Below are 174801 nucleotides of genomic sequence, written 5' to 3'. Positions count from 1 at the left end.
CTCAGTGGTTACGATGAGCCAGAAACACTCCCTTATCAAATCGCCCTATTTGGACCCATTAGCGCTGACGTCAGACAACCTACGGTCTGTTCAGCTTCTGCTTGGACACACCAAGATGGACAGCACAGTCCGATACCTCGGTGTAGAGCTGGAAGATGCGCTGTCGATCACCGAGGCGGTGGAAATCTAAATCACTGGGCCGTCTTCACAGACGGCCCAAAACAGTCATTGCAGGCCGCTTGCTCGAAAGACCGCTTGGGTCACCGCGATTTAAGGCGCGAGCCCTACCAGTTCACACCAAACTTCCGCGCAACGGCCTGCACGTCTTGATCTGAGAGTGTTTTAGGCTCCATGCTGTGAAGCAGAACCGCAAGTTTTGCCGTCTCTTCGAGTTCTTCCATCGCATAAACGGCCGTCCAAAGATCCTTTTCTGCGACAACTGGGCCATGGTTTGCCAATAGCACCGCCGAGCGTGTTCCTGCCAGAGCGCGGACAGCCTCGCCCATCGCCGCATCACCGGGTAGGAAAAACGGCAGCAACTTCACCTTCCCCAAACGCATAATCCCATAGGGCGTAAGCGTTGGAAGCGCGTTGTCAGGATCAATGTCAGGCAGCATCGAAAGGGCCACAGAGTAGGTGGAATGCAGATGGACCACCGCACCTGTTTGAGCCCGAGTGTCGTAGAAAGCACTGTGCAGTGGAATTTCCTTGGTTGGTTTGTCACCTGATAGGTGTCGCAAATTTTGGTCCAAATGCGAAATTTGTGCGGGATCCAAAAAACCCATGGACGATCCGGTTGGCGTTACCAAATAGTTTCCATCCGACAGCCTGACAGAAATGTTTCCTGACGCACCACAGGTAAGCCCCCGATCAAACATCGACTTGGCAATCCGGCAAATGTCTTCTCGTGCTTTGGTCGCTTCGGTCATCCGGCCTTCTCCATTTCAGTGTCCAACATGAGGCGCAACGCATCTTCGAAAAAGGTCTCCCCCCCAAAGTTCCCCGACTTTAATGCCAGAACCAAATCCGCATTGAGGGGGCGCACCATCGGAACACCGGCGGCCAACCTCGGACCAATCTCAAGAGCGTTTACACCCAACCCTTTGACCACCGCCCCAGAGGTCTCACCGCCCGCAACTACAATCCGACCAATTCCCCTTCGTGCCAAAACAGCGGCCAATTCTGCAAAGAAGCCTTCAATTGCCTCTGCCGCCAGAGACGCTCCAAACTGTCTTTGCGCATCCTTAACAACGTCCGGATCCGCAGATGAGAACACCATCGGTGCGGCCTCCTGTTCCATAACCCAAGCGGCAACATCCTCAGCGTTCACGCCGCCTTCAAGCAACTCGCCTGCACTGATCTCGCGACTTGGTGCGAGTTGCCGATAGCTCGCGACTTGCGCGCGTGTCGCCTTTGAGCAAGAACCGGAAAGCACAACACCTGCGCCTCTGTTTCCCAGCGACTTGGTGGGCGACGCTGTCACACCGAAGTTGCCTGGCAAGCCTAACGCGATCCCGGACCCACCACATAACAATGGCATCCCTCTCGCAGCATTCCCAATCTCCAACAGATCGCCGTCATGAATGGCGTCTGTAACCATCAGGGCGGTATCAGCAGGCATGGCTGCCACAATGGCATCGGTGCCTTTCGAGACTGCGTGAATAGATACGTGGCCAACTGTCAGATTGGTCTGTGCGGCGAGGACGCGCCTGATGTCAGGGTCTGTCATAGGGGTCAGCGGATGATCCTGCATGCCGCTTTCGTTCAACAGTTTATCCGTCACAAAAAGGTGCCCCTGATAGACAGAGCGACCGTTTTCGGGAAAAGCCGGGCAAACAATCACCGGTCCCGCTCCCAACCGCGCGGCCAGCGCTTCAAGAACAGGCCCAATGTTGCCCTCGGCCGTGCTGTCGAAAGTGGAACAAACCTTTAGGACAATCTGTTCTGCGCCTTGCGCCTTCAACCAATTACAAGCGGCGAGGCTATCAGCCACGGCTTCCGAAACAGCTGCGGTGCGCGACTTCAACGCCACGACACCTGCATCACTCCCCGAAGTAGCGTCACCAACCGGAATGCCAATGTATTGCGTGACGGACATACCCGCCTCGGCAATGGTCAGCGCGATATCAGACGCGCCGGTAAAATCATCTGCGATGACACCCAATTTCATTTGCCAAACTCCGAAGAAATCTTTGCGAGTGCGTCTGTCTCTGGGCCAACATCCAGCCGGTGAATGTGCGAAGCCAAATCCTGCGGGAACAACTTGCGCACCAAAGGGTCGTGACCGGGAATGATCAATTCCGGCCGCGAAGCGAGTTTGATAAGGTGCTCAAACCCCTGCATCATATCCTGAAGATCCACGACAATCGGAAAGGGCTTTTGCGAAAGTACGTTCTCGTAGTAGTGCGCCGCATCAGACGCCAATACCATCCAGCCCGACGCCGTCCTGACACGCACACATTGCAGTCCCCGTGAGTGGCCACCGATGCAATGCAGGCTCAGTCCGTCCGCCAATTGGCTGTCACCGCTATGAAAGGTCAGCTTTCCACCATACAGGCGCATGACCACTTCACAGATATGCCCTGCTGTAAATGGATCACGTAAAACGTCGTGACACATGCATGGCCCCGTGGCGAAGGCCATTTCAGCTTCTTGCATGTGCAAATGCGCTTTGGGAAACAGCGCCACCCCTCCGGCGTGATCGTAATGCAGATGAGTGACGATCACCTCGGTAATTTGTTCCGGCGTCAAGCCAAATGGCGCCAGCGCCTCACCGGGATCAAGCCGGATCGGACGTCCTCGCAGCTTAGCTTCTGTGTGGTCATACCCAGTGTCGACCAGAATAGTTCGATCGCCATCCCGTAGGAGCCACATGAAGTAATCCATCGCATGTGGCGCATCATGATTGTCATCAAACAGAAAGCTGTCTCCACGAGCCCGCGCGTTTCGATCGGCGTACTTCACAGCATGAACCTGCCAAGTTCCGGTTTGCCCGCCTGCCTTTGCCATCATCGGATCACCTCATCAAACAGCGCCACCCGTTTGGAGGCAACCATAGGCGCCACGCTGACGTCGAAGGTTTTGAAATGCGCAGAAGCAAGGTGCAGATCAAACGCAGCGCGATCATCGTAAATCTCATAGAGAAACACTTCATCGTCGCGCACACACACGTCAAACATCTGGCATCCAGCCTCTTCAGCCCGTGATGTCCTCGCGTTGGTGACCATCAAGGGCAAAAAATCCGCCATCTGCCCTGGATGGATTTTGAATGTCACACAAACCGCATACATCAGGCTTCCTTTCTGTCACGCCGCTGGAATGGGCGCCGGATCATAGGGATTTGCGCAGCAATCAGCGCCACGTTCAACGCCAACAGCACAGCTGCGCCGGGACGTGATACAAATACACCTAGGCTGCCATCGGACAGAAACAGCGCCCTGCGGAACGTCTCGTCAAACAGACCTCCAAGAATAACGCCAATCACCAATGGCGCGATGGGGTATTTCATCAGGTTCATGAAATAGGCCACAAATCCAACCCCCAGCATCAAATAGAGATCATTGATCCCACCTCCCACGGAAAAAGACCCGATCGCCGTCAGCACCATGACAATCGGCAAAAAGACCGTCTGTGGAATGCGCAGGATCTTGATGAACACCCGCGCAGTAAACAGACCCAAAATCCACATAGTGAAAGAAGCCAGCACCATAATGGCGACCACCCGCAGGATTATGGCCGGATCAATGGTGGGGCCGGGGATCACATTGTTGATTTTGAAAGCGCCCATGAGTGCCGCCGCCGGAGGCGATCCTGGAATGCCCAGCACCAACAACGGGATGAGCGCTCCACCAATGCAAGCATTGTTTGCGGTTTCAGAAGACAGCAAGCCTTCAAGAGAGCCTTTGCCAAAGTTCTTGCCGTCTTTGGAAACGGTTTTACCCACGCCATAGGACACCCAGCCGGCAACGTCCTCGCCGACACCGGGCAATGCGCCAACACCTGTGCCAATAACGCCCGACCGGGTGATCGTCGGCATATGTCGCCGAACGGCGGCGAGGTTGGGAAGAATACGCCCCTGCAAAGCAACCATCTTCCCGACTTGCACATGTCGCATGCCATCAATGATTTGCGGCACCGCAAAGGCCCCCATCAACACCGGCACAACCTGGAAGCCAGACAGCATGTAAGACCAGCCAAACGTGTATCGCGGCTCCGAGAGAAGCGGATCCATGCCCACCATCGCCATCGCCAACCCAATCAGACCGGCAATCCAGCCTTTGATCACCAAGTCCTCGCTCATCAGCGTGCCTGACAGCAGAATACCAAACAGCGCCAACAGTGCCTTTTCCGGGCTGGCGATGTTCTTGGAAATCAGCAAAAGCACCCAAACGAAGATCAGCAGTGCCACGGTGCCAATCAGCGTCCCGATAAAGGAGGCCGTGGTTGTGAGCCCCAAGGCCTCGCCTCCGCGCCCCGCCTTTGCGAGTGGGTGGCCATCCATTGCCGTTGCCGCAGATGCCGCTGTGCCGGGAATATTCAAAAGGATCGAGGGGTAGGATCCCCCATAGATCGCGCCGACATAGGCGCCAAGCAGCGCAATCATCGAATAATCCAGCGGAATTTTGTTGCCAAAAAAGCCGGTTAGAATGGTCACAGCCAATGTGGCGGTCAGGCCAGGCAGCGCGCCAAACGTGATGCCAAGGAAGACCGACGTGACCAAATAGACATAGGTCAGCGGGTCGACCACAAGCGCGGCAAAGGCACTGCCAAACCCTGCCAGTTGAGAGAATACAAAGTCCATTATTTACCGCTCCAGAACGGTTTGAGCGTGACGTAGTAGTGATATTCAATCTGCTTGAAGATCAGCCCGCCTCGGTTGGGCACGTTTTGGCGAAACCCGAAGGCCATGGCGCACACAAGAAGGGTTGGCGCGAAAATCGCGATCACCGGAATGACACGGGCCAGTCGGCTCCCTCGTGCGCGCCACAACACCCAAGCCGTCAACGCGATCCAGAGCGTAAGCACCAGCCAATCGTCATCGTGTTGCGCCCATTCCGACCTCGGCAGATTTAGCGCCATGGCGTAAAGCCCCGCCACGCCAACAACTGCCGCACCGAGAACCATCCGCGCGGCCTTCCCGCCGTGATAGCCGTAAATCAACGCCGTGATCAGCAACCCAGAGCACAAAATGAAGTCTACCCGAGGCACCAATCCGGCTATGTAGAAGAACAAGATCACGGCCAGTGTCGAGAAGCGAAGCGCCTCGGCCCGGTTCCAACCGATCCCAACCGCCGTCAATGCCTGCTCAGCACCCCCTTCGCGCACCGAAATGCGCAATAGTACCAGCGAAAGCACGAGCATCGCTGAGAAAATTCCCAAAGGCACCAAGGCCGCGGAGTTGTACCAATCTCCGCCTTTCACACCGGCCCGATTTTCACCCCACAACGGGATAAATGACGTGCGCCAAAGGAAAAACACCGACAGGCTCAATAAAACAAGAGCGCCCCAGAAGTCCCGCGCCCGCAAAATCAGCTGTGCCTCGCGGTCTTCTGCCTCGGATTGAAGTAATTGATCGTTGGTCGTCACGGATCTGTCCCCAGCCACTTGATCCCTTGGTGCGGCAGGCACAAATCCTGCGCCCGCCGCCTGCTCAATTAAGGCTTCACGATGCCTAGCTTCGCCGGATCAACCGTCGCTGCCCCAAGCTCTTGCAAGGTGTAGGCAAAGTTTGCCTCCAGCGTTTCAAAGATCTGTGCAGCTTCATCGCCATACTGACCACCAACGTCATAGTTGTTGGCCGTTGCCCATTCCGCCACTTTGTCACCTGCAATCGCCTTCTCAAAAGCAGAGCCCAACGCGGCCTTCACCTCATCCCCAGCGGAGTTGTGCACGGCGAACCCAATGGCCTGTTTCAGCGGAAGAAATTTGTCGAGCCCATCGTAAACGTCGAAGGCCGACGGCACCGTCATCCCGGCAATCTCCGCCGTTTCCGGTGTCAGCATCGCCAGTGGCTTGAGTTGCCCTCCCTCAATCAAGGCGGCCTGCTCAGCAAGCGAGGTCACAACCAGCGCAACTTCCCCAGAAATCGCCGCTTCCTGACCCGGCGCGGAGCCTTTGTAAGGCACAAACTTGAAGGTCGCTCCGGAACCGCTTTCAATCGCCAAAAGGTTCAAGTGGTGGATCGAGCCAGCACCAGAGGCCGCAGCCGGAATGGTTCCCGGTGCGGCCTTGGCGGCGTCAACCAGGTCCTCAATTGTCCCGTACGGAGAATTTGCTGGAACCGAAATCAGATCGGGCGAGCCACCAACGATAAAGGGATACCAGTAGTCAAACTTCTTATCCCAGCCGCCTTGAACGGCTGCGGTGACGTTGGATTCAGACAGCCCTACCAGCGTATAGCCATCATCCGGCTGGTTCATCACATAGACCATCCCGTTGGAGCCAGCGACGCCGCCGGTTTGGTTGATCACGTTGATTGAAACAGGCAGGTGCTTTTCCATTTCCGCCATGATCATGCGGTTGATCGTGTCGGTGCCGCCGCCAGCGCCCCAGACAACCGCCGTTGTGATGTCACGGTACGGGTAATCCTGCGCGGTCGCGGATGTGGCCAGGCCAGCAGCCAATGCTGCCGCCCCCAAAATACGTGCAAACTTGAGTTCCATTCTTGTCCTCCCAGACTCAATGCGTTTTATGTTGCATGAATTTACGTATGCGTTAATAAATGCGATGTCAAATTTTTAAATAGATCGCGCCGGCAAAACCTGCCACAAGGTCAAAGGAAGGAACGCATATCCATGCCCAACTCGTATGAAATCGCAGTGTTTGCAGGAGACGGGATTGGCCCGGAAATCACTGATCCAACAGTGAAAATCCTGAACACTCTCTCAGAGCAATCCACGGGCTATTCGCTGAACTTCACCGCAGCGCCCGCTGGCGCAGCACATTATGCAGAAACCGGCGAATCTCTTCCTGCAAGCTCCTTGGAGACCGCGCGAAATGCGGATGCGATTCTATTGTCAGCCATGGGACTTCCAGATGTGCGGTACGCTGACGGCACAGAAATTTCCCCGCAAATCGATCTGCGCAAAGCCCTAACTCTCTTTGCCGGTGTCCGCCCCGTGACGGTTCGCCCAGGCCAAGCAACGCCACTCAAAATTCCCGACGGCAAAGAAATCGACTTTGTCCTGGTCCGCGAAAGCACCGAAGGGCTCTTCTTTACTCAAGGCACCGGCGAGGTCAGCGCGGATGAAGCCCGCGAAACTCTCCGCATCACGCGTGACATCTCCGAAAAACTGTTCCGCTTTACCTTTGACCTCGCCCACCAACGCAAGGCGCAAAGTCGAGGCCCAGGACGCGTGACCTGCGTGGACAAAGCCAATGTATTCCGCGCCTTTGCCTTCTTCCGCGCCTTGTTTGACACCGAGGCCGCCAAGCACCCCACCCTCACCGCAGACCACGCCTATGTAGATGCCACCGCCTTGTGGATGGTACAAAAGCCTTGGGATTTTGATGTGCTGGTCACAGAAAACATGTTTGGCGACATCCTGTCCGACCTCGGCGCGGGCTTGATGGGCGGTCTGGGCTTGGCGCCCTCGGCCGACATTGGATTGGACCACGCGGTTTTCCAGCCGTGTCACGGTTCGGCCCCCGACATTGCCGGGCAAGGCGTGGCCAATCCCTTTGCGATGCTGCTGTCTGCCGCCATGATGCTGGACTGGCTTGGTGTGAAACACGACAACGCTGATCTGCGGCGCGATGGGAGTCGCCTGCGCGAAGCTGTTGAAACAGTGGTCGCCAAAGGCACGGTCCTAACGCGGGATCTGGGTGGAACCGCCAGCACAGACGAAGCGGCGGATGCGGTTTCTGCCCTCTTGGTTCTGGAGGCCGCATGACCGCGAAACTCAAAGTGGCCTGCGTGGGGGCTGGCTATTTCAGTCAATTCCACTATGCCAGTTGGGCCTCCATACCAGAAGTGCATCTGGCAGCCTCCTGCAACCGCGACATAACAAAGGCGCAGGTAACAGGCCTGCCCGCCTACGACAACCTGCCCCGGATGCTGGCGGAGGTGACCCCGGATGTGCTCGACATCATCCTGCCGCCAATTGCACATGCAGAAACAATTCGCGCGGCCTTGGATGCAGGCGTAAAAACACTGGTTTGCCAAAAGCCGTTTTGCCAATCCTTGGAAGAAGCCAAAGACATGATCGAGCTGGCCGACGCGACTCAAGCCACCATCATCGTACACGAAAACTTCCGCTTCCAACCATGGTACCGCGCGCTCAAGACGGCGCTTACGGAAAACAAGGTTGGCACGCCACAACAACTGACCTTCCGCCTCCGTCCGGGCGACGGTCAGGGGCCAGACGCTTATCTTGCCCGCCAACCGTATTTTCGCGGCATGCCTCGTTTTTTGGTGCACGAAACAGCGGTGCATTGGGTCGACACGTTCCGTTTCCTTTTGGGCGATCCGGAGGCCGTCTATGCCGACCTGCGCCGGGTCAACCCTGCGATAAAAGGCGAAGACGCTGGTTACATTCTGTTTGATCACCCCAACGGCGTCCGCGCTTTGTTTGATGGCAACAGAAACCTCGATCACAGCGCAGACAACCATCGCCGCACCATGGGCGAGGCGCTACTTGAAGGCACTGAAGGCACGATCTCTTTGCATGGCGATGGCTCACTTTGGCTCCGAAAATTCGGGACCGAGGAGACAACGTGCATTCAGCCCGCAGACACGTGGGACGGGTTTGGCGGCAACTGCGTGCACCACTTGCAGTCCCACGTCATTTCTGGCCTTCTCACACAAACGCCTTTCGAAAACGACGCCGCCGACTATCTGCGTGTGATTGCAATCGAAGAGGCCATCTACGCGTCGGCGAAAACCGGCCAAAAACTGAAGATAGGACCGCCGTGAGCTCTAAGGCCGACACTCCCTCCACGAAACCGCTTTCCAATTCCCAACGCGCATTTCTGGCCCTACGTGACATGATTTTTGCAGGCGATTTGGCGCCAGGGTCCGATCATTTGGAAAGTGAGCTCGCAGAACAATTGGGCGTGTCTCGCACGCCGGTCCGCGAAGCTGCTCTCATGTTGGAAAGTCAGGGCCTGCTTGAGTTACGCCCCCGCAAAGGCGTACGCATTCTACCCGTGTCTCCCGACGATATGGCTGAGATCTATGACGTTTTGACTGAGCTGGAATGCCTCGCGGCGCGCAATGCGGCAAACAAAGGGTATTCAGAGCCAGACCTTGATCCACTCGCCAAGGCCATTGAGGACATGGAAGTGGCTGTAGCCCAAAACGATCTGGAGAACTGGGCAGAGGCGGATGACCGCTTCCACCGCGCACTGGTTTTGCTTGGAGGCAACTCCAGAGCTGCGACAGTATTTGATATGATGAACGACCAGGTGCGACGCGCTCGCACCGTTACTCTCTTCATGCGCCCACTGCCGGTTCAGTCTAACGAAGATCACCGCCAAGTGTTCGAAGCTATTAAGGCAGGCGACGCAGGGACGGCAGACGCAGTGCATCGCGCACACCGGCAAAATGCGAAGAACATGATGCTTGAACTACTCAAAAAACATCGGCTGCGCGGAGTTTGACTCTGCGGCGCCGGCTTTTGGCGGATTTTTTTTGGGGGGGGGAGGAACGTCGAAAGCTATTTGGTAAGATAGTTTCCCAAAGGATCTTAGATCGCAATCAATGGGCTGGCTGCCTCCAAATCCACCCCCACAATTTCACTTCAAGCTCAAAATGAAATTCTCTCATGGTGAAGCAGGCGGCCGCTTCACCATGAGAGAGCGGACATTGGTACGTCACGCAGCAAACGTCTGCTTCCCGCCCTGCCTGCGTCAGACGTCCCCCATACTGCACTGCGCGGCAATGTCGCAGAAGGGCTGGAACCAGAATTTGCAGAGCTCACGATCCCGCGTAGATCCACTCCCGGAAGCAAGCACAGCGTCGTCCGCCGGCGCGACTGTAAGCTGACCATTGGCTATCTAGCCCATGTCCAAAACCACACATCTCATCCCAAGCCAACCTTCGCCAGCACCTCGTTCATCAACGCAAGCTTCTGCGCGTCGGTCAGATTGCGCGGTGCGGTCTCCACCTCCTCCTTGCCCTGCACAATGTCTTCAAACAGGGCAAAGCGCGCCGCCTCGGGAAGTTTTCCGTAGTGGGTTTCGGTGATTTTTTCGCTTTCGTGCCCCATGTTTTCGGACCAGGCCTTGCGCTGTTGCTGCGTTAACGGGCGGCGGTCGCGCTCTGCAGCGAGGGTATCTTTTACCGAATGCGGGTTATACTTAACCTCTGTGTCGCGACAGGCGAGGGCGAAGGCTTTTGCCACAGCGTCTTTGGAGGCCATCGGCTCTATCGGCTTGCGCTCTGGGATCTGCAAATACGACCGCCTCTTCAACTTGGGGAGGCTGGGAAAAAGTGCATCCTTCCCCTACAGCCCCAGGGACTGCATATGATCAACCCAATCGACTACGGCGGTGACAAACACTTCGGCGATCGGGAACCAGCTGATCCTGAGGCTTTTACCGTTTTTGGTGCGCGAGGTGTTGGCATCCTGAATAATCTGGCGTCGCTCTTGATCAAAGTGAGCGAGCCTCAATGAGGTGACGGTGTCCGCGCGCAGCGCTCCAAGGTAGGCAATAGCAACCATCGCCCGGGCCCTTCTGTCCGCCAGGCTCAGATTCGGCATTCTCTGCAATAGCTCCTCCGCCTCCTCCAGGGAGGCATAGGCTTTCTCCCCCTTTGGCATCGCCTTTGCATAGGCCGCCTTGGGTAGCTGGATATAGCTTGGTAGGTCGGCCGGCAGGCGTTTGTAGCCGTCCTGTTTGATCAACCATTCCAAAAACCCATGATCTGACTGGCCTGATGTGAGGCAGTTGATCTTGACTTTTGGCCTTCTCCCTTTGTCATCATCGCCTCTTTCAGGGCGCTGCGCACGAGATCTACATCCCGGATTGTGAGGCGATCGAAGGGTTTCCCTTGCAAAACATCCTCCATGTAACGGATTGCCGATAGATGCTGATCCACCGTCTGCTCCGTGAGTCGACCAGCATGAACCTGCCAGTCATAGACAACGCGGTCATTTACGCCCCACCAGCGTGGATCATCCGTTTCCGCGCCAATCCCAATACCACCGGGATGTCGCCTAATTCTTTCGTGTGACGAGTCCACGGTGGTATTGGGATTGCGCAACTGTTCAAACACCGCCAAATCGGCCTCAGAAAAGAACTTTCTGACTTGGCATTTACACTCCGAACACTGGCCAAATGCGATGTTGGCACCGTTAGTAGCGCGGTTTGTAGTGAGGCTGTTTGGGTCCGGAAACACCGCAGACTTGCAGCCAGTGCATTTGAACTCGCCTGGATTCAGCCGCGTTCTTAGTCGTTCTTGGCGGGCCTTGTGAAAGGCCATTACCAGCCCCCCCACGGAACACATATGGGCGCTTGCGATCAGAAGGTTGCAATCCGGCTTTTCGCCAGTTCGAGATCGTATTGGCACTTACTGCGTAGGCACGCTGCAGGTCTTCGGTCGAAAAGACGCGGTTCTTCTTTAACCGGATCCCCTTGAAAGATCGGCTCATCGGGCACCGCCAACCACACAAGGTACGGCGTGCGGGAGTTTGGGGGCTCCAGCAGGCAAGAGCGTCATTTTGCGCGCCCTTGAAGCGGATCAATACGGTTTGCGGTAAGCCAGGTGTTCAGGTCAGTGCCGCAATAAATCACCTTGCGGCCAATCTTGTAATAGGCGGGTCCCACTCCCTTATGGCGCCACTGGGCCAGCTTGTCGCGGTCCCCCAGAAGCTCGAGTTCAGGATCTCCCAAGACATAGCAACGGTCATCTTCAAATAGATTCGGCACGATTGGATTTCCTTCAGCTGATTTGAATGTCAGCGAATGAAATGAACCTTGCCTAAGGAGCGCGGCAGTCCCCGATTTGCAAATCGGGGACCCTAATGGTCTGATAAGTAAAGGAAAGAAGATTGCGCATCAGGGTCCACGTAGGGGGACGGGGCATTTTGGGGGTAGTTGGAGCTGAGGCCAGCGCGAAACGTCTCAGCGAGCTGGAGTACGTGCCAAGTTGTTCCAGGATGATCTTCGCAAAAGTCCATAGCCATACCCAGATGTACAACACCGCGGTGTTTGCCCCAGATCTCACGTAAAACACTTTGATCCTTCGCGCCTCGAATGCCCATCTTTCGCGCATAATCCGAGGTCTGCTCCAAAATACCACCTAGTGCCTGCACACCTTGGAACTTTTTGTCCTGGATGCTGTCCCAGACACGTTTGCCGATGTATTCGGCTATGTTGAGGTGGCGTTCATTTTTTCCCTCGTAACGCTGGGCAATCTCGCCGAACTCGTGCGCTGCATCATAACGCTCCCTTGCAGTTTCAGCGATCCATCGCGTAAATTCGTTACTCGAAGACTTGCCAATCGGAAAGTTTTCCAAGCCGAGGCTTACCACCTCATGACGTATCACCTGAATGGCTCTTAAACGTTCTTCGTCCGTCTCCTCACTGATCGCCATGCGAAACAGCCCCAGACATTCGCACTCCGGTCCATTCAGCGGTATTTGCATACTATTGCCCATCAATTTTTCCTGACACGACGAATTGCGACCATTCACACATCAACCGACGGCGCTTTTCCAGAAGATCGGATCGCGCATAGGCCCGCTCCACATCGGAGCCAACCGTATGCGCCAGGCTCTTCTCCGCCACTTCGCGCGGCGCATTGGCCACCTCTGCCGCCCAATCGCGGAAAGTGGAGCGGAAGCCATGCACCGTCACACCCTCCACCTTCATGCGGCGCAGAAGCATTAGCATCGACATGTTCGATAGGGGGTGGTGGCGTTTCTGCCCCTCAAAAACAATGTCCGACTGCAGCGCCTGGAGTGGCTCCAGGATCGCCAGCATTTCGTCACTCAGCGGAACACGGTGCTCTTCGCCGGTCTTCATTCTCTCAGCAGGACAAATCCAAAGCCGCTGCTCAAGGTCCAGTTCTGCCCAGCGCAGACCAAGCACTTCGCCCGTGCGCGATCCGGTGAGGCAAGTGAACATCAGTGCTTTGGCAGACATCGCATTGCGGGTCTTGAGATCTGCAAAGAAAGCCGGAACATCCTGCCAACGCATGGCCATATGGTGCTTGGGCTTGGCCTTCACCTTCGCCAGAACCTGCGCGTCTTTTATGGCCGTCACTGGGTTCTCACCAGACCGAAACCCTTTTGACTTTGCCACATCCAGCACAATCTTTATCCGCTGCGACAAACGCCGTGCCGTTTCGTGCTTTTCCGTCCATATCGGTGACAGGCACATCAGCACTTCAGGCTGATCAATACTGTCGACAGGCATGCGGCCAATTTTGGGAAAAGCGTAATCGCGCAGCGTATTGATCCACTGCGCGCCATGTTTGGCATTCTTCCACGTCGGCATGCGATCAATATGGACCTGTTGCGCCACCTCTTCAAAAGTCGGTACTTCCTGACGTGCATTGAAGCGCGGGTTCACCCCCTGCTTTGCCATGCGTCGATACTCTAGTGCGCGTTCTCTCGCCTGGTTCAGCGTGACGATATCCGCTCCGCCCAAACCAAAGTCCGTCCTAAGCGGTGCACCCTTCTTGTTCTTCTGCCCTTTGACCACCACCCGCACGATCCATCGCCGCGCACCTGAGGGGTCGACAACCAGATACAAGCCGTTGCCATCGCCATGACGCCCAGCGCCGAGATTCTCGACTAGCTTCTTTGTCAGCTTTCCAGAAAGTGCCATTTAGAATACCACATTTCATACCACTCAAGGAAACGATACGAGCATCATCGAAAGAAATCCAACAAAAAGCTCAAGTACATGTAAACTCATGAAAGAAAATGAAAAAGGCCGAAAAAATCGGCCCATTCAAATCGAACAAAAATGTAAACTGGCGGAGAAGGTGGGATTCGAACCCACGGAGGGCGTTAACCCTCGTCGGTTTTCAAGACCGGTGCATTCGACCACTCTGCCACTTCTCCGACGCGCCATCCCTAATACCACTCTCAGCGTGGTTCAAGCAGAAAGAGTGGCGGATTTCCGACACTTCTTGTCCGTCGCACTTTCCTTAAAACCCAACGCGGGTTACACTCCGCGCAATTGACCGCTGCTGCGCCTCTTATAGGACAGAAAACAGCGGCACTTGGTGCGACAGAATACGAGCAGGCAAAGGGCACAGTATGACCTTATTTTCAGGCGCAAACTTTCATTTTCCGCGCCGCACGGCGCCCATTGTTTTTGTGATGTGTGGCGTGGCCCTCACAGGCTGCACAGATGGCGAAGACTTCAACTTTCTGAACAAACCCGCCTCCACTGAAGCCACGGCACCGGTGGCCGGACAGACCACAAAACTTGTCGAACGTGACGTCGAAGCACCAGAAGTTTTCTCCACTTCCGAAGCGGGCCTCTGGGACGGGCGCCCGTCTTTGGGTGGTGTCTGGGCTGCCCACCCCGACGTAGGAGATCCCGAGCGCGTGATTATCCGCAATCAGGCCAACGGAAAATTTGTGATTGGGGCGCTATTCCGCCGCGAACGCGACATTCCTGGCCCCCGCATTCAGGTGTCCTCTGACGCCGCCGCGGCGCTCGGCATGTTGGCCGGGGCGCCAGTGGAGCTAAACATCACTGCCCTGCGTCGCGAAGAAGTCGCGGAAGAAGCTCCAGCAGATGCCGAGGCGACCACGGAAGTGGCCGAAACCGCGCAGGTCGAAGAGACCCCGCTGGAGCCAATCGCCGCTGCCACCGCTGCCATCGCCGCCGCCGAAGCCAAGCAACCCGCCCCAGCACCCGCACCTGCCGCGCAATCCGAAGTGGCACCTAAGCCGCAGTCCTCATCGCTGTCCAAGCCTTATGTGCAGATCGGGATTTTCTCGGTGAAATCCAACGCCGACGGCGCCGCCGCACAAATGAAGAGCGCGGGCCTGCCAGCCTTGACCAAAAAAACCACCTCGGGTGACAAAACCTTCTACCGCGTTCTGGTTGGCCCGGCCTCCAGCAAGTCGGCTCTTAAATCTATGACCAAGAAAGTGCATGGCATTGGCTTCACCGATGCCTATGCGGTGACCAACTGACGGAGGCCTCTGCCATGTTCAAGTCCATGTTCCGTGCCTGTGTGGCAGCGATTGGATTGACGGTCGCGGCCAGCTCTGCCAGCGCCTTTGAAACCAAGGCGCGCGCCGCCTTTGTGATGGACCAATCCACCGGCACGGTGCTTCTGGCCAAAAACGCCGACGAAGCCCTGCCTCCAGCCTCCATGTCCAAGCTGATGACGCTTTATATGGCGTTTGAGGCTGTGCGCGATGGCCGCTTGCAAATGACCGAAAAACTGCCGGTGTCGCAACATGCGATGAACTACGGCGGCTCCACCATGTTTTTGGACACAACAGACAGGGTGGCGGTGCAAGACCTGCTGCGTGGAATCATTGTGTTATCCGGCAATGACGCCTGCGCGGTGATTGCTGAAACCCTGAGCCCAGACGGCACCGAGGCTGGCTTTGCCCGCCTGATGACCCGCCGCGCACGGCAAATGGGCATGACCAATTCGACATTTGCCAATTCCAACGGCTGGCCCGCACCGGGCCACCGCATGAGCATGCGCGATCTGGCGCTTCTGGCAAACCATCTGATCACCGATTTCCCTGAATTCTACCCGATGTTTTCGGAGCGCGAATTCAAATTCGACGGGCGTGCACCGCAGAACACGCAAAACCGCAATCCACTTCTTAAGCTGAACATTGGCGCGGATGGTCTGAAAACCGGCCATACGTCGGAAGCGGGCTACGGTCTTGTGGGCTCCGCCAAACAAGGCAACCGCCGTGTGATCTTTGCGTTCTCCGGCCTGCAAACCGCCGCTGAGCGCGCAGAAGTGTCCGAGCAAATCGTAAACTGGTCGTTCCGCCAATTCTCCGAGGCCACCTTGGCCCGCGAAGGCGAGCGCGTGGCCGAGGCAGACGTTTGGATGGGCAAAACCGCCCGTGTTGGCTTGGTGCCGGAAAGCGACATCGACGTGCTACTGCCAGTTCTGGCCAAAAACAAAGTCAAAGCTGAAGTGATTTATAACGGCCCCATTGAGGCCCCGATCACCAAAGGCCAATCGCTGGCCGAGCTCGTGTTGATGCCTGAGGACTTGCCTGAAATGCGCATTCCATTGGTGGCAGAAGCGGACGTGCCTGAAGGCGGCTTTGGCATCCGCCTGCGCACCGCCACCGGCATCCTGATGCAGCAATTTGGCCTCAATCTCGCAGGTGCATCGTGAGCGGACACTTCATCACGTTTGAAGGCATCGACGGTTCCGGAAAATCCACCCAAGCAAAACGCCTCGCAGAGCGCCTGCGCGCCGATGGGCGGGACGTGGTGCTCACCCGCGAACCCGGCGGCTCCGTTGGCGCAGAGGAAATCCGCGCGCTCGTGCTCGAAGGCGACCCGGACCGCTGGTCTGCGGAAACCGAAATCCTTCTCTTCACCGCCGCCCGCCGCGACCATCTGGAGCGCACCATTCTACCCGCCGTTGCCGCTGGCAAAATTGTCATCTGTGACCGCTTTGCTGACAGCACCCGCATGTATCAAGGCCTCTCTCGTGGCGACCTGCGCGGGATTGTGGACCAATTGCACAGCCTGATGATCGGCCGCGAACCGGACCTGACCGTGCTGATCGACATGGATCCGGCCACCGGTCTGGCCCGCGCCAAATCCCGCCAAACCGCCGAAGAACGCTTTGAAGACTTCGGCCAAGCGCTTCAGGAACAAATGCGCAAAGGCTTCCTGGACCTGTCCAAGGAATACGCCGACCGCTTCCGAGTGATCGACGGGGCCAGTGATATGGACAGCGTGTCTGACGCCGTTTACGCCACTGTGAAACAACACATTGAGGCCAGCGCGTGAGCGACGACACCGCCCCAGAAGCGGACCGCGTCACCGGCGCGCCGCATCCGCGTGAAACCGAGGTGCTTTATGGTCAGGCTTCTGCCGAACAGGATTTCCTCACTGCGGTCAATTCCCACCGATTGCACCACGGTTGGTTGATCACCGGCCCGATAGGCGTTGGCAAAGCGACGCTGGCCTGGCGTATGGCACGATTTTTACTGGCCACACCACTGGACGAAGGCGCTGGCCTGTTTGGCGATCCTGTGCCCCATACCAGCCTTGATGTTGCGCCCGATCATCCAGTGGCCCACCGCCTCTTGGCGCGCTCTGAGCCCGGCATGTTCAGCATCACGCGTTCCGTGAACGAAAAAACCGGCAAGCTGCGCGACAAAATTGTGGTGGATGACGTGCGTGGCCTGACCCACTTCCTGACCATGTCCTCTGCCGACGGTGGCCGCCGTGTGGTGATTGTCGACAGCGCAGACGAGATGAACGTCAACGCCGCCAACGCGCTCCTAAAAATGCTTGAGGAGCCGCCAGAGCGCACCACCATGATGCTGATCTCACATCAGCCATCGCGTCTGTTGCCCACCATCCGATCGCGCTGCCGCGAGCTGCGTCTGCATCCACTAACACCGGACGATATGCACAACGCACTCACGCAGGCCGGGTTTGAAGCCGCCGAGTCCCCTGCCCTCGCTGAACTGGCCGCTGGATCTGTGGGGGAAGCCCTGCGCATTCTGCAAAGCGACGGTCTGGCGCTCTATGCCGAATTGATCTCGCTCTTTGCCACCGACCAAGGCTTTGACCGGCAACGCGCCATCAACCTCTCCAACGCCGCCGTCGGCCCCGCCAACGCCGATCGTTATGAGCTGTTGCTTAGTTTGATCGACCTTTTCCTCACACGCCTGGCGCGCACAGGTGCCTTGGGCCAACCGCCTGCCGTCGAGGTAGCCCCCAATGAAACACAGGTGCTGACACGGCTTGCGCCCCATGCTCAAAAGGCCCGCGCTTGGGCCGCCACGGCGCAGGAAATCTCCGACCGCACCCAACACGGTAAAGCGGTCAACCTTGACCCTGCCGCCCTTGTGCTGGATACGGTTTTCAAGATCCACCAAACCGCAATTGCCTGAGCGCCCTATGACTGACTTTCCACAGATCACTGACAGCCACTGTCACCTCGACTTCCCGGATTTCGACGGCAAGCTGGATGAGTTCATCTCCCGCGCCGCAGAGGTGGGTGTGACACGCATGGTCACCATCTGCACCCGCCTGCGCAATGAACCATCTGTGCGCGCGATTGCGGAGGCATACGCGCCGGTGTTCTACGCCGCAGGCACCCACCCAATGAGCGCGGCCGAAGAACCTTTGGCCACTGTGGACGAGCTGGTTGCGCTGGCACAGCACCCCAAATTTGTGGGCATTGGTGAGACCGGTCTGGATTACCACTACACCGCCGACAGCAAAGAGGTGCAGCAGACCTCGCTGCGCATCCATTGCGAAGCGGCGCGCGAAACCGGCCTGCCTTTGATTATCCACAGTCGCGACGCCGATGAAGACATGGCGCAGATCCTGACGGAAGAGTTCAACAAAGGCGCCTATGGCTGTGTCATGCACTGCTACAGCTCCGGGCCGGAACTGGCCAAGAAAATGCTGGATCTGGGGTTTTACCTGTCCATGTCCGGCATTGCCGCCTTCCCACGCTCACAAGAGGTGCGCGACATCTTTGCCGCCGCACCAGTGGACCGCGTTCTGGTGGAAACGGATGCGCCTTACCTTGCGCCGCCGCCCTATCGCGGCAAACGCAACGAGCCGTCTTATGTTGAAAAAACCGCCCGTGTCGGCGCCGAGGTGTTTGGCATGGACTACGCCGACTTCGCCGCTCAGACCCAACTAAATTTTGAGTGCCTGTTTTCCAAAGCAGCCAGCACGGTGGCGGCTGCATGAGCGCCACGCTGACCTTCACCATTCTGGGCTGCGGCAGCTCAGGCGGCGTGCCACGCATTGGCGGCCATTGGGGGGATTGTGATCCCACCAACCCAAAAAACCGCCGCCGCCGTTGCTCTTTGCTGATTGAACGCGAAACCACAGACGGCAAAACCACAGTGCTGATCGACACCTCACCGGACATGCGCGAACAGCTGTTGTCCTCTGGCACCGGTGCGCTGGATGCGGTTGTCTACACCCACAGCCACGCCGACCATGTGCATGGCATCGATGACCTGCGTATGGTGGTCTACAACATGCGCCAACGCATCCCGGTTTGGGCTGATGGCGCCACGCAAAACGATCTGCTCAGCCGTTTTGGCTATGCCTTTGTCCAACCCAAAGACAGCCCCTACCCACCGATCCTGGACCTGCACACCATTGATGACGAAGATTTCACCATCTCAGGCGCAGGTGGCGATATCATCTTCACGCCCATCAAAGTGAACCATGGCAGCATCGACGCCTTGGCGTTTCGCGTGAACGATGTAGTGTATATGCCGGATGTCGCCGAAATCTATGACGCCGCCTGGCCACAGCTTGCGGATATGAAATGCTTTATCATCGACGCGCTGCGCCGGTCTCCGCACCCCACCCACGCTCATCTCGATAAGGCGCTGGAATGGATTGCCAAGCTCACACCGGAGCGCGCGGTGCTGACCAACATGCACATCGACCTGGATCACACGGTGCTTGATGGCGAAACCCCGGACCACATCACCCCCGCTTTTGACGGAATGACACTCACCTACGACCTCTGACAAAAGGTCACGCAGCAGGACACCGCAGATGCAAACTCTGATCTCTGTGATCCTGCCAGTCTTTTTCATCATCGGCTTTGGCTATCTGGCCGCCTGGCGTGGCTTGTTCAGCCAGCAAAACGTCGACGGGTTGATGCGCTATGCCACCACCTTTGCGGTGCCGGTCCTGCTGTTTCGCGCGATTTCCAACCTTGATCTGGCCGCTGAATACAATGTCAGCCTGCTTGGCAGCTTTTACGGAGCGGCCTTCCTCTGCTTTCTCACCGGCATGTTTGGTGCCAAATACCTGTTTGGCCGCGATTGGGAAGACGCCACAGCCATTGGCTTTGTCTGCCTGTTTTCCAATTCCCTCCTGCTGGGCCTCGCCATTATGGAGCGCGCTTACGGGCCAGACAGCCTGACCGGCAACTATGCAATCATCTCTATACACGCCCCGTTTTGTTATGGATTGGGCATCGCCACCATGGAGATCATGCGCGCACGGCACAGCGCCAAATCCAGAATTGTACCCACCGTACTCAAGGCAATGTTCTCCAACGCTCTGATCATTGGCATTGGTCTGGGCTTTGTGGTGAACCTCGGCAACGTCCCCATTCCGGAGCCCGCCTTGCATGCGGTCAACCTTCTGGCCGGCTCCGCATTACCTGCCGCTCTGTTTGGCATGGGCGGCGTACTCTACCGCTACCGTCCCGAAGGCGACATGCGCGTTATCCTGTTTTGCTGCGCAGTCTCCCTAGGCCTGCACCCTACCCTCACCTTTGTCTTTGGCACCCTGAGCGCCATCTCGACCGACAACATGCGCTCCGCCATCGTCACCGCTTCCATGGCACCGGGCATCAACGCCTATCTGTTTGCCAACATGTACGGCCGTGCCATGCGCGTCGCCGCCTCTACTGTGCTGATTGGCACCGCGCTCTCCGTGCTCACGGTTTGGCTCTGGTTGGGCACATTACCGTGACCTTGCGGCACAGCCGCTTGCGCCTGTGTTCACGTCGCCCCATTTTGACAGCCTGACCTTCCACAGGAGCGCCCCAATGGCCCAAGATCCAATCCGCGTAGACATTGTCTCTGATGTCGTCTGCCCATGGTGCATCGTAGGCTACCGCCAATTGATGCAAGCCTCCGAGGCCACGGGCATCGCCATCGAAACCTATTGGCATCCTTTTGAACTCAATCCAGACATGGAAGCAAAAGGTGAAAACCTGCGCGATCATATCATGCGAAAATATGGCAGCACGGCTGAACAATCCAAAGACGCACGTGACCGGTTAACGCATGTGGGCGCTGATCTCGATATTGATTTCCAATGGTCTGACAACAGCCGGATCTACAACACCTTTGCCGCCCATCAGCTCCTGCATTGGGCCTCGGAAACAGGAATGGCACAGGCCTTAAAGCTTGCATTGTTTGACGCCTATTTCACCAAAGGTCAGGACGTGAGCGATCCAGAGGTGCTGGTTGATGTCGCCGCTTCCATTGGCTTGAATTCCGAAGAGGCTCAAGCGGTGCTGAAAGATCAACGCCATGCCGAGATGGTACGCCAGAAGGAACAGTTCTGGACCTCACGTGGCGTGACTGGCGTGCCAACAATGGTCTTTGAGGGCAAACAAGCCACCTCCGGTGCGCAGGGCGTCGACACCTTTGCCAAACTGCTCCGACACATGGCGGATCAATAACCACTTTGGCCAGTCTGGCCTTGCGACAATCTGATCCTAAACAGCCCTTGGAATCGCCGATTCCGAGGGCTTTTTGCTGCGCGACAATCCCTAGAGGGCAGGCCTTGAAAACACATCAAAACGGCAAGCTCAACCTATGGCGGTAGCGTCAAAAAACCTTCCCCTCCAAACTCCCGAAATCCCAAAAAGTGTTTCTTTTTCTACCACTTAACCATGCCACCCCCAATTCAAAACCGGGGCAAGACCGACGTCTGCGCCTACCTACCGCGCTCCAATTCCAGAAGAATTGTCAGAGTAACGCGGTGTTAAGAGCTGCCAGCTTACGTTGCCTTCAATCAGCCAGTCCGAAAACGGTATTGAACCAGACCCATGAACACACAAAACACATCATCACAGGCCGACTGCATCGCGCTGCCGCAGCAGTTGGATTACGCACATTGCACTGAGTTGCGCCTCGCTATCGAGGCCTCCCGCGGTCAACCGCTTGCGCTTGATGCGCACCATGTTGAGTTCCTTGGGGGGGCTGGCGCGGAACTTCTTCTTGCCACGCGCGCCGAATGGGCCGCACGCAACCTGGCATTTGAACTGAAACAACCATCTGACGATTTTCTTAAAGGTATGGAGCGGCTCGGCCTGCCCCATGACTGTCTTCTTGAAAGGGGCTCCGCATGACGACGAAGATTCTTGCAGTTGATGACTCCCGCACCATGCGCGCGATGATTCAAACCGCACTGACCGATGCAGGCTTTGATGTCGATCTGGCCGAGGACGGCATCGACGGTCTGGACAAACTTGGCGGCTCCGACCCCGATCTGGTCATCACCGACATCAACATGCCGCGCCTGGATGGCTTTGGCATGATCGAAGGTGTCCGCGAGCGTCCTGAATGCGCCTCTCTGCCAATTCTCGTGCTGACCACGGAAAGCGGTGAAGAACTGAAACAACGTGCCCGCACAGCTGGCGCGACCGGCTGGATCGTCAAACCATTTGACGCCGAAAAACTGGTCGCTGTCATCAATCGTCTGGTTGTCTGAAAGGAATTGAATTATGTCCGATCTTCGTGACATGTTCTTTGAGGAATGTGACGACCTTCTAGAAGTGTTGTCCACCGGTCTGGAAGATCTCCAGAACGAGACCTCGGATGCGGAAACCATCAATGCGATGTTCCGCTCCGTGCATTCCATCAAAGGCGGCGCCGGGGCTTTTGGCCTTGATCGCCTGATTAAATTTGCCCACGCATTCGAAAACGTGCTGGATGACCTGCGTTCCAACAAGCTGGAAGTAGACGGCACCATCACCGCTCTGATGTTCTCCGGCTTTGACCACCTGAGCGATCTTGTGGACGCGGCCCGTGACGACAACGACCTCCCCGATTCTGACGGCGCGGCTGTTTTGGCAGAGCTGAAGCAGACCACTCAAAACGCCAATGGCGGCGTTGGCGGCGACGATGACGACGATGCCAACGAAGTCAGCTCAGACGACTTTGAAGTTCAAGCCATGGATTTCAACCTCGATCTGGGGGGCGACGACGACGGGGGCATTGGCGATTTGCCAGGCCTGCCTTCTCTTGGTGGTGGCGATGACGCGCCCGCAGGTGCGACGCACTTTGTGGTGAAGTTCAAAGCCGATCCCGTGCTTTATACGCGCGGCCACGATCCGGCCCTGCTGTTCCGTGCCCTGGGTGAAATGGGTGAGTTGTCCATCGAAGCTGACCGCTCCGAAGTGGCCGCTCTGGAAAGCCTCAAGGACGCCCCTGCGGCAATCTCCTGGACGCTGACGCTGCGCCCGGACGACGGCATCGACGAAAGCGCCATCCGCGAAATCTTTGAGTTCGTTGAAGGACAATGCACGCTGCAAATCTCTGAGACTGTTGTGGAAACAGCAACTGAAGAGAACGCCGCCCCAATCGCTGAAGCGCCTGCGCCCGCTGAGGAAACAGCGCCAGTTGCAGCTGCTCCTGCGGCCAAAGCTCCAGCCAAGCCAACACCTGCCAAAGCTCCTAAAGCTGAAAAGCAGGAGGCCAAAGGCGGAGACGGTGGAAAAAAGTCCTCTGAACCGCGCAACAGCACAATTCGTGTTGACCTGAACCGCGTAGACCGCCTGATCAACCTGGTTGGCGAGCTTGTGATCAGCGAAGCCATGTTGCGCCAGTCGATGAATGAGCTCCCCGTGTCGGCCAACAGCGCCGTCAGTGAAGCCATTGGTCAGCTGAAAACACTGTCCGGCGTTCTGCAAGAGAGCGTGATGGCCATTCGTGCACAACCTGTGCGTGGCTTGTTCCAGCGGATGAGCCGGATTGTACGGGAATCTTCTCGTCAGGCTGGTAAATCTTCTCGTTTGGTGATGGTTGGGGAGGCCACCGAGGTCGACAAAACTGTAACCGAACGTCTGGTGGAACCTCTGACCCACATGATCCGGAACTCGGTCGACCACGGCCTTGAAAAACCTGAGGATCGCGTGGCCGCAGGCAAACCTGAGATGGGCACAATCAAGCTCGAAGCGGCACACCGCTCTGGCCGGGTTGTAATCTCTTTGTCGGACGATGGTGCTGGTGTAAACCGCCCCAAAGTGCGTCAAAAAGCTGAGGAAAAAGGTCTTATCCGTCCTGAGGATGATCTGACTGACAGCGACATCGACAACCTTTTGTTCCGTCCTGGTTTCTCAACCGCAGATGAGATCTCCCAGCTCTCCGGCCGCGGTGTTGGTATGGACGTTGTGCGCTCTGAAATTCAGGCGCTTGGCGGACGGATCAACCTGATGTCTGAGCCAGGCAAAGGCACAACGATTACAATCTCCCTGCCACTCACACTTGCGGTGATGGAAGGCATGTTGATCGAAGTTGCCGGCGAAAGCCTGGTGGTTCCAACCGTTGCGCTGCGCGAAACGCTTCAGCCTGGTCAGGCCAACATTCACGACTTCTGTGATGGTGACCGTGGGCTTTCGGTAAACGACTCGATGCTCCCGATTGTGGATCTGGGGGAGGCCCTTGGTTTCCGCTCGCCACTGCCGGACTTCAGCAACCAGTCTCTCCTTCTGATCGAAGGGGAATCCGGTCGGCGCTCCGCCCTTGCGGTGGACGGCATCGTCGAGCAACGCGAAGTGGTGATCAAAGGTCTGGAACAAAACTATCAATCCATTCCGGGCATCGCCGCCGCAACCATCCTTGGCAACGGCAAGATCGCCCTGATCGTCGACACGGATCAAATGATCCCATCGCCGGGTAACGGCAACCCAGGACTGCGTAAGGGGTCCGATTTGGCAGAGGTGAACTCTTATGTCTGAACAAGCAACTCAAGAACAGACCGACGAACGCATTGAAATCGTGTCCTTCGCCATTGGCGAGCAGGCCTTCTGCCTGGACATCGGCCACGTGCTCGAAATTCGCGGCTGGACCAACACCACCACCCTGCCGCACGCGCCGGATTATGTGGTTGGCATGATGAACCTGCGTGGTGCTGTGCTGCCGGTGATCGACCTGTCGATGCGCCTGGGCCTTGGCAAAACCATCCCGGAAAGCCGTCACGTCATCATCATCGCGCATATCGATGAGAAGAGCGTTGGTTTCCTGGTGGACGCAGTGTCCAACATCATCACCGTGAACACGGATGAGATCAAAGCCACACCGGAAGTGTCTTCCTCCAAGACAGCTGCGTTCATTCGCGGGGTCTACACTCTGGATGACACCATCGTGCGTGCGATCGATGTTCACCAGATCATGCCACAGGAAGCATTGTCAGCAGCATGACCCAGATGGCGCAAAAATCCCTTGAAGAAGGCACAATCAGTGATGCGGACTTTGCCGCCATTGCTGGTCTGGTGCGTGAGTGGATGGGAATCGATCTTCAGCCGCACAAGCGGACGATGGTCGCCTCCCGCCTCTCCAAGCGCCTGCGTGCCACAGGCTATGAGACAGTCAACGACTACATTGACTATATGCACTCGCCTCAAGGGCGGGATGAACAAACCCGCTTTATCAGCGCCTATACAACCAACATGACGCGCTTCAATCGCGAAGGGCATCACTTCGAACAGTTGGCCAATGATGTGCTGCCGGACCTTATGGCCCAGGCACGTCGCGGCAAGCGGGTTCGGATTTGGTCTGCTGGCTGTTCCAGCGGGGAAGAACCTTATGGCCTGGCGTTCCATGTATTGGATGCCTGCCCGGAGGCCCCGTCCCTGGATGTAAAAATCCTGGCATCAGACATCGACCCCGAAATCTTGGCATCCGCCAAGCGCGGCATCTACCCCGCATCCTCGGTCAACACCCTGCCCAACGGGCAAGCGACCAAGTATTTTGAGGATTTTGAAGGGTCTAACGATCGGAAGTCTGTTTGCGACAAAGCCCGCGAACTGATTAGCTTCCGGCGCCTCAATCTTCATGGCGATTGGCCGTTCAAGGGCCAGTTCGACATCATCATGTGTCGCAACGTCGCCATCTACTTTGATGCGCCAACACAAAGCCGCCTCTGGCGCAGATTTGGCGAGCAGCTCTGCCCGGACGGTCTTCTATTCTTGGGTCATTCCGAAGGAATTGGCCCGGAACACGCCGACCTGTTTCACACAGCCGGACGGGGCGTTTTCTCAATAGACACCTCCAGCATTGGCAGCAGAAGCGCTGATGCAACCTTGCACATGGGGAATTAAAAATGAGCTTGAAAGATAAGCTGCACATTCTGGTTGTGGACGACATGTCCACCAGCCGAGGACTCATCACACAGGCGCTCGATGAGATCGGGATCGTCAATTACCGCACCGAAAACGACGGCGCACAAGCCTGGCGTAGCCTGGCTGCGAAACCGGTGCACCTGATCCTGTCCGACTTCAACATGCCAGGCATGGACGGTCTCCAGCTTCTGGAAGGCATCCGCGGCAATAAAGCGACGGCACGCACCGGCTTTATCCTGATCACGGGACGTGCAGATCCGGACACAATCAACAAAGGCGTCAAGCTGGGCATGAACAACTTCATTAAGAAGCCGTTCGAAACCGCACAGCTGAAAGCCTGCATCGAGAAGGTGGTGGGGCCTCTTTAAAAGAGGCTCCCATGGGGGACTACAAATGACAACGCGCTCAACCGCAGACGTACTAACCACCATTTCCGAGGACGTGGCTGACCTTGCCTCCATCGCACATGCGCTGGACGGGTTGACCAGTGAGTTGGATCTGGAAGGCGTCGATCACAATAAAATAAGGGATCTACAGCGCGTAGACGCGCTGTTTCAGCACCTGGATGACATCGCGGCATTGCTTGGCAACATGTCTTCCATGATTGGCGCTGGTCCGGATCTCAATGTGCAGGATCTCTCAAACAGCGTCCGTCTGGATTACCTGAAATCTCGCCTCTCCGATGCGGAAAAAGCCCGCGCAATCTCGCCTGATGCAGGCAACGTAAACCTCTTCTGAGCCACACTCGCTCAGCCACAGTGACATTGGAATAGACCCATGAACGCCATGACAAAGATCAGCAGCGCCAGCGCAGACAGCTCCGCAACTGAGGTGCGGTTTGCCAACGAGAGTATCATCACGTCGGCGACCGATCCGCGTGGCGTGATCCAGTTCGCCAACGAAAAATTCATCGAAGTGGGTGGCTACCCGCTGGAAGAGCTCATCAACGCGCCGCATAAAATCATGCGCCATCCAGACATGCCCAAAGGTGTTTTCTACCTGTTGTGGGAGTGCCTGAAAGCGGGTCAGCCGGTCTGTACCTATGTGAAAAACAAAACCAAATCCGGTGGTTATTACTGGGTTTTGGCTGTGGTCACCCAAACCGAAAACGGATTTTTGTCCGCCCGTATTCGCCCCGGCACAGAGCTGTTTGAAACCACGAAAGAAATGTACGTCTCACTTCTCCAGGAAGAGAAAGACAAGAACCTGACGCCGGAACAAAGCGGAGCGCGGTTGCTTGAGATGATCAAAGAGGCCGGCTACCCAACACTGGAAGCTTACGGCATCGAGGCTCTGAATCTCGAGTTCAAAGGCCGCAATATTGTCGCGCCGAATTTGGTCAACTCTTTCCAACTGATGGACGAGCTGGCAGAAATCATTTCCGACATGCAGGGGCTGGTTAACAGCATCGAACAAGGTTTTGAGCGTGTCCGTGGCGAGCCCGTGAACCTGCGCATTTTGGCTGGCCGTCTGGAAGGTGCCGGGGCCGCTCTTGGTACCATCTCGCAAAACTATGATGCGATGGCCAAAGAAATGCACGGTCTTGTTGGCCGTTTGCACGATCCGGAAAACGGCTCGCTGGTGCAAATGTACAGCGCCGTGTCTCAGGGCCGCTGGTCCATGCAGATTGCGCAGCTTCTCAACGAAGCCTACGATCACGTGCAACCGGACGACAAGGAAACCGACGGCGCTCTGCTTTTGAAAGAGCACCACGAACGCCTACATCAGCGCAGCCGCTCCCGCCTGATCGAAATTTCCTCCATCGGCAAATCCATCCCGGACATCTGCCGCAGCCTGCGCCGTCGGATCAACGGTCTCGACGTTGTGAAACTGCTTTGCAAAGTCGAAAGCGGCCGTATGCGTGACGTGGACAGTGGTTTGGACGGCATCATCGCCCGTCTGGAAAACTTCCATGACAACACCGACCGCCACCTGGCCGATCTTTCCGCCAAGGCGTCGCAAGTCACTCAAAAAGGCAGCTCCCTTTAAGGGGCTGCTTCCCTCCCTAATTTTCTGCCGCGCCCATTAGCTCCATAAAAACAACAGGAAACACCATGCCAGTTTTCCAAAAAATGAAAGCCCGCTTCTCGCGGATGAGCATCAAAACCAAATTGGCAGTTGCCATTGCAGCCTGCGCCCTCCTGGCTGTCGGCCTGTCACAATTTTCCCAGTACAACGCCCGCACCGCCGAAGCCGAAGCGCAAGCGATGGAGCGCTACGATCTGCTCACAGAGCTGTTTAGCACGCAATTGGTCGCCGCCGCTCAGTTTCAGGATGTGGACCGCCTGAAAGCGACAACCGACCGTTTCTTGGAGCAAGATGCGCATATCACTGCCGTCAGCGTTCTGGCCTCAGACGGCACAGAGATCTACACCTATGATGCCGCTGAGACCCGCGCAGACAGTGTCAACCAAGCATTGAGTGGTGTCTCAGCGTCTGTCACCGACGCCAAACCAAGCGCACATGCCATCGAAGGGGCGGTCTATGCCGCGCATATGCCCATCGCGCAGGCTGGCCGTGCACCGGTTGGTTCGTTGCAGGTTGCCGCCGATGTGTCCTCCATTCGCCAAGAAGCCCTTCAGGAATTTGTCAAAGGCGCGATTGGCTCCTCCCTGGCAGCCGCCTTGGCACTCGGCCTGATTGTGATGCTGGTCGGCCGCGTGGTGACACGTCCGGTGCTGAGCCTTGGCAAAGCAATGGATGCTATTGCGGATCACGACTTTACTTATGACGTGCCGTGCCTGGATCGCGACGACGAAATTGGCGCCATGGCCAAGCGTCTGGAGAAATTCCGCACGCAACTCGCCCAGGAAGAACGTGACCGCGAAATGCGTGCCGCGCAGGATAAACAACGCCAGCGTCTGTTTGCCCGTCTTGCGGAAGGTCTGTCTGAAATTGCCGATGGCCGTGTGGATCGTCCTATCGATGTGACCGAGTTCTCCCATCTGGGCGAAAACTCCCAGCGGATCTGCAAAGACTTCAACGAGGTCCTCACCAATCTGAAATCAGTGCTCTCCACCGTGACCCGCACAGCCGAAACCGTGCGTTCCAGTGCCCAGGAAATTTCCGAAAGCGTTGTGGATCAATCCAAGCGTTCTGAGGCGCAGGCTGTGACGCTTGAGGAATCTGCGGCGGCCATCGAAACCCTGAGCACATCGGTCGAACAAACAGCAGATCATGCTGCGGAAGCCAACAAGCGTATCACCCAGAACCGTCAACAGGCGCAGTCCGGTGGCGAGGTGGTTGAACTCACCGTTGAGGCGATGCGCAACATCGAACAGAGCTCTGACAAGATCACTGCCATCATCGGTGTGATTGATGACATCGCCTTCCAAACCAACCTGCTGGCTCTTAACGCCGGTGTCGAAGCCGCCCGTGCCGGCGAAGCAGGTCGCGGGTTTGCGGTTGTCGCCTCCGAGGTCCGCGCTCTGGCGCAACGCGCCTCTGAATCCGCCAACGAAATCAAAGAGCTGATCCTGACATCCGGTGAACAGGTCACCAAGGGCAGCGAGTTGGTCAACAAGGCCGGCGACGCGCTTCAGGAAATCATAACCGGTGTGAACCACGCCTCCGATCTGGTCTCGCAAATTGCCACAGGGTCCCGCGACCAAGCGGACAACCTGCGCGAGATCAAAGAGAGTGTGACCGAACTGGACCGGGTGACTCAGCGCAACGCAGCCATGATCGAAGAATCCTCAGCCGCCAGCCGCAGCTTGTCGGATGAGGCTGCCAATATGTCTCAAGCCCTTAAAGTCTTTAAGCTAACCGAAGCAGACGTCGTCGCGGCCTCGGCCCCTGCGGCACCAAAACCGGCTCCGAAAAAAGCGGCAGCGGCGGCCAAACCGGCGCCAAAAGCTGCGAAGCCTGCCCCGGCCAAGCCAGTTGCAGACGTTGCCAAAACCAAAGAATGGGACGATGACGCGGCCAAAGATGCCAAGCTGAGCAAAGCCAAGGTCAAGAAGACTTCGACCGCCAAGCCCAGCCCCAAGGCCGTTCAAGCAGCAAAACCGATGCCCAAGCCAACCAAAGCCGCCGTAAACCAAACGGCACCGGTTCAAGACACCGCCAGCGAAGACTGGGAAGACTTCTAAGAACTGCGCAAAAACTGCGCCTTGCCAGCTGGTGCGCGAACCCGGCTGGCGTGTAACCCTCGGTGAATGGAATAGCCAATGAGTCTTAGTGAAGCAGAAGCCATCAAAGGATACCAGGTCCAGCCCCTGTTGCAGGGTGATGTGCAGGTTTCCAGTGACCAAGATATCGTGATGACCACGATCCTGGGGTCATGTGTGGCGGCTTGCATGTGGGATGAAACCGCCGGGATCGGGGGCATGAACCATTTCCTTTTGCCGGGCACAGAAGACGGCTCTGCTGGCTCCATGAGCCATGGTGTGCACGCAATGGAACTTCTGGTGAACGGTTTGATCCAGGCTGGCGCCCGCCGCGACAATCTCAAGGTGAAGCTGTTAGGCGGCGGCAAGATGTTCAACAGCCGCATCGACATCGGCTCCAAAAACGCTGAATTTGCCATGTGGTTTGTGCGCAACGAAGGTTTTGAGCTGATGGATTGCTGTTTGGGTGGCCAGCGGGGCCGCAACATCCGTTTCTGGCCCGTGGGTGGCCGCATTCAGCGCCGCTTTATGAAAGACACCCGTCTGCTCACCGAGGACGAAGCACCAAAGCGCGCACCGAAGCCAAAGGTCGACGACAACCTGGGCGACGTGCAACTGTTTTAACCCGCAGGTCCCTCCTCTCCCTGCAAACAAAAAGGCCCGCAATCTCCTGCGGGCCTTTTTAGATTAGATATGCAGCGCGTGCCCCAATGCCTTGAGACAGGCTTCCTGCAATCCTTCAGATTGCGTGGGATGGGCATGGATCGTGGCTGCAATGTCTTCAAGGCAAGCCCCCATCTCTATTGCCAATGAAAACGCCGCCGACAGTTCCGAAATCCCGGCGCCCACCGCCTGCAGGCCCACAACTGCGTGGTCCTCTTCGCGGTACACAACCCGCACAAAGCCGTCGTCGCGCTCCGTGGTCATGGCGCGACCATTGGCCATAAACGGAAACTCGCTGGCCTTGGTGCCGTCAATCTCACCGGGAAGCGCGCCGCACGTCACCACTTCCGGGTCGGTGAAACACACCGCCGGAATGGCACGTTTGTCCCACTCCACAGAGTGACCCGCGATGTGTTCGGCCACCATTTCGCCCTGCGCCATCGCCCGGTGCGCCAACATCGGCTCGCCGGTCACGTCGCCAATCGCGTAGATCCCCCGCATGGAGGTCTGGCAAAAGCTGTCTATCTTCACAAACGGCCCGTCTTGGGTCAGCGCCAACTCTTCAATGCCAATTCCCGCCGTGCGCGGACGCCGCCCGACAGTGACCAACACCTTCTCTGCGACCACATCGCATTGGTCTGTCTGCAAGGCGCCGTCACTGTAGCCCTGTGCCTTGGAGCCGGTCATCACTGTCACGCCGAGGTCTTCCAGCCGCTTCGCCACCGGTTTGGTCAGCGCTTTGTCATAGAGCGACAGAATGCGGTCTTCCGCCTCCACCACCGTGACCTTGCTGCCCAGTTTGGCAAACACCGTGCCCAGCTCCAGCCCGATATAGCCACCACCAACAACCGCCAATGTCTCCGGCACCTCGGTCAGGTCCAGCGCCTCGGTCGAGGACAAGATTGGCCCGCCAAACGGTAAAAACGGCAGTTCCACCGGCGCGGAACCCGTGGCAATCACCACATATTCCGCACGGATTTGCTGCACCTCGTCCCCATTGGTGACTTCCACGGTTTTGCCATCCAAAAACCGCGCTTGTCCGTTCACAAACCGCGCTTTGGCTTTCTTCATCAAGGCCGAAACACCCGTGTTCAGACGCTGCACAATGCCATCTTTCCACGCCACCGTTTGGGCCAAATCGATGCTTGGCGCGCTGGCGGAGATCCCCAGGGGGCCGTCGTTTACATGCGCAATCTTGTGGAATTCATCCGCCGCGTGGATCATCGCTTTGGACGGGATACAGCCCACATTCAGGCACGTCCCCCCCGGCTTCCCAGCATCCACAACAATGGTGTCAATGCCCAGCTGCCCGGCGCGAATGGCACAGACATAGCCGCCAGGACCAGCCCCAATGATCAGAAGTTTACAGGATAGATCAGTCATTTAGCCCTCAACAAACAGCATGGCTGGTGTTTCCAGCAGGGTTTTCAGTTTTTGCACAAACACAGCCGCATCCCAGCCGTCGATCACCCGGTGATCAAAGCTGCAGGAGATGTTCATCATCTTGCGCGGCTGAAACTGCTGCCCATCCCAAACCGGACGGATCTGCATCTTGTTCACACCGACGATGGCCACCTCCGGGTGGTTGATGATCGGCGTTGTGGCAATCGCGCCCAGCGGCCCCAACGAGGTGATGGTGATCGTGCCCCCGGACAGCTCATCGCGTTTGATGGTGCCGTCCCGTGCTTCTTGCGCCAATCGCGACACGGTTTCTGCATTGTCCCACAGACTGCCCGCCTCGGCATGTTTCACCACCGGCACGTTCAGGCCGTTTGGCGTCTGCGTCGCAATGCCCACATGCACGCCCCCATGACGGTGGATCACGCCCGCTTCGTCATCGTAACGCGCGTTCAACTCAGGCTGCTCCCGCACCGCTTCGACAATCGCCCGCATCAGGAACGGCAAAAGCGTCAGCTTCGCGCGTTCCCCTTTGTGTTTGGTGTTAAGCGCCGCGCGCAGGTCTTCCAGCGCCGACATCTCCACCTCTTCCACAATGGTGATATGCGGAATTTGCCGTTTGGAGATCGCCATCTTTTCCGCGATCTTGCGGCGCATGCCAATCACGCGCACCTCTTCCACACCGGTGTTCTGCCCCCGCACCACAGTACCTTGCTGAATGCCACCAGAGGCAATCCAGTTGTCCAAATCAGCATGGCTGATCCGCCCCGCTGCACCGGACCCTGGCACCTGCCGCAGGTCCACACCCTCTTCCCGCGCCCGCGCGCGGACAGATGGCGAGGCCAAAGGTTTGGTGCCCGCCGCCCGCTTTACTGGCGCTGCGGCAACAGGAGCAACCGCAGGCTTCGCCGCTGGTTTTGGCGCTGGCTCAGCCACCGCCTCCACAACCGCAGGCTTTTCCTCAGCCGGTGCCGCCGCAGGCGCTTCCACGTCACCGCTCTCGTTACCCTCGCCGTCCACTTCGATGCGGATCAACACGGCGCCGATGGCGATCATGTCGCCAATCTCACCGCCCAGCGCGAGCACCTTACCATCAACCGACGACGGCACTTCCACAGCAGCTTTGTCGGTCATCACGGCGGCCAGCACGTCATCTTCGCGCACCACGTCGCCTACCTTCACATGCCATTCGACCAGCTCGGCCTCGGCAATGCCCTCTCCAACGTCGGGCAAACGGATTGCAAATACTCCCATGGGATCAGTCCTCCATGACTTTGCGCAGCGCTTCGCCAACCCGTGCAGGTCCCGGGAAATACTCCCACTCCTGCGCATGCGGATACGGCGTGTCCCATCCGGTCACCCGGATCATTGGCGCTTCAAGATGATAAAAACAGGCTTCTTGTACGAGGCTCATCAGCTCCGCCCCAAAGCCTGAGGTGCGGGTCGCCTCATGCACAATCACACAGCGCCCGGTTTTCTTCACGCTTTCAACTATGGTCTCCAGATCCAGCGGCATCAGCGTTCGCAGGTCGATCACCTCCGCATCGACACCGGTCTCTTCTGCAGCCGCCTCGGCCACGTAAACCATTGTGCCATAGGCCAAAACCGTTACATCCGCGCCTTCACGCTGAATATGCGCCTTGCCCAGCGGAATGATCTCATTGCCTTCAGGCACGTCGCCCTGAGGGTGCTTCTTCCAGCTTTCAATGGGCTTGTCGTGATGCCCATCAAACGGCCCGTTGTACAACCGCTTCGGCTCCAGGAAGATCACCGGATCGGGGTCTTCAATCGCCGCCAGCAACAGCCCCTTCGCATCGCGCGGGTTGGACGGGATCACCACCTTCAACCCGGACACATGGGTGAAAATCGCCTCCGGGCTCTGGCTATGAGTCTGCCCGCCAAAGATACCGCCACCAGTGGGCATGCGGATCACCAAGGGACAGGTGAAATCGCCGTTGGAGCGGTGTCGCAGACGCGCCGCCTCCGACACGATCTGGTCATACGCCGGATACACATAGTCCGCGAACTGGATCTCAATCACCGGCTTCAGACCATAAGCCGCCATGCCAATCGCCGTGCCGACAATACCGCTCTCGTTTATCGGCGCGTCAAAACACCGGGACTTGCCGTATTTCTCCTGCAACCCCGCAGTACAGCGGAACACACCGCCAAAGAACCCAACGTCCTCGCCAAACACCACCACTTTGTCATCCGCCGCCATAGCCACATCATGGGCCTCGCGGATGGCTTCAATCATTGTCATCTGTGCCATGATCAGAACCCCGCTTCTTGACGTTGACGGATCAGGTGCGCAGGCATGGTCTCATACACCCCTTCAAACATATCGCGCGGGCTTGGCGCCTTACCGCCTGCCAATGTGCCCACCGCTTCGGCCTCTTTCTGCACCGAAATCACCGTGTCGAGGATTTCTGCCTCTGCCTGCGCGTGGCGGTCTTCGCTCCACTCACCAATCTTGATCAGATGTTGTTTCAACCGCTCAATTGGGTCACCCAACGGCCAGGCCGCCGCCTCGCTCTTGGAGCGATAGGCTGATGGATCATCTGAGGTCGAATGCCCGCCCGCGCGATAGGTCACATGTTCGATCAACGTAGGCCCATGCCCCAAACGCGCACGCTCGGCGGCCCATTTTGCCACCGCATGCACCGCCAGATAGTCGTTGCCATCCACTCGCAGGGAAGCAATGCCAAATCCGTGGCCCCGCGCCGCAAAGGTGCCCACGCCACCGCGCGCAATGCCTTGGAACGTGGAAATGGCCCACTGGTTGTTCACAATGTTCAGCACCACCGGCGCCTTATAGGTCGAGGCAAACACCATCGCCGCATGGAAATCATTCTCCGCGGTGGAGCCGTCGCCAATCCAGCCAGTCGAAATCTTGGTGTCACCGGAGATCGCAGAGCCCATGGCCCAGCCCACCGATTGCACAAACTGCGTGCCGAGGTTGCCGGAGATCGAGAAGAACCCATGCGCTTTGGACGAATACATGATCGGCAGCTGCCGCCCTGCCAATGGGTCTTCGGCGTTGGAGTAAATCTGGTTCATCATCGTCAGCATCGGATAGTCCGACGCGATCAGCAGCCCTGCCTGACGATAGGTTGGGAAATTCATGTCCCCGGGCTGAAGTGCACGGGCAAAGGCGCATGACACCGCCTCTTCACCCAAATGCTGCATGTAGAAACTGGTCTTGCCCTGCCGCTGCGCGATCTGCATGCGCGCATCAAAAGTCCGCAGGGTCATCATATGGCGCAAGCCGTCGCGCAGCTCATCGACGCTCAATGCACCAGCCCAATCGCCAACCGCCTCGCCCTCTTTGTTGAGCACACGCACAATCGAAAACGCCATATCGCGGATACTGTCCGGATCCACGTCCACCGCAGGGCGACCAACCTCACCAGCCCGTGGAATTTCAAAATCGGAGAAGTCCGGCGTGTCTCCGGGACGGCATCCCGGTTCCGGCACATTGAGGGAGAGCGGAGCGGTATCAGAGCCCATGCGTCACCTTTCTGAAGTGGGGCTGACGCCTGAAGGCACGGTTGCTCCGTCTTGTTGACCCACGCAAAGGGATCAGGGGCGGATGATGGAACCGATACCCCCGCCGGTCAGCGAGAATTATTCAACCTGTTAAGTTTAGCCCACATCCCGGGTTGAAAAACGGCGTTCTCCTGTCGTATTTGCGAAATGTTAGCCGATAAAGTCGGCCAAGGAGCGTACTGTGGCGAAAATCACTATAGACGAAATTGACCGCAAAATCATCCGCGCATTGTGTGAGGACGGCCGCATGTCTGTGGTGCAAATTGCCGACCGCGTCGGTCTCTCCGCCACCCCCTGCAAACGCCGCCTGAAACAGCTGCAAGACAGCGGATTGATTGCCGGTTACACTCTGCGCATTGACCGCATGACCGCCGGCTTCGGCATCACCGCCTATGTGAATGTCGAGCTGGAGCGTCAAGATGCGGACGCTATTTCAAATTTTCAGAAAGAAGTTGCCCGCTTTGATGAAGTTGTCACCGGCACCTTGATGACCGGCGCGATGGATTTCCAACTGGAGATTTGGGTGGAAAGCCTTGAAGAATTTGAGAGTTTTCTGCAAGCCAAACTGATGCGCTTGCCCGGAATCCGCGCGATCCGCTCACGCTTTGCGCTCAAAAAGTTTGTCGAACGTGTGCGCATTCCCTGAGTTAGAGCGCCAAAATCTGTTTCTGCTCAACAACTTAACAACGCAAGCATTCGACCTTCTTCTTCGGTGGCGCATGCCGTGAGGCGTTGTTTTCCGGCTCAAATTTACCCTTAAGCACTTCGAAGGACTTTTATGGCTAACGATTGAGGACCCCGAGGAAACCCGGGCGATGAGACATTTTGTGAGGAGCAAAAAATGTTCAGAGCCAAAAAGCTGTCGCTTTCGCTAAAGCTACCCCTTGTGATGGTGGCCCTGACAGCCACGTTTCTGGTTACCGTGTCCTTCCTTGTTTATCGTATGGCAGAGCAAAACATTCGCCAGAATGTCTATGCCTCCCATGAAACCACTGCCAATGCGGGCAAGCAAGCCATTGCAGCCCTGATTGATGCGGTGCGCCGTGATCTGGTGATGAACGCTGATCAGCCGACAACTTTCCGCGCCATCAGCAACTTTGACCGCGTGATTGGTATGATTGAGGCGGATGACCCAATCAAATACCTGACCGACACATATATCGCCAAAAACCCAAACCCTGTTGGCGAGCGCGCCAAACTGGTGGATCCGGGCGACGGGCAGTATTACAGCCAATCGCACAACAGCTATCATCCAACCTTCCTGCGCTCCTTGAACCTCAATGGGTATGAAGACATCTACCTGTTCAACACCGAGGGCCGCCTGCTCTACACCGTGATGAAGCAAGACGATTTTGCGCAAGACTTCTCCAAAGGCGCCTATGCCGAGTCCGGCCTTGGGCAGGTTTTCAAGGCCGCCATAAACTCCAAGCCGGGCGAAATCAGCACCTCTGACTTTGCCGCATACGAGATCACCGGCGGAGCCGCCGGCGCGTTCCTTGCGATCCCGATCCTCAGCAAAAAGAAAACCATCGCAGGCGTGCTCGCGGTGCAGCTTTCAAGTGACCACATCGTGAGCGCCCTGTCGACCAATCTGGACGACAGCGGCCACCAGAACCTGTTCGTGGTTGGCGCGGACGGCACCGCGCGCAGCCCATCTCTGATCGAAGGCCAGTTTGAAGTTTCTACCGCCCTGCCACAGGCACCGCATATCGTCGCAGCCCAAGCTCACGAAGAAGCTTTCTTTGAATCCGTTGACTCCGTGACTGGCATCGACGCCATCAGCTTGGTCAAGCCCATGGACGTGCCCGGCTTCAACTGGTCGCTGGTGATGGAAACCGATCATGACGCCGCCTTCACTGTGGTGCACCAAATCCGCATGGTGGCTATCGCCATGATTGCGGCCTCTGTGGTCATCGCCATCATCGTCTCCTGGATTGCCGCCAGTCGTGTCACCAAACCCATTCAAGCTCTGCGTGGCGTGACCGACGCTCTGGCGGAAGGGGACTATTCTATTGAGATTTCCGGCGAAGAGCGCGGCGATGAGCTGGGGGATCTGGCCCGCACCATGGGAGAGTTTCGCAACAAGCTGAAACGCGCGGATGAAGCCTCGGAACGCGAAGCTGAAAACGCCCGCAAAACCTCCGACGTGGTGGAAACCATGAGCGAGGCCCTGTCCGAACTCGAGCGGGGCAACCTGGCCTGTGACATCAACGAGCCTTTTGTGGCCGACTATGAGATTTTGCGGGAGAACTTCAACCGCAGCCTCGCCAATCTGCGCACGCTGATGTCTGAGATCGTCGAAGCCTCCCAGCACGTAGGCCAATATTCTGACGAACAGAAATCCGCCGCCACGGTGATGGAGAAACGCACCGAAAGCGCCGCTGCCACGCTGGAGGACACCGCACAGGCCGTAAACGCGCTCTCAGATGGTGTGAAGGCCGCCGCCGACCGTGCAACCCGCGTGGATGGCGTCATGCAAACCGCCCGCCGGGAAGCTGAAAACAGCCGTGATGTGGTCTCCTCCGCCGTGGAAGCCATGGACCAAATCCAAACTGCCTCCAGCGAGATTTCGCAAATCATCGGCGTGATCGACGACATCGCCTTCCAAACCAACCTGCTGGCGCTCAACGCCGGGGTCGAAGCCGCCCGTGCAGGCAGCGCAGGCAGTGGCTTTGCCGTGGTTGCCTCCGAGGTCCGCGCCTTGGCGCAACGTGCCTCCGAAGCCGCCGGTCAAATTCAAGGCCTCACCAGCGCCAGCGAAGACCATGTCTCCAACGGTGTTGAAATGGTGGGTCGTGCTGGCGAAGCCCTCTCCAAAATCATCACGCAGGTGACATCTGTCTCCGATCTGGTGACCGAGATTTCCGAAGGTGTGCGCACGCAGTCCTCTGGTTTGGACAGCATCAACACCTCCATGAGCGAGCTCGACTCCATGACACAACAAAACACCGCCATGGCCGAAGAGGCCGCCGCGTCTAGCCAGATGCTGCTGGCCGAGGCGCAAAGCCTATCAGGCATCGTGGCCCGTTTTGACATGGAGGGCGCGGAACAGCCTGAAGTGGCTGACGACTTCGATGATGAGGAGCGCCTAAGCGCTTAAAGCAACTCATTCACAAACAAAAAGGCCCGCTTGGCAAAACCAAGCGGGCCTTTTTAGTTCATCGATGCTGACTTAGTTCAGCCGCTCACCGGTACCTGGTGCAAAGTAGGACACTTTGCTCAAGTCAAACGCCAGTGGCAGCGGCTTACCCGACTCGGCGCCGGTTTCGGCGTGCAAGCGCGCTGTCACTTGTTTGCCGCCCAATTCAGAGACCACAAACGTATCCGCGCCCGCAGGCTCGACCATATCGATTTGACACTCGGCAACCTGCACGTCTTCACCGGCACGGAATCCCGCTTCGGCAATGTCCTCAGGCCGCAAGCCAAGGATCACATCCTGCGGCAGGTTCTCCGCATGGGTGTCGGTCAGCATCAGCGGTGCTGCACCATCCCGCGCAATTTCGATCTGTGTACCGGAGCCGTTCTTGGTGGCTTTGGCCGGGATCAGGTTCATCGCCGGGCTGCCCATAAAGTCCGCCACAAACAGGTTGGCTGGACGGTTGTAGATCTCCGCCGGCGTGCCAATCTGCTGCACCACACCGCCTTTCAGAACCACAATCTTGGTCGCAAGCGTCATCGCCTCGATCTGATCATGGGTCACATAGACCATGGTGGCACCAAGGTTCTGATGCAGCTTCTTGATCTCAGAGCGCATCTCAACGCGCAGCTTGGCATCAAGGTTGGACAGCGGCTCGTCAAACAGGAACAGCTTGGGATCGCGCACCAATGCCCGCCCCATCGCCACACGTTGCCGCTGACCACCGGACAGCTGCCCCGGACGACGATGCAGCAGCTGCTCAATCTGCAACTGGCTGGCCACCTCGTTGAGCTTACGTTCTTGGGTTGCCGCATCCACCCCGCGCACTTTCATGCCAAAGGTGATGTTCTTGGCCACCGACATAGTTGGGTACAGCGCGTAGGATTGAAACACCATCGCGATGTCACGATCCTTGGGGCTGACATGGGTCATGTCCTTGCCACCAATCGACAGAGTACCGCCGGTGATTGGCTCCAGCCCTGCGATGCAATTCAGCAGCGTGGACTTACCACAGCCCGACGGGCCGACCAGCACCAGAAAATCACCTGGCTCAATCGCCACATTGATGTCTTTGAGGATCTCGACAGAACCATAGTTCTTGTAGAGGTTATTGATATCCAGAATGGGTGCCATGAGGTTAACCTTTCACGGAGCCTGCGGTCAGGCCGCGGATGAAGTATTTGCCTGCCACCACATAGACAAGCAGCGTGGGAAGGGCGGCGATGATGGCAGCGGCCATATCGACGTTGTATTCCTTCACCCCTGTGGTGGAGTTGACGATGTTGTTAAGGGCCACGGTTACTGGCTGCGTACCGGCCTGACTAAAGCTGACCCCGAAGAGGAAGTCGTTCCAGATGTTGGTGAACTGCCAGATCACAGTCACCACCACGATGGGCAGCGATAGCGGCAAGAAGATTGACCAAAAGATCCGGAAGAACCCTGCCCCGTCCACCTTGGCCGCTTTGGTCAGCTCAGACGGGATCGTGACATAGTAGTTGCGGAAAAACAGCGTGGTGAAGCCAATCCCATAGATCACGTGCACGAAGATCAATCCAGGGATCGAGCCCGCCAATCCCAAAATGCCCAGACTGCGCGCCATTGGCAGCAGCACCACCTGAAACGGGATGAAGCAACCAAACAGCATCAGCGAGAAGATCAGGTTCGCACCTTTGAACCGCCACTGCGCAATCACATAGCCGTTCACTGCACCCAGCAGCGTGGCAATGAACACCGCTGGCACAGTCATCAAGACTGAGTTCCAGAAGTAAGGCTTCAGACCTTCACATTTCACGCCGGTACATGTTTCAGACCAAGCTGTGCGCCATGCATCGAATGTCACTTCACGTGGCAGGGCCACCAAAGAGCCCGTCCGGATTTCCTCCAAGCTTTTCAGCGAGGTGGTTACCATGACAAACAGCGGCATCAGGTAGAAGAGCGCAAACAAGCCCAGCAGAGAAAACAATAACCACCGCAGCACCAGCTGACTGTAGTTGCGACGCGGTGCGTCGTAAGATTGGGTGAAATCAGTCATGTTTCGCCCTCAATTCAGAGTACAGGTAAGGCACGACAATGGTGAACACGACACCCATCATGACCATGGCAGAGCTGGCCGCTTGCCCAATGTCGCCACGCGAAAACGCCATGGCATACATATAGGTTGCTGGCAGGTCCGTGGCATATCCGGGGCCACCACCCGTAAGCGCAATGACAAGATCGAAGCTCTTGATCGCAAGGTGTGCCAGCACGATGAAGGCAGACAGAAAGATTGGCGCCATCGACGGGATGATGATGGCTGAGTAAATCCGCCAAGTGGGAATTCCGTCAACTTGCGCTGCCTTGATGATTTCCTCATCCACGGAACGCAACCCGGCGAGAAACAGCGCCATAACAAAGCCGCTGGCTTGCCACACGGCCGCAATCACCACCGCATAAATTGCCATATTGGGATCGGTGATCCAGTTGAAGGTGAAGCTCTCAAAGCCCCAGCTGCGCACCGTTGCCTCAATGCCAAGGCCGGGGTTCATGATCCACTTCCACGCGGTCCCGGTCACAATCATCGAGAGCGCCATCGGGTAGAGGTAGATTGTTCGCAGAGCCCCTTCAGCGCGGATCTTTTGATCCAGTAAAATGGCCAGAAACAGACCGAGGATCAGTGAGATCCCGATAAACAGCCCGCCAAAGATGAACAAGTTGTCCATCGCCGTGTCCCAACGTGGGGAGGCAAACAGGCGATCGTACTGAATGAAGCCTTTGATTTCGTATTTCGGCATCAACTTGGAGCGGGTGAGAGACACCCAGCCGGTCCAGATGATAAAGCCATAGACAAAGATGAGGACGGCCACAAAAGACGGTGCAAGCACCATTTTTGGCACGTGGCGTTCAAGCCATTCGGTCATCACAACGACCCTTTATTTAAGTGCCCCGCCCCGAAGCAATCTCGGGACAGGGCGTGGGAGGAGGTTACAGCGAGTTGGCAACCGCGTCGGCCAGCATCTGAACGGCTTCAGCCGAAGACATGTCCGAGTTGAAGTGCGCTGTCACAACATCCGTGATCGCACCGGCCTGGGCACCACGCAGCGCCATGCCGTGGGCATAGCTTGGCAGCAGGGAGCCACCGGTGTTGCTGGCGGCCATATCTGCCGCAGAGGTGTGCGCACAGGAGTCAAATTCATCCAATGCAACGTCGGTGCGTGCTGGAATGGAGCCTTTGTTCAGGTTGAACACTTTCTGGAAGCTCTTGCCAACAATCAGCTCAGCCAACAGTTTCTGACCGTTTTGCTTGTCATCTCCGTCCACATTGAACATCGCAAAGCTGTCCACGCTGTAGAGGAAACCGTCACCCGGTGTCGACACACAGAGGAAATCTTCGCCAGGAACTTTGCCCGCAGCCAGGAATTCACCTTTGGCCCAGTCACCCATGATCTGGAACGCCGCTTCGCCGTTCATGACCATTGCGGTGGCAAGGTTCCAATCGCGACCGGAGAAGTTTCCGTCCACATAGCCGCGCAGCTTGCGCATCTGATCGAAAACTTCGACCATTTGATCGGACTTCAGCGTGTCCATATCCAGATCAACAAAGGCTTTCTGGAAGAAGTCAGCGCCACCAAGGCCAAGAGCCACAGCTTCAAAAACAGTTGCGTCCTGCCAGGCCTGACCACCGTGAGCCAGTGGGATAACGCCAGCCGCCATCAACTTGTCCGCCGCGGCGTTGAATTCCGCCCAAGTGTTGGGCATCGCAATGTCGTTGGCTTTAAGGATGTCGGCATTGGCCCAGATCCAGTCGATCCGGTGTACGTTTACCGGCGCAGCACACCAGGTGCCTTCACATTTCATATGGCCTGCGATTGAGGCCGGCAAAACGTCAGCCCAACCCTGCGCCTCGGCAACATCGGATATATCTGCCAGCACACCTTCTTCATACCACTCGGCAATGGCTGGGCCTTTCAGCTGCACAGCGGTCGGTGCGTTGCCGGACAGCACGCGCGCACGCAGCGCAGTCATCGCGGCGTCACCGCCACCACCAGCAACCGGCATGTCAGTCCAGGTGCCGCCGTTGTCTGCAAATTCTTTTTGCAGCACAGCCACAGACTTGGCTTCGCCACCAGACGTCCACCAGTGCAGAACTTCTGCCTGAGGCTCAGCCTTTGCAACGTTGGATGCAACAAGCGACGCAACCACAGCGGCCGCGAATACGGATTTTTTCATAATTTCCTCCCAATTTCGACTGCCCGTCTGAGCAGCGCTGCCCCATTCCTGCCAAACCGCAGGGGGGTGTCACAATCCACCAAATACGGGTTTCGCCTTTGCCATGTCACAAAATCCGGTGTTCTGTTACACGCTGTTACCTAGGCCTTGATTTTGTTGCACGGTGTTACAAAGCAAGCAACAAGACAACCTGCCGTGGGGGAGCGGCGGGCGACGATTGGGAGGTAGGCATGACGATTCCACGGCTTTTGGTGGTTGATGATGACGCAGAAACCCGCGGGATGCTCACGCAGTTCCTGCGCCAGAACGGTTTCATCGCCTTGCCCTGTGACAGCGAAGTCACCATCCGCGAGCAACTGGACAGTGGCCGTGTGGACCTCATCTTGCTGGATGTCATGCTGGGGGACGAATACGGCGTCGACATCTGCAAACGCCTGCGCCACGAACAGGACGTGCCCGTGATCCTAGTCTCCGCCCTCTCGGCCGACCATCACCGCATGGCGGGCTACGAGGTGGGCGCGGACGACTACATCGCCAAGCCGTTTAATCCCAACCTACTGCTCGCGCGCGTCAAAGCCGTCCTGCATCGTGCCAAACGCAGCAGCTCCCTGACCTACCGGCGCAGCATCTCCACCTTCCGCTTTGGCGGCTGGTTTTATGACGCCAAACGCGACGAGGTGACCTCCCCGCAAGGCTATCAGGTCAGCCTCTCGCGCAAGGAAACCGCGCTGCTCAAGGTTTTTTTGGGCAACCCCCACATCCCCCTGACCCGCGAAGAGATCAACACCGCGCTGGATGTGACCGGCGACGGTCAAGACGCAGGCAACGGCAACCCGGGCCGCGCCATTGACGTCCTTGTAGGCCGCCTGCGCGGCAAAATCGAAACCGAGCCCAAAGTTCCGGAGTTGCTGCGCACCCAGCGCGGGGTGGGCTATGTCTTTGCCGTTGACGTGGCGGTTGAGGACGATCAATGACCGCCAAGTCACAGGGCCTTCGCCTAAACACTCTGGGCGTGCTGCTGGTCGCTGCCTGCTTTCTGACCGCCTACGCCACCGCCTGGATGTGGTCCTCCTCCACCAACGGCTGGCGCGACCACCTCACCCGCTCGTACGTCGCTGGTGTCTCGCTCTATGACAGCTTGCGCACCCGCGCCGACCCGCCAGTGGGTGTGGACATCAGCCCCCTTTCTCAGGTGGCGCAAACCCAGGTCATGCAAGGCGACTTCTGGCAACTTCCCAACATGCCCCAACCGGCGTTTGTCACCAACGTCTCCATCAAAGGTCAGGGCCATGATCCGGTCTCCGGCGAGTCTCTGGCTCTGATCATTGTGTCGGACAGTCTGCAGTATAACGTCTCAGAGCTGATCTCCAACGGCCGCCAATCTGCGGCGCAAAAACTGGGCAACGTCACCCAGCTTCTGGCCACCTATTGCAGCGAACCCATCCTCTTTGCCCGCATGGGCGCGCAAGACTGGAAACGCATCGACGGTCAAGACGTCTGGGGCTGCCACACTGCCCCCACCGATCTGCGCCTGGCCGCCATTCTGCTGGCACTGGTGGCTCTGGCGGTCTTCACCACGCTTGTACGTGACACCTCTGCCCATTTTGAACGCTTCGCCCGCACCCTGCGCAACCACCGCCGCCTTGGCGGCCCGCAACGCTACCCGGTGCAAGGCCCCGAGGAACTGCGCGACATTGTGCAGGCCGTAAACCAATACCTCGGGCGCGAACGCGACCAAATTGCCAAACGCGCCACTGTACTCTCTGGCGTCAGCCACGATCTGGGCACCCCGGCCACCCGTCTGCGTCTGCGCGCCGCGCTGGTACAGGATGCGGAGCTGCGCGAGAAATTTGAGGCCGACATCGACAGCATGACCGGCATGATTGAAAGCGTGCTGACCTACACCCGCGCCGAGCTCAACGAAGAAGCGCCGCGCGAATTGTCCCTGACCTCTTTGGTCGAAGCCCTGGTGGACGATTATCAAGACACCGGACAACCCGTCACCCTGGCCGCTCTGGAAACCCCGTCGTTTCAGGGCGGCGGCTCGGTGTTCATGTCCAACGCCGGACGCGGCTCGCTCCCGTCCGAGCAACGCATCCTGGTTTCCGCCCGCCCGATCTCGCTCAAACGCGCCATCTCGAACCTGATAGAGAACGCCCTTAAATACGGCCGCAAAGCCAAGGTGGAGCTGGTCGCCACCGCCGAACACGCCACACTCACGGTTGAGGACGAAGGCTCCGGCATGACCGCGGCGGAGATCGAAGCCGCCGTGGCCCCGTTCACCCGTGGCGACAACACCCAGGCAATTGACGGCTACGGCTTGGGTCTGACCATTGTGGCCACCGTGGCGGAGCAACACGGCGGCACGCTCTATTTTGAAGCTGGCACCGCCGGCATGCGCGCCTGCCTCAAAATCCAACGCCACTGACAGACATCAAAAAAGGGACGCATCCGCGCCCCTTCATTTGACCCAAATAACCTCGGGGGTCTGGGGGCAGACAGCCCCCAGCAGCTTACGCCCGCGCCGCGCGGATCAGGCCAAGGATGTTCTCCGCCGCTTCCGGAATATTGGTGCCCGGCCCAAAGATCGCCTTCACGCCAGCATTTTGCAGGAATTCATAGTCCTGTTGCGGGATCACCCCGCCACAAATCACAATGATGTCTTCTGCGTCTTTGCCTTTCAGCGCCTCGATCAGCTGTGGGGCCAATGTCTTGTGACCCGCCGCCTGTGAAGAAATCCCCACCACATGCACGTCATTGTCCACCGCATCCTGCGCTGCCTCTTCCGGGGTCTGGAACAGCGGGCCTACATCGACGTCAAACCCAATGTCGGCAAAGGCAGTGGCAATCACCTTCGCGCCCCGGTCGTGTCCGTCCTGGCCCATTTTCACCACCAACAAACGCGGACGACGGCCTTCCTCTTCGGCAAAATCCTCGATGGATTTCTGGATCGCCGCAAAGCCTTCGTCGCCTTCATACGCGGCGCCATAGACACCCGCCAATGTCTTCACCTCGGCCCGATGGCGGCCGAATTCCTTCTCCATTGCCATGCTGATTTCTCCTACCGAGGCACGCGCCCGCGCCGCTTCCACAGCCGCCGCCAACAGGTTGCCGCCTTCTTTCGCCACTTTGGTCAGGTTCGCCAAGGCCGCCTCACAGACCGCGCTATCGCGATCCGCGCGGATCTGCGCCAAACGCGCCACCTGGCTTTCCCGCACCGCCACGTTGTCCACGTCCAAAATGTCGATCGGATCTTCGTTGTCTTTGCGGTATTTGTTCACGCCAACAATGACTTCGTCACCTTTGTCGATCATCGCCTGACGGGTCGCCGCGCTCTCTTCAATGCGCAGCTTCGGCATGCCGGAGGCCACGGCCTTGGTCATGCCGCCCATTTCCTCAACCTCTTCCATAAGCGCCCAAGCCTTCTGGATCAGGTCATCGGTCAGCGCCTCAACATAGTAGGAACCCGCCAATGGGTCGACCACATTGGTCACCCCGGTTTCTTCCTGCAGGATCAGCTGTGTGTTCCGCGCAATCCGGGCCGAGAAATCCGTTGGCAGCGCAATCGCCTCGTCCAGCGCATTGGTGTGCAGCGACTGTGTGCCCCCCAGAACCGCAGACATCGCCTCATAGGCCGTCCGGATCACGTTGTTATACGGGTCCTGCTCCTGCAAGCTCACGCCAGAGGTCTGACAATGGGTGCGCAACATCTTAGAGCGCTCGTTCTTGGCGCCAAACTCGGTCATCACCCGATGCCACAATGTCCGTGCCGCGCGCAGCTTCGCCGCTTCCATGAAGAAGTTCATGCCAATAGCAAAGAAGAAGCTCAGACGCCCGGCAAACTTGTCCACGTCCATGCCCGCGTTCATCGCCGCGCGCACATATTCGCGCCCATCCGCAAGCGTATAGGCCAGCTCCTGCACAAGGTTCGCGCCCGCTTCCTGCATGTGATAGCCGGAGATCGAAATGCTGTTGAACTTCGGCATCTCGTTGGAGGTGTACTCAATGATATCCGAAATGATCCGCATCGACGGCTCAGGCGGATAGATATAGGTGTTGCGCACCATGAACTCTTTCAGAATGTCGTTCTGGATGGTGCCCGCCAGCAGGCTCTTGTCATGGCCCTGCTCTTCGCCAGCCACAATGAAGTTCGCCAAAATCGGGATCACCGCGCCGTTCATGGTCATCGACACCGAAACCTTGTCCAGCGGAATGCCGTCAAAAAGGATCTTCATGTCCTCAACGGAGTCAATCGCCACACCGGCCTTGCCAACGTCGCCGACCACACGCTCGTGGTCGCTGTCATAGCCACGGTGTGTCGCCAGGTCGAAGGCCACGGAGACACCCTGCTGACCGGCGGCCAGGTTGCGGCGGTAGAACGCGTTGGATTCTTCTGCGGTGGAGAAGCCCGCATACTGCCGGATGGTCCACGGACGGCCCGCATACATGGTGGCTTTGGGTCCGCGAGTGAATGGGCCAAACCCGGGCATGGAGCCCATGTGGTCAAGCCCCTCGGTGTCTTCCGCCGTGTAGAGCGGCTTGACGTCGATGCCTTCCAGCGTCTTCCACGTCAGATCCTCAAGCGGCTTTCCGCGCAGCTCTTTCTCTGCCAGTTCGGCCCATTTCTTGGTGTCCGTCATTGGTGTCATCCTCGTCTGTGTTCTTTAGGGACCAAAACGCCCGGCATGTCGCGCCGTGCTGGTCCCGTTTTCTTCGATGAGAAACGCCAAACCATCCGCCCCGGCACGCAGCCAGGCCAGATCCTCAACGTAAATCTCGCGTAAAATATCAACCTGAAACGCGCTGAACGGATGCCAGCGCTCGGTGCCTTCGGGCAGGCTTTTAGGGTCCAACCCACGATCCGACAGAACCTCGCGCAACTCTGGCAACTCCGGCACGTGTGACAAGCCGCTGACACGGAAATTGGTTGGCGCGCCAAACCGCCCGCTGACCGCATATTCCACAACCCGCGCAGGCTGCTCACCCAGCCGCTCATAGGGCAGCACCAAAATCTCCGCATCCGGCGCCGCACAGGCCACATCCTGCACCACCTTGCGCCAGCTGCGTGGCTGCGTGACCAGCCGGTCCATTGTCGCCTCACTCGGCACATCCGCCCCCATCTGAAGCGCATGCGCCATGGCCCCGCCCCAGTAGTCTTCCAAGGCGCGCATGCCCAGCACCACCCGCTTCACACGCCCGCCAAAGGCATGCACCATCCGCGCCACGCGCTCTCCTGCCGCCGGATATAGCCGCTCGCTGGCGACGTTGCTGTCCATTGTACCAAGCATCTGCGGCTCCAGCACCAACAGCTCGCGCACACGCTGGCGCTCCAACATGGCACACCGCAGCTGCACCCGTCCGGCTCCCCGCGCCCGACGCCGCGCCACACCATCCAGACCGGACTTCAGTGTCAGCCCATCAAACAGGCCTTTGCGGGTGACCTCCGGTGTCCAGATCTTGAGGCCACGGGCTTCAAGCGGACGGCGGTTGCGGTTGAGATAGCTGGCGAGCGTGGACACCCCGCTCAGATGGGCCCCGACATGTAGGATGACATCCATGGCTTTGCGCACCTTTTTGAGGGCCACACCCTCAAGGCTGGCCGGATATACAAGGGCCACCATCATGCCGCATCACCCATGGAAATGCTGTTAATCGGCGTTAAAATTTGACCGACTTTACCAAAGGGGTTCGTATTGCCAGAAACACCCCCTATATTGGTCTCAACAGGAGAGACGATGACCCACCGCTTAGCCTTTGTTCTGACAGGTTTTCTGGCCGCTTCCGGCGCCGCCGCGCAAGCCACTGAATCCCCCTCAGAAGACGCCCCCGCCACTGCGGAAACCGTGGCAGAAAATGCACCGAAATTAATACAATCTGGCCTCAATGCCCAACTGGAGGAATACCTCTGGCTAAACCGCGTGTTTGTGGTCTTTGCAGACACACCACGCGATCCAAGGTACATCAAACAAATTGAGCTGCTCAAAGCCTTCCCCGAAGAGCTGATCGAGCGCGATGTGGTGGTGCTCACAGACACCGATCCCGCCGCCAAATCCGCCTTGCGCAAACGGCTGCGTCCCCGTGGATTCATGATGGCTTTGGTGGGCAAAGACGGCATTGTATACCTGCGCAAACCCGAGCCTTGGACGGTGCGTGAAATCTCGGCCTCCATCGACAAAAACCCCCTGCGCCAACAGGAAATTCGCGACCGTCGCCAACCATAAGCAACGGCGCCAACTGGGATATGACGCCCGCGGAAAATCACGGCATCGCCACCCCACGCGCCGCCACCAGCACGTCATACCAATCCTGACGGCTCAACGTCACATCAAAGGCTTTGGCACTGTCTTTGATCCGTTCCACATTCTGTGTGCCAATCAACGCCATGCTCACCGCCGGATGTGCCAACACCCAGGCCAGCGCCACATGGTCGACCCCCACGCCGTCACGTGTGGCAATGCCATCCAGCGCCGACAACACCCGCGCCTCCTGCGTGCCCGCTTCCGGCTGATGGGTTGCGGTCAAACGCCCGCCTCCCAGCGGTGACCAGGCCATAATGGCTAGGCCCAACTCCTGTGCGATGTCCAATATGCCGTCTTCCAACGGCGCGATGGCCAGGGGTGAAAACTCCGGCTGATTGGCCACCAGCGCAAAATCCAACTTGCTCTGCAACGCCCGGATCTGGGTGTGGCTAAAATTGCTCACACCGGCTTCTCTGATCTTTCCCGCCGCCCGCAACTGCGTCAACGCCTCCGCCACCTCGTCATAAGAGGCCAGAAGGTCTGGCCGATGGACCAAAAACACGTCGATCACATCGGTTTTGAGCCGCGCGAGTGAGCCCTCGCAACTCGCAATCAGGGTGGACGCGCGGCTGTCGTAGGGCACAGGTGGGTGAATGCCCGCTTTGGTAACCAGCACGGTTTTCTCCCGCAGCCCCTTTTGCCCGGCATACACCTCGCCTAAAACCGCTTCAGCCCCGCCAAAACCTTCTGCGCCAAAACCGTAAATGGCAGCCGTGTCGACCAGATTGGCGCCAATTTGCAAAGCCGCCTCAATTTTCGCCGTCGCATCCGCAACCGCGCTGCCGGAAAACCGCCAACAGCCATAAGCCAAGCGACCAACCTCAAACGGGCCGATGTTTGTCATTCGGGAGATGGCTAGCTTGCTATCAGGCATGGCAAATACCATTTCGGGGCAGCCCACGGCCGCGGGTGGGAGGAATGCCCCCGCCCATTCGAGAGGTCGGGGGCTGCCCGGCCAACGGCCGGGCGACTACGTGTCAGGCGTTATTCAAACTCCATGATCACATCGTCCACCGCGAGGCTGTCACCCGCCGCCGCGTTGATCTTTGTGACCACGGTGGTTTTCTCCGCCCGCAGGATGTTTTCCATCTTCATGGCTTCCACGGTGCACAGCGCCTGGCCTTCCTGCACCTCGTCGCCCACTTCCACGTCGACCTTCACGATCAGACCCGGCATTGGGCACAGCAACAGCTTGGAGGTATCCGGCGCAATCTTTTCTGGCATCAGCTTGGCCAACTCCGCCTGACGTGGCGTGCGCACATTCACAACCATATCCGCTCCACGCGTACGCAGACGGAAGCCGCTTGGCACCTTGCCCACCTTCAGCACCAGCTTCTCACCGCCAACTTTCAAAGTGGCCAGTTGATCCCCCGGCGTCCAGTCAGAGGACACGCGCAGCTTGCTGCCATCCTCAAACTTGATGGTGGAGCCTTTCTTGTCAGCCTTCACCTTCACGGCAAAATCCTGACCTTGTGCGCTCACAACCCACTTTTTGCCAACACGACGCTCGTGGTTGTCCATCCGGCCCGACACGCGGGTGCGTCGGATTTCCGCCACGCGGTACATCGCAGCCGCCGCAGCAGCCACACGCTTCAGTTGGTCTTCCGGCAGATCCACACCTTCAAAACCGTCCGGATACTGCTCTTCGATAAAGGCCGTGGTCATGTCACCTTTCTCAAAGATCGGGTGATCCATCACCGCGCTCAGGAATGGCAGGTTGTGACCAATACCCTCGACCTCAAAGCTGTCCAACGCCACGCGCATCGCTTCAATGGCTTTGTCACGGGTGGGCGCCCAGGTGCAGAGCTTGGCAATCATCGGGTCATAATACATGCTGATCTCGCCGCCTTCATAGACGCCGGTGTCATTGCGCACGACCACATCGCCCGCTTCACCCGGCGCGGTGCCAGGGGTGTAGGCTTTGGTCTCGGCTGGCGGACGATAGCGGGTCAAACGGCCAATCGACGGCAGGAAGTTCCGATAAGGGTCTTCCGCATAAAGACGGTTCTCAATCGCCCAACCCTGCAGCTTCACGTCATCTTGCGTGATGCTCAGCGGCTCACCATTGGCCACACGGATCATCTGCTCCACAAGATCCACACCGGTGATCAACTCGGTCACAGGGTGTTCCACCTGCAAACGGGTGTTCATCTCCAGGAAGTAGAAGTTTTTGTCGCCATCAACGATGAATTCTACGGTCCCGGCAGAGGCATAGCCCACCGCTTTGGCCAGCGCGACAGACTGCTCGCCCATCGCTTTGCGGGTGGCTTCATCCAAAAACGGGCTTGGCGCTTCCTCGACAACCTTCTGGTTCCGGCGCTGGATCGAACACTCGCGCTCACCCAGATACACGCCGTTGCCATGGGCGTCACACAACACCTGAATTTCAATGTGACGCGGCTGGGTCACGAACTTCTCGATGAAAATACGATCATCGCCAAAGCTGTTGGCCGCTTCGTTTTTGGACGATTGGAAACCCTCGCGTGCTTCCTGATCGTTCCAGGCAATCCGCATGCCTTTACCACCGCCACCGGCGGAGGCCTTGATCATCACCGGATAACCAATCTCGTTAGAAATCTTTACAGCCTCATCCGCATCTTCGATCAGGCCCATATAACCCGGTACGGTGGACACATTGGCGTCTTGCGCGATTTTCTTGGAGGTGATTTTGTCCCCCATTTTTTCGATGGCACCTTTAGGCGGGCCCACAAATGCCACACCAGCGGCGGCCAATGCCTCAGCAAACTTGGCGTTCTCGGACAAGAAGCCATACCCCGGATGCACCGCCTGCGCGCCGGATTGTTTGATGGCGTCCATAACCTTGTCGATCACGATGTAAGACTGGTTCGCTGGCGGCGGGCCGATGTGAATGGCTTCATCTGCCATCTGCACATGCAGCGCCTGCTTGTCGGCGTCGGAGTAAATCGCCACAGTCTTGATACCCATTTTCTGGGCAGACTTGATCACACGGCAGGCAATTTCGCCCCGGTTGGCAATCAGGATCTTGTCGAACATCTTATCGTCCTTCTTGGTCTTCGCGAGCCGCGACGGCAGCTTGCATAGGCAACAAAAAAGCCACCGCCGCGCTTACGCACGTCGATGGCTTTGGGTTCGGAACCGGCTGAAGCTCAGCCGGACAATTCAAATCACCCTGCGGCGCGCTGTGGCGCTCAGCAGCTGGTGGCGAATTCTTGACAATAGATCGTGTTGGCCGCGCCGCCGACAATCGCGCCAGCTGCCAGGCTGCCGCCAACGGCCGCTGCCGCCACGGTGCCGGCACCCGCGCCGATAAGCGCTTGCTCGCCCATGGTCCGACCGCACGCCGAAAGCCCAAGGAGCGCAATGATGGAAACTGCTGCTGTGATACGCATGTGTATGTGCCTCTTCCCGTGACGGGTCTGTTGGCGGATCTTATGTCCGCCTGTGCTGTGAGTGTGCCCACAATCTCACCCGATTTCACGCGACACGCAAGCGCCGCAGAAAAAACGGGTGATCCTGAAGGGACAACACAGGACCACCCGAAAGGGGAAGGGTAACGGAATACACTGTTACAGGAGCAATGCGCGACAACGCCTCGCTCCATGACAGTGACCTTGCCACGGCAAACCACGGAAAACAGGGGCAATTTTGCCTCCTTTCCGCTTTGGGCAATGGCTTGCCCATTATGTCGTGGCATCGGCAACATTACGCCCAATCACCTTCAAATGCGTCCGGGAATGAAATCCGCGCCACAGCTTCGTCAATGACCAGCAGCGCCTCATAATCCTCGGGGTCAAAATCCTCTTCAACCGCGACAACTTCACGGCCAAACAGCCAACTCAAACGGCCAGCATCCAAATTGCCCCGCTCAAACGGCTGGTCGCCAAAATGCTCCCAAAGTGCCTGCATAAAGGCCGCATCCGCGCGACGATCCGGCGGACGACGGTCTTTGAACCGCTCACGCCGGGTGATCGGCGTGACACCTTTGGGGTTGGCGCGACGAATGGTGAATTGGAAATCCGATCCCGGAAGACGTCCGGGGAACCCGCGATGCTTGATCATGCCACGGCCCTCCGGATCTGAGAGGGGGTGGCGCGGGTGTGAACAGGCCGCGCGGCCTGTCCACCTGTCAGGCGTAACGCCTTACTTGTATTTGCCAGTGTAAGTTGGCTCAGAAGAGATCGGCTCTGGGTCGACCACAACATATTCTTCCAGCGGCTCGTCTTGACCACAGGCTGCCACGATGGCCACGAGGCCGATCGCGAGGAATGTCTTGATGCTCTTGGACATCTTGTTCTCCACTCATTGTTTAACGTCCAAACAGGGCGGATTTGCCCTGCCTGCCTCAGTGCCCCACGTTGGGGACACGCGCGGAGATTACGCAAATGCTCTGCAAAAAGATACAGATACGAGGCCAAGCTCATCTGATGTGACCGCAAAGTCGCAATGTCTTGCTCATTGGCCTTAGCGTTAACAATATCTAGTGGTGTCATCAAAAGCCCTCCCAGATACAGGTGCCGTCCTGCACGCTGAATGCTTCAAAAAACTGCGTGGCCAGCTGTGTGGCCTCGCCAAATGTGGTCTCTCTGTCCGCCATGGAAATGATCACCTGATCGACTGTTTCATCCTGAATGGCGAGATACGGCACTGCGACGCCAATGCACAGGTGAAAGAAGTCTTGTTCGATCTCAGCAAACTCCACGCCCTGCCGGATCAGCGGCATGATGTAGCGAAACCGCGCCACGCGGCTCTCGTCCACGCGGGTTTCGTATAGAATTTCCTGAAGATGGAGATCGTTGCCTGAGGGCACGACCGGGGTCTCCTCCAAAACCCCGGCCGTGGCCGCGCCCAAGAGGGCCCCTCCAAACGCGGCGGATATCGTAACTTGAATCGCACGCTTGCACAGTTCTTTTGTAAAAGCTGCAAAAAATGTGCGAGACGCGAAAGTTTTTTGCGCCAAAGCCTTACGTGTCGTCACAAATTTCATGACGACGCCCCCCGGTGCTGCGCAAATTGACGCCAACGCGCGCGCCGCTCTGGACAGTCCAAAATCTCTGCAATGATGGCCTGCGCATGGGTTTTGGCGACAGCACCCTCCACCGCGCCGCCCGCTTTCACATAAAGCTGTCCAGCCTCCCGCCGCACCTCAACGGTTGGGGCAAAGCCGCGCAGATCCTGCAACGCGCGCCACATATCCTGGCGCACCTGCTGCGCCGTGCGCAGCAAGCCCGCATCCGGCAGCGACGTTTCTGCCACCACGTCCCAGCGCACCGGCAAGCGACGACTCATGGTCAGCGCATCGCCCTCACGTTGGATATGCCAGCGGCTCCGGCTCATAGCCACCTCCGGGTTTGCGTAAGAAACGTCTGGTACTCTGCGCCAAAGAGGTCCGTCAGATAGATCTCCTCCGGCAACACAACGCCAAAGTGCAACAGCATAAAAACCACAGCCGCGCCCAAAACAGCCCAATCCAGCGAAAACGTCAGTGCCAGCCCAAGTTGCAACACAACCATGCCCAGATACATCGGATTGCGCGTAAACCGGTACGGTCCACTGCGCACCAGCTTCAGAGTAGGCTGCTTGGGATCAACATTGGTCCCTGCCTTTTCAAAGGCCCGCGTGCCGGACATAGCCAGCCATCCGGCGGCGCCCAGCAACGCGGCGCCTGGAACCGCAAGTAGCAAACGACCCGCCGCAGGCAACACCGCCAACGGCACCAGCCACTCCAACGCAACTGCCACCACGGGGGCGATCACCGAAACGGCGGGCGGGTAAACCGCGATATTCGGGCCAGCGCGGGTCATGTGGCCCAACGTCCGCTGGGAACTCGGCCGCACCGTACCAGGTCCGCCACATCTGCAGCGAACCCAAAAGCAACGTGATATGTCGCTTTAACCGGCAAAGAACCGAAACCCTTTGCAGGTGTCAGAGGAGAAGCCAGCCTGAACCTTGCCCCCGGCCTTGGTCCAATCCTGGATCAAGATGACACGATTGTATTTCCGGCCGGCAAATTGCTCAGAGACCTTAGCTTGCGTCGCCTTGCACATCGCCAGCATCTGTTTTTTGACCGTGGCTCGCTTGGCCGGCACTGGTCCGGTCATTGTCGCGCCAACCATCGGCTGCGCCCGCGTGTGTTTTTGCTCACTGGCATAGTCGTCCCGCGTTTTTGTCGTCGTGATCGCGCCTTCCTCGATCTTGACAACACAAGCCTTCGTGCCATTGCCCAGATCAAGCGACTGGACGCCACGACAACTCTGCGCCTGCGCTGCCAAAGGCAACGCAAGCAAAATGCAGGAGGCAAATGTTAGGGTACGCATATTCAATTCTTCCTTGTGGTGGATTGGTAGTGAAACCACCTATAGGTCATTACAGCGGGATGTTGTCGTGCTTTTTCCACGGGTTCTCGAGCTTTTTGTTGCGCAGGCTCGCAAACGCCCGGCTCACCCGTTTGCGGGTGGATTTTGGCTGAATCACCTCATCAATAAAGCCACGCTCTGCGGCCACAAACGGCGTCGCAAACCGGTCTTCGTAATCCTGCGTATGCGCGGCAATCTTCTCGGCATCGCCAAGGTCTGCCCGGTGGATAATCTCGGTTGCACCTTTGGCCCCCATCACCGCGATCTCCGCCGTCGGCCAGGCGTAGTTAAAATCACCGCGCAGGTGCTTGGACGCCATCACGTCATAAGCGCCACCATAGGCTTTCCGCGTGATCACGGTCACTTTCGGCACCGTGGCTTCGCCATAGGCAAACAGCAACTTCGCGCCGTGTTTGATCACGCCGCCATATTCCTGGCTGGTGCCCGGCAGGAAGCCCGGCACGTCAACCAGCGTCAGGATTGGAATTTCAAAGCAGTCACAGAAGCGCACAAACCGCGCCGCCTTGCGGGAGCTGTCGATGTCCAGACAGCCCGCCAACACCATCGGTTGGTTTGCCACCACACCCACGGTCTGCCCCTCCAGACGGATAAAGCCGGTCAGGATGTTCTTGGCGTAGTCTTCTTGAATTTCGTAGAAATCGCCTTCGTCCGCCACTTTGGCGATCAGCTCTTTCATGTCATACGGCGTGTTGGCGTTTTCTGGCACCAATGTGTCCAGAGAGGTCTCCACCCGCCCCGGCTCATCAAAGAACGGACGCACCGGAGGTTTCTCGCGGTTATTGAGCGGCAGGAAGTCCACCAGACGGCGCACTTCGGTCAGCGCCTCAACGTCGTTCTCAAACGCGCCATCCGCCACCGAAGACTTCTTGGTGTGGGTCGACGCCCCGCCAAGCTCTTCGGCGGTCACAACCTCATTGGTCACGGTCTTCACAACATCCGGACCGGTCACAAACATATAAGAAGTGTCTTTCACCATAAAGATGAAGTCGGTCATCGCTGGCGAATACACCGCACCACCGGCACATGGCCCCATAATCACGGAAATCTGCGGCACCACGCCGGACGCCATGATGTTACGCTGGAACACTTCGGCATAGCCCGCAAGCGAGTCGACACCTTCCTGAATGCGCGCGCCACCGGAATCGTTCAGGCCAATGATCGGCGCACCGTTTTGCACCGCCATGTCTTGAATCTTGCAAATCTTCTGCGCGTGCGTTTCTGACAAAGAGCCGCCAAACACGGTAAAGTCCTGAGAGAACACATAGACCATACGGCCATTGATTGTGCCCCAACCGGTGATCACACCGTCGCCTGCCGGCTTCTGCTCTTCCATGCCAAACTCGGTGCAGCGATGGGTTTTGAACATGTCAAACTCTTCAAAGCTGCCTTCGTCCAGCAGCAGCTCAATCCGCTCACGCGCGGTCAGCTTGCCTTTGGCGTGCTGACTGTCGATGCGGCGCTGTCCACCACCCAAACGGGCAACTTCACGGCGCTCTTCCAACTGTTGCAGAATGTCTTTCATGGCGGGGCCCTCATTCGTCGGTTTGGGCAGGCGCAAAACACACTGCCCCCAAAAGCTTTGCGAGAGAGCATACGCGTATTGCTGCACCCGCAAAAGAATTTTCCCGCAAATTTGCAAACCACAGAAAACCAATGCGGTGCGAATTGCAAATGTGCAAATACTTCACAAATGAAATTTACACATGGACATTCCCCCACTGCACTCCTACCTCTTAGGGCATGAGCAGCTTAGCCCGTGGTCAATTTCTAGACCGAACCACACCGCCAAACATCTTCACGTTGATCCTGCTGGCCGGGGTTTCTGCGTTGTGCATGAACATCTTCTTGCCCAGCCTGCCCTCGATGACGGAGTACTTCGACACCGACTATGGCGTGATGCAACTCTCCATTGCGGTCTACCTGGGCGTCAACGCGGTGCTGCAAATTGTCGTTGGCCCAATCAGCGACAAACTGGGCCGCCGTCCGGTGATCCTCGCAGGCCTCGCAATCTTCCTTGCCGCCACCATTGGCTGCATCTACGCGCCCAACGCTGCGATCTTTCTGACCTTCCGCATGCTGCAAGCCGCCGTGGTTGTGGCCATGGTCCTGTCCCGCGCCGTGGTGCGCGACATGGTGTCGGCAGATGAGGCCGCTTCGATGATTGGCTACGTCACCATGGGCATGACCGTGGTGCCGATGCTTGGCCCTGCCCTTGGCGGCCTATTGGACAGCGCCTTTGGTTGGCAGGCCAGCTTTTGGCTGCTGTTTGCCACTGGCGTTGCCATCTTCTGGCTGACCTACCGCGATCTGGGTGAAACCAAATCCAGTAGCGGTCTGACACTTGGTCAACAATTCCGCGAATACCCCGAGCTTCTGACCAGCCCCCGCTTTTGGGGCTATTCCCTGGCCAATTGCTTCACCTCCGGTGCCTTCTTTGCCTATCTCGGCGGCGCGCCTTTTGTGGCCACCGAACTCTTCGGCATGAGCGCGGCGCAAATGGGCATCTACTTCGGCGCCCCTGCTGTTGGCTACTTCATCGGTAATTTCCTCTCCGGCCGCTACTCTGCCCGCGTCGGCATCAACCGCATGGTCACCATGGGCTGTCTGATTTGCGGGCTCGGTGTCGCGGCCTCCCTGTCGATCTTTGCCGCAGGCTTTGGCTCCGCTGAAATCTTTTTTGGCTTTATGACCTTTGTTGGCATCGGCAACGGCCTCGCCATCCCCAACGCCACAGCAGGCGCCCTGTCGGTTCGCCCCCACCTCGCGGGCACCGCCTCCGGCCTCGCAGGCGCCATTATGATTGGCGGCGGCGCTGCCCTGTCCGCTCTTGCGGGCGCTTTGCTCACACCCGAAACCGGCGCCTTCCCCCTGCTGTGGCTGATGCTGGCAACCTCGGCACTGGGCGTGGCCTCCATCATTACGGTGGTCCGCCGTGAAAAATACATCGGCGTCTGATCGCGTGTCGCGCAATTAACCTTTGCGCGACACCAAACCCCACCTCCGCAAAACAGCCGCGATACAGACGTGTTACCGACGTGAAAATCGCCACAAATCTCACTGGTTAACGACCAATCGCCGCAGCCCGATTTGCCCTCTGGCGCAAGCAACTTTGCAAAGCTATCTTTGCAGCTATGCAAGCCGGGAGGATTCCATGCCCACGCAAAAGCTTTACGCAGGCGCCAAACTACGTGAAATCCGCACGCGGCTCTCGCTGACGCAAAAGGATTTTGCCCAGAAACTTGGCGTCTCCCTGCCTTATTTGAACCAGATGGAGAACAACAACCGCCCGGTTTCCACCACAGTTGTTCTGGCACTCGCGCAGGAATTTGGATTAGATGTCACGGAATTAAGCACCGGCGACAGCGAACGCCTGGTCTCTGACATGCGCGAAGCCTTGGCCGATCCCGTGCTGGCTGAAACCTCTGCGCCACTGGCAGACTTGCGCCTTACAGCCTCCAATGCGCCCGCCCTTGCGCGCGCCTTTCTGGAACTGCACCGCGCCTACCGCCAAACCCATGAACGCCTCGCCTCGCTGGACGAGGCCCTGGGTCGCCAGGATGTGCAAATGCAGGCCAGCCCCTGGGACGAGGTCCGCGATTTTTTTCACTATTGTGACAACTACATAGACGCCGTCGACCACGCAGCAGAACGCTTCGCCCAAGGTGCAGTAGAGCACGGTGGAATCCGCGCCGCAGCTCTCTCAACCCTGAAAGAAACAGGCATCACGGTCGCCTTCACCGACATCGACCAGCTGCGCCACTACGATGCCGAGCACCAGCGCCTGCAAATCTCCCGCTACGCCCAACCAGAAACCCAAACATTTCAACTCCTTCTACAAGTTGCCCTTCTGCAAAACGGACAACTCCTAGAGGCCACACTGGACTTCGCCCGCTTCCAATCTGACGCCGCGCGCTCCATCGCCAAAATTGGCCTCGCCAACTACTTCGCCGGTGCGGCCCTCATGCCTTACGGCACCTTCCTGCAAACCGCCCGCGAAACCCGCCACGATCTGGAACTGCTTTCCAACCGGTTTGGCGCCTCCATTGAGCAAGTCGCACACCGTCTCTCAACCCTACAACGCCCTGGAAACAAAGGTATTCCCTTCTTCTTTGTCCGCGTTGATCAGGCTGGCACCATCACCAAACGCCACTCTGCAACCCGCCTACAATTCGCCCGTTTCGGCGGCGCCTGCCCCCTCTGGAACGTACACCGCGCCTTTGAAACGCCGGGCCGTTTCCTACGCCAATTGGCCGAAACCCCGGACGGCGTGCGCTACATCTCACTGGCACGCGATGTCTCCAAATCCGGCGGCCACTTCGGCGCGCCAGTGCGCCGCTACGCCATCGCTTTGGGCTGTGAAATCCGCCACGCCGACGCGCTGGTCTATGCTGACCACATGGAGCTCGACAACCCACAGGCCTTTGAACCCATTGGCATTTCCTGTCGCATCTGTGAACGCACCCATTGCCACCAACGCTCCGTACCTCCACTTGAACGCCGCCTGACCATCAATGAAAACGCCCGTGGCGTGTTGCCCTACGATGTGGGTTAGGCTCGCGCAATTCCTGTTCCGGCTCTGCGCCTTTTGCGTGGTCTTTGCCTTTATGCTGGTGGCCGCTGCGCCCCTGCTGGAACGGTTGGTGATCTACCCGCTGGATGACACCCGCGTCTCCCCTGCCGATGCCAACCTGCCAGCCGTGACCGAAGAGGTATTCCACCACGACGGCCAAGAGCTGATTGTCTGGACCGCACCACCCGCGCCCGGCGAGCCAGTGATCTTCTATCTGCAAGGAAACGCAGGCAATTTGGCCAACCGCGCTTCGCGCTTCGACCTCCTACTTCAGCGAGGCTACGGCCTCGTTGCCCCTGCCTACCGCGGCTATTCCGGCAGCACAGGCACCCCGCAAGAAGCCGCCATCATAAACGACACAGTTGAGATCTACGACAGCATCGTGCGCCCCTTACAGGCCCCGGTAGTGGTCTATGGCGAAAGCATCGGCGCCGCCGTAACCCTGGGCGCTTTGGAAGCAGGCATCACGCCCAACGCCATCCTGCTGGAAGCGCCTTATACGTCTCTCAAGACCATGGCCGCGCACCACCATCCCGGCAACGGGGACTTTACAAAACACCTGTCAAATCAATGGGACAGCCTGTCTCGCGCCGAGACCGTCACCTTGCCTTTGCTGATCCTGCACGGCACTGAGGACGAACTGATCCCAATAAAGATGGGGCGACAGATTTTCTCTGCCGCCCCTTCCAATAGAAAAGTATTTGTCGAGGCTCCCGGCGCAGGTCACACCGGCTTGTGGCGCACCGACACCTGGCCAAAACTGACCAGCTTCATCAATCAGTTTGCTTTGAGATAGGCGTAGATCTCATCCTTCAGCGCCCCGCGGCGCTTGCGCAGATCCACTTCCGCCAGTTCTTCGCGCGGCGCCACATTGGTCTCTGCGGCATGCACCTTCCGGTTCAACTCGTGGTACTCTTCAGCCAGCTTTGCGAAGTGCTTATCGCTGACCTTCAGCTCATGCATTTTCTCAACAAATTCAGGGAATTCTGCGGCCAGTTCGTGTGGGGTGTTCGCCATGTTTGCGCTCCTGTTTTTAAGGTCGTACACACCCTACTCCAACAGCACACCTCCCCACTTTGACGCGGATCAAGTCACATTCAAAAACACGCATCAGCGCTGTGTATTTTCCCAATCAGACGCAAACCATGGCGCCGCATTAGACGACGGCATTCGCCGCCCCAAGATGTGATCTGCGGCCTTCTCGCCGGTCATAATCGACGGCCCATTAAGATTGCCGTTGGTGATGCGTGGGAAAATCGAACTGTCCGCCACGCGCAGGCCATCCACGCCAATCACCCGACATTCACTGTCAACTACCGCCGAGGGATCATCAACGCTGCCCATCTTACAAGTGCCACAGGGGTGATAGGCGCTCTCCGCGTGCTCGCGAATGAAGCTGTCGATCTCGTCATCGGTCTGCAAATCCGCGCCCGGCTGGATCTCGCTTTTCACAAACGGCTGCATCGCCTCTTGCGCAAAAATCTCCCGTGTCAGACGAATACAGGCGCGGAAGTCTTCCCAGTCCCGCTCCGTCGACATGTAGTTGAAGAAGATGTTCGGCGCGTCCTTTGGATCAGCCGACTGCAATGTCACTTCGCCCCGCGACGGCGACCGCATCGGCCCGACATGTGCCTGAAATCCATGCCCCTCTGCCGCCGCTTGCCCGTCATAGCGCACCGCGATGGGCAGGAAATGATATTGAATATCGGGATAGGAAATCCCAGCCCTCGACCGAATAAACCCAGCGGTTTCAAACTGGTTAGAAGCCCCAAGCCCGGTTTTGGTGAACAACCACTGCGCCCCGATCAGACCTTTGCCAATCAGGTTCCAGTATTTGTAGAGCGTAATCGGCTGCTTGCAGGCCATCTGCATGTAGACCTCAAGGTGGTCCTGCAAGTTTTGGCCGACTCCGGCGCGATCCGCGACAACCTCAATGCCATGTTCCGCCAGATGGGCGCCTGGACCAATACCCGACAACATCAACAGCTTGGGCGAATTCAACGAAGACGCCGACAAGATCACTTCAGCATTGGCACGGATCACCTGAACCTGCCCGGCACGCTCGATCTCCACGCCCACGGCACGGCCGTTTTCCATAACCACTTTGCGCGCCAACCCCCGCACCAGGTCACAGTTCTCGCGCTTCAATGCAGGCTTCAGATAGGCATTTGCAGCAGACCAGCGCTGACCTTTGTAGACGGTCATATCCATCGGGCCAAAGCCCTCTTGCTGCTGCCCGTTGTAGTCATCGGTCACCGGATAGCCTGCTTGCCGCCCGGCCTCCACAAAAGCGCCATGCAGCGGGTTGTTGCGAGGCCCGCGGCTGATATGCAACGGACCGTCAGAGCCGCGCCAATCGGGATCTCCGCCCTGCCCGCTTTCGTGCCAATTCTCCATGCGTTTGAAATACGGCAGCACATCCGCATAAGACCACCCATCCGCGCCGCTCTCAGCCCAGTGGTCATAGTCGCCTGCGTGCCCGCGCACATAAACCATGCCATTGATCGAACTCGACCCACCAATCACCTTGCCACGCGGACAGACCAACGTCCGTCCACCCAAATGCGGTTCAGGCAGGGTTTTATAGCCCCAGTCATACAGGCTCATGTTCATCGGATAGCTCAGTGCCGCCGGCATCTGAATAAACGGCCCCGCATCGGTGCCGCCATGTTCAATCACCAACACGGATTTGCCCGCTTCACTCAGCCGGTACGCCATCGCGCACCCGGCAGAGCCCGCGCCAACAATCACATAATCTGCCTGCATCTTGATCTTTCCTGACAGGGCCGCCATCGCGGGCAATTAGTAAGGCGCTTCTACGTCGCCCATGCGCACATAGACGGACTTCACCTGGCTGTAGTGGTTGATCGCTTCTTTGGAGTTTTCACGCCCCACGCCGGAGTTTTTGACTCCACCAAACGGAGCCTCCACCGGCGCATCATTGTAGGAGTTGATGAAACAACTGCCCGCTTCCAGCTTCCCGATTACACGGTGGCCACGAGACAGGTCAGACGTGAACACACCGGCAGACAGGCCATATTCGGTATCATTGGCCCGCGCGATCACCTCTTCCTCGGTGTCAAAGTCCAACACCGACATCACAGGACCAAAAATCTCTTCGCGCGCAATGGTCATGTCATCGGTCACATCGGCAAAGACCGTTGGCTCTAGGAAGAACCCGTCGCGCTCCATACGCTTGCCACCGCACACCAACCGCGCGCCCTCGTCGACACCCTTGGCCATATATCCCAGCACAATGTTCATCTGCCGCTCGGAAACCATCGGTCCAAAGCTGGTTGCCTCATCCAACGGATCGCCAATCACGGCCGTGCCCAGTCGCTCTGCCAGACGGGTCAGGAACTTCTCCTTGATGCCCTTCTGCACAAACACCCGCGTGCCGTTGGAACACACCTGACCGGAACTGTAGAAGTTGCCCAGAATGGCACCACCAACGGCGTTTTCAACATCCGCATCATCGAAGATGATCAACGGGGACTTCCCGCCCAGCTCCATGGTCACATGCTTCATGTGGCCGGCCGCCGCTGCATAGACCTTCTTGCCGGTTGGGACCGATCCGGTCAGGCTAACCTTGTCCACACGCGGATCATTGACCAGTGCGGCGCCAACTTCGCCCATGCCTTGAATGACGTTGTACACACCCGCTGGCACACCGGCCTCATGCAAGATCTCCGCCACCTTCAAGGCACACATTGGCGTGGTCTCGGACGGTTTAAACACCATCGCATTGCCACAAGCCAGTGCCGGCGCAGCTTTCCAGCAGGCAATCTGGGTTGGATAGTTCCATGCGCCGATGCCGACACAGACGCCCAGCGGTTCGCGCACAGTATAAACCCAGTCCTCGCCCAGCGGGATATGCTCGCCGGTCAGGCTGCCCGCCAAACCGCCAAAATACTCCAACGCATCCGCACCAGAGGTCGCGTCCACCGCGATGGTCTCCTGATAGGGTTTACCGGTGTCATAGGTCTCCAGCACTGAAAGCTCATGGTTGCGCTCCATGATCATCGCCGCTGCCCGGCTCATGATGCGGCCACGTTCACGCCCCGTCATCGCCGCCCAGATCTTTTGACCCGCCTTGGCACTCTCAAGCGCCTGACTCACAATTGCCGGTGTCGCCGCATGTACGGTGCCAATCACCTCGCCCGTTGCAGGGTAGATGATCTCGATTGGTGCTCCGGAGGTGTCCTCCACAAAGACCCCATTGATGAAGTGGCTGGCTGTCGGTTGCAGCTGCATTGCGCATTCCTTTCCTGTGCTGGCCACTTCAAAGGGGCCGCGGATTCTCAATTTGACAGCCAAACTAACATCGCTAGCTCATTTTTTAAATGACCATTTAAAAATTTTATTGATACAACAATATTGCCCCTGTGGGTGATCTCGCTAAAGTGGCGCCATGGGCCGTACACGTATCCGCGATATCCGACATGAAGAGTTGATCAACGCCACCATCACGGCGGTTCACAAGCGGGGTTATGCCGTTGTCACTATGGCGGAAATTGCCGCCGAAGCCGGTGCGTCCGCTGCCTCGATCAACTATTATTTTGGCTCCAAGGAAAAGTTGATGGAGGCCACCATGCGCCGCCTGCTGACCTTGCTGAAACAAGCGATGCTGGAGCGTTACGCCACCGCCAAAACTCCGCACGAGCGGCTGATGGCCGTGCTGGACGCCAACTTTTCGGACCGGCTGTTCACCAATGAGCAATGCTCAATCTGGATACAATTTTGGGCCAATGCGCCCTATGCGGAAAGTCTGCAACGCCTGCACCGCATCAACCGATCCCGGGTCACCGCACACTTCCGCGCCGAGTTGCGCGCGCTTGTGGCAGAGGATCGACGCGAAACCCTGCGCGAAGCGTTGCAATGTTACATGGACGGTGTGTGGCTTGAGGCCGCGCAATCCGACGCGCCACTTAACCCAGCCCAGGCACGCAAAGAGGCCCGCGAAGTGGCGGACCTCATGTTGTTGTCACAAGACTGACCTACAAAGAGCGATGGGGGCCAGCCCCCGCCGCGCGATGCGCGTCTCCCCCGGGATATTTGGGGCAAGAAGAAGCCTAGGGGCGCACGTATTTGTAAAGCGTGCCATCCCCCCCGGCCAATTGCATGATCATCTTATCCGCCGTGACCGCTTCAATAATCATGCAGGGCGGCTCGCTCCAGGGATCAATATGCGCAATCATCACCGGCCCCTGCCCGTTTGATTTCTCACAACTGTCCGCCAATTGCAGCGTGTACTCTGACGAATAGTCCCCGTTGATCTCCTCGGTCACCTGATCGCCCCATACCGTTGAGGTGTAGGCCGGATCGGCAGCAAACACCCATTGCCCTTGCAGGTTGGCACGGATTTCAGCGTAAGGGTCCAAAGAGGGATCATGGCGGAACGCATGTACAGCCAGTTCCGCCGACATATCGCCCATCTCCACGATATCCGCCCGCAGCCACAGCGGCGCGTTTACATGCAATGTGCCCATCGCCTCGACAATGTAGCTTGGCGTTGGCTCATTCCAGCTCACGTAATAGGTGAACCCATTGCTGGTCAGCTGGCAACTTGGCACCTCTGTTTCAAAGATACAGCTGTGCAACATGGCCACGTCTTCAATGGGCTCTCCCCGAGTGCCACTTTTTGTCCCGCTATCAATAAACATCTGCGCCTGTCCCACGCTTGCCAGCGTCATGGCAGCACCCGCCAACATCAGTGTTTTCAAAATCATAAAGCTCTCCCCTTCGCGTTTGGCGCAGCCTAGGGGTGAAAGCCTTAACAATCTACTGTTACGTGTGCGGCCTCATTCCCCACGCGGGAAGCGCTGATTCTCCTCCACCACATTCAGGTCCATGTGATTGCGCATGTAGCGCTCCGAGGCCTTTTGCAACGGCTGATAATCCCACGGGAAATAGCCACCCTCGCGCAACGCCTCATAGACCACCCAACGCCGCGCCTGACTTTCCCGCACCGCCGCATCAAACGCCGCCAGATCCCAGCGCGCCTCGGACTTGGCCCGCAAACTCTGCACCGTGCCCTGATGCGCAGGCTGCTCCGCCAGATTGGTCAGCTCATGTGGATCAGCTTCAAGATCGAACAGCTGATCCGGGTCCAGCGCACAGCGATTGTACTTCCATTTGCCATAGCGCAGCGACACCATCGGCGCATATGAGGCTTCTGCCGCATACTCCATCGCCACCGGGGTGGTGCGTTCCCCGCCCTGCCCCAGATGCACAAGGCTCTCTCCCGTGGTCCAGGGCATGACCTCCTCCATGCTCACGCATGCCAATTCGCAAATCGTTGGACACACATCAATGTTGCTCACCGGTGTGGTCACCAAGCCGGGTTCCATGTTGGGCGCGGACACCATCATCGGCACCCGGCTGGAGCCCTCATAAAAGCTCATTTTGAACCACAGCCCGCGCTCACCCAGCATGTCGCCATGGTCACTGACAAACAGGATCACGGCCTCCTGCCGCGTGGCTTCCAACGCTTCCATGATTTCGCCAATCTTGTCGTCCAGATAGCTGATGTTGGCAAAATACGCGCGGCGCGAGCAGCGGATATCTTCTTCTGTGATGTCAAAGCTTCGCCAGTCATTGGCGTCAAAAATGCGTTTGGAATGCGCATCTTGCTCCTCATATGGGATCGCCCCGACCTCCGGCAGAAGGTGCTCACAGTCTTCATACAAATCCCAGTACTTCTTACGCGCAACATAGGGATCATGCGGATGCGTAAAGCTGACGGTCAGACACCACGGACGCGCGTCATGCCCCCGCGCCAGATCATAGACCTTGCGCGTGGCGTGATAGGCCACCTCGTCATCGTACTCCATTTGGTTGGAGATCTCGGCAACGCCTGCACCGGTCACGCTGCCCATATTGTGATACCACCACTCGATGCGCTCTCCCGGCTTGCGGTAATCCGGCGTCCAGCCAAAATCCGGCGGGTAGATGTCCGTCGTTAGCCGCTCTTCAAACCCATGCAACTGATCTGGCCCAACAAAGTGCATTTTACCAGACAGGCAGGTCTGATAGCCCGCCCGGCGCAGATGGTGCGCGTAGGTTGGAATGGAGGAAGCAAACTCCGCCGCATTGTCATAAACACCTGTGCCGCTTGGCAACTGCCCCGACATAAACGCCGCCCGCCCCGGCGCGCACAAGGGGCTGGCCGTGTAGGCGTTTTGAAACCGCGTCGACCGCGCTGCCAGCTTCTTCAGGTTCGGCGCATGTAACCACTCCGCAGGACCATCCGGGAAAAACGTGCCGTTGAGCTGATCCACCATAAAAATCAGGATGTTGGGACGGGACATGTGCAGGCTCCTTGGACGTTTACGCACACCCTAGGAACACTGCTGCCCCAAGCTCAAGACGTTTCGCGACAAATCATCGCCGGTAAACGAAGGGCTGCGGATTGCCATAATAGTACAGCACCATCTCATCGTCCGTAACGCTGTCGATCATATAGCAGTATGGCTCGCGGTCCTCGGGATTGGTTTGCAACAACACCGGCCCGCCTGGCCCCGCATCACAATTGGGTGCGATCTGCAAAAAGTAAGTCGCAGCAGGCTCGCCATTATACATGTCCGTCCACTCCGCACCTTCAATCAAGACTTGGGCAGTGCGGTCCGTCATATCACGCCACATCCCCATCATCGCTTCTCGAATGTGCTGATAGGGATCAAGCTCCGGAAAGTAGCTGACCTCCCTGATCACCGTGTCCACCGTGATGTCGCCATAGCTGATCATGTCCCCGCCAAAGGCCACCGGCGTACCCACCGGCAAAAACTCCAGCGCATTGAGCAAAGCATCCTCGGTGCCATTTCCGTAGTTCACGTAATACTTCCAACCTTCCGCATGAAAGCTGCAAAACGCGTCCTCATACTCATAGGCGCAGCCCTGAAAGATGCCGACCTGCGAAAACGGTTCCCCAAAGAAACCGGAGTTCTCCATCGGCATATAAAGCGGCAAAATCCGCCGCGCTTCGGACTCTGTCGTGTAAACTATCTCCGCAGGTGGCGTTGCAGTCGCACCACCCGCACCTCCCGTTTCCAACGCCGTGAAAATCCCCGCTTTGATGTTCAGCCGGTAGTCTTTGGCAGTCTTGCCGGTGTCGATTTTGGCAAACATCGACTTATCGTACCCACGCGCCGCACAATCCTCATCGCCCACAATGGAAAACCCAGAGAGCTCAGTGCAAAAACTAAACCGTTCTGCCGGATCAAACTCATAGCCCGTCGCAGTGGCAAAGACATAGTAATACCGTCGCTTCAGATCTCCAGTCACCGGCGTGTCGCACTCGCCCGGATCTAGGTTCCACCACCCACGTGAACGATAGGCATCCCCATCCTTGTAGGCCACCGCCACACTTTGCGAGAACCCAGCCTCGTTACAGATTTCCAACCCCGCCTGAGCGGCCACTGGCAGCGTGACCGCCGCCGCTAACCCGACCATCCTGAAAGCTGATCTCATAGTGCCCCCTCCCGATTTCCTTCAGGATAGGCGCAGTTACAACGCTGTGGCAAATTTCAGAGCTTGGTCTGCCCCACCAGCGGCGTGATTTGCCGCCGCTTCAACATGGCCTCACGCCAGGTGATAAAGCTGATCGCGCCAATGATTGTAAGCGCCCCAACCAGCACCCAGACATCCGGTTGCTCGCCAAATCCAATCCAGCCCAGCAATACCGCCCAGACCATCTGCAAGAAACTCACCGGCTGCGTCACCGTCACCGGCGCGGCTTTGAAAGCCAAGGTCATCGTGTAATGCCCTGCCGTGGCAAAACAGGCCACGCCAAACAGGATCACAAGTTCTTCCAAAGTCGGCGTCACCCAAACTGACAACGCCAGCGGCGCCAACCCAATCGTCACCGTCACCGACAACATGCCCACAACCACAGTAGGGCTGACCTCTTCACTCAATCGTTTGGCTATTAGGTAGCCACCGGCAAAGCCCAGCGCGGTGAACAACATGGCAAAATGCCCTGGGCTCAACTCACGAAAGCCCGGTCGCAAAATGATCGTCACACCAATCAAGGCCACAATCACCGCCGCGATCCGCCGAAACGCCAGCTTCTCCCCCAGGAAAAGTGCCGCACCAACGGTAACATAGACCGGCGACAGGTAGTTCATCGCCGTGACCTCAGCGATAGGAATGCGCGCCATGGCAAAGAACCACGCCACCACCGCACCGGTGTGCAAAACACCGCGCAGGCTGAACAAGCCAACTTGCCGCTTGGTGAGCTTCGCCTCTAAAATTGGTTTGATCATCGGGATCAGAAACACGATGCCCAACGCATAGCGCAAAAACGCCGTCTCAGAGGCAGGCAGCCGTGTCCCCACCATCTTCACAAGCGCGGTCACCGCCACAAAGCAAAGCCCCGTGACCAGCATCCAAAACACGCCCATCACAGGGGAACTGGCACTTTCATCCGTCATGCCGCCACATAGACATGACGTGGCGGCAGTGTCGAGGTAGGAAACCTGTTAAGCAAAATTTTGCCGCGGCGTCACAGCATCCTGTCTGGCAAGGGAATAAACTCCTGATCGTCCCCAGGCGGCAATTGAAACCGCCCATCGGCCCAATCTCCCGCCGCCCAATCGGCTTTGGCAGCCTCAATCTTCTCCTTGCTGGAGCTGACAAAATTCCACGAGATATACCGCGGCCCATTCATGGTTTCCCCACCCAGCGCCATCAGCCGTGCACCTTGGGGACCCGCCGTCACCGTGATCGCATCTCCGGGCCGGAACACTACCATGCGTCCCGGCTCAAACACGTCCCCCGCAATCTCCACAGCGCCTTCCAAAACATAAAGCCCACGATCCTCGTGATTGTCTGGCATCGGCAGCTTCGCCCCAGCTTGAAGCGCCACATCCGCATAAAACGTCTCTGACATCATGCTCACCGGCGCCCGCTCCCCCCAGGCATCGCCAAGGATCAACCGCACCTCTTTGCCTTCGCCTTCCAGAAACGGCAACGCCTCTTTGCCATGATGCTCAAACGCCGCCGGATCATCCTCACGCTCTTCCGGCAAAGCAATCCAGGTCTGAATCCCAAACAGCGAGCTTGGCGCCTTGCGCGTGGCTTCCGATGTGCGCTCCGAATGGGTCACGCCATTGCCCGCCACCATCCAGTTCACCTCACCGGGATAAATCATCTGATGTGTGCCAAGACTGTCGCGATGCTCAAACTCACCGCGATAGAGATACGTTACCGTCCCAAGACCGATATGCGGATGCGGCCGCACATCAATACCTTGCCCGGTCAAAAACTCCGCCGGTCCCGCTTCATCAAAGAAGATAAACGGCCCCACCATCTGCCGCTTGGGCGCAGGCAACGCCCGCCGCACAGAGAATCCGCCAAGGTCTCGAGAACGCGGCACAATGACCGTCTCGATCGCCTCCAAGGCGGTGGCATCTGGCAATGTTGGCTCTAAGGCTGGGTTCCAACTCATGGCGTCCTCCTGACTTGCTACCAAAAGGATATGGCCATTTCCCTGTCGCACAAAACAGGCGAGTCCCCACAACTTATGTGCGCCGCCTCACAGAACACCCCAGTCTTCTCCTTCCCCAAATATCCCGGGGGAGTCGGCGCATGCGCCGACGGGGGCAGCGCCCCCTCACATGCCCCAGATCAGTTTCGCGGCAATCGCCCACATGGTTAGCCCGACCAGCACATCCAAAATCTGCCAGGAGCGTGGATTGACAAAGAAAGGCCGCAACAGTTTGGCGCCAAACCCCAGAGAGAAGAAAAACACAAAGCTTGCGGTTACCGCACCAACCCCAAAGGCCCAGCCGGGCGCATATTGCGCGGAAATCCCGCCCAATAGCACGACAGTGTCCAAATACACATGTGGATTGGCCCAGGTCAGCAGCACACAGGTCATCACCGCCGCGCCCAAACTGCCTGCCGTGCGGCCTTTGTCCTGCAAGGCATCTCCCCCTGCCGCCGCAGCCTTGAAGTTCATCGCGCCATAGACAAACAGGAACGCCGCACCGCCATAGCGCACCCACTCAATCATGCTCGGGTTCGCCGCAATCAGCGCGCCAAAGCCCGCCACGCCAAGCGTGATCAAAATGGCATCACTCACCGCACAGGTCAGCACCAGTGGCAGCACATATTCCCCCCTTAAGCCTTGGCGCAGCACAAAGGCGTTTTGCGCACCAATCGCCATAATGAGCGAAAACCCCAGTGCAAACCCGGCCAATGCCGGTCCCCAAATACCTGTCTCGCCCATATCGTCTTGCCCCCAGTGATTATCCATTGCACCTTTGTGTTGGGGTTTGACTACGGCCCGCATGTCAATTACTCAAATTAAAACACCTGGAACCACATTAGGACAGCTTATGTCGCTTCCGAGCTACAAAACCCTGCCGCCCGCCAAAGGGGAAAGCAACGAAGACTACTGCCGCCGTCTGGAGGCCGCTGGTCACGACGCGCTGTTTTTGCGCAACGCGTTGGCCTTTCACTTCCAACTGCCGCAGGACGACATCAAGCACTGCTTGGACCAATTCCCGGAAGCGCGCCTGCGTCACGTCGAATTGCTGACGAAGCTGCATCCCACCCGCACCGCTTATGCGCTGGCTGACAAGCTAGCGATGAACCTCGGCATGTCTGTTAATGAAGCCAAAGACTGGGCGCTGGCCCATGACGGCTCAACGCTCAATGCCTACCAAAACCGGATCAGACCCACACACGGCACCGCAGCCAAGCTGCAATGAACCTCGACTACGCCCATCTCGCCGCCCTTGCGGCGATCCTGCGCACCGGCAGTTTTGATGGCGCGGCACAGGAACTGGGCGTCACCCAATCCGCCATCTCGCAACGTCTGAAAGCACTCGAAGAACGTATTGGCATGCCCTTGGTGTTACGGGGCACCCCCTGTGAAGGCACCGAAACCGGCCGCCGCCTCGCCGCCCACCTCGATCAAGTGGGCATGCTCGAAGGCGCGCTCTCCCGCGATCTGGCAAAGCTCTCCCCGCGCACCGCCCGCCTGCGCATCGCCGTCACCGCGGACAGCCTCGCCACATGGTTTCTCAAAGCCGCCGCGCAGGTGCCCGACCTGCTGTTTGATCTGGTCGTCGACGATCAGGATTTCTCTGCCGACTGGCTCCGTCGCGGCGAAGTGGTCGCTGCCGTGACCGCGCATGAATCCCCGATTGCCGGCTGTGACAGCACCTCGCTTGGCCCAATGCGCTACGTGCCGTCCGCCAGCCCGGCCTATATGGCCAAACACTTCCCGGAGGGTGTCACCGCAGAGGCCATATCCACCGCGCCAATCCTGATTTTTGACGCCAAGGACCGCTTACAGGACACGTGGATGGCAACCAACCTCGGCATCACGCCCACTCCGCCCAGCCACCGCCTGCCCTCCTCCACCGGTTTTGTCGAAGCCTGCCTGCTCGGCCTTGGCTGGGGCATGAACCCGGAACCTTTGGTGCGCCCCCATTTGGAAACAGGTGCTCTGGTGCCTTTGATCCCCAACACCACCTACGACACACCATTATTCTGGCAATCCAGCCGCCTTCTGGCACCGGCCCTTGCCCCGCTCACCAAAGCGGTGCGTCAAGTCGCGCGCAACCATCTCAACTGACGCTGCGCGCGGCCAAGGCCTGCCTGCGTCGTCTGAGACCATGGTGGATAAGGTAAGGAAGAAGCATGTAGACAACCTGAAACGCTACGGCCCAAACCATCCCTTCCGTCGCCCCCCACTGCGGCAACAGATAGGCAAACAGCGCGACCATATAGACATGGATCACAAACATCTGAATCGCCCATACGCCGCAATATCTCAAAAGCGGCAGTGAGAAATACCACCGAAAAAATTTCGTCAACCAAGCCGTCACAGGCACCGATCGGGTCATCACCACAGTCACAAATGCTGCCACGGCAAAGGTGCGCAAAAGATGCACAGGATGCAGATGCATGCGAAACCAGTTGCCCTGAACACCCTCCGGCAAAGCGCCAAGTGTCGGATACCAAAACGCCCATCTCTGCCCCAAGGCCATAACAGCAACGCCAAGCAGCAGCGCCACAAACGCCCAATCACTCAGACCATTGAGCCACCCGACAATCTCTCGAAAATACAGCCCGGCCAAATACGACAGAAAAAACAGGAACTGCCAGGCCGCGATGTCAAACACCAGAAACTTACCACCCCAGCCAAACACCCCGCCATCATAGTTGAACAAACTCACCACGTAGATAAGCGCCGATGGCACCAGCAACATCGCCTGCGGCAGGTAAGCCAACCCAAAACTCAGCGCAAACAGCAAGACAAAACAGTAGATGTAAATCGGCAAGATGTCCGAATAAGCACCGCCATTTTGGATGAGCAAGACCTCGCCAACCCCAAATGCAAACTGTCCAAAGTTCGCGCCTTCAAGCGCTAGGAGGATCAAAAACGGCCCGGCTGAGAGCAGGTAATAGACATAAATTTTCCGAATACGCTGCTTCAGAAACCGCGCCAGTTTGCCCGGGTCCTGAAATTTGATGGCGTACAAAATGCCCACCAAAAGACCAGACAAAACCACCAGAAACTCAGCACTCAACAGCTGAATAATTTGCACATGATGCACCGTAAACAGAGCGTTCATCCCTGTTTGGGCGCCAAGATGCCCCAACATCATCATAAAAAGCAGATGCCCACGCACCCCGTCCAGAAGGTCAAACCGCATGCCTTCAGTCCTCAAATCAATGAATTTTGGTAGTGTCAAACTCAGGCTACAATCAAAATGCGGCAAAACTGTGGGATGGTTAATTTCCAATAAGGAAACCCCGCCAGCAAAGCTGACGGGGCGCATATTCTGTCATTTATGAAACGGCTTACAGCTGTTCCATAACCTCATCAGAGGCTTCAAAGTTGGCGGTCACGCGCTGCACGTCATCGTCATCTTCCAGCGCATCAATCAGGCGCATCAACTTCTGCATACCTTCCAGATCCAACTCAGTTGTCGTGGTGGGTTTCCACACCAGCTTGGTACTGACCGATTCACCCAAGGCCGCTTCCAACGCGTTGGAGACCTCGTTCAGGTCAGTGTCCTCACACCAGATGATGTGGCCATCTTCGGAGCTTTCCACGTCCTCGGCACCGGCTTCAATCGCCGCCTCAAACACAGAGTCCGCATCACCCGCATCCGCGCCGTAGGTCACTTCACCTTTGCGATCAAACATGAACCCAACGGAGCCGGTCTCACCAAGGTTGCCGCCACTCTTGGTGAAGGTGGAGCGCACGGTGGAGGCGGTCCGGTTGCGGTTGTCGGTCATGGTTTCGACAATCACCGCCACACCATTGGGGCCATAGCCCTCATAACGGATTTCTTCATAGTCATCGCCCTCGCCCGCAACCGATTTTTTAATCGCGCGTTCGATCACGTCTTTTGGCACAGACTGGCTTTTGGCTTCTTTCACGGCCAAGCGAAGACGTGGGTTCTTCTCAGGATCCGGATCGCCCATTTTGGCGGCTACGGTGATCTCTTTGGAAAGTTTGGAAAACAGCTTGGAACGCGCGGCGTCCTGACGCCCTTTGCGGTGCTGAATGTTTGCCCATTTACTGTGGCCGGCCATGGTTCGCCTCCGGTTATCTATTGGCAGTATCGCTTTTTCAGGGCTCTCTATACGTCAAGGCAGCCAAAGGCCGCAAGCGACTTGCGTTTCCTGTGCCTCTACGATTGACTCCAGCGCAACAAATTTTGCGCACAGGCCCTTTCATGACCACAGATCAGATCATTTTGTTCAGCCTGTTTGGCGGTGTGTTTGTCATGCTGCTTTGGGGACGCTTCCGCTATGACATGGTCGCCTTTGCCGCCCTGATGATCGCCGTTGTGGCCGGCGTCGTCCCGACCAAAGACGCGTTTTCCGGCTTTGGCCACCCTGCGACCCTCATTGTCGCCCTGGTGCTGATTGTCTCCGCAGGCCTTGTGCGCTCTGGCGCCGTGGGGCTGATCACCCGCACTTTGGTCGACAGCGCCCGCTCGTTGGGCAATCACATCGCCATTATCGGTGCGGTTGGTGCAGTGCTCTCTGCCTTTATGAACAACGTCGCGGCGCTGGCACTGCTGATGCCTGTGGACATCCAAACCGCCCGCAAGGCAGGCCGCAGCCCGTCCAAATCCCTGATGCCGCTGTCATTTGCCACCATCTTGGGTGGCATGGCCACGCTCATCGGCACGCCGCCGAACATCATCATCGCCTCCATCCGCGAGGAAAGCCTTGGCGAACCCTTCAAGATGTTCGACTTCGCCCCCGTCGGAGGCCTTACCGCCATTGCAGGCCTACTGTTTGTGGCTCTGATTGGCTGGCGTCTGATCCCGGATCGCGAAGACGCGGGCAAAAAAGTCGCCGACCTCGGCCAATACATCGCCGAGCTCACCATCCCTGCTGAGAGCAAGCTGATTGGCAAGCGCTTGGGTGAGCTTGAACCGGACGCCGAAGAGGCCGACGTGCAAATCCTCGGCCTGATGCGCGGCGGCAAACGGCTCTACGGCACCGCACGCACCAACGTCCTGCGCGAAGGCGACGCCCTTGTACTCGAAGCCACCCCCGACGCGCTCGACGAATTCCGCACAGCCCTCTCGCTGAACTTCTCCGACGAGAAACGCGAGGAACAGCTCAAAGCCGCCGGGGACGGCCTCGACATCATCGAAGTAGTGGTGCCCGAAACCGCGCGCATCGCAGGCAAAACCGCTGCTGCCCTTGGTCTCGCGTGGCGTCAAGGCGCCGTGCTTATGGGCATCTCCCGCGAAGGTCGCCGCATCCGCAGCCAGATCCGCAAAACCGTGGTCCAGCCCGGTGACATCCTCTTGATCCTCGTACACAAAGACCGCGGCCCCGACGTGACCAAATGGCTTGGCTGCCTGCCGCTCGCAGATCGCGGCCTGACCGTGACTGCCAACAGCAAGATGTGGCTCGCCATTGGCCTATTTGTCGGCGCCGTCGCCGCCGCCTCTTTTGGCTTGATCTATCTGCCCATCGCTTTGGGGCTTGTGGTGATCGCCTATGTGCTCGCCAAGATTGTCCCGCTTTCCGAACTCTACGACCACGTCGAATGGCCGGTTGTGGTGCTCCTAGGCTCGATGATCCCACTCGGCGCGGCGCTCGACAGCTCTGGCGGCACCGCATTGATCGCCAACGGCCTCGTTGGCCTGACCTCCGGCCTGCCCGCTTGGGCGGTGCTCACAGTGCTAATGCTCGTGACCATGACGCTCAGCGACGTGCTCAACAACACCGCCACCACCATCGTCGCCGCGCCCGTAGGCATCCAGATGGCCAACGCGCTTGGCGTGTCACCTGACCCCTTCCTGATGGCGGTTGCGGTTGCCGCCTCGTCAGCCTTCCTCACGCCCATCGGTCACAAGAACAACACACTGATCCTCGGCCCCGGCGGCTACCAGTTTGGCGACTACTGGCGCATCGGCCTGCCTCTGGAAGTGCTCGTGGTCGCCGTTTCGATCCCTGCAATTCTGATGTTCTGGCCGCTGTAACGAATTGCCCGGCAACGCCGGGCGCGCCCGACCCTCCCCATGGGAGGGCGCACTTCGACTTTCCGCAAATCGAAATGAACGGGCACATGGGCTCGTTTCGCAAACCAATTTCGTTTCATAAGCGCCCGCCCAGGGTCAGGCACGCCCTCTTATTGCGCAACACCTGCGCAACGCGCGTTGTGTTTACCTGCCTCCCGCAGCACAAGCCCCCCACCGACGCAATACCGACGTGAAACAGACAAAAAACAGACCCCAAAAACCATGGTTAACGGGGCCTGCTGCTTCACTTCAAATCTGGCTTAGCCGTAGGTCGAAACTTCAGTGCCCGCCAGCGCAGCAATGTTGAGCAAACCACGCACCGTGATCGACGGAGTCACAATATGCGCCCGGTTGCCCATACCCATCAGGATCGGGCCCACTTCCAGTCCATCTGACACTGATTTCAAGATGTTACGGGTCGCACCCGCCGCATCTGTGTTGGAGTACACCAGCACATTGGCTTTACCCGTCAGACGGCCACCCGGGAACAACCGCTCACGCAACTCTGAATCAAGGGCTGCATCAGTGTGCATTTCCCCTTCATATTCAAAGTCATAGTCGTTCTGATCCAGAATATCCAAGGCCCCGCGCATCACCCGACCGGAGTGCGAATCCAGGTTGCCAAACTGGCTTCCGGAACAGAGCGCGATCTTCGGATCCACCCCAAAGCGCCGCACGTGACGGGCGGCGGCAATCACCGTTTCCGCCACCTGCTCAGAGGTTGGCTCGATGTGAATATGTGTGTCCGCCAGGAACAGCGGCCCTTTGTCCAGGATGATCAAAGACAGCGACCCAACCGGATGCAACTCTTTGTTTTCCAACACTTCCGTCACATAGCGCAGATGCCAGCGATACTCGCCAAAGGTACCGCAGATCATGCTGTCCGCATCGCCACGGTCCACAGCAATCGCCGCAATCGCGGTGTTATTGGTGCGCAAAATCGCCCGCGCACTGTCCGGGCTCACCCCCTGACGCCGCAGTTTGTTGTGATAGTGGGTCCAGTAGTCGCGATAGCGCTCATCCTGCTCCGGATTGATCAGTTCAAAATCCACACCCGGTTTGATCTTTAGTCCAGCCTTATCAAGGCGATGCGCAACAACCTCTGGACGACCAATCAACACCGGCGTGTCCACGGTCTCTTCCAGCATCGCTTGCGCAGTCCGCAGCACGCGCTCGTCTTCACCTTCCGCAAATGCGATCCGGCGACGGCTCATGCTGGAAGCCTCATAAACCGGACGCATGATCATCGAAGAGCGGAACACCTGCGCCTGCAGCTTGTTCTCATAGGCGTGCAGATCCAGCTCCTTGGTGGCCACACCGGAGTCAATGGCCGCCTTGGCCACCGCCACCGCAATGGTCGGCAAAAGGCGTGGATCAAACGGCTTTGGGATCAGGTAGTTAGGCCCAAATGTCAGGGTCTCGCCTTTATAAGCCGCGCCCACTTCTGCAGAGGTCGTTTCCCGCGCCAGAGAGGCAATTGCCTCCACACAGGCCAGCTTCATCGCATCGTTGATTTCGGTCGCACCCGCGTCCAACGCACCCCGGAAAATGAACGGGAAACACAGCACGTTATTCACCTGGTTCGGATAGTCCGAGCGTCCTGTTGCGATCAACGCACCTGGTGCAGCCTCACGCGCCAACTCTGGCATGATCTCAGGGGTTGGGTTGGCCAGCGCAAAGATGATCGGATCATCCGCCATCTGCTCAACCATCTCTTTGGTCAACAGGCCCGGACCAGACACGCCAAGGAACAGGTCCGCCTCCTCCATGGCCTCCATTGTGGTCCGCTTATCAGTGTCTTGCGCGAACTCCGCCTTCTCCGCCGTCAGGTCGTTGCGCTGCTTATGCACCACGCCTTTACTGTCCAGCATCAGGATGTTTTCGTGTTGAACCCCCATGGTCATCAGCATCTTGAGGCAAGCAATCCCCGCCGCCCCCGCGCCCAGCGCCACAACCTTGATGTCTTCAACGTTTTTCTTGGCCACGATCAGCGCGTTGTAGGCTGCAGCCGCCGCCACAATCGCTGTGCCGTGCTGGTCATCGTGGAACACCGGAATGTTCATGCGCTCTTTACAGAGCCGCTCCACAAGGAAGCAATCCGGTGCCTTAATGTCTTCTAAATTAATTGCCCCGAAAGTGGGTTCCAGACGACAGACCAAATCGGCGAGTTTTTCCGGATCAGGCTCGTTCACTTCGATGTCAAAACAATCAATCCCGGCGAATTTTTTGAAAAGAACTGCCTTGCCTTCCATCACCGGCTTGGACGCCTGCGCCCCAATATCGCCAAGACCAAGCACGGCAGTACCATTGGAAATCACCGCAACCAGATTGCCTTTCGCGGTGTAACGCGTTGCATCCGCAGGGTTCTTTTCAATCTCGATACAGGCCTCGGCCACGCCGGGGCTATAGGCCCGGCTCAGGTCACGGCCTGTTGCCATCGGCTTGGTCGCGCGGATTTCCAGCTTACCGGGCTTGGGAAACTCGTGGTAGTTTAGTGCGGCCTGACGGGCGCGGTCCTGATCCTTGGTGTTTGTCATCTCTTCTATTCTCCCAATTCCCCTCGCGCAGCTCAGCGCCGCCCCATTGCTCTGGCCATATCCAACATCCGGTTGGAAAAGCCCCATTCATTGTCATACCAGCCAAAGACGCGCAGAAGCCCGCCCACCGACACGCTGGTCTCTCGTTCACTCACAATCAGCGATTCCGGCCGCGCCCGCAGGTCGGTCGAGACAAGCGGCTTGGTGCTCCAACCCAAGATACCATCTCTCTCCGTCGCTGCTTTCAAACAGGCGTTAACCGCATCAACTGACACATCTTTTTCAGTCTGTATTGTCAGATCAATTGCAGACACACTGGCCGTTGGCACCCGAATAGCACGCGCTTCGACACGCCCTTTCAGATGTGGCAAAACCTTATCAATCATCCGCTGCGCCGAGGTGGTGGTTGGCACCATCGACAATGCAGCTGCCCGACTCCGCACCAAATCTGCACGTGGCTGGTCAACAGTTGGCTGACTGCCCGTATAGCAATGCACCGTCGTCATATGGCCGCTGATAAGGCCAAAGCCTTCATCCAATACCCGCATCAACGGCGCGAGCGCGTTGGTGGTGCAAGAGGCGTTTGACAAGATCTTCTGATCCTTCAAAAGCTCCTGATTGGCGCCCAGAACAATGGTGTCATCGGCCTCATCGGAAGGTCCAGAAATCAACACCTTAGAGGCACCAGCGGCCAATCCACGTTCAGCGATTGCCCGTGCGCCCGCCATGCCGGTACATTCCAGCACCACGTCGACATCACGAAGATCCAAGATGCTCAGGTCGCGCTCGGCAGAAAACGGAATGTTCAGCCCGTCAACAGTGAGCACCGCAGCTTCCGCCTCAACGGATCCTGGGTAAGCGCCAAAAACACTATCGAACTCAAATAGATAGGCACAAGTCTCCAGCGGCTCGATGTCGTTGATGCCAACGATCTCAAACTCGGGATGCTGACCCTTTGCCAGGATACGCAAAACCGTCCGGCCAATGCGGCCAAACCCGTTGATGAAAATCCTGATCTTGCGCTCGCTCATGACACGCGTTCCATTTTGTCCTGAAAGGCCAATTGATAGGGTTTGCTCTGCAATTGCCACCCCAAAAGGGGCGGAAAATCCGCCCTCATGCGTTTGTTATCGCTATCAAGCAAAGGCGTTTTGCCACAACCCAATCAGTTGCTGGCAAAACTCCCTTTTGGCCATCTCAAAGCGTCATGTGACGGTTCACATCTTTGTATAGCAGGTAGCGGAACTTACCTGGCCCACCTGCGTAACAGGCCTGCGGGCAAAACGCGCGCAGCCACATGTAATCGCCCGCCTCGACTTCAACCCAATCCTGATTGAGCTTGTAGACCGCTTTGCCCTCCAGCACGTAGAGCCCATGTTCCATCACATGTGTCTCTAGAAACGGGATCACGCCGCCGGGCTCAAAGGTCACGATGTTCACATGCATGTCATGGCGCAGATCGTCCGGCTCCACAAACCGTGTCGTGCCCCACTTGCCATCTGTGTCCGGCATAAAATTGATCGGCGTGTCTGCATCTGACGTCACAAAGGCCTCAGGAAGGTCGATACCTGCAACCGCCTCATACTTCTTGCGAACCCAGTGGAATTTCGCGGGCGCTTCACTTGTATTCTTCAGCGTCCAGTTGCTGCCAGCAGGCAAATAGGCATAACCACCATTGCCAAGCTCATGCTGTTCACCCTCGATCGTGACAACGATGCTGCCTTCAACCACAAACAGCACACCTTGCGCTTCTGGATTAAGTTCCGGCTTATCGCTCCCCCCATCAGGGGACACTTCTGCGATATAGTGCGAAAACGTTTCCGAAAATCCGCTCATTGGCCGCGCAATCACCCAAACGCGCGTGCCTGTCCAAAATGGCAGGTTGGACGTGACGATATCGGTGAGAGTGCCTTTCGGAATGACGGCAAAGCTCTCAGTGAACATCGCTCTATCAGTGAGCAATTGGGTTTGCGGCGGCAGACCGCCTTGCGGTGCATAGTACGAAGACCGGGACATAGGACCCTCCAAAAAGTTCATCCCATCATCTCAGGCCAACCGCTTGACGCCAAGGCACTACCGGCCCTTGTGAAGCTGAAGGATTGTCGCAGATTTCTTGAAAATCCACGACTGACCTTCGTCAAAAATCGAATACTAGATCGGATCGATCAACTCAGGCCCCGCCGCACGATTGGAGTTCACCGCGCGATCAACCTGATGAAAAGACAGGAGATCTTCATCCGCCGCCTTCATCAGAGTGGCCGCCCCGTGCCCCTGTTCGCCAAGCCACAATCCCCAATTTTCCTCGTCAATCACAACAGGCATCCGGTGGTGGACTTGAGACATGGCTTCGTTGGCAGCGGTGGTCACTATCGCGCAGGTGCTCATGGCCTCGTCGCCCTGTGCCCACTCTTGCCACACCCCAGCCAACGCCAAGGGCGCGCCCGCAGAAATGTACCACGGCCAACGCAGGCCTTCGCTGTCCTTGGTCCACTCGTAAAACCCAGTCACCGGAATCAGGCACCGCCGCTCCCGACAGGCGTTTCGAAACGCAGGCTTTTCCGCCAAAGTCTCCGCGCGCGCATTGATCAGCAATGGCCCGTCCGTGGCCGTTTTGTACCAATGCGGGATAAAGCCCCAGCGCATCGACACCAACCGCCGCGCCGCTTCCCCTTCCCCCAACACCACATGGATCTGATTGGTGGGGCAAACATTGAAGTTGGGCACTTCAGGCAGGTTGTTGGCAGGTGTGGCCGCAAACAACTGCGCCATCGCATCGGTCGGCAAGGTGATCGCAAACCGTCCGCACATCAGCGATGGGCCTTCCGCGCCAGCTCGATCCTGGCGTCCATCATTGACATCTCTTTCATGATCTCTTGCCGCCGTGTCCGATCTCCAGTTTCTCGCAACTCTTCCCGCAGTTTTGCCAGCTCCCGCGACAAGGACACGAACTCTGGCACCCCTCCCGCCTCTTTTACCAATCGGTTTAACAGCGCATTTTCGGGATCTTCTTCTTGTTTCAGGGGCTTGCCCGCCCCCTCAAGGTTGTCAAAATCACCGGCCTTTTCCGCGTCGCGGATTTTTTGGTTAATCAGATCGATTAGGGGATGGTCCATGACTGCCTCAAAAAAAACCCCCGCCAGTTTCCTAGCGAGGGCATAGATCGTCAAGTCAGACGAATTACTTCATGGTGATGCGACCATCCAGGTACGGCTTGAACGGGCCTTTCGCCGCCAGATACTCAGCAGTTACATCGGCCAGATCCGGGCCATAGTCATAGGCGTTCTGCGCATCGCGGAACATTTTGTAGCCGTCACCGCCATTACGCACGTAGTTGTTGGACACCACGCTGTAGAGCTCACCTGCGTCAATTGGCTCGCCGCCAACCATCACGTCGCTCACACGACTACCGGCCTCTTTGCTCGCATCAAAGGCATATGACATGCCCGCAACTTGTGGGAAACGACCGGCACCTTCTTCGTGCTGGCTCACGCCATTTTCCAACGCAGCAACAAGAGTTTCGCCGGTGACTTGGAAAGTTGACAGTGTGTTCTGGAACGGCAGCACGGTCAGCACCTCGCCCATAGTCACTTCACCTGCATCAATGGAGGCACGGATACCGCCCCCGTTTTGTATGGCAACTTGCACACCTTGGTCTTTCACACGATCCAGCATCGCATCGGCAATCAGATTGCCCATGGTGCATTCGCCGGCACGGCAAGACCCACGCTCACCATCAATCGCTTCCGCAGCCTCGGCAACAACACGGTTGCGGATTTCATCCAGTGGAGCGGCCGCCTCCGCAATGCGCGCCTTAGTGGCTTCGTCTTCCGCTACAGCCGCATCCATGATGATCGGCTCACCGGCCGCTTCAACAATCTCGCCTGCGTCGTTGAAGGTCACATTCAACTCGCCAAGGAATTTGCCGTAAGCGTAAGCAGACACAATCGCCGTAGAGCCAACCATGGTTGGATATGGACCTTCCGCGCGATCAGACGTGTTGGACAGCAGCGTGTTGGTATGGCCACCCACGATTACATCTACACCCGTGGTGTTGGCCGCAACCTTTTGATCGACACCATAACCAGAGTGACTCAACACGATGATTTTATTCACACCCATTTCAGTCAGTTTATCAACTTCACCCTGAACTGCCTCGGAAGGGTCAGTGAAGATCACGTTTGGACCGGGGCTGGCCAACTCATCGGTGTCCTGTGGCGTCAGGCCAATTAGGCCAATCTTCTCGCCACCACGTTCGATCACGGTTGATTTCAGCAGCTTGTCTGCCAGCAGCTCTTCACCGGAAAAATCAGCGTTGGACATCAGCACAGGAAAATCAACTGCGTCCATAAAGCCACGCAGCACTTCCGGGCCATCGTCAAACTCGTGGTTGCCCACGGTCATGCCGTCGTAGCCAAGCTTGTTCATCATCTCCGCGGCAAGCTTGCCCTTATAGTATGTGTAGAACAGTGTGCCCTGAAATTGGTCACCGCCATCCACGAGGATCGAGTTGTTGGAACGCGCACGCGCATCCGCCAGCGCTGTCACGAGACGCGCGGAACCGCCAAAGCACTTGCCTTCAGCGTTGGAGTCTTCGCTACAACCGGAGTCGTATTTGGAGATGGGCTCAAAACGGGCGTGAAAATCATTGGTGTGCAAAATCGTCAGCGTGTAGTCCGCTGCGGCCATTCCGGCTGTTACGGCCAGTGCTGCCGCCCCTGTCATCAGTCGAGTAATCATGGAGAATCCCCTCTCTTTTTATCGTTCAGTCAATATCGTGCCGTTTAATCGGCTCAAATGTCAAAGATTTAACAATTCCTGTCATGCTTGACCTTGCGCCGAGTCCGTTGCATGAGCAGCTCATGCTGATCTTCAAGATATTCCGCTCCGAAGAATGGGCGGCGCTGCGAGCCGAAGGGCACTCCGTAGGCGCGCCTGTTGATGTGGCCGATGGCTACGTACACTTCTCCACGGCTGAGCAAGCTGCCGAGACTGCCGCAAAACACTTTGCAGGCGAGGAAAACCTTTTCCTGCTGGCCTGTGAATGCGACCGGTTGGGCAGTGATTTGAAATGGGAGGTCTCACGGGGCGGTGCGGAATTCCCGCATTTGTACCGCGAGCTTCGCCTGAGTGATGTCACTTGGGCGCAACCTCTGCCGCTTGTCGACGGCAAGCATGAATTCCCAGCCGGAGTATTGTCATGAGCCTAAAACGCAGCCTCGAAGCCGTGGGCATGAATGTCCTGCGCAATATGGACCCGGAAAAATCCCACGGCATAGCTCTGAAGGCTTTGGAAATGGGTATGGGCAACGCGCCGGGCGAAATCACCTCGCCGCGCCTCAAAACCACGCTCGCAGGCCTCGATCTGCCCAACCCTGTTGGGCTGGCTGCGGGGTTTGACAAAAACGCCACCGCGTTGGATGCGCTTGCCAAATCCGGCTTCGGCTTTGTAGAAGTTGGCGCCGCGACACCCCGACCTCAACCGGGCAACCCAAAACCCCGCCTGTTTCGGTTGTCCGAAGACAAAGCCGCCATCAACCGCTTTGGCTTTAACAACGACGGCATGGAGGCCATTGGCACTCGCCTTACGCAACGCCCACGCAATGCAGTGATTGGCCTCAACCTCGGGGCCAACAAGGACAGCGACAACCGCGCCGAAGACTTCGCGCGCGTGTTGGCGTGTTGCGGCGCTCATATAGATTTTGCCACCGTCAACGTCAGCTCGCCCAACACCGAGAAACTGCGTGACTTGCAGGGCAAAGCCGCCCTGTCCGCGCTCCTGGCTGGCGTGATGGAAACACGGAACAATCTTGATCGCAAGATCCCGGTTTTCCTGAAGATCGCGCCAGATCTGACCCACGACGAACTGGCAGAAATTGCGGAAGTGGCAGCGGAAAGCCAGTTGGATGCCATCATTGCCACCAATACAACGCTGTCCCGCGAAGGGCTGCAAAGTGCGGACAAAGATCAGGCGGGTGGCCTGTCTGGCGCTCCACTGTTTGAGAAATCCACTCGGGTTCTGGCGCAGCTGTCCAAGCTCACCGACGGCTCAATTCCACTGGTCGGCGTTGGAGGCGTCGGCTCTGCCGAGCAAGCCTACGCAAAAATCTGCGCCGGTGCGAGCGCGGTGCAGCTCTATACAGCCTTGGTCTATGGCGGGTTCTCCTTGGCAGAGACCATTATTCGGGACTTGGATAAACGGCTGCAAAAAGACGGCTTCACCAACGTGGCAGAAGCAGTTGGAAGCAAACGAGAGGACTGGCTATGATCACAATTTGGCACAACCCACGCTGTTCCAAATCACGCCAAACCCTCGAGCTGGTTGAAGCCAAAGGCGAAGTCACGGTGCGCCGTTACCTAGAAGGTGCCCCAAGCTTGCAAGAGCTCAGAGAAGTGCAAGTGCTACTGGGCGTGCCTGTGATTGACATGATGCGCCCGAAAGAGGCCTTATTCAAAGAATTGGGTTTGTCCAAGTCCGATGATAACGCCACCTTGTTGGCGGCGATGGCTCAGAACCCGAAACTGATAGAGCGCCCAATTGTATTGGCCAACGGAAAGGCTGCCTTGGGACGCCCTCCTGAGGCTGTGCTCGACATACTTTGAGGCTGCCTCAGCCCGCTTGATACACCGCGCTGACTTCCGACCGAATGATGCGCGCAATCAATGCGCAGTCTGCCTCGGAAAACGTCAGCGGGATGCGCATATCCACAATACCTTTTAGGATACGGTCGGTTGCAGGCATCGCCTCAGACGGCGCATAGCGCCAACTGTCGTAGCGGGACGTGAAGGCCACTGGCTCCGCGCCACCAAACCACTTTAGCTCGACACCGCGCTCGGCACAGCGGTGCAAAGCCTCGCCAATTTGCGTTTCTGTCCAATCCAGCAGCAGGAATTGAATGGAACTGCCGACGTAAGCCTCCGCTTCCGGCCGCTCAACCACTGTTAGACCGGGAGTGTCACATAGCCCAGCTAACAAGATGTCATGCCGCGCGTTCCATTTGTTTACCTGAGCATCAAGGCCCCGTAATTGAGGCCGCAAAATCGCCGCTCGCAAGTGATCCATGCGACCAGAGACATTGGGCGTGTGGTACTTAACTCGCTCAAAAACGTCCGCTGATGGCGCCGCACCATGCCGTCCATAAAGCATATAGCTGCCGGAGAGCATGACTGCCCGCGACATCAACTCCTCATCATCGCTGATCAGGAACCCACCCTCGCCCGAGTTGATGTGCTTGTAGGTCTGGGTGGAATAGCAGGCCATGGCGCCATGGCGACCCGATGCCAGCCCTTTCCAGCCCCCCCCCATTGTATGCGCGCAATCTTCAATCACTTTGATGCCGTGTGCGTTACAAATAGCCATCAAGGCATCCATGTCACAAATATGCCCGCGCATATGAGAAAGCATCAGCACATCGGCCTGATCCGCCTTGGTCTCGAGGTCATCTAGATCGATGACAAGACCTTCTGTAACGCCGACAAAAACAGGCACCGCACCAACACTGGCAATCGCCCCCGGCACAGGCGCCAAGGTAAACGCATTGGTCAACACACGATCTCCCGGGTTCACCTGCAACGCACGCAAAGCGCAGGCCAATGCATAGCCTCCAGAAGCTACGGCCAAACAAAATTTGCTCCCGACCAAAACTGCGAACTCCTGTTCAAGCTGCGAAACCTCACCTAGTTCTCCCTCGGACAGGTTGTAGCGGTGCAATCTCCCACTCCGCATGACTGCAACCGCCGCGTTAATCGCCTCCTCGGAAATCGGCTCCTGCTGCGTGAAGTTTCCGGTGAATTTCTCGCTCATATCGGTGCTCTCAATTTCCTAGTCCAGGGGGGGCTGACCAAACTGCCTCAACGAAAATCAGGAAGGGTTCCGCCCAATCAGCGCTGCCACAACTTGTGGCAAAGCCTCGTAGTCATGCAACAACGCCTCAGGCTCCAACGCCGCCATATCTTCACCGCTTGGTCCAAACGTCACCAGCACGCTCGGAACCCCCGCAGCTCGGGCGGTATTCCTGTCGGTATCACTATCACCAACAAGCAAAGTTTGCGCAGGATCGCCGTTAAGTCGCTTCGCCGTTTCAATCAATGGCAGAGGATCAGGTTTGCGTACGGGCAACGTGTCTGCTCCGACTAATGCGCCAAAGGCATCACGAACACCCAACGCTTGAAGAAGCTGCTCCGCCAATCCCTCGGGTTTGTTTGTACAAATCCCAACGCCATAGCCGAGGGATTTCAATGCCTCAACCGCGTCCATGGCACCTTTATACATCGTCGTGTGTTCAGAAATTGCACTGCTATAAGATTCTAATAGAACCGGATAGTATTTTGCGATCACGGCCTCATCCATGGCGCCAAGCCGGGTCAACCCTTCGGCCAGCATCCGCCGCCCACCGCGCAAGGCAACGCCGGCGTCGGTCTCCACACACAAAACGTCTCCATGCCCCATATCGCGGAAACAAACATTGGCGGCCGCGATCAAATCACCGCTGGTGTCCGCCAGAGTCCCGTCTAAATCAAAAACCACGGTCTTCATGTCGTGCTCCCTGCCGCCTGCGCGAGTTCTCGCGCACGGCTGTTACAGGGCGCAACCTGAATTGATGGCCCTTGGCCTTGCACCCTTCCTGCACTCGGATAAAACGGGGACAATCGAAATAAAAGAGAAATCAGATGAGCATTGCACTTGTCATCCTGGCCGCAGGCAAAGGCACACGGATGAATTCTGACCTGCCGAAGGTTCTGCACCCCATCGCCAATGCGCCTATGCTGGTCCACGCCATGCAGGCTGGAGCCACATTGGCACCGGAGCGGGTTGTGGTTGTGGCCGGTCACGGGTTTGACGCGGTGCAGTCCGCCGCTATGGATTTTGACGAGGACGCTGTTGTCGTTGAGCAAAAAGAGCAAAACGGCACCGCCCATGCGGTTGACGCTTGCCGTGACGCACTGGAAGACTTTCACGGCCACGTGATTGTGCTGTTTGGTGACACGCCCTTTGTCAGGGCCGAAACACTGGAAACCATGGTGGCTGCCAAGGCGCAAAACGCTGTGGTTGTCTTGGGGTTTGAAGCGGCAGATCCAGGAAAGTACGGTCGTCTGATGATGTCAGGAGATCAACTGGATCGGATCGTCGAGTTCGCCGATGCGACTGAAAAAGAGCGTTCCGTAACTTTCTGCAACTCAGGAGTTATGCTGGCAGATCGTGAAACACTGTTCTCCCTGATTGATGACATCACTCCAAACAATGCACAGGGCGAATACTACCTGACAGATGTTGTCGGACTGGCCCGCGACCGTGGCCTGGGTGTCACGGCTGTGGCATGTGACGAAAGTGAAACTCTAGGGATCAATTCTCGGATCCATTTGGCAGAAGCTGAGGCTATTTTTCAGGCGCGTGAGCGCCAGTGCCTAATGGACTTAGGGGTGACGCTTCAGCAACCAGACACCGTGATGCTGTCGTTTGATACCGTCGTTGGTCGCGACACTCTGATTGAACCAAATGTCTATTTTGGCCCTGGCGTAACCGTTGAATCTGGCACGCGTATCCGGGCCTTTTCACACCTAGAAGGGTGTCATGTTTCGCGCGGCGCGGTTGTTGGCCCGTACGCGCGCCTCCGCCCAGGCGCTGAACTCTCCGAAAATGTGCACGTTGGCAACTTTGTTGAAGTTAAAAATGCGCAAGTTGGCGAAGGCACCAAAGTGAACCACCTTTCCTATATCGGTGACGCAACTCTTGGAGCTTGCACGAACATCGGTGCTGGGACGATCACGTGTAACTATGATGGCGTGATGAAACACCGCACTACCATTGGGGACAAAGCCTTTATCGGGTCAAACACCATGCTTGTGGCCCCCGTGACCGTTGGCAATGAGGCGATGACCGGCTCTGGTTCTGTCATCACCAAAGACGTGCCTGAGGCTGCGCTGGCAATTGCGCGTGCAGACCAACAAACAAAACTAGGCGTCGCACGAAAGTTGTTCGAAATGTTAAAAAATAAAAAACAAAAACGCGCATTGGAGAACAAATAATGTGTGGAATTGTTGGGGTACTTGGTGATCACGAAGTGGCGCCAATCCTGGTTGAAGCGCTCAAACGGCTTGAATATCGTGGATACGACAGCGCCGGTATCGCAACCATCAATGCCGGCGTGTTGGAGCGTCGCCGCGCGGTGGGTAAATTGGTCAACTTGTCCGATTTGTTGGTACATGAGCCGTTGCTCGGAAAATCTGGCATTGGCCACACTCGCTGGGCAACACATGGCGCACCCAGTGTGACCAACGCTCACCCGCACCAGGCCGGCTCGGTGGCCGTGGTTCACAACGGCATTGTTGAAAACTACCGTGAACTGCGGACAGACCTCGCCAAGCAAGGCATTTCCTTTGTGACGGAGACCGATACGGAAACCATCGCTCTGCTGGCACAGTCCCACATACAGTCCGGCCTCCAACCCGTTGACGCTGCGCTCAAAACAGTCTCTCAACTCGAGGGTGCCTTTGCTTTGGCGTTCTTGTTTGAGGGCGAAGAAGACCTGATAGTGGCCGCGCGGAAAGGCTCGCCATTGGCCATCGGCCATGGTGTCGGAGAAATGTTCATAGGTTCAGACGCAATTGCGTTATCACCGCTCACAGATCAGATCACCTACCTCGAAGAAGGTGACAGCGCGGTTGTAACGCGTCACAGCCTCACAATACGCGATCTAGAGGGCAACGAGGTCCAACGGGAGCGCAAAACCATCAACATCGACCAAACCCAGGTCGACAAAGGTGGACACAAGCACTTCATGGCAAAAGAGATTGCCGAACAGCCTACGGTTCTGGGGGAAGCCATTCGCCACTACCTTCCCAAAGATGGCACCAAAATTGCCTTGCCGGGCGGAGACCTCGACTTCGCCAAGGTACAGCGCCTGGTGATGGTGGCCTGCGGCACCGCATCTTACGCCTGCCTGACTGCAAAATACTGGTTTGAACAAATCGCCGGCATTCCCGTGGAAGTGGATGTTGCCTCCGAGTTCCGGTATCGCGAACCCCCAATCACAGATGGCACGGTTGCATTGTTTGTCTCTCAATCCGGTGAAACCGCCGATACTCTTGCTGCGTTGCGCTATTGCTCTGGAAAAGCAGAGAAAATCGTTTCCGTCGTGAACGTGCCAGAAAGCTCAATTGCCCGGGAGAGTGATCTTGCTTTGCCCATTTTGGCTGGGGCAGAAATTGGCGTGGCGTCGACAAAAGCGTTTACGTGCCAGTTGACTGTTCTCTTGATCTTGGCACTGAAGGCAGCAAGTGACCGCAAGAAGCTCACCACTGAGGCACTGGACAGCCGATTGTCAGATTTACGAGCGTTGCCTGGCTTGGTTAATCAGGCCCTCGGATCTGAAGGCCAGATTGCCCAGATTGCGACCAAGCTGGCCGAAGCACGCGACATTTTGTTTCTCGGACGGGGGCGCATGTTCCCCCTTGCCTTGGAGGGCGCGCTGAAGCTTAAAGAAATCAGTTACATTCACGCCGAAGCTTACGCGTCAGGCGAGTTAAAACACGGCCCAATCGCGCTGGTCGATCAACACGTTCCCGTTGTAGTTCTGGCGCCTCGCGACGAGCTTTATGACAAGTCGATCTCCAATATGCAGGAGGTCATGGCACGGGCTGGCAAGGTACTGTTGATCACGGATTCCACTGGCCTTTCGCAAGGTTCAGAAGGCACCTGGGCGTCTATTCAAATGCCTCAGGTTTCTGACATTCTGTCGCCAATCCTTTACGCCATTCCCGCACAGCTGTTGGCCTATCACACTGCAATTGCAAAAGGCACAGATGTCGATCAACCCCGCAATCTCGCGAAATCAGTGACGGTGGAATGATGCAGATTCAGGATGCGCTAGGCGCGCTGGAAGCCTTAGTTGAACCCGGTCGCGCCGAGGGGATGGCAAAATACCATAAACAATCCAGGCCGGTATTAGGCATCGCCAATCCGGCTCTGAATGATATCACAAAGTCATGGCGCCAAAACCTGACGGTTGATCAACGTGTCACACTTGCGTCCGACCTCTGGCAAACAAACATTTTCGAAGCACGCATTGCAGCCGCAAAAGTCTTGACGCAAGCCCGCTTGCGACCTGACGAAGAGGCCTGGCAATTGATAGCAAGTTGGGTGCCTGAGTTCGACAGTTGGGCCATTGCGGATCACGCGTGCATGGCCGGTCAAAAACGCCTGGTAGCCGACCCGTCCCGCTTGGACATGGTGGAAACATGGACCATCTCCGAACATATGTGGACCCGACGGGCGGCCCTGGTTATCACTCTACCTTGGACCAAACAGAATTTCCCCAAACCCGCGGAGCTCGAAGCCAGAGATCGGGTTTTGGAATGGGCTGCAGGCTATGTGACAGATCACACATGGTTCATTCAGAAAGCCATTGGCTGGTGGCTTCGCGACCTGTCCAAACATGACCCAGAGCGCGTGACCGCATTCCTGGAACGTCACAGTTCCGAAATGAAGCCGTTTGCCGTCAAAGAAGCGTCTCGAAACATGCGCTAGGAAAACCAATCCTGTCTTGCTAACACCAACAGGATCACCACCAGCCGATCGCAAATTTGCAGCAAGATCGCCTACCACTTTAGCCGCTCTTGCTCATCTCCGCTTGTGCCATTACCAATATGCCATGACCACACCATTGATTGATCCGTTCCACCGCGCCGTGTCTTACCTGCGTGTATCCGTCACAGACAGATGTGATTTCCGCTGCGTATATTGCATGGCCGAGAATATGACGTTCCTCCCCAAAAAGGAGCTTCTGACGCTCGAGGAATTGGACCGCATGTGCTCTACTTTCATCCGGCTGGGCGTGGAGAAACTGCGCATCACAGGCGGGGAGCCTCTTGTGCGTCGCGACATCATGACCTTCTTCAAAGGCATGAAGCGTCATCTAGACAGCGGTGCCCTCAAAGAACTCACCCTTACAACAAATGGGTCACAACTCGAGCGCTTTGCGGAAGAGCTCTACGCGTACGGCGTGCGCCGGGTGAACATTTCTCTTGATACTATCGACGATAAGAAGTTTGCCGAAATCACGCGATGGGGCCGGCTGGAACAAGTGATGCGAGGAATCGACGCCGCACAGGCAGCAGGCCTACGCATTAAAATCAATGCTGTCGCACTCAAAGGGTTCAACGAAGACGAACTCTTCACCCTCGCAGAATGGTGCGCAAATCGTGATATGGATATGACCTGGATCGAAGTCATGCCCATGGGCGATTTGGGTAATGAGGACCGCATAGGTCAGTATTGGTCTCTAGACGAACTTCGAGGCAAACTAGCGGAACGCTATACCTTGACCGACTTGGCCGAGCGCACGGGGGGACCCGCGCGTTACGTCAAACTTGAGGAAACCGGGCAAAAAATTGGTTTCATTACCCCAATGACCCATAACTTCTGTGAAAGCTGCAACCGTGTGCGCCTCACCTGTACAGGACAGCTGTTTATGTGCTTGGGACAAGAAGATATGGCCGATCTGCGCGGCGCTTTACGCGGAAGCGAAGGCGACGCGGCGTTGGAAGATGCCATCCGAGCTGCCATTGCACTCAAACCTAAGGGACATGATTTTGATTACTCCCGCCAGAAGGTTGACGGTCAAATGTCGCGCCACATGAGCCACACAGGCGGTTAAACACGCGCCTGCGTAACGGGCCCAGTGCTTTTTCGCGCAACCAGGTAGACCGGCATCACGGTCGGTTCGTTGATGACCTTGTGGCTACCTTTCAACTGATGCAACAGTTGTCGTGCAGCCTCGTTGCCCATCTTGTTGCGATGTTGATGGATCGTTGTCAGCGGCGGGTTAAACACCTCGGTCATTTCGATATTGTCAAACCCCGTTACGGATAGATCATCAGGCACCTTCACCCCGGCATCTGTCAGCCCTGCGATCAATCCGAACGCGATCTGGTCACTTGCGCAAATCCAAGCCGTTGGACCATTTTGAAGTGTAGCCACTTTCTTGGCTGCTATTTTGCCTGCCTCTATTGAGAAGTTCCCCGGCAACATCCACGCCTGCCGCAGGTCACCACCTCGTATACGCACGAACTTTGCAAACGCTTCTTGCCTCTTCCGGGACAGTACATTGGTGCTCGGCCCGGCGACATGGCCAAACCTGCGGTGCCCTAGCTCCCAGAGGTGATCCACAAGCATGCGAATCCCTTCTGAGTTGTCCGCCCGTACGGATGGACAGGCAAATCCCTCCACCCATTCACAAGCAAAAACCACCGGAACTGTAGCTAGCACCGCTTGCAGCGCCTCAAGCTCACGCTGATCGATATCTCCATCCAAAATTATCAACCCGTCGGCTTGCCCGGCAGAGATGTATCGCTGAAGTTGGTCGCTGCTTAATGTGACGTCGCTGCTATCGGTAACAAGCAAGCTATAGTCAGACGCATTTAATTCCCGCTCCAACCCGGAAAGGATATTTGAAAAGAATGGGTTGGATAGATTTGGCACCAAAGCTAGAACCGTTCGAGACCTGTTTGTTCGCAGATTTCGAGCCGCCCTATTGACACGGTACCCCGTGTCTTGAACCGCTTTTTGAACGGCCTCCCTCGTGGCCTCAGATACCATGGAGGGGTCGTTCAAGACCCGACTTACCGTCGCGGTTGAAACCCCTGCCAAACGGGCAACATCGATAACCTTGGGCTTGGCACTTCTCATTATTATTTTTGGGCCTCAAATTATTTATTGACTCAATTCACTTCTGCGAGTTACCGATATGTAATCGATTACACACGTCTGTCAACCGGTCCAAATAATAGCGCAAATGCTTACGGCTTCGGAATGAGACGGGTATGTCTGGGAGGAGATGTAATCGATTACATGGCCGCATTGGCCGACATTGGGAGGATATGATGAACTTATACAAAGCAACCACGGCCGCGATTGCATTTTGTGCGGCCGGCGCCGTGTCCGCAGCAGACCTTGAAGTCACTCACTGGTGGACATCAGGCGGAGAAGCCGCTGCGGTCGCAGAGTTTGCCAAAGCCTTTGATGCGACTGGCAACAATTGGGTAGACGGCGCCATTGCCGGTTCTGGTGGGACCGCCCGCCCAATCATTGTCAGCCGGATCATCGGCGGCGATCCAATGCATGCAACACAACTGAACCACGGCCGCCAGGCGGAAGAGCTTATCGAAGCTGGCTTGATGCTTGATTTGACCGACGTCGCGACCGCCGAAGGTTGGGCTGACACGGTCAATCCGACTTCCCTGCTCGACAGCTGCACAGTTGACGGCAAAATCTATTGCGCACCGGTCAACATCCACTCCTGGCAATGGATTTGGCTCAGTCATCAAGCCTACGCTGACGCTGGCGTCGACGTGCCGTCCAATTGGGATGAGTTTGTTGCTTCTGCCCCTGCGCTTGAAGCCGCTGGCAAAATCCCACTCGCGATGGGCCAGCAAGCCTGGCAGTCTTCCGGTGCCTTTGGCGTGATTAATGTGGCGGTGGGTGGCCCTGACCTATGGAACAAAATCAACGTCAACAAAGACGCCGATGCTGCGGCAGGCCCGGAAATGGCCAAGGTGTTTGAAGCTGCCGCAGCGGCACGGGCCATGGCCGCGAACTCAAAAGTTCAAGACTGGAACCAAGCCACCAACCTCGTGATCACTGGTCAAGCTGGCGGCCAGGTTATGGGGGACTGGGCACAGGGGGAATTCCAGGTGGCCGGTCAAGTTGCGGGTCAGGATTACACCTGTCTGCCAGGTCTGGGTGTGAACGAAATCATTTCCACCGGTGGCGACGCGTTCTACTTCCCGAAACAAGACGATCCTGAAATCGAAGCGGCGCAGAAGGAGCTGGCCAAACTGCTCCTGAGCCCAGAAGTACAGGTGAACTTCAACCTGAAAAAAGGCTCGTTGCCCGTGCGCGGCGACATCGACCTCACAGCTGCAAATGACTGCATGAAGAAAGGTCTGGAGATCTTGGCTTCCGGCAACATTCTGCAATCTGGCGACCAGGTTCTGTCGGCAGACACTTCTACTCAGATCGAAGACCTGATGGTCGAGTTTTGGAACGACCCGTCCTACTCAGCGGCAGATGCTCAAGCAAAATATGCCGAGATCATCGCAGACGCGGACTAATCCAAAGTACGGAGCCCGCCCCTAGGGCAGGCTCCGTATTCCTGCTGACCCTTTTCCCCATATCGGACCTGATGGAGGTCAAACTCAGACCCATCAGGCTGGAGACCCAAGCCATGGCTGTGACAGACGGCGCAGATGTGGAGTCGCCTCGGACGACCACCAAGCGGCCCAACCGCCTTTTCAAAAACATGACGGCGAAACTTGCCGCTATACCGATGATTTTTACCGCGCTTGTGGTGTTCATCGGCTGTACCGTCTGGACGATCTACCATTCGTTCACCAAATCCAAACTGCTGCCCGCGCCTGACAAATGGGTAGGACTGGACCAATATGAGCGTCTTTGGAGCACACGCCGCTGGCTTGTCTCAATTGAGAACCTCGCGATTTATGGCATTTGTTCATTGGTACTGAGCCTTTTGATCGGCTTTGTTTTGGCCGCACTTCTGGATCGAAAAATCCGCGGCGAAGGGGTGTTCCGCACCATATTCCTTTACCCCTTCGCGCTCAGCTTTGTTGTAACCGGTCTCGTCTGGCAGTGGATTCTGAACCCTCAATTCGGCATTCAAGGCGTGGTACAGCGTTGGGGCTGGGAAAGCTTCACTTTTGACCCGCTGAACAACCCCAGCATCGTAATCTACGGCATTCTGATCGCAGGTATCTGGCAAGGCTCAGGCTTTATCATGGTGATCCTGCTGGCAGGCTTGCGCGGCATCGACGAAGACATCTGGAAAGCCTCACGCGTTGAAGGCATTCCAGTGTGGAAGACCTACATCTTCATTGTCGTTCCAATGATGCGTCCGATTTTTGTAACGGCTCTGGTTCTGATCGCTGCAGGCATCATCAAGGTCTACGACCTAGTGGTGGCACAAACCTCGGGTGGTCCCGGCATCGCGTCCGAAGTGCCCGCCAAATATGTCATTGAAAAAATGTTCCAGGCTCAGAACCTTGGCCAAGGCTTCGCGGCCTCCACCATGATGCTACTTTCGGTCCTCGTGGTGCTTATCCCATGGGCCTATCTCGAATTTGGAGGCAAAGGCCGTGACTGATACCCCCGTCGCCCTTAGCGCAGCTCCGCGCGGGACCAAACCCCGCAAGCGCCTCACCCCAACAAACATTATGCTTTATGGCACGCTTTTTGTGGCCGCACTCTACTACCTGTTACCACTCTACGTAATGATGGTGACGTCGCTCAAAGGCATGCCGGAAATCCGCTTTGGGAACGTCTTTGCTCCTCCGGTGGAAATCACATTTGAGCCGTGGGTCAAAGCTTGGGCCGAGGCCTGCACCGGTATAAACTGTGATGGCCTGTCCCGTGGCTTCTGGAATTCGGTTCAAATCCTTGTTCCCTCTGTAGTGATCTCCATCGCCATTGCATCGGTAAATGGCTACGCCTTGTCACTGTGGAAGTTCAAGGGCTCCGAAGTTTTCTTCACCATCCTGATTTTTGGTGCATTTATTCCCTATCAGGTGATGATTTATCCCATAGTGATCCTCCTGCGTGAAGCCGGCGAAGGACTTTCGCTCATAACCGGCACCAAGATACGCCTAATGGGCAGCATCTGGGGATTGGTGATCGTACACACAATCTTCGGCATGCCGATCCTGACCCTACTGTTCCGCAACTACTTCGCCTCGGTACCAGAAGAGCTCTTCAAAGCGGCACGGGTTGATGGCGCTGGCTTCTGGCAGATCTATTTTCAGATCATGTTGCCAATGGCCCTGCCAATCTTTGTTGTGGCGATCATCCTGCAAGTCACCGGCATCTGGAACGACTTTCTCTTTGGTGTGATCTTCACCAAGCCGGACACCTATCCAATGACGGTGCAGCTCAACAACATCGTGAACTCAGTGCAGGGCGTCAAAGAATACAACGTCAACATGGCCGCAACCATGCTCACCGGCCTTGTCCCTCTCATCATCTACTTTGCCTCCGGCAAACTCTTCGTGCGCGGCATTGCAGCCGGTGCAGTAAAGGGCTGACTATGACCAACATAAACGTAAAAGACCTCACTCTAGAGTTTGGCGCCGTGCGCGTTTTGGACAAACTCAACATCGACATCCAAGAGGGCGAGTTTCTTGTACTTCTTGGGGCTTCTGGCTGTGGCAAATCCACTTTGCTCAACTGCATCGCTGGACTGCTGGACATCACGGATGGTGAAATTCACATCGGCGGCCGCAATGTAACTTGGGAAGAACCGTCTGAGCGTGGCATTGGCATGGTGTTCCAATCCTACGCGCTGTACCCGCAGATGTCGGTAGAAGGGAACCTGTCGTTTGGTTTGAAAAACGCCAAAGTTCCAAAACCGGAAATCGCAAAGCGCGTGGCACGTGCCGCTGAAATCCTGCAGATCGAACCATTACTAAAGCGCAAGCCAGCCGCTCTCTCCGGCGGACAACGCCAACGGGTTGCAATTGGTCGAGCTCTGGTACGCGACGTGGACGTGTTCCTGTTTGATGAGCCGCTGTCCAACCTGGATGCCAAACTGCGAGCGGACTTGCGGGTGGAACTCAAACTCCTGCACCAGAAGCTCGACAACACGATGATCTACGTGACGCACGATCAGGTCGAGGCCATGACCCTCGCCGATCGCATTGCCATCATGCGCGGCGGTGTGGTGCAACAGATCGCGAGCCCATCAGAAGTCTACAACCGTCCGTCCAACAAATATGTGGCGGGATTCATTGGGTCTCCCACGATCAACTTTTTTGAGGGCTCCATTACCGATGGCGGCGGAGAATTCCTATCCGCAGACATGCACTTCCCTCTCACGGGATATGACGCCTCGCAGGGCGCGCTGACGGCGCGTCCGGCTTGGCTCGGCATCCGCCCAGAGTCCGTCATCACCGGAACAGACGTAGATCACCAACCCTTCACCGCTGAAATCACTGTGGAATTGGTAGAGCCGATGGGCTCTGACACACTGATTTACACCACGCTCGCCGGAATCCCATTCCGCTTCCGCATGAGTGGCAAAGCCAGTGTGGCTGCAGGCGACGCACTCAAAATCGGCTTTGATCCCGCTCAGGGATCCCTCTTTGACAAATCAACTGAAAACCGTCTTTGACGCTCATTTCTGGAGACTTTCATGAGCTTTTCATTCCAACTGTACTCCTCGCGCAATGTCGCGAGCCAAGAAGCGTTTCTGTCGAACTTGGCCGAACTCGGCTACACCAGCGTGGAAGGTTATGGTGGCGTTTACGGCGATCCCGACTCCTTCGCTGAGGCCATGTCTGCGAATGGCTTGACCATGCCAAGTGGTCACTTTGGCATCGACGACCTGCGCGACAACTTTGACGGCGCTATGATGCTTGCGGATACCCTTGGCATCAAACACATCATCGTACCTTACCTCGTGGCCGAAGCACGCCCAGCCGACAAAGCCGGCTGGCAAGCGTTTGGCAAAGAGCTGTCCGAGATCGGCGCAAAAGTGCGCGCAGCTGGCAAGACATTCTCCTGGCACAACCACGACTTTGAATTTGAAGCGTTGGAGGGCGGCAGCTACCCAATGGATATTATCCTGGAAAACGCGCCGGACATCGGCTGGGAAGCCGACCTTGGCTGGGTAGCCCGAGCAGGCTTGGACCCAGCGCCGATTGTCGCAAAACACGCAGACCGCCTTGTCGCAGTGCATGTCAAAGACATCGCCAAGGAAGGAGAAGGCCTCGATGAAGACGGTTGGTCCGACATTGGGGAAGGCGTGATGGATTGGCCCGGATTGATCCGCCAAATCCGCGACCAGGCCCCCAATGCCATTCTGGTTGCAGAACAAGACAATCCGAGCGACGCAGTACGTTTTGCATCTGTCTCTATGGCCAACCTGAAGGACATTTGATCATGGGAACCGCAGTGAAAGTTGGCATCATTGGATGCGGCAACATCTCCACCACCTACATGCGTATGGGACAGTTTTTCAAAAACTACAAAGTTGTCGCCTGCGCCGACTTGAATCCAGAAGCCGCCGAGGCACGGGCTGCCGAGTTTGGCTTGCGTGCCTTGAGCATTGAAGAACTCTTGGCCGATCCGGAGATTGAAATTGTGGTCAACCTGACCATCCCGGCAGCGCATTTTGAGGTATCGAGTGAAATCCTGAAAGCCGGCAAGCACGTTTATTCGGAAAAACCCTTTGTGCTGACTGCAGAAGAAGGCGCCACGCTTTCTGAACTGGCCGCCGCTCGCAACCTACGCATCGGCTCCGCCCCCGACACTTTCATGGGCGGGAGCCACCAGAAAGCGCGCGAGATTTTGGACAACGGCGAAATTGGCCAAGTGACCTCGGGCACCATCCACGTAATGAGCGGTGGCATGGAGCATTGGCATCCAAATCCGGATTTCTTTTTCCTACCTGGAGCGGGTCCAATTTTCGACTTGGCCCCCTACTACGTGACCAACCTTGTGCAGTTGCTCGGCCCCGTTGAAAGTGTGACAGCCGTGAGCAGCAGCCCACGTAGCCACCGCACGATTGCCTGTGGTCCACGCAATGGCGAACAAATTCCAGTAGAAACGCCGACAACCGTGCATTCGATACTGAAGTTCGCAAGTGGGGCGATTATCAGTTACGGCACCAGCTGGGATGTAAAATCCCATGAGCACAACAACATGGAAATCTATGGCCTCGATGGCACGCTCTATGTGCCGGACCCCAACTTCTTCGGTGGCCAACTACGGCTTGTCCGAAGCGACGACGATGAAGCGCTGATTTCCACCGGCCACCCATTCTCCAAACCCAATGATGGCGACAATGCCAATTACCGCGGCGCGGGCCTGGCAGATATGGCCGCCGCCATCCGCGATGGACGTCAACATCGCTGCAACAACGAGTTGGCCCTCCATGTGGTCGAGGTCATGGGCGCGATCTTACATGCAGGCGACAGCGGACAAACAGTCGCAATCCAAAGCACCTGCGAGCGCCCAGCGCCCTTTGGCGCGGACGATGCCTTTGTAATCATGGAGCTGGAGGAGACCTGATGCCCACAAATCTCAAAGGGCCTGGCCTGTTCCTCGCGCAATTTGCCTCTGACGAAGCGCCGTTCAACTCGTTGGAAACCATTGCGGATTGGGCGTCTGGTCTGGGCTACAAAGGGCTGCAAATCCCTTCTGGTGACACACGGCTCTTTGATCTCGACAAAGCCGCCTCTTCACAAACTTATTGTGACGAAATGACTGGACTATTGGCAGATCGCGGGATGGAAGTCACCGAACTCTCCACCCATATTCAAGGACAATTGCTTGCGGTGCATCCTGCGTACGACAAGCAGTTTGACGGCTTTGCGCCCGCAGGAGTGCACAGCAATCGCAAAGCGCGACAAGAGTGGGCGCAAGACCAACTACTTAAAGCGGCGAAGGCCTCCCAGAACTTGGGGCTTAAAGCGTCGGTCAGTTTCTCCGGGTCTCTGGCCTTTCCCTATCTTTATCCTTGGCCGCAACGGCCGGCAGGGTTGATTGAGGAAGCGTTTGACGAACTTGCAAAGCGTTGGTTGCCGATCATGAACGCCTATGACGAGGCTGGAGTGGACATCGCCTTTGAATTGCATCCCGGCGAAGACCTTTTTGACGGCGCAACCTTTGAAATGCTGCTTGATCGTCTCAACGGCCATAAGCGCTGCACCATCAACTACGACCCCAGTCACTTCTTGCTGCAACAGCTCGACTACCTGGCGTTCATCGACATTTATCACGAACGCATCACCGCCTATCACGTGAAAGATGCCGAGTTCCGCCCCGATGGCCGTCAGGGTGTTTATTCTGGCTATCAGCCATGGCTTCAGCGCGCAGGGCGCTTCCGTTCGCTAGGCGATGGTCAGGTCGACTTTGGCGCGATTTTCTCAAAACTAGCGCAATACGGCTATGACAGCTGGGCTGTTCTGGAATGGGAATGCTGCCTGAAGGATGCCGCCACAGGCGCCGCAGAAGGCGCACCCTTCATAACGGATCACATCATCAACGTGACCGAAAAGGCGTTTGACGATTTCGCTGACAGCGGATTGAGCCGAGTTGACACCCGTGCGCTGCTTGGTTTGTAGGAGGCCAAATGCAAAAATTAAAACTTGGCATGGTTGGCGGCGGCGAAGGCGCCTTTATTGGCGCCGTGCACCGCATGGCCGCACGATTGGACGGACATTGGGATTTGGTTGCTGGCTGCCTGTCCTCAACACCCGAGAAGGCCCAACGCAGCGCGGTCGCGTTGGGACTTGACCGCAGTTATAGCGCTTTTGAAGAGATGGCTGCCGCCGAAAGCGCACGCAAAGACGGTATCGACGCGGTGTCCATTGTCACCCCCAACCATATGCACCTGCCAATCGCACGCGCCTTTTTGGCGGCGGGAGTCCACGTCATTTGTGACAAACCACTCACCACCGACCTGGCGCAGGCCGAGGCCTTTGCACAGGAATGCTACGGGTACGGCGCACGATTTTTCCTGACCCACAACTACAGTGCGTCACCACTAATCCGACAAGCCAAAGCGATGGTCGCCAACTGTGATTTGGGCGACATTCGCTTGGTACATGCAGAATACTTGCAAGACTGGCTCTCCCACACTGCCGATCCCGATAACGCACAAGCGGCCTGGCGCACCGACCCGGAGCGCACTGGCGGCGCAGGCGCAATTGGCGATATCGGGACGCACGCCTATCACCTGGCGACCTTTGTGCTTGGCGAAGAGGCCAGTCATCTTGCCGCCGACCTCAGCAGCTTTGTCGATGGGCGGCAAGTCGACGACAACGCTAATATCATGCTCCGTTTCACGTCTGGTGCACGTGGATCCATTTTTGCCAGCCAGGTGGCAACTGGCTCGGAGAACGGGCTAAAACTACGCATTCACGGCACCAAGGGGGGATTGTTCTGGGAGCAGGAAAACCCCAATCAGTTGATCTTCACACTCATTGGCGGTGTCGAACAACGCATTACACGTGCAGGTGTCGGCGCAAATGACGCAGCGAACGCGGTGTCACGTACGCCGGGAGGTCACCCGGAAGGCTATTTGGAAGCCTTTGGCACGCTCTACAGAGACATCGCCCGCGAATTGTCAGGCGAGCATGATGCGGCCCAAGATATTCCAGGACTTTCGGACGGTCTCGCGGGCATGCGCTTCATTCACGCCTGCCAACAATCGTCAAAAAACAACGCAGCCTGGCAGGCACTTTAGCACCAAGACTTCAGTATTCTGTTGCTGGGCCAACGCGCTCGTGCCAGTTGGTCCAGCAAACACTTGAAACGCCCCCCGCAATCCCTTCTGATACTTTCAGGAGGGCGGCCCGTGCAAAAAACCACTACAGCTCTTGGACTAGCAGTTCTGCTCAGCAGCGCCATACCGGCAGTGTCACAACAGAGTGACGCGCCTCCGCAAGGCGTCACGTTCTATGGCCAAATCAACCGCGGCGTCCTGAGCTATGACGACGGCCCAACCGACAATACCTATTGGTTTGTCGACAACTCAAAGTCCGTTTCCAGGGTCGGTGCCACTTATGACACACCTCTCAGCGACGGCTGGCGGTTGCACGCGCGCGGTGAGATTGCGCTAAAATGGAAAGAAACCAATGTCGTCAACCGCAACGACCCGCACGACGACAACTACGAGTTTGACCGCACGCAACTTCGCAAACTCGAGATTGGCTTCGTGCACGACACCTATGGCCGGTTCACTATCGGACAGGGCGCCATGTCTGCGGACGGCATCACGGGGTTGGACCTGTCACTTACAACCGTAGTTGCAGGGACCCCGGTGCAAGATGCCGCCGGAGGGCAATTGCTGGCTCCGCTTGGCGCGATCACTCCCGACAACAAACGGATCAAACAGGCCTTTCGCTCCATGGGCAGTTCCCGTCGGTTTCGACTGAGATACGACGCACCAATCACCAACGGCTGGCGCTTTATCGCTGCCGCTGGACAGGAAGTGCTCTCTTACAACGACGACCAACTCTATGCAGATACGTCTCTGCGCTACGATGGCGATCACGGTGACTTTCGTGTCCGTGCGGGTGGCGCATTGCGATGGATAGAAGAGCGTCCAAACGTTTTCATCGCCTCCGGCTCTATCCTGCACCGCCCCAGTGGCTGGAACGTCACCATGGCCACGGGGCACGAGAGCAGTGGCGCAGATTATTACTATGGCAAACTAGGCTACATCGGCCGCTGGTTTGACTTGGGGCAAACGGCCATCTCTGTCGACATTTATGACGGCGACGACATCTATCAAAACCGCTCATCTCCCGTGTCCTTCAGTTCCAGCCGCTCTTACGGCATAGCGGTTGTGCAAAAAGTAAAATCGCCCAAGATCGATCTTTATGCGCTGCTTCGCAGATACGAATATACTGACTCAACAGACCAGTATGAAGACAGCCTCGCATTTCTCGCTGGCGTCCGCTGGTCGTTTTAGCCAACATCCTATCCGCTGTGCTAAGACACTACTTGAAGCGTCGTGCTACTTTGGCACATCTGCTGAAATCCCTGTCTCAAATTCTTAAGTGAAATCTATTCACATATCCCATCTTTGGTTCAAGAGATGAAGCGGGAACTTCGAAAGAACCAAAAAGGGAAACGCGAAATCTCTCCAACACCGAAACAGAATTTTGGAGGGAACTACCATGGAAAAGAACATTATTGTCATCGGCGGCGACGGTTTCTGCGGCTGGCCCACATCGCTTCACCTGTCGCGCAGTGGCTACAATGTGACCATCGTGGACAACCTGTCCCGCCGTCGCATTGACGAAGACCTTGGAGCGCAAAGCTTGACACCAATCGCATCCGTCGAAGATCGCCTGACAGCCTGGGAAGAGGTATCCGGCAACGCCATCCGCTTCGAAAACATCGACGCAGCCCAGCAGTTTGACGCCCTGCACTCTCTGCTAGATGAATTGAAGCCCGAGGCAGTTGTGCACTTTGGCGAACAACGTGCCGCCCCCTACTCCATGCGCGGATTGACCGAGAAACGCTACACTGTGGACAACAACATAAACGCCACCCACAACCTGCTTGCCGCAATTGCCGCGCTGGGGTTGGACACACATGTTGTGCACCTCGGAACCATGGGGGTTTACGGCTACGATGGCGACGGCTTGGAAATCCCGGAAGGCTACCAAAAAGTCATGGTCGCAGGCGATGACAATGTCATTTACCAGCGAGAGATCCTCTACCCAACCAACCCGGGCAGCGTCTACCACATGACCAAATCCATGGACCAACTGCTCTTCCAGTTCTACGCAAAGAACGACCAGATCCGAGTGACCGACCTACACCAAGGCATTGTTTGGGGCACGCAAACCCCCGAGACCAAACTAGACGAGCGCCTTATCAACCGGTTTGACTACGATGGTGACTACGGCACGGTTTTGAACCGCTTCCTGGTTCAGGCGGCTGTCGGCCACCCTCTGACGGTGCACGGCACCGGCGGTCAAACCCGCGCGTTCATCCACCTTCGCGACACTGTGCGCTGCATTCGCTTGGCGATTGAAAACCCGCCCGCAAAAGGCGACCGCGTTGTGATCCGTAACCAGATGACAGAAACCCATCGCGTGCGCGATCTGGCCCGCTTGGTGGCTTCCATCAGCGATGCGCAAGTGGCGATGGTCGAGAACCCTCGCAAGGAGGCGGCTGAAAACGACCTTCGAGTCAGCAACGCAAGCTTCATCGCGCTGGGACTTGAGCCCACAACTCTAGAAGAAGGGCTGCTGGAAGAAACCGTCGAGATTGCAGAGCGCTATGCCGATCGCTTTGACAGCACTACCGTCGCAGCGGCCTCGATTTGGACCAAAGACCAGCACGCCGGTGTTGTGACAGAGGCGGCCTTGCTTGCCGGTCAAGCCCAACCCGCCGCATAAACACTTCCCAAACGCCATGCCGGTCCGATACAATAATCGGGCCGGACTTTTTTTGTCCATTTTTCAGGAGACACGGTGAGCAATCCACCCAAAGCCTCCCAAAACGAATACTGGTCGGTAGACAGCCAGCCCGCAAAACTGTCAGGCCGCGTACCGCTTTGGAAGGCACCAGCAGTTTTGGCAACTTTCACTGTGCTCGGCGCCCTATCGCTGATCGTCTTGCAAAACGACGCACTGCTCGGAAGCTTTTTTACGGCCAATGACTGGGTCTTTGCGCCAGTGCCCGGGCAGCACTTCATCGCCATTCGCCACTTTCTTCTGGTGTTCTTTGTGAGCTTTGGGGTGTTCGCCAATGGCTCTGCCATTGTACGCCTGAAATTCATTGCCGATCTGGTCGTTTCGTTTCTGGCAATTTGTCTCGCCATCGATCTGTTTTCTGTCTTTCTGTGGCAAGCCTTCGATGTCCCGATTTCTCTGCGCAATCTACAAATCACGACAGGTCTGATCGGCTTCGCAATCTTCTCCGCCCGCCTCTACACTTGGGGCGAAATGCCAGCACCAGTGCATATGGCTGTCACTCCGGCCCATCCCCTGCGCTCCTTTGGGCGATTTTGGATACTCGTGGTCCTCGCAGGTGTTTTGTCTTGGTGGGTCAATCAGTTGGATTTACAAACAGTCTCCTGGCTCAGAGGTCGCGCTTTGCTAGGCGGTCTTGGCCCCGGCGTTTTTCTGTTCCTGCCATCGCTTTTTTTCATGATGTTTTTGCTCGCGATCTGGGACCGCCGGAAAGAAAAATACGCAAAAAATTTCGCGCCAGACGTCACAATTGTCATTCCGGCCCACAACGAAGAATACATTATCGCGGCCACGCTGCAGGCCATTGACAAGGCCGCCGAAAACTACTCGGGCCATGTCATGGTTTACGTTGTGAACAACAACTCAATCGACGACACCTTCGACGTTGCCAACGCCACATTTGACAGCTTTAAGCACGCCCAAGGCCGGGTCATCAACGAGCCACGCCCCGGCAAAGCACATGCCCTCAACACTGGCTTTGCCGCTGTGACAACCGATTTGGTCATCCGGATCGATGCAGACACACAAATTGACAAAGACTCTTTGCGACTGGCCCTACGGCACTTCACCGATCCGCACTTAGGATGCTTGGGCGGCGTGCCAAACACCCGAGGTCGCTCCTTTTTTGAGCGCGCTCGATTAGCCGAAGTGCTGATCAATCACGGGTACTATGCCATCGCCAACACATCGATTGACGGTCAAGTCGCCATCCCAGGCATGTTTGCTGTGTATCACACCGATCTAGTGCGTAAACTCGGCGGGTTTGCCTTTGGTCTCAACGGAGAAGATAGTGACATGTCCATGCGTATTGGTGAGCTTGGCTACCGTGTCCAGGTAGACCAGCACGTACGCTACGAGTCAGAAGTGCCGGCGACCTACGCGCACATGCGGGAGCAGCGCATGCGATGGTTCCGATCTGCGTTTCACATCACGTCCCGCTGCCGCGAGGCAACCGAGTTTCGCAATCCCTCTCTGCGTGGCTGGCTTGTCTTGCCCATCATGTTGCTCAATACAGCCGTGCGCACCATGGGCATCCCTTTGGTGATCTTTGGTCTGATTGAACTACTGGAGCCCTTCGACACCGGCCCACGACCACTCTGGACGGCCGTTGCCGCCGTGATCCTCGGCGCGCCTACTTTGGTGGCACTAGGCGCTGTACTTATCAACAAAACGCCCCGCGCCATTCTCTGCCTCCCCGAATACACGGTCTTCCGAATGATGCGCGCCTACTTCACACTTGAAAGCATGCTTTCGATCAAACTGAGCGGTCGTCAAAAAAGGCCCGCGGTCCACCTGCCACCGCTGAACCCAATCACCCTTCCTTCCGAAACTGAGCTCGAAATGCGCGAGGAGCGCGCCCCTGCAATCGCTTAAAGTCCCGACTAAAATGGAATGGATCCAGGTAACCGCATTGAAGCGCAACCTGGGCGATCGACAAGGCCGTTGTACGCAGTAGGTAGCACGCCAAGACGATCCGTTCCTTTCGCAACCATCCTATGGGACTGTTTCCTGTTTCGGCCTTAAACCGCCGAAACAACTGAGACTGACTTAGTCCGGAAATGTCGGCCAGTTCGGCAATGTCCCAAGGGCGATGCAATTCGGCCCGAACCCTTTGAGTGACGCGCCGAACTGCTGTCGTTTGATTAACAGGTTGCTCCCGCCCGCGCACCAAGAACGCTTTCTCCAGCACTCTTGGTACAAGAGAATTCAGAAGAGCGGCTTTGCCCCCGTCAGACCTCGACAACCGCGCAAACACGGACTCAAAAACCGGCACCAGATCACCACAACCGCTCGCCACCGGCACCTCATCAAAGCCCAACAGATGATGCAAGGCGTGCAATCCATGCCCTGAAATGGCCATCCAGTGATAGCCCCAATCGGTCTCATAACCTGCGCCATGCGCATACGAAAGTGCCGTATCAATCCAAGCGAGGTCTCCGGGACGTGCCTCAAATTGCGCCTTTCCCACTTCGATGCGCCCAGTTCCTTGAAGCGTTAGGATCAGGACATGTTCGTGATAATTCTGCCGCACCATTCCGTGGTCGGCCTGGACAAGCGTCCGGCCTGCAGCAGGCACATCGTATGGCCACAGGTTAAGATCAACGGGTGTCTCATTGAAAACTATCGCAGAGGCGTCAAATGCATGTGGGAGCATGCGCCTTCACACCTGCGACGCCGGAACTCTGATTGTGATGCCATGCATGTCCTCAGTGACAACAACCTGACAGCTCAAACGGCTGGTGGGCTGCGGATCAATCACAAATTCAAGCATGTCGACCTCGTCAGCTTCCGGCGCGGCCACTCTACCAAACCAGTCCTGCGAAAGCACGCAATGGCAGGTGCCGCAAGCACAGGCCCCACCGCATTCCGCCGCAATGGCATCCACTCCGGCGTTCACCGCAGCTTGCATCACAGACATTCCAGGTGACGCATCCGTTTCAACTTGCGTCCCATCCGCTTGCACAAACGTAAGTTTGATCATTTTTTCCTGCCCTTATGCCCGTTGCCAACGTATACGCAGCGCTTTGGGCCCGCGCACAGAAAGGCCGCGTTTGTATTCCGGCGTTGCTTCGGCGAGCTCGACGCTGGAGAAACGCGCGTTGATTGTCGAGAAGATTACGTCCATGTCCAGACGTGCGAGATGGTTGCCCAGACAAAAATGCCCTCCTCCGCCAAAGGCCATGTGTCGGTTTGGCGCCCGTCCAACATCAAAACTATCCGGGTGTTGGAAACGAACCGGGTCACGGTTCGCTGCGCCGTAAAGCAACCCAAATCGTGTTCCCGCGGGGAACATCATGCCGCCAACTTCCGTATCTTCAGTGGCAAACCGGTGAAAGTACGGCAGGGGCGATTCAAATCGAAACATCTCCTGCACGGCCGTTTTTATTAGTGCGGGATCGTCCCGCAACCGCTGATGCTGGTCTGGAAACCGCAAGAGGGAATGCAAGCCACTCCCTAGCACGTCAATGGTTGATCCATGGCCGGCCATTAAAATCAACATGGCTGTGGAGATCAGTTCGTCTTGGCTCAACTGCCCCGCGTCGCGGTGCGCAATCAGGCGACTTAACAAGTCGTCCTGCGGCGCGGTCTCACGAATTGCTAACAGGTCTAGCAGGTACTCGTAGAACTCCTTTGTTGCGACCTCGGCCCGAGCTTTGTCCGCATTTCCCCGCCCTGGGTCAAAGTATCGAACAACCTCCTCGGACCAATGTCGTAGTTTTGGCGCGTCTTCGTCCGGGACACCCAGTACCCGACCAATAATGTGGCCAGGCACGTGGGCTGCAAAATCGCTGACAAAATCAATGTCGTCTTGTTCGGACAGCTCATCAAGCAGCCCATCAACAAAAGTTTGAATCGCGTCCCGCTGTCGCGCAATCATCGCCGGCGTGAACTCGCGAAACACCACTTTGCGCAATCGGTCGTGTGTCGCCCCCTCACTTTCCAGCAAGTTAACCTGCACGTAATGCTCATGGAACGGCATGTCGTGGAAATTGATCGCGCGTTGTTGCGCCTTGCGATCTTCTGCGCTGATATAGTCATCGTTGTTGCGCAGCATGGTCTTGTTGAGTGCCACAGCCTCAACATCTGCAATTTTTGTTAGCATCCACGTATTGGCGTCTTCCCAATAGTATGGTGTTTCCAATGCACGCATGGCCGCATAAGTGGCATAGGGGTTCACAGCAAATGCTGCGCTATGAGGTGCCAAGTCTATCTCGGCAGCTGGATCTGTTGTCATATTTTCCTCGCGCATATCGAAGCTGGACAATACTTTTACTAAGCGCAATGTAAATGTCAAAATCAGCCATAAACATAGACAAAAGTCGCAGCTTGCGCAAACTTATCAGTACGGTTTTCCAACTTGCAACACAGCTCAACACCGCCGCGACACAACCCCAAATTGCGGTTTTTAAAACTTTCGTAACGCGACACGAAAATATTTGACCAAATGATACATTCCCCCCATGGTAGCGGCACCAAACACCAAAAGAAAAATCCCAGGGGGATATGTTCCATGAAAAATCAATCATTTAAGCTGTCCGCGACCATCGCCGTTGCCGCCACACTTGGCGCCGGTGCTGCGTCCGCCGACACTCTGCGTCTTTTGACTTGGGGCGGCTACGCACCAGAAGAAGTTGTTGCCAAATTTGAAGCAGAGACCGGCCACACCGTTGAAGTGACCAAGTCCAACAACGAAGAGATGATCGCTAAGCTGCGCGCCACCGGCGGCGGTGGTTTTGACCTGGCACAACCAAGCCAAGACCGCATCGCAGGCCCGCAAGCCGAATTTGGCATCTATAAGCCAATTGACCTGTCCAAAATCGACGCGTCCCTCTTTATCCCCTCCATGCTGGAAGCCACACAGGGCAACACCACTGTTGGCAGCGATGTTTATGGCGTGCCGCATGTTTGGGGCACATCTGGTCTCGTGGTCGACACTGCCAAAGCCTCCATGGTTCAGGACTACACCGACCTCTGCGCTTCCGACGTTGCCGGCAAAGTATCCTACCGCCTGAAGCGGCCGACTCTGATTGGGTTCGCGTTCTCCATGGGGCTGGATCCGTTTGCCGCATACGGTGACGAAGCGGCCTACGCTGACATCATGTCTCAGGTCGAAGCCAAGCTGATCGAATGTAAAGCTGGCGTAAAAACCTACTGGGGTGGCGGCGACGAACTGATGGGTCTGATGCGCTCCGGCGAAGTTGTGGCCTCCATGGCTTGGGACACCGGTGGATGGAAGCTGAACGCTGATAATGCGGACATCACCTTTGTGGCGCCTGCTGCTGGTGCTTTGGGTTGGGTAGATACCTTTGTTCTGCCAGCCAAAGGCAAAGCAGATGACGCGGCCTACGCATGGATTAACTTTGTGATGCAGCCAGAAGTGGCCGCAATGATCACCGCAGCCGCAGGCAACTTCACCGCATCCAAAGGTGCTGATGAATTCGCTTCTGCGGATCTGAAAGCACGCTACCAGGGGTCTTTCCCAGCCGAAGCCATCGACAACATCAAGTGGTACCCGCCAGTACCAGCTGGTCTTGAAGCCATCGAAGGTGGCGTTCTGGACCGCGTAAAAGCCGCAAAATAAGCCAGCGCTTTTCAACTACCAAAAATCAGCGTGTGTCCTCGCGGGCGCACGCTTTTACGACTTTAAAGGACCTCCCAATGACGCCCGATCTGCAGTGCACCAACCTCACCAAAAAATTTGGCGAGACAACAGCGGTGGACAATGTTTCCTTCTCTGTCCCGGCGGGGTCATTTTTCTCGATCCTCGGCCCTTCTGGCTGTGGTAAAACCACCATCATGCGCATGATTGCAGGTTTCCTGGAGCCGAGCAGTGGCGACATCCAGATCAAAGGCAATTCGGTCCTAAACGTGCCGCCCAACAAGCGCCACGTGAACATGGTGTTCCAGCACCTCGCTCTCTTCCCAATGATGAACATTGCCGACAACATCGGCTACGGCCTGCGCCGCGCAGGCATGCACAAGAAAGACATTGGCTTCAAAGTCGACGAGGCGCTGGAGCGCATTGGCTTACCCGGCATCGGCCACCGTCGCGTTGATGAGCTTTCTGGCGGTCAAAAACAGCGCGTGGCTATTGCCCGCTGTATGGTGCTTGAGCCTGACGTCCTTTTGCTCGATGAACCACTTGGCGCACTTGACCTAAAACTGCGCGAGCACATGAAGGTGGAGCTGAAGACCCTTCAGGCCGCCTTTGACACCACCTTTGTTTATATCACCCACGACCAATCAGAGGCGTTGGTGATGTCTGACAATATAGCAGTGATGAACGCCGGACGCTTTGAGCAGGTAGGCAGCGCACAAGACCTGTACTACCGCCCCGACACCGCTTTCGTTGCGGGATTTGTGGGAGACAGCAATCGCTGGTCTGGCAAAGTCGTAAAACAAGACGGAAACAACACCCTAGTACAAACCACAAGCGGCTTGACGCTTCGCGGCGCGACGCAAGGTCGATCATTGTCTCAGGGAGACACAGTTGACGCCTTTGTGCGGCCCGAAGCCATTCGCATCGCCCACAATGCCGAAGATCTTGCCAGCTTTGACAACCAAATCTCCGGCACGGTCACCTCTATTCTGTTCAACGGCGCCGCTTCACGCGTGATGGTCCGCGATACGGAAGGTCACGAAGAAGTGGCCGTGAACCTGCCGCAATCTGGTGAATTTGCAAATCTCACCAAAGGTGCGCCGGTGCACATCGGTTGGGCCAGCGATCAAGCCAATTGCTTCTCTGCAGGAGCGTCCTGATGCACCGCGAAGCCAAACTTGGACTCATCCTTTTGCTGACGCCATTTCTTCTCTGGCTCAGCCTGCTGATTGTGATCCCTCACATCGACCTCTTACTGGTCTCCCTGCGTGAGCGTGTCGGCGTCGGCCAATATGAAATCAGCCTCGGAAACTACTTCACCTTCTTCACCGAGCCACTCTACATGGTGACTTTCTTGCGCACCGCAGTGATGTCGATATTTGCGACCATACTGACCCTCTTGATCGGGTTTCCGGTCGCTTACTACATTGCAAAAATGGCCAAGGGTCGCGCGCAATCCGCACTTTTTTTGCTGTGTCTTGTGCCGTTTTGGGTCTCCGAACTGGTCCGAACCTTTGGCTGGATGATCCTACTGCGTGAAACCGGTATCATTTCCAACTTGCTGCAATCTGTCGGCCTCGCCAGTGGCCCTGTTGAAATGCTCTACAACGATGCCGCAATTATGGTGGGGTTGGTCTATACCTCCATGCTGTTTATGGTTGTACCACTGATCACAACGCTTGAAAGCCTTTCAGACGAAGTGGTCGAAGCAGGCTATGATCTCGGCGGCAACGGCTTCAGCGTTTTGCGCGAAATCATCATTCCCCACGCGATGCCAGGCATCGTCTCGGGCTCCATTGTTGTGTTCATGCTCTGCCTCGGCAACTACCTGACCCCCACTATGTTGGGCGGCAAAGAAAGCCTGTGGTTCACCGAGTTGATCTATTCTCAGTTCATCGTACGATTCAATTGGGAGCTCGGTGCGGCCTTTGGGTTCCTTCTGTTGATCCTGTCTTCCGTGATTGTCTGGGGCATGTTGCGCCTCACAGGCCAATCGCTTGAAAAGACCATGGGTTAAGGAGAGCAACATGATCCCTTCGATCCCACAATCCCGCTTTGTCACCACCGCCTACACAGCTTACGTGGTGCTGTTTTTCATCTTTCTTGCACTGCCATTAATCGTTGTCGCGGCCTTTGCCTTCAACGACAGTCAGTTCCCTTCCCTGCCTTGGGAAGGGTTCACCTGGAATTGGTTTTTTGGCTCCGAACGCCCGATGATTGGCGCTTTCCATGAACGTTCAATCCTGCGCGCTATTGGCACGTCAGTGTTTGTTGCTTTCTGCGTTTCAGCGCTTTCAATGGTGGTTGGCCTCTCCAATGCCTTCTTGTTCAACCGCTACAAGTTCCGCGGCCAAAGCATTCTCTACGTCTTTATGCTGCTGCCCTTGGTCATCCCTGGCATCGTGCTTGGCATCTCCATTCTCGTCGCCTCCAGCCGCTTGGCAAATGGCCTATGGGATGGCTTCCAATGGGACGTAGAAGCCCTGCGACCCGGACTGTGGTTGGTGATCCTTGGTCAATTCTCCTTCATCACGACAATCGCAACCTTGGTGATTGGCGCGCGCCTGCAGAAGTTTGACAAGACTTTGGAAGAGGCCGCGCTGAACCTTGGCGCAGGTCGGCTCACCGCGATCCGAACCGTCACCCTTCCCTACCTCGCTCCTGCGATGATCGGCGCGTTTGTGGTGGCTTTCTTGATGAGCTTTGAGAATTTCAACACCACGCTGATGCTGGTCGGCTCTGATGCCCCTTTGACCATTGCAATGTTTGATCGCCTCAAAGAGGGCTCTACCCCGCTCTTGAACGCAGTCAGCCTGCTCTTGATGCTTGGCTCATCTCTGTTGGCCCTCGTCATGATCGCCTTTCAGAAGAAGGGCTAACCAGAGGCCTTAGGCTTTAACAGGCGCGCCGCGATCGGCGCGCCTAAAATTACCAAGACTATCCGCGTCAGGTGGTGCGCAATGACAAACCCGAGATCAGCGCCAACCACAATTGCCAAAACCGTCATTTCCGCCTGCCCGCCTGGAGCAAAGGCCAGAAATGCCTCCATTGCAGGCGCGAGACCAAGCCGCCTGACGATTTCGGCAAAACATGCCGCCAATACCGCCAGAACAACCATAAATGCCAACCCAGACAGCACCACACTGCGCAGTTCGCGCATGGTGACACCGACATAGTGAACGCCGATCACCACCCCGATAAAGAACTGCGCGACCCAAATCGCTTCCTGTGGCGGGCGCGAGTGTAACACGCCTCCCATAGTCAATGCCGCCGACACAATCATTGGCCCCAATATTGACGCACCAAACAGCCCAATACGTTCGCCGCCCTTCCAGCCAACAAAGGCTGCGGCAACCATAATTGCCATCTCATGCACAGGTAGTTCCGACGCAGGTTGTCCCATTGGATTGGACAGGCTCACATCATAGACCGAAATCAACGTGATCGGTGCCACCGACACAATCACCAGTACCCGCGTGGCATGGATCAACGACAGCACCCGTGCGTTGCCCCCGGCTTCTTGGCCAAACAAAATCATGTCCTGCAATCCGCCAGGCATTGCCGCGTAGTAAGACGTCACCGGGTCAAATTTGCAGATCTTGTGAAAGAACGGCACGCCAATCAGTGCAATCAAGAAAATATAGATCGGCATCAGCGCAATCGAACCCGCCATACTGGGCAATTGAGCCGCCACTTCTGGTGTAATCGAAGTCCCCACGGCCACCCCAAGAATGGTTCTGGCCGCGGCCGTGATCTCACCAAAGCCCGCAAACTTGCCACCACTGAGCGCCGCAATGAGGCAGGCCAACATTGGTCCAAACAAAAAGGGCAGCGGCAGGCCCACCGCAACAAACACAAAAGCCCCAAGCGCCGCCACTGCAAAAGTGAAGGCCCGAAGTCGCAAAATAGACACGGGTGATTCCAATCTCGATTGACTGACTGCATCCAAGTGTATACATCTGGATGCAAAGCTTCAACACGTGGCTGTTCCGGATGAGTGACGAACCTACCTCCCCAGAAAATCTACAAGGCAATGCCGCATACAGAGCGCTTTTGACAGAAATCCAAAGCGGCGCAATTTCGCCAGGTGACCGCCTTCGTGAAACAGATATCGCTGCCCGGTTAGGGGTCAGCCGCACCCCTGTAAGGGAGGCCATTCGACAATTGGAGGCCGACGGACTCGTCATGCATCTCCCGCGAGTTGGCGCGACTGTGCGCAAACTGGACTACTCCGAAGTGATGGAACTTTATGAGATGCGCAGCGTTCTGGAATGCACTGCCGCGCGCATGGCAGCACGTGCGGCATCAGATGTGGAAATTGCAGAGCTTGCTGTGATCTGTGAAGAGCTTGCCAAAGTGGGGAAAGGCACTGAAGCTTCTCGCCTCAACCGACAATTCCACCGAGCACTACTGGAAGCCGCCAAAAACCGCTTCCTGATCAAATCCATGTTGGCGCTCCAAAAAGCCATGTTGATACTGGGGCGCACCACACTTGCCGACGAAGAGCGCTATGAAAGCGCAATCGCCGAACACTCTGCAATCCTAACCGCTCTATCCACACGAGATGGCGACGCTGCCGAAACGGCCATGCGCGCCCATATCACTGCAGGTCAAAGGGCGCGCATCCGCGCGTTGCGTGCAGAGTTGGACAACAAGTCCTTGCTCTAAAGCTGCGTGTGCCTCTTGAGCACTTCGGAGAGTAAAATCTCCTTGCTCTCATCAAAAACCGAGGCAAATTCTCTGGCGATTTAAGCGTGGCAAAGCCTAAGCCGCCCTAATACCTTTGTGCCATACCGCACGTAAAGCAGGCACACCTTCCGTCAAACGGAAACGGATCAAATCTGCCTGCAGGCCAATTTCCAAGCGTCCGCGATCCTCAAGGTTAGTGTATTTTGCAGGGGCAGCGGTCACAGCGTGCATTCCCTTGGCCAAATTACCCCACTGGCGCCCCAGCATCACGGCCCCCAACAAGAGAGACGAGGGTACATAGTCCGACGAAATGATATCCAGCAAGCCATGTTGGGCCAGCTCCATCGCAGCGACATTCCCCGAATGACTACCGCCGCGCACGAGATTGGGCCCGCCCATGATATTTGCAATGCCATGGCGATGGTTCGCTTCGGCCGCCGCAACCGTGGTCGGAAACTCAGCCAAGTGAATGCCATAGGCCGCCGACGTCGCAACTTGCTCTACTGTTGTGTCATCATGGCTTGCCAGAACCGCGCCAAAACGCTTGGCGGCCACAACGGTTGCCTTTTCATGCGCTGTACCAAACTGTGCGTGGAGCCCACATAGGAATTGGACGTAGTCATCAAATCCGTCCGCATCCATGGCATATTTGCCCCGCACATAGGCTTCAAACTTAGATACATCGGTGAACTGACGCTGGCCCGGCGTGTGATCCATCAGGCTGACGATGCCGACACGATCGTCCGGGCCAAACTCGGCCAGCTCTTCCACCAATGTCTCAGAACAAGTTTCAGCTCTCAAATGAATATGATGGCTGATCCGTAATCCACCGCTGTCCCGCATAGACAGAATTTCATCCGCCACCGAGCGCGCATATTTGCCATAATTGCGCCGTTCACCCGAGAGGATCGATCCAACCCGCAACGCGTCAAACACGGTTGTGATGCCGACACTCGCCAGTTCCGCATCATGCGCCACAATCGCTGCTTGATGAGGCCAGTCCACCTTCGGACGCGGCTTCATATGCCGCTCCAGATTATCGGTGTGCAGTTCAATTAGTCCCGGCGACACAAAATCGCCTTCACAGTCTTCCGCACCAGCGAGGACAGACTTGCCCTGCGCCATATCCACAATTTTTCCGTCTCGCACCACGATCGAACCAGTCACGGTTTCCTCAGGCAAAACGAGGGTGGCATTTGCAAGTATCATCTCTTGTGTCATGTGGGTGTCACGCATTGTTGGCATTCGCTGTCAAAAGGTTGAAAGAGGCACCATGCAGTTTCAAAGATACGGCGTATACTACACTCCGCGCCCTGGCGCACTGGCGGATTTCGGTAAGTCTTGGTTGGGGTGGGACCCTGTCAAAGGAGAGGCCGTAGCCCATCCAACAATAGAGGGGCTGCCTCGGCCGCTGGCCGACATCACGGCGACCCCGCGCACATACGGGCTGCACGGCACTATTAAGCCGCCATTCTTTTTGGCGGATGGCACGGAAACTGATGCACTCGTGGCGCGCTTTGATGCAATCTGCGCCACGCTGGCGCCTGTCACGCTGGACGGCCTGGTTTTGGCCCGCCTTGGCGGCTTTATCGCGTTGAAAATTGATGGCGACCAAACCCCGCTGGCGAATCTGGCGGGCGCGGTGGTCCGAGAGTTGGACACATTTCGAGCACCGCCATCTGACGCCGAACTGGCGCGGCGGCGCAAGGCCAACTTGACGGCGACCCAAGAGGCGCTGCTGGCGCAATGGGGCTACCCCTATGTGATGGAGGAGTTCCGCTTCCACATCACCCTGTCCGACCGCCTTGGGCGCGATGTCGAGGCCACCATGAACGCCCTCGCGCCTCACATCGAACCGCTTCTGGCCCGCCCCTTTGAGGTCGACAGCCTGACTTTGGTTGGGGAGGACACCAACGGCATGTTCCACGAAATACATCGTCAAGCCCTCACTGGTTGAAGCGCGGCCAAAGCCTTCTCAACCGTCTCGCTCAGCGGGCCATCATTGGCAATTTCTATCACGTCGGGGCCTTGCGGACGCAGGCTGCCTGCACGCTGCAAACGCGCGACAATCTCGGCGGAGGTTTCCCGCCCCCGTGCCGCCAAGCGGGCAGCGAGCGTCTCGATTTCGGCCGTGAGCGACAGAACGGTAAAGTCACCAAACGCCGACCGCGCCTGATCCAAAACAGCCCGTGACAGGTTCACCAGAACAATAGAAGCCTGTGGATTTTGCACTGCGGCGCGCGGCACGCCATAGCGCAAACCATGCGCTGCCCACCAAAGCTGAAACGAGTCTTGTGCGATCAGGCCGTCAAACTCGTGATCTGTGGCCCCAATCGATCTTTCGCCGCCCGCGCCTGCCGGGCGTGTGATCACCCGGCGCGCAAGCTTGATGTCTTTGCGCAACGCAGCCATGGCCTCCATAACAGAGTCCTTCCCCACGCCTGAGGGGCCAACAACGCCCACAACCTGAGCCATTACGCAGCCACTCCGGGTGTGAACACAGCGACGTCAATCTCTCGGTCACACACGCGCTCCCGCGCCGCTTCATCGTGGAAAATCCCGACAATCGCCGCGCCACGCGCCTTGGCCTCCTCAATGAGGCTCAGCACGGTTTCGCGATTGGCGGCATCCAAACTTGCTGTCGGCTCGTCCAACAACATCGCCGGGTACGTGTGCGCAAAGCCACGCGCGATGTTCACCCGCTGCTGTTCACCGCCTGAGAAGGAAGTTGGCGATAAAGACCACAACCGCTCTGGAATGTTGAGCCGCGCCAATAGGTCTCGCGCCCGGTCCCGGGCCACTTCAGTCTCAACGCCAACAGCCAACAGCGGTTCGGCCACCACATCCAAGGTTGGCACCCTTGGTACGACGCGCAGGAACTGGCTCACATAACCCAGCACCTCCCGCCGCAGCGCCAAAATCTCACGAGGCTCTGCGGTAACCACATCCACACCGTCCACCACAATGGAGCCGGCGGCGGCCAGATAGTTGCCGTAAATCATCCGCATCAAGGTGGATTTTCCTGCCCCTGATGCTCCTGTCAGGGCCACACATTCGCCTCGTGCCACCGAAAGCTCAGCTGCATCCATCACCGGAATAACAACTCCGCCCTGATTGTGCAGCGTGAAGGTCTTGCTCAGATTTTTGATCTCAATCATCAGTTTGTCTTTCTCAAAACCTAAGGGTCACACTTGCAAAACCGAGCTGACCAGCAGCTGCGTATAGGCATGTTGTGGATCGTCCAGCACCTGATCGGTCAGGCCGGTTTCCACTACATGACTGTCTTTCATCACCATCAAGCGATCCGCCAAAAGTCGCACCACCGCCAAATCATGGGTCACAATGATCGCGCTCAACCCCATCTCGCGTACCAACCCGCGCAGCAAATCCAAAAGCCGCGCCTGCACGGAGACGTCCAAGCCACCGGTGGGTTCATCCATGAACACAAGCCGCGGGCCGGTCACCAGATTGCGCGCGATCTGCAAACGCTGCTGCATACCGCCGGAAAACTGCGTTGGCCGGTCATCCACACGGGTCTCGCTGATCTCCACGCGGCCAAGCCAATCCACAGCCTCTTCGCGGATGTTGCCATAGTGACGCGCACCCACGGCCATCAGCCGCTCGCCCACATTGCCGCCAGCGCTGACGTTCATGCGCAGCCCGTCACGGGCGTGCTGATGCACAAAGGCCCAGTCCGTGCGGCTCAGCATCCGGCGCTCCGGTTCACTCATCGTGACCGTGTCACGCATGGCGCCGTCGCGCATTTCAAACAGAACCTCGCCGGTATCCGGATCAAGATGCCCGGCGAGGCAGTTGAGCAGAGTCGACTTGCCTGACCCACTCTCCCCAACAATTCCCATGACCTCTCCTGGGTAGAGGTCAAAATTCACGTCCTTGCAGCCAATCCGGTGGCCGTAGAACTTGCTGATGTTCTCAACTTTCAGAAGCGGCGTCATGCGGCTGTCTCCTTCAGCGCAACACTTGCGGCCGCGGCTTGCGCGCCGACGTGGCCGGCCTTGCGGCGGCTGGCGCAATAATCTGTGTCCGAGCACACAAACATCCGGTTGCCCGCGTCATCCATGATGATCTCATCCAAATAGCTGTCCGTAGCACCGCACATGTCACAAGGATGGTCAGCCTTACTGGCCTCAAACGGGAAGTCCTCAAAATCGAGGCTCACCACTTGGCAATAGGGCGGCAGCGCATAGATCCGCTGCTCCCGGCCAGCTCCGAACAACTGGATCGCGGCCATTTCCATCTTTGGGTTGTCAAACTTCGGGATTGGGCTTGGGTCCATCACGTACCGGCCTTCGACCTTCACCGGATAGGCGTAAGACGTGGCAATGGCGCCGTGCTTGGCGATGTCCTCATAGAGCTTCACATGCATGAGGCCATATTCCTCGAGGCTGTGCATCTTCCGGGTTTCAATCTCCGAAGGCTCCAAAAACCGCAGCGGCTCTGGAATAGGCACCTGATAGACAAGGATCTGATCCTCGCGCAGGTCTTCCTCCGGAATGCGGTGGCGCGTCTGAATGACGCTCGCCTGCGCCGTCTCTTCGGTGGTGTCCACACCGGCGGTTTTCTCAAAAAACTTGCGGATCGACACGGCGTTGGTGGTGTCATCCGCGCCTTGGTCGATCACCTTCAGCGTGTCCTCCGGCGTCAATGTCGCCGCTGAAACCTGTACGCCACCCGTGCCCCAACCATATGGCATCGGCATTTCTCGGCTTGCAAAGGGCACTTGATAACCCGGAATGGCAAGGCCTTTCAGGATCGCGCGTCGGATCATGCGCTTGGTCTGTTCATCCAAGTAAGCAAAGTTATAGTCAGACATGACGCGCCCTTTCCGGCGTTAGCAATTGCATGACGAAAGATGGAGTATGAGCGAAGAAACTTTTGTGACCCTCGCCTCGGTTGTGTTTGGCACGCTCTTGGTCGGCGGCGTGCTGTGGCTCTCGCTGCGCAGCCCCGGTAAAAAGCGCAATCATCCGGTGCAAAAACGCATCGACGCAAGACGCGACAATGACCGAAACGTGCCGCCGGATACGTATTGATTCCAGCATCATTCTGCTGCCTCCTGAACAGGCGCCGCGTTTTCCATCGCCTCACGGCGCAGCTTGCGGATCAGCTCCAGTTCGGATTGGAAGTCCACGTAGTGCGGTAGCTTGATGTGCTCCAAAAATCCCGTCGCCTGAATATTGTCGGAGTGATAAAGTACAAACTCTTCATCTTGCGCCGGGGCGCCGAGATTGTCCTCCCCCAACTCTTCCCAACGCAACGCCCGGTCCACCAGGGCCATGGAAATCGCTTTGCGCTCGGACTGTCCAAAGACCAGGCCATAGCCGCGCGTAAACTGGGGTGGCTCGGTTTTGCTGCCCTGAAACTGGTTCACCGTCTCACATTCGGTCAGCTCGATCTCGCCAACCTCAATGGCAAACCCCAGTTCAGGAACCTCCATCTCGACAGGGACCTTGCCGATACGCAACTCGCCTACAAAAGCGTGGTTGCGCGCATATCCACGTTGCGTGGAATAGGCCATCGACAGCACAAAGCCTTCATCGCCGCGCGTCAACGCTTGCAACCGCAGCGGGCGATTAGCGGGCAATTCAAGCGGCTCGCGCGTCAAATCGCCTGGGACGTCTTCCGAGTCCACTTCCGCCTGGATCAGCCCCTCTTTGTTGAGAAACTCGGTGATATGCGGCGTCGGCTCCGCGCGTGCTTCACCGCGCTCAACCACGGGAGCTTCCCCTTCTGCGGCCAGCGCAAAATCTAGCAAACGGTGGGTGTAATCAAACGTCGGCCCTAAGACCTGCCCACCGGGCGCGTCTTTGAATGTCGCCGAAATCCGGCGATCACAGGCCATATCAGCGGTTTCTACCGGCGCCGATGCCCCAAAGCGCGGCAAGGTGGTGCGATAGGCGCGGATCAAGAAAATCGCTTCGATCATATCGCCCTGCGCCTGCTTGATTGCGAGCGCCGCCAAATCCGGATCATACAGCGATCCCTCAGCCATCACCCGGTTCACCGCAAGGCTCAGCTGTTCGCGGATCTGCGCAACGGACAATTCCGCAACATTCAGATCGCCCCGGCGTTCTTCGGCCAACCACGCATGCGCATTGTCAATCGCGCGCTCGCCACCTTTCACTGCAACATACATCAGGCCGCCTCCACTTTTGTTGTTCTCGGCAGCGCAGACACCTGATCTCCGCTGGTGAAGAAGAAATCGAGCCCCAATGGGAAGAGCAGCCCATTCATCTGAAACGCTTCTGTCTCAGGCAAAGCCATCACGGCGGTTTCCTTGATGCCAGGTCCGCGCAATGTTGCGCCCGCTGCCACAAGTGTCTCGCGCTCCACGATCAATGTCGCTGAACGATCCGGATATTCCGGCGTACCAATCGCAAAACGGTTGAGTGGTGCTAGGGCATCCCAGTTGCCAACCGCAAACATCGCATGTGTGGACCCTACAATGGGCGCCCCAATGTGGAAAGCAACCCAGTCTCGCACTTCCTGGCAGTCCCAGTCGCCAGCCAAATGCAGCGGCGTGTCTGGATCACATAGCGTCAGGATCAACGTCCCAGCGGCCGCCGACATCGGTGCAGGCGGCTCAACGCCTTCCAGGGTTTCGATCGTGCCTGGCCGTGCCATCACATTCATCGCCGCGCGAAACGCATGTGCGGCATCCACCGGCGCATCGGCAAATCCGCCTTTTAAGACATCTGCGTTCATCAGTCCTCTCCCCGCACCATGGTGAAGAAGTCCACCTTTGTGGCCGCAGCCTTCTCCGCACGCGCGGTCTTGGCCTCTGCAAGCTCATCGCCCAGCGGCTTCAGGATCGCGGCTTCCGCCGCCGCCGCTTCCGGCCCTTGCATCAACGCATCCACCAGCGCGGCAATCTCTGCCTTCTGCTTGTCACGTCCCTGCACATAGCCGTGCCCCACCTCGCCACTCTCTAGCTGCAAGGCGCAGCGCGTCAGCGTCATCTCGCCAAGATTGAACGGCGCGCCAGTGCCTCCAAGGCGCCCCCTCACCATGCTCGCACCAATTTCCGGTGCGCGTAGCCAGTGGAATTTTGGGGCAGCGCCATATGCCTGCCAAAGCGCGCTCAGTCGATCTGCGGGCGCTTTGGCGAGCAGCGACATCCAGGCGCGTCTGTTATTTTCTGCGGTCATCTAGACACCTTGTGAATTTGTCTACTTTCCTATACAACTAGACAAATCGTAGCCGTGCGATGCGAGTTGCGCAATCCCGAGGCCCATGAAATTTTCATGACACAGAGCAGACCTTGACCACCCCATGACCGCCAAACGCACCCCAATCTGGCAATCGATTGCCGCGTCTCTGACGGAAGACATCACCGAAGGCCGCTACGCCCCCGGAGAAAAATTACCCACCGAAGCAGAGCTTTCTGCGCGATTTGGTGTCAATCGTCACACCGTACGGCACGCCATAAAATCCATGTCCGAAAACGGTTTGGTGCATGCGCGGCGCGGCGCAGGTGTCTTTGTGGCCCAAGTGCCAACGGACTATGCCATCGGCAAACGTGTTCGCTTCCACCGCAATCTGGAACAAGCGGGTCGACTGCCGGGCAAGGAGGTCCTGCACCTTGAAACCCGCGCGGCCGATGCGGCAGAAAAAGAAGCGTTGCAGCTCTCCGAAAACGCGCGTGTGCATGTTTATGACGGGCTTTCACTTGCGGACGACAACCCGATTGCCGTGTTCCGCAGCGTGTTCCCTGCCGCGCGCTTTCCGATGCTCACAGATCAATTGGCAGACCTGCGGTCGGTCACAGCAGCTCTCAACGCCAACAATGTGTCGGATTATACCCGCGCTTGGACACGCCTGTCGGCCAAACGCGCAACCGCGACACAGGCACTCCATTTGCGCCTGAACGAAGGTGACCCGATCTTACGCTCTATCGGCGTCAACGTGGATGCCAATCAGTCTCCAATCGAGTTCGGCACCACATGGTTCGCCGGAGACCGGGTCACACTCACCTTGTCAGAGTCCTGACCGACCATCAGGTCTCATATTTTTCGAGAAAGGCCTCGGCTTTCAGCGTGCGGAAATCGGTTAGCGCATCCCGCAACCGCGCATGTTCCCAATCCCACCACGCCAAAGCCATCAAGCGATCCGACACGCTTTCGCTGAACCGGCGTCGCATAGGCGTGGCCGGCATGCCCGCCACGATCATGTAGGGCGGCACGTCTTTGGTTACCACGGCCCCACTGGCCACAATGCTGCCATGACCAAGCGTGACCTCTGGCTTGATCATGGCGCCATGCCCAATCCAAGTGTCATGCCCAATCGTAGCCACGCGGCTTTGGCGATGCGCAAAGAACGCGGCATCCGGCTCCGCATCGTCAAAATAGTCGTCGGACCGATAGAGAAAGTGGTGCAAAGAGGCGTTTTCCATCGGGTGGTCCGTCGCCCCAATCCGACTAAACGCAGCAATGTTGGCGAACTTGCCAATCTTTGCATTAGCCACTTCCGCCATCCGGTCACAGTAGGAGTAATCATCAAAATGCGCAGAGATAATCCGGCTGCCCTGCCCGATCTCCACATAGCGCCCAAAGGTGGCGTTATACAGAATGCAATTGTCATGGATCAGCGGTGTGTCTGCTGAGAGTTTGGGCATAGATCGCTCCCGTTGCGCTTGATTAAAGGATGTGTCCGGCGAGGACAATTTGGACTACAGTAATTTGTCGGGCCTCAAATATCCTCGCCAAAAGCGAGATCGGTCAATGACCGCTGTCGTCGCCGCTGATGAGCTTGCGGCGCAGCCAGCCAGAGAACCAATCCATCACCATCACCATCAGGATGATCAGCACGATGTAGTAGGTCACCTCTTCCCAGTCTTTCTGGGTGATCATCGCTTGGGTGAGCATCAACCCAATGCCGCCCCCGGTGATGGCGCCGATAATGGTCGCACTGCGGGTGTTGGATTCCAGATAGTAGAGGATCTGGCTCAACAGGATTGGCGTGATTTGCGGGATCACGCCAAAGCGATAACGTTGCACCGGTTTCGCGCCTGTGGACTGAATGCCTTCAATCTGCTTCTTGTCCACGTTTTCCAACGCCTCGGAGAACATTTTGCCAAAGCTACCTGTGTCCGTGATCAAGATCGCCAGAGCGCCGGTCAGGGGGCCAGGCCCAAAAGCGCGGGACAAAACGATGGTCCAGATCAGCGCATCTACACCGCGGAAAAAGTCAAAGAACCGACGCGTGATCTGCCGCACCACCATAAATGGCGAGAAGTTCTTCGCCGCCATAAACGCCAGTGGCAATGCCACCATCGCGGCGCCCATTGTACCAAGGAAGGCCATCAAGATGGTTTCAAAGATCGCCCATGCCACGTCCTGATGGCGCCACATCTTGTTGGTCCAGAATTCCTGCCAAATCTGCGCATGTTCGCCGCCAAGCGCGCGCGACATGACTTCACCAACGCTCAAACCAGAATATGGGCTATCCAGAGTAAAGAAGAACAGCTCCCAGCCGGTGAAATAGCGGAACACTTCTGTCCGGTTGCGCGTGATGGTCAGACGACCGGCGTCCGTGGTGATGGTCATCCGATTTTTAGACGCGTTGATCCACTCCGGAGTTTCGTCAGTCGGCAACACTGCCTGCACCCCTTTGGACCGGCTCGGTTGCGCCGTTACAATCCCATATTCCGGAATGGCATAGCTGACAAAATTGTCCGCACCAAAGTTCACAAGGTGACCGTCTCCCAAGTCAATGACCGTCTCGGACTCGCCACGGGTCACCCACTCCGGTGACGTGCCCTCGGGATAGGTGCCCTTGCGCTCACCTTCTATGGCGGCGCTGATCTCTCCCGTGCGATTGTCACGCGTGACATGTGTCTTGTAGCTGTAGCTGTCCGCCACCAATGCGCGGGCGTTATCCACCTCAAACCGCTGCGCCAGTCCCGGAATGTCAAAAGCGAAGAAAATGTAAGTCAGATAGGCGATCACAACAGCAGGCACGCCAAAGCTCATCAGCTTCTTACGGTTGAACAGACGGTCGGTCTCGACCTTCAGCAGATCGGTTTCATTGACAGTGAGGGTCATGACGCCACTTTCTGAGTTTTGCCGTGGGTCAGGCGCTCGCGCACCACGGAAGAGAGTTGATCGACCGCAACGATGGTCAGGAACAACAGCAGGAAAATTGCCATGGCGTCGTCATACTGACCTTTACCCCAGCTCATGGCGTTGCGCAGTTCGTAGCCGATACCGCCTGCGCCAACGAAGCCAAGGATCGCTGAGGCGCGAATGTTGATTTCAAAGCGCAGAAGCGCGTAGCTAAAGTAGTTTGGCACCACCTGCGGGATAACGCCAAGCCACATACGTTGCGCCCAGCTGGCACCAACCGATTGCAGCCCCTCAACGGGCTTAAGCGAGGCGTTTTCATTCACTTCCGAGAACAGCTTGCCCAGCGCGCCCGCTGTATGGAACGCAATGGCAATCATCGCAGGCACAGGCCCGCCGCCCATCACAAAAATCAGCACAAGTGCAATCACGATCTCCGGCATCGCGCGCATGATGTCCATCACCCGGCGAAACAGCGGGATAAGCCGCGGCCACTTCGCCACGCCGCGCGTGGACAGCAACGACAGCAACATGCCCAGCATCGCCCCCAACAGCGTGGAAGCAGCGGCGATATTGATGGTCTCGATCAGCGATGGGAAATATGTCCAAAGATTGCCCGGCAACTCCGCAATCTTTTCAACGGCTTCGCTCAGCACCTCTTTGGGGAAATCAAAAAACCGGTGCAGCCCGTCCCAGAAACCGCCTGCGTTCCTGTCATCTGCAATCATGAAACCGGTGACCATTAACGCGATGAACACCACCAGGATGATGCCGTCCATCATCCGCTTGCGCCGCATCTGCGCCATGTAGTCGGCGCGGATTTCCAAAACGCTTGAAGCCTGATCTGTCATGATCACCCTTTCATTCAAAAAACAGGCCCCGCAGAAACGAACGGGGCCTGCCAAATCTAAGTGTTCTTGGCTTAGTTGGACTTCAGCTTGCGTGCCTCGATGATCACCTCATAGGCGTCATGGCCGATTGGCATCACACCTTTAGCCTCGCCCGAGAGCACGCCATAGGCGCAATCCGGATCAATCGACGGCAAGGACGCCATCAGCGCAGTGAACTTGACTTTCACGTCCTCTGGCAGCGCCTTGCGCAGCACGATTGGGCCTTCTGGGATCGGCTTTGACTGCCAGATTTTGACCAGTTCGTTCATGTCCACGAGACCGGCATCCACGGCACGGCGCAGCGCGCCGGAGTTGTAGCCGTCTTCCCACTCGCCCAGGCCGTCAGCCCAGGTCACGCCACCGTCAAAGTCACCGTTGTTCACGCCAACAATTGTCTGCTCGTGGCCGCCGGAGAACTTTACTTCGCCGAAGTAATCGCCAGAGGTCATGGTTGCGCCGGTGGCTTCAGGAATTTCGATGGACGGGATCAGGAAGCCGGAGGTGGAGTTTGGGTCACCAAAGCCAAAGGTCTTGCCCTTCATGTCTTCCAGCGAGGTGATGCCGCTGTCTTTGCGGGCAAAACCGATGGAGTAGTAGCCGTAGCCGCCGTCCACATTTACTTTCACCAGGATCGGCTCAACTGCTTCCGGATCGGACAGATAGGTTTTGGCGTAACCGGATGCACCCAGCCAGGCCATGTCGATGGTGCCGCCCAGCAGGCCCTGGATCACGCCGTTATAATCCGCCGGCGCGAAGAGTTTGGTTGGAACACCCAACACTTCTTCAGTCTTTGCACGAAGGCATTCGTTGTTGTTCAGGCGGTCCTGAGCGTTTTCGCCGCCCAACAGGCCAATGCGGAATTCGCTGATGTCTTCTGCCACAACAGGTGTGGTCAGGGCAGTGGTAGCCAGTACGGCAGCTAGCAGTTTTTTCATCGTGTCTCTCCAGTTGGTAAAAACCCCACGCTGTTCGCTGCGTGGGGTATGATGAAAGTCAGGCAAGTTCGAGATTGGCGCGCTCTTTGGCGGTGCGGTCCAACGTCTCGATCTCGGTCGAGGTGGCCGCTTCGCTAAAAGAAGCATCAGCGCCGTAAATGTCGCGTGCCACGCCAGTGGTCAGCTGCGCAGGCGTGCCGTCAAAAACGATCCGCCCGTCGCGCATGCCGATCACGCGGTCACAATAGCGCCGCGCGGTGTCCAGCGTGTGCAGGTTGGCAATGACCATTCGGCCATCTTCTTCGTGGATCTGACGCAGCGATTGCATTACCATCTGGGCGTTCATCGGATCCAGCGAAGCAATCGGCTCATCTGCCAAAATGATCTTCGGATCCTGCATCAGCGCGCGGGCAATGGCGACACGTTGCTGTTGCCCTCCCGAGAGCGCTTCAGCGCGCTTTGCAGCATGCGCGGCGATGCCAAGCCGATCAAGAATATCGATGGCGTGGTGGATGTCCTCATTTGGAAAGAGGTTGAACATCGTCGCCAGCGTGCTGCGCTGGTTCAACGTGCCATGCAACACATTGCTCACTACATCCATACGCGGTACCAGATTGAACTGCTGAAAGATCATCGCGCATTCGCTTTGCCAATTGCGCTTATCCCTGCCCTTTAACGCGGTGATGTCACGTCCATCGAACATGATTTGACCAGAGGTTGCCTCTGTCAGACAGTTCAACATGCGCAAAAGCGTGGATTTGCCCGCACCAGATCGGCCAATAATGCCAATCATCGCGGGCCTATCGACTGCAACACTGGCCGTATCGACAGCTACATTGGACCCAAAGGCTTTGGTCAATCTCTCAATTTTCAGCACTGTAATTCCCCGGCTTGCTTAAGTCGGAATTACGAGAGCCTCTCAAAGAAATCGTGTCGAATTCTTGAAGCTTTTTTGAACATGAGAGATTTTGGAGGATGCCGGGCTAAACTCTGCTCTGCGGCGCCCTATTGGCGCGCGCCCTACCTTGCGATTAGGTTCACAGCACGGGAAACCCGTGCTGGGGCGCCAAAACTCCTGAGTAAACGAGTATCTCTAACTTGGACTTCAGACTACAGACCTAAGTCACTTTAGCCCGTATTTGGAACCGTTCCTCTCGCCATGTTTCATTCGTCAGAATCCGTTCCAATGTGTCCACGGCCTTCAGGATGTCAGCCTGATCAATGAACAGCGGTGTGATCCCGAAGCGCATCACATCCGGTGCGCGGAAATCGCCAATGACCTGATTGGCAATCAGCGCCTGCATGCAGGCGTAGCCGTGTTCGAACCGGAAGGACACATGGCTGCCGCGGGCCTGCGGGTCTCTTGGACCGGCGAAAGTCACGCCCGGGCAGCGCGCCTCCACTTCGCGGATAAACAGCTCGCTCAGGTCAATGGACTTTTGGTGCAGGTCTTCCATGTCCACCACGTCCCACACATCCAGCGCGGCATCCAAAAGGGCAAAGGATGCGATGGAAGGCGTGCCAATGCGCATACGTTCAATCGCATCTGGCATCGGGCGGAAATCGGTATCAAAGGCAAACGGAGCCTCATGGGCATACCACCCCGACAACGCACTTTCGACCACACTCAACAAGCGCGGCGCCACATGGATGAAGGCTGGCGCGCCCGGGCCAGCGTTGAGGTATTTGTAGGTACAGCCCACAGCGAAATCCACGTCCAGACCCGCCAAATCCACCGGAATGGCACCGGCGGAATGCGCCAGATCCCAAACCACCACGGCACCATGCGCGTGGGCTTTCTCGATGATAGCGCGCATGTCGTGGCGCCGTCCGGTCCGGTAATCCACCTCCGTGACCATCACCACCGCAACCTCGTCAGTGATGTTATCTAGTACGTCCTCTGGATTTGGGATGCGCAGTTCATACCCGGCGTCTTTGAGCTTCATCAGCCCTTCAACCATATAGAGGTCGGTGGGGAAATTGCCGTTGTCAGACAGGATCACTTTTCGCTCTGGCACTAAGGCCAAACCCGCTGCCACCGCCTGAAATACGCGGATCGAGAGCGTGTCGCCCACCACGGTGCTGCCGTCGGGCGCGCCGATCAGTCGCCCCACCCGATCGCCCAATGTGTTGGTCTGCATGAACCAGTTGCGGGTATTCCACCCCCGGATCAGCTCCGTGCGCCACTCATCCATCAGGAAGCGCTGCATGCGCTCCGGCGCGGCTTTCGGCATCGGACCAAGCGAGTTGCCGTTGAGGTAGATCATACCCTCTGGGATGTCGAACATGGCGCGGGTTTTGGAGAAATCAGTCATGGTGTTGTCAGTTCGGTTGGGCGCAGTAGCGCATAGGGAATATGTTGGCTTAGGCGATGTCGGCGGAGTGCCAGACGTTTTTCACTGTCAGGTAGCTCTCCAGCCCTTCGGTGCCGCCTTCGCGGCCGTAGCCGCTGGACTTCACGCCCCCAAACGGGGTTTCGGGCAGGGACGCCTCCAGCGTGTTGATTGAGAAGTTGCCCACCTCGATCTCGTCAATCAGACGGTCAATGTAGTCGGCGCGGTTGGTAAAGGCGTAGCCCGCGAGCCCGTATGGCACCGCGTTGGCCTGTGCAATTGCTTCATCCAAGTTGCCGACCGGATTGAGCACCGCAATCGGGCCAAACGGCTCTTCCTGCATGATCCGGGCTGAACCTGGCACATTTGTGAGCACCGTGGGCTGGAAGAAATAGCCGGTGTCGCCATGCCGTCCGCCGCCTGTGCGCAATTCTGCACCCTGGGCCACGGCGTCTTCGACCAAAGCGCTCAGCACAGGGATGCGCCGTTCGTTGGCGGTTGGGCCCATTTCCACACCGTCGGTGATCCCGTTGCCCACGACTGTGGCGGCTGCGCGGGTCACAAAGGTGTCTACAAAGCGGTCAAAAATGCTCTCGTGGATGAAAAACCGCGTCGGCGAGGTGCAGACCTGCCCGGCGTTGCGCATTTTCCGCACCGCACCGCTGATCGCGGCCTGTTCCACGTCGGTGTCTTCACAAACGATCACCGGCGCATGCCCGCCAAGCTCCATCAGAACCCGCGTGTCACTTTGCGCGGCAAGACCGGTCAAATGCCGCCCGACTTGTGTGGAGCCGGTGAGGGCAACAAGGCGCACGGAGGGCTGCGGGATCAGGTACTCGGAAATCTCGGAGGGCACACCAAACACAAGGTTCAGCACCCCCGGAGGCAGTCCGGCCTCCTCAAATGCGCGCACGATGTGGATCGCCCCAGCAGGGGTTTCTTCGGCGGCTTTGAGAATAACGGAACAGCCGGAGGCCAGCGCCCCGGCAATTTTGCGGGCAGGTTGGCTCATTGGGAAATTCCACGGCGAAAACGCCGCGACCACGCCAATAGGGCTGTGATGCACCGAAATTTTGCCCCCCGCGGCGGAGGGGATCACCCGGCCATAAGTGCGCATGGCTTCGCCAGCGTCCCATTCAAAAAACTCGACCCCGCGGATGACCTCCAAACGGGCCTGCGCCAAGGGCTTGCCGTGTTCCGCTGTGATGCTCTGCGCGACCTCTTCCTGACGGTCCCGCATAATGGCGGCGGCCCGCACAATCAGGTCCGCCCGCGCGCGTGGCGACGTCTTACGCCAGACCTCGAACCCTGCCTCGGCAGCCCGCAAGGCGTCTTCCAGATCGGAACCGCTGGCGCAGGGCAACTGGCCCAGCACCGCTTCTGTCGCGGGATTCACAACCGGAAGGGTCTTTGTGCTGTCGCGCCACCGTCCGTTGATGAAAAGTTGCAGGTCTGGATAGGTGTGCATGCCGCCCTCGCTGTCGTCCTTGACTTGCCCACATAAGTCCTGCTTCCAGCGCCTTGCCGCAACAGAATTGAACAAATCCAGCTATAACAATGGCGAATATCAGAGCATCTCAATGCGCCCCTGTATCTCCTCTGCGGCGCCGCGCAGCGCCTCCAGAAAGGCCGCACTGGCCGGGGACAGGCTTTGGCTGCCGCGATAAGACACCCCAACCGGCCCTGCGCCAAACGGAGCCACCCAATCCAGCGCTGCCAGTAGACCGTTTTGAATGTCGAGCGCGGCCACGTGGGCCGGCATCAGGCCAATAAAGTTGTGTGAGCGCAGCAAAGACCGGTTGGCCAGGTAAGACACGGATTCAATGGCCGTCTCCAGCGCGTATTGATCCTGACGCACAAAGAACTGGTCACATTGCCGACGCAGGGTGGTTTCGATGGGCGGCAGGATCCAGCCATAGGGCTTTAGTTGTTCAAAGTTGACGTTGGCCTGCGCCGCCAGCGGATGCTGAGTGCCCACCACAGCCACAATCCGTTCGTCAAAGAACTTCTCCTGACTGGTGTGCTGACGGTGCCGATGATCGGGCAACCGCCCGACCACCATGTCGATTTCGCCGGACAACAGCGCCGGCATCAGGACTTCATTGGTGCCTTCGACAATCTTGATCGCCACTTTGGGACGGTCTTTTAACAGCTGCTCCACCGCCAGCGGCAGCAAAGACGGCGACGCCGCCAATAAGGTGCCAACGACCACCCGCCCGGCATTACCCTCGTTCAAATCGTCCAGCTCCTGCGCCGCATTCGAGACCTGCGCAAAAATCAGCTTGCCGTGCCGAATGAGGGAGTCGCCAAACACCGTGGGCACCACACCCCGATTGGTGCGCTCAAACAGCTTCACCTCAAAATCCAACTCTAGATCCTGGATCATCTTGGTGGCAGCCGGTTGCGAGATGCTCAGGTCCCGCGCGGCGCTTTGAATGCTGCCATGCTGGCCCACGGCGACCAACAACCGCAATTGCCGCAGCTTTAGGCGGGTCAAAGCACGCTCTACAATCCGGGTGTGACGGGTGGCCATGGCAGGTTCCTCACATCGACATGGGGGAAAGAAGACGCTCGACAGTGGCGACCATGCTCATCGCGGCCAGAGCCGAGCTGCGGGGATTGTCGGGCAAGGCGCTGCCTTCGATGCGGAACGAGAACTGCCCAAAGGCCCCCGTTGCTTGCACCTCGTGAATGTTGGCCGTGATCGTCGGGTCCGCCACCAGCTTGACGCATGTGTCATCAAATCCAGTGCCCGCCAAGGCAACCGCGGCCGCAACATTGGCGTTTTTGGGATACGACAGCGCCGCCTGACGTGCGGTGCCCTCAAAATGCTCGGTGGGTACGGACAGGCTGCCAAGGTCCAGTTGGGCCTCCGCCGGCGAGCCCTGCCATCCAAGTGGCGGCTTTCGGCCAATGTAGGTGACCTCTTTTAGGCCCCCGACCTTGGCGGCCCGCAAACTGTCCAAGGCGCCGATAGCACCACTGGCCAGATGCAGCTGTGCGCCACCGGACTGTGCGGCCTGCGTGAGCGTTTCCGCCAAAGAAGTATCGGCTAATGCCCCCAAGGACAAAGTGATCACATCGGTGCCCCGCGCCAGAAGCGCGGGCCCGTGCTGCGTCAACGCCGCGTGGCCGCCGCAGTCCAACACCAAAGCGATCTCGGCGGGCAACTCCGTCACCGATGTGACGCGCACCACATCCGACAGCGTCGTGTCCTTGGGCTGTGCCGTCCGCGCCAGAACCGCATGAGGTCCCCAGCCGTGTTGATGCAAAGCCTCTGCCACATAGCGCCCGATTGCGCCTTCCCCGATGATGCCGATTTTCATGTGTCTCTCCAAGTGTCCCATCAATATACTGGAAGAGAGCACCCTCTGTTATCAGAATTTTGGATAGCCAATTTCTCGGGATGCCGCTAGTACGAGGCCGTATCTGTGGCTTATCAGGTCTGCAAAGAGCCCAAAAACCGGCTCCCCCTCTTTGCCGGATCGGAGTGTCGCCATGAAATACACCAAACATGAAGCCAAAGCCTACTCCCGCGAAACCATGCGCGGCATTTGGGCAGCGGCGCTCAATCCGTTTGACGAGACCTTGGCGCTAAACGAAGCCGGATTGCGCCGCAACATCCGCCACTGGATCGATGATCTCGGCATTCAGGGGCTGTTCATTGCCGGGAAGCAAGGTGAGTTCTGGTCCATGTCGCTGGAAGAGCGCAAGCGCAACATGACGATTGCGGTGGAGGAATGTGGCGACAAAGCTGGCACCATCATGTCGATCTCTGATCAGAGCGTGCAGACCGTGCTGGAGCTAGGTCAACATGCCCAGGAGTGCGGCGCGGACTATGTGGTCGTCCATGCCCCGATGCTGAGTTTCTGCCACGACCGCGACGAGGTTTTGTACAATTATTACAAATACCTCTGTGACCGGCTGGACATTGGCATCGCAATGTGGAGCCATCCGGACAGCGGTTACCTGATGGCACCGGAAACCTGCGCCCGGATTGCGGACCTGCCCAATATCATGGCGATCAAATATTCGGTGCCGCGCGAGATGTATGCCCAGTTGACCAAGATGGTCGGCGACAAAATTCTGGTCTCGACCTCGCTGGAAGACGACTGGCTCGACAACATCGAAGAGCTGGGCTGGCAGCTGTACCTGTGCTCGTCCCCTCCCTACCAGCTGCAAACCAAAAATGACCGCCGGATGCACGAATACACCGAGCTGGCCTTTGCTGGGAAGTTCGATCAGGCCCACCGGGTGCGCGACAGCCTGGAGCCGGTACGAGCAGCGATCCGCAACAGCAAGCCCGCTGGAAAACCCACCGCCCACGGCAAATACTGGCAGGACTTGCTGGGACAGGTTGGCGGCCGGGTGCGCCATCCGATGTTGGAACTAAGTGAAGCCGAAAAAGCCGCCACCAGCGCCGCGTTTGAAGATTGCGGACTACAGCTCTGATCCGGCGATGTTAGGCGAAGCGCTGGCCTTGCTTGCAGCCGCCGCCTACGGCGTGGCGGGCGTGTCCATTGTCCATGCGAAACCGCAGGCGCGGGGCGACAACGGGGTCTTTTTGTCCATTGTGGTTACAGCGGTCTGTGCTTGGGTGCTTTGGCTGATCACGTCAACCGCCGCTTGGATCCTGCTGTTGTCAGGCTCAGGTGGAACGGCCGTGCTGATATTTGCCTGCGCTGGGCTATGTGCCAACGTGCTAGGGCGCCGAAGTATGTATCGTGTCACTGAAGTCGCGGGGGCGGTCAACGCAGGGCTGCTACGCCGATTGGTGCCGGTCTTTGCCCTGCCCTGCGCCTTTGTTGTGCTGGGGCAAACGCCCGGCCCACAGCTTCTGGTCGGCGGCGCGTTTGTCCTTGCAGGTGTGCTGTCCTATTTCCGCCCTAGCAAAACGCCGTTGGGTGGTTGGGTTGCACTGGGGACATTGTCCGCCTTTGCCTATGCAATGGCCTATACCCTGCGCGGCCTTGGATTGTTGTACCTGCCGGACGCAGCTTTGGGCATCGCGATTGGTGCGTCGGTGGCGGCAGTCTGGGTCGCCTTTGCGACCATGCTGCGACAAGGCAGATCGCGAGGCTGGCGCCACATCACCACCGACCGGACACCCGCGCATTGGATCACCGCCATTGCGCTCAGCGCAGGTCAGGCCTTGCAGTTCTTTGCACTCAGTCACACCTCGGTGGCCGCCGTGTCGGTGCTGGGGGCCTTGGATGTGTTGTTTGCTGCCCTGCTGATTCATTGGCGACCAACCCAAGAGAAAGTCGCACTGTCGCGACTGATGCTGGCCATGTTTCTGGCCATGGTAGGCACAGTTTTGCTGCTCTCGCCCTAAACCATATTCCAAAAGCAGATAGCCACTTTCTCCAAATTCCGTATTTCCTTGCAACAAATTCCCCTAGCTTGCTCCCAACACGCGCGCGGCACCGGTTTCGCGCTATCATACTGGGAGGGGTAAATGGCCACACATCCAACTTTGAAACCGTTCAACTTCAAAAAATGGGTTGCGGACAATGCGGACAAACTGCGACCGCCGGTTGGCAATCAACTTCTGCATAAAGAAGGCGACATGATTGTGATGGTTGTAGGGGGGCCCAACACCCGCGTCGATTTCCATGACGATCCGGTGGAAGAGTGGTTTTTCCAGCAAAAGGGCGACATGATGCTCAAGATTGCCGATGGAGGCAAAATCTACGACGTACCGGTGCGCGAAGGCGAAGTCTTTATGTTGCCACCCCATGTGCGCCACGCTCCACAACGGCCACAAGAAGGGTCAATTGGCATCGTCGTTGAAGCTCCACGTCAGCCCGGCATGAAAGAAGGATTTGAATGGTTCTGCTTCAACTGCGCTGGCTTGGTGCATCGCGAAGAAGTGGCGCTGGACGGCCCCGAAGGCATCGTGACCGCCCTGCCAAAAATCTACGACCGGTTCCACAACAGCACCGAGAACCGCACCTGTCCGTCTTGTGGAGAGGTGCATCCGGGCAAAGGTAAACCGCCAGCCGATTGGGTACAACTTTAACGACAATGAAGATCAACGACATTGCGCAAACCGGTTGATGGACCAGTTTCCCCATATCCCATGCGGATCTACCTCACAGTCCTCGCTCCTGTATCCATTTTTGTAGTCTGGATTTCATTCACCCCATTTCGGGTTTCAGCCTGATCTGTCCCAATGGCACGATCTTTAGGCAGTCGCAGATAGATCTGTTGAAAACTCTTACAATACCCAAAATGAGTTACCGCAATTTCAGCGCGCACTGTAGATTTGGTGTAAGATGGTTTCAAACGGCGCATTTTTGAGCGCCGTTGCAAAGCCTTGTTGGGGTATTTTTGCCCACAATCACGCCATGGAAAGCGCTTAGCAACCTCATTGGCGTCGACAAAGCACAATTGAAATTTGAGGATTGAGAATATGGAGCACATTATAAGAAGACGCTGTTTTTTGATCTACGGAGGCGCATTGGTATTGACCGCCTGCGACAGCGGAGAGGTGATGACCTGGGAGCCAGAAACGGGTTCTGAAAAACAACTCAGGGAAAGCCGAGAAGCCTTGCAGCGCACCGTTGGCGAGGGCGCGCTGATTGGCGCTGCCGCCGGCGCTGCAATTGGCGCTTTAATCGACGGGTCAGAAGGGGGATTTCGGGGCGCGCAAATTGGGTTCGTGGCCGGCGTTACAGCAGGGTCCTATGTGAAGTCACTGCAACAAAAATACTCACAACAAGAGCGCCTTCTTACCGAAGTCATTTCGGACCTTCAGAGAACTAACGCCCGAATGGAAGACAGTCTTCGCGCGATGCGTGCCGCCCTGAAAGAAAAACAAAACCGCCCTCAACCCGATGCGACGCGAGACGCTCGCTTGTCGCGCGAAGCTGCGGCAACTCTTCAAGTCGGGGAAAACTACAATGAGCTCTTTTCCGAAACCCGCTCCATTTTGTCCTCGCAAGGATATCAGACTTCATCCATGAACCAGGAAATGGCAACCTTAAGTAAGCGAATTTCGGAGATGCGTTCAGTGGCCGAAGCCTTGGCGGTTGATCTCTGAATCCCGCCTCAGTTGGAGAGCTGCGTCAACTCGGCACTCAACGATTTGGCCTCCGCAATGGTACGCTGCAAGTCTGACAGCTTTGCGTCTGGGTTTTGCGCTGTCGGCACGTAGGCTATCACGCGATTGGCCTCCTTTGACAACTGACGGCTTACCCCTTGCGTCGATGCCAATTGTACTTTGAGTTTGGACTGCTGGTAGGACAGATCAGCCTCCGCAGCATTGATTTGACGCTTCAAGTCGACGTTGCGTGCCTGTTCCGCGGCAGCCTGCGCTTCAAGGGTATCCACCCGCGACTGGTATGTACCCGAGGTGATGCCTGCAACCCCGGCGACAAAACCACCGTCAGCAGGATCATCAGATGTTTCACAGGCAGACAAAACGCACACAGAAAAAACAACCGAAAATGAGGGCAACATGTGTAATTTGGGCATCGGTTCACTCTTTCTGGTTGGGGAGAAAATCGGCGAGCCAGGACATACTGCCCACCTCAGATATTCGGGAACTGTGGACATGTTTCAAAAACTGACCGGTGTCGGCCATCGCCCGCTGATTGACGTTAAGTGCACCGCGCGTGCCCCCGCTGAGGTTGAGTAAGGCAAGTGAGGCGTCTTGCGGTACAAACAGCACGGACTGATCCAATAGGCTACGATAATATTGTCGGCTGCCATCCAATCGTCCCAAAACGGTGTCCCGTGCGTCTTTTATTGCCGCCACATCGCGCCGCGCCTGTGTCAGTTCTGCAAGGTATTCGTCGCTGCCAGCCGCGATAACCTCAAAGTCTCTCAAGGCATCCTCCGCGATTGTCAAAGTGCGTTCGACCCCATTTAGGGCGACAAGATCGGTGCGCATTCGTTGGGCTGTGGTTGAGGCCAACATCATCGACAGCCGTGTGGCATCATCAATCATCGTGTTAAAATCCACATCTCCTGTCGCTGTGGCGGTAGACTGATATCGCTCAAAGGCTGCTCCCAATTCAGCGTCACCAAAGGCTTCCGAAGACATGTCGGGCGGCACAAACCCAAGCATTTTTAAGGCAGCAATTGCCGCATCCGGGTTGTCACCCACAATATCCAATGATGTCTGGGAAGTACCTTTTGATACCGAGCTGTCTCCAAAAGCCAAAATCGATCTAGCGATGTCTGCATACGTACCATTTGGGTATGCCGCCAAATATCCTTGAACAGCCTCAAAACTCCCGTCCTGCACAACCATTTGCCAGCGCCGCATATCTGCCGCCACCGGATCGTTGTGGCGGGATACTTCCCCGTCCTGTGCAAACGTAAGCTCATTTAGCAGAGCTTCCTCGACCCATGGCACCTGCTTGCCTGACGTCTTCATCACGACCTGCTGTCTCACCCGTCCAATCAAAAGGCGTACGTCCAAGTTTGGTGTTTCTATGTGATCAAGCAAAGCCGCGGTGAATACGCTGTTTCGACCAGAACCATCAAAAGCCACGTTGCCCGGATCCGTTGAATAAACAAACATCAGGCCTGCTCCCCCCGAGGTGCGTGCCAACCCTGATTGCTCAACTTCTGCAATGTCAAACGGCGCATCTCGGCACGCATCAACAAAGATCAATCCAGTCTTTGGACGTGCGCGCTCCAGGGCCCGGCGAATTTCGGTGAGCGTGACCGAACTACTCAAAAGCGTTCGCGTATTTGCAACTGAAAATTCGCGACCAATGAGGTAGTTTTCCCCCGTATACTGAACGCCATGGCCCGCAAAAAAGAACAACGCGACGTCCGCGCTCTTGGCCGCTTCCGTAAACTGGGACAGCTCGTCCAACATCCGCTGACGCGTACCATCCCGCAACACGGAAACCCGAAACCCCAAAGCAGACAGCGCCGCTTCCAGATCGTTTACGTCATTGGATGGATTAGCAAGTGAAAGCGCAGGGTTATCAAAGTTTCCATTGCCAACCAGCAAAGCAACCCTGTCGGCGGCCAATACCGTGAAAGTCAAAACATGCCAGATCACTGCCGCGCCCAGAAAGACCTCGACAGCTCTCAATCCCTTTTTGTTTCGGATCTCAGGGTGTGATGTCCCAGTATTCCACAACTGCTTAGCCTCTCCTCCCGTGAATAAGCGTCGGCACCATTCAGTTCGTCAAACAAGGGCGCGGACACTCAAACTAAAATTTGTATCCAAAGTTCACATTGACCTTTTTGTAACCGTGGTTCCCAATCGTATAGGTAATGCCAAGTCGTGCAGCATCCCATGTTAAACCGTTCTGCGACTGAACCGTTCCAAGCGAAACGGCAAAATCGGTGTAATTATCAATGTAAATGTCGTCGCCCAGAATCTGAGTATTGACGATAGACGCTTCCCAAGTGGTCGGCTGATCAAACAACCGCCAACTGCTACTTCCGGAAGCAGACAAACCGTTTCGGGCTACTGTATTTTGCAGATCATAATCTGGGCTTTTTTCACCATCATTGGGGTTACCCGTCGTGGAAATGTAGCTGAGCATGTTGCCGAGATTAAAATCCAACCCCATGGCGGTGAAACGGAACGAGGAAGTAACTGAACCGGAGTACATAAAGGCAAATGCCCCAAAATCGTCTGATCCCACGCCACCGACGCGCACACTTGGGGTCAAGGACCAGTTATCCAAAACGGGTATACGCAAGCCCCCTCCGAGAGAGGCCGAATAGGACTGCGAACCACCGATGTCCACATAGGTCAGTGGCATCTCTAGAACGACCGCCCAGCGTGGATCCGCAAGTGGTTTCACATAGGACAAAGGAAGCTCAATAACTGTGCCGTCATTTCCGTCTACCGAAAACCGTCCCAATCTTGCAGCCAGGCCAGGGATGCCACCAGGCGTCTCTTCAACAGTGTTATCATCATTCACCTGGACACTGCCGTTACCGCCGAAACCCGAGCCAAGACCAAAGTCACTGGAAATCATGGTGGCTTGCAAAGAGGCAGGGTTGCCAGCAACGGGATCCGTCGCTGTTGTTCGCACTAAGAACTCGCCGAGCTTAGTTAAAATGTCGTCCTGATTTGTGACCAAATAGTCATCCAGCGCATCCTCGTTCGCTTCGCGAGTAGCCTCCGAAAATGTTTGACTGATGTCTAAATCGGGGACTTCGAAAATCAGCGTAGCCCCCCTATCCGGGTATGTAAGGGAATAGTCGACCCCACGGAAGTCCCCCAACACCGTGGCGACCGAAGAAATTGTGTAATTGGGGTTCAACCCCGTTAGGCCTTCCGACGTGGTTGTTTGATCCACAAAATCAATGGCGTTGGTGAAGGACGTTTCCGTCGTGGTGCCATTACTCGTGACAGTAACGTTAAACAAAGGCTCTGCGTTGCTGGGCACCAAAGGAAGTAACGACACCAAAGCCGTTGTGGCGCCAAAAACGGATATCGGTCGGACAGTAAAGCTTTTGAAACCCAAAACAATCTCCCACAAACAAACAGGTTCAAAATAGCACAATTCCTATAGGTTTTCACCTTTCGGTCAGATCTTGGGTCAGAAATTGGCTTTTGACCAAACGCGACCGTGCCGCCAACAAATTCACATTTTCCCATCCTAATCAGATAGATGCACGTCGCCAAAACACCCTTATCAATAATCAGATCGCGTCCGTCACTCTTGTCAAATTGTTCGACATCGCCTTGGTCAACGAGGCGACTACCGAAAGCCTTGTGCAAGACTCGAGTTCACTTGACATCACACATCTCCTGTCAAGGACGCGCATCAATAATACGAGTTGCGACGCCCAGAATGTCCTCTGCCCGATGCACCATCAACTCCTCAAGAGCCGCCGCCACAGATGCCACGCTCTCCTCAGTTGGACGTCTGATTTCAAACAGCGGAGACTTCGATAGAATGGCAATGACTTCAGATTTTCCATAGTCTCCTTTCGTCACTTCAATTGCGAGTTTTCTTGGATCCTGAGAGAGAGCTGAAACTGGCCAAAGCACCCGTATTTGCCGAATACCAGCGACCACTTGCCCCAAGGCATCAACCTGATTTTCGGTGTCGTAGACATTTGGCAGGACGTGAAAAACCTTGCCGGTGTTGTCCACAACCATCACCCAAAGAGAGGCGCCAACGATACTTTCCGGCATCTGAATGTCGACAACCGGATTATCTCCAGTTGTAAATACCCCGGTCAGGGAATCTTCGCCCGAGGTCCCGTGCCCAAGCCGCACTGAAACCGTTTGCGCCGCAATCTGCGGAAGGACGGCACGAATGGCGCACAAATCGTCATTTAGGACTCGGGTTTCGACCTTAAGCTGCCTATCGCCAATCACAGGTTCAAAATGAGATTGGATCGACATGGCATCTCCAACCTTGGCGACGTCTCCCACAATCGTGACATCCTCATAAAGCGCAAAAACGGCTCCTTTCTCACGCGTCAATGAAAGCGCGCCGCAAGTCGCCAAGTCTGCCAGGTCTGGTGTCAAAGCTTGTGCAGCCAGTAAAACCGGACCAGCCACCAGATCGGTTTCAATCGACATGTTGGAGGTGTGCGCCTGGGCCGCAAAAGCACTGGCAATTTCTGCCCTTGTGCGGCTGCTTGGGGCAATGCCTGTCACCGTTGCGGAAAGGTCTGTAAGAGAGACACGCCACTCATCAAGGTCAGACGCGGTTTTCATAAGCGCAGCCGCCTCAGAAACCCATTGCAAAGATGGCACGCCTTGCGCCAGCGTCACGTTGTCGTCAGCCGGCACACGCCCTGTGGCATCGCGAAACGCCCCTTTTAGAAGATCTCCAGCGGCATTATCTGGCACATGAGATTTCATCACGGCGTTACCATCCGGGCCGTGAACGGCAAGAAATTCATACGGGCTTGCAGTTGGCAATTTGGGTGTAAGAACATCAAAATTCCAGAGCCAAACACCCCCTGCCCCTACTCCGCAAACTGCCATTAAGGCAATTTGCCTCCACCGCGACTTCTGGATCCTGGCTGGGGTCTCCTCCCGTTGGTTTGGGCGCAACTTCCCATCAAGCCATGAGATCGCGGTTGTCGCGTTTGCGGGACGCTCTTCAATGGCAGGATTGGTTGTCCAATCTATCAATTCTTTCAGAGGATCAGGCACACCCTCTGTGTTCAACCGGTTCGCTTTGCGACGGACAATCTCAGCGGGCATCGCGCCCAAGTCCGGCACAACACCTCGCCACACGGCAAGTAGCGTTGCCCCCAAACCGTAGATATCGGTCTGAAATTCAACGCGGCCTTCCAACTGTTCAGGCGCTGCGTATTCATATTTTCCGGCAAATTCGTTTCCCACAATTGTGCGTGCGCCCGTAGCAGTGTCTTTGGCGATCCCAAAGTCGATTATTGTGGCCTTCTCCGGCGAACCATTGGCCAAAATGATGTTATCCGGAGACAGGTCGCGATGGATAATGCCTTCGGCATGGGTGGCTTCCAACCCTTCCAGAACGCGATGCGCGACAATAAGCAAATCGCGTGCAGACATGCGTTTCTCGGTCAGGATATTGTTGAGAGAAGGCCCCTCAATATAGTCCATCACCAGAAAAACGTGCCCGTCATCTGACTTGGAAACTTCGATGTATCGCACCACAGCGTCATGTCGAATCGAACGCATTTGGTCTTCGCGCTTCATCAACTCGACATAATCGTCATTGCCTGAGAACTGCGCGTTTAACGCCTTGATCGCTACCTCCCGGCTGTTGATCTGATTGCATGCCAGATACACCTCTCCGGTTCCACCACGTCCCAGAACACCCTGAATTTCATAGGTGTTGTTCAATACCTGGCCAACTTTAAAGATATCCGTGGGCAGCGGCGTCTTCATCGAAAGCTCCTAACTAGGCGGCGAAATTTCAAAGGTGTCGATTCAAATGCGAAACGGGGCTAATATGCTCAGTATACCTGAATTTTATTTTTTCATCGCTGTTCGTCGTCATCCTTTTTTCGGAGGACTTTGATATGTCCCCACGTGGATCGCAGGATTCCATCAAACGCAAAGAGCTTGTGGGCAAGCTCAATCCAACTTGCCTAAAAGCCTTTTCTGAAGCTGCCCAAGCCGCAAAGCGTCGCGGTAACCCTTATGTCGAGCTTGTGCATTTTGTAACCGGGTTGGCGGACAGCGAAGGATCAGATTTCGCGCTTCTGCTTGTATCGGCTGGTGTTGATCGCCACACATTTGACGGCGACGTATTGCGTGCGACCGATGCGCTGCGCCACGGCGCCGGTTCCGTAGAAGAATTTTCAGACCATATTTTCCGCGCCATTCAGGAAGCCTGGCAATTTGGATCGCTCGAATTTGGCGATGACACTGTGCGCTCTGCTTATGTCCTTCTTGGAGCGCTGCAGGTACCAGTTTTGGAAGGCCTGCTGTACAAGATCAGCCTTGAGTTTGACAAATTGGACAGCGCCGCAATGGCGTCACAGCTTGAAGAATTACTGGTGGACTCGATTGAGGCCCCAGCCACCGCCGCTGACAATCAGGCACCTGCGCGCAGAAAGGCACCAGGCGGAAAATCCGCGCTGGCCCAATTTGCCACCAATCTGACCGCCCGCGCAAGAGATGGTAAAATGGACCCAGTGGTGGGCCGCGACCCTGAAATTCGCCAAATCGTCGATATCCTAATGCGCCGCAAACAAAACAACCCAATCCTGACCGGGGAAGCGGGCGTTGGCAAAACCGCTGTGGTCGAAGGGTTTGCTCAGCGCCTGGCGCGGGGCGACGTGCCCCCCCAGCTGCGCAATGTAGATTTGCAAATGCTCGACATTGGCCTGATGCAAGCCGGTGCCTCCGTCAAAGGTGAGTTTGAAAAACGACTGAAAGCTGTGATCGACGAGGTGCAGGGGTCTGACACCCCAATTATCCTCTTTATTGACGAAGCCCACACCTTAATTGGTGCCGGCGGCGCGGCTGGGACTGGCGACGCGGCCAACTTGCTCAAACCGGCCTTGGCCCGTGGCGAACTGCGCACCATAGCCGCCACCACCTGGGCCGAATACAAGCAACACATTGAACCAGATCCCGCGCTGACCCGTCGCTTTCAAGTGGTGAAAGTGGACGAACCGGATGAGGGCAAAGCCGTTTTGATGTGCCGAGGCATCGCTGGCGTTCTGGAGAAACACCACCAAGTCGAGCTGCTGGATGAGGCCATCGAAGCGGCTGTAAAAATGTCTCATCGCTATATCCCGTCGCGCCAACTACCGGACAAGGCGATCTCGCTTTTGGATACTGCCTGCGCACGGGTCGCGGTCAGCCAGCATGCCACCCCTGCTGAGGTTGAAGACATTCAACGTCGCCTCACAGCTTTGGAGATTGAAGAAGGTATCATTGAACGCGAAGAAGCGATTGGCATCGATGTGGGGGAGCGCAAAATCGATGTCAAAACCGCGCTGGAGGTCGGCCAGGCAGAGCTTGATGCGGCCACTGCCCGTTGGTCTACTGAGAAAGACATGGTCGCCGAAATCCTGGAATTGCGCGCGAAGCTTCGGGGAGCTGGTGCGGCAGTGGATGACACCGGGGACGTAGGTGATGCGGATCCCGCCGAGCTGGATCCCGAGGTAGCAACCGAAGATGCCGACTCAGAGGACGAACAAGGGACTGCGGAACCGGCGCAGCCTTTTGATCGCGAAGTAACACTGGCCACTTTGCGCACGCGTATGGCTGCTCTGACAGATGCACAGGGAGAAACGCCTCTCATTCTGCCAGCCGTCGACAAGCAGGCTGTGGCAAGTGTGGTTCAGGACTGGACCGGCATCCCCATGGGCCGGATGATGGCAAGCCAGACCGAACGCGCGTTATCACTGGCTGAAGATCTTGCTCAACGCGTTGTTGGGCAGGATCATGCAATGGAGATGATTGCCAACCGCATTCAGACCTCCGCTGCGGGCCTCAAGCCGCCTGAGAAACCCGTCGGGGTGTTTATGCTGTGTGGACCGTCTGGGGTCGGGAAGACTGAAACGGCGCTGGCACTGGCCGAACTGATGTACGGCGGCGAGGACAACATCATCTCGATCAACATGTCGGAATTCCAAGAGGCCCATACGGTTTCAACCTTAAAAGGGGCTCCGCCCGGCTATGTTGGCTACGGCAAAGGCGGCATCCTGACCGAAGCGGTCCGTCGTCGCCCTTATTCGGTAGTGTTGTTGGACGAAGTAGAAAAGGCACACTCAGACGTACATGAAATCTTCTTTCAGGTCTTTGACAAAGGCATGATGGACGACAGCGAGGGGCGCCGGATTGATTTCAAAAACACGTTGATCTTGCTGACCTCCAATGTTGGTTCTGACGAGATCATGGCTATGACAGAAAACGGCACGCAGCCGGCCGACATGGATGAGCTAAATCGGTCATTGCGCGGACCTCTGCTCAAGGTGTTTCCTGCCGCTTTGCTGGGGCGGGTTGTAACCATTCCATACTACCCTCTATCTGACTCGATGATCGAGGCCATTGCGGGCTTTAAGCTCAAGTCCATCGCCAAACGCTTAAGCGAAGGATACGGGGCGGATCTTGTGATCGGCGAAGGCGCCATCGATGTGATCAAAGCCCGCGCCACTGAGATTGAAAGTGGGGGACGCATGATCGACGCCATTCTAACCAACTCGCTAATGCCCGAATTGAGCCGCCGCATTCTCAACCACAGTCTTGAGGGCAAGGAGCTTAACAAAGTTACGGTTACCGGCGGAGAGGATGGCTTTTCTTATCACTTTGAGTGACCTCAGGAGCGGACAGGGATGAAGGTCTACAACCGTCACGGCTATTTACACCAGCACACCATGGGCATGGATGTGGCCGGACGCGAATATTTCTCTTTGGTGATTAAAGGCACTTGGGCGTTTCCAGACACACCCGGCACCCCAATGCGTCCGCTGCCCGAGACAGAGCAAACACCGCTGATGTTGGCGGATCAACACACCGGAGAGCCCGGTTATTCCGCCACTCTTTGGGAAACCGATTTTGCCTTCCGAAAACCAAACTGCGATGTGGTGGTTCAAGGGGCCGCTTATGCTCCAAACGGGCAGAAAGCCGAACGGGTGCAAGTTGGCATTCGTGTTGGGGATTGGCACAAAACCCTGATGGTGGTGGGGCATCGTGAATGGCGGGTAGTCGGCCCGGCTATCATGGCCACAGATCCCTATCCGTTTACCCGTTTGCCTTTTTCCTACGATGTTGCATTTGGCGGCACGGATCGGCTCGACCCTGAGGTGGATAATCCGCATTCCTACGCCACCAATCCCGTAGGCCGCGGTTATGCCACTCCCCGCAATCAAGATCGCCTCAGCGGCACGCCCCTGCCCCTGACAGAAGAGCCCGGCGTTGAAGTCACGTCGCCTTATGAAGAATACCAGCCCATGGCACTTGGGCCGATTTCCCGAGCCCGCGCTGATCGGCTGAAATGGGCAGGCACCTACGACCAGAAGTGGCAGGACGAGGTTTTCCCGTTTCTACCGCACGATTTTGACGAGCGATACTATCAGCAGGTTGGCAAAGATCAGCAGATAACGCAACCGGCCACTGGCACCCCGGTCACCACTCTCAACCTCACCCCCAAAGGTCGCGAGCAATTTCATCTGCCGCAAACTGACCTCCCTGTGCGTTTGTTTCGTGAGTGGGAGGAGGCCTTTTCTGGCATTGTTCGGCCAGACACGCTCCTGTTTGACACTGAGGCGCGGCGTATGTCGATGGTTTGGCGCGTGAACGTGCCGATGAAGCGCATCATCACCGAAATCACCGAGGCCTGGATTGGCACCCCAGCCAAGGGCCTGGAGCGCGCAAAACGACAAGGTAAGGCTTATCACCCACGTGGCGGCCGCTTCCGCTTGCCGGGCGACACGCCTCCCCCTGCGGTGTCAGTTGCGGAGGCCCCGTCATGACGGTGCTCAAAGGCCTTGGCCTCAACATCCTTTCCGCGGGCATGGTTACGGCCGTTGGACTAAACCGCGCGGCGTCCGCGGCAGCCTTACGTGGTGCCATAGATGGCTTTGCGGAAACGCAATTTGTCGTGCCCGGCGGCGATTGGTTGGTGGGGGCACCGGTGCCGCTGCCCAAAAACTGGATTGGAGAAAAGCGCCTCGCCCATCTGGCTGCTGGCGCTGTTGTCGATGCATTGGCGCAGCATGCTGCCAGCAAAGCCGACATAGAGGTGATCTTTTGCCTTGCGGAAAGTGAGCGCCCCGGTCGCCCGGTGCGTGCCTCTGAGAGTTTCGCTCAGAAGGTTTTGAAATACGCAGGCCTTTCTCCCCAAACCAAATGCCAAGTGGTCACCCACGGGCGACCATCCGGCTTTGTTGCACTGGAACGCGCGAGACGAGTGCTGCGCAACGGTGCGACTGAATATGTCCTGATTGTCGGTGCCGACACGCTGCTGACTGGGCCAACGGTTGCGCATTATTTGCGCAAGAACCGCCTATTGACGGCAGAAAACGCCAATGGATTTATCCCGGGAGAAGCCGCAGCCGCCATCCTCTGCACCGCTGGTAACGCCACACATTTCGCCCTGACCGGGCTAGGCCTTACTCGAGAGAAGGCCTTTCTCTACAATGAATTGGACGAAGACGGACTGGATTTGCCTTTGCGCGCGGATGGCATGACACAAGCCTATCGCGATGCGTTGGAGATGTCGTCTTTGCAGGATTTCGGCCGAATAGATTTCCGCCTGTCTGATGTCTCTGGCGAACATTTTTTCTTCAAACAAAGCGCGCTGGCGATGCAGCGCACCATGCGCCTACACCGCGATCCGCAGCCAATTTGGAGCCCTGCAGATTGTCTTGGCAATATTGGAGCGGCGTTTGTGCCTTTGATGGCGGCCTGGGGGCTGGAAGCATATGAAAAAGACTATGCTGACGGCCATCGCATAATGATCGAAGGATCGGGTGATGATGGCGCCTGCGGCACCGCAATCTTTCAAACACCAAACCGCAATGACAGCCGCCGGAGGAAGGCGGCATGACCGTCTTTGCCAATAGTTTGGAAGTCAGCTGCAAGGCGCAGGCCAACAAGGTCATTGCCTCCTTTCCCGACGTTTGCATGACCCCTCCGGAAAACCCGGCCACCCCACCCGGCGTGCCGGTTCCCTATCCAAATTTCGGATCAGATGGAGACACAGACAAAGGCACTGGATCGGTCAAAATTGGCGGCAAAACTGTCAATCAAAAAAACTCCTCATACTTCAGCAAGACCACCGGGGATGAGGCCGGCTGCGCTGCCAAAAAAGGCGTGATTAGTTCCAAGAACACAGGCAAAGCCTACTCTCAAGCCTACTCAATGAACGTGAAGGCCGAGGGGAAGAACGTCACTCGCTTTTCAGACATTCAAACGGACAACCATGGCTCGCCCCCCAACACGCCGCCCTGGCCAAAAATCGGACAACCTCATGTGCCGGGAAGTCCTGATCCCTGCGAAAGCGAAAAACGAAAAATTGCAGAAGCCTGCGATGGCAAGACAACAGACGAAGTCTGCAAAAGTACGGGTTTGGACAAGAAGGTGGGCGAACGGGCCAAGGAAATTGGCACCCGCGATGGCTACAACACAACAATTTCGACCGCCGACGGCGACTTCAAAGACAATGCGGATGTCATTGAAATTTCAAACAAAGCCCAGAAGAATGACTGTTTGGCCGCTTTGGCATGCCAACTGCCTCCCTACGGCGGCTCCGGCACCAACAATTGCCCTTGCCCAGGGCAGACCGGTCATCACATGGTGCCAGCCTCTGCGTTTTACAACAAAGGTCGAGGAGAGAACCCAAAGCCGGATGAAAAACCGCTGAGCATCTTCAGTCGCTTGGCAAATCCAGATTGGCCACCGGGAAAATCCGCGCCACCATACGCAGCAGCCGATGCACCCTGTGTGTGTGCGGAAGGGTGTTCAAACACAACTGGATCGCACGGTATGATGCATACGGAAATGAGCGCGTTTGTCTCTGCGAATTCCAGTTCCAACAGCGTTGGGGTCATCACCGCCCAATCCCCGGGTCGGAAAACGATCCAAATTCAGGAAATGGAGACCTGCTCTTATGAGGACATGCGCGACGAGGCAATCCGCTCAATGGACGTTGTTTTCCCCCTCTCCGATTGTTCCCCCGCCTGTTTGCAGGCGCAGTTAGATTCCTACCATTGCGACGCTTTAGGCATGCCGCCGTCACGCCAGCTCAGAGGAGAGCGGTGTGGCAAAAGTAGCAAAGTTGAGAGCGCGGCCATGGCCTACACAAGAGAGAGAGCCCAGATGTTGCGCGGCTCATAACGTGGAAAAGAGAACACATGCGGCCTTTCTTTAACAAAATGTCCTTAACGCGCGCAGCGGTGCAAAGCGACGATTTGGCGTGCATGGCCTTGATCATGGATGATTTTGCCTATCAATTCGAGGACCCGCACGCGGCTATCTACAATCTGACACCCGAACTGGGGTCGGAATTATCTTTTGTGGACTTTGAAGTCTCCGACCTTACTTGGGCACGCGATGGAAAGCGGGTTGTCGCAATTGGGCACTACGGAGAAGCCGTGGTTTTTGAGGGGGGAACGGTGGGTCCATTGGAGGAAATCAACGGCACTGAAAACCCAGTTCGCAGTGTGGCAGAAATCGACAACGTCGTGGTTGCTTGCGGTGGCAACCTCGCTGCATATCGTAGAAGTGAAGATGGCAGTTGGACCGAGTTCGGTCCGGACGCCGTGCTGCAAAAGGAGTTCCCACAAAACCATCTTGAAGCCATCGATGGATTTTCCAAAACCGAGATGTATGCGGCTGGACGGGATGGCGTTGTCTGGTGGTTCAATGGCGAGATTTGGGCACCTGTCCAATGCGCCACTAACCTGGCGTTCACCTGCCTGCACTGCGCAACTGATGGTTTTGTTTATGCTGGTGGAATGACCGGAATTGTCGCCAAAGGACGGCGCGACGAGTTTTTGGTGTCTACCCCCCCGGTGCCGTTGCAAGACATCTGGGGGATCGTGGAGTTTCAAGGAGAGATTTATTGCGCCATGATGCGCGCCTTAATGACTTGGAACGACGAAGAGGGACTGACCCCTGTGCTCGAGCCGATGGCCCTTGCAAGCTCGTTTTACAACCTCGGTCGTGGCACAAAGAAAATGTGGAGTCTTGGTGACAAGGACGTTCTGACGTTCGATGGTGAGGAATGGACCCGTATCAATCAGGTTGGCGTCGCGTAACTTTCCAGCTTCGTCGCTAGAAATTCCCTCACCGCAACCAAATCCAGCTCGCGCACACGCAAGCTGGCCGCTTCGGGTTGCAACATGCGTAACAAAAACAGCTCTCCCGCCTCAGGGAACTCCTCATACCGCTCCTGCGCAATTTTTAGCCCGTGTTTTCCGGCAACCCGCATCGCATCCAAATGCGCCTCCAGCCGCTCGATTAGCCGATCCAACCGCTCTTCGTCCATATCGGGGTTTTCGTCTGGGTTCAGAAGGTGCCAGTCATAGGTCACCCACAGATGCGCCGCCTCTTCAGCATGTTGGCGCACGATATCTATCAGAACCGGCACCGCCATCAGTTGAGATTTACCGAGGCACCCCGAATTCGGTTTGACCCGGACGCCTGACTGACCAAATGTTTGCCGCGAATGGTGATATGGCCATTCGCTTCCATCACAATTGCCGACTTCCCAACACGCAGTTCAATCCGCTGCTCTGCTGTGACTTTGAGCGTCTGTCCATCGCTGATCACTTGCATCGGCAAGGCATCCGGCGCCTTTATTGGGTCCACAATGCGCCCGACAATTAAAGGCCGATCCCATGCGCCATCCTCAAAAAGCAGGGCAACTTCGCCACCGGCATCCTTGGGAGAAAGTTGGCACAAACTGCGTGCTGCCACAGCTGCATCCGCAGGATTGCCCGGAAACACCACCAGTGGTTTGCTATCCTCAAAACCAAGCAACAACCCAATCACCACGCCATCTACATGCGTGTTTGCTTGCTCCGTTTGGGTCTTTGCCTGCGGGGTCTTTACGTCCAAAACGCGCAACTCCTTTCACTGTCCTTTCCGCAAAAATCAGCTGGACCGGACTTCACTCAACACATTGCTTAAAATCGATACGATGGTAGCACAGCCATTAAGTTTGTGTCGATGCTCCGCTCTGTACCGCGTTGATTGCGCCAGTTTGAAAGCGCGCCTTAGGGGGAGATTTTACAAGAATCATCTCTCTGGCTAGGCTTCTCTTGATTTCAGACAAAGGAGCAATCCATTGCGAAAGACCCTTTTTCAGGCACTTGTTTTACTGTTTTCCTTCACACAAACACCGCCACTACAGGCGCAGGAACAGACGGCTGCTCAACTTTATGTGGAACTCAACAAGTTGGAAGCTGGCGAAGCCACATGTCAGGCTTTCTTTTTATTTCGCAACGACTCCGGCATGAGCTTTGAGGCGTTGGAACTGTCCTTTGCCATTTTGGACACCAACGGGATTATCAACCAGTTGCTGACCGTAGACGCCGCCCCTACTCCGGTGGCCCGTACATCTCTCAAACTGTTCGAATTCCCGGACATCGCCTGCCCCCAGATTGGCGAATTGTTACTGCATGACATACCCGCATGCACGCCACAAAACGCAGAACCCCGCGATTGCTACCCCTTGATCACACTTTCAAGCCGGGCCGCGGTGCCGTTGATCAAATGAGAGCGTTATCTGATCTTGGTACCGCCTTGCCCGTGCTCTTGTTGCTGGGAATGTTATCGGTGCTATCGGTTGCGATTTTTCTGGCACGCTTGTTGAAACTGGGCGTGCGCACCAAGGGAACCGAGGCACGTTCCGGCTGGCTACGCGCATTGGAAAAAGGCTCCATTGAAACACCGCCGACCAGTCACAGCGCAGCAGATAACATCGCCAAAGCCGCCGCCGAACGCCTGCACCTCGGACAAAAAGGACTCTTTGTGGCGGATGCGCTGCACCCATTAGCACAACGAGACGTCACACGCCTTTTTAGCGGAATTCGCACTTTGGAATTGATTAGCATGATTGCGCCCCTGCTTGGCCTATTGGGCACGGTGCTTGGGATGATCCAGTCCTTTCGCTCACTGGAGCTTGCGGAAGGCGCGGCAAACGCATCCATTCTCGCAGGCGGCATTTGGCAAGCGCTCTTAACCACCGCCGCCGGGCTGGTTGTCGCCATTCCAGCGCTTGCAGAGGCCGCTTGGCTCACCGCACGGGCCGAAGCCGAAACGCAAGAAATTGAGACCATTCTGGCAGGGGTACGCTTGGTGCCCAGTCAAAAGCCTGATCCAACGTCTTCTCCAGTGCACCCGCAATGACCTTGTCTCGCCCACAGCGCACGTCCGGACGCATCTCTTTGGTGCCGTTGATTGATGTGCTGTTTATCCTGTTGGTCTACTTCATGGTGACTTCAGTCTACCTCGATCTCGACATGATCCCCGTGTCACAAAAAGTTGATCTCCCAGCGACAGACACACAAACTGGGGCAATAGGTGACGTCACGCGCGTTCTTCTTCGGATCAGCAGCGATGGCACCGTGAGCCTGCGTGGCCAGCGGCTTAGCGAAGGCAACTTGGCCGCAGCAATCCTCCCTCTAGCCGCAAGAGTGCCACCACCACAAATCCTAATCCTGCCGTCAGGCGCTGCGCCGCTATTTGCGTTGACCGAAGTCCTGGACGCCTTGGCCTCGGTCGGCTTAACAAACACGCGTATCATTCGCATTGAGGGCTCGCCGTGACTCGCCCTCTAAGCTCAGCAAAGCCCCAACCCGCCGGCCTGCGACGGCCACAACGCCGCGCCGCATCTGAGCCCACCATAGCCTTGATTGACGTTGTGTTTTTTCTACTCGTTTTTTTCATGCTGGTGGCGCGTTTGGATGCTTCTGCGCCCTTTGAAGTCATCCCGCCCAACGCCAATTCAGGGCGCGACATGCCGGGCGGTGGGGTCACAATCAGCATTGCTCAAGGCGGCGAAATTGCGGTCAACGGCACAGTGTATGACTCAAGGGCTTGGTTGGAGCAAACAATGCTAGTAGCCCAGCGCGACCAAGCGACACTCCTGCGTGTGAATGCGCACCGCACCACGCCTTTGCGTTTTGTCCTGCCAATAACTGAGGCTCTGCAAGCCGCTGCGCTCGGTGAGGTGGTTCTGGTCGTGACGCCATGACCGCTCGCATGATCTTTGCAGCATTGAGCTCGCTGATAGTGCACGGTGGCGCTGCCACCTTAGGCGTGATGCTTGTCGCGCCCACTCAAGTCCCGCAGCAAACTGTACCCAACAGCAGCCTGAGCCTTGCAGCCATGCTGGTACCTCAATCCGAAGCCAGCGCTACATCGCCAGATGCGCGACGACTACGATCAGATAAGAAACTTGCGGACTACGGACCATCTCTATCCGCACGCGAGGCGGTACACACTGCGCAGACCGCAGCCAAAACGCCACAACCGCCATCCATTGTAAAAAGCACGGCAAGCCCAACCGTGAAACTGACAGAAGTCAAAGTCACTCCAACCACGCAAGCGTCGCGAGCAATAGTCCACACACTACAATCCGCGCTCTCGCCGGAGGCGCGCGTTGTCCCAATTGCGGAGCCAAACAAGCCGTCTATCGCGTCTTCGCCATTGGCAGCCCGCAATCAGACCGCAATAGATCTTACGTCAAACATCATCCCTACGACGGCACCTGCCAGGCGCCAGTCATTTGCAAAACCGCCCGCATCCAAGCGTGTTGCTGCCGCCTTTGACTGGAGTGGCGCGACCGCTTTTGATCCTGCAAGTCTGGAGACTATCGCGGCATTTCTACAGCCGGCCTCTTCCACAGGTCAAAATATGCGGGACTCACTTGCGGCAGCACTTAAGGCGCCGAGTTGCGCACGGGTGCAAACCGCCTTTGATCCGGCTACCGGCTCGTTGGCAATTCGAGGCCACCTCCGCGACGAAGCACAACGCGCGCCCCTTTTAGCCGCACTTTCAGATCAACTTGGCGACAGCCTGCCGCTGAAGGATCAATTGCTCATTTTGCCCCCGCCACAGTGCGCCATCTTGACATCTCTGGACCAATTGGATCTGCCACAATCCGAGGAGCAGTTCACCGATCCGATGCTGGTGGGGGCGAGCTCACAAGTGCAGACTTACAACTTTGTTGCGGGCCAGCGCTTGATCCTGGACCTGGAGGCACCGGACTACCCCGCCTTTGTCTACCTTGACTACTTCGACGCCAACGGGGACGTGATCCATTTGGTGCCAAGCACACAGCGTCCTCTCAAGGCGTATGAGCCTGCCACCCTCTTTTCAATTGGACGACCTGATCCGGTGACCGGTGCTCCACCAGCTCTGGTTCTGGAAATCGCTGCGCCTTTTGGCCAAGACATCGCTGTGGCCTATGCTGCCAGCCATCCACTTTATGACGGTTTCCGGCCCTTTATTGAACCAGCCGAAGCCTATTTGGCTTTCCTCCAAGACCAGATTTCGCTGGTTCGTAACACCCGTGAAAATTTCCGCGGAGAATGGGCCTACCTCTTTGTGGCTACACGTCAAAATTGAAACTGATGGATACACGGAGCGCGCCAAACGCCCCCCGCACAGCCAAACTTGCTCGAATCATAATCTTCTGTGATGCTGAATGGGTTTTTAGAAGTTATGAAAATTTCATTTTGGAGAATGAGGCATGGATATTTCCAGCCTCCTCAAACCTCTAGAGGGGGACTCTCCGTCCGGTATTGAACTCAGAAATGAAAGTGAATTTCACTCTCTTGAGCGCATGGTGCAACCCGCCGGACGTGAACATCGCCTAAACGACGACGGATCAATCAATCCAAAGACACCGGATGTTGATTGGGCAGTTGTTGCATCGGACGCTTCCGCGCTCGCCCAAAAAGGACGAGACTTGCGCCTGCTCGTTATCGTTGTGCGTACGCTTTATGCTTTGGATGGCTTTGCGGGCCTGAGCACCGGGCTTGGTCTGCTCACCGACACATTGGATCAGCATTGGGGCACACTGCATCCGGCATTGCGGGACCGCGACGATCCAAGAATGGCCACCCTGCCCCGTGTCAATGCCCTACGCCAGCTTGAAAACGATGACAACGGCCTCCTAGGAGATCTGAAATTTGATGTCGTGCTCAATCCACGCGGCATTGGTGCCATTACAGGCGATCAGTTGGCAAAGGCATCGCTGAACAATTATGACATGCTCAGCCGTGCCGCTGCGGGCCTTAGCCAATCCGAAAAAGACACGCTTTCTGCCAAGCATGAAGAACTGGTCAATCGGGTCAACGCAGCGGCTCGCCTGTTTGCGGACCAGGATGCGGCAGCCGCAGCACAGATGGTGAATGACATCCTTGCCTGTGAAACAGCAACAGCAGCTCTTGAGACAAAGTTTGCCGAGACGTCCACTATTTCAGATGGCACGGGCCTGAGTCTTGCGGAAGTTAGCGAGTATTTGGCACAGATCAAAACCACGCTTGAAAGCGCGATTGAAGTTGTCAGCAAAAACGCGTCACCCGTTGAAAGTGGCGCAGTCACCGATGCCCCCGCCCAATCCCAAATTGCCAACCCGACTACCCAGCTCAATGGTGCGAGCGGCACCGGTCCAGTCAATTCCCGCGAAGACGTCGAAACCGCGTTGGATCAGATTGTTGCGTTTTATGAACGTACAGAACCGTCCAGCCCCATCCCGCACCTGGCCCGGCGAATGCGCCGTATGGTGGCGATGGACTTTTTAGAACTCATCGAAGAAATCGCGCCGTCAGGTCTTAAAGAATTTCGAAATATCGCGGGGGTCGAAGACCAACGCAAAAAGTAGTGTTACAAGGAGGGCTTTTGAAGAATGAATACGAGTAAGCAGAAGGTCATAGAGCGCAATCGGGCCCCGCGGGTCCAAATCGCCTATGATGTGGAACACTACGGCAGCCCAACAACCATCGAACTGCCGTTTGTCATGGGTGTCATGGCTGACTTAGCCGGTGCAAGCGAGGCGCCCGAAGCCCAGAAACCAATCAATGACCGCGCCTTTGTGGAAACCGACGCTGGCCGATTTGGCAAGTTTATGGAAGCGCTCTCACCTCGTGTCAAAACGCGGGTGCCAAACACGCTTCCTGCGGCAGAAGGGGAAGAGAACGACGAAGAGCTTTTTGTCGACCTCACATTTAAAAACATGGGTGACTTTGCTCCCGACAAAGTGGCCGAACAAGTGCCCGCGCTTGCTGAGCTACTCAAGATGCGGGGACAGCTAGAAGAACTGCTGAGCTACATGGACGGCAAGGTGGATGCGGAAAAGCGCATCGCTCAGCTTCTCAACAACGAACCCCTGCTCCAACAAGCCGCCGAAGCGGCTGTAGAAGCAGAAAACGAGGAGGGCTAAGTCGTGGCTGATGAAGAACTCAAAACTGATGGCGCCGCTGCGGAAGCCGAAGCGCTTGATCTTGGCGAATTCAGTGATCTGCTAGAAAAAGACTTCCGCGTCAAAGACAAGGAAGGCGAAAAGCTCAAGGCCTTGGTCTCCAACCTCGCCGTTGCAGCGCAGGAACGGTCCGGCACTACCGCCATTTCCGGCAATGCTATAAAATCCATCAAATCTCTGATTGGCGGCATCGATCAGCTTCTCTCAGATCAGATGAACGAGATTTTGCACGCGCCGGAGATTTCCAAAATGGAGGGTTCATGGCGCGGTCTGCACTATTTGATAAACAACACCGAGACCGATCAGAAGCTCAAGATCCGCGTGCTCAACATTAAGAAAGACGAGTTGGCCGACCACCTGGAAGACTACGAAGGTCAGATGTGGGACCAGTCTCCGATCTTCAAAAAAATCTACTCCGACGAGTACTCGATGTTGGGTGGGGAACCTTTTGGGGCAATCGTGGGCGACTATGAATTTAGCCACAAGCCAAAAGATGTGGGCCTGCTACGTAACATTTCCGGCATTGCCGCGTCTGCGCATGCACCATTCATTGCGGCCGTCGCGCCACAGCTCTTCCGCATGGAAAGCTGGCAGGAGTTGCCCAATCCACAGGATCTGGAACAGATCGTTTCAAGCCCTGAATATGCCAGTTGGCAGTCTTTGCGGGAAAGCGAAGATGCGCGTTACATTGGTCTTGCCATGCCCCGTGTTCTGGGACGCTTGCCGTATGGTGCCGAAACCGTCCCGGTCAAAGGCTTTGATTTTGAAGAAGTCATTGATGGCAAGCACGACCACTACACCTGGATGAACGCGGCCTATGCCATGGGTGTGAACATCAACCGCAGCCACAAAATCTCTGGTTGGGGCACACAAATCCGCGGCGTGGAATCTGGTGGTACAGTGATGAATCTACCGGTCCACACCTTCCCGACGGATGACGGCTCTGTGGCTATGAAATGCCCAACCGAGATCGCAATTGACGACCGCCGCGAAGCGGAACTGGCCAAACTCGGAATGATGCCGATCCTGCATCGTAAGAACACCGATGTGGCGGCCTTTATCGGCGCGCACAGCCTGCAGGATGACGAAGCACGCGCCGGACGCCTGGTGGACCCGGATGCACAGGCCAATGAACGTCTGTCAGCCAATCTGCCATATCTTTTCCCTGTCAGCCGCTTTGCCCATTACCTCAAGGCAATTGCCCGAGACAAGGTTGGCACCTTCAAAGAACGCGGTGACATGCAGATCTGGCTCAGTGAGTGGATCAACCGTTATGTGCTGGCCAATCCGGCCATGGCGGATGATGCGGCCAAAGCCAAGCGCCCCTTGGCGGCAGCCGAAGTTCAGGTGGACAGTGTTGAAGGACGTCCCGGATACTACAACGCCCGCTTCTTCCTACGCCCACACTATCAGCTCGAAGGCATCAACGCATCTTTGCGACTGGTGTCCGAGTTGCCTTCCGTCAAATCCTGATTTTCGTAACCAGTAAAATGGAGAAATCAAATGGCACTAACAGGTTATCTGAGTATCGAAGAAATTCCAGGTGAAAGCCAAAGGGTCGATCACGAGGACCAGATTGATGTTCACGACATTTCGTGGAACATCGAACAGGGGTCCGCGGCACAAATTGGTAAGGGTCGCGCACGCGCCCGCGCGCAGGTGGACGCGCTGCTGATGAAAAAGCATCTGGATGCGGCGTCTCCCTATCTGGCTTTGGCCTGTATGCAGGGCAAGTCATTTGCCAAGTGGGAGCTCTTCCTGCGCAAAGATTCTGGCGACGCCCACATCGACTATCTGCACATCACAATGGAGCACGTCACCATCTCCAAATTTGAAATGGTTGGTGTCGGGGACGATGAAGGTGGCCAACTGGTTGAAGAGGTGCTCGGCGCCGTATTTGAGAACGTAACCGTCAAATACACCGTGCAGGAAGAAGATCACTCTGCTGGCGACGAACATGAAATCACGTACGACATCGCGGCCGGGGTTTAACCCTGACGCAGGATGCCAGCCATGGTCGCTGATCACGAAACTCCTCCTGCAGCTCTGCAGGAGGCCGTTCAGCCCTCGCTGTGGGACAGACTAATTGATGATTTGCCAGGTCTTTTGGCGGAAACACAAGGACTGCGCAAAGAGTTGTCTCGCATGTTCAAAGGCGACGAGGCCGCCGTTGACAAACTGATTGAGGGAGAGGCCCGTGCCATTGCCGCACATCCGGACCTGGATGACGATGGTCGTGCTCTCGCCCACCGTTTTTTGTCCCGGCAAGCGGCACTGAGACGCCTTCAGGATGGCGGCGTGGTCGTGACACCCGACGTTTTGCGCGAAGCGGTCCGACGCGACATTGAGATGCTTTTTAATATCGAAAGACTGGAGGCAGACTATTTGTTTACGGAGAAAGAGGCACGCAGATACGATAGCCCGTCGCAATTTTTGGAGGACTTTCCCGAAGTGCGGCGCTCTGTGGTGAACTATGGTGTGCCGTCTTTTTCCGGCAAACTTGGTAGCGATTTTGATACAGACCTTTTGGCCCGCGAACTACGCGACGTGCTCACGGTGTATGAACCGCGGCTACGACCTGACAGTCTGCGCGTGAAGGTCAAGGTCGGGAGTAAATCCGGCATGCGTATTGAGATCGACGGCCTGCTGATGATGTCGCCAGCGCCTGAGCGGCTACGTCTGTCAACCGCCATTGATCTGGACAGCGGTCAAGCCACAACCGAGTTGGAGGGCAACTGATGGATCAAGCCTTCCTGGAGTATTACGAAGAAGAATTGGGCCACATCCGATCTCTCGCCAAGGAGTTCGCCACTTTGCATCCCAATGTGGCCGGCAATCTTTCCATTGCTTCTGTGCCATGCCCTGATCCTTATGTTGAACGCCTGCTCGAAGGGGTTGCTTATTTGTCGGCGCGCACGCGCCTAAAAGTGGATGGAGAAAGCTCCCGCTACGTCCGCAACCTTCTTGACGCACTTTACCCTGATTTGGCCGGCCCGGCTCCCGCAATGACCATGGCAACCATTGAACCCGGTCCCCAAGTCGATCGCATGATCGACGGCCATGTTATGGCACGTGGGACGCGCTTCATTGCTTCTTTGCGAGAAGGGCTGCAAACCCGAGCCACCTACACCAGCAGCCAAGCGGTACACCTTTGGCCGATTAAGATCTCCGGCGCAGAGTTTTTACAGGACCGCGGCGCGCTTGTGCAGGCCGGCGTAAACGACCACCAACTGCGCGCCCATGAGGCTGGCATTCGCATCACGCTTGAACGCCGTGGCGCGGGGAGCCTCTCTGAACTGTCTCTGGATCAATTGGACATCTATTTTGGCGCCAGCGGCCGTGGCGGCGCTGTTTTTGATGCCTTCTTTGGCTTTGGCGGCCCGGTTTTGGCCCGCCCGTCCGACACCAAATCCGCGTCTTTTTCAGAGATGCCAAGCCCGCAAATGACCGGCATCTCTGACCGCGAGGCTTTGTTGCCCCGCGTGCGGTCTTCTTTCGAAGGTTACCGACTGTTGCGGGAGTACTTTTTAATGCCGGAGAGATTTTACGCCGCGCGCTTGAGACACCTTGCATCCGCCGTCCGCAAAACATCCAAGCGCAAATTGGAATTGATTGTCCTGCTGCGCCAATCCGATCCCTCTTTGGCCGAGATCAAAGCCGACGACTTTCACCTATTTGCTACTCCCCTTGTTAACCTTTTTGAGCATGAGTGCAATTTGGTGGATCTCAAAACTCACCGCTCCAGCCATATTGTGCACGCGGACCGCACCCGTCCCTGGGACTATGAAATTTACCGGTTAATGCGTGTGGAGGATGGCGAGGTTCAAGGCCCCCAGGCCCAAATCACTCCCCTTTTTTCGGTCGAGCAACATGCCGACAGTGGCCATGTCTACACCGCCGAGCGACGCCCACGCCGCCCAAACACTGACGAACTCCGCCGCGGCCAAACACGCTCCAGTTACACCGGTGATGATATTTATGTCTCCGTCGCAATCCCGGCGCACCGCAAAGGCGTAAAACCGGTGCGTCGGGTGGACATCCGGGCGCTATGCACCAATCGAGACCTCCCCATACTGGATGACACCCCCCGTCTCAGCGTCGAAACCGGCGATCCTGTGACAGGTGTCACACTGCTGCGCCCGATGCGGCGCCCCCGCCCCTCTCTGCGCGCGTCCCTTCCCTCGGGCGTGGGCGGAGAGGAGCGCATGGACGACCTGACGTGGCGCTGGATTTCGCAACTCTCCCTAAATCATATCTCACTGGCAGCGGATGAAAAAAATGCCGAGCCCCTACGCGCACTCATTCAGCTTTATGCTGGACGAGGCGACCCGAAACTTGCGCGCCACGGCCAATCCATCATGCGTGTTACATCCAAACGGTTGATAGAACGCATCGCTCGTCCCGGACCAATCTGCTTTGGTCATGGCACCGACATCACGCTCGAGGTGGATGACGGTGTGCTGTCCGGTGGCTCCCGACTTTTGCTGTCCGCTCTATTGGCACAACTGTTTGCACGTCACACAGGCATCAATTCCTTTGTGCGGACCCGCACGCGACTTTCCCAACATCAGACGGAGGTGACATGGCCGATGACGCCAGGCACACGCGCGCTGATTTAAACGCGCTCGCAGACAGCATAGGAAGGATGGATTTTTTCGAATTGTTGCGGCAACTCGAAACTGAGACGACACGGTTCGGACGCGCAGGTGACGCATCCAAAGAGCCCGCACGTCTCGGACAACTCCCACGCATGAATTTTGCCGCCAGTGATGTTGAAGCGCTCACCCCTGGATCGGAAAGCACACCAATCCGGATCGATAGTAATGTGCTTGGCTTGATTGGACCTGAAGGTCCCATGCCTCTGCATCTAACCCGCTGGATCATGGCCCGCATGTCCAACCGGTGGTTTGCTGGCGAAGGGGAAGGCGCTTCTGCGGACAAGGCCTTTCTTGATTTCATCAATATGCTGCAGCATCGGGTAATCGCTTTGTACTGGCGCGCCTGGGCGGATGCCCGCGCCGACATTCATGTGGCATTTGGTGATGGAGGTCGGGTTACGGCTCTGATGCGTTCGCTCGCGGGTCAAGGCTTACCCGGCACTGTCAGCTCCGATCACCACCTTGAAGGCGCAAAATTGCGCCATGCCACCTCGCTTGCGCTTCAAGCTCGAAGCCCGGAAAGGCTCACCGCTTTTCTGGAAACAGTTGTGGGTGTGCGCGTTACGTTGGAGGAATTCACCGGTCGTTGGGTCGATATCCCGACACATTTACAGTCGCGGTTGGGTCAGGCTCATGCAGCTCTTGGAACGGCCGCAGTTATGGGCACGCGTTTCTTTGATCGGGCGGATCAAGCGGAAATCCGTCTTGGCCCACTCACGCAAGAACAATTCAACCGGTTTCTAGAAAGTAGGGTAACTTGGGAACGCCTACATCACGCAGTTCTGTTTGCGGCGGGACGTGAAACTGTTTTTTCGTTGCGGCTTGTACTAGCCGCCGGCGAAGTACCTGCCGCCCAATTAGGGCACAGCGAGCTCGGCCGCACCAGCTGGCTTGCACCGGATCCCACAAAAGGCGCCGAAGATCTTGCATTTAGTGATCTTGCAGGCCGGCCTGCCCCTGCCAACAACACGTCATGGAGATTGGCCGGATGACTCTCAGGTTTGTTCTGGAAAACGCCCCCCATCCCCAGGTGGTCTCCGAAAAAGAATTTGGAGGGGGCCGCCTAGTGATTGGTCGCGGTGCGGACGCCGATTGGCAAATTGATGATCCCGACAAATTTGTCTCACGCAGCCATGCCATTGTCACCGAAGAACGTGGACGTATCATGGTGACAGACGCGTCATCAGGCGGGCTATACATAGACAATGCTGCCAATCCCGTGGGCGCCGGAAATTCAGTGCCTATCGATGCAGGCATGCGCCTGAGATTGGGCGATTTTGTGCTACGCATCGAAGAGATGACGGTACGGAACAGCCTGAGCCAACGTTCGCCCAATCGCTCCGGCGCAGGCGTGTTTTCCTTCGAATTTGGCTCAGAAGAGGTCGCGCCCGCACCCAAAGAACGACCGGACAGTTTACCTGACCCGTTTGGACTGCGCGAAGACACCCGCGACACAGGTCAAGATCAAGAAGAGCCTCGTCCACCTCGACCACTAGATCAAGACGATCCATTTGACCTTGATCTGCGTGGTGCCCCACGGGCAACTCCCCAAGAACCAAAAGAAGAGGAAAGCAAAAACGGGGGATTTGGCAACTACTTCAGCGATACACCAGTCACCGAACCCAACGCCGCCGCAGAGAACGATTTTTGGCAGCCAGTAGAATCCGCTGGCAGTAATCGAAGCCGTACCCGCGGCGAGGCTCACAAAAGCACCGAGGCGCGCTCGCCTCAGGCGACATCGTCAAGCGACCCATTTGGGCTCAGAGGAAACACAGTTTCTCAAGGATCGCCGCCCATAACGGACCCGGGCTCGGCGCAACCGTCGCCACCGGCCCATGCTCTCGATACCGAAAAGGCCCAGCCCGCCTCATCAGAAAGCCCTGAAACTTCCTCCACATCGGCACAGGCAGCACTTGCATCCTCAGGCAATGACGCAGCCCTGCGCGCAGCCTTTTTTCGCGGCATGGGTTTGTCATCGACACAATTGTCCCCCGAGGCCAGCGAGGAAGAAATGGAACGCATCGGGCGCTGCCTACGCGTGCTGGTCGAGGGCGTTATGGCCCTCTTACGCACACGTGCCGAGGAAAAAAACCGCGTGCGCGTGGCCCAAACCATCATTGCTAGTGCAAACGTGAACCCATTGAAATTTCTGGCCACAACTGATGACGGGCTGTCGGCCCTTCTTCAGCCACGCGGGGAAGGATATCTTGCGCCCGAAGACGCCGTGAACTGGGCTTTTCGCGATTTGAACGACCATCAGGTGCGCACATGGGCAGCGCTACAAACCGCCCTACGCCGCATGATCGACAGCTTTGACCCCGATGCAATCGAACGCGAGATGCAAGACGCTGGCTTGATGGAGAAGCTGCTCGCCGGCGGTTCAAGCGCAAAGATGTGGCAGCTTTACGTAGAACGTTACGGCGAAATAGCCCGCGCCGCGGAAGAGCGGTTCCTCGGCGAAGTCGGCGCAGATTTCAGAGACGCATATGAAAATCAAGGGAGATCGTGACATGACTTTTTCAAGACGCAATTTTCTGATCACCGGCTCTGCCGGACTTGTTCTGACAACCTGCATGGGCGGCGGCACCACCACCCTCACGGTTGCGGCGCAAGCCCAAACCGGAATGAACCCAGGCCCGGATGGCAGCGATCGCCCAGTCACCATTTCAATCTTGCAAATGTCGAGTTCCGGCAATTTTGACAGCGCAGACGCTTTTGCCTTGCAAAACCCCGCTGCCGCACTTGGCCCTGAACTTCTTCGCACCGATCAGATCACCCTCGCCCCAGGTGGGTCAGGGGAGAAAGTGATCGCGATCCAGCCAGGTGCTTCTGTGATTGGCGTGACCGGCGGCTTCCGTGACCCAGCGGGCAAAACTGTACGCACAAAAATCAACGCTCCGTCCGGCAATCAGGGTGTCCTGATCAATGTTGGCCCAGGCGGCATATCTTTGACTTCCGTGTAAAGGACCCGTGAATGACTGACAGAAATAGAGTTGTCTGGTCCGAAGGACTTTTCCTGCGCACACAGCATTTTCAACAGCAAGACCGCCACACCGAATGGCTGGTGCGGCGCGCTGTAGATGCCGCCCCCCTGCAATCCGCTGGTTTTTTGGCTCTGCAATTGGATCCGGTAGCTGCTGAAGCTGGACAGATTGCGCTTTTGGAAGCTGAAGGCATCCTACCTGACGGCACGTTTCTATCTGCACCACATCACACGACCCAGATCGCGCCGGTGCGTGTCGATGCCGATACGGCCTCAGGTCTTGTGCACCTTGCCTTGCCCGCCGAGGCCGCAGGCGCCAATGACATGGACCCGGCTCATTCAGAACCCTCCGGCATGCGCTGGCGAGGCACAATGGTCACCACGCGGGACGCCGTGCGCAATGGCGCGGAACCGTCTGACATCGAAGTGGCCCGAACCGCACCGCGCCTGATCCTTCCGGGCGAGGAAACCACCGGATACACTGCGCTGCCCGTCGCGCGGATTGAGGGCCTTTCTGCCGAAGGCGCCGTGGCGTTTGACCCTTTGTTTCTGGCACCAGCCATTCGCATTGAGGCTGTGAGTTGGTATTCTCAGTTACTCAAAGAGCTGGTCACCGGTCTTGATCGGGTGAGCGAAGCCCATGGCTCAATGGTACTTGGCGGCTCCGGCGCCTCGATGGAAAACCTGCTCATACTCGAAGCCTCCAATCGCGCCCGCCAGCGCCTCGCCCATTTGGCCGAGCAGAACAACATTCACCCGTCTCAGCTTTTCCTGGAACTTTCGGGCATTGCCGGCCAACTGGCCACATATGGCGCCTCTTCACGCCGCCTGGGTGAAGTGGCACCTTACCACCACCTTGACCCTCAACTGGCTTTCACCGAACTGGCCGAAACTTTACGTTCCTTTGTACTGAGCCTGCAGCACGTGGAACCCAAGGCCCGCGCGCTAAAAGTCAGCCGTCACTCCGACAACATCTGGACGGTGCGCATCGACAACCCGGCGCTATTGCACAGAAACCGCATTGTCTTGCGCATTGGCGGCGGCATCTCGGACGCATTACTGCGCAAAATCTTTGTGGATCAGGCCACGGTTGGGGCCGCTGACGATTTTGACAAACTCTGGACCTCCAAACTGACCGGCATCCCGCTCAAGCCACTCAACAGCCAACCCCGCGAGATCCCTTTTGACGGTGAGCGCCTCTGCCTGGAACTTGACCGCACCTCAGAACATTTCGCTGCGTTAACGGAGGCCCCGGGGTTCGTATTGGGCGTCGCTGGGCAGTTGGAGAAAGAGCCTGAAATCGATTGTTACGCAGTGAGCAGGTGATCTTATGAATGGTGATGATCCCTTTGGACTGGAAAACGACGCGGGACGCACGCGCGTGCGCCCGGTGCGCCGAAGCCAACAGGCTGATCAGCCCACACCGAGACGGACGGCTCAAAACGCCCCAAGCCTAGAGGCGCGTTTGCGTGACGGCCGGGCCAACGACAATCCATTTGTGAAGGCCTACGCCCCGCTTTTGGGACTTGCTCCAGAGCTGGAACGCGCCACCGCACCTGAAGCACCAGACATGTTGCGAACCCGTTTGCAGGACAATCTGACGTATGCGCGGGACAACGCCGTTGCGTCTGGCGTGCCATTATCGCGCGCCGATCAGGGGGCGTGGTTTGTTTCCGCTCTCCTTGACGACGTGGCGCTCAACACCCCCTGGGGCGTGAGTTCCGGATGGCCGCAAAATCCTTTGGTGGCCGCTCTTTACGGAAATGTAGACGCGGGCGAGCGGTTTTTTGACCTCACCGAAGATCTGATGCGTTACCCCGAACGCGACCCGGAATTACTGGAATTGGTCTTTTTCTGCCTGTCCTTGGGGTTTCGCGGCAAACACCGGGTTTCCGGCAGCGGCGAAGCAGCCCTCTCTCAAATGCGCAGCCAATTGGCCCGCCTTCTGCAAGATCGCGAGGCAGAAGACGCGCCACTGGCTCCCCACTGGCATGGTGTGGAAGCGTCGGATGAACCCAAACGTTTCGTCGTGCCGCTTTGGTCCATCGGGTTGATTGCAATCGCGGTGATTACCCTGATCTTTATCGGGCTTGGTGTGCGTCTCTCTGCCAAAGGCGAACAACTCTATACACTCGCTTCTGTCCTGCCCCCGCCCGAACGCGCTGACATCTTCCGCCCAATCATTGAAACAGTAGAAGAACCTGTGTTGCCTGTGGCTGCCGCCCCAGTCTTACTGGAACTGCTGCCACTCTTTGCTGAGGCTGCCCCCAAGGACACCGCGCGCGCTTTGACCGGCCGCGAGGATGTGTCGATTGCCGTGGTGGTTGTCCAATCAACCGATCCAGAGGTTTTCCGCTCCTCCAAGGCGGATTTGAACGCGGAATACAATGATCTCATCACCTCTGTGGCCAACGTCATCAACGAGTACCAAGAAGTCATTGGCCAAGTGAGAGTTGTCGGCCATACGGACAGTGTGCCGGTGCAGCGCAGCAATCCGTTCCAATCTAATCAAGGGTTAAGCGAAGCGCGCGCCAAAACCATTGCGGACATGCTGATCGCGGCGGGCGTACCAGAGACCCTGCTTTCTTCTGAAGGCAAAGCCGCCGCTGATCCAATTGCAGACAATGCGACCAGAGAGGGTCGCGCTCGCAATCGGCGCGTCGAAATCATCCTGCAAAAGAAAGTGTAACGGCATGGGGTTTCTTAAAAAAATCTTGGGCATCCTGTTTTCCCGCACACTTTGGACCTTAATTGGCATAGCTCTGCTTTGCGCGCTCATCTGGTTTTATGGCCCCTTGATCAGCTTTGGTGAAAGTGCGCCCCTCGCCTCCGACGTCACCCGTCTGATTGTGATTGGGGTGATAATTATACTGTGGCTGGTCTCAATGCTGATCCGTCAGCTACGGGCCGCTCGTGCCAACCGCGCCTTTGTCGCTGAACTCGCCACTCCTGCTCCAGAAGCCGTCTCGGCTCCAGGTGAGGAAAACATTGCCGAGGTGCAGGACAAGTTTCAGGGAATCTTGGAACAGCTCAAACGCTCCAAACTTGGTGGGCGCAAATTCCTGCGCGACATGCCGTGGTATTTAATCATCGGACCGCCCGGTACCGGCAAAACCACAGCACTCCGCCAATCCGGCCTGCACTTCCCGATCGATCTGTCCGACGATCTCAAAGGCATTGGTGGAACGCGCAATTGTGACTGGTTCTTCACGGAAGACGCTGTGTTGATCGACACAGCTGGACGTTACGTGCAGCAACAATCCGATCCAGAAGCAGATGCTGCCGAATGGAAAGGCTTCTTGAACCTACTGCAAAAACACCGCGGTCGCCGAGCGCTCAACGGTATCATCCTGACCCTGTCAGTGCTGGAGCTTTTTGGCGACGATGCCTCGATCCGGGAACATGGGCGTGAAATCCGGAAAAGGCTGTCTGAGCTTCGCGAAGAATTGGGCATGAACCTGCCCGTCTATCTGATGATTACCAAGACCGATCTGGTGCAAGGCTTTGAAAGCTATTTTGGCGATCTCAATTCGCGAGAGCGTGAACAGGTCTGGGGCGCCACGCTAGGCACAACGGAGCGAGTCGACACGCTGACAGTCGAACGCGAGTCATCCCTGCTTCAAGAAGCTCTGGAAGAGCGCCTGCTGTCGCGCATGTCAGATGACCTCCCGCTGCCCGGTCGTGCAGAGGTCTTCCGCTTCCCCAGCCAGATGGAACAGATCACCCATCCACTAAAGGTTCTCATTGAGGCCGTGTTTGGTGAGAGCCGCTACGAAGAAAGCCCCTGGCTTCGCGGGTTCTATTTCACGTCAGCCACACAGGAGGGCTCACCGGTTGACCAAATGTTGGCGGGCATTGCGGGCTCATTAGACATAACGCCGCCCCCACCTGAACGCCGCACACATGGCGAAAAACGTTCTTTCTTTCTGCGCAACATGCTCACCGATCTAATTTTCCCTGAGGCAGGTTTGGGCCAGTTTGATCCACGGGCTGAAGAGCGCCGCAGATGGATTTGGCGTGGTTCACTGGCAGGGTCCGCTCTCGTTACCGTTCTGCTGGGCACACTCTTTTTGTTTTCATTCCTGCGCTACCAAAGCGGTTTGACCGATCAGGAACGCCAGTTAACCGCTCTTTCTGCCCGGCTCTCGAATGTAGCCGCACGACAAGCCCCGACCGATCCTTTGGATTTGAATCTTGCACTCGAAGCCGCCAATGAAACGATTTTGGCCGCCACTGTAGTGGCCTCCAGCCCGCTAACAGCGCTTGGCCCAACCGCCGAACCCGAACTCGCCCAGGTACAGCGCATTTCGTATGATCACACCCTAAGAAACATCCTCGAACCCCGCATGGTCGCGATGCTGGAAGCCACTATGTGGCGCCACTCCCGCGATCCTGAATTTCTGTTAGGTGGTCTCAAAAGTTACCAGATGCTCACCGGCCGCGCGCCTTATGACGTCGAATTCCTTGGGGTTTGGTGGCAGACAGTCTTGCCTGAGTTTGCCCCAATTGATCCGTTCCCAACCGATGAAGCCATTGATCACCAGCTCGCCGCGCTGGAACGGATGGCCGTTGAGGAAAACAAAATCGAAGCTGATCCCGCACTGATTGCAACCGCCTTGGAGTCAATCTGCACCATTCCCTTGGCCGTACGGGCCTATCGTGCGCTTCGCAGCGATCCGGCATTGGCGGGACTGCCGGATTGGATCCCGGCAGAGCAGACCGGACCAAAAGGCACACAAGTCTTCTCTCGTCTCTCTGAGAAAACCCTACGCGTGGGCTTGCCAGGGGCCTTCACTTATAATGCCTTTCACGAAAGCGTGCTGCCGCTGTTGCCCGAAGTCGCGGCGCAAGCCTTACTGGATCGCGCGGTCTTCGCCGGTGGTTGCGCAGAAAGTGCTGAGGCCAACGCCGATACATTAGAGAAAGACATCCTCAAGCTCTACTATGACGACTACATTGCGCAGTGGGACAGTTTCCTGCGCGACATTCGCCTGACACCAATCAGTGATCTCAATCAGGCCCGCGCCAATCTCAAAGATCTTTCCTCTGTCGATTCCTCACTCAAACGTCTTCTGCTCTCGGTCGTTGCCGAGACGCATTTGGCTTACATCGCCCCCGAAGGCGACGGCGGTGCAGCCGCCCAAAAGGCGGGCCTTAAAGCCGCCTCCAAACTCGGAAAAATTGGTAAGCTGGTGAAATCAACCAGCCGGATTGCACGCAAGTCCGGCGTTGGTAACAGCAGCAGTGGAGGCCCCCCGGAACTGCCGCCAGGCACACCCGTGTCAGACCACTTCGCTCCCATCCGAGGCACAGTTCAAGAAGTGGATGGCGTGCCACCATCACTCGATGACGCTGTAGTGGCGCTGACTGCGCTTTCAAATGAATTACAGACCGTTGCCGCCAGTCCAGATCCACAATCCGCATTACTAGCCCGAGGAGGGCTGCCGCAGTTGACTGGCGCAATTGCCAATGAAGCTGCCACCTTACCCGATCCAATTGACCAGTGGATCGCAGGTATCGCAGGTGACGCCATCAGCGTCACCAGAGACGCGGTGCTCGCACAGCTCAATGCACGTTGGCGCGCCGATGTATTGCCGTTCTGTCGATCCGCGACCGCGGGCCGGTATCCGTTTGACCCATCCAGCGCGATTGACGTGAACACGCTCGACTTCTCGCGTCTGTTTGGCCCCGGCGGTTTGGTTGACAGTTTCACCGACGACAACCTTGGGGCTTACATCGACACTGCCGTGCGCCCGTGGCAATGGCGGGCGGATTTTGGTCTGGATGCCGAATTGCTAAAGCCATTTGAAAATGCCCGTTCGATGCGTGATGCGCTGTTCCCCGGAGGCGCGGGGCCAGTGGTGGCCTTTGCCTTGGAACCCAAGGATCTAAGCGCCAATGCCTCCCGCGTGACGCTCAATGTGGACGGGCAAGTGTTGAGCTATTTCAATGCCGCAACACGCCCCTTGCCCATGACCTGGCCGGGGCCGGATGGCACCAATATGATCACTCTGACATTTGCGCCGGTGGACGGATCTTCTGAGCTGATCACATCCGAGACCGGTAGCTGGGCGCTGCTGCGCCTGTTGCGCAAGGGGCGCTTGTCCAAGACCACGCTCCCCGAAGTTTTCAAGTTGTCGCTGGGGGCTAGCGGCTACTCTGCTCGCTTTGACCTGAGAGCTAACTCAGTGGAAAACCCATTTGATTTACAACTTTTTTCGGGCTTTTCCTGCCCGCGTGGTTTTTGAATGGGAACTAAGCACTCGTCCGCTTATCAAGACCAAACAGGCTTTTTTGGTAAGGTGCCATGTGCGGGCGACTTTGTTGCGCGCGGCTTGTCGTCGGGGGTACGTGGGGTACTGGATCGCTTTCTGACAAAAAAACTTGGCCAGGCGGCACATCATCCAGAGCGCTGGCCCGCAGGCGGCATTCGCGCTGTCATCGCCGGCCCCGCGGGTCCATTGCTTTTGTGTGTTGTCCCGTCATTGGACGCACACAAGCGTGCCTTCCCTGTGGCTGCCTGCGTCGCGCTCAATGGCGCAGACCAAACCGCAGCCAACATCTGGGCTGAAACTGTGATTGATCCGCTGTGGCATGAAGACAATGTGGACGCGCTTTTTGAAGCTTTAAGCACCGTGCCAAACCCAGAAACGTCGGGAAGCCCCCTGACGGTACCCGCAGTCTGGCAAGACCATGACACACCCAAAGATGTAGATGAAGCGCTTGGCGAATGGTTCTGAGTACGCGCGTCAGTTCAGATCGATCTTGCTGCCTTTGAACGTCATGTTGCCCCCCGCTTCACCAACGATCTTGCCGCTGCCTTTTAGGCTGATGTCTTTGCCTTCCAGCACAATGGTCCCATCTTTCTTGAGCTGGACTTTGGCCTTGCCACAGGTCAGCGTGATCTCGTCGCCAGCCTTGATCGAAATGTTCTTTCCAACATCGATATTCAAGTTCTCACCAATGGTCGCGGATTTGTCTTTGCCAACCGCCTCAACCATGTTTTCGCCAATTTTGACGTCCTGATCTTTTCCGATCTCGCTTGCTTGTGTCTTCGCGATCTTCACGGTTTGATTGCCACCGACTTCCCAGCTGTCTGTTGAGCCCACACTATGACTTTGCGTGGATCCAACAGAGACCGATCGTGTCGCCCCGATTGTATTGGTTTGCGGCCCACCTACAGTCCGAGCTTCAGAGGCCCCAACTGTGTCCGCACGGGCCACTGCAACCGTCACTGCCTGATTGGCGCCAACGGTCTGTGTATGGTTCGATCCAATCGTTTCCGTCGAGTTGACCCCAACCACAATTGATTCATTTGCCCCCACCGAAAGGCTACGATCCACGCCCACGGTTTCCGTGTCATTGTTGCCGATACTGACCGTGCGATCGACACCAACCTGTGTAGTCTTGTTATTGCCTACAGTTTCGTCGCGGTCATTCACAACATCCTGTTTGGCGTCGTGTCCCACAGTCTCGGCAAAATCATTGTCGACATTGCGGGTCTCGTTGTTCTTGATCCATTCGTTGTGGTCTTTTTGAGCTTGAAAATAGACCTCTTCATCCCCGGCCTTGTCTTCAAAACGGAGCTCGTTCCAGCCTCCACCGCCAAGCGACGTGTTAGATTTCCAACCGGACTGAGTTGCGTTACCCGGCAAGGCATAGGGCGGCATTTGTTCAGCATTATACACTCGGCCAGTGATGATTGGCCTGTCAGGATCACCATCCAGAAAGTCCACAATCACTTCCTGGCCTATGCGCGGGATTTGAATGAAGCCCCAGCCCGACCCAGCCCATGCAGAACTGACCCGGATGAAACACGTCGAATTTTCGTCGTGGGTGCCCTCTCTGTCCCAGTAAAACTGCACCTTCACCCGCGAGTACTCATCGGTGTAGATTTCTTCGCCGGCAGGGCCAACCACGATAGCTGTCTGCGGGCCTTTCATAACCGGCCATGGTGTCGTCCGCGCTGGCCGGAACTCATTGTCAGATGGTACCAGTATGTACCGCGCTTCAAAGCCACGGTCCTGATCCATCTCACCGCCCGCAACATATTGACCGTCCCAAATTTGATATTTGGCCTCAAGAATAAAAAATGGAATGTTCTCGGCTTCGCGCGCATGGTCAAAAAGCTTAAAGCGATGACCGGAGCAAGGCATGCTGGCTGTAGAATGTGCAAAGACTTGATGGCGCAGCGCCTGATCCTCAGCACGCCTTACTTTTGATAATGCGCCCCCTCCCCCGGCATCCTCGTAAGTGCCGGGATAGTCGTAGCGCTCATAGTCGGCCCGCGCGTGTTTGGGCGGTGCCGTATCTGCCGATAACAAATCTGTCGAAGGGGTCTCGAAATTGTAGTCGTTTAGTGCGTGTTTGGCCGTGACCACCATGTCTTCGCGCATCAATGCACTGATCACGCCAATACCTTCGGTGCCAGCCATCACGTTGGGCTCAAAGCGCAACTCCGGTGCCTCTGGGCAATCCACCACGTTGCTGTCTGCGTCCGCAAAGATCAGTTTATGCACACCTTCTTCGAACTCGAAGAAATAAAAGATGCCTTCAAACTCCATCAACCTCTGCAGGAAATTCAGGTCGCTCTCGCCAAACTGAACACAGTATTCTCGCGTATCGTAACTACCAGATAGGCGCAGCTCATAATCACCAAATCCATATTCACCCAAGATCTGCTCAATGATCTCAACTGAGGTCTTTTCCTGAAAAATTCGATTATCCGACGTCTTGGACAGCATCCACAGGAACGGCCGCAAAACCAGACGATAGGCAAACAAGGCATCGTCATCGTTCCCCTCAAATCGGAACTGATCAACAATGCCGTGAAAATAGCGGCACAAATCTGGGGCGTCTTCGTTGGTGGTCACATCTACCGTGACCGGCAATCCCAACAAATCGTCAGATATGATGTCAGGACTGGTGCTAAAGGCCAAAACGTCAAATTGAAAACAACGGCTGACACAATCCTGTCCAGTCAACCTGCCAAAGATCAGCGCCGGTTGTCCCTCAATGTCGGGCAACGGAGTGGTCAAACGGGCAATGCGGTCGATCGCCATAAGGCGCCTCCCCTTGTCAATGCAGTCACAAATTGATCTTCATAAAAATTCGTCTGTAACCAATCATATGCGAAATTGGACCCAATCCGAAGTGGTTTCCTTACTGAGCCGTAGCCGGGCTCACAATGCGGGTGGACAGGGAAACTCCAAAATGGCGCGGCGCGCGGACACCGGATTGATTTCGTCATGAAACGTGAGGCTCAAAAATACCCGACCTGACTCCGTGCGCAAATCAAGCAACGCACGCTGCCCCTCATCACGCAGACGCAAACGAACGCTGTCCACCAAACGTAGCAATCCCCAAGGGCCAGGTTTCTGCAAACGTGCGGCATCTGCGCTCTCTCGAAAGCTCACTTCAACGCCCAGCTCAGGCTGCGGACCTGGCCACACCAAAGCGACAGGCTCTCCCTGCGCCCGCACCGGCCGCGCCTCTCCCCCAAAGGCAACCAATGTTTGCCCCAGTTCGGCAAGCGCGCTCAGCGTCACCTGCTGCCGCAATTTGCCATTTTCATCAAACAACGCTTCAGAAATCACTGCGGCGCGCTCCAGGTATGCCGCGCTCTCAGGTGAAACCCCCGCAAACCTCGCCTCAGGTTTCCAACGCCAAGGACTTTGGCCGGTTTCAAGATAAGGGCCCGCCACTCCAGTCAAATAACCGGCCATCACGCCTTGCGGGCCAAACATGGCGACCACATCTGCCAGCGCTACATCGGCCCCGGCGCCAAACGGATAGCGCCCCTTGATCGTCTGTTGACACAAAGGAAATACACTACGCTGCCATGCTCGTGTCAGCGCGTTGCCGCCTTCATCCGACGCGTCCAGCATCCCGGACTGCACCAGAACATCTTCGGTCAACTGCGCAACAACTGCAGGCGCAGCATTCAGCGCCGAAATCGACCGCGCGCGATCCTGAACGGACATCAAGCGCAGATTGCTTTGCTTTTGGCTGCTGTCTGCAGCACCCAACGCGACGTTAAGAGACGAAAAAAGCCGCGCCATTTCTACCATCCGCCCCTGATCCAGATATTGAATTGTTGGTCCAAAAATACGGGCCAGCGCCAATTGCTGCTCATGGCTGCGTCTACGATCCCCACCACCCGCTTCCACAAAAACCGCTCGCAGAACCTGACTGAGAGGGTTGTTGGCCTGGCTAAGCGCACCAGACACAATGATGGCCGCGTCACGGTCCGAAAACGGGCGGACCCGCAAATCGGCAAGCCAATTTTGCCAAACGGCGATGGTTTCTTCCTGCAGCCGATTGGCAAGCAAATCTGGCGTCTTATTGTTCCGAGTAAGTACCTGCTCCGTGACAATGGGACCAATAGCTCGCGCTTTCTGCACCGCCACGCCAATCCCAAAATTACGCGCATACAGCCACCCCTCAGCGGTATATATCCCTGGTATTGGTTCGGTTACCGGTTGCCCGGAGCGTCGCACCATCACGTCTGCCAACAGCGGCACAGCTTGCTCCGGGTGCCAATCTGAGAGTTCCACAGTTTCAGGCGCCCGCTTCAGCTCCAACCATGTTCTGTCCGATTCAGCCACTTCAGCGGCAAACGCCCGGGCTTGATCCATCAACACCGCGTCACTTGGAGCCAATTTCACAATAGGTCCAGCCAAAGGCGCGACATGTCGAGCCAACCCTCCCACTCCAAGCGCAGCAGTGTGATCGCGCAACCAGCCCGCCAACCATGTGGTTTGCCACTCATCCTCGCCAGTCAGGATGACCCAAGCCCGCAGCGTATCGTAAAGCACCAAACCGTCACCTTCCGTGGCCACGATCGTTTCAATGGCATCAGCTATCGCTGGAGGAACTTGGCGGGCAACCACGTCCGAATAGGCCCGCTGGGCATAGGTTTCACTGTCCAATACCGGCAGTCGGAATCTGCGTTTCAGTGGTGCGCGCTCCGCCGCCTTT

At 56.8% G+C, this 174801-nt stretch carries 168 protein-coding genes, 1 tRNA gene and 1 pseudogene (1 of these 170 cut by a window edge); 87 read left to right on the top strand and 83 right to left on the bottom strand.

Translation table 11 applies throughout. The features are described 5' to 3' along the window. A pseudogene (locus Q0955_RS16535) lies at nucleotides 1-190 on the top strand (hypothetical protein); the annotation flags it as partial. Between the two features lie 94 nt (nucleotides 191-284). Here the strand turns inward: Q0955_RS16535 and Q0955_RS16530 are convergent. The 7 genes from Q0955_RS16530 to Q0955_RS16500 form a co-directional block, all read right to left on the bottom strand. Further along, a complete protein-coding gene (locus tag Q0955_RS16530; protein ID WP_299426410.1) occupies nucleotides 285-929 on the bottom strand; it encodes an aldolase in 645 nt (214 codons plus the stop codon). After that, on the bottom strand, nucleotides 926-2170 hold the full coding sequence (otnK, locus tag Q0955_RS16525; RefSeq protein ID WP_299426407.1) for a 3-oxo-tetronate kinase: 1245 nt from the start codon (nucleotides 2168-2170) through the stop codon (nucleotides 926-928). The genes Q0955_RS16530 and otnK overlap by 4 nt, the downstream gene beginning before the upstream one ends. After that, entirely contained in the window at nucleotides 2167-3012 is an 846-nt protein-coding gene (locus Q0955_RS16520) for an N-acyl homoserine lactonase family protein (protein ID WP_299426404.1), read from the bottom strand. Before Q0955_RS16520 ends, otnK begins: the two co-directional genes overlap by 4 nt. Continuing rightward, nucleotides 3009-3290 carry a putative quinol monooxygenase gene (locus tag Q0955_RS16515; protein WP_299426401.1) on the bottom strand — a complete coding sequence of 94 codons (282 nt, stop codon included), beginning with the start codon at nucleotides 3288-3290 and terminating at the stop codon, nucleotides 3009-3011. Before Q0955_RS16515 ends, Q0955_RS16520 begins: the two co-directional genes overlap by 4 nt. After that, nucleotides 3290-4801 carry a tripartite tricarboxylate transporter permease gene (locus tag Q0955_RS16510; RefSeq protein WP_299426399.1) on the bottom strand — a complete coding sequence of 504 codons (1512 nt, stop codon included), beginning with the start codon at nucleotides 4799-4801 and terminating at the stop codon, nucleotides 3290-3292. Before Q0955_RS16510 ends, Q0955_RS16515 begins: the two co-directional genes overlap by 1 nt. Then, nucleotides 4801-5586: a hypothetical protein gene (locus Q0955_RS16505; protein WP_299426396.1), complete on the bottom strand. Its 786-nt coding sequence runs from the start codon at nucleotides 5584-5586 to the stop codon at nucleotides 4801-4803. Before Q0955_RS16505 ends, Q0955_RS16510 begins: the two co-directional genes overlap by 1 nt. Before the next feature lie 68 nt (nucleotides 5587-5654). Further along, entirely contained in the window at nucleotides 5655-6662 is a 1008-nt protein-coding gene (locus Q0955_RS16500; protein WP_299426393.1) for a tripartite tricarboxylate transporter substrate-binding protein, read from the bottom strand. Between the two features lie 132 nt (nucleotides 6663-6794). On the opposite strand from Q0955_RS16500, the gene Q0955_RS16495 reads away from it, so the two are divergent. Genes Q0955_RS16495 through Q0955_RS16485 form a run of 3 tightly spaced genes read left to right on the top strand, consistent with a single transcriptional unit; the run spans nucleotide 6795 to nucleotide 9600 of the window. Beyond that, nucleotides 6795-7892, top strand: coding sequence for an isocitrate/isopropylmalate family dehydrogenase (locus Q0955_RS16495; RefSeq protein ID WP_299426391.1), 1098 nt, complete (start codon nucleotides 6795-6797; stop codon nucleotides 7890-7892). Further along, entirely contained in the window at nucleotides 7889-8914 is a 1026-nt protein-coding gene (locus tag Q0955_RS16490) for a Gfo/Idh/MocA family oxidoreductase (RefSeq protein WP_299426388.1), read from the top strand. Before Q0955_RS16495 ends, Q0955_RS16490 begins: the two co-directional genes overlap by 4 nt. Then, on the top strand, nucleotides 8911-9600 hold the full coding sequence (locus tag Q0955_RS16485) for a GntR family transcriptional regulator (RefSeq protein ID WP_299426386.1): 690 nt from the start codon (nucleotides 8911-8913) through the stop codon (nucleotides 9598-9600). Before Q0955_RS16490 ends, Q0955_RS16485 begins: the two co-directional genes overlap by 4 nt. 422 nt (nucleotides 9601-10022) lie before the next feature. On the opposite strand, the gene Q0955_RS16480 is transcribed toward Q0955_RS16485, so the two are convergent. From Q0955_RS16480 to Q0955_RS16450, 7 genes are all read right to left on the bottom strand, one after another. Beyond that, nucleotides 10023-10394 (bottom strand): hypothetical protein, encoded by a 372-nt coding sequence (locus Q0955_RS16480; protein WP_299426383.1) that lies wholly within the window; start codon nucleotides 10392-10394, stop codon nucleotides 10023-10025. A 51-nt stretch (nucleotides 10395-10445) separates the two neighbouring features. After that, nucleotides 10446-10856 carry a hypothetical protein gene (locus tag Q0955_RS16475; RefSeq protein ID WP_299426380.1) on the bottom strand — a complete coding sequence of 137 codons (411 nt, stop codon included), beginning with the start codon at nucleotides 10854-10856 and terminating at the stop codon, nucleotides 10446-10448. After that, nucleotides 10844-11425, bottom strand: coding sequence for a hypothetical protein (locus Q0955_RS16470; RefSeq protein ID WP_299426377.1), 582 nt, complete (start codon nucleotides 11423-11425; stop codon nucleotides 10844-10846). The genes Q0955_RS16475 and Q0955_RS16470 overlap by 13 nt, the downstream gene beginning before the upstream one ends. Nucleotides 11426-11658: 233 nt before the next feature. Beyond that, nucleotides 11659-11871: a MerR family transcriptional regulator gene (locus Q0955_RS16465; RefSeq protein WP_299426374.1), complete on the bottom strand. Its 213-nt coding sequence runs from the start codon at nucleotides 11869-11871 to the stop codon at nucleotides 11659-11661. Between the two features lie 92 nt (nucleotides 11872-11963). Further along, nucleotides 11964-12602, bottom strand: a complete 639-nt coding sequence (locus tag Q0955_RS16460) for a hypothetical protein (RefSeq protein WP_299426371.1) — start codon at nucleotides 12600-12602, stop codon at nucleotides 11964-11966. Beyond that, nucleotides 12592-13776, bottom strand: a complete 1185-nt coding sequence (locus tag Q0955_RS16455) for a site-specific integrase (RefSeq protein WP_299426368.1) — start codon at nucleotides 13774-13776, stop codon at nucleotides 12592-12594. Before Q0955_RS16455 ends, Q0955_RS16460 begins: the two co-directional genes overlap by 11 nt. 149 nt (nucleotides 13777-13925) lie before the next feature. Beyond that, nucleotides 13926-14015 (bottom strand) — tRNA-Ser (locus Q0955_RS16450). Between the two features lie 198 nt (nucleotides 14016-14213). On the opposite strand from Q0955_RS16450, the gene Q0955_RS16445 reads away from it, so the two are divergent. From Q0955_RS16445 to Q0955_RS16360, 18 genes are all read left to right on the top strand, one after another. Further along, nucleotides 14214-15104 carry an SPOR domain-containing protein gene (locus tag Q0955_RS16445; protein WP_299426365.1) on the top strand — a complete coding sequence of 297 codons (891 nt, stop codon included), beginning with the start codon at nucleotides 14214-14216 and terminating at the stop codon, nucleotides 15102-15104. A gap of 14 nt (nucleotides 15105-15118) precedes the next feature. Beyond that, on the top strand, nucleotides 15119-16288 hold the full coding sequence (locus Q0955_RS16440) for a D-alanyl-D-alanine carboxypeptidase family protein (RefSeq protein ID WP_299426362.1): 1170 nt from the start codon (nucleotides 15119-15121) through the stop codon (nucleotides 16286-16288). Next, nucleotides 16285-16914: a dTMP kinase gene (tmk, locus tag Q0955_RS16435; protein ID WP_299426359.1), complete on the top strand. Its 630-nt coding sequence runs from the start codon at nucleotides 16285-16287 to the stop codon at nucleotides 16912-16914. Before Q0955_RS16440 ends, tmk begins: the two co-directional genes overlap by 4 nt. Then, the gene (locus tag Q0955_RS16430) at nucleotides 16911-18029 is read left to right on the top strand and encodes a DNA polymerase III subunit delta' (RefSeq protein WP_299426356.1); all 1119 of its coding nucleotides are present in this window, start codon (nucleotides 16911-16913) and stop codon (nucleotides 18027-18029) included. Before tmk ends, Q0955_RS16430 begins: the two co-directional genes overlap by 4 nt. 7 nt (nucleotides 18030-18036) lie before the next feature. Beyond that, the gene (locus tag Q0955_RS16425) at nucleotides 18037-18843 is read left to right on the top strand and encodes a TatD family hydrolase (RefSeq protein WP_299426353.1); all 807 of its coding nucleotides are present in this window, start codon (nucleotides 18037-18039) and stop codon (nucleotides 18841-18843) included. After that, nucleotides 18840-19643, top strand: a complete 804-nt coding sequence (locus Q0955_RS16420; protein WP_299426352.1) for an MBL fold metallo-hydrolase — start codon at nucleotides 18840-18842, stop codon at nucleotides 19641-19643. The genes Q0955_RS16425 and Q0955_RS16420 overlap by 4 nt, the downstream gene beginning before the upstream one ends. A gap of 28 nt (nucleotides 19644-19671) precedes the next feature. Next, the gene (locus Q0955_RS16415; protein WP_299426349.1) at nucleotides 19672-20601 is read left to right on the top strand and encodes an AEC family transporter; all 930 of its coding nucleotides are present in this window, start codon (nucleotides 19672-19674) and stop codon (nucleotides 20599-20601) included. Nucleotides 20602-20677: 76 nt separating this feature from the next. After that, on the top strand, nucleotides 20678-21319 hold the full coding sequence (locus Q0955_RS16410) for a DsbA family oxidoreductase (protein WP_299426346.1): 642 nt from the start codon (nucleotides 20678-20680) through the stop codon (nucleotides 21317-21319). A gap of 369 nt (nucleotides 21320-21688) precedes the next feature. Next, nucleotides 21689-21991 carry an STAS domain-containing protein gene (locus Q0955_RS16405; protein WP_299426343.1) on the top strand — a complete coding sequence of 101 codons (303 nt, stop codon included), beginning with the start codon at nucleotides 21689-21691 and terminating at the stop codon, nucleotides 21989-21991. Then, nucleotides 21988-22353: a response regulator gene (locus Q0955_RS16400; RefSeq protein ID WP_164646190.1), complete on the top strand. Its 366-nt coding sequence runs from the start codon at nucleotides 21988-21990 to the stop codon at nucleotides 22351-22353. Before Q0955_RS16405 ends, Q0955_RS16400 begins: the two co-directional genes overlap by 4 nt. 13 nt (nucleotides 22354-22366) lie before the next feature. Then, nucleotides 22367-24601: a chemotaxis protein CheA gene (locus tag Q0955_RS16395; RefSeq protein WP_299426340.1), complete on the top strand. Its 2235-nt coding sequence runs from the start codon at nucleotides 22367-22369 to the stop codon at nucleotides 24599-24601. Further along, complete coding sequence (locus Q0955_RS16390; protein WP_299426337.1) at nucleotides 24594-25064, top strand: chemotaxis protein CheW; 471 nt, start codon at nucleotides 24594-24596, stop codon at nucleotides 25062-25064. Before Q0955_RS16395 ends, Q0955_RS16390 begins: the two co-directional genes overlap by 8 nt. A gap of 5 nt (nucleotides 25065-25069) precedes the next feature. After that, nucleotides 25070-25963: a protein-glutamate O-methyltransferase gene (locus Q0955_RS16385; protein ID WP_299426334.1), complete on the top strand. Its 894-nt coding sequence runs from the start codon at nucleotides 25070-25072 to the stop codon at nucleotides 25961-25963. A gap of 2 nt (nucleotides 25964-25965) precedes the next feature. Continuing rightward, on the top strand, nucleotides 25966-26352 hold the full coding sequence (locus Q0955_RS16380; RefSeq protein WP_299426332.1) for a response regulator: 387 nt from the start codon (nucleotides 25966-25968) through the stop codon (nucleotides 26350-26352). 25 nt (nucleotides 26353-26377) lie between these two features. Beyond that, nucleotides 26378-26722: a hypothetical protein gene (locus Q0955_RS16375; RefSeq protein WP_299426330.1), complete on the top strand. Its 345-nt coding sequence runs from the start codon at nucleotides 26378-26380 to the stop codon at nucleotides 26720-26722. Between the two features lie 39 nt (nucleotides 26723-26761). Next, nucleotides 26762-27973, top strand: a complete 1212-nt coding sequence (locus tag Q0955_RS16370; protein WP_299426327.1) for a PAS domain-containing protein — start codon at nucleotides 26762-26764, stop codon at nucleotides 27971-27973. A gap of 104 nt (nucleotides 27974-28077) precedes the next feature. Next, a complete protein-coding gene (locus Q0955_RS16365) occupies nucleotides 28078-30075 on the top strand; it encodes a methyl-accepting chemotaxis protein (RefSeq protein WP_299426324.1) in 1998 nt (665 codons plus the stop codon). Between the two features lie 78 nt (nucleotides 30076-30153). Then, the gene (locus Q0955_RS16360) at nucleotides 30154-30717 is read left to right on the top strand and encodes a chemotaxis protein CheD (protein WP_299426321.1); all 564 of its coding nucleotides are present in this window, start codon (nucleotides 30154-30156) and stop codon (nucleotides 30715-30717) included. 63 nt (nucleotides 30718-30780) lie between these two features. On the opposite strand, the gene lpdA is transcribed toward Q0955_RS16360, so the two are convergent. From lpdA to Q0955_RS16340, 4 genes are read right to left on the bottom strand one after another with little or no spacing between them, the layout of a single operon-like run. Then, on the bottom strand, nucleotides 30781-32139 hold the full coding sequence (gene lpdA, locus Q0955_RS16355) for a dihydrolipoyl dehydrogenase (protein WP_299426318.1): 1359 nt from the start codon (nucleotides 32137-32139) through the stop codon (nucleotides 30781-30783). Continuing rightward, entirely contained in the window at nucleotides 32140-33408 is a 1269-nt protein-coding gene (locus Q0955_RS16350; protein ID WP_299426316.1) for a dihydrolipoamide acetyltransferase family protein, read from the bottom strand. It abuts the gene before it with no gap. A 4-nt stretch (nucleotides 33409-33412) separates the two neighbouring features. Next, complete coding sequence (locus Q0955_RS16345; protein ID WP_295177696.1) at nucleotides 33413-34426, bottom strand: alpha-ketoacid dehydrogenase subunit beta; 1014 nt, start codon at nucleotides 34424-34426, stop codon at nucleotides 33413-33415. Between the two features lie 2 nt (nucleotides 34427-34428). Continuing rightward, the gene (locus tag Q0955_RS16340) at nucleotides 34429-35664 is read right to left on the bottom strand and encodes a 3-methyl-2-oxobutanoate dehydrogenase (2-methylpropanoyl-transferring) subunit alpha (protein ID WP_299426314.1); all 1236 of its coding nucleotides are present in this window, start codon (nucleotides 35662-35664) and stop codon (nucleotides 34429-34431) included. Nucleotides 35665-35884: 220 nt separating this feature from the next. Between Q0955_RS16340 and Q0955_RS16335 the strand changes: the two genes are divergently transcribed. Both Q0955_RS16335 and Q0955_RS16330 read left to right on the top strand, forming a co-directional pair. Further along, nucleotides 35885-36349 carry an Lrp/AsnC family transcriptional regulator gene (locus Q0955_RS16335; protein ID WP_299426311.1) on the top strand — a complete coding sequence of 155 codons (465 nt, stop codon included), beginning with the start codon at nucleotides 35885-35887 and terminating at the stop codon, nucleotides 36347-36349. A gap of 195 nt (nucleotides 36350-36544) precedes the next feature. Continuing rightward, a complete protein-coding gene (locus Q0955_RS16330; RefSeq protein WP_299426309.1) occupies nucleotides 36545-38803 on the top strand; it encodes a methyl-accepting chemotaxis protein in 2259 nt (752 codons plus the stop codon). A 72-nt stretch (nucleotides 38804-38875) separates the two neighbouring features. On the opposite strand, the gene ugpC (Q0955_RS16325) is transcribed toward Q0955_RS16330, so the two are convergent. From ugpC (Q0955_RS16325) to Q0955_RS16310, 4 genes are all read right to left on the bottom strand, one after another. After that, on the bottom strand, nucleotides 38876-39973 hold the full coding sequence (ugpC, locus tag Q0955_RS16325; RefSeq protein ID WP_299426306.1) for a sn-glycerol-3-phosphate ABC transporter ATP-binding protein UgpC: 1098 nt from the start codon (nucleotides 39971-39973) through the stop codon (nucleotides 38876-38878). 4 nt (nucleotides 39974-39977) lie between these two features. Beyond that, a complete protein-coding gene (locus Q0955_RS16320; RefSeq protein WP_299426303.1) occupies nucleotides 39978-40871 on the bottom strand; it encodes a carbohydrate ABC transporter permease in 894 nt (297 codons plus the stop codon). Next, the gene (locus tag Q0955_RS16315; protein ID WP_164646174.1) at nucleotides 40864-41736 is read right to left on the bottom strand and encodes a sugar ABC transporter permease; all 873 of its coding nucleotides are present in this window, start codon (nucleotides 41734-41736) and stop codon (nucleotides 40864-40866) included. The genes Q0955_RS16320 and Q0955_RS16315 overlap by 8 nt, the downstream gene beginning before the upstream one ends. A gap of 64 nt (nucleotides 41737-41800) precedes the next feature. Beyond that, a complete protein-coding gene (locus Q0955_RS16310) occupies nucleotides 41801-43045 on the bottom strand; it encodes an ABC transporter substrate-binding protein (RefSeq protein WP_299426298.1) in 1245 nt (414 codons plus the stop codon). Nucleotides 43046-43275: 230 nt separating this feature from the next. Between Q0955_RS16310 and Q0955_RS16305 the strand changes: the two genes are divergently transcribed. Continuing rightward, nucleotides 43276-44019, top strand: a complete 744-nt coding sequence (locus Q0955_RS16305; protein WP_299426295.1) for a response regulator transcription factor — start codon at nucleotides 43276-43278, stop codon at nucleotides 44017-44019. After that, nucleotides 44016-45473, top strand: coding sequence for a HAMP domain-containing sensor histidine kinase (locus Q0955_RS16300; protein ID WP_299426292.1), 1458 nt, complete (start codon nucleotides 44016-44018; stop codon nucleotides 45471-45473). The genes Q0955_RS16305 and Q0955_RS16300 overlap by 4 nt, the downstream gene beginning before the upstream one ends. Before the next feature lie 85 nt (nucleotides 45474-45558). Here the strand turns inward: Q0955_RS16300 and scpA are convergent, their stop codons facing one another. Then, on the bottom strand, nucleotides 45559-47685 hold the full coding sequence (gene scpA, locus Q0955_RS16295) for a methylmalonyl-CoA mutase (protein ID WP_299426289.1): 2127 nt from the start codon (nucleotides 47683-47685) through the stop codon (nucleotides 45559-45561). A gap of 24 nt (nucleotides 47686-47709) precedes the next feature. Continuing rightward, complete coding sequence (locus tag Q0955_RS16290) at nucleotides 47710-48669, bottom strand: hypothetical protein (RefSeq protein ID WP_299426286.1); 960 nt, start codon at nucleotides 48667-48669, stop codon at nucleotides 47710-47712. A gap of 111 nt (nucleotides 48670-48780) precedes the next feature. Here Q0955_RS16290 and Q0955_RS16285 point away from each other — a divergent pair, with 111 nt between their 5' ends. Continuing rightward, a complete protein-coding gene (locus tag Q0955_RS16285) occupies nucleotides 48781-49266 on the top strand; it encodes a DUF4174 domain-containing protein (RefSeq protein ID WP_299426283.1) in 486 nt (161 codons plus the stop codon). Between the two features lie 37 nt (nucleotides 49267-49303). Here the strand turns inward: Q0955_RS16285 and Q0955_RS16280 are convergent, their stop codons facing one another. From Q0955_RS16280 to Q0955_RS16235, 10 genes are all read right to left on the bottom strand, one after another. Beyond that, nucleotides 49304-50188, bottom strand: a complete 885-nt coding sequence (locus tag Q0955_RS16280) for an aldo/keto reductase (RefSeq protein WP_299426280.1) — start codon at nucleotides 50186-50188, stop codon at nucleotides 49304-49306. A 140-nt stretch (nucleotides 50189-50328) separates the two neighbouring features. After that, nucleotides 50329-52359 carry an acetyl/propionyl/methylcrotonyl-CoA carboxylase subunit alpha gene (locus tag Q0955_RS16275; RefSeq protein WP_299426277.1) on the bottom strand — a complete coding sequence of 677 codons (2031 nt, stop codon included), beginning with the start codon at nucleotides 52357-52359 and terminating at the stop codon, nucleotides 50329-50331. Nucleotides 52360-52514: 155 nt separating this feature from the next. Next, nucleotides 52515-52715 (bottom strand): hypothetical protein, encoded by a 201-nt coding sequence (locus Q0955_RS16270; protein ID WP_299426274.1) that lies wholly within the window; start codon nucleotides 52713-52715, stop codon nucleotides 52515-52517. Between the two features lie 313 nt (nucleotides 52716-53028). Then, nucleotides 53029-53385 (bottom strand): hypothetical protein, encoded by a 357-nt coding sequence (locus tag Q0955_RS16265; RefSeq protein WP_299426271.1) that lies wholly within the window; start codon nucleotides 53383-53385, stop codon nucleotides 53029-53031. 81 nt (nucleotides 53386-53466) lie between these two features. Beyond that, the gene (locus Q0955_RS16260; protein WP_283427643.1) at nucleotides 53467-53613 is read right to left on the bottom strand and encodes a hypothetical protein; all 147 of its coding nucleotides are present in this window, start codon (nucleotides 53611-53613) and stop codon (nucleotides 53467-53469) included. Between the two features lie 202 nt (nucleotides 53614-53815). After that, nucleotides 53816-54310, bottom strand: a complete 495-nt coding sequence (locus Q0955_RS16255; protein WP_299426267.1) for a DUF6497 family protein — start codon at nucleotides 54308-54310, stop codon at nucleotides 53816-53818. Further along, on the bottom strand, nucleotides 54307-54660 hold the full coding sequence (locus Q0955_RS16250) for a hypothetical protein (RefSeq protein WP_299426264.1): 354 nt from the start codon (nucleotides 54658-54660) through the stop codon (nucleotides 54307-54309). Before Q0955_RS16250 ends, Q0955_RS16255 begins: the two co-directional genes overlap by 4 nt. Beyond that, the gene (locus tag Q0955_RS16245) at nucleotides 54657-55127 is read right to left on the bottom strand and encodes an isoprenylcysteine carboxylmethyltransferase family protein (RefSeq protein ID WP_299426261.1); all 471 of its coding nucleotides are present in this window, start codon (nucleotides 55125-55127) and stop codon (nucleotides 54657-54659) included. The genes Q0955_RS16250 and Q0955_RS16245 overlap by 4 nt, the downstream gene beginning before the upstream one ends. Nucleotides 55128-55214: 87 nt before the next feature. Beyond that, a complete protein-coding gene (locus Q0955_RS16240; RefSeq protein ID WP_299426258.1) occupies nucleotides 55215-55640 on the bottom strand; it encodes a hypothetical protein in 426 nt (141 codons plus the stop codon). Between the two features lie 49 nt (nucleotides 55641-55689). Then, entirely contained in the window at nucleotides 55690-57222 is a 1533-nt protein-coding gene (locus Q0955_RS16235; protein WP_299426256.1) for an acyl-CoA carboxylase subunit beta, read from the bottom strand. Nucleotides 57223-57440: 218 nt separating this feature from the next. Between Q0955_RS16235 and Q0955_RS16230 the strand changes: the two genes are divergently transcribed. The 3 genes from Q0955_RS16230 (at nucleotide 57441) to Q0955_RS16220 (ending at nucleotide 61066) form a co-directional block, all read left to right on the top strand. Further along, on the top strand, nucleotides 57441-58655 hold the full coding sequence (locus tag Q0955_RS16230; protein WP_299426254.1) for a multidrug effflux MFS transporter: 1215 nt from the start codon (nucleotides 57441-57443) through the stop codon (nucleotides 58653-58655). Nucleotides 58656-58851: 196 nt separating this feature from the next. Beyond that, a complete protein-coding gene (locus tag Q0955_RS16225) occupies nucleotides 58852-60252 on the top strand; it encodes a helix-turn-helix transcriptional regulator (RefSeq protein WP_299426251.1) in 1401 nt (466 codons plus the stop codon). Next, nucleotides 60242-61066, top strand: a complete 825-nt coding sequence (locus Q0955_RS16220; protein ID WP_299426248.1) for an alpha/beta hydrolase — start codon at nucleotides 60242-60244, stop codon at nucleotides 61064-61066. The genes Q0955_RS16225 and Q0955_RS16220 overlap by 11 nt, the downstream gene beginning before the upstream one ends. Here Q0955_RS16220 and Q0955_RS16215 read toward each other — a convergent pair. From Q0955_RS16215 to betB, 3 genes are all read right to left on the bottom strand, one after another. Then, entirely contained in the window at nucleotides 61048-61287 is a 240-nt protein-coding gene (locus tag Q0955_RS16215; protein WP_299426245.1) for a DUF465 domain-containing protein, read from the bottom strand. The two genes, Q0955_RS16220 and Q0955_RS16215, sit on opposite strands and share 19 nt — an antisense overlap. A gap of 93 nt (nucleotides 61288-61380) precedes the next feature. Then, nucleotides 61381-63036, bottom strand: a complete 1656-nt coding sequence (gene betA, locus Q0955_RS16210; RefSeq protein ID WP_299426242.1) for a choline dehydrogenase — start codon at nucleotides 63034-63036, stop codon at nucleotides 61381-61383. A gap of 36 nt (nucleotides 63037-63072) precedes the next feature. Continuing rightward, the gene (gene betB / locus Q0955_RS16205; RefSeq protein ID WP_299426239.1) at nucleotides 63073-64524 is read right to left on the bottom strand and encodes a betaine-aldehyde dehydrogenase; all 1452 of its coding nucleotides are present in this window, start codon (nucleotides 64522-64524) and stop codon (nucleotides 63073-63075) included. A gap of 157 nt (nucleotides 64525-64681) precedes the next feature. Here betB and betI point away from each other — a divergent pair, with 157 nt between their 5' ends. Continuing rightward, nucleotides 64682-65266: a transcriptional regulator BetI gene (betI, locus tag Q0955_RS16200; RefSeq protein WP_299426236.1), complete on the top strand. Its 585-nt coding sequence runs from the start codon at nucleotides 64682-64684 to the stop codon at nucleotides 65264-65266. A gap of 76 nt (nucleotides 65267-65342) precedes the next feature. Here the strand turns inward: betI and Q0955_RS16195 are convergent, their stop codons facing one another. The 6 genes from Q0955_RS16195 to Q0955_RS16170 all read right to left on the bottom strand — a co-directional run bounded on the left by Q0955_RS16195 (nucleotide 65343) and on the right by Q0955_RS16170 (nucleotide 71527). Next, complete coding sequence (locus Q0955_RS16195; protein WP_299426234.1) at nucleotides 65343-65999, bottom strand: hypothetical protein; 657 nt, start codon at nucleotides 65997-65999, stop codon at nucleotides 65343-65345. A 72-nt stretch (nucleotides 66000-66071) separates the two neighbouring features. Then, nucleotides 66072-67580, bottom strand: coding sequence for a choline-sulfatase (gene betC / locus Q0955_RS16190; RefSeq protein ID WP_299426231.1), 1509 nt, complete (start codon nucleotides 67578-67580; stop codon nucleotides 66072-66074). A gap of 73 nt (nucleotides 67581-67653) precedes the next feature. Then, nucleotides 67654-68739, bottom strand: coding sequence for a DUF1036 domain-containing protein (locus tag Q0955_RS16185; protein ID WP_299426228.1), 1086 nt, complete (start codon nucleotides 68737-68739; stop codon nucleotides 67654-67656). 56 nt (nucleotides 68740-68795) lie between these two features. After that, nucleotides 68796-69701: a DMT family transporter gene (locus Q0955_RS16180; RefSeq protein ID WP_299426225.1), complete on the bottom strand. Its 906-nt coding sequence runs from the start codon at nucleotides 69699-69701 to the stop codon at nucleotides 68796-68798. Between the two features lie 71 nt (nucleotides 69702-69772). After that, nucleotides 69773-70717: a pirin family protein gene (locus Q0955_RS16175; protein WP_299426222.1), complete on the bottom strand. Its 945-nt coding sequence runs from the start codon at nucleotides 70715-70717 to the stop codon at nucleotides 69773-69775. Nucleotides 70718-70882: 165 nt separating this feature from the next. Next, on the bottom strand, nucleotides 70883-71527 hold the full coding sequence (locus tag Q0955_RS16170; protein ID WP_299426220.1) for a LysE/ArgO family amino acid transporter: 645 nt from the start codon (nucleotides 71525-71527) through the stop codon (nucleotides 70883-70885). 82 nt (nucleotides 71528-71609) lie between these two features. Here Q0955_RS16170 and Q0955_RS16165 point away from each other — a divergent pair, with 82 nt between their 5' ends. Together Q0955_RS16165 and Q0955_RS16160 are read left to right on the top strand one after the other, a co-directional pair. Next, entirely contained in the window at nucleotides 71610-71984 is a 375-nt protein-coding gene (locus Q0955_RS16165) for a hypothetical protein (RefSeq protein ID WP_299426217.1), read from the top strand. Further along, entirely contained in the window at nucleotides 71981-72856 is an 876-nt protein-coding gene (locus Q0955_RS16160) for a LysR family transcriptional regulator ArgP (RefSeq protein WP_299426214.1), read from the top strand. The genes Q0955_RS16165 and Q0955_RS16160 overlap by 4 nt, the downstream gene beginning before the upstream one ends. Here the strand turns inward: Q0955_RS16160 and opgC are convergent. Both opgC and Q0955_RS16150 read right to left on the bottom strand, forming a co-directional pair. After that, entirely contained in the window at nucleotides 72849-73940 is a 1092-nt protein-coding gene (gene opgC, locus Q0955_RS16155; protein WP_299426212.1) for an OpgC domain-containing protein, read from the bottom strand. The two genes, Q0955_RS16160 and opgC, sit on opposite strands and share 8 nt — an antisense overlap. A gap of 148 nt (nucleotides 73941-74088) precedes the next feature. Then, complete coding sequence (locus tag Q0955_RS16150; RefSeq protein ID WP_299426209.1) at nucleotides 74089-74829, bottom strand: YebC/PmpR family DNA-binding transcriptional regulator; 741 nt, start codon at nucleotides 74827-74829, stop codon at nucleotides 74089-74091. Between the two features lie 143 nt (nucleotides 74830-74972). Between Q0955_RS16150 and Q0955_RS16145 the strand changes: the two genes are divergently transcribed. Continuing rightward, nucleotides 74973-76745, top strand: coding sequence for an SLC13 family permease (locus tag Q0955_RS16145; RefSeq protein ID WP_299426206.1), 1773 nt, complete (start codon nucleotides 74973-74975; stop codon nucleotides 76743-76745). Between the two features lie 299 nt (nucleotides 76746-77044). Here Q0955_RS16145 and Q0955_RS16140 read toward each other — a convergent pair whose 3' ends face one another. The 6 genes from Q0955_RS16140 to Q0955_RS16115 form a co-directional block, all read right to left on the bottom strand. Further along, nucleotides 77045-79321 (bottom strand): NADP-dependent malic enzyme, encoded by a 2277-nt coding sequence (locus Q0955_RS16140; protein ID WP_299426203.1) that lies wholly within the window; start codon nucleotides 79319-79321, stop codon nucleotides 77045-77047. A gap of 32 nt (nucleotides 79322-79353) precedes the next feature. Continuing rightward, nucleotides 79354-80352, bottom strand: a complete 999-nt coding sequence (locus Q0955_RS16135; protein ID WP_299426200.1) for a type I glyceraldehyde-3-phosphate dehydrogenase — start codon at nucleotides 80350-80352, stop codon at nucleotides 79354-79356. A 166-nt stretch (nucleotides 80353-80518) separates the two neighbouring features. Beyond that, complete coding sequence (locus tag Q0955_RS16130; RefSeq protein ID WP_299426197.1) at nucleotides 80519-81337, bottom strand: bifunctional allantoicase/(S)-ureidoglycine aminohydrolase; 819 nt, start codon at nucleotides 81335-81337, stop codon at nucleotides 80519-80521. A gap of 135 nt (nucleotides 81338-81472) precedes the next feature. After that, nucleotides 81473-82129 (bottom strand): SOS response-associated peptidase, encoded by a 657-nt coding sequence (locus Q0955_RS16125; protein WP_299426194.1) that lies wholly within the window; start codon nucleotides 82127-82129, stop codon nucleotides 81473-81475. Next, nucleotides 82129-82434, bottom strand: coding sequence for a DUF1992 domain-containing protein (locus Q0955_RS16120; RefSeq protein WP_299426191.1), 306 nt, complete (start codon nucleotides 82432-82434; stop codon nucleotides 82129-82131). The genes Q0955_RS16125 and Q0955_RS16120 overlap by 1 nt, the downstream gene beginning before the upstream one ends. A 64-nt stretch (nucleotides 82435-82498) precedes the next feature. Further along, nucleotides 82499-84058, bottom strand: coding sequence for a bifunctional metallophosphatase/5'-nucleotidase (locus Q0955_RS16115; protein WP_299426188.1), 1560 nt, complete (start codon nucleotides 84056-84058; stop codon nucleotides 82499-82501). Nucleotides 84059-84180: 122 nt separating this feature from the next. On the opposite strand from Q0955_RS16115, the gene Q0955_RS16110 reads away from it, so the two are divergent. Genes Q0955_RS16110 through arsC form a run of 3 tightly spaced genes read left to right on the top strand, consistent with a single transcriptional unit; the run spans nucleotide 84181 to nucleotide 85921 of the window. Next, the gene (locus Q0955_RS16110; protein WP_299426186.1) at nucleotides 84181-84522 is read left to right on the top strand and encodes a DUF952 domain-containing protein; all 342 of its coding nucleotides are present in this window, start codon (nucleotides 84181-84183) and stop codon (nucleotides 84520-84522) included. Next, entirely contained in the window at nucleotides 84519-85586 is a 1068-nt protein-coding gene (locus tag Q0955_RS16105) for a quinone-dependent dihydroorotate dehydrogenase (protein WP_299426183.1), read from the top strand. The genes Q0955_RS16110 and Q0955_RS16105 overlap by 4 nt, the downstream gene beginning before the upstream one ends. Continuing rightward, nucleotides 85583-85921: an arsenate reductase (glutaredoxin) gene (gene arsC / locus Q0955_RS16100; protein WP_299426181.1), complete on the top strand. Its 339-nt coding sequence runs from the start codon at nucleotides 85583-85585 to the stop codon at nucleotides 85919-85921. The genes Q0955_RS16105 and arsC overlap by 4 nt, the downstream gene beginning before the upstream one ends. A gap of 7 nt (nucleotides 85922-85928) precedes the next feature. Here arsC and Q0955_RS16095 read toward each other — a convergent pair whose 3' ends face one another. Both Q0955_RS16095 and Q0955_RS16090 read right to left on the bottom strand, forming a co-directional pair. Then, nucleotides 85929-87122, bottom strand: coding sequence for an aminotransferase class I/II-fold pyridoxal phosphate-dependent enzyme (locus tag Q0955_RS16095; protein ID WP_299426179.1), 1194 nt, complete (start codon nucleotides 87120-87122; stop codon nucleotides 85929-85931). Nucleotides 87123-87179: 57 nt separating this feature from the next. Then, nucleotides 87180-87854: an HAD-IA family hydrolase gene (locus Q0955_RS16090; RefSeq protein WP_299426176.1), complete on the bottom strand. Its 675-nt coding sequence runs from the start codon at nucleotides 87852-87854 to the stop codon at nucleotides 87180-87182. A 134-nt stretch (nucleotides 87855-87988) separates the two neighbouring features. On the opposite strand from Q0955_RS16090, the gene glmU reads away from it, so the two are divergent. The 4 genes from glmU (at nucleotide 87989) to moaA (ending at nucleotide 92973) form a co-directional block, all read left to right on the top strand. Further along, the gene (gene glmU / locus Q0955_RS16085) at nucleotides 87989-89344 is read left to right on the top strand and encodes a bifunctional UDP-N-acetylglucosamine diphosphorylase/glucosamine-1-phosphate N-acetyltransferase GlmU (protein WP_299426173.1); all 1356 of its coding nucleotides are present in this window, start codon (nucleotides 87989-87991) and stop codon (nucleotides 89342-89344) included. Then, nucleotides 89344-91167, top strand: coding sequence for a glutamine--fructose-6-phosphate transaminase (isomerizing) (gene glmS, locus Q0955_RS16080; RefSeq protein WP_299426171.1), 1824 nt, complete (start codon nucleotides 89344-89346; stop codon nucleotides 91165-91167). The genes glmU and glmS overlap by 1 nt, the downstream gene beginning before the upstream one ends. Next, entirely contained in the window at nucleotides 91167-91844 is a 678-nt protein-coding gene (locus tag Q0955_RS16075; RefSeq protein ID WP_299426420.1) for a DNA alkylation repair protein, read from the top strand. The genes glmS and Q0955_RS16075 overlap by 1 nt, the downstream gene beginning before the upstream one ends. A gap of 124 nt (nucleotides 91845-91968) precedes the next feature. After that, the gene (gene moaA, locus Q0955_RS16070) at nucleotides 91969-92973 is read left to right on the top strand and encodes a GTP 3',8-cyclase MoaA (protein WP_299426168.1); all 1005 of its coding nucleotides are present in this window, start codon (nucleotides 91969-91971) and stop codon (nucleotides 92971-92973) included. On the opposite strand, the gene Q0955_RS16065 is transcribed toward moaA, so the two are convergent. Next, nucleotides 92970-94004 (bottom strand): LacI family DNA-binding transcriptional regulator, encoded by a 1035-nt coding sequence (locus Q0955_RS16065; RefSeq protein WP_299426165.1) that lies wholly within the window; start codon nucleotides 94002-94004, stop codon nucleotides 92970-92972. The two genes, moaA and Q0955_RS16065, sit on opposite strands and share 4 nt — an antisense overlap. Nucleotides 94005-94198: 194 nt before the next feature. Between Q0955_RS16065 and Q0955_RS16060 the strand changes: the two genes are divergently transcribed. From Q0955_RS16060 to Q0955_RS16010, 11 genes are all read left to right on the top strand, one after another. Continuing rightward, entirely contained in the window at nucleotides 94199-95428 is a 1230-nt protein-coding gene (locus tag Q0955_RS16060) for an ABC transporter substrate-binding protein (protein ID WP_299426162.1), read from the top strand. A gap of 215 nt (nucleotides 95429-95643) precedes the next feature. Then, entirely contained in the window at nucleotides 95644-96474 is an 831-nt protein-coding gene (locus Q0955_RS16055; RefSeq protein ID WP_299426417.1) for a sugar ABC transporter permease, read from the top strand. Further along, complete coding sequence (locus Q0955_RS16050; RefSeq protein WP_299426159.1) at nucleotides 96467-97408, top strand: carbohydrate ABC transporter permease; 942 nt, start codon at nucleotides 96467-96469, stop codon at nucleotides 97406-97408. The genes Q0955_RS16055 and Q0955_RS16050 overlap by 8 nt, the downstream gene beginning before the upstream one ends. A 2-nt stretch (nucleotides 97409-97410) precedes the next feature. Beyond that, a complete protein-coding gene (gene ugpC / locus Q0955_RS16045) occupies nucleotides 97411-98493 on the top strand; it encodes a sn-glycerol-3-phosphate ABC transporter ATP-binding protein UgpC (RefSeq protein ID WP_299426156.1) in 1083 nt (360 codons plus the stop codon). Nucleotides 98494-98514: 21 nt separating this feature from the next. Further along, on the top strand, nucleotides 98515-99261 hold the full coding sequence (locus tag Q0955_RS16040) for a sugar phosphate isomerase/epimerase (RefSeq protein ID WP_299426154.1): 747 nt from the start codon (nucleotides 98515-98517) through the stop codon (nucleotides 99259-99261). A gap of 2 nt (nucleotides 99262-99263) precedes the next feature. Continuing rightward, nucleotides 99264-100394 (top strand): Gfo/Idh/MocA family oxidoreductase, encoded by a 1131-nt coding sequence (locus Q0955_RS16035; RefSeq protein ID WP_299426151.1) that lies wholly within the window; start codon nucleotides 99264-99266, stop codon nucleotides 100392-100394. Beyond that, nucleotides 100394-101449 carry a sugar phosphate isomerase/epimerase gene (locus Q0955_RS16030; protein WP_299426148.1) on the top strand — a complete coding sequence of 352 codons (1056 nt, stop codon included), beginning with the start codon at nucleotides 100394-100396 and terminating at the stop codon, nucleotides 101447-101449. The genes Q0955_RS16035 and Q0955_RS16030 overlap by 1 nt, the downstream gene beginning before the upstream one ends. An 8-nt stretch (nucleotides 101450-101457) precedes the next feature. Further along, nucleotides 101458-102573 carry a Gfo/Idh/MocA family oxidoreductase gene (locus tag Q0955_RS16025; RefSeq protein ID WP_299426145.1) on the top strand — a complete coding sequence of 372 codons (1116 nt, stop codon included), beginning with the start codon at nucleotides 101458-101460 and terminating at the stop codon, nucleotides 102571-102573. Between the two features lie 111 nt (nucleotides 102574-102684). Next, complete coding sequence (locus tag Q0955_RS16020; RefSeq protein WP_299426142.1) at nucleotides 102685-103803, top strand: porin; 1119 nt, start codon at nucleotides 102685-102687, stop codon at nucleotides 103801-103803. 208 nt (nucleotides 103804-104011) lie between these two features. Then, nucleotides 104012-105244 (top strand): NAD-dependent epimerase/dehydratase family protein, encoded by a 1233-nt coding sequence (locus Q0955_RS16015; protein ID WP_299426139.1) that lies wholly within the window; start codon nucleotides 104012-104014, stop codon nucleotides 105242-105244. A 75-nt stretch (nucleotides 105245-105319) separates the two neighbouring features. Then, nucleotides 105320-107194, top strand: a complete 1875-nt coding sequence (locus Q0955_RS16010; protein WP_299426136.1) for a glycosyltransferase — start codon at nucleotides 105320-105322, stop codon at nucleotides 107192-107194. Here the strand turns inward: Q0955_RS16010 and Q0955_RS16005 are convergent. Genes Q0955_RS16005 through Q0955_RS15995 form a run of 3 tightly spaced genes read right to left on the bottom strand, consistent with a single transcriptional unit; the run spans nucleotide 107133 to nucleotide 109556 of the window. Continuing rightward, nucleotides 107133-107975 (bottom strand): AraC family transcriptional regulator, encoded by an 843-nt coding sequence (locus tag Q0955_RS16005; protein WP_299426133.1) that lies wholly within the window; start codon nucleotides 107973-107975, stop codon nucleotides 107133-107135. The genes Q0955_RS16010 and Q0955_RS16005 overlap by 62 nt on opposite strands. A 6-nt stretch (nucleotides 107976-107981) precedes the next feature. Next, complete coding sequence (locus tag Q0955_RS16000) at nucleotides 107982-108302, bottom strand: 2Fe-2S iron-sulfur cluster-binding protein (RefSeq protein ID WP_299426130.1); 321 nt, start codon at nucleotides 108300-108302, stop codon at nucleotides 107982-107984. 12 nt (nucleotides 108303-108314) lie between these two features. Then, entirely contained in the window at nucleotides 108315-109556 is a 1242-nt protein-coding gene (locus tag Q0955_RS15995) for a cytochrome P450 (protein ID WP_299426127.1), read from the bottom strand. A 276-nt stretch (nucleotides 109557-109832) separates the two neighbouring features. Here Q0955_RS15995 and Q0955_RS15990 point away from each other — a divergent pair, with 276 nt between their 5' ends. The 4 genes from Q0955_RS15990 to Q0955_RS15975 all read left to right on the top strand — a co-directional run bounded on the left by Q0955_RS15990 (nucleotide 109833) and on the right by Q0955_RS15975 (nucleotide 113800). Next, nucleotides 109833-110903 carry an extracellular solute-binding protein gene (locus tag Q0955_RS15990; protein ID WP_299426124.1) on the top strand — a complete coding sequence of 357 codons (1071 nt, stop codon included), beginning with the start codon at nucleotides 109833-109835 and terminating at the stop codon, nucleotides 110901-110903. Between the two features lie 77 nt (nucleotides 110904-110980). Beyond that, a complete protein-coding gene (locus tag Q0955_RS15985) occupies nucleotides 110981-112081 on the top strand; it encodes an ABC transporter ATP-binding protein (protein WP_299426121.1) in 1101 nt (366 codons plus the stop codon). Beyond that, a complete protein-coding gene (locus Q0955_RS15980; protein WP_299426119.1) occupies nucleotides 112081-112938 on the top strand; it encodes an ABC transporter permease in 858 nt (285 codons plus the stop codon). The genes Q0955_RS15985 and Q0955_RS15980 overlap by 1 nt, the downstream gene beginning before the upstream one ends. Before the next feature lie 10 nt (nucleotides 112939-112948). Then, entirely contained in the window at nucleotides 112949-113800 is an 852-nt protein-coding gene (locus Q0955_RS15975; RefSeq protein ID WP_299426116.1) for an ABC transporter permease, read from the top strand. Here the strand turns inward: Q0955_RS15975 and Q0955_RS15970 are convergent. Continuing rightward, nucleotides 113797-114825 carry an AbrB family transcriptional regulator gene (locus Q0955_RS15970; protein WP_299426414.1) on the bottom strand — a complete coding sequence of 343 codons (1029 nt, stop codon included), beginning with the start codon at nucleotides 114823-114825 and terminating at the stop codon, nucleotides 113797-113799. The two genes, Q0955_RS15975 and Q0955_RS15970, sit on opposite strands and share 4 nt — an antisense overlap. Nucleotides 114826-114884: 59 nt before the next feature. On the opposite strand from Q0955_RS15970, the gene Q0955_RS15965 reads away from it, so the two are divergent. Next, nucleotides 114885-115589, top strand: coding sequence for a GntR family transcriptional regulator (locus Q0955_RS15965; protein WP_366140694.1), 705 nt, complete (start codon nucleotides 114885-114887; stop codon nucleotides 115587-115589). A 96-nt stretch (nucleotides 115590-115685) separates the two neighbouring features. Here the strand turns inward: Q0955_RS15965 and Q0955_RS15960 are convergent, their stop codons facing one another. Next, the gene (locus tag Q0955_RS15960; protein WP_299426111.1) at nucleotides 115686-116831 is read right to left on the bottom strand and encodes an alpha-D-ribose 1-methylphosphonate 5-triphosphate diphosphatase; all 1146 of its coding nucleotides are present in this window, start codon (nucleotides 116829-116831) and stop codon (nucleotides 115686-115688) included. Nucleotides 116832-116883: 52 nt separating this feature from the next. On the opposite strand from Q0955_RS15960, the gene Q0955_RS15955 reads away from it, so the two are divergent. Further along, nucleotides 116884-117567 (top strand): DUF1045 domain-containing protein, encoded by a 684-nt coding sequence (locus Q0955_RS15955; protein WP_299426108.1) that lies wholly within the window; start codon nucleotides 116884-116886, stop codon nucleotides 117565-117567. Here the strand turns inward: Q0955_RS15955 and phnN are convergent. From phnN to Q0955_RS15935, 4 genes are read right to left on the bottom strand one after another with little or no spacing between them, the layout of a single operon-like run. Next, nucleotides 117549-118085, bottom strand: a complete 537-nt coding sequence (gene phnN / locus Q0955_RS15950; RefSeq protein ID WP_299426106.1) for a phosphonate metabolism protein/1,5-bisphosphokinase (PRPP-forming) PhnN — start codon at nucleotides 118083-118085, stop codon at nucleotides 117549-117551. The genes Q0955_RS15955 and phnN overlap by 19 nt on opposite strands. After that, nucleotides 118085-118768, bottom strand: a complete 684-nt coding sequence (gene phnL, locus Q0955_RS15945) for a phosphonate C-P lyase system protein PhnL (RefSeq protein WP_299426103.1) — start codon at nucleotides 118766-118768, stop codon at nucleotides 118085-118087. Before phnL ends, phnN begins: the two co-directional genes overlap by 1 nt. Nucleotides 118769-118795: 27 nt before the next feature. Next, a complete protein-coding gene (gene phnK / locus Q0955_RS15940) occupies nucleotides 118796-119566 on the bottom strand; it encodes a phosphonate C-P lyase system protein PhnK (protein WP_299426101.1) in 771 nt (256 codons plus the stop codon). Then, complete coding sequence (locus tag Q0955_RS15935; RefSeq protein WP_299426098.1) at nucleotides 119563-120444, bottom strand: alpha-D-ribose 1-methylphosphonate 5-phosphate C-P-lyase PhnJ; 882 nt, start codon at nucleotides 120442-120444, stop codon at nucleotides 119563-119565. Before Q0955_RS15935 ends, phnK begins: the two co-directional genes overlap by 4 nt. Before the next feature lie 46 nt (nucleotides 120445-120490). On the opposite strand from Q0955_RS15935, the gene Q0955_RS15930 reads away from it, so the two are divergent. Further along, the gene (locus tag Q0955_RS15930) at nucleotides 120491-120664 is read left to right on the top strand and encodes a hypothetical protein (protein WP_299426095.1); all 174 of its coding nucleotides are present in this window, start codon (nucleotides 120491-120493) and stop codon (nucleotides 120662-120664) included. A gap of 8 nt (nucleotides 120665-120672) precedes the next feature. Here Q0955_RS15930 and Q0955_RS15925 read toward each other — a convergent pair whose 3' ends face one another. The 3 genes from Q0955_RS15925 to phnG are packed head-to-tail and all read right to left on the bottom strand — an operon-like array spanning nucleotide 120673 to nucleotide 122779. Next, complete coding sequence (locus tag Q0955_RS15925) at nucleotides 120673-121767, bottom strand: carbon-phosphorus lyase complex subunit PhnI (protein ID WP_299426092.1); 1095 nt, start codon at nucleotides 121765-121767, stop codon at nucleotides 120673-120675. After that, nucleotides 121767-122336, bottom strand: coding sequence for a phosphonate C-P lyase system protein PhnH (phnH, locus tag Q0955_RS15920; protein ID WP_299426089.1), 570 nt, complete (start codon nucleotides 122334-122336; stop codon nucleotides 121767-121769). Before phnH ends, Q0955_RS15925 begins: the two co-directional genes overlap by 1 nt. After that, nucleotides 122336-122779 carry a phosphonate C-P lyase system protein PhnG gene (gene phnG / locus Q0955_RS15915; protein WP_299426086.1) on the bottom strand — a complete coding sequence of 148 codons (444 nt, stop codon included), beginning with the start codon at nucleotides 122777-122779 and terminating at the stop codon, nucleotides 122336-122338. The genes phnH and phnG overlap by 1 nt, the downstream gene beginning before the upstream one ends. A gap of 124 nt (nucleotides 122780-122903) precedes the next feature. On the opposite strand from phnG, the gene phnF reads away from it, so the two are divergent. After that, nucleotides 122904-123620 carry a phosphonate metabolism transcriptional regulator PhnF gene (phnF, locus tag Q0955_RS15910; protein WP_299426083.1) on the top strand — a complete coding sequence of 239 codons (717 nt, stop codon included), beginning with the start codon at nucleotides 122904-122906 and terminating at the stop codon, nucleotides 123618-123620. Between the two features lie 7 nt (nucleotides 123621-123627). Here the strand turns inward: phnF and Q0955_RS15905 are convergent, their stop codons facing one another. From Q0955_RS15905 to Q0955_RS15865, 9 genes are all read right to left on the bottom strand, one after another. Next, complete coding sequence (locus Q0955_RS15905; protein ID WP_299426080.1) at nucleotides 123628-124245, bottom strand: chloramphenicol acetyltransferase; 618 nt, start codon at nucleotides 124243-124245, stop codon at nucleotides 123628-123630. 103 nt (nucleotides 124246-124348) lie between these two features. After that, a complete protein-coding gene (gene phnE / locus Q0955_RS15900) occupies nucleotides 124349-125674 on the bottom strand; it encodes a phosphonate ABC transporter, permease protein PhnE (RefSeq protein WP_299426077.1) in 1326 nt (441 codons plus the stop codon). Next, nucleotides 125671-126543: a phosphonate ABC transporter, permease protein PhnE gene (gene phnE, locus Q0955_RS15895; protein WP_299426075.1), complete on the bottom strand. Its 873-nt coding sequence runs from the start codon at nucleotides 126541-126543 to the stop codon at nucleotides 125671-125673. Before phnE (Q0955_RS15895) ends, phnE (Q0955_RS15900) begins: the two co-directional genes overlap by 4 nt. A 71-nt stretch (nucleotides 126544-126614) precedes the next feature. Further along, entirely contained in the window at nucleotides 126615-127517 is a 903-nt protein-coding gene (gene phnD, locus Q0955_RS15890; protein ID WP_294119170.1) for a phosphonate ABC transporter substrate-binding protein, read from the bottom strand. 58 nt (nucleotides 127518-127575) lie between these two features. Next, on the bottom strand, nucleotides 127576-128394 hold the full coding sequence (phnC, locus tag Q0955_RS15885; protein WP_299426071.1) for a phosphonate ABC transporter ATP-binding protein: 819 nt from the start codon (nucleotides 128392-128394) through the stop codon (nucleotides 127576-127578). Between the two features lie 241 nt (nucleotides 128395-128635). After that, the gene (kynU, locus tag Q0955_RS15880; protein WP_299426068.1) at nucleotides 128636-129832 is read right to left on the bottom strand and encodes a kynureninase; all 1197 of its coding nucleotides are present in this window, start codon (nucleotides 129830-129832) and stop codon (nucleotides 128636-128638) included. 49 nt (nucleotides 129833-129881) lie between these two features. Next, nucleotides 129882-131318, bottom strand: a complete 1437-nt coding sequence (locus tag Q0955_RS15875; protein ID WP_299426065.1) for an NAD-dependent succinate-semialdehyde dehydrogenase — start codon at nucleotides 131316-131318, stop codon at nucleotides 129882-129884. 99 nt (nucleotides 131319-131417) lie between these two features. Further along, nucleotides 131418-132383 carry a LysR substrate-binding domain-containing protein gene (locus tag Q0955_RS15870; protein ID WP_299426063.1) on the bottom strand — a complete coding sequence of 322 codons (966 nt, stop codon included), beginning with the start codon at nucleotides 132381-132383 and terminating at the stop codon, nucleotides 131418-131420. A 10-nt stretch (nucleotides 132384-132393) separates the two neighbouring features. Continuing rightward, on the bottom strand, nucleotides 132394-133176 hold the full coding sequence (locus Q0955_RS15865) for an aspartate dehydrogenase (protein WP_299426060.1): 783 nt from the start codon (nucleotides 133174-133176) through the stop codon (nucleotides 132394-132396). Between the two features lie 172 nt (nucleotides 133177-133348). Between Q0955_RS15865 and Q0955_RS15860 the strand changes: the two genes are divergently transcribed. From Q0955_RS15860 to Q0955_RS15845, 4 genes are all read left to right on the top strand, one after another. Further along, nucleotides 133349-134302, top strand: coding sequence for a dihydrodipicolinate synthase family protein (locus Q0955_RS15860; protein ID WP_299426057.1), 954 nt, complete (start codon nucleotides 133349-133351; stop codon nucleotides 134300-134302). Continuing rightward, entirely contained in the window at nucleotides 134244-135185 is a 942-nt protein-coding gene (locus Q0955_RS15855) for an EamA family transporter (RefSeq protein ID WP_299426054.1), read from the top strand. Before Q0955_RS15860 ends, Q0955_RS15855 begins: the two co-directional genes overlap by 59 nt. A 123-nt stretch (nucleotides 135186-135308) precedes the next feature. Then, a complete protein-coding gene (locus Q0955_RS15850) occupies nucleotides 135309-135872 on the top strand; it encodes a 3-hydroxyanthranilate 3,4-dioxygenase (RefSeq protein ID WP_299426052.1) in 564 nt (187 codons plus the stop codon). A 393-nt stretch (nucleotides 135873-136265) separates the two neighbouring features. Then, nucleotides 136266-136895 (top strand): hypothetical protein, encoded by a 630-nt coding sequence (locus Q0955_RS15845; RefSeq protein ID WP_299426049.1) that lies wholly within the window; start codon nucleotides 136266-136268, stop codon nucleotides 136893-136895. An 8-nt stretch (nucleotides 136896-136903) separates the two neighbouring features. Here the strand turns inward: Q0955_RS15845 and Q0955_RS15840 are convergent, their stop codons facing one another. The 4 genes from Q0955_RS15840 to Q0955_RS15825 form a co-directional block, all read right to left on the bottom strand. Beyond that, entirely contained in the window at nucleotides 136904-137329 is a 426-nt protein-coding gene (locus tag Q0955_RS15840) for a hypothetical protein (protein WP_299426046.1), read from the bottom strand. A 4-nt stretch (nucleotides 137330-137333) separates the two neighbouring features. Beyond that, nucleotides 137334-138908, bottom strand: coding sequence for a caspase family protein (locus Q0955_RS15835; protein ID WP_299426044.1), 1575 nt, complete (start codon nucleotides 138906-138908; stop codon nucleotides 137334-137336). Between the two features lie 121 nt (nucleotides 138909-139029). Then, complete coding sequence (locus Q0955_RS15830) at nucleotides 139030-140316, bottom strand: hypothetical protein (RefSeq protein ID WP_299426042.1); 1287 nt, start codon at nucleotides 140314-140316, stop codon at nucleotides 139030-139032. 275 nt (nucleotides 140317-140591) lie between these two features. After that, a complete protein-coding gene (locus tag Q0955_RS15825; RefSeq protein WP_299426039.1) occupies nucleotides 140592-142673 on the bottom strand; it encodes a serine/threonine protein kinase in 2082 nt (693 codons plus the stop codon). 134 nt (nucleotides 142674-142807) lie between these two features. Here Q0955_RS15825 and tssH point away from each other — a divergent pair, with 134 nt between their 5' ends. The 5 genes from tssH to Q0955_RS15800 all read left to right on the top strand — a co-directional run bounded on the left by tssH (nucleotide 142808) and on the right by Q0955_RS15800 (nucleotide 150004). Further along, nucleotides 142808-145558 (top strand): type VI secretion system ATPase TssH, encoded by a 2751-nt coding sequence (gene tssH, locus Q0955_RS15820; protein WP_299426036.1) that lies wholly within the window; start codon nucleotides 142808-142810, stop codon nucleotides 145556-145558. Nucleotides 145559-145576: 18 nt separating this feature from the next. After that, nucleotides 145577-146716: a DUF2169 domain-containing protein gene (locus Q0955_RS15815; protein WP_299426034.1), complete on the top strand. Its 1140-nt coding sequence runs from the start codon at nucleotides 145577-145579 to the stop codon at nucleotides 146714-146716. Further along, nucleotides 146713-147792: a beta-ketoacyl synthase N-terminal-like domain-containing protein gene (locus Q0955_RS15810; protein ID WP_299426031.1), complete on the top strand. Its 1080-nt coding sequence runs from the start codon at nucleotides 146713-146715 to the stop codon at nucleotides 147790-147792. The genes Q0955_RS15815 and Q0955_RS15810 overlap by 4 nt, the downstream gene beginning before the upstream one ends. Further along, nucleotides 147789-149081, top strand: coding sequence for a PAAR-like domain-containing protein (locus tag Q0955_RS15805; protein WP_299426028.1), 1293 nt, complete (start codon nucleotides 147789-147791; stop codon nucleotides 149079-149081). Before Q0955_RS15810 ends, Q0955_RS15805 begins: the two co-directional genes overlap by 4 nt. A 95-nt stretch (nucleotides 149082-149176) precedes the next feature. After that, on the top strand, nucleotides 149177-150004 hold the full coding sequence (locus Q0955_RS15800; protein WP_299426026.1) for a hypothetical protein: 828 nt from the start codon (nucleotides 149177-149179) through the stop codon (nucleotides 150002-150004). On the opposite strand, the gene Q0955_RS15795 is transcribed toward Q0955_RS15800, so the two are convergent. After that, the gene (locus tag Q0955_RS15795) at nucleotides 149986-150315 is read right to left on the bottom strand and encodes a hypothetical protein (protein ID WP_299426023.1); all 330 of its coding nucleotides are present in this window, start codon (nucleotides 150313-150315) and stop codon (nucleotides 149986-149988) included. The genes Q0955_RS15800 and Q0955_RS15795 overlap by 19 nt on opposite strands. A 26-nt stretch (nucleotides 150316-150341) precedes the next feature. Then, on the bottom strand, nucleotides 150342-150806 hold the full coding sequence (locus Q0955_RS15790) for a DUF6484 domain-containing protein (protein ID WP_299426020.1): 465 nt from the start codon (nucleotides 150804-150806) through the stop codon (nucleotides 150342-150344). Nucleotides 150807-151035: 229 nt separating this feature from the next. Here Q0955_RS15790 and Q0955_RS15785 point away from each other — a divergent pair, with 229 nt between their 5' ends. The 18 genes from Q0955_RS15785 (at nucleotide 151036) to tagF (ending at nucleotide 170561) form a co-directional block, all read left to right on the top strand. After that, the gene (locus tag Q0955_RS15785) at nucleotides 151036-151467 is read left to right on the top strand and encodes a hypothetical protein (protein WP_299426017.1); all 432 of its coding nucleotides are present in this window, start codon (nucleotides 151036-151038) and stop codon (nucleotides 151465-151467) included. After that, nucleotides 151464-152099, top strand: a complete 636-nt coding sequence (locus tag Q0955_RS15780; RefSeq protein WP_299426014.1) for a MotA/TolQ/ExbB proton channel family protein — start codon at nucleotides 151464-151466, stop codon at nucleotides 152097-152099. Before Q0955_RS15785 ends, Q0955_RS15780 begins: the two co-directional genes overlap by 4 nt. Next, on the top strand, nucleotides 152096-152518 hold the full coding sequence (locus Q0955_RS15775; protein WP_299426012.1) for a biopolymer transporter ExbD: 423 nt from the start codon (nucleotides 152096-152098) through the stop codon (nucleotides 152516-152518). The genes Q0955_RS15780 and Q0955_RS15775 overlap by 4 nt, the downstream gene beginning before the upstream one ends. Continuing rightward, nucleotides 152515-152946: a biopolymer transporter ExbD gene (locus tag Q0955_RS15770; RefSeq protein ID WP_299425980.1), complete on the top strand. Its 432-nt coding sequence runs from the start codon at nucleotides 152515-152517 to the stop codon at nucleotides 152944-152946. The genes Q0955_RS15775 and Q0955_RS15770 overlap by 4 nt, the downstream gene beginning before the upstream one ends. Nucleotides 152947-152954: 8 nt before the next feature. After that, on the top strand, nucleotides 152955-154322 hold the full coding sequence (locus Q0955_RS15765) for a hypothetical protein (RefSeq protein WP_299425977.1): 1368 nt from the start codon (nucleotides 152955-152957) through the stop codon (nucleotides 154320-154322). A 124-nt stretch (nucleotides 154323-154446) separates the two neighbouring features. Then, complete coding sequence (gene tssA, locus Q0955_RS15760; protein ID WP_299425975.1) at nucleotides 154447-155583, top strand: type VI secretion system protein TssA; 1137 nt, start codon at nucleotides 154447-154449, stop codon at nucleotides 155581-155583. 24 nt (nucleotides 155584-155607) lie between these two features. Beyond that, nucleotides 155608-156141, top strand: coding sequence for a type VI secretion system contractile sheath small subunit (gene tssB, locus Q0955_RS15755; RefSeq protein WP_299425972.1), 534 nt, complete (start codon nucleotides 155608-155610; stop codon nucleotides 156139-156141). A gap of 3 nt (nucleotides 156142-156144) precedes the next feature. Continuing rightward, nucleotides 156145-157653, top strand: a complete 1509-nt coding sequence (gene tssC, locus Q0955_RS15750) for a type VI secretion system contractile sheath large subunit (protein ID WP_299425969.1) — start codon at nucleotides 156145-156147, stop codon at nucleotides 157651-157653. Nucleotides 157654-157683: 30 nt separating this feature from the next. Next, the gene (locus tag Q0955_RS15745; RefSeq protein WP_299425967.1) at nucleotides 157684-158172 is read left to right on the top strand and encodes a type VI secretion system tube protein Hcp; all 489 of its coding nucleotides are present in this window, start codon (nucleotides 157684-157686) and stop codon (nucleotides 158170-158172) included. A gap of 21 nt (nucleotides 158173-158193) precedes the next feature. Beyond that, nucleotides 158194-158919, top strand: coding sequence for a GPW/gp25 family protein (locus tag Q0955_RS15740; RefSeq protein WP_299425964.1), 726 nt, complete (start codon nucleotides 158194-158196; stop codon nucleotides 158917-158919). Next, complete coding sequence (gene tssF, locus Q0955_RS15735; protein WP_299425961.1) at nucleotides 158919-160799, top strand: type VI secretion system baseplate subunit TssF; 1881 nt, start codon at nucleotides 158919-158921, stop codon at nucleotides 160797-160799. The genes Q0955_RS15740 and tssF overlap by 1 nt, the downstream gene beginning before the upstream one ends. A 26-nt stretch (nucleotides 160800-160825) precedes the next feature. Further along, nucleotides 160826-161830 carry a type VI secretion system baseplate subunit TssG gene (gene tssG, locus Q0955_RS15730; protein WP_299425958.1) on the top strand — a complete coding sequence of 335 codons (1005 nt, stop codon included), beginning with the start codon at nucleotides 160826-160828 and terminating at the stop codon, nucleotides 161828-161830. Continuing rightward, nucleotides 161827-163347 carry a type VI secretion system-associated FHA domain protein TagH gene (gene tagH / locus Q0955_RS15725; RefSeq protein WP_299425955.1) on the top strand — a complete coding sequence of 507 codons (1521 nt, stop codon included), beginning with the start codon at nucleotides 161827-161829 and terminating at the stop codon, nucleotides 163345-163347. Before tssG ends, tagH begins: the two co-directional genes overlap by 4 nt. A gap of 1 nt (nucleotide 163348) precedes the next feature. Next, nucleotides 163349-163801 (top strand): type VI secretion system lipoprotein TssJ, encoded by a 453-nt coding sequence (tssJ, locus tag Q0955_RS15720; RefSeq protein ID WP_299425951.1) that lies wholly within the window; start codon nucleotides 163349-163351, stop codon nucleotides 163799-163801. 11 nt (nucleotides 163802-163812) lie between these two features. Continuing rightward, entirely contained in the window at nucleotides 163813-165147 is a 1335-nt protein-coding gene (tssK, locus tag Q0955_RS15715; protein ID WP_299425949.1) for a type VI secretion system baseplate subunit TssK, read from the top strand. 4 nt (nucleotides 165148-165151) lie between these two features. Continuing rightward, nucleotides 165152-166510 (top strand): type IVB secretion system protein IcmH/DotU, encoded by a 1359-nt coding sequence (gene icmH / locus Q0955_RS15710; protein ID WP_299425947.1) that lies wholly within the window; start codon nucleotides 165152-165154, stop codon nucleotides 166508-166510. A gap of 4 nt (nucleotides 166511-166514) precedes the next feature. Then, a complete protein-coding gene (tssM, locus tag Q0955_RS15705) occupies nucleotides 166515-170069 on the top strand; it encodes a type VI secretion system membrane subunit TssM (protein WP_299425944.1) in 3555 nt (1184 codons plus the stop codon). Next, the gene (tagF, locus tag Q0955_RS15700) at nucleotides 170070-170561 is read left to right on the top strand and encodes a type VI secretion system-associated protein TagF (RefSeq protein ID WP_299425941.1); all 492 of its coding nucleotides are present in this window, start codon (nucleotides 170070-170072) and stop codon (nucleotides 170559-170561) included. 9 nt (nucleotides 170562-170570) lie between these two features. Here tagF and tssI read toward each other — a convergent pair whose 3' ends face one another. Then, nucleotides 170571-172883 carry a type VI secretion system tip protein VgrG gene (gene tssI / locus Q0955_RS15695; RefSeq protein ID WP_299425938.1) on the bottom strand — a complete coding sequence of 771 codons (2313 nt, stop codon included), beginning with the start codon at nucleotides 172881-172883 and terminating at the stop codon, nucleotides 170571-170573. Nucleotides 172884-173003: 120 nt separating this feature from the next. Further along, nucleotides 173004-174801 carry the 3' portion of an ImcF-related family protein gene (locus Q0955_RS15690; RefSeq protein ID WP_299425935.1) on the bottom strand. Its footprint extends 659 nt past the window's final position, so only the last 1798 of its 2457 coding nucleotides appear in the window; its start codon lies off the right edge, out of view — the gene reads right to left on this strand; it ends in the stop codon at nucleotides 173004-173006.

Source organism: uncultured Shimia sp. (assembly GCF_947493595.1).
GTDB lineage: Bacteria > Pseudomonadota > Alphaproteobacteria > Rhodobacterales > Rhodobacteraceae > Shimia.
This window is presented reverse-complemented; position numbering and strand designations above follow the sequence as displayed.

Coding starts and splice junctions, on each gene's coding strand:
- Q0955_RS16530 (WP_299426410.1), bottom strand. CDS start 929: ATGACCGAAGCGACCAAAGCACGAGAAGACATTTGCCGGATTGCCAAG.
- otnK (WP_299426407.1), bottom strand. CDS start 2,170: ATGAAATTGGGTGTCATCGCAGATGATTTTACCGGCGCGTCTGATATC.
- Q0955_RS16520 (WP_299426404.1), bottom strand. CDS start 3,012: ATGATGGCAAAGGCAGGCGGGCAAACCGGAACTTGGCAGGTTCATGCT.
- Q0955_RS16515 (WP_299426401.1), bottom strand. CDS start 3,290: ATGTATGCGGTTTGTGTGACATTCAAAATCCATCCAGGGCAGATGGCG.
- Q0955_RS16510 (WP_299426399.1), bottom strand. CDS start 4,801: ATGGACTTTGTATTCTCTCAACTGGCAGGGTTTGGCAGTGCCTTTGCC.
- Q0955_RS16500 (WP_299426393.1), bottom strand. CDS start 6,662: ATGGAACTCAAGTTTGCACGTATTTTGGGGGCGGCAGCATTGGCTGCT.
- Q0955_RS16495 (WP_299426391.1), top strand. CDS start 6,795: ATGCCCAACTCGTATGAAATCGCAGTGTTTGCAGGAGACGGGATTGGC.
- Q0955_RS16490 (WP_299426388.1), top strand. CDS start 7,889: ATGACCGCGAAACTCAAAGTGGCCTGCGTGGGGGCTGGCTATTTCAGT.
- Q0955_RS16470 (WP_299426377.1), bottom strand. CDS start 11,425: ATGGCCTTTCACAAGGCCCGCCAAGAACGACTAAGAACGCGGCTGAAT.
- Q0955_RS16460 (WP_299426371.1), bottom strand. CDS start 12,602: ATGGGCAATAGTATGCAAATACCGCTGAATGGACCGGAGTGCGAATGT.
- Q0955_RS16455 (WP_299426368.1), bottom strand. CDS start 13,776: ATGGCACTTTCTGGAAAGCTGACAAAGAAGCTAGTCGAGAATCTCGGC.
- Q0955_RS16445 (WP_299426365.1), top strand. CDS start 14,214: ATGACCTTATTTTCAGGCGCAAACTTTCATTTTCCGCGCCGCACGGCG.
- Q0955_RS16440 (WP_299426362.1), top strand. CDS start 15,119: ATGTTCAAGTCCATGTTCCGTGCCTGTGTGGCAGCGATTGGATTGACG.
- Q0955_RS16425 (WP_299426353.1), top strand. CDS start 18,037: ATGACTGACTTTCCACAGATCACTGACAGCCACTGTCACCTCGACTTC.
- Q0955_RS16420 (WP_299426352.1), top strand. CDS start 18,840: ATGAGCGCCACGCTGACCTTCACCATTCTGGGCTGCGGCAGCTCAGGC.
- Q0955_RS16415 (WP_299426349.1), top strand. CDS start 19,672: ATGCAAACTCTGATCTCTGTGATCCTGCCAGTCTTTTTCATCATCGGC.
- Q0955_RS16410 (WP_299426346.1), top strand. CDS start 20,678: ATGGCCCAAGATCCAATCCGCGTAGACATTGTCTCTGATGTCGTCTGC.
- Q0955_RS16405 (WP_299426343.1), top strand. CDS start 21,689: ATGAACACACAAAACACATCATCACAGGCCGACTGCATCGCGCTGCCG.
- Q0955_RS16400 (WP_164646190.1), top strand. CDS start 21,988: ATGACGACGAAGATTCTTGCAGTTGATGACTCCCGCACCATGCGCGCG.
- Q0955_RS16395 (WP_299426340.1), top strand. CDS start 22,367: ATGTCCGATCTTCGTGACATGTTCTTTGAGGAATGTGACGACCTTCTA.
- Q0955_RS16390 (WP_299426337.1), top strand. CDS start 24,594: ATGTCTGAACAAGCAACTCAAGAACAGACCGACGAACGCATTGAAATC.
- Q0955_RS16385 (WP_299426334.1), top strand. CDS start 25,070: ATGGCGCAAAAATCCCTTGAAGAAGGCACAATCAGTGATGCGGACTTT.
- Q0955_RS16380 (WP_299426332.1), top strand. CDS start 25,966: ATGAGCTTGAAAGATAAGCTGCACATTCTGGTTGTGGACGACATGTCC.
- Q0955_RS16375 (WP_299426330.1), top strand. CDS start 26,378: ATGACAACGCGCTCAACCGCAGACGTACTAACCACCATTTCCGAGGAC.
- Q0955_RS16370 (WP_299426327.1), top strand. CDS start 26,762: ATGAACGCCATGACAAAGATCAGCAGCGCCAGCGCAGACAGCTCCGCA.
- Q0955_RS16365 (WP_299426324.1), top strand. CDS start 28,078: ATGAGCATCAAAACCAAATTGGCAGTTGCCATTGCAGCCTGCGCCCTC.
- Q0955_RS16360 (WP_299426321.1), top strand. CDS start 30,154: ATGAGTCTTAGTGAAGCAGAAGCCATCAAAGGATACCAGGTCCAGCCC.
- lpdA (WP_299426318.1), bottom strand. CDS start 32,139: ATGACTGATCTATCCTGTAAACTTCTGATCATTGGGGCTGGTCCTGGC.
- Q0955_RS16350 (WP_299426316.1), bottom strand. CDS start 33,408: ATGGGAGTATTTGCAATCCGTTTGCCCGACGTTGGAGAGGGCATTGCC.
- Q0955_RS16345 (WP_295177696.1), bottom strand. CDS start 34,426: ATGGCACAGATGACAATGATTGAAGCCATCCGCGAGGCCCATGATGTG.
- Q0955_RS16340 (WP_299426314.1), bottom strand. CDS start 35,664: ATGGGCTCTGATACCGCTCCGCTCTCCCTCAATGTGCCGGAACCGGGA.
- Q0955_RS16330 (WP_299426309.1), top strand. CDS start 36,545: ATGTTCAGAGCCAAAAAGCTGTCGCTTTCGCTAAAGCTACCCCTTGTG.
- ugpC (WP_299426306.1), bottom strand. CDS start 39,973: ATGGCACCCATTCTGGATATCAATAACCTCTACAAGAACTATGGTTCT.
- Q0955_RS16320 (WP_299426303.1), bottom strand. CDS start 40,871: ATGACTGATTTCACCCAATCTTACGACGCACCGCGTCGCAACTACAGT.
- Q0955_RS16315 (WP_164646174.1), bottom strand. CDS start 41,736: ATGACCGAATGGCTTGAACGCCACGTGCCAAAAATGGTGCTTGCACCG.
- Q0955_RS16310 (WP_299426298.1), bottom strand. CDS start 43,045: ATGAAAAAATCCGTATTCGCGGCCGCTGTGGTTGCGTCGCTTGTTGCA.
- Q0955_RS16305 (WP_299426295.1), top strand. CDS start 43,276: ATGACGATTCCACGGCTTTTGGTGGTTGATGATGACGCAGAAACCCGC.
- Q0955_RS16300 (WP_299426292.1), top strand. CDS start 44,016: ATGACCGCCAAGTCACAGGGCCTTCGCCTAAACACTCTGGGCGTGCTG.
- scpA (WP_299426289.1), bottom strand. CDS start 47,685: ATGACGGACACCAAGAAATGGGCCGAACTGGCAGAGAAAGAGCTGCGC.
- Q0955_RS16290 (WP_299426286.1), bottom strand. CDS start 48,669: ATGATGGTGGCCCTTGTATATCCGGCCAGCCTTGAGGGTGTGGCCCTC.
- Q0955_RS16285 (WP_299426283.1), top strand. CDS start 48,781: ATGACCCACCGCTTAGCCTTTGTTCTGACAGGTTTTCTGGCCGCTTCC.
- Q0955_RS16280 (WP_299426280.1), bottom strand. CDS start 50,188: ATGACAAACATCGGCCCGTTTGAGGTTGGTCGCTTGGCTTATGGCTGT.
- Q0955_RS16275 (WP_299426277.1), bottom strand. CDS start 52,359: ATGTTCGACAAGATCCTGATTGCCAACCGGGGCGAAATTGCCTGCCGT.
- Q0955_RS16270 (WP_299426274.1), bottom strand. CDS start 52,715: ATGCGTATCACAGCAGCAGTTTCCATCATTGCGCTCCTTGGGCTTTCG.
- Q0955_RS16265 (WP_299426271.1), bottom strand. CDS start 53,385: ATGATCAAGCATCGCGGGTTCCCCGGACGTCTTCCGGGATCGGATTTC.
- Q0955_RS16260 (WP_283427643.1), bottom strand. CDS start 53,613: ATGTCCAAGAGCATCAAGACATTCCTCGCGATCGGCCTCGTGGCCATC.
- Q0955_RS16255 (WP_299426267.1), bottom strand. CDS start 54,310: ATGAAATTTGTGACGACACGTAAGGCTTTGGCGCAAAAAACTTTCGCG.
- Q0955_RS16250 (WP_299426264.1), bottom strand. CDS start 54,660: ATGAGCCGGAGCCGCTGGCATATCCAACGTGAGGGCGATGCGCTGACC.
- Q0955_RS16245 (WP_299426261.1), bottom strand. CDS start 55,127: ATGACCCGCGCTGGCCCGAATATCGCGGTTTACCCGCCCGCCGTTTCG.
- Q0955_RS16240 (WP_299426258.1), bottom strand. CDS start 55,640: ATGCGTACCCTAACATTTGCCTCCTGCATTTTGCTTGCGTTGCCTTTG.
- Q0955_RS16235 (WP_299426256.1), bottom strand. CDS start 57,222: ATGAAAGACATTCTGCAACAGTTGGAAGAGCGCCGTGAAGTTGCCCGT.
- Q0955_RS16230 (WP_299426254.1), top strand. CDS start 57,441: ATGAGCAGCTTAGCCCGTGGTCAATTTCTAGACCGAACCACACCGCCA.
- Q0955_RS16225 (WP_299426251.1), top strand. CDS start 58,852: ATGCCCACGCAAAAGCTTTACGCAGGCGCCAAACTACGTGAAATCCGC.
- Q0955_RS16220 (WP_299426248.1), top strand. CDS start 60,242: ATGTGGGTTAGGCTCGCGCAATTCCTGTTCCGGCTCTGCGCCTTTTGC.
- Q0955_RS16215 (WP_299426245.1), bottom strand. CDS start 61,287: ATGGCGAACACCCCACACGAACTGGCCGCAGAATTCCCTGAATTTGTT.
- betA (WP_299426242.1), bottom strand. CDS start 63,036: ATGCAGGCAGATTATGTGATTGTTGGCGCGGGCTCTGCCGGGTGCGCG.
- betB (WP_299426239.1), bottom strand. CDS start 64,524: ATGCAGCTGCAACCGACAGCCAGCCACTTCATCAATGGGGTCTTTGTG.
- betI (WP_299426236.1), top strand. CDS start 64,682: ATGGGCCGTACACGTATCCGCGATATCCGACATGAAGAGTTGATCAAC.
- Q0955_RS16195 (WP_299426234.1), bottom strand. CDS start 65,999: ATGATTTTGAAAACACTGATGTTGGCGGGTGCTGCCATGACGCTGGCA.
- betC (WP_299426231.1), bottom strand. CDS start 67,580: ATGTCCCGTCCCAACATCCTGATTTTTATGGTGGATCAGCTCAACGGC.
- Q0955_RS16185 (WP_299426228.1), bottom strand. CDS start 68,739: ATGAGATCAGCTTTCAGGATGGTCGGGTTAGCGGCGGCGGTCACGCTG.
- Q0955_RS16180 (WP_299426225.1), bottom strand. CDS start 69,701: ATGACGGATGAAAGTGCCAGTTCCCCTGTGATGGGCGTGTTTTGGATG.
- Q0955_RS16175 (WP_299426222.1), bottom strand. CDS start 70,717: ATGAGTTGGAACCCAGCCTTAGAGCCAACATTGCCAGATGCCACCGCC.
- Q0955_RS16170 (WP_299426220.1), bottom strand. CDS start 71,527: ATGGATAATCACTGGGGGCAAGACGATATGGGCGAGACAGGTATTTGG.
- Q0955_RS16165 (WP_299426217.1), top strand. CDS start 71,610: ATGTCGCTTCCGAGCTACAAAACCCTGCCGCCCGCCAAAGGGGAAAGC.
- Q0955_RS16160 (WP_299426214.1), top strand. CDS start 71,981: ATGAACCTCGACTACGCCCATCTCGCCGCCCTTGCGGCGATCCTGCGC.
- opgC (WP_299426212.1), bottom strand. CDS start 73,940: ATGCGGTTTGACCTTCTGGACGGGGTGCGTGGGCATCTGCTTTTTATG.
- Q0955_RS16150 (WP_299426209.1), bottom strand. CDS start 74,829: ATGGCCGGCCACAGTAAATGGGCAAACATTCAGCACCGCAAAGGGCGT.
- Q0955_RS16145 (WP_299426206.1), top strand. CDS start 74,973: ATGACCACAGATCAGATCATTTTGTTCAGCCTGTTTGGCGGTGTGTTT.
- Q0955_RS16140 (WP_299426203.1), bottom strand. CDS start 79,321: ATGACAAACACCAAGGATCAGGACCGCGCCCGTCAGGCCGCACTAAAC.
- Q0955_RS16135 (WP_299426200.1), bottom strand. CDS start 80,352: ATGAGCGAGCGCAAGATCAGGATTTTCATCAACGGGTTTGGCCGCATT.
- Q0955_RS16130 (WP_299426197.1), bottom strand. CDS start 81,337: ATGTCCCGGTCTTCGTACTATGCACCGCAAGGCGGTCTGCCGCCGCAA.
- Q0955_RS16125 (WP_299426194.1), bottom strand. CDS start 82,129: ATGTGCGGACGGTTTGCGATCACCTTGCCGACCGATGCGATGGCGCAG.
- Q0955_RS16120 (WP_299426191.1), bottom strand. CDS start 82,434: ATGGACCATCCCCTAATCGATCTGATTAACCAAAAAATCCGCGACGCG.
- Q0955_RS16115 (WP_299426188.1), bottom strand. CDS start 84,058: ATGATTACTCGACTGATGACAGGGGCGGCAGCACTGGCCGTAACAGCC.
- Q0955_RS16110 (WP_299426186.1), top strand. CDS start 84,181: ATGCTGATCTTCAAGATATTCCGCTCCGAAGAATGGGCGGCGCTGCGA.
- Q0955_RS16105 (WP_299426183.1), top strand. CDS start 84,519: ATGAGCCTAAAACGCAGCCTCGAAGCCGTGGGCATGAATGTCCTGCGC.
- arsC (WP_299426181.1), top strand. CDS start 85,583: ATGATCACAATTTGGCACAACCCACGCTGTTCCAAATCACGCCAAACC.
- Q0955_RS16095 (WP_299426179.1), bottom strand. CDS start 87,122: ATGAGCGAGAAATTCACCGGAAACTTCACGCAGCAGGAGCCGATTTCC.
- Q0955_RS16090 (WP_299426176.1), bottom strand. CDS start 87,854: ATGAAGACCGTGGTTTTTGATTTAGACGGGACTCTGGCGGACACCAGC.
- glmU (WP_299426173.1), top strand. CDS start 87,989: ATGAGCATTGCACTTGTCATCCTGGCCGCAGGCAAAGGCACACGGATG.
- glmS (WP_299426171.1), top strand. CDS start 89,344: ATGTGTGGAATTGTTGGGGTACTTGGTGATCACGAAGTGGCGCCAATC.
- Q0955_RS16075 (WP_299426420.1), top strand. CDS start 91,167: ATGCAGATTCAGGATGCGCTAGGCGCGCTGGAAGCCTTAGTTGAACCC.
- moaA (WP_299426168.1), top strand. CDS start 91,969: ATGACCACACCATTGATTGATCCGTTCCACCGCGCCGTGTCTTACCTG.
- Q0955_RS16065 (WP_299426165.1), bottom strand. CDS start 94,004: ATGAGAAGTGCCAAGCCCAAGGTTATCGATGTTGCCCGTTTGGCAGGG.
- Q0955_RS16060 (WP_299426162.1), top strand. CDS start 94,199: ATGAACTTATACAAAGCAACCACGGCCGCGATTGCATTTTGTGCGGCC.
- Q0955_RS16055 (WP_299426417.1), top strand. CDS start 95,644: ATGATTTTTACCGCGCTTGTGGTGTTCATCGGCTGTACCGTCTGGACG.
- ugpC (WP_299426156.1), top strand. CDS start 97,411: ATGACCAACATAAACGTAAAAGACCTCACTCTAGAGTTTGGCGCCGTG.
- Q0955_RS16040 (WP_299426154.1), top strand. CDS start 98,515: ATGAGCTTTTCATTCCAACTGTACTCCTCGCGCAATGTCGCGAGCCAA.
- Q0955_RS16035 (WP_299426151.1), top strand. CDS start 99,264: ATGGGAACCGCAGTGAAAGTTGGCATCATTGGATGCGGCAACATCTCC.
- Q0955_RS16030 (WP_299426148.1), top strand. CDS start 100,394: ATGCCCACAAATCTCAAAGGGCCTGGCCTGTTCCTCGCGCAATTTGCC.
- Q0955_RS16025 (WP_299426145.1), top strand. CDS start 101,458: ATGCAAAAATTAAAACTTGGCATGGTTGGCGGCGGCGAAGGCGCCTTT.
- Q0955_RS16015 (WP_299426139.1), top strand. CDS start 104,012: ATGGAAAAGAACATTATTGTCATCGGCGGCGACGGTTTCTGCGGCTGG.
- Q0955_RS16005 (WP_299426133.1), bottom strand. CDS start 107,975: ATGCTCCCACATGCATTTGACGCCTCTGCGATAGTTTTCAATGAGACA.
- Q0955_RS16000 (WP_299426130.1), bottom strand. CDS start 108,302: ATGATCAAACTTACGTTTGTGCAAGCGGATGGGACGCAAGTTGAAACG.
- Q0955_RS15995 (WP_299426127.1), bottom strand. CDS start 109,556: ATGACAACAGATCCAGCTGCCGAGATAGACTTGGCACCTCATAGCGCA.
- Q0955_RS15990 (WP_299426124.1), top strand. CDS start 109,833: ATGAAAAATCAATCATTTAAGCTGTCCGCGACCATCGCCGTTGCCGCC.
- Q0955_RS15985 (WP_299426121.1), top strand. CDS start 110,981: ATGACGCCCGATCTGCAGTGCACCAACCTCACCAAAAAATTTGGCGAG.
- Q0955_RS15980 (WP_299426119.1), top strand. CDS start 112,081: ATGCACCGCGAAGCCAAACTTGGACTCATCCTTTTGCTGACGCCATTT.
- Q0955_RS15975 (WP_299426116.1), top strand. CDS start 112,949: ATGATCCCTTCGATCCCACAATCCCGCTTTGTCACCACCGCCTACACA.
- Q0955_RS15965 (WP_366140694.1), top strand. CDS start 114,885: ATGCAAAGCTTCAACACGTGGCTGTTCCGGATGAGTGACGAACCTACC.
- Q0955_RS15960 (WP_299426111.1), bottom strand. CDS start 116,831: ATGACACAAGAGATGATACTTGCAAATGCCACCCTCGTTTTGCCTGAG.
- Q0955_RS15955 (WP_299426108.1), top strand. CDS start 116,884: ATGCAGTTTCAAAGATACGGCGTATACTACACTCCGCGCCCTGGCGCA.
- phnN (WP_299426106.1), bottom strand. CDS start 118,085: ATGGCTCAGGTTGTGGGCGTTGTTGGCCCCTCAGGCGTGGGGAAGGAC.
- phnL (WP_299426103.1), bottom strand. CDS start 118,768: ATGATTGAGATCAAAAATCTGAGCAAGACCTTCACGCTGCACAATCAG.
- phnK (WP_299426101.1), bottom strand. CDS start 119,566: ATGACGCCGCTTCTGAAAGTTGAGAACATCAGCAAGTTCTACGGCCAC.
- Q0955_RS15935 (WP_299426098.1), bottom strand. CDS start 120,444: ATGTCTGACTATAACTTTGCTTACTTGGATGAACAGACCAAGCGCATG.
- Q0955_RS15930 (WP_299426095.1), top strand. CDS start 120,491: ATGAGCGAAGAAACTTTTGTGACCCTCGCCTCGGTTGTGTTTGGCACG.
- Q0955_RS15925 (WP_299426092.1), bottom strand. CDS start 121,767: ATGTATGTTGCAGTGAAAGGTGGCGAGCGCGCGATTGACAATGCGCAT.
- phnH (WP_299426089.1), bottom strand. CDS start 122,336: ATGAACGCAGATGTCTTAAAAGGCGGATTTGCCGATGCGCCGGTGGAT.
- phnG (WP_299426086.1), bottom strand. CDS start 122,779: ATGACCGCAGAAAATAACAGACGCGCCTGGATGTCGCTGCTCGCCAAA.
- phnF (WP_299426083.1), top strand. CDS start 122,904: ATGACCGCCAAACGCACCCCAATCTGGCAATCGATTGCCGCGTCTCTG.
- Q0955_RS15905 (WP_299426080.1), bottom strand. CDS start 124,245: ATGCCCAAACTCTCAGCAGACACACCGCTGATCCATGACAATTGCATT.
- phnE (WP_299426077.1), bottom strand. CDS start 125,674: ATGACCCTCACTGTCAATGAAACCGATCTGCTGAAGGTCGAGACCGAC.
- phnE (WP_299426075.1), bottom strand. CDS start 126,543: ATGACAGATCAGGCTTCAAGCGTTTTGGAAATCCGCGCCGACTACATG.
- phnD (WP_294119170.1), bottom strand. CDS start 127,517: ATGAAAAAACTGCTAGCTGCCGTACTGGCTACCACTGCCCTGACCACA.
- kynU (WP_299426068.1), bottom strand. CDS start 129,832: ATGACTGATTTCTCCAAAACCCGCGCCATGTTCGACATCCCAGAGGGT.
- Q0955_RS15875 (WP_299426065.1), bottom strand. CDS start 131,318: ATGCACACCTATCCAGACCTGCAACTTTTCATCAACGGACGGTGGCGC.
- Q0955_RS15870 (WP_299426063.1), bottom strand. CDS start 132,383: ATGGCCACCCGTCACACCCGGATTGTAGAGCGTGCTTTGACCCGCCTA.
- Q0955_RS15865 (WP_299426060.1), bottom strand. CDS start 133,176: ATGAAAATCGGCATCATCGGGGAAGGCGCAATCGGGCGCTATGTGGCA.
- Q0955_RS15860 (WP_299426057.1), top strand. CDS start 133,349: ATGAAATACACCAAACATGAAGCCAAAGCCTACTCCCGCGAAACCATG.
- Q0955_RS15850 (WP_299426052.1), top strand. CDS start 135,309: ATGGCCACACATCCAACTTTGAAACCGTTCAACTTCAAAAAATGGGTT.
- Q0955_RS15845 (WP_299426049.1), top strand. CDS start 136,266: ATGGAGCACATTATAAGAAGACGCTGTTTTTTGATCTACGGAGGCGCA.
- Q0955_RS15840 (WP_299426046.1), bottom strand. CDS start 137,329: ATGCCCAAATTACACATGTTGCCCTCATTTTCGGTTGTTTTTTCTGTG.
- Q0955_RS15825 (WP_299426039.1), bottom strand. CDS start 142,673: ATGAAGACGCCGCTGCCCACGGATATCTTTAAAGTTGGCCAGGTATTG.
- tssH (WP_299426036.1), top strand. CDS start 142,808: ATGTCCCCACGTGGATCGCAGGATTCCATCAAACGCAAAGAGCTTGTG.
- Q0955_RS15815 (WP_299426034.1), top strand. CDS start 145,577: ATGAAGGTCTACAACCGTCACGGCTATTTACACCAGCACACCATGGGC.
- Q0955_RS15810 (WP_299426031.1), top strand. CDS start 146,713: ATGACGGTGCTCAAAGGCCTTGGCCTCAACATCCTTTCCGCGGGCATG.
- Q0955_RS15805 (WP_299426028.1), top strand. CDS start 147,789: ATGACCGTCTTTGCCAATAGTTTGGAAGTCAGCTGCAAGGCGCAGGCC.
- Q0955_RS15800 (WP_299426026.1), top strand. CDS start 149,177: ATGGATGATTTTGCCTATCAATTCGAGGACCCGCACGCGGCTATCTAC.
- Q0955_RS15780 (WP_299426014.1), top strand. CDS start 151,464: ATGAGAGCGTTATCTGATCTTGGTACCGCCTTGCCCGTGCTCTTGTTG.
- Q0955_RS15775 (WP_299426012.1), top strand. CDS start 152,096: ATGACCTTGTCTCGCCCACAGCGCACGTCCGGACGCATCTCTTTGGTG.
- Q0955_RS15765 (WP_299425977.1), top strand. CDS start 152,955: ATGATCTTTGCAGCATTGAGCTCGCTGATAGTGCACGGTGGCGCTGCC.
- tssA (WP_299425975.1), top strand. CDS start 154,447: ATGGATATTTCCAGCCTCCTCAAACCTCTAGAGGGGGACTCTCCGTCC.
- tssB (WP_299425972.1), top strand. CDS start 155,608: ATGAATACGAGTAAGCAGAAGGTCATAGAGCGCAATCGGGCCCCGCGG.
- Q0955_RS15745 (WP_299425967.1), top strand. CDS start 157,684: ATGGCACTAACAGGTTATCTGAGTATCGAAGAAATTCCAGGTGAAAGC.
- Q0955_RS15740 (WP_299425964.1), top strand. CDS start 158,194: ATGGTCGCTGATCACGAAACTCCTCCTGCAGCTCTGCAGGAGGCCGTT.
- tssF (WP_299425961.1), top strand. CDS start 158,919: ATGGATCAAGCCTTCCTGGAGTATTACGAAGAAGAATTGGGCCACATC.
- tssG (WP_299425958.1), top strand. CDS start 160,826: ATGGATTTTTTCGAATTGTTGCGGCAACTCGAAACTGAGACGACACGG.
- tagH (WP_299425955.1), top strand. CDS start 161,827: ATGACTCTCAGGTTTGTTCTGGAAAACGCCCCCCATCCCCAGGTGGTC.
- tssJ (WP_299425951.1), top strand. CDS start 163,349: ATGACTTTTTCAAGACGCAATTTTCTGATCACCGGCTCTGCCGGACTT.
- tssK (WP_299425949.1), top strand. CDS start 163,813: ATGACTGACAGAAATAGAGTTGTCTGGTCCGAAGGACTTTTCCTGCGC.
- icmH (WP_299425947.1), top strand. CDS start 165,152: ATGAATGGTGATGATCCCTTTGGACTGGAAAACGACGCGGGACGCACG.
- tssM (WP_299425944.1), top strand. CDS start 166,515: ATGGGGTTTCTTAAAAAAATCTTGGGCATCCTGTTTTCCCGCACACTT.
- tagF (WP_299425941.1), top strand. CDS start 170,070: ATGGGAACTAAGCACTCGTCCGCTTATCAAGACCAAACAGGCTTTTTT.
- tssI (WP_299425938.1), bottom strand. CDS start 172,883: ATGGCGATCGACCGCATTGCCCGTTTGACCACTCCGTTGCCCGACATT.